Annotated in this window: 228 protein-coding genes, 2 tRNA genes, 1 pseudogene and 1 riboswitch (1 of these 232 running past the window's edge); of the genes and pseudogenes, 118 read left to right on the plus strand and 113 right to left on the minus strand. The window is 60.6% G+C overall.

Annotation, left to right across the window (positions count from 1 at the left end; translation table 11 throughout):
• Positions 1–11 precede the first annotated feature (11 nt).
• The 4 genes from gcvT to gcvPB are packed head-to-tail and all read left to right on the plus strand — an operon-like array spanning position 12 to position 4,519.
• Positions 12–1,160 carry a glycine cleavage system aminomethyltransferase GcvT gene (gene gcvT / locus AC0V6T_RS01110; RefSeq protein WP_486123573.1) on the plus strand — a complete coding sequence of 383 codons (1,149 nt, stop codon included), beginning with the start codon at positions 12–14 and terminating at the stop codon, positions 1,158–1,160.
• Between the two features lie 3 nt (positions 1,161–1,163).
• On the plus strand, positions 1,164–1,535 hold the full coding sequence (gcvH, locus tag AC0V6T_RS01115) for a glycine cleavage system protein GcvH (RefSeq protein ID WP_486123575.1): 372 nt from the start codon (positions 1,164–1,166) through the stop codon (positions 1,533–1,535).
• Between the two features lie 42 nt (positions 1,536–1,577).
• Entirely contained in the window at positions 1,578–2,954 is a 1,377-nt protein-coding gene (gcvPA, locus tag AC0V6T_RS01120) for an aminomethyl-transferring glycine dehydrogenase subunit GcvPA (RefSeq protein ID WP_486123577.1), read from the plus strand.
• Positions 2,951–4,519 (plus strand): aminomethyl-transferring glycine dehydrogenase subunit GcvPB, encoded by a 1,569-nt coding sequence (gcvPB, locus tag AC0V6T_RS01125; protein WP_007165207.1) that lies wholly within the window; start codon positions 2,951–2,953, stop codon positions 4,517–4,519. Before gcvPA ends, gcvPB begins: the two co-directional genes overlap by 4 nt.
• Here the strand turns inward: gcvPB and AC0V6T_RS01130 are convergent, their stop codons facing one another.
• Positions 4,520–5,815, minus strand: a complete 1,296-nt coding sequence (locus tag AC0V6T_RS01130) for a lipopolysaccharide biosynthesis protein (protein ID WP_486123579.1) — start codon at positions 5,813–5,815, stop codon at positions 4,520–4,522.
• 18 nt (positions 5,816–5,833) lie between these two features.
• A complete protein-coding gene (locus AC0V6T_RS01135) occupies positions 5,834–6,643 on the minus strand; it encodes an NTP transferase domain-containing protein (RefSeq protein ID WP_486123581.1) in 810 nt (269 codons plus the stop codon).
• 90 nt (positions 6,644–6,733) lie between these two features.
• Here AC0V6T_RS01135 and AC0V6T_RS01140 point away from each other — a divergent pair, with 90 nt between their 5' ends.
• Positions 6,734–7,459: an Nmad3 family putative nucleotide modification protein gene (locus AC0V6T_RS01140; protein WP_486123584.1), complete on the plus strand. Its 726-nt coding sequence runs from the start codon at positions 6,734–6,736 to the stop codon at positions 7,457–7,459.
• Here AC0V6T_RS01140 and mmsB read toward each other — a convergent pair.
• From mmsB to AC0V6T_RS01165, 5 genes are read right to left on the minus strand one after another with little or no spacing between them, the layout of a single operon-like run.
• Positions 7,446–8,315 carry a 3-hydroxyisobutyrate dehydrogenase gene (gene mmsB / locus AC0V6T_RS01145; protein ID WP_486123586.1) on the minus strand — a complete coding sequence of 290 codons (870 nt, stop codon included), beginning with the start codon at positions 8,313–8,315 and terminating at the stop codon, positions 7,446–7,448. The genes AC0V6T_RS01140 and mmsB overlap by 14 nt on opposite strands.
• A gap of 23 nt (positions 8,316–8,338) precedes the next feature.
• Positions 8,339–9,145 (minus strand): enoyl-CoA hydratase-related protein, encoded by an 807-nt coding sequence (locus AC0V6T_RS01150; protein ID WP_486123587.1) that lies wholly within the window; start codon positions 9,143–9,145, stop codon positions 8,339–8,341.
• Positions 9,145–10,200: an enoyl-CoA hydratase/isomerase family protein gene (locus AC0V6T_RS01155; RefSeq protein WP_486123589.1), complete on the minus strand. Its 1,056-nt coding sequence runs from the start codon at positions 10,198–10,200 to the stop codon at positions 9,145–9,147. The genes AC0V6T_RS01150 and AC0V6T_RS01155 overlap by 1 nt, the downstream gene beginning before the upstream one ends.
• Positions 10,200–10,592 (minus strand): VOC family protein, encoded by a 393-nt coding sequence (locus AC0V6T_RS01160; protein WP_486123590.1) that lies wholly within the window; start codon positions 10,590–10,592, stop codon positions 10,200–10,202. The genes AC0V6T_RS01155 and AC0V6T_RS01160 overlap by 1 nt, the downstream gene beginning before the upstream one ends.
• Positions 10,589–11,734, minus strand: a complete 1,146-nt coding sequence (locus AC0V6T_RS01165; RefSeq protein ID WP_486123591.1) for an acyl-CoA dehydrogenase family protein — start codon at positions 11,732–11,734, stop codon at positions 10,589–10,591. Before AC0V6T_RS01165 ends, AC0V6T_RS01160 begins: the two co-directional genes overlap by 4 nt.
• A gap of 137 nt (positions 11,735–11,871) precedes the next feature.
• Here AC0V6T_RS01165 and AC0V6T_RS01170 point away from each other — a divergent pair, with 137 nt between their 5' ends.
• Positions 11,872–12,279: a hypothetical protein gene (locus tag AC0V6T_RS01170; protein ID WP_486123592.1), complete on the plus strand. Its 408-nt coding sequence runs from the start codon at positions 11,872–11,874 to the stop codon at positions 12,277–12,279.
• A 4-nt stretch (positions 12,280–12,283) separates the two neighbouring features.
• Here AC0V6T_RS01170 and AC0V6T_RS01175 read toward each other — a convergent pair whose 3' ends face one another.
• The 4 genes from AC0V6T_RS01175 to AC0V6T_RS01190 form a co-directional block, all read right to left on the minus strand.
• Positions 12,284–12,670, minus strand: coding sequence for a RidA family protein (locus tag AC0V6T_RS01175; protein ID WP_486123593.1), 387 nt, complete (start codon positions 12,668–12,670; stop codon positions 12,284–12,286).
• A 10-nt stretch (positions 12,671–12,680) separates the two neighbouring features.
• The gene (locus AC0V6T_RS01180) at positions 12,681–12,881 is read right to left on the minus strand and encodes an I78 family peptidase inhibitor (RefSeq protein WP_486123595.1); all 201 of its coding nucleotides are present in this window, start codon (positions 12,879–12,881) and stop codon (positions 12,681–12,683) included.
• 144 nt (positions 12,882–13,025) lie between these two features.
• A complete protein-coding gene (locus tag AC0V6T_RS01185) occupies positions 13,026–13,496 on the minus strand; it encodes a hypothetical protein (RefSeq protein WP_486123597.1) in 471 nt (156 codons plus the stop codon).
• Positions 13,497–13,501: 5 nt separating this feature from the next.
• Positions 13,502–14,995 carry a CoA-acylating methylmalonate-semialdehyde dehydrogenase gene (locus AC0V6T_RS01190; RefSeq protein ID WP_486123599.1) on the minus strand — a complete coding sequence of 498 codons (1,494 nt, stop codon included), beginning with the start codon at positions 14,993–14,995 and terminating at the stop codon, positions 13,502–13,504.
• 182 nt (positions 14,996–15,177) lie between these two features.
• On the opposite strand from AC0V6T_RS01190, the gene AC0V6T_RS01195 reads away from it, so the two are divergent.
• Both AC0V6T_RS01195 and AC0V6T_RS01200 read left to right on the plus strand, forming a co-directional pair.
• The gene (locus AC0V6T_RS01195; RefSeq protein WP_486123601.1) at positions 15,178–15,816 is read left to right on the plus strand and encodes a bifunctional 4-hydroxy-2-oxoglutarate aldolase/2-dehydro-3-deoxy-phosphogluconate aldolase; all 639 of its coding nucleotides are present in this window, start codon (positions 15,178–15,180) and stop codon (positions 15,814–15,816) included.
• A 61-nt stretch (positions 15,817–15,877) separates the two neighbouring features.
• Positions 15,878–15,948 (plus strand) — tRNA-Gly (locus AC0V6T_RS01200).
• A 12-nt stretch (positions 15,949–15,960) separates the two neighbouring features.
• Here AC0V6T_RS01200 and AC0V6T_RS01205 read toward each other — a convergent pair.
• The 17 genes from AC0V6T_RS01205 to AC0V6T_RS01285 form a co-directional block, all read right to left on the minus strand.
• Positions 15,961–17,154: a hypothetical protein gene (locus AC0V6T_RS01205; protein WP_486123603.1), complete on the minus strand. Its 1,194-nt coding sequence runs from the start codon at positions 17,152–17,154 to the stop codon at positions 15,961–15,963.
• A gap of 252 nt (positions 17,155–17,406) precedes the next feature.
• Positions 17,407–17,688, minus strand: a complete 282-nt coding sequence (locus AC0V6T_RS01210; RefSeq protein ID WP_486123605.1) for a hypothetical protein — start codon at positions 17,686–17,688, stop codon at positions 17,407–17,409.
• Positions 17,681–17,884: a hypothetical protein gene (locus AC0V6T_RS01215; protein ID WP_486123607.1), complete on the minus strand. Its 204-nt coding sequence runs from the start codon at positions 17,882–17,884 to the stop codon at positions 17,681–17,683. Before AC0V6T_RS01215 ends, AC0V6T_RS01210 begins: the two co-directional genes overlap by 8 nt.
• Positions 17,874–18,131 carry a hypothetical protein gene (locus AC0V6T_RS01220; protein ID WP_486123609.1) on the minus strand — a complete coding sequence of 86 codons (258 nt, stop codon included), beginning with the start codon at positions 18,129–18,131 and terminating at the stop codon, positions 17,874–17,876. Before AC0V6T_RS01220 ends, AC0V6T_RS01215 begins: the two co-directional genes overlap by 11 nt.
• Before the next feature lie 44 nt (positions 18,132–18,175).
• Entirely contained in the window at positions 18,176–18,433 is a 258-nt protein-coding gene (locus AC0V6T_RS01225; RefSeq protein ID WP_486123611.1) for a hypothetical protein, read from the minus strand.
• A gap of 535 nt (positions 18,434–18,968) precedes the next feature.
• Entirely contained in the window at positions 18,969–19,430 is a 462-nt protein-coding gene (locus AC0V6T_RS01230) for a hypothetical protein (protein WP_486123613.1), read from the minus strand.
• The gene (locus AC0V6T_RS01235) at positions 19,427–19,900 is read right to left on the minus strand and encodes a hypothetical protein (protein ID WP_486123615.1); all 474 of its coding nucleotides are present in this window, start codon (positions 19,898–19,900) and stop codon (positions 19,427–19,429) included. Before AC0V6T_RS01235 ends, AC0V6T_RS01230 begins: the two co-directional genes overlap by 4 nt.
• A gap of 34 nt (positions 19,901–19,934) precedes the next feature.
• Complete coding sequence (locus AC0V6T_RS01240; RefSeq protein ID WP_486123617.1) at positions 19,935–20,213, minus strand: hypothetical protein; 279 nt, start codon at positions 20,211–20,213, stop codon at positions 19,935–19,937.
• Positions 20,214–20,337: 124 nt separating this feature from the next.
• On the minus strand, positions 20,338–20,526 hold the full coding sequence (locus AC0V6T_RS01245) for a hypothetical protein (protein ID WP_486123619.1): 189 nt from the start codon (positions 20,524–20,526) through the stop codon (positions 20,338–20,340).
• 91 nt (positions 20,527–20,617) lie between these two features.
• Positions 20,618–20,794 carry a hypothetical protein gene (locus AC0V6T_RS01250; protein WP_486123621.1) on the minus strand — a complete coding sequence of 59 codons (177 nt, stop codon included), beginning with the start codon at positions 20,792–20,794 and terminating at the stop codon, positions 20,618–20,620.
• Between the two features lie 85 nt (positions 20,795–20,879).
• Positions 20,880–21,122 carry a hypothetical protein gene (locus AC0V6T_RS01255; protein WP_486123623.1) on the minus strand — a complete coding sequence of 81 codons (243 nt, stop codon included), beginning with the start codon at positions 21,120–21,122 and terminating at the stop codon, positions 20,880–20,882.
• A complete protein-coding gene (locus AC0V6T_RS01260) occupies positions 21,119–21,352 on the minus strand; it encodes a hypothetical protein (RefSeq protein ID WP_486123625.1) in 234 nt (77 codons plus the stop codon). Before AC0V6T_RS01260 ends, AC0V6T_RS01255 begins: the two co-directional genes overlap by 4 nt.
• On the minus strand, positions 21,349–21,690 hold the full coding sequence (locus tag AC0V6T_RS01265) for a hypothetical protein (RefSeq protein ID WP_486123627.1): 342 nt from the start codon (positions 21,688–21,690) through the stop codon (positions 21,349–21,351). The genes AC0V6T_RS01260 and AC0V6T_RS01265 overlap by 4 nt, the downstream gene beginning before the upstream one ends.
• Complete coding sequence (locus AC0V6T_RS01270) at positions 21,687–22,010, minus strand: hypothetical protein (RefSeq protein ID WP_486123629.1); 324 nt, start codon at positions 22,008–22,010, stop codon at positions 21,687–21,689. The genes AC0V6T_RS01265 and AC0V6T_RS01270 overlap by 4 nt, the downstream gene beginning before the upstream one ends.
• Positions 22,007–22,267 carry a hypothetical protein gene (locus AC0V6T_RS01275; RefSeq protein WP_486123631.1) on the minus strand — a complete coding sequence of 87 codons (261 nt, stop codon included), beginning with the start codon at positions 22,265–22,267 and terminating at the stop codon, positions 22,007–22,009. Before AC0V6T_RS01275 ends, AC0V6T_RS01270 begins: the two co-directional genes overlap by 4 nt.
• Before the next feature lie 106 nt (positions 22,268–22,373).
• The gene (locus tag AC0V6T_RS01280; RefSeq protein ID WP_486123633.1) at positions 22,374–22,718 is read right to left on the minus strand and encodes a surface-adhesin E family protein; all 345 of its coding nucleotides are present in this window, start codon (positions 22,716–22,718) and stop codon (positions 22,374–22,376) included.
• A gap of 152 nt (positions 22,719–22,870) precedes the next feature.
• Positions 22,871–23,293 (minus strand): helix-turn-helix domain-containing protein, encoded by a 423-nt coding sequence (locus AC0V6T_RS01285; protein ID WP_486128460.1) that lies wholly within the window; start codon positions 23,291–23,293, stop codon positions 22,871–22,873.
• On the opposite strand from AC0V6T_RS01285, the gene AC0V6T_RS01290 reads away from it, so the two are divergent.
• A complete protein-coding gene (locus AC0V6T_RS01290) occupies positions 23,292–23,486 on the plus strand; it encodes a helix-turn-helix domain-containing protein (RefSeq protein WP_486123635.1) in 195 nt (64 codons plus the stop codon). The genes AC0V6T_RS01285 and AC0V6T_RS01290 overlap by 2 nt on opposite strands.
• Here the strand turns inward: AC0V6T_RS01290 and AC0V6T_RS01295 are convergent.
• Complete coding sequence (locus AC0V6T_RS01295; RefSeq protein ID WP_486123637.1) at positions 23,483–23,707, minus strand: hypothetical protein; 225 nt, start codon at positions 23,705–23,707, stop codon at positions 23,483–23,485. The two genes, AC0V6T_RS01290 and AC0V6T_RS01295, sit on opposite strands and share 4 nt — an antisense overlap.
• Positions 23,708–24,181: 474 nt before the next feature.
• Between AC0V6T_RS01295 and AC0V6T_RS01300 the strand changes: the two genes are divergently transcribed.
• The 36 genes from AC0V6T_RS01300 to AC0V6T_RS01475 all read left to right on the plus strand — a co-directional run bounded on the left by AC0V6T_RS01300 (position 24,182) and on the right by AC0V6T_RS01475 (position 55,418).
• A complete protein-coding gene (locus AC0V6T_RS01300) occupies positions 24,182–24,673 on the plus strand; it encodes a hypothetical protein (RefSeq protein WP_486123639.1) in 492 nt (163 codons plus the stop codon).
• Entirely contained in the window at positions 24,670–24,873 is a 204-nt protein-coding gene (locus AC0V6T_RS01305; protein ID WP_486123641.1) for a hypothetical protein, read from the plus strand. The genes AC0V6T_RS01300 and AC0V6T_RS01305 overlap by 4 nt, the downstream gene beginning before the upstream one ends.
• 402 nt (positions 24,874–25,275) lie before the next feature.
• A complete protein-coding gene (locus AC0V6T_RS01310) occupies positions 25,276–25,674 on the plus strand; it encodes a VRR-NUC domain-containing protein (protein ID WP_486123643.1) in 399 nt (132 codons plus the stop codon).
• The gene (locus tag AC0V6T_RS01315; protein ID WP_486123645.1) at positions 25,671–26,015 is read left to right on the plus strand and encodes a hypothetical protein; all 345 of its coding nucleotides are present in this window, start codon (positions 25,671–25,673) and stop codon (positions 26,013–26,015) included. Before AC0V6T_RS01310 ends, AC0V6T_RS01315 begins: the two co-directional genes overlap by 4 nt.
• Before the next feature lie 123 nt (positions 26,016–26,138).
• On the plus strand, positions 26,139–26,606 hold the full coding sequence (locus tag AC0V6T_RS01320; protein WP_486123647.1) for a hypothetical protein: 468 nt from the start codon (positions 26,139–26,141) through the stop codon (positions 26,604–26,606).
• Positions 26,603–27,418, plus strand: coding sequence for an ATP-binding protein (locus AC0V6T_RS01325; RefSeq protein WP_486123649.1), 816 nt, complete (start codon positions 26,603–26,605; stop codon positions 27,416–27,418). Before AC0V6T_RS01320 ends, AC0V6T_RS01325 begins: the two co-directional genes overlap by 4 nt.
• A 27-nt stretch (positions 27,419–27,445) precedes the next feature.
• Positions 27,446–28,000: a hypothetical protein gene (locus tag AC0V6T_RS01330; RefSeq protein WP_486123651.1), complete on the plus strand. Its 555-nt coding sequence runs from the start codon at positions 27,446–27,448 to the stop codon at positions 27,998–28,000.
• Positions 27,988–28,323, plus strand: coding sequence for a hypothetical protein (locus AC0V6T_RS01335; RefSeq protein ID WP_486123653.1), 336 nt, complete (start codon positions 27,988–27,990; stop codon positions 28,321–28,323). The genes AC0V6T_RS01330 and AC0V6T_RS01335 overlap by 13 nt, the downstream gene beginning before the upstream one ends.
• Positions 28,323–29,057, plus strand: coding sequence for a hypothetical protein (locus AC0V6T_RS01340; protein ID WP_486123654.1), 735 nt, complete (start codon positions 28,323–28,325; stop codon positions 29,055–29,057). The genes AC0V6T_RS01335 and AC0V6T_RS01340 overlap by 1 nt, the downstream gene beginning before the upstream one ends.
• Positions 29,050–31,050, plus strand: coding sequence for an AAA family ATPase (locus tag AC0V6T_RS01345; protein ID WP_486123655.1), 2,001 nt, complete (start codon positions 29,050–29,052; stop codon positions 31,048–31,050). The genes AC0V6T_RS01340 and AC0V6T_RS01345 overlap by 8 nt, the downstream gene beginning before the upstream one ends.
• 364 nt (positions 31,051–31,414) lie before the next feature.
• Positions 31,415–31,561, plus strand: coding sequence for a hypothetical protein (locus AC0V6T_RS01350; RefSeq protein ID WP_486123657.1), 147 nt, complete (start codon positions 31,415–31,417; stop codon positions 31,559–31,561).
• Positions 31,558–31,857 (plus strand): hypothetical protein, encoded by a 300-nt coding sequence (locus AC0V6T_RS01355; RefSeq protein ID WP_486123659.1) that lies wholly within the window; start codon positions 31,558–31,560, stop codon positions 31,855–31,857. Before AC0V6T_RS01350 ends, AC0V6T_RS01355 begins: the two co-directional genes overlap by 4 nt.
• Before the next feature lie 2 nt (positions 31,858–31,859).
• Positions 31,860–32,273, plus strand: coding sequence for a terminase small subunit (locus AC0V6T_RS01360; RefSeq protein WP_486123661.1), 414 nt, complete (start codon positions 31,860–31,862; stop codon positions 32,271–32,273).
• Positions 32,257–33,609, plus strand: coding sequence for a phage terminase large subunit (locus tag AC0V6T_RS01365; protein ID WP_486123663.1), 1,353 nt, complete (start codon positions 32,257–32,259; stop codon positions 33,607–33,609). The genes AC0V6T_RS01360 and AC0V6T_RS01365 overlap by 17 nt, the downstream gene beginning before the upstream one ends.
• Before the next feature lie 53 nt (positions 33,610–33,662).
• Entirely contained in the window at positions 33,663–35,702 is a 2,040-nt protein-coding gene (locus tag AC0V6T_RS01370) for a portal protein (protein ID WP_486123665.1), read from the plus strand.
• A 103-nt stretch (positions 35,703–35,805) separates the two neighbouring features.
• Positions 35,806–36,645, plus strand: coding sequence for a hypothetical protein (locus AC0V6T_RS01375; RefSeq protein WP_486123666.1), 840 nt, complete (start codon positions 35,806–35,808; stop codon positions 36,643–36,645).
• Positions 36,646–36,675: 30 nt separating this feature from the next.
• Entirely contained in the window at positions 36,676–37,941 is a 1,266-nt protein-coding gene (locus AC0V6T_RS01380; protein ID WP_486123668.1) for a P22 phage major capsid protein family protein, read from the plus strand.
• A gap of 51 nt (positions 37,942–37,992) precedes the next feature.
• Positions 37,993–38,310 carry a hypothetical protein gene (locus AC0V6T_RS01385; RefSeq protein ID WP_486123670.1) on the plus strand — a complete coding sequence of 106 codons (318 nt, stop codon included), beginning with the start codon at positions 37,993–37,995 and terminating at the stop codon, positions 38,308–38,310.
• Between the two features lies 1 nt (position 38,311).
• Positions 38,312–38,680 carry a hypothetical protein gene (locus tag AC0V6T_RS01390; protein WP_486123672.1) on the plus strand — a complete coding sequence of 123 codons (369 nt, stop codon included), beginning with the start codon at positions 38,312–38,314 and terminating at the stop codon, positions 38,678–38,680.
• A 5-nt stretch (positions 38,681–38,685) separates the two neighbouring features.
• Complete coding sequence (locus tag AC0V6T_RS01395) at positions 38,686–39,222, plus strand: packaged DNA stabilization gp4 family protein (RefSeq protein WP_486123674.1); 537 nt, start codon at positions 38,686–38,688, stop codon at positions 39,220–39,222.
• Positions 39,223–39,225: 3 nt separating this feature from the next.
• On the plus strand, positions 39,226–39,789 hold the full coding sequence (locus AC0V6T_RS01400; RefSeq protein ID WP_486123676.1) for a hypothetical protein: 564 nt from the start codon (positions 39,226–39,228) through the stop codon (positions 39,787–39,789).
• Positions 39,782–40,534: a hypothetical protein gene (locus tag AC0V6T_RS01405; RefSeq protein WP_486123678.1), complete on the plus strand. Its 753-nt coding sequence runs from the start codon at positions 39,782–39,784 to the stop codon at positions 40,532–40,534. Before AC0V6T_RS01400 ends, AC0V6T_RS01405 begins: the two co-directional genes overlap by 8 nt.
• Positions 40,534–41,889, plus strand: a complete 1,356-nt coding sequence (locus tag AC0V6T_RS01410; RefSeq protein WP_486123680.1) for a packaged DNA stabilization protein — start codon at positions 40,534–40,536, stop codon at positions 41,887–41,889. The genes AC0V6T_RS01405 and AC0V6T_RS01410 overlap by 1 nt, the downstream gene beginning before the upstream one ends.
• Positions 41,886–42,137 (plus strand): hypothetical protein, encoded by a 252-nt coding sequence (locus tag AC0V6T_RS01415; RefSeq protein ID WP_486123682.1) that lies wholly within the window; start codon positions 41,886–41,888, stop codon positions 42,135–42,137. The genes AC0V6T_RS01410 and AC0V6T_RS01415 overlap by 4 nt, the downstream gene beginning before the upstream one ends.
• Positions 42,134–42,652 (plus strand): hypothetical protein, encoded by a 519-nt coding sequence (locus AC0V6T_RS01420; protein WP_486123684.1) that lies wholly within the window; start codon positions 42,134–42,136, stop codon positions 42,650–42,652. The genes AC0V6T_RS01415 and AC0V6T_RS01420 overlap by 4 nt, the downstream gene beginning before the upstream one ends.
• A gap of 70 nt (positions 42,653–42,722) precedes the next feature.
• Entirely contained in the window at positions 42,723–43,349 is a 627-nt protein-coding gene (locus tag AC0V6T_RS01425) for a hypothetical protein (RefSeq protein WP_486123686.1), read from the plus strand.
• Complete coding sequence (locus AC0V6T_RS01430) at positions 43,349–44,512, plus strand: D-Ala-D-Ala carboxypeptidase family metallohydrolase (RefSeq protein ID WP_486123688.1); 1,164 nt, start codon at positions 43,349–43,351, stop codon at positions 44,510–44,512. Before AC0V6T_RS01425 ends, AC0V6T_RS01430 begins: the two co-directional genes overlap by 1 nt.
• Entirely contained in the window at positions 44,509–47,490 is a 2,982-nt protein-coding gene (locus tag AC0V6T_RS01435; RefSeq protein WP_486123690.1) for a hypothetical protein, read from the plus strand. The genes AC0V6T_RS01430 and AC0V6T_RS01435 overlap by 4 nt, the downstream gene beginning before the upstream one ends.
• A gap of 34 nt (positions 47,491–47,524) precedes the next feature.
• Positions 47,525–48,124, plus strand: a complete 600-nt coding sequence (locus tag AC0V6T_RS01440) for a hypothetical protein (RefSeq protein ID WP_486123692.1) — start codon at positions 47,525–47,527, stop codon at positions 48,122–48,124.
• Positions 48,124–48,591, plus strand: coding sequence for a SprB repeat-containing protein (locus AC0V6T_RS01445; RefSeq protein ID WP_486123694.1), 468 nt, complete (start codon positions 48,124–48,126; stop codon positions 48,589–48,591). Before AC0V6T_RS01440 ends, AC0V6T_RS01445 begins: the two co-directional genes overlap by 1 nt.
• Complete coding sequence (locus AC0V6T_RS01450; RefSeq protein ID WP_486123696.1) at positions 48,591–51,026, plus strand: right-handed parallel beta-helix repeat-containing protein; 2,436 nt, start codon at positions 48,591–48,593, stop codon at positions 51,024–51,026. The genes AC0V6T_RS01445 and AC0V6T_RS01450 overlap by 1 nt, the downstream gene beginning before the upstream one ends.
• Complete coding sequence (locus AC0V6T_RS01455) at positions 51,026–53,560, plus strand: hypothetical protein (protein ID WP_486123698.1); 2,535 nt, start codon at positions 51,026–51,028, stop codon at positions 53,558–53,560. The genes AC0V6T_RS01450 and AC0V6T_RS01455 overlap by 1 nt, the downstream gene beginning before the upstream one ends.
• On the plus strand, positions 53,557–54,084 hold the full coding sequence (locus AC0V6T_RS01460) for a hypothetical protein (protein WP_486123700.1): 528 nt from the start codon (positions 53,557–53,559) through the stop codon (positions 54,082–54,084). The genes AC0V6T_RS01455 and AC0V6T_RS01460 overlap by 4 nt, the downstream gene beginning before the upstream one ends.
• 172 nt (positions 54,085–54,256) lie before the next feature.
• The gene (locus AC0V6T_RS01465; protein ID WP_486123702.1) at positions 54,257–54,838 is read left to right on the plus strand and encodes an N-acetylmuramoyl-L-alanine amidase; all 582 of its coding nucleotides are present in this window, start codon (positions 54,257–54,259) and stop codon (positions 54,836–54,838) included.
• Positions 54,835–55,083: a hypothetical protein gene (locus AC0V6T_RS01470; RefSeq protein ID WP_486123704.1), complete on the plus strand. Its 249-nt coding sequence runs from the start codon at positions 54,835–54,837 to the stop codon at positions 55,081–55,083. Before AC0V6T_RS01465 ends, AC0V6T_RS01470 begins: the two co-directional genes overlap by 4 nt.
• Positions 55,080–55,418 (plus strand): hypothetical protein, encoded by a 339-nt coding sequence (locus AC0V6T_RS01475; RefSeq protein ID WP_486123706.1) that lies wholly within the window; start codon positions 55,080–55,082, stop codon positions 55,416–55,418. The genes AC0V6T_RS01470 and AC0V6T_RS01475 overlap by 4 nt, the downstream gene beginning before the upstream one ends.
• Positions 55,419–55,695: 277 nt before the next feature.
• On the opposite strand, the gene AC0V6T_RS01480 is transcribed toward AC0V6T_RS01475, so the two are convergent.
• The 7 genes from AC0V6T_RS01480 to AC0V6T_RS01510 all read right to left on the minus strand — a co-directional run bounded on the left by AC0V6T_RS01480 (position 55,696) and on the right by AC0V6T_RS01510 (position 58,918).
• Positions 55,696–55,941, minus strand: coding sequence for a hypothetical protein (locus tag AC0V6T_RS01480; protein WP_486123708.1), 246 nt, complete (start codon positions 55,939–55,941; stop codon positions 55,696–55,698).
• A 238-nt stretch (positions 55,942–56,179) separates the two neighbouring features.
• The gene (locus AC0V6T_RS01485; protein ID WP_486123710.1) at positions 56,180–56,413 is read right to left on the minus strand and encodes a hypothetical protein; all 234 of its coding nucleotides are present in this window, start codon (positions 56,411–56,413) and stop codon (positions 56,180–56,182) included.
• Positions 56,414–56,675: 262 nt separating this feature from the next.
• The gene (locus AC0V6T_RS01490; protein ID WP_486123712.1) at positions 56,676–56,822 is read right to left on the minus strand and encodes a hypothetical protein; all 147 of its coding nucleotides are present in this window, start codon (positions 56,820–56,822) and stop codon (positions 56,676–56,678) included.
• Between the two features lie 145 nt (positions 56,823–56,967).
• Positions 56,968–57,261 (minus strand): hypothetical protein, encoded by a 294-nt coding sequence (locus tag AC0V6T_RS01495; RefSeq protein WP_486123714.1) that lies wholly within the window; start codon positions 57,259–57,261, stop codon positions 56,968–56,970.
• A gap of 252 nt (positions 57,262–57,513) precedes the next feature.
• On the minus strand, positions 57,514–57,666 hold the full coding sequence (locus tag AC0V6T_RS01500) for a hypothetical protein (protein ID WP_486123716.1): 153 nt from the start codon (positions 57,664–57,666) through the stop codon (positions 57,514–57,516).
• An 18-nt stretch (positions 57,667–57,684) separates the two neighbouring features.
• Positions 57,685–58,056 (minus strand): hypothetical protein, encoded by a 372-nt coding sequence (locus AC0V6T_RS01505; protein ID WP_486123718.1) that lies wholly within the window; start codon positions 58,054–58,056, stop codon positions 57,685–57,687.
• A 67-nt stretch (positions 58,057–58,123) separates the two neighbouring features.
• Complete coding sequence (locus AC0V6T_RS01510; RefSeq protein ID WP_486123720.1) at positions 58,124–58,918, minus strand: SDR family oxidoreductase; 795 nt, start codon at positions 58,916–58,918, stop codon at positions 58,124–58,126.
• A gap of 297 nt (positions 58,919–59,215) precedes the next feature.
• On the opposite strand from AC0V6T_RS01510, the gene AC0V6T_RS01515 reads away from it, so the two are divergent.
• The 4 genes from AC0V6T_RS01515 to AC0V6T_RS01530 all read left to right on the plus strand — a co-directional run bounded on the left by AC0V6T_RS01515 (position 59,216) and on the right by AC0V6T_RS01530 (position 61,582).
• Positions 59,216–59,779: a hypothetical protein gene (locus tag AC0V6T_RS01515; RefSeq protein ID WP_486123722.1), complete on the plus strand. Its 564-nt coding sequence runs from the start codon at positions 59,216–59,218 to the stop codon at positions 59,777–59,779.
• Positions 59,780–59,908: 129 nt separating this feature from the next.
• Positions 59,909–60,388 carry a Dps family protein gene (locus AC0V6T_RS01520; RefSeq protein ID WP_007165190.1) on the plus strand — a complete coding sequence of 160 codons (480 nt, stop codon included), beginning with the start codon at positions 59,909–59,911 and terminating at the stop codon, positions 60,386–60,388.
• A 70-nt stretch (positions 60,389–60,458) separates the two neighbouring features.
• Positions 60,459–61,097, plus strand: a complete 639-nt coding sequence (locus AC0V6T_RS01525) for a 6-phosphogluconolactonase (protein ID WP_486123724.1) — start codon at positions 60,459–60,461, stop codon at positions 61,095–61,097.
• Positions 61,085–61,582: an NUDIX domain-containing protein gene (locus AC0V6T_RS01530; protein ID WP_007165188.1), complete on the plus strand. Its 498-nt coding sequence runs from the start codon at positions 61,085–61,087 to the stop codon at positions 61,580–61,582. The genes AC0V6T_RS01525 and AC0V6T_RS01530 overlap by 13 nt, the downstream gene beginning before the upstream one ends.
• Positions 61,583–61,585: 3 nt before the next feature.
• On the opposite strand, the gene dinB is transcribed toward AC0V6T_RS01530, so the two are convergent.
• Positions 61,586–62,737 (minus strand): DNA polymerase IV, encoded by a 1,152-nt coding sequence (gene dinB / locus AC0V6T_RS01535; RefSeq protein WP_007165187.1) that lies wholly within the window; start codon positions 62,735–62,737, stop codon positions 61,586–61,588.
• A gap of 128 nt (positions 62,738–62,865) precedes the next feature.
• Here dinB and AC0V6T_RS01540 point away from each other — a divergent pair, with 128 nt between their 5' ends.
• Positions 62,866–64,134 (plus strand): multidrug effflux MFS transporter, encoded by a 1,269-nt coding sequence (locus AC0V6T_RS01540; protein ID WP_486123727.1) that lies wholly within the window; start codon positions 62,866–62,868, stop codon positions 64,132–64,134.
• Here the strand turns inward: AC0V6T_RS01540 and AC0V6T_RS01545 are convergent.
• The 8 genes from AC0V6T_RS01545 to crtY all read right to left on the minus strand — a co-directional run bounded on the left by AC0V6T_RS01545 (position 64,131) and on the right by crtY (position 72,847).
• Positions 64,131–65,681 carry an acyl-CoA carboxylase subunit beta gene (locus AC0V6T_RS01545; RefSeq protein WP_486123729.1) on the minus strand — a complete coding sequence of 517 codons (1,551 nt, stop codon included), beginning with the start codon at positions 65,679–65,681 and terminating at the stop codon, positions 64,131–64,133. The two genes, AC0V6T_RS01540 and AC0V6T_RS01545, sit on opposite strands and share 4 nt — an antisense overlap.
• 106 nt (positions 65,682–65,787) lie before the next feature.
• Positions 65,788–67,653, minus strand: coding sequence for an acetyl/propionyl/methylcrotonyl-CoA carboxylase subunit alpha (locus tag AC0V6T_RS01550; protein ID WP_486123731.1), 1,866 nt, complete (start codon positions 67,651–67,653; stop codon positions 65,788–65,790).
• Positions 67,650–68,120 carry a hypothetical protein gene (locus tag AC0V6T_RS01555; protein WP_486123733.1) on the minus strand — a complete coding sequence of 157 codons (471 nt, stop codon included), beginning with the start codon at positions 68,118–68,120 and terminating at the stop codon, positions 67,650–67,652. The genes AC0V6T_RS01550 and AC0V6T_RS01555 overlap by 4 nt, the downstream gene beginning before the upstream one ends.
• Before the next feature lie 33 nt (positions 68,121–68,153).
• Entirely contained in the window at positions 68,154–69,164 is a 1,011-nt protein-coding gene (locus AC0V6T_RS01560) for a phytoene/squalene synthase family protein (RefSeq protein WP_486123735.1), read from the minus strand.
• Positions 69,161–69,742, minus strand: a complete 582-nt coding sequence (locus AC0V6T_RS01565; protein WP_486123737.1) for an LOG family protein — start codon at positions 69,740–69,742, stop codon at positions 69,161–69,163. The genes AC0V6T_RS01560 and AC0V6T_RS01565 overlap by 4 nt, the downstream gene beginning before the upstream one ends.
• Complete coding sequence (locus tag AC0V6T_RS01570) at positions 69,739–69,987, minus strand: CPCC family cysteine-rich protein (RefSeq protein ID WP_486123739.1); 249 nt, start codon at positions 69,985–69,987, stop codon at positions 69,739–69,741. Before AC0V6T_RS01570 ends, AC0V6T_RS01565 begins: the two co-directional genes overlap by 4 nt.
• Positions 69,984–71,495 (minus strand): phytoene desaturase, encoded by a 1,512-nt coding sequence (locus AC0V6T_RS01575; protein ID WP_486128462.1) that lies wholly within the window; start codon positions 71,493–71,495, stop codon positions 69,984–69,986. The genes AC0V6T_RS01570 and AC0V6T_RS01575 overlap by 4 nt, the downstream gene beginning before the upstream one ends.
• Positions 71,496–71,569: 74 nt before the next feature.
• The gene (crtY, locus tag AC0V6T_RS01580) at positions 71,570–72,847 is read right to left on the minus strand and encodes a lycopene beta-cyclase CrtY (RefSeq protein WP_486123741.1); all 1,278 of its coding nucleotides are present in this window, start codon (positions 72,845–72,847) and stop codon (positions 71,570–71,572) included.
• A gap of 181 nt (positions 72,848–73,028) precedes the next feature.
• On the opposite strand from crtY, the gene AC0V6T_RS01585 reads away from it, so the two are divergent.
• Positions 73,029–74,027, plus strand: a complete 999-nt coding sequence (locus AC0V6T_RS01585) for a MipA/OmpV family protein (RefSeq protein WP_486123743.1) — start codon at positions 73,029–73,031, stop codon at positions 74,025–74,027.
• Positions 74,028–74,122: 95 nt separating this feature from the next.
• Here AC0V6T_RS01585 and AC0V6T_RS01590 read toward each other — a convergent pair whose 3' ends face one another.
• Entirely contained in the window at positions 74,123–76,120 is a 1,998-nt protein-coding gene (locus AC0V6T_RS01590; RefSeq protein WP_486123744.1) for a S9 family peptidase, read from the minus strand.
• 239 nt (positions 76,121–76,359) lie between these two features.
• Here AC0V6T_RS01590 and AC0V6T_RS01595 point away from each other — a divergent pair, with 239 nt between their 5' ends.
• Together AC0V6T_RS01595 and AC0V6T_RS01600 are read left to right on the plus strand one after the other, a co-directional pair.
• Positions 76,360–77,691, plus strand: a complete 1,332-nt coding sequence (locus tag AC0V6T_RS01595) for a metal-dependent hydrolase family protein (RefSeq protein ID WP_486123746.1) — start codon at positions 76,360–76,362, stop codon at positions 77,689–77,691.
• Complete coding sequence (locus AC0V6T_RS01600; protein WP_486123748.1) at positions 77,688–78,674, plus strand: MBL fold metallo-hydrolase; 987 nt, start codon at positions 77,688–77,690, stop codon at positions 78,672–78,674. The genes AC0V6T_RS01595 and AC0V6T_RS01600 overlap by 4 nt, the downstream gene beginning before the upstream one ends.
• 13 nt (positions 78,675–78,687) lie before the next feature.
• Here the strand turns inward: AC0V6T_RS01600 and AC0V6T_RS01605 are convergent, their stop codons facing one another.
• Positions 78,688–80,262 (minus strand): hypothetical protein, encoded by a 1,575-nt coding sequence (locus AC0V6T_RS01605; RefSeq protein ID WP_486123750.1) that lies wholly within the window; start codon positions 80,260–80,262, stop codon positions 78,688–78,690.
• A gap of 124 nt (positions 80,263–80,386) precedes the next feature.
• Here AC0V6T_RS01605 and AC0V6T_RS01610 point away from each other — a divergent pair, with 124 nt between their 5' ends.
• On the plus strand, positions 80,387–81,307 hold the full coding sequence (locus tag AC0V6T_RS01610) for an MBL fold metallo-hydrolase (protein ID WP_486123752.1): 921 nt from the start codon (positions 80,387–80,389) through the stop codon (positions 81,305–81,307).
• 168 nt (positions 81,308–81,475) lie between these two features.
• Here the strand turns inward: AC0V6T_RS01610 and AC0V6T_RS01615 are convergent, their stop codons facing one another.
• The 10 genes from AC0V6T_RS01615 to thiC form a co-directional block, all read right to left on the minus strand.
• Positions 81,476–81,808, minus strand: a complete 333-nt coding sequence (locus tag AC0V6T_RS01615) for a hypothetical protein (RefSeq protein ID WP_486123754.1) — start codon at positions 81,806–81,808, stop codon at positions 81,476–81,478.
• A 280-nt stretch (positions 81,809–82,088) separates the two neighbouring features.
• Positions 82,089–82,682: a hypothetical protein gene (locus AC0V6T_RS01620; RefSeq protein WP_486123756.1), complete on the minus strand. Its 594-nt coding sequence runs from the start codon at positions 82,680–82,682 to the stop codon at positions 82,089–82,091.
• A 59-nt stretch (positions 82,683–82,741) separates the two neighbouring features.
• Positions 82,742–82,924 carry a hypothetical protein gene (locus tag AC0V6T_RS01625; protein ID WP_486123758.1) on the minus strand — a complete coding sequence of 61 codons (183 nt, stop codon included), beginning with the start codon at positions 82,922–82,924 and terminating at the stop codon, positions 82,742–82,744.
• Between the two features lie 356 nt (positions 82,925–83,280).
• On the minus strand, positions 83,281–83,784 hold the full coding sequence (locus AC0V6T_RS01630) for a RidA family protein (protein WP_486123760.1): 504 nt from the start codon (positions 83,782–83,784) through the stop codon (positions 83,281–83,283).
• Between the two features lie 52 nt (positions 83,785–83,836).
• Entirely contained in the window at positions 83,837–84,052 is a 216-nt protein-coding gene (locus AC0V6T_RS01635) for a hypothetical protein (RefSeq protein ID WP_007165168.1), read from the minus strand.
• A gap of 83 nt (positions 84,053–84,135) precedes the next feature.
• Positions 84,136–84,351 (minus strand): cold-shock protein, encoded by a 216-nt coding sequence (locus AC0V6T_RS01640; protein WP_007165167.1) that lies wholly within the window; start codon positions 84,349–84,351, stop codon positions 84,136–84,138.
• A gap of 222 nt (positions 84,352–84,573) precedes the next feature.
• Positions 84,574–85,050: an anthrone oxygenase family protein gene (locus AC0V6T_RS01645; protein ID WP_486123762.1), complete on the minus strand. Its 477-nt coding sequence runs from the start codon at positions 85,048–85,050 to the stop codon at positions 84,574–84,576.
• 121 nt (positions 85,051–85,171) lie between these two features.
• Positions 85,172–85,357: a hypothetical protein gene (locus tag AC0V6T_RS01650; RefSeq protein ID WP_486123764.1), complete on the minus strand. Its 186-nt coding sequence runs from the start codon at positions 85,355–85,357 to the stop codon at positions 85,172–85,174.
• A gap of 48 nt (positions 85,358–85,405) precedes the next feature.
• Positions 85,406–85,870 carry a RidA family protein gene (locus tag AC0V6T_RS01655; RefSeq protein ID WP_486123766.1) on the minus strand — a complete coding sequence of 155 codons (465 nt, stop codon included), beginning with the start codon at positions 85,868–85,870 and terminating at the stop codon, positions 85,406–85,408.
• Complete coding sequence (gene thiC, locus AC0V6T_RS01660) at positions 85,867–87,765, minus strand: phosphomethylpyrimidine synthase ThiC (RefSeq protein ID WP_486123768.1); 1,899 nt, start codon at positions 87,763–87,765, stop codon at positions 85,867–85,869. Before thiC ends, AC0V6T_RS01655 begins: the two co-directional genes overlap by 4 nt.
• A 37-nt stretch (positions 87,766–87,802) precedes the next feature.
• Positions 87,803–87,915: riboswitch (TPP riboswitch) on the minus strand.
• A 106-nt stretch (positions 87,916–88,021) separates the two neighbouring features.
• Between thiC and AC0V6T_RS01665 the strand changes: the two genes are divergently transcribed.
• Complete coding sequence (locus tag AC0V6T_RS01665; protein ID WP_486123770.1) at positions 88,022–88,708, plus strand: hypothetical protein; 687 nt, start codon at positions 88,022–88,024, stop codon at positions 88,706–88,708.
• 23 nt (positions 88,709–88,731) lie between these two features.
• Here AC0V6T_RS01665 and AC0V6T_RS01670 read toward each other — a convergent pair whose 3' ends face one another.
• Complete coding sequence (locus tag AC0V6T_RS01670; protein ID WP_486123772.1) at positions 88,732–89,328, minus strand: thiamine biosynthesis protein ThiC; 597 nt, start codon at positions 89,326–89,328, stop codon at positions 88,732–88,734.
• A 193-nt stretch (positions 89,329–89,521) separates the two neighbouring features.
• On the opposite strand from AC0V6T_RS01670, the gene AC0V6T_RS01675 reads away from it, so the two are divergent.
• The 4 genes from AC0V6T_RS01675 (at position 89,522) to AC0V6T_RS01690 (ending at position 90,887) form a co-directional block, all read left to right on the plus strand.
• A complete protein-coding gene (locus AC0V6T_RS01675; protein ID WP_007165159.1) occupies positions 89,522–89,866 on the plus strand; it encodes an HPF/RaiA family ribosome-associated protein in 345 nt (114 codons plus the stop codon).
• Positions 89,867–89,868: 2 nt separating this feature from the next.
• Entirely contained in the window at positions 89,869–90,048 is a 180-nt protein-coding gene (locus tag AC0V6T_RS01680) for a hypothetical protein (RefSeq protein ID WP_486123774.1), read from the plus strand.
• A 105-nt stretch (positions 90,049–90,153) separates the two neighbouring features.
• Positions 90,154–90,399 (plus strand): hypothetical protein, encoded by a 246-nt coding sequence (locus tag AC0V6T_RS01685; protein ID WP_486123776.1) that lies wholly within the window; start codon positions 90,154–90,156, stop codon positions 90,397–90,399.
• A gap of 50 nt (positions 90,400–90,449) precedes the next feature.
• Complete coding sequence (locus AC0V6T_RS01690; RefSeq protein WP_486123778.1) at positions 90,450–90,887, plus strand: DUF6491 family protein; 438 nt, start codon at positions 90,450–90,452, stop codon at positions 90,885–90,887.
• A 3-nt stretch (positions 90,888–90,890) separates the two neighbouring features.
• On the opposite strand, the gene AC0V6T_RS01695 is transcribed toward AC0V6T_RS01690, so the two are convergent.
• A complete protein-coding gene (locus AC0V6T_RS01695) occupies positions 90,891–91,859 on the minus strand; it encodes a patatin-like phospholipase family protein (protein ID WP_486123780.1) in 969 nt (322 codons plus the stop codon).
• A gap of 78 nt (positions 91,860–91,937) precedes the next feature.
• The gene (locus AC0V6T_RS01700) at positions 91,938–93,176 is read right to left on the minus strand and encodes an FAD-binding domain-containing protein (RefSeq protein ID WP_486123782.1); all 1,239 of its coding nucleotides are present in this window, start codon (positions 93,174–93,176) and stop codon (positions 91,938–91,940) included.
• Positions 93,177–93,328: 152 nt separating this feature from the next.
• Here AC0V6T_RS01700 and AC0V6T_RS01705 point away from each other — a divergent pair, with 152 nt between their 5' ends.
• The 4 genes from AC0V6T_RS01705 (at position 93,329) to AC0V6T_RS01720 (ending at position 95,894) form a co-directional block, all read left to right on the plus strand.
• A complete protein-coding gene (locus tag AC0V6T_RS01705) occupies positions 93,329–93,904 on the plus strand; it encodes a fasciclin domain-containing protein (RefSeq protein WP_486123784.1) in 576 nt (191 codons plus the stop codon).
• Positions 93,905–94,041: 137 nt separating this feature from the next.
• On the plus strand, positions 94,042–94,491 hold the full coding sequence (locus tag AC0V6T_RS01710; protein ID WP_486123786.1) for a COG3650 family protein: 450 nt from the start codon (positions 94,042–94,044) through the stop codon (positions 94,489–94,491).
• A 333-nt stretch (positions 94,492–94,824) separates the two neighbouring features.
• Positions 94,825–95,514 carry an HWE histidine kinase domain-containing protein gene (locus AC0V6T_RS01715; RefSeq protein WP_050750426.1) on the plus strand — a complete coding sequence of 230 codons (690 nt, stop codon included), beginning with the start codon at positions 94,825–94,827 and terminating at the stop codon, positions 95,512–95,514.
• Positions 95,511–95,894 (plus strand): response regulator, encoded by a 384-nt coding sequence (locus AC0V6T_RS01720; protein WP_486123788.1) that lies wholly within the window; start codon positions 95,511–95,513, stop codon positions 95,892–95,894. Before AC0V6T_RS01715 ends, AC0V6T_RS01720 begins: the two co-directional genes overlap by 4 nt.
• 16 nt (positions 95,895–95,910) lie before the next feature.
• Here AC0V6T_RS01720 and AC0V6T_RS01725 read toward each other — a convergent pair whose 3' ends face one another.
• Positions 95,911–97,365, minus strand: a complete 1,455-nt coding sequence (locus AC0V6T_RS01725; protein WP_486123790.1) for a S41 family peptidase — start codon at positions 97,363–97,365, stop codon at positions 95,911–95,913.
• 267 nt (positions 97,366–97,632) lie between these two features.
• Here AC0V6T_RS01725 and AC0V6T_RS01730 point away from each other — a divergent pair, with 267 nt between their 5' ends.
• Positions 97,633–98,223 carry a YbhB/YbcL family Raf kinase inhibitor-like protein gene (locus tag AC0V6T_RS01730; RefSeq protein WP_486123792.1) on the plus strand — a complete coding sequence of 197 codons (591 nt, stop codon included), beginning with the start codon at positions 97,633–97,635 and terminating at the stop codon, positions 98,221–98,223.
• Positions 98,224–98,250: 27 nt separating this feature from the next.
• Positions 98,251–98,502: an SWIB/MDM2 domain-containing protein gene (locus tag AC0V6T_RS01735; RefSeq protein ID WP_486123794.1), complete on the plus strand. Its 252-nt coding sequence runs from the start codon at positions 98,251–98,253 to the stop codon at positions 98,500–98,502.
• Positions 98,503–98,518: 16 nt separating this feature from the next.
• Here AC0V6T_RS01735 and AC0V6T_RS01740 read toward each other — a convergent pair.
• The 3 genes and pseudogenes from AC0V6T_RS01740 to AC0V6T_RS01750 all read right to left on the minus strand — a co-directional run.
• A pseudogene (locus tag AC0V6T_RS01740) lies at positions 98,519–98,713 on the minus strand (DUF3253 domain-containing protein); the annotation flags it as partial.
• Positions 98,714–98,764: 51 nt separating this feature from the next.
• The gene (locus AC0V6T_RS01745) at positions 98,765–99,205 is read right to left on the minus strand and encodes a DoxX family protein (RefSeq protein WP_486123796.1); all 441 of its coding nucleotides are present in this window, start codon (positions 99,203–99,205) and stop codon (positions 98,765–98,767) included.
• Entirely contained in the window at positions 99,202–99,672 is a 471-nt protein-coding gene (locus tag AC0V6T_RS01750) for a cupin domain-containing protein (protein WP_486123798.1), read from the minus strand. Before AC0V6T_RS01750 ends, AC0V6T_RS01745 begins: the two co-directional genes overlap by 4 nt.
• Positions 99,673–99,722: 50 nt before the next feature.
• Here AC0V6T_RS01750 and AC0V6T_RS01755 point away from each other — a divergent pair, with 50 nt between their 5' ends.
• Complete coding sequence (locus tag AC0V6T_RS01755; RefSeq protein WP_486123800.1) at positions 99,723–101,048, plus strand: dipeptidase; 1,326 nt, start codon at positions 99,723–99,725, stop codon at positions 101,046–101,048.
• A gap of 13 nt (positions 101,049–101,061) precedes the next feature.
• On the opposite strand, the gene AC0V6T_RS01760 is transcribed toward AC0V6T_RS01755, so the two are convergent.
• The 6 genes from AC0V6T_RS01760 to dapD form a co-directional block, all read right to left on the minus strand.
• Entirely contained in the window at positions 101,062–101,244 is a 183-nt protein-coding gene (locus AC0V6T_RS01760; RefSeq protein WP_486123802.1) for a hypothetical protein, read from the minus strand.
• Between the two features lie 72 nt (positions 101,245–101,316).
• Entirely contained in the window at positions 101,317–101,652 is a 336-nt protein-coding gene (locus tag AC0V6T_RS01765; RefSeq protein ID WP_486123804.1) for a DUF3140 domain-containing protein, read from the minus strand.
• A gap of 2 nt (positions 101,653–101,654) precedes the next feature.
• Positions 101,655–101,852 (minus strand): DUF3008 family protein, encoded by a 198-nt coding sequence (locus AC0V6T_RS01770; protein WP_486123806.1) that lies wholly within the window; start codon positions 101,850–101,852, stop codon positions 101,655–101,657.
• Positions 101,853–101,855: 3 nt separating this feature from the next.
• The gene (locus AC0V6T_RS01775) at positions 101,856–102,083 is read right to left on the minus strand and encodes a hypervirulence associated TUDOR domain-containing protein (RefSeq protein WP_007165140.1); all 228 of its coding nucleotides are present in this window, start codon (positions 102,081–102,083) and stop codon (positions 101,856–101,858) included.
• 75 nt (positions 102,084–102,158) lie between these two features.
• Positions 102,159–102,320: a hypothetical protein gene (locus AC0V6T_RS01780; RefSeq protein ID WP_193353878.1), complete on the minus strand. Its 162-nt coding sequence runs from the start codon at positions 102,318–102,320 to the stop codon at positions 102,159–102,161.
• A 108-nt stretch (positions 102,321–102,428) separates the two neighbouring features.
• Positions 102,429–103,265 carry a 2,3,4,5-tetrahydropyridine-2,6-dicarboxylate N-succinyltransferase gene (gene dapD / locus AC0V6T_RS01785; protein WP_486123809.1) on the minus strand — a complete coding sequence of 279 codons (837 nt, stop codon included), beginning with the start codon at positions 103,263–103,265 and terminating at the stop codon, positions 102,429–102,431.
• A 266-nt stretch (positions 103,266–103,531) separates the two neighbouring features.
• Here dapD and AC0V6T_RS01790 point away from each other — a divergent pair, with 266 nt between their 5' ends.
• Positions 103,532–105,991: a S8 family peptidase gene (locus AC0V6T_RS01790; RefSeq protein ID WP_486123811.1), complete on the plus strand. Its 2,460-nt coding sequence runs from the start codon at positions 103,532–103,534 to the stop codon at positions 105,989–105,991.
• 9 nt (positions 105,992–106,000) lie between these two features.
• Here AC0V6T_RS01790 and AC0V6T_RS01795 read toward each other — a convergent pair whose 3' ends face one another.
• From AC0V6T_RS01795 to AC0V6T_RS01815, 5 genes are all read right to left on the minus strand, one after another.
• Positions 106,001–107,071, minus strand: coding sequence for a phosphotransferase family protein (locus tag AC0V6T_RS01795; protein WP_486123813.1), 1,071 nt, complete (start codon positions 107,069–107,071; stop codon positions 106,001–106,003).
• A complete protein-coding gene (locus tag AC0V6T_RS01800) occupies positions 107,071–108,159 on the minus strand; it encodes a Zn-dependent alcohol dehydrogenase (protein ID WP_486123815.1) in 1,089 nt (362 codons plus the stop codon). The genes AC0V6T_RS01795 and AC0V6T_RS01800 overlap by 1 nt, the downstream gene beginning before the upstream one ends.
• A 44-nt stretch (positions 108,160–108,203) precedes the next feature.
• On the minus strand, positions 108,204–109,538 hold the full coding sequence (locus AC0V6T_RS01805; RefSeq protein ID WP_486123817.1) for an acyl-CoA dehydrogenase family protein: 1,335 nt from the start codon (positions 109,536–109,538) through the stop codon (positions 108,204–108,206).
• 94 nt (positions 109,539–109,632) lie between these two features.
• The gene (locus AC0V6T_RS01810) at positions 109,633–111,120 is read right to left on the minus strand and encodes an MFS transporter (protein WP_486123819.1); all 1,488 of its coding nucleotides are present in this window, start codon (positions 111,118–111,120) and stop codon (positions 109,633–109,635) included.
• A complete protein-coding gene (locus tag AC0V6T_RS01815; RefSeq protein ID WP_486123821.1) occupies positions 111,120–111,992 on the minus strand; it encodes an SDR family NAD(P)-dependent oxidoreductase in 873 nt (290 codons plus the stop codon). The genes AC0V6T_RS01810 and AC0V6T_RS01815 overlap by 1 nt, the downstream gene beginning before the upstream one ends.
• Before the next feature lie 198 nt (positions 111,993–112,190).
• Here AC0V6T_RS01815 and AC0V6T_RS01820 point away from each other — a divergent pair, with 198 nt between their 5' ends.
• From AC0V6T_RS01820 to AC0V6T_RS01830, 3 genes are all read left to right on the plus strand, one after another.
• Complete coding sequence (locus AC0V6T_RS01820) at positions 112,191–113,384, plus strand: acyl-CoA dehydrogenase family protein (protein ID WP_486128464.1); 1,194 nt, start codon at positions 112,191–112,193, stop codon at positions 113,382–113,384.
• Between the two features lie 115 nt (positions 113,385–113,499).
• Positions 113,500–114,639: an acyl-CoA dehydrogenase family protein gene (locus tag AC0V6T_RS01825; RefSeq protein ID WP_486123823.1), complete on the plus strand. Its 1,140-nt coding sequence runs from the start codon at positions 113,500–113,502 to the stop codon at positions 114,637–114,639.
• A 12-nt stretch (positions 114,640–114,651) separates the two neighbouring features.
• Positions 114,652–115,458 carry an SDR family oxidoreductase gene (locus AC0V6T_RS01830; RefSeq protein WP_486123825.1) on the plus strand — a complete coding sequence of 269 codons (807 nt, stop codon included), beginning with the start codon at positions 114,652–114,654 and terminating at the stop codon, positions 115,456–115,458.
• A 291-nt stretch (positions 115,459–115,749) separates the two neighbouring features.
• Here the strand turns inward: AC0V6T_RS01830 and AC0V6T_RS01835 are convergent, their stop codons facing one another.
• The 4 genes from AC0V6T_RS01835 to AC0V6T_RS01850 form a co-directional block, all read right to left on the minus strand.
• A complete protein-coding gene (locus tag AC0V6T_RS01835; protein WP_486123827.1) occupies positions 115,750–116,166 on the minus strand; it encodes a hypothetical protein in 417 nt (138 codons plus the stop codon).
• A gap of 185 nt (positions 116,167–116,351) precedes the next feature.
• The gene (gene gmk, locus AC0V6T_RS01840; protein WP_486123829.1) at positions 116,352–116,996 is read right to left on the minus strand and encodes a guanylate kinase; all 645 of its coding nucleotides are present in this window, start codon (positions 116,994–116,996) and stop codon (positions 116,352–116,354) included.
• Positions 116,997–117,044: 48 nt separating this feature from the next.
• Positions 117,045–117,515 (minus strand): hypothetical protein, encoded by a 471-nt coding sequence (locus tag AC0V6T_RS01845; RefSeq protein ID WP_486123831.1) that lies wholly within the window; start codon positions 117,513–117,515, stop codon positions 117,045–117,047.
• Between the two features lie 70 nt (positions 117,516–117,585).
• Entirely contained in the window at positions 117,586–118,086 is a 501-nt protein-coding gene (locus tag AC0V6T_RS01850) for an SspB family protein (RefSeq protein ID WP_007165124.1), read from the minus strand.
• Between the two features lie 116 nt (positions 118,087–118,202).
• Between AC0V6T_RS01850 and hisB the strand changes: the two genes are divergently transcribed.
• The 15 genes from hisB (at position 118,203) to AC0V6T_RS01925 (ending at position 128,181) form a co-directional block, all read left to right on the plus strand.
• The gene (hisB, locus tag AC0V6T_RS01855; protein ID WP_007165123.1) at positions 118,203–118,808 is read left to right on the plus strand and encodes an imidazoleglycerol-phosphate dehydratase HisB; all 606 of its coding nucleotides are present in this window, start codon (positions 118,203–118,205) and stop codon (positions 118,806–118,808) included.
• Positions 118,801–119,439, plus strand: a complete 639-nt coding sequence (gene hisH, locus AC0V6T_RS01860; protein ID WP_486123834.1) for an imidazole glycerol phosphate synthase subunit HisH — start codon at positions 118,801–118,803, stop codon at positions 119,437–119,439. The genes hisB and hisH overlap by 8 nt, the downstream gene beginning before the upstream one ends.
• Positions 119,436–120,164, plus strand: a complete 729-nt coding sequence (gene hisA / locus AC0V6T_RS01865; RefSeq protein ID WP_486123836.1) for a 1-(5-phosphoribosyl)-5-[(5-phosphoribosylamino)methylideneamino]imidazole-4-carboxamide isomerase — start codon at positions 119,436–119,438, stop codon at positions 120,162–120,164. The genes hisH and hisA overlap by 4 nt, the downstream gene beginning before the upstream one ends.
• Positions 120,161–120,961, plus strand: a complete 801-nt coding sequence (hisF, locus tag AC0V6T_RS01870) for an imidazole glycerol phosphate synthase subunit HisF (RefSeq protein ID WP_486123837.1) — start codon at positions 120,161–120,163, stop codon at positions 120,959–120,961. Before hisA ends, hisF begins: the two co-directional genes overlap by 4 nt.
• A gap of 40 nt (positions 120,962–121,001) precedes the next feature.
• Positions 121,002–121,313 (plus strand): phosphoribosyl-ATP diphosphatase, encoded by a 312-nt coding sequence (locus AC0V6T_RS01875; protein ID WP_486123839.1) that lies wholly within the window; start codon positions 121,002–121,004, stop codon positions 121,311–121,313.
• Between the two features lie 22 nt (positions 121,314–121,335).
• On the plus strand, positions 121,336–121,719 hold the full coding sequence (locus tag AC0V6T_RS01880; protein ID WP_007165118.1) for a histidine triad nucleotide-binding protein: 384 nt from the start codon (positions 121,336–121,338) through the stop codon (positions 121,717–121,719).
• Positions 121,720–121,818: 99 nt separating this feature from the next.
• Positions 121,819–122,289, plus strand: coding sequence for a YbgC/FadM family acyl-CoA thioesterase (locus tag AC0V6T_RS01885; protein ID WP_007165117.1), 471 nt, complete (start codon positions 121,819–121,821; stop codon positions 122,287–122,289).
• A 3-nt stretch (positions 122,290–122,292) separates the two neighbouring features.
• A complete protein-coding gene (gene tolQ, locus AC0V6T_RS01890) occupies positions 122,293–123,015 on the plus strand; it encodes a protein TolQ (protein WP_486123841.1) in 723 nt (240 codons plus the stop codon).
• 121 nt (positions 123,016–123,136) lie between these two features.
• A complete protein-coding gene (locus tag AC0V6T_RS01895) occupies positions 123,137–123,586 on the plus strand; it encodes an ExbD/TolR family protein (protein ID WP_007165115.1) in 450 nt (149 codons plus the stop codon).
• 12 nt (positions 123,587–123,598) lie between these two features.
• On the plus strand, positions 123,599–124,408 hold the full coding sequence (locus AC0V6T_RS01900; RefSeq protein ID WP_486123843.1) for an energy transducer TonB: 810 nt from the start codon (positions 123,599–123,601) through the stop codon (positions 124,406–124,408).
• Between the two features lie 4 nt (positions 124,409–124,412).
• Positions 124,413–125,834, plus strand: coding sequence for a Tol-Pal system beta propeller repeat protein TolB (gene tolB / locus AC0V6T_RS01905; RefSeq protein WP_486123845.1), 1,422 nt, complete (start codon positions 124,413–124,415; stop codon positions 125,832–125,834).
• Between the two features lie 83 nt (positions 125,835–125,917).
• A complete protein-coding gene (gene pal / locus AC0V6T_RS01910; RefSeq protein ID WP_486123847.1) occupies positions 125,918–126,445 on the plus strand; it encodes a peptidoglycan-associated lipoprotein Pal in 528 nt (175 codons plus the stop codon).
• 408 nt (positions 126,446–126,853) lie between these two features.
• Complete coding sequence (locus AC0V6T_RS01915) at positions 126,854–127,387, plus strand: J domain-containing protein (RefSeq protein WP_007165110.1); 534 nt, start codon at positions 126,854–126,856, stop codon at positions 127,385–127,387.
• A 227-nt stretch (positions 127,388–127,614) separates the two neighbouring features.
• Positions 127,615–127,869, plus strand: coding sequence for a cold-shock protein (locus AC0V6T_RS01920; RefSeq protein ID WP_486123850.1), 255 nt, complete (start codon positions 127,615–127,617; stop codon positions 127,867–127,869).
• 78 nt (positions 127,870–127,947) lie between these two features.
• Entirely contained in the window at positions 127,948–128,181 is a 234-nt protein-coding gene (locus tag AC0V6T_RS01925; protein ID WP_486123852.1) for a hypothetical protein, read from the plus strand.
• A gap of 43 nt (positions 128,182–128,224) precedes the next feature.
• On the opposite strand, the gene AC0V6T_RS01930 is transcribed toward AC0V6T_RS01925, so the two are convergent.
• From AC0V6T_RS01930 to AC0V6T_RS01955, 6 genes are all read right to left on the minus strand, one after another.
• Positions 128,225–129,055, minus strand: a complete 831-nt coding sequence (locus AC0V6T_RS01930; RefSeq protein WP_486123853.1) for an SDR family NAD(P)-dependent oxidoreductase — start codon at positions 129,053–129,055, stop codon at positions 128,225–128,227.
• 43 nt (positions 129,056–129,098) lie between these two features.
• Positions 129,099–130,415, minus strand: a complete 1,317-nt coding sequence (locus tag AC0V6T_RS01935; protein WP_007165106.1) for a cystathionine gamma-synthase family protein — start codon at positions 130,413–130,415, stop codon at positions 129,099–129,101.
• 248 nt (positions 130,416–130,663) lie between these two features.
• Positions 130,664–131,884 (minus strand): DUF547 domain-containing protein, encoded by a 1,221-nt coding sequence (locus AC0V6T_RS01940; RefSeq protein WP_486123855.1) that lies wholly within the window; start codon positions 131,882–131,884, stop codon positions 130,664–130,666.
• 115 nt (positions 131,885–131,999) lie between these two features.
• Positions 132,000–133,151 carry a DUF547 domain-containing protein gene (locus tag AC0V6T_RS01945; RefSeq protein ID WP_486123857.1) on the minus strand — a complete coding sequence of 384 codons (1,152 nt, stop codon included), beginning with the start codon at positions 133,149–133,151 and terminating at the stop codon, positions 132,000–132,002.
• 12 nt (positions 133,152–133,163) lie between these two features.
• Positions 133,164–134,390, minus strand: a complete 1,227-nt coding sequence (locus AC0V6T_RS01950; protein WP_486123859.1) for a DUF547 domain-containing protein — start codon at positions 134,388–134,390, stop codon at positions 133,164–133,166.
• 160 nt (positions 134,391–134,550) lie between these two features.
• Positions 134,551–135,675 carry a DUF547 domain-containing protein gene (locus AC0V6T_RS01955; RefSeq protein WP_486123861.1) on the minus strand — a complete coding sequence of 375 codons (1,125 nt, stop codon included), beginning with the start codon at positions 135,673–135,675 and terminating at the stop codon, positions 134,551–134,553.
• Between the two features lie 439 nt (positions 135,676–136,114).
• Between AC0V6T_RS01955 and AC0V6T_RS01960 the strand changes: the two genes are divergently transcribed.
• On the plus strand, positions 136,115–136,504 hold the full coding sequence (locus AC0V6T_RS01960) for a hypothetical protein (RefSeq protein WP_486123863.1): 390 nt from the start codon (positions 136,115–136,117) through the stop codon (positions 136,502–136,504).
• Positions 136,505–136,521: 17 nt separating this feature from the next.
• Entirely contained in the window at positions 136,522–137,106 is a 585-nt protein-coding gene (locus AC0V6T_RS01965) for a GNAT family N-acetyltransferase (protein ID WP_486123865.1), read from the plus strand.
• Here the strand turns inward: AC0V6T_RS01965 and AC0V6T_RS01970 are convergent.
• From AC0V6T_RS01970 to pdeM, 3 genes are all read right to left on the minus strand, one after another.
• Positions 137,103–137,624 (minus strand): hypothetical protein, encoded by a 522-nt coding sequence (locus AC0V6T_RS01970; protein ID WP_486123867.1) that lies wholly within the window; start codon positions 137,622–137,624, stop codon positions 137,103–137,105. The genes AC0V6T_RS01965 and AC0V6T_RS01970 overlap by 4 nt on opposite strands.
• A 1-nt stretch (position 137,625) precedes the next feature.
• The gene (infC, locus tag AC0V6T_RS01975) at positions 137,626–138,144 is read right to left on the minus strand and encodes a translation initiation factor IF-3 (protein WP_007165099.1); all 519 of its coding nucleotides are present in this window, start codon (positions 138,142–138,144) and stop codon (positions 137,626–137,628) included.
• 145 nt (positions 138,145–138,289) lie between these two features.
• Positions 138,290–138,997, minus strand: coding sequence for a ligase-associated DNA damage response endonuclease PdeM (gene pdeM, locus AC0V6T_RS01980; protein WP_486123869.1), 708 nt, complete (start codon positions 138,995–138,997; stop codon positions 138,290–138,292).
• Positions 138,998–139,103: 106 nt separating this feature from the next.
• On the opposite strand from pdeM, the gene hemF reads away from it, so the two are divergent.
• The gene (gene hemF / locus AC0V6T_RS01985) at positions 139,104–139,961 is read left to right on the plus strand and encodes an oxygen-dependent coproporphyrinogen oxidase (protein ID WP_486123871.1); all 858 of its coding nucleotides are present in this window, start codon (positions 139,104–139,106) and stop codon (positions 139,959–139,961) included.
• Between the two features lie 6 nt (positions 139,962–139,967).
• Here hemF and AC0V6T_RS01990 read toward each other — a convergent pair whose 3' ends face one another.
• On the minus strand, positions 139,968–141,797 hold the full coding sequence (locus tag AC0V6T_RS01990) for an ATP-binding protein (RefSeq protein ID WP_486123873.1): 1,830 nt from the start codon (positions 141,795–141,797) through the stop codon (positions 139,968–139,970).
• Positions 141,798–141,936: 139 nt separating this feature from the next.
• Between AC0V6T_RS01990 and AC0V6T_RS01995 the strand changes: the two genes are divergently transcribed.
• The 3 genes from AC0V6T_RS01995 to AC0V6T_RS02005 all read left to right on the plus strand — a co-directional run bounded on the left by AC0V6T_RS01995 (position 141,937) and on the right by AC0V6T_RS02005 (position 146,297).
• Positions 141,937–144,027: a RelA/SpoT family protein gene (locus tag AC0V6T_RS01995; RefSeq protein ID WP_007165095.1), complete on the plus strand. Its 2,091-nt coding sequence runs from the start codon at positions 141,937–141,939 to the stop codon at positions 144,025–144,027.
• The gene (locus AC0V6T_RS02000) at positions 144,027–144,392 is read left to right on the plus strand and encodes a VOC family protein (protein ID WP_486123875.1); all 366 of its coding nucleotides are present in this window, start codon (positions 144,027–144,029) and stop codon (positions 144,390–144,392) included. Before AC0V6T_RS01995 ends, AC0V6T_RS02000 begins: the two co-directional genes overlap by 1 nt.
• 105 nt (positions 144,393–144,497) lie before the next feature.
• Complete coding sequence (locus AC0V6T_RS02005; protein WP_486123877.1) at positions 144,498–146,297, plus strand: methyl-accepting chemotaxis protein; 1,800 nt, start codon at positions 144,498–144,500, stop codon at positions 146,295–146,297.
• Here the strand turns inward: AC0V6T_RS02005 and AC0V6T_RS02010 are convergent.
• The 3 genes from AC0V6T_RS02010 to AC0V6T_RS02020 form a co-directional block, all read right to left on the minus strand.
• Positions 146,294–146,812: a CBS domain-containing protein gene (locus tag AC0V6T_RS02010; RefSeq protein ID WP_486123879.1), complete on the minus strand. Its 519-nt coding sequence runs from the start codon at positions 146,810–146,812 to the stop codon at positions 146,294–146,296. The two genes, AC0V6T_RS02005 and AC0V6T_RS02010, sit on opposite strands and share 4 nt — an antisense overlap.
• 234 nt (positions 146,813–147,046) lie before the next feature.
• Positions 147,047–147,364, minus strand: coding sequence for a DUF1905 domain-containing protein (locus AC0V6T_RS02015; RefSeq protein ID WP_486123881.1), 318 nt, complete (start codon positions 147,362–147,364; stop codon positions 147,047–147,049).
• Positions 147,361–148,479 (minus strand): peptidylprolyl isomerase, encoded by a 1,119-nt coding sequence (locus tag AC0V6T_RS02020; protein ID WP_486123883.1) that lies wholly within the window; start codon positions 148,477–148,479, stop codon positions 147,361–147,363. Before AC0V6T_RS02020 ends, AC0V6T_RS02015 begins: the two co-directional genes overlap by 4 nt.
• A gap of 303 nt (positions 148,480–148,782) precedes the next feature.
• Between AC0V6T_RS02020 and AC0V6T_RS02025 the strand changes: the two genes are divergently transcribed.
• A tRNA-Ser gene (locus AC0V6T_RS02025) sits at positions 148,783–148,873 on the plus strand.
• An 83-nt stretch (positions 148,874–148,956) separates the two neighbouring features.
• Here AC0V6T_RS02025 and AC0V6T_RS02030 read toward each other — a convergent pair.
• On the minus strand, positions 148,957–149,523 hold the full coding sequence (locus AC0V6T_RS02030; protein WP_486123885.1) for a hypothetical protein: 567 nt from the start codon (positions 149,521–149,523) through the stop codon (positions 148,957–148,959).
• A gap of 184 nt (positions 149,524–149,707) precedes the next feature.
• Between AC0V6T_RS02030 and AC0V6T_RS02035 the strand changes: the two genes are divergently transcribed.
• A complete protein-coding gene (locus AC0V6T_RS02035) occupies positions 149,708–152,782 on the plus strand; it encodes a TonB-dependent receptor domain-containing protein (protein WP_486123887.1) in 3,075 nt (1,024 codons plus the stop codon).
• An 86-nt stretch (positions 152,783–152,868) separates the two neighbouring features.
• On the opposite strand, the gene AC0V6T_RS02040 is transcribed toward AC0V6T_RS02035, so the two are convergent.
• Complete coding sequence (locus AC0V6T_RS02040) at positions 152,869–153,408, minus strand: helix-turn-helix transcriptional regulator (RefSeq protein WP_486123889.1); 540 nt, start codon at positions 153,406–153,408, stop codon at positions 152,869–152,871.
• A 149-nt stretch (positions 153,409–153,557) separates the two neighbouring features.
• Here AC0V6T_RS02040 and AC0V6T_RS02045 point away from each other — a divergent pair, with 149 nt between their 5' ends.
• The 5 genes from AC0V6T_RS02045 (at position 153,558) to AC0V6T_RS02065 (ending at position 159,587) form a co-directional block, all read left to right on the plus strand.
• Positions 153,558–154,670 carry a sensor histidine kinase gene (locus AC0V6T_RS02045; protein WP_486123891.1) on the plus strand — a complete coding sequence of 371 codons (1,113 nt, stop codon included), beginning with the start codon at positions 153,558–153,560 and terminating at the stop codon, positions 154,668–154,670.
• Positions 154,663–155,778 carry a sensor histidine kinase gene (locus AC0V6T_RS02050; protein WP_486123893.1) on the plus strand — a complete coding sequence of 372 codons (1,116 nt, stop codon included), beginning with the start codon at positions 154,663–154,665 and terminating at the stop codon, positions 155,776–155,778. The genes AC0V6T_RS02045 and AC0V6T_RS02050 overlap by 8 nt, the downstream gene beginning before the upstream one ends.
• Positions 155,775–156,557, plus strand: a complete 783-nt coding sequence (locus tag AC0V6T_RS02055; RefSeq protein WP_486123895.1) for a LytR/AlgR family response regulator transcription factor — start codon at positions 155,775–155,777, stop codon at positions 156,555–156,557. The genes AC0V6T_RS02050 and AC0V6T_RS02055 overlap by 4 nt, the downstream gene beginning before the upstream one ends.
• Positions 156,558–157,339: 782 nt before the next feature.
• Entirely contained in the window at positions 157,340–159,337 is a 1,998-nt protein-coding gene (locus tag AC0V6T_RS02060; RefSeq protein ID WP_486123897.1) for a TIR domain-containing protein, read from the plus strand.
• 37 nt (positions 159,338–159,374) lie between these two features.
• On the plus strand, positions 159,375–159,587 hold the full coding sequence (locus AC0V6T_RS02065; protein WP_486123899.1) for a hypothetical protein: 213 nt from the start codon (positions 159,375–159,377) through the stop codon (positions 159,585–159,587).
• Between the two features lie 80 nt (positions 159,588–159,667).
• Here the strand turns inward: AC0V6T_RS02065 and AC0V6T_RS02070 are convergent, their stop codons facing one another.
• Complete coding sequence (locus AC0V6T_RS02070) at positions 159,668–161,950, minus strand: trypsin-like serine protease (RefSeq protein ID WP_486123901.1); 2,283 nt, start codon at positions 161,948–161,950, stop codon at positions 159,668–159,670.
• A gap of 163 nt (positions 161,951–162,113) precedes the next feature.
• On the opposite strand from AC0V6T_RS02070, the gene AC0V6T_RS02075 reads away from it, so the two are divergent.
• From AC0V6T_RS02075 to AC0V6T_RS02090, 4 genes are all read left to right on the plus strand, one after another.
• Entirely contained in the window at positions 162,114–164,063 is a 1,950-nt protein-coding gene (locus AC0V6T_RS02075) for a hypothetical protein (RefSeq protein WP_486123903.1), read from the plus strand.
• 206 nt (positions 164,064–164,269) lie between these two features.
• Positions 164,270–165,520 (plus strand): serine hydrolase domain-containing protein, encoded by a 1,251-nt coding sequence (locus AC0V6T_RS02080; protein ID WP_486123905.1) that lies wholly within the window; start codon positions 164,270–164,272, stop codon positions 165,518–165,520.
• Positions 165,517–166,950, plus strand: a complete 1,434-nt coding sequence (locus AC0V6T_RS02085; protein ID WP_486123907.1) for a metallophosphoesterase — start codon at positions 165,517–165,519, stop codon at positions 166,948–166,950. The genes AC0V6T_RS02080 and AC0V6T_RS02085 overlap by 4 nt, the downstream gene beginning before the upstream one ends.
• Positions 166,947–170,783: a GMC family oxidoreductase N-terminal domain-containing protein gene (locus AC0V6T_RS02090; protein WP_486123909.1), complete on the plus strand. Its 3,837-nt coding sequence runs from the start codon at positions 166,947–166,949 to the stop codon at positions 170,781–170,783. Before AC0V6T_RS02085 ends, AC0V6T_RS02090 begins: the two co-directional genes overlap by 4 nt.
• On the opposite strand, the gene AC0V6T_RS02095 is transcribed toward AC0V6T_RS02090, so the two are convergent.
• Positions 170,784–171,920, minus strand: coding sequence for a hypothetical protein (locus tag AC0V6T_RS02095; RefSeq protein WP_486123911.1), 1,137 nt, complete (start codon positions 171,918–171,920; stop codon positions 170,784–170,786). It abuts the gene before it with no gap.
• A gap of 113 nt (positions 171,921–172,033) precedes the next feature.
• Positions 172,034–173,548: a tryptophan halogenase family protein gene (locus tag AC0V6T_RS02100; protein ID WP_486123913.1), complete on the minus strand. Its 1,515-nt coding sequence runs from the start codon at positions 173,546–173,548 to the stop codon at positions 172,034–172,036.
• A 240-nt stretch (positions 173,549–173,788) separates the two neighbouring features.
• Between AC0V6T_RS02100 and AC0V6T_RS02105 the strand changes: the two genes are divergently transcribed.
• The 6 genes from AC0V6T_RS02105 to AC0V6T_RS02130 all read left to right on the plus strand — a co-directional run bounded on the left by AC0V6T_RS02105 (position 173,789) and on the right by AC0V6T_RS02130 (position 184,676).
• Complete coding sequence (locus AC0V6T_RS02105; protein ID WP_486123915.1) at positions 173,789–177,070, plus strand: TonB-dependent receptor; 3,282 nt, start codon at positions 173,789–173,791, stop codon at positions 177,068–177,070.
• Between the two features lie 135 nt (positions 177,071–177,205).
• Positions 177,206–178,198 carry a glycoside hydrolase family 16 protein gene (locus AC0V6T_RS02110; protein ID WP_486123917.1) on the plus strand — a complete coding sequence of 331 codons (993 nt, stop codon included), beginning with the start codon at positions 177,206–177,208 and terminating at the stop codon, positions 178,196–178,198.
• A 24-nt stretch (positions 178,199–178,222) separates the two neighbouring features.
• Complete coding sequence (locus AC0V6T_RS02115; protein ID WP_486123919.1) at positions 178,223–179,278, plus strand: LacI family DNA-binding transcriptional regulator; 1,056 nt, start codon at positions 178,223–178,225, stop codon at positions 179,276–179,278.
• On the plus strand, positions 179,275–180,474 hold the full coding sequence (locus AC0V6T_RS02120) for an MFS transporter (protein WP_486123921.1): 1,200 nt from the start codon (positions 179,275–179,277) through the stop codon (positions 180,472–180,474). The genes AC0V6T_RS02115 and AC0V6T_RS02120 overlap by 4 nt, the downstream gene beginning before the upstream one ends.
• Before the next feature lie 267 nt (positions 180,475–180,741).
• The gene (locus AC0V6T_RS02125) at positions 180,742–182,970 is read left to right on the plus strand and encodes a glycoside hydrolase family 3 protein (protein ID WP_486123923.1); all 2,229 of its coding nucleotides are present in this window, start codon (positions 180,742–180,744) and stop codon (positions 182,968–182,970) included.
• Positions 182,971–183,092: 122 nt separating this feature from the next.
• Complete coding sequence (locus tag AC0V6T_RS02130; RefSeq protein WP_486123925.1) at positions 183,093–184,676, plus strand: sodium/sugar symporter; 1,584 nt, start codon at positions 183,093–183,095, stop codon at positions 184,674–184,676.
• 7 nt (positions 184,677–184,683) lie between these two features.
• On the opposite strand, the gene AC0V6T_RS02135 is transcribed toward AC0V6T_RS02130, so the two are convergent.
• Complete coding sequence (locus AC0V6T_RS02135; protein ID WP_486123927.1) at positions 184,684–186,195, minus strand: tryptophan halogenase family protein; 1,512 nt, start codon at positions 186,193–186,195, stop codon at positions 184,684–184,686.
• A gap of 17 nt (positions 186,196–186,212) precedes the next feature.
• The gene (locus AC0V6T_RS02140) at positions 186,213–186,908 is read right to left on the minus strand and encodes a DUF6445 family protein (protein ID WP_486123929.1); all 696 of its coding nucleotides are present in this window, start codon (positions 186,906–186,908) and stop codon (positions 186,213–186,215) included.
• A 392-nt stretch (positions 186,909–187,300) separates the two neighbouring features.
• Between AC0V6T_RS02140 and AC0V6T_RS02145 the strand changes: the two genes are divergently transcribed.
• Positions 187,301–190,075, plus strand: coding sequence for a TonB-dependent receptor (locus AC0V6T_RS02145; RefSeq protein ID WP_486123931.1), 2,775 nt, complete (start codon positions 187,301–187,303; stop codon positions 190,073–190,075).
• A gap of 92 nt (positions 190,076–190,167) precedes the next feature.
• Here the strand turns inward: AC0V6T_RS02145 and AC0V6T_RS02150 are convergent, their stop codons facing one another.
• Genes AC0V6T_RS02150 through AC0V6T_RS02165 form a run of 4 tightly spaced genes read right to left on the minus strand, consistent with a single transcriptional unit; the run spans position 190,168 to position 196,140 of the window.
• Positions 190,168–191,691: a tryptophan halogenase family protein gene (locus tag AC0V6T_RS02150; protein WP_486123933.1), complete on the minus strand. Its 1,524-nt coding sequence runs from the start codon at positions 191,689–191,691 to the stop codon at positions 190,168–190,170.
• Position 191,692: 1 nt separating this feature from the next.
• Positions 191,693–192,721 (minus strand): LacI family DNA-binding transcriptional regulator, encoded by a 1,029-nt coding sequence (locus AC0V6T_RS02155; protein ID WP_486123935.1) that lies wholly within the window; start codon positions 192,719–192,721, stop codon positions 191,693–191,695.
• A gap of 3 nt (positions 192,722–192,724) precedes the next feature.
• Positions 192,725–194,350, minus strand: a complete 1,626-nt coding sequence (locus AC0V6T_RS02160) for an alpha-amylase family glycosyl hydrolase (RefSeq protein WP_486128467.1) — start codon at positions 194,348–194,350, stop codon at positions 192,725–192,727.
• A gap of 26 nt (positions 194,351–194,376) precedes the next feature.
• On the minus strand, positions 194,377–196,140 hold the full coding sequence (locus AC0V6T_RS02165) for an alpha-amylase family glycosyl hydrolase (RefSeq protein ID WP_486128469.1): 1,764 nt from the start codon (positions 196,138–196,140) through the stop codon (positions 194,377–194,379).
• Positions 196,141–196,493: 353 nt separating this feature from the next.
• Between AC0V6T_RS02165 and AC0V6T_RS02170 the strand changes: the two genes are divergently transcribed.
• Complete coding sequence (locus tag AC0V6T_RS02170) at positions 196,494–198,101, plus strand: MFS transporter (protein ID WP_486123937.1); 1,608 nt, start codon at positions 196,494–196,496, stop codon at positions 198,099–198,101.
• Complete coding sequence (locus tag AC0V6T_RS02175) at positions 198,101–199,480, plus strand: alpha-amylase family glycosyl hydrolase (RefSeq protein ID WP_486128471.1); 1,380 nt, start codon at positions 198,101–198,103, stop codon at positions 199,478–199,480. The genes AC0V6T_RS02170 and AC0V6T_RS02175 overlap by 1 nt, the downstream gene beginning before the upstream one ends.
• On the opposite strand, the gene AC0V6T_RS02180 is transcribed toward AC0V6T_RS02175, so the two are convergent.
• Complete coding sequence (locus AC0V6T_RS02180) at positions 199,477–201,159, minus strand: CRTAC1 family protein (protein WP_486123939.1); 1,683 nt, start codon at positions 201,157–201,159, stop codon at positions 199,477–199,479. The genes AC0V6T_RS02175 and AC0V6T_RS02180 overlap by 4 nt on opposite strands.
• Before the next feature lie 178 nt (positions 201,160–201,337).
• Here AC0V6T_RS02180 and AC0V6T_RS02185 point away from each other — a divergent pair, with 178 nt between their 5' ends.
• Positions 201,338–203,410, plus strand: a complete 2,073-nt coding sequence (locus tag AC0V6T_RS02185; protein ID WP_486123941.1) for a glycoside hydrolase family 97 protein — start codon at positions 201,338–201,340, stop codon at positions 203,408–203,410.
• A gap of 8 nt (positions 203,411–203,418) precedes the next feature.
• Here the strand turns inward: AC0V6T_RS02185 and AC0V6T_RS02190 are convergent, their stop codons facing one another.
• Entirely contained in the window at positions 203,419–204,360 is a 942-nt protein-coding gene (locus AC0V6T_RS02190) for an alpha/beta hydrolase (RefSeq protein ID WP_486123943.1), read from the minus strand.
• Positions 204,357–207,572, minus strand: coding sequence for a bifunctional cytochrome P450/NADPH--P450 reductase (locus AC0V6T_RS02195; protein ID WP_486123945.1), 3,216 nt, complete (start codon positions 207,570–207,572; stop codon positions 204,357–204,359). The genes AC0V6T_RS02190 and AC0V6T_RS02195 overlap by 4 nt, the downstream gene beginning before the upstream one ends.
• 29 nt (positions 207,573–207,601) lie before the next feature.
• Between AC0V6T_RS02195 and AC0V6T_RS02200 the strand changes: the two genes are divergently transcribed.
• Together AC0V6T_RS02200 and AC0V6T_RS02205 are read left to right on the plus strand one after the other, a co-directional pair.
• Positions 207,602–208,837 (plus strand): acyl-CoA dehydrogenase family protein, encoded by a 1,236-nt coding sequence (locus AC0V6T_RS02200; protein WP_486123947.1) that lies wholly within the window; start codon positions 207,602–207,604, stop codon positions 208,835–208,837.
• Positions 208,837–209,859 carry an acyl-CoA dehydrogenase family protein gene (locus tag AC0V6T_RS02205; RefSeq protein ID WP_486123949.1) on the plus strand — a complete coding sequence of 341 codons (1,023 nt, stop codon included), beginning with the start codon at positions 208,837–208,839 and terminating at the stop codon, positions 209,857–209,859. Before AC0V6T_RS02200 ends, AC0V6T_RS02205 begins: the two co-directional genes overlap by 1 nt.
• On the opposite strand, the gene AC0V6T_RS02210 is transcribed toward AC0V6T_RS02205, so the two are convergent.
• Positions 209,856–211,382 (minus strand): SLC13 family permease, encoded by a 1,527-nt coding sequence (locus AC0V6T_RS02210; protein ID WP_486123951.1) that lies wholly within the window; start codon positions 211,380–211,382, stop codon positions 209,856–209,858. The genes AC0V6T_RS02205 and AC0V6T_RS02210 overlap by 4 nt on opposite strands.
• Positions 211,379–212,521 carry an acyl-CoA dehydrogenase family protein gene (locus AC0V6T_RS02215; RefSeq protein ID WP_486123953.1) on the minus strand — a complete coding sequence of 381 codons (1,143 nt, stop codon included), beginning with the start codon at positions 212,519–212,521 and terminating at the stop codon, positions 211,379–211,381. Before AC0V6T_RS02215 ends, AC0V6T_RS02210 begins: the two co-directional genes overlap by 4 nt.
• A 233-nt stretch (positions 212,522–212,754) precedes the next feature.
• Between AC0V6T_RS02215 and AC0V6T_RS02220 the strand changes: the two genes are divergently transcribed.
• The gene (locus tag AC0V6T_RS02220) at positions 212,755–213,951 is read left to right on the plus strand and encodes an acyl-CoA dehydrogenase family protein (RefSeq protein ID WP_486123955.1); all 1,197 of its coding nucleotides are present in this window, start codon (positions 212,755–212,757) and stop codon (positions 213,949–213,951) included.
• Positions 213,952–213,981: 30 nt separating this feature from the next.
• Positions 213,982–215,115 carry an acyl-CoA dehydrogenase family protein gene (locus tag AC0V6T_RS02225; protein ID WP_486123957.1) on the plus strand — a complete coding sequence of 378 codons (1,134 nt, stop codon included), beginning with the start codon at positions 213,982–213,984 and terminating at the stop codon, positions 215,113–215,115.
• A 75-nt stretch (positions 215,116–215,190) separates the two neighbouring features.
• On the opposite strand, the gene AC0V6T_RS02230 is transcribed toward AC0V6T_RS02225, so the two are convergent.
• The 5 genes from AC0V6T_RS02230 to AC0V6T_RS02250 form a co-directional block, all read right to left on the minus strand.
• The gene (locus AC0V6T_RS02230; protein WP_486123959.1) at positions 215,191–217,977 is read right to left on the minus strand and encodes a DUF3857 domain-containing protein; all 2,787 of its coding nucleotides are present in this window, start codon (positions 217,975–217,977) and stop codon (positions 215,191–215,193) included.
• Positions 217,978–218,021: 44 nt separating this feature from the next.
• Positions 218,022–219,242, minus strand: coding sequence for an NHL repeat-containing protein (locus AC0V6T_RS02235; RefSeq protein ID WP_486123961.1), 1,221 nt, complete (start codon positions 219,240–219,242; stop codon positions 218,022–218,024).
• Positions 219,243–219,261: 19 nt separating this feature from the next.
• Positions 219,262–220,383: a pyridoxal phosphate-dependent aminotransferase gene (locus AC0V6T_RS02240; protein WP_486123963.1), complete on the minus strand. Its 1,122-nt coding sequence runs from the start codon at positions 220,381–220,383 to the stop codon at positions 219,262–219,264.
• Positions 220,384–220,407: 24 nt separating this feature from the next.
• Positions 220,408–221,229 (minus strand): sulfite exporter TauE/SafE family protein, encoded by an 822-nt coding sequence (locus AC0V6T_RS02245; protein WP_486128473.1) that lies wholly within the window; start codon positions 221,227–221,229, stop codon positions 220,408–220,410.
• A 70-nt stretch (positions 221,230–221,299) separates the two neighbouring features.
• Positions 221,300–223,012: an FAD-binding oxidoreductase gene (locus tag AC0V6T_RS02250; RefSeq protein ID WP_486123965.1), complete on the minus strand. Its 1,713-nt coding sequence runs from the start codon at positions 223,010–223,012 to the stop codon at positions 221,300–221,302.
• Between the two features lie 410 nt (positions 223,013–223,422).
• Between AC0V6T_RS02250 and AC0V6T_RS02255 the strand changes: the two genes are divergently transcribed.
• Both AC0V6T_RS02255 and AC0V6T_RS02260 read left to right on the plus strand, forming a co-directional pair.
• The gene (locus AC0V6T_RS02255) at positions 223,423–224,790 is read left to right on the plus strand and encodes a multiheme c-type cytochrome (RefSeq protein ID WP_486123967.1); all 1,368 of its coding nucleotides are present in this window, start codon (positions 223,423–223,425) and stop codon (positions 224,788–224,790) included.
• Positions 224,791–224,792: 2 nt separating this feature from the next.
• Positions 224,793–226,142 carry the 5' portion of a heme-binding protein gene (locus AC0V6T_RS02260; protein WP_486123969.1) on the plus strand. Its footprint extends 645 nt past the window's final position, so the window shows 1,350 of its 1,995 coding nt (coding positions 1–1,350); its start codon is at positions 224,793–224,795; its stop codon lies beyond the right edge, outside the window.

The raw sequence follows: 226,142 nt of genomic DNA on the forward strand, positions 1-226,142 counted from the left end.
GGGGACCTGATTTGAGCGAAGAAGAATTGCCTGAGGAAATCCCGTTGGGGACCTTGCCTCTCGATGCGTGGCATCGCGAACGCGGCGCACGCATGGTGCCCTTTGCGGGCTATGAGATGCCGATCCAGTATGACGGCATCGTCGCCGAGCATGAATGGACGCGAAACAGCGCGAGCCTGTTCGACGTCTCGCATATGGGTCAGCTTGCTCTCAAGTCCCCGCAAGATGATCCCACGCTAGCCGCGCGCGAACTCGAAAAGCTGCTGCCCGGCGCGATCACCAACTTGAAGCCCGGCAAGATGCGCTACTCGTTTCTCCTGACCGAAGCGGGCGGGATCATTGATGACCTGATGGTGACCAACACCGGCCCGCACCTCGCGCTCGTGGTCAACGGAGCTTGCAAGTGGGACGACATCGCTCACCTTCGCGAACATCTTGATGACGACATAACGCTCACTCACTTCGATGATTTTGCTCTGCTTGCCTTGCAAGGACCGAAGGCCGGAGCGGTGCTTGAGGAGCTGGTCCCCGGGACCGGCGCACTGACCTTTATGACCGCTGGCCTCTTCGAATGGGACGGTGCCCACATCTGGGTCAGCCGCGCTGGCTATACCGGCGAAGATGGTTTCGAGATCGCTGTCCACGAAGACAAGGTCGCTGCCCTTGCTGACGCGCTCATGGCCGATGAGCGGGTCAAGCCCGCCGGTCTCGGCGCGCGTGACAGCCTTCGCCTTGAAGCCGGTCTTCCACTCTATGGCCACGATCTGACCACCGACACCGATCCGGTCACAGCAGACCTGACATTCGCGCTGTCGAAGAAGCGCCGCGAGATCGGCGGGTATGCCGGGAACATGGCGGTCGCAGGGCGACTTGCCGACCTCGAGGCAGGCACGCTCGCCCAGCGCCGCGTGGGCCTGAAACTTGACGGACGTCTGCCGGCACGTGAGGGCGCCGTAGTCTTCCACGGCGACCAGAAAGTCGGAATCGTCACCAGCGGCGGTTTTTCACCGACGCTTGGCCATCCTATCGCCATGGCTTTCGTCGACGCGGCGCTCGCCGCGCCCGGCACCGAATTGGAATGCGAAGTTCGCAACCGCCGCCTTCCGGCATCCGTAACACAAATGCCGTTTGTCCCGCATCGCTACTTCAGGGGAAACTGACCTATGCCGCGCTACTTTACCGATGAACACGAATGGATCGATGTCGAGGGCGAGAGCGCCACGGTTGGCATCACCGACTACGCTCAGGAACAGCTGGGCGATATCGTCTTTGTCGAATTGCCCGGTGTCGGCACGATGCTCGACAAGGGCGGCGATGCGGCAGTGGTCGAGAGCGTCAAGGCGGCGAGTGATGTCTACGCTCCGATATCGGGCGAAGTGACCGAGACCAACGGCGCCCTCGAAGAAGACCCTGCGCTTGTGAACTCTTCGCCGGAAGAGGAAGGCTGGTTCTTTCGCATGACCATCGGCGACAATTCCGAGCTCGAAGGCCTGATGGATGAAAAGGGCTACAAGGCTTTTGTAGACAGCCTGTAACCGTGTGACCCGAGCCGTTAGGCTCACCTGAGGAATTCCCCAATGCGCTACCTCCCGCTCACTGATACCGACCGCACTGAAATGCTCGCCAAGATTGGCGCGGGTTCGATCGACGACCTTTTCGTAGACGTGCCCGAAGTGGCCCGGCTTGATGGTCCGATCCGCGACCTGCCGATGCATGCAAGCGAGATGGCGGTCGAACGCCACATGAAGGTGCGCGCGGCCAAGAACCTTGCGGCGGGCGATGCGCCTTTCTTCCTCGGGGCAGGCGCGTATCGTCACCATGTACCGGCCAGCGTCGATCACATCATTCAGCGCGGCGAGTTCCTGACGGCCTACACACCTTATCAGCCTGAAATCGCGCAGGGCACGCTGCAGATGCTGTTCGAGTTCCAGAGCCAGGTGGCTCGGCTCTACGGCTGCGCTGTAGCCAACGCCTCTCTTTATGACGGTTCGACCGCGTGCTGGGAGGCGGTTGCGATGGCGACCCGCGTCACCCGCAAGAAGCGCGCGGTACTTTCGGGCGCACTGCATCCGCACTATTCGGAAGTGGTGCGCACGATGGCGCATTTCACTGGCGATGTGATCGCCGACAGTGCCCCGGCGATCCAGCCCGAGCCCGACCTTGATGGCCTCACCGCGCGGATCGACGAAGACACCGCCTGCGTGGTCGTCCAGTACCCGGACATTCTGGGGCGGATCAGCGATCTGACGCCTGTCGCGGAAGCCGCCCATGCGGTCGGCGCGCTGCTGGTTGTGGTTAACACCGAACCCGTGGCTCTTGGAGCGATCAAGGCTCCGGGCGAAATGGGTGCTGACATCGTCGTGGGCGAGGGCCAGTCGATCGGCGTCGGACTGCAGTTTGGCGGACCTTATCTTGGTCTCTTCGCCGTCCGCGATCCCAAGCATGTGCGCCAGATGCCCGGACGTCTGTGCGGTGAAACGACCGATGCAGAAGGCAAGCGCGGCTTCGTTCTGACCTTGTCCACCCGTGAGCAGCATATCCGGCGCGAAAAGGCGACTTCGAACATCTGCACCAACAGCGGATTGTGCGCGCTCGCATTCAGTGTTCACATGACATTGCTTGGCGAAAAGGGGCTGCGCGAACTCGCTGCCGAGAACCACCGCCTTGCTTGCCTTGCGGCTGACCGCTTGGAGAAGGTGCCCGGCGTCAAGCTGCTGAACAATGCGTTCTTCAATGAATTCACTCTCATGCTCGATGGCAAGCCTGCACGCGAGATTGTGCGTGATCTGGCCGATCGTGGCGTCCTTGGCGGCGTTTCGCTTGGGAGGCTCTATCCGGGTGTCGAGGCGCTTGAACACGCGCTGCTGGTCGCAGTGACCGAAACCACAACCGAAGAAGACATCGAGACGCTCGCCCGAGAGCTCGAAGCCAGCGTGAAGGAGGTCGCACAATGAACGCGCCTAACAAATCTGGCTGGAAGCCCGAAATGACCGTCGCTGAAGATGGCCTGCACAACGGTCCCGAAACCACGACCGGCAATCGCGCGCTGATGCTCGAAGAACCGCTGATCTTCGAAATCGGACACACCGAAACGACCGGCGTCGATCTGCCCGAGATCGATCCCGAAGCGCCCTCGCGCCTCGGCTCGCTCACGCGTTCCGAGCCGATCGGTCTCGTCGGCCTTACCGAGCCTGAAACGGTGCGTCATTACACGCGCCTGAGCCGCCAAAATTACGGGATCGACCTCGGCTTCTTTCCGCTCGGCAGCTGCACGATGAAGCACAATCCGCGCCTGAACGAGAAAATGGCGCGGCTGCCCGGCTATGCCGACATCCACCCGCTTGCACCACAGAACAGCGTGCAGGGCGCGCTGGAGGTGATCTACGAGCTGGGTGACTGGCTCAAGACCCTCACCGGGATGCCTGCTGTGGCGATGAGCCCGAAGGCGGGCGCTCACGGCGAATTGTGCGGCATCCTTGCCATCCGCGCTGCACATGAGGCACGAGGTGATGCTCGCGAGGTTGTTCTGGTTCCTGAGAGCGCTCATGGCACTAACCCTGCGACGGCGGCCTTCGCTGGCTACCGCGTTGAAGATATTCCCGCGACCGAGGAGGGCCGCGTTGACGTAGCCAAGCTCAAGGAGCGCCTGGGGCCGGACGTCGCGGCGGTGATGATCACCAATCCCAATACCTGCGGCCTGTTCGAAAAGGACTTCAGAGAGATCGCCGATGCGGTCCACGAAGCAGGTGGATACGTCTATTGCGATGGCGCGAACTTCAACGCGATCGTCGGGCGCGTGCGTCCGGGCGATCTCGGTGTCGATGCGATGCACATTAACCTGCACAAGACTTTCTCGACCCCGCATGGCGGCGGTGGGCCCGGATCAGGCCCGGTCGTATTCTCGGAGGCTCTAGAGCCTTTCGCTCCATTGCCATTCGTCCGCAAGCACGAAGACGGCACCTATGAGCTTGTCGAAGAGGAAGCGCGCGAGGAATCGCGCGGGCAGACCTTTGGCCGGATGACCGCATTCCATGGTCAGATGGGCATGTTCACCCGCGCTCTCACCTACATGCTCAGCCACGGCGCAGACGGACTCAAGCAGGTCGCCGAGGATGCCGTGCTCAATGCCAACTACATCCTGCGCAATCTAGAGGGCTCGCTCTACGCACCCTTTGCGGATAGCGGCCCGTGCATGCACGAAGCGTTGTTCGGTGACAAAGGCTTCGAAAACGGCCTCACCACGCTCGATCTTGCAAAGGGTCTGATCGACGAGGGCTACCACCCGATGACGGTCTATTTCCCGCTTGTGGTTCATGGCGCGATGCTGATCGAGCCGACCGAAACGGAAAGCAAGGCCGCGATCGATCAGTTCATCACCGCTATCCGCAGCGTTGCCGAGCGTGCGAAGGCTGGCGATGAAACATTGAAGCAGGCGCCCTATTATGCACCGCGTCGCCGGCTCGATGAGACGGCAGCCGCGCGTAAGCCGAAGCTTTCCTGGCAAGAGCCCGAGGGCTGATCAGGAACCAGAGCCGGAGCTGGGCGAGGGCGGGATTTCTGCGCCCTCGTCGGGTTCAAGCGTAATCCGGATCTGCTGCATGTTGAGGATCGCGACGTAAAAGCCGATTACCGCAAGCGAGCTGGAACCCAACACCGCGAATGCTGCGCCTTTGGCGCCGTTCCAGTCGATTGCGACATCAAGCAGCAGTAGCGCTAGAATAGTCGGGACCGCGCGCACCACGAATGCCGTGCCCGCACGTCCCGCCGACACGAGCAGCGATTCGAGGCTCGCACCGACCAGCTCAACGGCGCCGGCAATCGCCAGAATGACCATAGCCCAATAGAACCCGTTGAATTCCCCGCCTGCTAGCAGATCAAGGCCCCAACGGCCAAAGAACAGCGCAACGAGAACCGCGAGCACACCGCCGATCAGAGCTATGTTGGCCATTCGCCGCGCCATGTAGAGCGCATCGTCTTTCGCATGGACAAGCTCTGGCAGGATCGCTTTCGAGATAGTCTTGGCAAGTTCGACCAGTGCTTGGCCCAGCTGGCTCGCCACGCGGAATCCTCCGAGCAGTGCGGCACCGCCGAAGGTTCCGACCAACAGGATGATCACTTGCTTGCCAGCGATGGTGAGGCTGCCCGACATGTTGGTAGACCACACGAAACGCCAGGCGTCCTTGTGCTTGGCAGGAATGCGGGTGAAGCTGTACGCGCTAAGGTCGATCCGCTCGGCCCGGGCCGCCGCGACCCATAGCGCAGCGGCGACTGCCACCTCCGATACAGCGTAAGCTAGAATGAAGCCGGTGACTGTCGGCATGAAAAGCCATGCAAGGACAGCGCCGCTTGCCCTGATAATCGGCTGCACCGCTTCTGCTGCGGTTGCAGTCGCGTATTTGAACCGCAGCCTCAACAGCCCGGTTGGTGTGGTGCGGATCGAGAGCAGCGACACGACACAATAGCCGAACGTAAGCCACAGCAGCTCTTGTGGGAGCGGAAGCCACAAGGGTGCGCTCCAGACCAGCAGGGCGGCGAAAACCGTCCCCATGATCACTGAGAGTGTGTCGAGCGCGATAGCGAAGCCGGTCGCCTCGCTCGCCCCTTCGCCATTGGCTCCCCAGCGCACGATAAACTGCCATGTCTGGAAATTCGCGAGCCCGGTTACCGCCTGCCCCAACGCGACGATTGCCGCGAAATAGCCGAAACCCTCGAGCCCCAGCGTCCGCGTCGCCAAGGCTAGGTAAACGAGGCTCAGGACCGCATTGATGCCGCGCCCACCGAGCAGCCAGCCCATATTGGTGAAAAGACGCTTCATCTGCGGATCATCCGGCGCTTAGGCCGCTTCTTGCTCCCCGCGCTTTTGCAAAAGACGCTCGGTGACGTCAAAGGTGCGCTGGTTGTCGACGTCGATGGCGTACTGCCCATTCGAAAGCTCGACTGGCACAAGCTTTACCCCGAAGCGGCCCGATGCCTGCTCGAAAAGCTTCTCTTTCGAACCGGTGCCAAGGCGGAACCGGATCAGGTTCATGAGGCCGAACGCCTTGATGATGCGGCTCGGGAATTTCACGAATTGACCGCCGCCGCGCATGATCTCGGCTGCGCTCAGTGCCTTCTCGCTGCCCAGCCAATAGAGGTTGCAGTTGGAGAATCCTCCGTCGCGGAACTGGTAGAACTTTTTCTGCCCCTCCGGGTCGGCCGCGATAACGTCCTCCTTTCGCGCGAGTCCCGCTGCGGCACCCGCCTCTTTGGAGAGGCATTTGGTGATGAACTCGCTGTACCCTTCTGGCGTCACGAGGCAGTTGTCTGCGGTCGTGATGAGCATCGGGAAGGTCACGTCTTCCGCGCCGGAAATTACGCTGTCGACAATGTTGAACTTGCCTTCAGCGAACTTGAGGCGCCCCTCATCCAGCAGCGCAGCGATGGTCGGGAGCGCTGCAATTTCATCGGGTTCGTGCGCGACTATGCGAATGTCGCCAATCAGCTCGCACGCAGCAACCTGCTGGACCACGCGCTCGACCATCGGAACGCCGAGCACCGGCACGACCGCTTTTTGCGAAACGCCTGCATTGGCCGCGAGCGGGTCAAGCCGGCCCGAACGCTTGCCCGCCATGATGAGCGCGGTGATTTTGTTTTCCTGTGTCATGGCCGCGCCTTTAGCGCCATTCGGACTTGTGCGCAAAGCAAGGAAAGCGTTCGTTTGTGCAACTTTTTGTCGCGTGGCAAAGGGGCGGCCATGCGCATCATCTTCTCACGCAAGGGGTTCGATTCCAGCGCCGGGGGCGGTCCGTCGCCGATTGTCGGAGGCAGGCCGGTCAGCTTGCCCATCCCGGCAGGAGCTGCGAGCAAGACGACTTATGGCGATCTTGGGCTTGGCTCGCTGGCGAAAACGGCAAGCCGCGGGAAACTGGGCGCAAGTGACCTGTGCCACCACGATCCGATGTTTCTGGCAGATGGAACCTGTGTCTTCGGGCAATGCGGCGCAGCGCAAACGCATCTTGAGCGCCAGGGCGTCACTTTGGGCGATGTTTTCGTGTTTTTCGGACTGTTTGCAGATGAGCAGACGCGTGAACCTCACCACAGGATTTTTGGCTACCTTCGGGTTGCGGAAGTTGTTCCCCTGACCCAGCAGGTTCCTGACGAGCTCACCGACATAGCTCACCCGCACGCATTGGCGCTTCATCATCGCAACGATGTCATCTGGCGCGGTGAGGGGAGGCAGGCGAACATTGCAAGCGATGCGCTGCGTCTGACGGTGCCGGACGGTCCGCCAAGCCTTTGGCACCGACCCGAGTGGCTTAAGCGTGGCGGCTTATCGTACCACGACCGAGAAGATCGGTGGCTGCGTGGCGGCAGGCTAAAGAGCGTTGCACGCGGTCAGGAATTCGTCGCCGATATTGGTCGCCGTAAGGCGCCGCGCGAATGGCTTGAGAGCGTGATCGAAGAGATCAATAGGTCTTGATGATCGCCGAGAAATCGAGGGCTTCGTTGCCCGCCCCAAGGAAATCCTCGTAGAGCGCAGCCGCGCGCGAGCCAAGCGGGACAGCTGCATCGGCGGTCTCCGCAGCCTCCATTGCGAGCCGCAGGTCCTTGACCATCAAAGGGGTTGCAAAGCCGCTTTTGTAGTCGTTGTCCGCGGGGCTTTCGACACCCACGCCGGGCAGCGGCGTGTAAGCATTGAGCGACCAGTTGTAGCCGGAGGATTGGGAGCTGATCTCGTAGAATTTCTGCGGATCAAGGCCGAGTTTTTCAGCCATCTTCATAGCTTCGGACGTGCCGATCATAGTGATCGCGAGCAGCATGTTGTTGCAGATCTTGGCGGTCTGGCCCGCTCCCACGCTGCCTGCGTGGATCACTGCCTTGCCCATGGCCGAAAGGATCGGCTCTGCGGCTTCGAATGCATGATGTTCGCCGCCGACCATGAAGGTCAGGGTTCCGCCGTTGGCTGCTGCAATACCGCCAGAGACTGGCGCGTCGACCATCTTGTAGCCCTCGGCATGAGCGGCATCGGCCACTTCTCGCGCGGTGGCAACGTCGATGGTGGAGCAGTCGATAAGGGTCGCAGCGTGGGGCGCATGACCGATTACGTCGTTGAGGTAGACGCTTTTGACGATCGCACCATTGGGCAGCATCGAGACGACCGCGTCGACACCTTCAACTGCCTCGCGCGCGCTGGTGAAGGTTTCGCAACCAGCGTCCTTCGCCGCGCCTAGTGCGTCTTCGCTGAGGTCAAAGGCCCGCACGTGGTGGCCAGCCTTCACAAGGTTCGCGGCCATCCCGCCGCCCATATTGCCAAGGCCGATGAATGCGATCGTCATGTCTCTCTCCCGCTGGTTTGGGCTTAGCGCCCTTTCCAGTTACCTTCGCGCTTTTCGATGAAAGCTGCCATACCTTCTGCCTTGTCCTCGCTTGCGGTGAGGATCTGGAAGATGCGGCGCTCCATGATCAGGCCCTGGTCGAGCGTCGTTTCAAACGCGGCATTCACCATCTCCTTGTTCGCGATGGCTGCCATAGACGGCATGCTGGCGATTGTGGCTGCCGTCTTGAGCGTCTCGGCGAGCAAATCAGCCTGAGGCACCACGCGCACGACGAGGTTCGCACGCTCAGCTTCCTCGGCGCTCATCATCCGGCCGGTTAGGCACATTTCCATGGACTTGGACTTGCCGATTGCGCGGGTAAGGCGCTGCGAACCGCCCATGCCTGGGGCAACACCGAGCTTGATTTCGGGCTGGCCGAACTTCGCGTTGTCCGAGGCGATGATGAAGTCTGCCATCATCGCAAGCTCGCACCCGCCGCCAAGTGCAAACCCGTTGACCGCGGCAATCCAAGGCTTGCGAGTCTTCTTTACGATCTCGCTCGTCCACGGTGAGAAGAAGTCGTCGAGATAGAAGTCCGAAGCGGGCTTTTCTGACATTTCCTTGATGTCAGCGCCTGCTGCGAATGCCTTGTCGCCCGAGCCAGTGATAACGGCACAAAGCTGGCTATCGTCCGCCTGATAACCCGCGAAGGCGCACAGAAGCTCATCAAGCACCTTGGAATTGAGCGCATTGAGTGCCTTGGGACGATCGAGCGTGATCAGCGTCACGCCCTTCGTGCCATGGGCGTCGGTCTCAACCTGGATCGTTTCGTAGCCTTGGGTCTCGGTCATTAGAGGGGTTTCCATTCTTCATCAGCCGGGAGCGGAGCGAAAATGCTGTCGATCAGTTCCTCGCTCGTATCCTCAGGTGTGGCGGGATCCCATTTTGGGTCGTGTGTCTTGTCGACGATCACCGCGCGCACGCCCTCGGCAAAATCCGGGCGCACCAGAACGCGGCTGCCGATGCGATATTCCATCGCCATGTTGTCGGCAAAATCAGTGAGCGTCGCACTGGTTGCAAGCTGGCGAAGCGCGACCTTACAGGTCTGCGGGCTCTTGGTGCCAAGCGTGTCGCGTTCCTTTTGCGCCCAGTCATCGCCGTCTTCGATCGCAGCTTCGAGGCTCGCCAGAATGTCCTCATAGGTGTCGCTGGCGAAGTGCTTGGCGATCTTGAGCGCGTTCTTCTCGATCCGAGCCTCGGGAGGAGTGCCGACAGGTTCGGACAAGATGCCAGAGATGCGGCCCGGACGCTCAACAATGCGGGCCTTGATGTCTTCGAGCATGTCGCTGGGTAGATAGTGTGTTGCGAGACCGGTCCACAGCGTTTCTGCGCCGTCCAGCCTTGCTCCGGTCAGTGCGAGAAACTGGCCCAAGCGGCCGCCCAGGCGCGAGAGGTACCAACCGCCGCCAACATCCGGAAACAGACCAATACCTGTTTCCGGCATGGCAAAACGCGTGTTCTCGGTCGCGACACGGAATTTGCAGGGAAGTGCGATACCGACGCCGCCGCCCATCGTGATCCCATCCTTGAAAGCGACGATCGGCTTTTCGTAAGTGAACATCTGATGGTTCAATTGGTATTCGTCGTGGAAGAACCTGCGACCACTGACGCCGCCATCATTCAGAGCGGATTCGCGCAGCAGGTTGATGTCACCGCCTGCGCAAAACCCTCGCCCTTCGTGATGGTCGAGGATAACGGCCTCAATCGCGTCATCCTTTGCCCACTCAGACAGAGCCGCGCTCATCGCGTGGCACATATCGAGAGTGAGCGCATGAAGCGCCTTGGGCCGGTTCAAAGAGATGTGGCCGATTGGGCCGTTGGTACGGATGAGGACGTCGTCGGTCATCATGTGTCTTTCGGTTCTATCAGGTCCCAGCGATTTCCGAACGGATCGCTGAAGACAACCACCTTGCCATAGGGTTCTTCGCGCGGCTGTTCGAGGAAATTTACCTCTGCGCGCGAGAAATGCTCGTAAGTCTTTGTGAAGTTGTCGGTTTCGAGGAAGAAGGCAACCCTCCCTCCGGCTTGGTTCCCGATCGCCGCGAGCTGGTCGTCACCCGATGCCTTGGCGAGCAGCAGCCGAGCGCCTCGGCCCGGAGCGACGACAACCCAGCGCTTTCCATCGCCCAGATCGGTATCCTGAGCCAGCTCGAAGCCGAGCCGGCCACAATAGAACGCTATGCCGGCATCATATTCCGGGACGACGAGAGTGATCGTCGCTAGGCTTAGCGTGGTCACTGACGCAGCAGGTCGCGGCCCACGACCATGCGCATGATCTGGTTGGTGCCCTCAAGGATCGAGTGCACGCGCAGGTCGCGCCAGAACCGCTCGATAGGGTAGTCCTGAAGGTAGCCGTAGCCCCCATGCAGTTGCAGCGCGCGGTCGACCACGGACGAGCCGTTGTCGGTCGCGAGCCGCTTTGCCATGGCGGAGAAGCGCGTCTTGTCGGGCGCGTTTTCCGTGACCTTCGCTGCTGCGAGGTAGAGAAGCGCGCGGGCCGCCTCGAGATCGGTCGCCATGTCGGCGAGGGTGAACTGGGTGTTCTGGAATTCGGCCACCGCCTTGCCGAACTGCGAGCGTTCCTTGGTGTAACGGACTGCTTCATCCAGGCAGCGCTGTGCACCACCGAGCGAGCACGCGCCGATGTTCAGGCGTCCACCGTCGAGGCCCATCATCGCAATGCGGAAGCCTTCGCCTTCGCCGCCGACGAGGTTTTCGACCGGCACACGCACGTCCTCAAGGATCAGCTGCGCGGTGGGCTGCGAGTGCCAGCCAAGCTTCTTCTCATTCGCTCCGAAGCTCACGCCTTCGAAGTCCTTCTCGATCACCATGCAAGTGATGCCTTTCGGCCCGTCTTCGCCGGTGCGTACCATCGCAACATAGACCTCATTCGAGCCTGCGCCCGAAATGAACTGCTTGGTGCCGTTGAGGACGTAGTGGTCGCCGTCGCGCTTGGCCGTGGTCTTGAGCGCTGCTGCATCAGAGCCGCTCGACGGCTCGGTCAGGCAGTAGCTTGCGATCTTGTTCATTCCCACGAGGTCGGGAAGATACTTGTCCTTCACCGTCTGCGAACCGAAGCGGTCGATCATCCATGCGGCCATATTGTGGATCGAGATGAAGGCGCTGGTCGACGGGCAGCCATAGGCCATCGCTTCCATGATCAGCGCCGCCTCAAGGCGTCCAAGGCCGATCCCGCCGCTTTCTTCCGACACGTAGATCGCGCCAAAGCCGAGTTCGGCGCTCTGCTTGATCGTATCGATAGGGAAGATGTGCTTCTCGTCCCATTCGCCGGCATGCGGCGTGATGTTATCGGCGGTGAAGCGCTGCGCCATTTCCTGAATGGCGAGCTGGTCGTCAGTGAGTGCGAATTGTCCTGTCATGGGAGGCCATTTAGCTCCTGAGCGCGGCTTAGAAAAGTGCGATCCGCGCAAGAGCTGGCAGTGGTTCTTTTCGCGCGCTCGGTGCAAAAATCACGCAATCATGTAACTAATTGTGCGATGGCGACGTATCTTTTCATATGACCCAAAAGCGAACCCGTCTGCTGCTCGTCTACAACGCTGACAGCGGCATCATCAACGCGCTCAAGGATGCGGTCTGGAAGATCGCTTCTCCCAAGACCTATCCGTGCTCGCTCTGCGCGATAACCTATGGTGCCGTCTCGATGCACAACGAATGGCGACGGTTCCTGGATAGCTTGCCGATGGAGGTGGTTTTTCATCACAAGGATGACTTCGAAGAAACCTTTTCCGGTCACCGGATTGCCTTGCCAACGATCGCAATCGATACGGGTGACGAGTATCCTGAGGTGATCATCTCAAACGAAGAACTCGACCGTACCGAGACGACGACAGAGCTGATGGAACGGGTTCGGCAAGCGCTCGTCTCGGCGCATTTTCGGGCGCCTGAACTGAGGATCGTAGCCTAAGGCATCAATCAAGAAGCGCTTCGGCTTCGATCTCTACTTTCCATTCTTTCCGGCACAACCAAGAAACGCCCGCCATGGTGGCAGCTGGCTTCGCATCTTGGAAGAAGCGCGCGTGAACTGCGCCCACAGCATCCTGATCCTCGAAATCAGTGAGCAGCATCCGGGTGCGGACAACGTCGCTTGCCGAACCGCCCAGTTCCTCGATTGCAGCAACAATCAGTTCGCAGCAACGCGCGGCCTGTTGAGCTGCGCTGCCTGGCGTTGTCGAGCCGTCCTCTTCAATCGGACCGGTTCCTGCGACAATGATCCGGTTGCCTTGGCGCACGGCGCGGCAGAAACCGAATTGTGCTTCGTATGGTGATCCGGAAGTGGTGCGATGATGGGTCGGCATTGTCGACGCCCTATCCGCAGGTGATCGCTGTGATAACCATGTTCGCGTCGTAGCGAACATTCACACGGTCATCGCGGTAATCCATCGTCCACGCACTGTCAGGCGGCCCCCAACGAAGGGCGCGCGCGCCGCTGGCAGATCGAATGGCAATGCCGTTTTGCTGGTTAGAGCCATCTCGCCCACATAGCTTTGCACAGCTAAGGCATCGCAATTCCCGGCAGGCGGGCGGCGCAGCGGTTCAGGCGATGAGGCGGGCGGTTGCTCCATCATTGTGGCGCAGGCGGAGAGCAGAGAGAGAGCTCCAATCGCCGCGATCGTTTTTCTCATCACAATAACCCCTTTATGCCGCGCAGATTTACGATGGACAGCGCTTGCTTGGATACTCGTCGACTGTGGGTGGTAGATCGCCATCCGAAGTGAGCAACCGCTCATCACTGCCTTCACCCTCGATTATGAGCCGAGTGCGCTGCTCCCAGGTTTCGCCTTCGCCTTCCATCGCGAGATCGATAATGACGGCATCGCCCTCGGTCTCGGCTGCGGTGACGATCCCGACCGATTCGTAGAAAAGGATCTCGCTTCCGCTGATCTCCATGCGCATGTCAGAGGCAAGGTCGCATGTGCCGCCGACATAGTCCCATGCGCCATGAAAGCGCGTGGGGATGCGATTGGCGAGAACGTCCTCGGGTGGCGGATCGGCTCCATCGCCGATCCCTCCATCAGGTTCGACCGGCATCGGGGTTTCGACGGCTTCAGGTTCATTCGGGGCCGGATCGCTGCCGCAAGCAGCAAGGGCGAATGCACTGACAAAGGCGAGAGCGGTCCGCATAGCCGTCATCCCATCGTCGGAATGATGAAGGCGTTCGACCCGTCGCCGCCTCCATCGGGCCAGCGTTGGGTGATCTTCTTCTTCTTGGTCCAGAACTGCAGGCCTTCGGTGCCGTACTGGTCGATGTCACCAAAGCCAGAGCGTTTCCAGCCACCGAATGTGTGGTAGCTGACCGGTACAGGGATCGGAACGTTCACGCCGACCATCCCGACATTCACGCGGCTCGCAAACTCGCGCGCGGCGTGGCCGTTGCGCGTGAAGATGGCGACGCCGTTTCCGTATTGGTGCTCGCTAGGCAGGCGCACGGCCTCTTCAAAGTCCTTGGCGCGCACGATCTGCAGGACGGGACCGAAGATCTCTTCCTTGTAGGAGGACATGTTCGGAGTGACGTGGTCGATCAGGGTCGGGCCGACGAAGAAGCCTTTCTCATGGCCCTGGAGCGAGAAACCGCGGCCGTCGACGACGATTTCGCCGCCTTCACGCTCTGCCGTGGTGATCCATTGCTCGATCCGCTCCTTGTGTTGCGGCGTCACGACGGGGCCATAATGCGCGTCAGGATCGGTCGAGACGCCGACGCGAAGTGCGTTGATCGCCGGGATCAGTTTTTCGCGCAGCTTGTCGGCGGTCTCATCGCCGACTGGAACGACGACAGGCAAAGCCATGCAACGCTCGCCGGCTGAACCAAACGCAGCACCGGACAGGTCGTTGACGACCTGGTCTAGGTCAGCGTCAGGCATCACGATGCCGTGGTTCTTCGCGCCGCCAAAGGCCTGAACGCGCTTGTGGAATTCGGCGCCGCGACGGTAGATGTAGTGTGCGATGTCCGAAGAGCCGACAAAGCTGATCGCGGGAATGTCGGGATGTTCGATCATGGCATCGACCATCTCCTTGTCGCCGTGGACGACCTGAAGCAGCCCTTCGGGAGCGCCTGCCTCGACAAACAGCTCGGCGAGGCGAACCGGAACGGATGGATCGCGCTCTGAGGGTTTCAGGATGAAGGCGTTGCCAGCGGCAATGGCCATGCCGAACATCCACATCGGGATCATCGCGGGGAAATTGAACGGTGTGATGCCCGCACCAATGCCAAGGGGTTGGCGCATCGAATAGACATCAATGCCGGGCCCAGCGCCCTGCGTGTATTCCCCTTTCAGGACCTGCGGGATGCCGCAGGCAAACTCGATAACCTCAAGACCGCGCTGCACATCGCCTTTCGCGTCATCGACGACCTTGCCATGCTCTGAGGACAGAAGCTCTGCCAATTCCTGCATGTTCGCCTCGATCAGTTCCTTGAACCGGAACATGACGCGGGCGCGTTTTTGCGGATTGGTCGCCGCCCAGGCTGGCTGCACATCCTTGGCGGTCGCAACCACGCGTTCGAGCAGGTCGCGGTCACCCAGTGCGACTTCGGCCTGAACTTCGCCAGTCGACGGGTTCCAGACATTTGCCTTGCGGGTAGGGGCTGGGCGCTCGCCTACGATAAAATGGTCAACCTGACGCATGGTTACTTGAAACTCCTCTCCAGTTGCGCCTCACATGACGCGGCGTTTGACGCGTTGCAAGAGCATGGTCGCGAGTATGCAAAATCGTGCGCGTAGAGCTTTCCTCGTGACGCATTCGTCGCGTGATTGCTGGCGCGGCCAAAACTTTCTATCGCGGGGCATAACACATCAGGAGACCGGCATTGAGCACTGACCTTTCCACACGACTTGAAGCAGCGCCCGTCGTCCCTCTGATTGCCGAGGATGACGCTGCAAAGGCGGTCGAGATCACGCGGGCCGTTGCCGCCGGTGGTCTGAGCGTGATCGAGGTGGTGATGCGCAGCGCGAATGCGCAGGCGGGGATGGAGGCCATCATTGACCAGACGGACGATCTTGTCGTCGGCGCGGGCACTGTGCTCACGCTTAATCAGGCGAGGTCGGTCCTCGCGAGCGGTGCCCAGTTCATCGTTTGCCCCGGTCTGGTCGATGAGATCGCAGAGTATTGCCTTGCCGAAGGGGTTCCGATCTTTCCCGGCACGATGACCGCTGGCGAGGTTCAGCGCGCTTATGCGTTGGGCCTGAGAGAAGTGAAGTTCTTTCCGGCCAGCCTTGCAGGCGGGGTGCCTATGCTCAAAGCGTTCTCATCGGTGTTTCAGGGTATGCGTTTCATGCCGACCGGCGGCGTCTCGGCCAGTAACCTTGCCGAGTTCCTCGGCGTGCCTAGCGTCATCGCCTGTGGTGGGAGCTGGCTCACGCCCAAGGATGCTGTGGCGCAAGGCCGTTTCGATGAAGTGACCGCGCTCGCCGCTGAGGCTCTCGCGATCGCGAAAGGCGCGCGCTGATTCCCATTGACGCGCAGCGATAGCGGGGACATTGGCACTACCGCGACAGCGTTCGAGACATGCGGGTGTAGCTCAATGGTAGAGCAGGAGCTTCCCAAGCTTAAGACGAGGGTTCGATTCCCTTCACCCGCTCGGCCCTGTAATTCAGCCATTTTCTAGACCATTCACGACACGAAGTCCAACGGTTTTTGCGGTAAAACTGCGGTAAGCTTGCGGGCAGATGGCCTCGATCTCGCTAATAATCTCCTCGGTTACTGCAAGGGCAAGGCCAAGGTTCGCCGGATCGGGCAGGGCATAAATGTCTGACGTGTCGGCTTTGTGATGGCCAAGCATCACTTTCCCCTGTGCCCAATTCTGTTCGCCAAGCCGCTTGCGTGCAATTGTCGCAATCGACCGCCGAATGAGTTTCGGGCCAGCCTGACCACCACCGGGAAGCCCAAGCTTTTTGCGCATCGGGTCCCAAGCGTGACGCAGTGTGACAACGGACAGGTAATTGCCCTCGAAGTTTTCAAGCTGCCAGCGGAATTGCTTGGCCACCGGAACGGCAGGGCGATATTTCTTTGTCTGGCGTCGTCCTGGTGGGTTGAGGTCCAGCACGTTGGCTTCATGATGCCATTGCTTGTCTGTAAGCTCTAGGATGGCCTCAGGGCGCGCCCACGTCGCCACGGCGGCTCTGAGGTAGCGAAGCAGCGTAACGCGCTCCTGCGGCCTCTCTAGGGCGAATTGAAACATCTTGGCGATGGTTTCGACGTCTGCCCTGTAGGTGGGTGTGGCGCTGACGTCTTTCAGGCTGGAAACGGTGAACGCGGCGCGGTGATTAGGTAGTGAGTTGATCGCAGCGGCAAGCTGCATGAGCACGCCTTCAACACTGCCGATAGAGCGCATCCGCAAGACCTTGCCCTTGGTCGATTTGACGGGGCGTTTCATCATCCATGCGCGAAAGCGAGTGGCCCACGTCTCATCGACCTGCGGGACCGTGACGTTATCCGTCTCACTGAGGTAATCGACAACGTGAGACAGGCGGCTGCGTGCCGAGCGATAACCAGCTTTTCCTTCACTGGACAGCAGGTAGTCTGCAATCACGTCTGCCAGCATGGGCGCATGATCGCCCTGGAGTTCTTGCCCGCATGTGGGACAAAACCGCGCACCCTCTTTTTCGAGGTAGAGGCGGTCTAGGGCAATCACGGCCTCTTGGTCATCGCTTGTGCCCGCGCTAGCGCTGCGCTCCCTTTTGCGCTCTGCGTCGTACCAGATGATTTCGTGGTTGCGACCCTCGCGCTTGTAGAGCTTGTACTTGCCTCGCTGATAGAGCGGTTCCAGGCGCTTCGTTCGCGGCATTGTTCCCTCTGAAATTTGGTAGCGGCTTCGCAGACAGCCTCATAAGCCCCGCACTCGACAAGCAAGTCTAGTTCTTCGGGCTTGAGCATACAGCCCTTGCCTTGGTCCAGGCGCTTTGAGAGCTTGCGCATTAGATCGGGTGGATGAACAGTCATAGCGAAAAGGATGGAAGCCCGCAGGGTGGAGACGCGTAGCAGGCTCCATTCACGACAGCCTGTCCCGCAAGGGTTCGCCCAAATACTCCCAGCACAGTCATGTGATAGCCTTGAGAGCGGCGATGTCTTGCTTTGCAAAGCGGCGCTCAAGCAGGCTGGTGATGCTAAAGCCTGTGGCTGAAACCACCATGGCTATGACGGGGACCGTTACGTCCTTGTCTGTTATGAGCGCGAGAAAGCCGATGAACAGCCAAGCTATCGTCACGCAGATCAGGTTGAGCGAGATTGGCATGAAGGCACGGCAAATATACCAATAAAATGCGACACCCTCCTTGCCCTCTGCTTCTTCCAGCTTACGGATAAGTTCTTGGTTATCCATTGGCCTTAATCCATTCGGTTGCAGCTTCGCCCACGCGCTTCCATGCCGCCATGGTGTGCGGGTTAAGGTGAGCCTTGCGATATTCTTGGGGCACTTGCTCAGGTGTGACGTTGAGCCATGCAGCCAGCATCACAATGTCGAGTTCGCTTCTGGCGAGGTCAGCCATTGCTTTGCTCCTGAAGGTGTCAGTGCTCATGCGAGCCGCGTGCTTTGCGAATGTCGCGTGGTCGATAGATTTTCCCGTCCTGACCGTGCCAAGAAAGGCATCCCTGAACATGGAATTGGACGGGCGGGCCTCCGAGCAGGATTGGGTCAGCCATGAAGTCCTCAACGCGCTCAGGGTTGGCGGCAAGAAAGCTAACGAATGATCCTGCCGTCTCCATGCCACCCACACCTGCCTGGCTGGCGAAAGTCGCTGATAGATTTGCGAGGTAGGCTGCCACACGCCTAATTTCATTAGCGGATGGCTTGGCTATATCAGGGGAGTTCATGTTTGGTCTCCGAGGGCTGTGCGGGCGATTTGTGCGCAGGGGCCATCGTCATAGTCGCCGTCGCGAGTTCTCACCGCGTCTTGCTGAAGGACTCGTTCCAGCGCTTCTGTCAGAGCCTTTATCTTGGCTGCTGCTTCGACCTCACGAGTAGCGATAGGACGAATGGCCACCTGCCAACCTTCAGGGAAGTAGTCCTCGCTGCCCCAAATCTCCTTGGCGAGCATGTGGGTGTTCCATTTGATGATCTCACTCATGGCTTTCTCCCGGTTGGGTGGTAGGGGCGCATCCTTCGGACCGGGCTGTCAGGCTATCGCCCGAAGCCTGCGTTGCGTCTTCGCCTTCGGTTTCCATCCCTTGCGCGGGATGGCTTTCCCCTGTGAGATTTTGGAAGCGCGCACGATTCACTGATCCGATGAGGGCCACGAACGAACGGCTTGACCAAGGAAGCCGATATGCCAAGCCTCGAAGCCATGCGAACGGGTAGTCGTCTACAGCCCAACGCTGCGGGTCGCTCTTAATTATCAAGCGTGTTTCATGCCACGACGCGATTGATAACTGCCTCCGGCCTTTCCCGCCCAGAGTTGAGAGGCGTTTGTGTAAGAGGAGCGCATAGGCTGCGAATAAGGCAAACGCGGCTGCTCCGATTACGACAACTCCGACAACCGCCATTCCGATGTAGGTAAAGATGGTCACGCAACCTCTCCTGCGATAGCGATGTGATGCTTGCACGAAGCCGGAACGGCTGAGACCCGAAGGGGTCGCAGCGCGGCCATCGCCCAAACCATTGATTTACTGCTCATCTAATCCTCCTAGAGAGGCTAGGATGCTGTCGATTGCCGTTACGGGAAATTCGTCAGGCTCGATGCTGCGATCCATGACAACCCATTCGCGGATCAACTTCAACTCCTGCACCAACGCCCTGTCGCTGGTTATCTCTGATTGTTCTGGTGAGAGGGCCGCATCCCAATCTTTCGGGTCAGGGGTCCGCTTTTTGAGCGCTGCCTCGGCTAAGCCTGAAATCGAGCGAAGTGCAGTCGCTAAATCACCCCCGCTTGTCTGAAGGCGAAAGCAGTTGCGACGACAGGCCGCCAAGTTGAGCTCGACTCCCTCCCGCTCTCCCTTTGGCTGTGCGGCGTGAGCGGCTTCGAGGACTTTGCGTGCGTCTGCGTTGGTAAAGCAGTCCTGAGCGCCAAGCTTGTGGTTCATGACCTCGCACGCAGCCTCAACGGCCTCATCAGTCCAGATGCTCATGAGCCTGCCCTCTCTGATGTGAGAGCGTCGACCATCGCTTGTGCTGCTGCTCTGTGCGTCATGACTTCATCTCGTTCAGTCTTGACGCCGAGAAGAGCCTTTATGGCCCGCACAAAATAGCCGCCTGCGTCTTCGCGAATGTCCTGCCCTTTGCGAAGCTCCGCGTTGAACGCGTTTATTTCCGGCCAACCAATTCGTTCTACCGCCCGCTCTAGCGCTTGCCTCTCGTTCTCTTCGCGTAGAGAGGATGTTGATTGGAGGGCCTCTTGGACGCGCTCAATCGGCGCAATTACATAGCCGACGAGGTTAGCGCGGACACCACCGGTGATCTCGGTAAATATTGGCTTGTCGCCTTCTCGTGCCTCAATGTAGCAATGCGCAATGACGCCGTCCGAGCTTCCCCTAAGGACTTTTGTCTTTACATCTAGAGACAAGATGTTGCTGCTGAAGCTTTGTGTAACGTCTGTCATTTTACCCTCACTTGTGGTGCTTCCAGCATCATGGTTAGATCGCCTCATCGACGAGTTCGCGCCGATCATCCTCGACTTCGCCCTCATCGACCTTCACAAAGCGCCACGCCGCCCATTCGCGTGAACCGTCCAGGTTTCGAGGCCCGTTCACCAAATCAAGCGCTTCGCAAATCTCACTGGCAAACAGCTTCTCTCGACAGCCTGCGACTTCGTAGGCTTCGCCTTCGATAGGGTAGGTAAACGCCTTGTCGGCTGCATTGCGCTTGCCGCCCTTGATGCATTTGGCACGGTCGCCGGGGGACCAGTTTGTCACCGCACACCCCCAATCCAGCGCTGCAACCACGAGGGCCGCTGCATGGGTTGGATAGGGCCGTGCCTGGTATGGCCGCCGTTGAAGTGGTGGGACGGCGCCGATCGCTCAAGCTTCGGGTCGGCCATCATGCCTCTCCCTTTGCTATCGGCCAGATGCGCTCGCCAGACATGCTTTCAACGGCCACTGTTCCGGGGTTCAGCGCCACATGTTCGGGCACCTCTTCGTCGGCCGGTTTGAGGCCTGAGAGCTGGATTGGATACCAACCGTCCTCACGGAAAAAGACGACTGTTTCGCCGGTTGGCTTGTCGGTCACTTCATCTCTCCTAAAATCGCAATGGCATAGGCAATGTAGATGCCGCCAAGAGTGCAGAGTATTGTTCCTATTGCTTCACGGGTGGGGTGGGTCATTTCTTGAGCCTCGCGACTGAAAGCCCGGTCTTGGTCCGTGTGACGTAGTAGGTGCCACCGCTCGCCATTTCGTAGGCGCACTGCCGGTAGTCCTTTTCGAGCAGGTCGAAGGCACACTTGAGCGCGTTATTCGCTTGGTGGCGCGTGTCGATGTTGCGAAGAATAAGGCGCATCAAATCACCCCCGCCCTATCAAGGCCCATAATGACAGCCACAGCGAAGATGAGGCCTCCAGAGGCAAGCCAGAAGTTGCGTTCGTTCATGACGAGCGCTCCCGTTCTGCGAGCATGTCCTGGATGTAATCGTGCCCCATATGGCGAGACTTCATCAGGAAGACCCAGCCTCGGATCGGCCTGCGGACTTCTGGGTCGGTGAAGTACCATCCCCGCCGAATGGAGCGCTTGATCGTTATTGAGTACCCATCCGACCGACGCAGACGATACTCATCGGAAGCAATGCGCTCCCTTCGGACGGTCAGGACGGGATTTTCAGGCTTACTCATGACAGCGCCTCCCGAAGCATGGCCAGTTCTTCTGTAGAAAGCCCGTGAGCGGTGATAAGCCGTGCAGCCACCAGAAAGTCGGCCACGAAGCTATCGCCGCTCTCACGTGCTGCATGGGCTTCGCGGATCAAGTCGCGCAGGGTCGGTTCGCGAGGCGGGCACTTCTCGGCGAAGTCGTTCTCGATCAAGCAGTTCGTTACGCGCGCGGATTGTGAGAAGCCGCCGTTCATTGTGCGCCCTCCTTGCCGATCAGTTCCTTGCGGATGTATGCGGCTATTTCGGAGAAAGACTTGCCGCCATCGTTCAGCGCGGTCATCTGCCCCTGAGTGTCGTGCGACAGATAAATCTGCGTATCCTCGCTGGTTAGCAGATACTCTGCACCATAGTCGCTGCGCCGGAACGCACCATCTTTGGTTAGGTCGCCTCGCATTTGGGCGAGAACGCCAAGGCAACAAAACTTGCCGTCTTTGGAAAGCCTACCGTTACCCTGCTCATACTCACCACTCTCAAGAGCCTTGGCCCATTCCTCGAGTTGTTCGTCGGTTAGGGGGTCGATTACCTTGCTCATGCTGCGCCCTCCTTGCCGAGTTCAATGCCGCGCTTGAGGGCCGCATAGATGGCAATAAGCGCAGAAGTGTCTCCAACATCATCAATTGACGTTGCACTCCTCCACGTCTCCCACCCCTCCTTTTCGGCAATCTCCCTCGCTTCGACAAGCAAGGGATCAACAGGAGGGTCTTCGTGTTCCATCACGTAGCGAGCGACGGACTCGGCGCCTTCGTGGTCTCGCGTCCACCTAAGTTTACGTTCTTCCGACCAGGCCTTGTCATCGGGATAAATCAGGTCGTGAGCTTTGATAAACGCCCAATCAGGAATAGCCTCGCTCATGCCGCCACCTGTGCAGCAAGCCACTGGCGAGCCTCTTCCATGTAGTGATTGCGGTTTGCTTCGAAGTAGTCGGAAACATCTTCGCGATAGCCGTAATCTTCGTCGAAGCTTTCGCGAGCATAGCCAGCAGGCCCGTCGCCAATGTCAGGGCGGCGATGGGTGAGGTCTGTATGCTCTTCGTCGGCAATTTCGCGAGCTCGTTCTTCGAGGAAGTCAGTGACCGTCTCGTCGCGCTCAACAACAGCAGGGTAGTTCATGTTGCCCTCTCAGATCAATCGAGCAGCAGGTGCTGCCCCTTCGTCTGAGAGGAATGTGCCTATAATGCACATCAAAGTCAACAACAAATGTGCATTCGGCGCACATTTATTCAGTGGGGAGGTCGAACTCCTTAGAACAAACCCGCCGCAAAACAGACCCGATCACGCTGGCGGGAACGGCATACATGGTGCGGCTTTCTTCCGCGTCCCAATCGAACTTTTGCGACGCGTTGCCTTCAGCGTCATACGAGAGCTCCGACAGCATCTTGTAGCCGGTCGTGGTGCAGTCGATCTGATAAAGCGTGTGCGTCTCACGCCACTTGACAGATGTGTCGGCGGAATGATCGGCCAGCACCCACGCTATGCGCTTTTCAGGTGGGCCCTGAACGTCTTTTGCGTTGATGCGCCAGATCGTACCGCTGTCGAGCGTCGTGATGTCAATCAGCCCCACTGGTCGTTTAGGTTGCATCGCCTCAGCTGCAACCGCACTATAATCAGGGACGACGGGCTGTCTCTCGGGGGCCGCGACTATCGCATATCCAATCCCGATTACGGCAATGGCGCCTGCGACCCAAGGCCATCCCGACCTTGTTTGGGCATTGCTCATGCTGCGGCTGAAGAGTCGTCTTCGTCGCGTGAGACAATGGTGCGAGCAACCGAGACAATCTTACGCTTGTCACCTTCATTGGCATTGTCCCACACCGACCATATGTCGATCGGCTCAGACGGATCGCGAACGATAAGGTCGGCAGGCTCGCACATATACAAGTCGGCCAGCGCCTCTAACAGCTCCTGGTTGTACGGATGAAGGCCGCGCTCGATCTTCGACAGATAGCCGTGCGTCATGTGCAGATGCTCTGCCACCTGAACTAACGTCTTTCCCCGAAATTTGCGCCATTCGCGCAAGAAGTGTCGCTGATTCTTCGCCATGTGCACATTGTGGCGCGCGACGGGAAAAATCCCGATAGTCTCACGCGAACAATGGGCGTTGACATTAATGTTCGTATGATGCACATTCTGCTGCATGACGCTCACAGATTACCTTAGCACAACCAAACAGACCGACCAGCAATTTGCTGAGAAAATCGGCGTTGATCGTTCTACTGTTACGCGCATCCGATCCGGGCAGTTCCCGTCTCGTGCAACGCTGCTTCGCATAGTCGAGGTGACGCAAGGTAAAGTCACAGCCAACGACCTTGTGGCGCGCGAGCAGGCCTAATGCTCGTCGTTGCTCGCATCTTGAAAGCTTGTCGCCGCGTTGGCGTCATACTGCGCTTTCCACTCAAGCATTTTTGCCGCCTCAAGGTGGCTTGCCAGAAAGTGCTCCCACGAAATTTGGGCCGGTATTTCCACACCCCCCGACATGACGGTGACAAACACACCACCAGCGTAAGGCTCGTACTTAAGCGGTTGATCTGCCGTAATTCTAAAGCCGCCCATTCATTTCCCTCCTCTGTCCGCTTCTGTGTGAGCGGTTCTGAGAGTTCTAGGCGCAAATCATTAATTGGCGATTGGTCGCAAGCGACACAGGCACAGTTTGTCCCGCAGGCCGCAGCATGAGCCGCGCAGTGATCTTCGACTTTCTCTATAGTCAGCGTCTCGCTGACCACATTCGCCGTGACAGGACGACTTCCCCCGTCAGCACATCGAAGGAGGGCTTGGCCTGTTCCAATGTCAAGCCCTCCACCTTTTCTGATCCCGGCGCCCCCAACACGCGCGCTGGAAATGGAGGCAGCGCTTCTCCTCTCACTCAATCCAGGCGTCGCCTCCAAACCATCACCGTCCCTGCGAGACTTAAACAGCCGACGCTCGTCTGCGGCTGCGAAGGCCAGCCACCCGCGGGAACAAGCGGCGCGCAGGACGACGGACAGGTCATCACGCTGCGAATGGCTGGCAAGGACGAGAGCTTTTTTCATGACCACGGAGATACACGTGCATAAAACGCAAGTCCGCCCGAAACCGCGCAAGCTGACGGACAGCGATGTCCGTCATCTGCTTGCTGATGGTTTGCTGCGTGTCTGCCACACCGAGGGCCCGTCTCGCGTTGCTGTCGAGGCTGGCTGCGATGAAAAAACCATCCGCCGGGCTCGCGACGAAGACAGCACGCTCGGGCTGGCCTGCACGTTCAACCTGCTCGACATCGATGAGCATGTGCTTGACGCCTTGCTTGCCGCCAAAGGCAAAATGCTTGTGCCTCTGCATGGCTCGAATGCCGACATCATCCCGATCGCGGGCGCCGCTATTCACCGCATCGGTCAGAACCGTTCCGAGACGTCCGAAGGCGGTGCGCACGAAACCGACAACGAGCTCATCGCAACCGAAGCCGAAAACGACGCGTTGTTGCTCGCGTGTCTCGAGCGCCGTGCGCAGATTTCTGAAGCAAAGCTTCGGAGGGCTGCGGCGTGAGCATCGACCTGGCTCAATCCGTCTTGATGCACCTGCAAATAAGCGGGCAGCGCAACATGGAAGTGTCCGATCGCGACCTTGCGACGCACTTCGATTGCAAGCCACACCAAATCGGAGACGCGCTCGCGTTCCTTCACGATGCGGGCTTAATCCAAACCGAAATCACGGCGCGAACTGTGCTGCTGAAAGGCAGTGCATGATGGGCATTGCTGCAAAAACACTTGAGCGTTTTGCCAATGAACTTGCCGAGCGCGGCGACGTCCATCTTGCCGCTTTGGCTGCTGGGGTTTCGTCACAGCACGGCAAGAACTTGCTCACCCAAATGCGAAAGGATCTTGGGAGGCAGGCTCGATGACCAAACCATTCATCCTCCGCAGAACTCACATGATGAGCCTCGATGTCGATGAGCCGATGCACCGGCTTGAGTGCCCGTGCTGCGGTAAATCGTTTGTTATCGGACGCGTCCAAGGGGCAAGGTGGACAGTGCAGGAAGTAGCGCAACTCTGCGACTTTCGTGCGCGTGGTCTGAGTTACGGACAGATTGCCCTCAAGCTCAAGCGGTCCCGCAACTCTGTCGCGTCGAAGGCGCGATCGGAGGGGGTGTGACGAACCGCCTCCCCTTTCACGTTGACCCTCGCGACGCCAACGGCGCTCAAGACGAGCTCGGCGTCCAAGTCTCGTTTCGCAATAAGATGCGCAATGCCTGCCCTCACATCATGCTCGTCGGCATCCCCAATGCTGGACGCCGCACGGCATGGGAGACGAGCCAGCGCGGCAAGGAAGGCATGGTGAAGGGCTTCCCTGACATGCTTTGTTTCTTCGACGGTCGCTGCGCAGCACTGGAATTCAAGTCGGGCAAAGGCTCGCTTGGTACAGACCAGATCGACACGCTCATTCGCCTGACCCAGCGCCAGATCCCGGTTGGCGTGTTTCGCTCGGCGGACACCGCGCTGAACTGGCTGCGCGAGCAATGGCCAGCTGCCTTCAAGGTGGCGGCATGAAACAGACGCTCCAAGCCAAGCAGGAAGAAAAAGGTCGGCTGCTCAAAGCGTACCGCGCAAAGAAACGCGAGCAATGGCTTGAACTTGTCGAACGCGAACCGCGCCTCATTCCCATGCGCCGAGCAATCAAGCGCTCGCGTCACGCGCCTACGCTTTTGCGCCAAGTATCCGATTCATGGGTGCGCTTTGCATCGCCTGACATTCGCCTCGCCGTGCTGCGGCTGATCGACGACCACGCAAACCGCGAAGCGCGGTTCATGGGGCGCCAAGCGCTGGATGATCCAATCCCGCCTGCGCGCAACCTCTTTATCGCTGCAAGGGAGGTCTTGGCAGTCAGATAACCGAATACGAGAGCGGGCTCCGGGGGAATATACCGAATACCCCGGTCGGCCAGTCCAAACCGCGTTTAGCCCGCTCTCTCAATTTCTGAAAAACGATCAGCGGACAAATCGAAAGGACGACAGATGGACAATCTGACAACTGCAATGCTGGACGAACTATCGCCCGGCGAACTCGACAAACTCCCCCCGGGGGCGCTGAACGATCTGGCGTGGCAACTCGCTGAAGAGCAAACCGTCGTGAAGCGCCGCGACAAAGCGCTCCATGATGCGTTTGAGCGCCGCTATGCCGGTCGGGCTTCCGAAGAGCTTCTCAAGGACAATCGGAGCACCGGCACGGTGCATTTCAGCGATGGCCAGTACGACGTCACCGTCACGCGCCCCAAGCGCGTGAAGTGGGACGATGAAAAGGTGCTGAAAGCGCTGGACCGTGTCGACCCTGACACCGCAAAGCACATCGCCAAGATCAAGGTGTCGATCGACGAGCGCCGCTTCGAGGCGTGCATGCCCGACACAAAAATGATCCTGCGCGACGCGCGCACGGTCGAAACTGGCAAGGCGACTTACGCCTTGTCGGAAAGGAAAGCGGCATGAAAATCATCTCCGCATCCGAACGCCTCGCCCAAAAGGCAGGTATCAAGGGCATCATCGTCGGCAAGGCGGGCATCGGCAAGACCAGCCTGCTCTACACCCTTGATCCTGACACCACACTGTTCGTCAACGCAGAAGCTGGCGAGCTCTCGGTTCAGGATTGGGGCGGTGACATGATGCGCCTGCGCACATGGGCCGAAGCTCGTAACCTCGCCGCCGCCGTCGGTGGTGGCAACCCTGCGTTGCCCGACGATGAGCCATACAGCCAGGCACACGCCGCATCGGTCGATATGGATCTATCGAAGTACGACACGGTCTTTATTGATTCGATTACCGAGGTCTCGCGCATTTGCTTCAAGTGGTCGCAGGGTCAGCCCGATGCGTTCAATCGCAACGGCGATCCAGACACGCGTGGTGCCTATGGCCTTCTTGGCCGGGAAATGGTCGCGTGGCTCAAGCAGTTTCAGCACGCGCCGCGCGTCAACGTGTGGCTTGTCGGACTGCTCAATGACGTCAAGGACGACTTCGGGCGCATCAGTCACGTGATGCAGGTCGAAGGCTCCAAGACCGCGTTGGAAGCGCCAGGCATCACCGATCAGGTAATCACCATGACGCTCATCACGCCTGAAGAAGGCAAACCATATCGCGCCTTCATCACCGGCGCCGACAACGAGCATGGCTATCCTGCGAAGGACCGATCGGGTCGCCTCGACCCCATCGAACAACCTCATCTCGGCAAACTGATGGAAAAGATCAGCGCGCCGCGAGCGGCGGACGATCGCCCGACCGACCAAGACCAAGCGATCGCCGCCTAATCCCTTACGAAACGAAAGGACTGAAAAATGAGCTACGACTTTAACGATGCAGAAAGCAACAGCGTTGACCTGATCCCGAAGAACACGGTGGCGATGGTTGTCATGACCATCCGCCCAGGCAAATCGGGTGACGGTGGCTGGCTTACCGAGAGCCGCAACAGCGACTATTCGTATCTGAACTGCGAATTCACCGTTACTGAAGGCCCGTTTGCCAAGCGCAAATTCTGGGGCAACCTGATGGTCGAGCACCCGCGGCCTGACGAAGAAAAGGTCGCCAAGACGCTTGGCATCACTCGCTCGAAACTGCGCGGCATTCTCGAAAGCGCGCGCGGCATCGATCCCAAAGACGAAAGCGAAGCCGCCAAAGCCAAGCGCATGGTCACGGGATACGGCGATTTCTCTGGTATCGAATTCGCAGCCAAGATCGGCGTCCAGGTCGACGAACAGTACGGCGACAAGAACGAGCTGATCGCGGCTGTCGAGGTCACCTCGAAACAGCATCCCAAGAGCGGCGGAAACGCACCTCAGGCTTCGACCGGCGGCGCACAGGCCTCAGGCGCTGCCCCGGTGTGGGCCAACTGAAACGTGAGCGCGCCTGCGATTATTGCGGCGCTCACTGGCGCGGCGGGTGGGGATATTCCTCACTCGCCGACGGCCTCGACCTGAAGTTCTGCACTGCGTTGTGCATTCGCCGTTGGGAGGCGGGAATGGAATTCTCAAAAGACGAAATAGCCGCGATCGAGCAAATGCTCCCGGCACTTGGAAAAGCCGTTGTTGATCAAGGCATCGGCACGAAATCATTCAACGACCTGTCACGCGACGAGGTGCTGCGGTTCAGCGCTTCGACCGTGCGGGTTTTTCGCGAAAGCTTCATGAAAGTCATCGGGGACGGAGTGCCTTTTTGATGTTTCAGGCAGACCCTTTCAACTTCAATCACGGCGCCACGCGCAAGGCGGGCGTGCCAAGCACCGAACTGCTCGACAAGGCTGCACATGCACTCGCCAGCGAGCCGCGCAAGTATCTCGGCGGATCTCGCCTTGGCGAAGAATGCGCGCGCAAGCTGCAATACGAATACATGGGCGGGCGCATTCAAATGTCTGCCAAGTTGCACAACATCTTTGCGCTCGGGCATTCCGGCGAGGACTCGGTTGCAGCGCTGCTCAAGCAGATATTCGATCTTCGCACTGAAAAACAGGATGGCCGACAGTTCGGTTTCAGCACCGCGCAGGATCGCATCCGCGGCCACATTGACGGTGTGGTCTGCGGCGGGCCTAAAGAGTTTGGTCCGTATCCTTTTCTCTGGGAAGCCAAGGCTGTCGGCGCGAAGTATTTCACAGCGCTTATCAAAAATGGCGTGCGCGCCGAGCGCCCGGTCTATGCGGGCCAGATCGCGACCTATCAGGCCTACATGGACCTGACAGACAATCCTGCGCTGTTCTCGATCCTGAACCGCGACACGGGCGACATTGCTTTCGAACGCGTCCCCTTCGACGCGAAGCTTGCCCAGGAATGCACCGATCGCGGCGTACAAGTCCTGCGCGCCGTCGATGCAGGTGAAACTCTCCCGCGTGCTTATGCCTCCGAAGACTTCTTCAAGTGCAAGTGGTGCGATTTCCGGGAGCAATGCTGGCATGGCTAACGTTCTCGATTTCAACAACGCGCTGCGCGAAAAAGAGCTCGAAGAATGGATGCGCGCGCCCGACCGCCCGGATCGCGACATGGTTTTGGCTGGGCTCATCAAAGACACCGAACAATTTGCCGCGTGGCTTTTCCCGTCTGCCATCGTCACCCCGCGCAACGTGCGCGTCGGCAACATTCACGGCTCGCCCGGCACTTCGCTTGTCATCGAAACCAAAGGCGACAAGCGCGGCCTCTGGAAAGACTTTGCCGACCCGTCACAGAAGGGTGGCAACCTCATTGATCTGTATATCGCGCATCACGGCGTAGCGTTTCCGCAGGCACTCACCGAGCTCGCCGACTGGGTCGGGCACGGTACGCGCCCAGAGATCAATTACAGCCGCGATCAGGCGGTTCGCAAGCTCAAAAAAGTCGAGCGCGATCTCGGACCGCAAAAAGGCGAGTGGCACTACACCGACGCGCATGGCGACATTGTCGCCACAGTCTACCGCTTTGAGCCCGAAAAAGGCCAAAAAGAATTCCTGCCGTGGGACGCGCAGAAGCGCCGCTATGGCAATCCGGACATTCGCCCGCTTTACAACCTTCCCGGCATCCTGCGCAGCGCCTCTGTGGTGGCCGTAGAGGGCGAAAAGGCAGCGCAAGCACTGATCGAACGCAGCATCGAAGCGACGTGTGTCATGGGCGGCTCAAACAGCCCGCTCGATCGCACCGACTTGGAGCCTCTGCGCGGCAAGCGCGTGACCATCTGGCCCGACAACGATGAACCGGGCCGCAAGTTTGCTGCAGCATTGGCCAGCGCGCTTCAGGACGTGGCGCAGGAAATCGCGTTTGTTGATCCACCCGAAAATGCACCTGAAGGCTGGGACGCAGCTGATACCGAGAAGCCGGAAGAACATCTTGGCGAGGCACAAGAGCCAACGCCAGAGCAACTCGCGCCGCTCGCGTTCGAGTGGGCCGATCAAGTCGAACCAGTCGTGGACGGCTTCTGGCTCATCGACGACTGGCTCCCCTCAACAGGCATTGCCGCGATCTATGGCCACCCAGGAAGCGGCAAGAGCTTCCTCGCGCTTCACATGGCCGCACACGTCGCTTCTGGCACGCCTTGGGCCTCACGGCACGTTGAAAAGGGGCTTGTAGTCTATGTCGTCGCCGAAGGCGCCACAGGTTTCAAGAACCGCATGCACGCCATGCGTGAAAACGGTGAAATTCCGGACGGTGCACCACTTGCCTACATCGCGTCACCGATCGACATGCAGGCCGCAAATGGCGACACGCTTGCGCTAATCCAAACCATTCAGGCAGCAATCCAGGCGCGCGGCGAAAAGCCTGCCATGATCGTGCTCGATACGCTCTCAAAGACGTTTGGTGCAGGCAAGGAAAACACCGACGACATGGTCGGCTATGTCAACAACTGCCAGCGCGTTGCATCGGCTTTCGAATGCCTCACATGCGTCATTCACCACCGCCCCAAGGATCAGGAAAGCCGAGATCTTCGCGGCCACTCATCACTGCGCGGCAATGTCGACACCACCATTCTTGTAGAAGCAGGCCAGATCAAGACCGCGACGATCATGAAGCAGAAGGATGGCGAGGACAATGTAGACGTTCATTTCAAGCTTCGTCCGGTCCCAATCGGTGAGGACAAGCGCGGCAAAATCGTGACCACATGCGTCGTCGAATTGACCGATGAGAAGCCTAAAAAGGACGATCTGACAGGCAAAGAACGCGAGGCATTTGTCGTGCTGAACGAGCTTATCGAGCAGCAACAATTCGACCCCGAAACCGGCGAAATCAGCCTTGTCCCGGTCCAAATTCCGTCAGCGCACTGGAAAGACGCTTTGGGACAGGCCGGGACAATAAGCGGGACAAACAAAGACACTTCACGTCGTCAGTTCAATAGGCTTCGCAACTCACTGGAAAGAAAAGGTAAAATTACAATGGAGGGAGCCGACGTGATGCTACCGGGACAAAGCGGGACAAAGCGGGACAAATGAAAATGGCAAGGGTGGGGAGACCGGGACGGACAGGGACAACACCCTTAGGGGTGTCCCGTTTGTCCCGCCCCAGCTCGCGAATGGAGGTTTTTGGCGGTGAGAATTGAGTTGATGGAAATCCCAAGCATCGGGTTTCGGCTAAAGGTTGGTGATCGTCTTTTGCGGTTTCTCGGAACTGTCCCGCATACCAGGCTGGATAGAACCGAAACTCAACTCATGCGGTGGCAGTCGAGTTGCGCCGAATGCGGCAACCAATTCGAGTTTCGATCACCGCTGCGATTCGTCGGCGAGAACAAGCGCTGCGATCTGCACAAGCAGCCCGGCAAGCGAGCGAGAAAGCTTTCGGCGCGGAAGGCTCAGCAGCATGCCTAAACTCACACCCAAGCAAAAACGGCAGCGCACGGCTAAGATGCTGGAGCGCAAGTTCAACGCCGACCCGAACGTCAAGCAAGGCGAGATCGTCATCACCGCAGCCGAGGCGCGGCGCATCAAGCGGGTTCTGGAAAAATGAAATCTGTCGAAGCCGAGCTTAAACATCTCGACCAGGTCAGCCGCACCCGCGCCTTGACCGAAGAGGAAACAGATCGGCTCGAAAAGATCATCAGGCGCAGGCCAACCCGCAGGATCTACATCCGCTGGACGAAGGAACTTGAGAACAAGCTGATGCGCGCTGCGATGCGGCGATCGACGCTCAGACAATTCGCCGAACAGCACGGCATGTCACCGCAGGCTGCGTACATGAAACTCTCAAAACTGAGAGCGAAAAAGGGTAAATCGAAATTGCCCGACAGGAGGTTTAAAGAATAGCTATGGCGCTCACCCCGAAACAACAGCGGTTCGCGGAAGAATACCCAGTCGACCTGAACGCAACGCAGGCCGCAATTCGTGCTGGATACAGCGCAAAGACTGCGGGTCAGCAAGGCGAGCGACTGTTGAAGAATGTTGAAATCGCTGCTGCAGTGCAAACCGCAATGGACGAACGCTCGAAGCGAACCGAGATCACCGCCGACTACGTGCTCGAGACGATCCGCGACACAGTCGAGAAATGCCGTCAGCTTGAGCCCGTCCTTCGCGACGGTGAGCCTGTTGTTCCGTGGAACCCGGCTGCAGTGCTGAAGGGTACCGAGTTGCTAGGCAAGCACCTCAAGATGTTCACCGACAAGGTTGAGCATTCCGGTGGTGTTCAGGTTGTCGCGGTGACCGACGTTGACGAAGACATTTGAGCTAACCGAGCGCCAGCAAGAGGCGCAGCGCATTTTTGCATCGAAGGCCAAGCATATCCTGCTTGTTGGCGGTTCACGATCGGGCAAAACGTTCTTGATTGTCCGCAATCTCGTGCTGCGGGCGTTGAAGGCGCCGAACAGTCGACATGTGATGTTTCGCTTCAGGTTCAACGCGATCAAGTCGTCAGTGGTGCTCGACACGTTTCCGAAGGTCATGCGCCTGTGCTTCCCCGGCGTGCAATACAAGCTCGACAAGACCGATTGGTTTGCCACGTTCGATAATGGTTCGCAGCTTTGGTTTGCAGGCCTCGACGACAAGGAACGCACCGAGAAGATTCTCGGTATGGAGTTCGTGACGATCGCGCTCAACGAGTGCTCACAGATCCCATACGCAAGCCGCAACATGGCGATGACGCGCCTTGCACAGCAGGTTGAGCAGAAGATCGATGGCAGACCAGCATCGCCGCTCAGGCCGCGCATGTACTACGATGAAAACCCCCCGTCGAAGGCTCACTGGACCTATCGCATGTTTGTCCAGAAGATCGATCCTGAGACGAAAGAGGTGCTGAAAAGTCCGGACGACTTCGAGCATTTCTTCATGAACCCACGGGACAACCGCGCAAACATTTCCGAGGATTATCTCGACACACTTGAAGGCATGTCCGCACGCATGCGTCTCAGATTCCTCGATGGGAAATTCGGTGAGGCAATCGCGGGCGCGCTGTTCTCTGACGAAATCATCGAAACGTGGCGACACCGAGGTGATGCTGAATTGCCCGAGATGGTGCGCGTTGTTGTGGCTGTTGATCCATCCGGATCTGATGATGAAGAGAACGCGGACAATGACGAGATTGGCATTGTCGTGGCGGGGCTTGGCATAGACGGCAACGCCTACGTGCTTGAGGATTGCACGGTGAAAGCAGGGCCAGCGACATGGGGCAAGATCGCGACCAGCGCATTCGATCGCCATGCGGCTGACACGACCGTTGGAGAGACGAATTATGGCGGGGCAATGGTTAATCACGTGATCCAGACAGCGCGCGCCAGAACTCCGTTTCAGAAGGTCACAGCAACGCGTGGCAAGCACGTGCGTGCTGAGCCATTCAGCGCGCTTTACGAGCAGGGCAAGGTGCGTCACGTCGGTGACCTGCGTGAACTTGAAGAAGAGCTTACCGCGTTCACGACGCACGGCTATGTCGGCGGGGAAAGCCCAAACCGCGCCGACGCGCTGATATGGGCGCTTGCTGCGCTGTTCCCGGCGCTCACTAATGGCAGGAAACGCGAACCCGTTTCCGCACACATCCCCTCCACTGTAACCGCATTCGGGCGTCGGTAGAAAAGGGTAAATAGCGCGCACCCTGTTGCCGGGCGTAAACCAGCGCAATGCCGATGGATCACGACACCGCGCTCGACGAAAGCACCGAAGAGAAAGACGCGCTTGCCGAGGTATATCAGCGCGCCATGCGTCGATTCGACAATGCGGCTTACGACGCGCAGGAAATGCGGCAGAAGTCGCTTGAGGCTCGCCGGTTCGTGACGATCCCCGGCGCGCAATGGGATGGCGATTGGGGTGAGCAGTTCGAGCACGCCATCAAGGTCGAGTCCGACAAGCTGCGCGACATGCTGCGCAAGATCGAGATCGACTACCGCGAGAACCGCATCGTTCCTGACTTCCGCCCCGACGGACCCGGCGCTGACAAGCAAACCGCCAACACACTCGACGGCATGCACCGCGCCGACAGCTACCGCTTCAAATCACAGCAAGCGCGCGACAACGCCGTTTTCGAAGCGATCGCGGGCGGGTTTGGGGCTTATCGTTTGTCGAACGAATGGGAGGACGAAAGCGATCCGCAGAACGACCACCAGCGTATCAATCCCGCATCGATCATCGTCGACGCCGACCAGTCGGTGTATTTCGATCCGAACTCGCGGCTCTACGACAAGTCTGACGCGCGCTTCGCGTTCATTCGTGTTGCGATCACGCCGGACGCGTTCGAGGAGATGTTCGAAGATGCCTCCATGAGCGAGTTTCCGGAAGGTACATTCTGGAAAATGCGCGACTGGTTCACGGTCGATCAGACAGCGGTTGCGGAATATTACGAGGTCGAGGGTGATAACCGCGAGACGCTGTATGTCTGCACGCATTCATCGAGCGGCGAAGAGAAGCGCGTGTGGGCCAAGGACATGGCCGAAGGCGAGCTCGAACAGATGCGCGGTGATGGGTGGATTTGCACTCGCCAGCGTCGCCAGCGTCGCCGGGTGCACAAGTACATCCTGAGCGGCGCGGAAGTGCTCGAGGACTGCGGTGTCATTGCAGGCGATCAGATCCCGATCGTTCCGGTCTACGGCAAGCGCTACTTCGTCGAGGGCATGGAGCGCTGGGAGGGCTGCGTTCAGCCCAAGATGGACGATCAGCGGCTACACAATTCGATGCTGGGAAAACTGGCTGAAATGAACAGCTTGGCACCGCGCGAGATCCCCATTTTTGCACCGGAACAGATGACCGGCAACCTGCCTGAAATCTGGTCGAGGCTGAACATCGACCGCAAACCCTATGCCCTGGCTGAGCCGCTGCGCAACGCACAAGGTGACATCGTGGCGCAAGGCCCGCTGAGTTACCTTAAGCCGCCTGACATGCCGCCTGCGCTGGCTGCGATCATCACCTACACCGGGCAAAGCTTAAGCGACGCGTCAGCCGACGGTGCCGATGAGGTGCGCGCCAATACCAGCGCAGAGGCGATGGACATTGCGGCAACGCGTGTCGATGCAAAGTCGGGCGCATATCTCGACAACATTGCGCAGTCGGTGCAACGCGAAGGCGAGATTTATCTCGGCATGGCCAAGGAAGTTTATTCCGAGGAAGGCCGCGCCGTTGAAACCATGACCGAAGACGGTGACGATGGTGAGGCCAAACTGGTGTCTCGCTACACCGACCCGGCGACGGGTGAGAGCCGCATCGTCAACGATCTGGCCGGTGCGCGCTACAAGGTGATCGTGAGCGTTACCGAGGCGACCGCAACCCGGCGCGATAAGACCGTGCGCATGCTGATGAACGTGGCGGACGCCGCGGGCCGGATTGGCGACAATGACTTGGCCATGAAAGCCCTGCGCGTCGGACTGATGAACACGGATGGCGAAGGCTCTGACGACTTCATCGCATGGGTGCGCAGTGATCTTGTGTCGCAAGGCGTGATCGAGCCGAACGAAGACGAAAAGGCTGCGATGGAAGAGGCTGCGCAGAACGCAGAGCCCGACCCGACACAGAAGCTTGTCGAGGCTGAAGCAGCGGCGCGTGAGGCTGATGCTGCTAAGACGGCGGCTGAGATCGAAGAGACGCGAGCCGATACCCAGAAGACGCTCGAAGAGGCGATGAAGACCCGGCTTGAGCGCCTGATCATGGCTGGCAATCCCGGCGGCGCACCCAACTGAATTGCGCACCGAAAAGGGTAAATAGCCGTGCCTCAAATCCCTGCATAATCTGGCTCCTGTCGGCATCCGCTGCGCCGTGAAGCAGTGAGGCAGGAGATTGATAATGGCAGAAGAGTCGGAAGACGTACTGGAATTGGAAGACGAGCTCGAAGAGGAACAACTCGAAGAGCAAGACGACGAAGACCAGGGCGATGAAGGCGACGATTCAGAGCTGGATGACAAACTCGACGAAGAGACTGTCATCGATTTCGGCGAAGGATCAGATGGGGCAGCGCCAGCCTCAGAGGGTGAAAGCAGCACGTTTGCTGAACTGCGCAAAAGGAACCGGGAACTTGTTCACGAAAACCGTGAGCTTCGCTCCAAGGCCCCACAACCCAAAGCCATAGAGGTCGGTGAAAAGCCCACACTCGCCGGATGTGAATACGACGAGGAACGGTACGAAGCTGAACTCGATGGCTGGAAGGAGCGCAAGTCGAAGGCCGAGGCTCAAGAAGCCGAAGCAACGCAAGCGAATGAGCGTCAGCAGGCCCAATTTGCGAAGAAGGTTCAGGCCTTCGAAGCGGAAAAGGTTCAGCTTGGCGTAGCGAATTTCGATAAAATCGAGGCGGATGTCGTTTCGTCTCTTCCGACCGAAGTCACGGCTGCAATCATGCACACGGCAAAGCCTGCGGCGCTCATGGTGGCGTTGCAGCGATCGCCGGAGAAGCTTGAAGAACTCTCACAACTCGATCTCCCGCGCGCTCTCATGGAACTCGGAAAACTGGAGGACAAGGTGCAGGTTCGCAAAGGCAAATCACGCAAGGCGCAGCCTGACCGGCCCATCCAAGGCAAGACGACAAAGAGCGCAAGCAAAGAAATCGAACGGCTTGAGAAGGAAGCGGAACGCACCGGCGATCGCACTGCGCTGATCCGGGCTCGCAGGAAGCTTCGCGAACAGGCCTGACTTCAGCTTCACGCATAAAGGCAATTCAACATGGCAAATTCATTTACTAAACAAGAGCTTATCGCATTCGACAACATGGTCGAAGCGTTTGAGGACGCGCTTGTTATCGCCAAGGCGGCAACGCGTTTCGATCCGGCGTCTCGGCAAGAGGCTGTCCGTGCGCGCGATGAGTTTTGGATTCCGCAGCCCATGATCGGGCGGTCGAATGACGGCTCGGATGCGACTGGCAACTTCGGTGACGTCACTGACCTCAACGTTCCTGTCAACATCGGTTACTGGAAGCACAGCGCAAAGGCGTTCAGCGCCACGGATCTGCGCAACCAGTTTTCGCTCGATCAGTGGATGACGTCGGCGAAAGACAAGCTGGCATCGGACGTTAACACGTCGCTCTACGAAACAGTGGCGCTGCAAGGCGGCATCTTCTCGAAGGTCGGTTCTGCGGCTTCGGGCTATGATGACGTGGCTGAACTCGACGCGTTGTATTCTGAGATCGGCGTTCCTGCCGGTGAGCGCATGGCTGTTTACAGCCCGCGTGACATGAACGGTATGGCCGGCAACTTGGCTCAGCGCCAGACCGACAACAATCGCGATCGCGATGCGTACTCGCGCGCACTTGTCGGCACTGACATTGCCGGGTTCGACGTGATCAAGAACGACCAGACGATTCGCAAAACTGCGGCTGCTGGTGGTGCGACTACGGTCAATGGTGCAAACCAGCGCACCGTTCCGCAGGCAACGATCACGACTGCCAGTGGTGAGGTGAACAAGGATAACCGGTACACCGACATTGTCGTGACGTCGGCCAATTACGCGGGTATTGAGATCGGCGACGCATTCACCGTGGCGGGTGTTAATTCGGTGCATCTGATCACCAAGCAGGACACCGGCCAACTCAAGACTTTCCGCGTTGTCGGCAAGCCTGCGGCCAACACCATTCGCGTCTATCCAGCGATCATCGATGCCGCAGAGGGCTCGGATGCAAGCAAGGAATACGCGAACGTCACGGCCACTCCGGCAAACGGTGCGGCCATCACTTGGCTCAATACAACCACCGGTGCGATTAACCCGCATATGAAAGCTGGTTCGCTGCTGATCTTGCCGGGCACCTTTGAGGTCGAAGACGGCGCTGGTGTCAGCCACACGTCGTACACCTCCGAAGTGGGCGGCATCGAGCTTCACTACACCAAGCAGACGAACATCGACACGCTTCTGTCGAAGTGTCGCTTTGATCTTCGTTGGGGCACTGGTTTGCCGCAGCCTGAGATGTGCGGCGCGCAAATGTTCAGCCAGGCCTGATAAATCCGATGGGCGGGCTTTCGGGTCCGCCCATCTACAAAGGAGCAACACATGCAGCCTTTTGATCCAGGCAATAACCAGACGTTTTCTCAAGCCAATACCACGGGCACCGCAGGTGGATTACTCCCTGAAACAGCCAATGTCTGCGCGCTTTATAACACGAGCTCGACTGCGACTGTGTATTTCGTGGCTGTTTCTGGTGACGATGTTCCCGACGCAGTCATTCCATCTGGAAGCAATAAGGGTTCGTTCCCTGTCCCGCCGGGTCAGCTGATCCGCGTAACGGTGCCGCGAGGGCGCAAGGCTTATGCGACAATCGCCAGCGCCGCTGACGGCAACCTCCTCATTACTCCCGGCAAAGGAGACTGACGTGTCCCAATACCCCCAAATGCTCTACCGCCCGTCGCCTGATGGCGAAGTGAAGCTTGGAGACACGCTGTGCGACATCTTGGTTGTTCAGGATGAAGATGAGCATCTTGCGTCGGAAGGGTTCTACACCGCTGACGAGGTGCTTGAGGGCATCGAAGAGCTTGCCGACGAAGAGGGGCAGGATGAGCCTGATGAGGACAAAGGTGACGAAGAAGAAGGCGGCGACAGCGAACAGGGTCTCCCCCCGCTGACCAACAAGTCAAAGGCCGTCCTCCTAGAAATCGCCGCCAATGAAGGCGTTGAGATCGAGGATGGCGCGACCAACTCTCAGATTCGCGACGCAATCACGGCTCATCGCGACGCCGAGTAACCGCCATGTCTGACCTTCAGATCCCCATCCCGACAGGCCCGACGAACCGCGAGATCATCAATCGCGCCTATCGCGCGTGCGGGGTCAAGGACAGCATGTTTGCGCATACGCCCGAGGAATATGCCGACGGGCTGGAAATGCTGGCTGACATGATGGAGGAAAGCCCGTTCGACAAGCTTGGATGGCTTGGGCAAAGCGAAGGCGAGGGAAATCGCGTCGAATCCGAATCCGGCATTGCGCGCAAATATCTTCAGGTCGTCGGGCTTTGCCTTGCTGAGCGCATTGCGCCGACGATCGGTAAGACGCTGAGTCCCCACACGCTGGCAGCAAAGGCGCGATCCTATTCGCTGCTTTGTCAGCAGGTGATTGAAATTCCCGATGCGCAGTACGCGGACGGTACGCCGCGCGGCTCGGGTGCCAGGTGGCGCGAAAGCGTGGGATATGGCCCGTTCTTCGAGAACGATGGCGGCAAGGACAAAGACGAGACTTCGACCAATACCGAAACGGACCCTGTGCCGTATTCCTCCTATCCGCCGGTGTAGGCCGTGCTGCTTCGCACAGACATTGTTCCTCTTGAGCGTAATGGCAAAAAGCGTCACGGCACCATTGGCGACTTTGAGGATTTTTTCGACAGCGGAGAGGTCGAGCGCTCGGGCTGGGAGTTCGTTTCGGACAGCATTGCAGGGCAAGCTTTGACCGCCGACACTGCGGTGCAAGTGACGATTGACGCTCTGGCTTCGGGCACCGATCGCTCGCAACTGCCAAGCGGCATTTCGTCGATCTGGGATGAGAGCACAAACCTGATCGCAGGCATTCATGGTGATGCGCGCGACGTGCTCATGAACTGGACCTACACACCGTCAAGCGGGCTCGCGAGCTACCTTGATCTTTGGATCGACATTGGCGGCGGTTTCCCTCCGCTGTTTCCGCGGCGCTATGAGATCCTTGGTGGCTCTGGTGTGCCAGTGCGCGGGTTCCACAATTTCCTGTGCTTCAACGCCGCAACGTGGGCCGCGAATGGTGGCCGCATCATGGCGCAAAGTGATGGGCCAGGCACCCTGTCTGGCAAGTCGCTGCTGATCAGCGTGGAGCATCGAGCCAATGTCTGACCCGGTAGGCTTCAACGGTATTCAGGATCTGCGCGCCCGCGTTTATGATCTTGAGCAGGGTGGCGGTGTGCCCGGTCCCGCTGGTCCCCAAGGTGATCCGGGGCCGAAAGGCGATACGGGCGATACCGGGCCGCAAGGCCTAGCTGGTTCTGACGGTGCGCAAGGACTGCAGGGAGCGCCGGGCCCAGCTGGGTCTCAAGGTAAACCCGGCCCGACTGGCCCCCAAGGGCCTGCGGGCAACGATGGTGCGCCCGGTGCTGATGGCGCGACAGGTCTACAAGGCCCGGAAGGTCCGCCGGGCGCCGACGGTCAAGACGGCGCTGACGGCCTCTCGCTTGTGCAGGTCAACGCTGCAATCGCCGCCTACCTGCTCGCGAACCCGCCTGCCTCAGACGGCGGCATCTTCCCGATCTGGGCAGAAGAAAACGGTGGGCTTGCCGCTAACTCTTACGAATGGTCTTGGGGGAACGGCGCGACCGGCGCGGCTGTCGGCGTGACCATTGGTGTTCCGTGCGAGCTCATTGCGGTATCTTTTAACTCGGAGGTATTTGGCACCAGCGTTCAGGCTCTCACGCAGGTGAACGGTTCGACTATTCACACATCGCTGTTCACCTCGAATAACAGCGTCGACACGCTCTTGACGCCTGTCTCCATCCCCCTCGGCGCCCGCATCAGCTTCCGCACCGGAACGCTCGTCGGGTCTACGTCTGACGCGCGCATCTGCGCTTGGCTAAGGGTTGTCTGATGCAAGTTCCTGTTCAAACCGGCGTGCGGCTTCAGGATGGCAGCTTTGCCACCTCATACCCCATCAATCTCGAGCATCGCATCGAGCCGACCGGCGTCTCGCAGGGGCAGATTATCGTCACGCGCGGCGCGACGGTGCTTTCGACCGGGCCCGGCGTGTGCCGCGGAGGAATCTATTGGGACGGCCTCGAGTACCGTGTGATGGGCACCAAGCTGGTCAGCGTGTCAGGTTCGATCGTCACCACGCTGGGAGACGTCGACGGATCATCCCCGGTGCGCATGACATACGGTAACGAACGGCTTGCAATCGTGTCGGATGGCCGCGCGTTCTATTGGGACAAAACTGAGCTCGTCGAAATCACCGACAGCGACCTTGGCTTCGTGCTCGATGTGTCCTGGATCGATGGCTATTTCGTCTTCACCGATGGTGAATTTGCGATCGCGACCAGCCTGACCGACCCGACCGACATTGACCCGGCGCGATATGGCAGCGCGGAAACGGACCCGGACCCGCTGACGGGCGTAGAGACGTTCAACGAAGAGCTCTATCTGATTGGCCGGCACACGATACAAATTCAACGCAATGTCGGCACAGTGCCTTACCCCTTTGCCACGGTGCGCGGCGCAATGATCCCGTTTGGCTGTGTCAGCCCGACAGCCAAGGTGCAGATCGCAGGCACGCTGGCATTCGTGGGCGGTGGGCGCGAAGAGCCGCTGCGGGTGATGATTGTTACAGGCGGGACAGCGCAGCGCATCAGCGATCGTGAAATCGAGGACATGCTTGTCGACGTTGATGGTGAAATCGAGCTTGAGGCGCGCAAGTTTGGCGGCGACGAGCACTTAGTCGTTCACACCCCGAACGGCTCTGCGTCGGTCAAGATTGAAACTACCGTTACGGCGCAAACCCGGCTTTGGACGATCCTGCATTCTGGTCAGTTCGGGCCGTATCGCCCGCGTCATGCTGTTTTCGACGGGTCGCGACACACCGTCGCGGATCTTGAGAGCGATGCGCTGGGCCTGCTTACTCGGGACACGGTGCTGCATTTCGGTGAAGACGTCGATTGGCGCTTTGACGTGGGAATTCTCTACAACGAAGGCACCGGGTTGGTGTTCGAAGAGATCGAGCTTGTAGGTCAGTTTCCGCTCGATCGTGCCAGCGCAGTGTTTTGTTCTGTCACGCGCGATGGCGAGGTGTGGTCAACGGAACGCGCGCGGCAACTAACCGGGCGGCGCGAAGAGCGGTGTTTTTGGCGCCCTGGCGTGCGCATGCCCGCGATGTCGGGTGCTCGTTTCCGGGGCTGTGACCGCGTGTCGATCGCTCGGTGTGATATTCGCGGTGAGGTGTTGTCGGTATGAGCAACTTGAAGGTCGTTGAGTTTCCTTCTCTGGATTACAAAGACCCCGTGAAGGCGCTTCGAAATCTTGCTGACGAAATCGAAGAGGGTGAATTCGGAGACGTCACTTCATGCGCTGTAGCGATTTATTGCGACGAAGGCCTTGAGGTGTTTGGGAGTGGTTCCGACAGCGAAGCTCCAACAATTGCGCTCCTCTTTCAGGCTGCGTCTTTTCGGTTCGCCAAGACAATCGAACAGGGCGACACGTGACCGACCAAACCTTCTACATCTCCCGCGACATCCTGCATGTCGCATTTAGCGGCAACGATCGTGCTATTCGCCAGTTTGAAGAGATGCAGGCCAGCGTTGCAAGCACAGTCGACACGGTGTCGACGAACGTGGAGACCACGCAGCGTCTCGAGGATGCAGCGTTCATCACGCTGGGCGCAAACGCAGAGCTTCAGAACGAGCGCACGCTTGAGCTCGGTGCAGGGCTGAGTATCGACACGTCTGAGCCCGGCATCGTGAAGCTTTCGACCAACGTCTACGGCACGAGCGGCCACAACATTCAGTTCACGACCATCGGCCCGACTGCGGTGCAAATCCCCCCGGTCGGCACACTGGCGACGCAAGGGCAGGCGGAAACGCTGTTCAAGAAGACGTTGGACCGCCCAAAGATGGCACTGGTCGGCGATTTTGCCGATGACACTGCGGCGGCTGCGGGCGGTGTCGAGATCGGTGAAACATACCGCAATGGCTCGGTTTTGCAGATGCGTGTGACCTGAAAAGGGTAAATAGCAAGGCCTTTCCATTGCTGCGAAAACCTGTGTTGCGAGCGCAACTATCAGGTGAGGCATGGGCCTTTTTTCAGCAATTGGGAGTCTTGCGGGTGGCTTGCTCGGCGGCGGGTCGAGCAGCAAGGGTGCGCGCATCGCGGCTGAATCGCAAGAGCGCATCGCAAATCAGGCCATCGCTGAAGAGCGCCGACAGTTTGATCTGACGCGCGACGATTTTGCCAGTGAACAGGCGCTTGGCGAAGATTCCATCGCCGCATATCGCCGTCTTGTGGGCCTTGATGGCAGTGACGCTCAAGCCGAAGAAATCGCCGCTCTGCGCGCCTCCCCCCTTTATCAAACACTGTTCGACAGCGGCCTTGAAGCCAATCTCGCCGCGGCAAGCGCGACCGGCGGTCTTCGCAGCGGCAACACGGATGAAGCGCTCGCACGGTTCGGTTCAGACACGCTTACGCAGGTTCTTCGCCAGCAACTCGGTGACTATGCAGCGGGCATCAGTGTTGGCACAGGCTCTGATGCTGCGCTTGGCAATTTCGGCGCGGGCGCGGTCGCGCGCTCCAACGCGCAGCGCAACGCGATCGGCAATGCACAAGCACAAAGCGCTCTCATTCGCGGCGGTGTAAACGCGCAGAACTTTGCCAATGTCGGCACTGCTCTCGGCGCCGCCCTCGACAAGATCAAGTTCTGATGCGCGGCGGTTTCGTTCCTCAGGTCAACTATGCGGGCGTACTTCGCGCAGGGCAAAGCCTTGTCCCGGATCTGCGCCAAATGATGCTGCAAGACGCGGTCATCGAGCAGCGGAACAAAGAGTTCGAAATGCGCGAGCAGGCTTTGCAGGTGCAATTGCGCGCAGCTGAGCAGAAACAAGCGCGCGAACAGGCATTCATCGAAGATCGTGACGCGGTGCTGCGCAGCCCGACACCGGAAAACATTTTTCAGCTTCAGGCGCGTTATCCTGAAATGTCGGAAGGCGTCGTCAAAGCGTTCGAAGGTCTCGATGAGCGCGCACGCCGCGGCGAACTGACCGCGATGGGTGCAATTTTTCAAAACGCTCGCGCAGGAAATACCGAGCGCGCCGCAGGATTGTTGCGCGAACGTGTCGAGGCTGACCGGGCGGCGGGTCAGGAAGACCCAAACGACGTTGCGCTACTCGATGCGCTCGAAAGCGGCGATCCGGTGCAGATCCGCGCTGCGACAGGTGTGATCGGCATGCAGCTTGCCGCGCTCACCGGCGACAAGTTCGGCGAGAATTACGCCCGGTTCGATGAAGACATCACGCAGACCGAGCGTCTTGCGCGCGAAGCTGAGCAGCGTGGCGACACAGCGGCGGCGGCTCGCATTCGCGAAAACGCTTCCGATCCTCTCATTCAAATCACCGGCCCTGCCGGGACGTCCATTATTCCACGCAGTCAGGCGCTCGGGCCTGGTGCAAAACCGAGGGGAGGTGATCAAAGCGGTTCGGGTGTGGGGCTTTCGGGTCCGGCGCTTGGCTCATTCATCGAAGAAACGGCGGTCAACGCCGTACCGGGACTGCGCACCACAAGTCGCGCGCGGACGCCGGAACGAAACCGTCAAGTCGGCGGTACGGCGAGCAGCTACCACCTCACAGACGAAGCGCGGGACTTCGTGCCACCTTCCGGCATGTCGATGGGGCAGTTTCATCAGCGGCTCAAGACCGCATACGGCCCCGGCTTCGACGTCATCAATGAGGGCGACCACGTTCATGTCGAGCCTTCGGTTCGGCCCGGTAGCGTTGTGCGTGTGCGCAGCGTCCAGGAGGCTCGCAAACTCCCGCCCGGCACCGAGTTTGTCGCCCCTGATGGTCGTCGCATGAGGGTTCCGGCACGATGAGCACGCAAGATCCTTGGGCGGAATTCGAAATTGTCGCCGAACCGGCGCCGACGCAGGGCGGGTTCATCGCTGCGCCGGGCGCGGCGGAAGAGCGTGCGCGTGATGCTCGGCAAGAGCAGCGTGAAGATGTTCGGCTTGATCTGGCAGTTCAAAAAGCCAATCGAGAAGCACAGGAAACCAGCCTGACCCCGGCGCAAAAGGCCGTCGACAACAAGTTTGCCGAAACCTACGTCGAGTGGGCGGTTGATGGTGGCCGCGCAGACTATCAGAAGAACCGCAGCCAGCTTCAGGAGGTCGTTCAGGCGCTGCGCGCTGGCCAAGACCTAACCGGCCCAATCACCGGCAACGTACCGGACATGGTGCGCGCCTTCACCAATCCGGAATCAATTGCGGCGCGTGACGCGGTTGAAGAGGTTGTGCAGCGGAACCTTCGCCTGATCCTTGGCGCGCAGTTCACCAACGACGAAGGTAAGCGCCTCATCGCGCGCGCCTACAACCAGACGCAGAGCGAGGCGGAGAACGCCAAGCGTCTGGAACGCCTTCTCACACAGATCGATGAAGCCGCAGCGGCCAAGAATGCGGCAGCAGAATACTACGAGCAAAACGGCACGCTCGCAGGTTTTCAGGGTGCAACGCCAACGCTCACCGATTTTGAGCGCGCGATCGACGGCGAAGTTACCCGCGCCCCGCAGCGCGACGCAGCGCCCGCCATTGTCGAGGATGGTGCGCCGCAGCTCACACAGCAAGACCGCGACATTGCCTCGCGCATTCAATCGGCGTGGGACAGCGGCGCGTCGCTCGAAGAGCTCGACCAGATCGCAGCGGAAGTTGGTCGCGACCCGATTTCGAGCACGCCGGGGATCGAGCAGTACCTTGAGCGCCGCGCAAATGGCGGAACGGTGCAGTGGCAACCAAGCCCCGGCACTGAACGCAGCGCGCTCAATGATGCGGCGGAAAATCTGCGCGGTGTACTTGGCGAAACCGGATCTGCGTTTGCAGTGGGTGCCGCAAATGCACTCACCGCAGGCACAATTGACGAAATGGCAGGCGGCGATGCGCAGGCAGTCAAGGACGCGCTGCGTGAAGAATCGCCGATTGCATCGTTTGCCGGTGAGGTTGCGGGCGGGGTTGGAGCAATGGTTCCAGCGGCAAAGTTGGCAGGGCTCGCCGGTCGCAGCGCGCTTGCCGGTGAGGTAACTTACGGCGCGGCATATGGCGCTGGCGAAAACAATGAAGATCGCACGCTTGGCGCAGTAGCAGGCGGAACGGGCGCATTTGTCGGTAACAAGATCGGCAATGCCATAGTGAGCCGGTTCCGCAATCGCGGCGGCGCGGCGGCAAGCGAGGCAGCAAGCGAAACTGTCGAAGAGGCGACAGAAGAGGTTGCTGACCAGGTTGCGCCGAACCTCACCCCAGCTGAAAAATATGAGCGTGCGCAGCGCTACGGCATTGACCTTTCGATCGGCGATGTGCGCGGCCAAGGCGCCAAAATTGTCGAGCGCACGCTGGACAACATGCCCGGTGGCGGGTCGGTCACGCAGGCTGCACGCAATCGTACCGGCGCGCAGGTTGATGATGCGGTTGAAAGCGTCGCGGGCGACTATGGTGCCGCATCTGGATCGGAAGCGACGGGCGAGGCGCTACAGCGCGGCGCGAGGCGCTGGATTGAACGCGCGAAAGGCTCAAAGGATAACCCGCTTGATCGCGGTGTGGTCGGCAAGGCTTATGACGCAATCCCCATTGGCCGCAATGCGCCAGCGCAGATCGACAACACGGTTGCCGCGCTCGAGGAAGTTAACGAGCAGTTCGCCAGCAATCCGGCGCTGCAAAACCTCATGGGAGACCCGAAGGCCTCGCGGCTACTTGGGGCCCTTTCGCCCGCAAACGATGCCGCTGAACCCCTTGCTGATGCTGTGGCGCGCGATGCGCCTGGCCTTCTGCGCGACAGCCGCGTCAAGGCAATGTTCGACGCTTTTGAGGATCGCGGCGGCGACCTAAGCTGGTCGGATCTGAAAGCCCTGCGCAGCGCGGTTGGCGAAGACATGGGTCCGCTGCGCATCGGTGCGCAGGACGCCCGCCAAAGCACTCTTGCCCGGCTCTATGGTGCGCTGAGCGAAGACATGCGGGCCACGGCGGCTGCGAAGGGTCCGCGCGCACTTGCGGCTTTTGAGCGCGCGAATACGCTAAACCGTCAAGTCGAGACGCGCATTCAGGATACGCTTTCGGTTGTGCTTGGCCGCGACGGTATGCAGGCGCCAGAACGTGCGGCGCAGAAGCTGCGCGCCATGGTCACAAGCGGCAAAGCCACGACCGACATGAAAACGCTTGCCGAGTTGCGCAAGTCGATTCCCAACTCGGAATGGAATGAAGTCGCATCGGGCATGATCCGCCTCATGGGCCAGCCTGCGAACAGCGAAGGCCGCGATTTCAGCGCCGCCACGTTTGTTCGCACCTTCAAAGACATGACGCCCAAGGCGAAAAACCTGCTGTTTGGCGGCGGCAATTCCGCGCTACGAGCGCGGCTCGATGAATTTGCCGAAGTGGTGGGCGACATTGCCGCATCAGACGGCACCCGCAACACCTCGAATACGGGTATGGTCGTGACGGGCGCTCTCGGGCTCACCGGCGGCTTTCAGACTCTCGCAGCCCAGACTGTTGGATCATACGGCCTTGCACGTCTTTGGACGCATCCGCCGTTCGTGCGCTGGGCAACCGGCTTCGCAAAAATGCAGCGCGGCGCGGCTCGCAACAACACGCAGCCCAGCGCTGAAGCGGTGGAAGGTCAGCTTGAACACCTGAACCGCCTAGCGCGCGCTCAGGGCCCGATCAGCGCAGATGTGATCCTGTTCCGGGATTATCTGACCGACGCCGTAGCGCAGTCGCCGCAGCGCCTTGCTGCCGAACCTACGGCAGTCGACCCCCAGACAGGACAAACGCCACCGTCGGGAGAAACCACCACAGTAGAGGTGCCGCGATGATCCGCCAAATTACACGCATCGGGAGATCGTACCCATGAGCCAACGCGTCGGCAATCCCTTTGCGCCGTTTCTCGATCGCCGCGGACTTCCGCTTACCGGCACGCTGTATCTCGGCGAAGTCGGTAAAGATCCCGAAGTCGATCCGATCGATGCGTTCTTTGATGGCGAACTAACGATCGCCGCGCCGCAGCCCATCACGGTTGTCGGTGGATTTCCGCGCAAATCGGGTAATCCGTCGCTCGTTTTTGTTGCCGGAACCGAATTCTCGATGCGGGCCCGTGACGAGGATGGTGGCGAGGTGTTCTACATCGCGAACGCTGCGCTAGACGCAAATCAGTTTCAGCCCTTCGATAGCGACCTGGCTGCAATTGCGGCTCTCAGCACCACGTCTTACGGGCGCGCGCTACTCACTCTGGCTGATTCAGCTTCTCTGCGCGCCTACGCCGGGGTGACGAACGATCTCCCCCTCACCGGCGGCACGATGACCGGCTCGATCCTGCGGAATGCAGCGGGCGCGCATGTCTACATGGCAAGCGCGGCTTTCACGAACGCGCGCATTTTCATCACCGAAAACGGCGCATCTGATCCGCGCACGCAGCCCGGCGACATCTGGTTCGAAAAGGAGCCTGTCTGATGATCGGGGTTCGTGACACCTCTGGCAATTCGGACATTGCACGCGTTGCGTTTCAAGACGCTGCGGGCAAGTCAGACATTGCCCGGATTTCAGTTCTGACCAGCACAGGCGACGCGGTCATTTTCGACAGCGCCCCCTTGGCAGATGCGCTTTCGGTCAGTGCCAACCCGCCTAACGCGGTCGGGGCAGATGGGTCGGCTGCAGATATATCGATCGAAACCAACAGCGTCACGGTCACCGCGACGGGCGGGACCGCACCTTACAGCTATGCATGGACGCAAATCGGCCTTGAGGCTGACTGGACGATCAATTCGCCTGCGTCGCGCACCACAAACTTTTCACGCCAGAACGTGCCCGCAGGGGCCGATGGCGAAAACGACTTTCGCTGCACTGTCACTGACGACCGAGGCCGAACGGGTCAGGTCAATGTGAGCGCGCGCGTCTACAACTACGGAGATGTTTTCTGATGACTACGCAGATCAGCGGAAACGTCACTGACCAGAACGATGTTCCTGTCGTCGGGGCGCAAATCTTCGTGTTCGACAATGGCGTGCTTGCCGCGAGCCTTCAGGATGCGTCGGGCAACGCGATGGCGAACCCGATCGCGTCGGGCGCAGATGGTTTTTACGAGACGTTTGGAGCGGGTGTCGGCCCGTTCGTTCTCGAGGTCTTTTTCGGTGGTCGGCTGCGCTATCGTAAATCGGTCGCGGTCCTGCCGACGCTGCAAGATCTGGCAACGTCAGTTGAGGCATATGCCGGACCGATCGTCAACAGCATTGCAGACGGTGAAGCGGCCACCACCGAGGGTCAAGGCTTTCAGGTCCGCAGCGGCTCCGCTTTGCAGCCTTACGCGCGCACGGCGTCTGGATCAGAGGCCCTTGACCCGCTTGCCACCAGCGCGAACCTCTCGGCAGCAGTTGCGGCAAGTGAGGCGGGCTTTGCAGCATCGGGTGGTTCGGCGCTTGTCGGCTTTGGAATGCGCACGGTCGAGCAGAAGCTTAGCGAGACTGTCACCGTCACCGACAAAGGCGCGGTGGGCGATGGTGTGAAGAGCACAACCGGCGTTGCGACTGCCAGCGATGCGACGTTCACCGATACGAACGCCGCTTTCGTCTCGGGTGACGTTGGCAAGGCCATCGTAATCGGCAAGGCTGGCACGGGCGGCGCGGAGCTCACCACCACAATTGCGGCAGTGAATTCGGCAACCTCGATCGAACTGACAGATGCGGCCTTGACGACCGTGGCGTCCAATGCGCGCTATGCCTACGGCACCGACAGTTTCGCAGCGTTCGACGCGGCGTTCGGTCAGGTCGATGCCGCGGGCGGCGGTGAGGTAATCGTTCCTCCAGGAAACTACTTTCTGAGCGACACACTCAAGTCAGGCGCAAACACCACGTTTCGGCTAGAAAACGGCGCGGTTCTTTTCAAGGGTCACCGCAATTCGTTTTACACCAATGGGCGGGGCTTCACTACGTCCTCGGACATTACGGCCTATCAGGGGAACGGCAATGTCGAGGTTATCGGTGGCATTTGGGAGGGATACGCTGCGGGGATCTACGATGGTTACACCACTCTAGCCCTTGGCTTTGGCACGCGCCTTCGTGTGACCGGCGCACAGTTCATGGACAGTATTGGCGATGGTCACTGCGTGGACATGTCAGTGTGTGATGATGTGGAGTTCCGCAACTGCAAATTCCTTGGCTACGCGCTCAACAACGACATCACTGACACGGCTGAGATCATTCAGCTCGATCACAACGTGCCGAGCACCTTCCCTTATTTCGGCCTTTACAAGCGCAAGCAGAACAAGAACATTCGGGTGCTCTACTGCGAGTTCGGTCCGAATCCGGAAAACGACGATGTAAACTTCGGTGCGCCGCATGTCGCGGTAGGTGCTCATGGCTCGGTGCAGGGCGAGTTTCCCGAAGACATCATCATCGAAGGCAACATTTTCGATAGCTGCGTTTTCGCGGCTGTTCGCGTGTGGAAGTGGAAGAACTCCAAGATCATCAACAACACGTTCAAGGACGGCGTTGGGCAGGATATTCAGATCACTGCAACCCCGGCAGGCTCCACGAGCTCAGAAGACGTCAACGGGGTCCAGACCAATCAGGCTGAAGCATCCTGTGGCATCACGATTGCCGAGAACTTCTTCGATACCAACGGTACGAACTCAATTCTGCTGTCTGACGTAACGCTCGGCACCGACACGACCATCCGCCACGAAGATGTCGCGATCACCAAGAACCACTTCCGGGATTGTGTGGGCGATTGCATTGACGCACGCAGTACACGCGGTCTGGTGGTGAGTGATAACTACGGCTCAAACCTTGACCGCCTGATGATTGCGGGTGGGACCATCACCAATGAAGACATGGTGGTCAGCGGTAACAAGGGACTGACGCTAAGCAACTCCACCGCGGCCATAGCGATCAACGCGGCTCGTGACTTCAGCGTCACCGGCAACATTCTGAAGGACATGCAGGCGCGAGGTATTCTCGTGACGGGAACCTCTTTGCGCGGCGTTGTCTCGGGCAACATGCTCACCGACTTCGGGCTTGGCGCAAATCAGCCCGGCATTGTGGTGCAGGACAACTCCGAGGACGTGGTTGTTTCAGGCAACAACTGCCAGGCAGTGAACAGCACCAATACTGACGAGGACATTCTGGCGACCGATACTTGCTCGCGGGTCGATGTGTTCGACAATCTGAGCAACACGGGAAACACGCCTGTCTTGCATGACACGCCGGGGGGCATAGCAAAGACAAGGGGCACAGGAACGCCAGAAGGGGTCGTTACGGCCCGGATCGGATCGCAATACGCCCGACTTGACGGCGGCGCTGGAACGTCCCTGTACATCAAAGAGAGCGGGACCGGAAACACCGGTTGGAGCGCGAAATAATGCTGGCGCTCGGTTCACTTGGCCTCGGCCTCTCGCCTCGCCCCATCCTTGGCGCGGTTGTCCCGTCACTTCCCGATCCTGACTTTATCGTCACAAACGACGCTGAATGGGACACGGTTTTTGCCAATACGGCAGCGACCCTGTCAGGCGCGATTGTCGAGGTTCAAGGCTCAAACTTCACGCAGCGCGTCATCGACGGGAAAGACATGAGCGCGGTGGGCGCTCCGCTGGTTATTCGCGGCCAGAACGCATCTGCCCAAATCCCGTCGATTGAGCTTCGCGGCACGACGCGGGGCATCGACTTCGACAACCTGCACTTCCAGATGACGGGCTGGCCAGCAGATCACACCGGATGCCTAGAATTAGGTACCGGGACGTTTGGCAAGCTGCGTTTTCTCAACGGGACTACCTTTCGTCATGGCTATGGCGCGGGTCTGGCTGACTTTACCACCGATGCCACCCTGCCTGAATATGACCGCATCGGCAATGTGCAGACCGCAACTACGACCAGCACGACTTATGCGCTGACATGGAAGGACGCGAGCGGCCCTGATGGCTGGATTGAGTTCTTTAATCGAGGCACCGAGACGGCTCACGTTGTTGTCGGCGGTTCGGGTGTCACGGCCACCACTGGCGATACGTCTGTAGCGCCCGGCGCAAGGCGTCGCATTCAAGGCCTTGTGCCTGCAACGGACACGCATTTCGCTATCATCACCGCTTCAGGGACAAGCGAAGTCAACGCCCGCACGGAGATTGGTCTCTCTGCTTATCTCGGCAGTGCTTTCCAACAAGAGGGCGGCGCTGTTCTTGAGGACATTGAGTTCTACGATTGCGTGTTCCGCGACCTGTCGAACGGTATGAAGGGCCTCAAGCCCACAGTTCGCGCCGTGGTGATGGATTGTGACTTCGACCGCATGTATCAGGACGTCATTGCGCTTAGCCCCCCACCGGGTGCGGCGCTTTACATGTTCCGCAACCTCGAATGCCTGCCCTTTGCGCGCACTGGCATTGCAGAGGACTTGGACGGTGACGCCCGCGACCCGCACGGCGACCAGTTTCAGATCTTCAACAACGTGCCGGGCGGTACGGTTGGCCCGATCTATTACGCAGGCAACCGCGTTCGCCTGACGCCGCGCCGTATTGGCGTGAAAAACCAAGGCATCTTTGTCTCAGACAACGACTTCGACCCAAGCTTCACCAACCAGTATTACATCTCCACCATGCAAATTGGCGGTGCGGGGCGCGCCCTGTCGATTGGCGAGGAAGGCACGGCCTTCAAGGTGCGCGATGCGTTCGTTTACGGCGCAACCATCTTTGATGGCCGGGACATTACCTCCGATAGCCCGTCTGTCATTATCGACCACGACGACGATGGCACGGTCTATGTCGGCAACACGATTGCGACCAACTTCAACGAGACCGACGCGCCGTTCTTGCAGGATGGTAACTTCGTTCTGGGCGACGCAGCAAGCCGTGCAGCCGTTCTACCAAACCTTGCGGACCTTTCAGCCGCAACCACTCGCACGGCCATTGAGAGCGCGATTACGACAGCCGTAGAGGGTCTTGGGATCGGTGCGGTTGCCTCTCGCGATGGGGTTGATTGGACAACGACCGATTACACGCAAGTCATTCAGTGGGAAAACCTGCCGAGCGGCGTGCACTGGAACACGCTTTCCGGGCAGGCTGCAAGCACGGTCATTGAATTGCCGCTGCGCAAGATTTTGAACGAGCTTACCAGCCAGACTGTCAGCGTCGGTGCTGGCACGGAATGGCGTTCGGTTGATACCGATGGCATTACCGAGGTTCAGGCATGGACCACGGCCAGCGGGACGATTGACCACGACCAGTTCATCCAAATTCGCCGCACAAGTTCAGCGACCAGCGGTGCAAGCGTTACGGCATCTGTCACCATTAACGGCTTTGAGCAGACCGTCTCGATTGTCACCACGCTTGCCCCGACTGCATGGCTGGAACAGGGCGCGACTACGGGTTACTTCCAAGACACGGCCAATGTTCCCGCTTCTACAAACCGCCTGACAGCGCGGGGGCTGTTCTACCACCCCACATCTGTTCCGAACACCGTCAACTTGTATGCTCAGATTAGCACGGGTTGCGACTTGGTTGTGCGCTCTGACGGTTCGCTTGAGGCGACGATTGAAGATGGCACAGGTGCGAGGGTGGCGACACTCTTGCCGGTTGCTCCTGCGGGGACAGTCGTGGCCGACAAGTGGCAGGAAGTTGAGTTCGACGTTGACATGACCGCCGAGGAGGTCCGTTTGACTGTGGATGGCAGTCTGACCACAACGCCGTTCACCAATCCCGGCAATGGCGTATTGCAGTCGAACCGGGCCTTTATCTTCCTTGCGAAGGCAAATGGCAACACCCCCGTCCCGACAGGCACGCGCATTGCTGACCTCCGGGTCGATTTCAACGGCTCGCTTCACAAGGCCATCAGCAATGATGCCAGCGTCGTGAACGCGAATGCAGACACTTGGAAGCGTGGCGGCAACTTCACGCAGGGCGGCACGCCGTGACGCTCAGTTCTCTTAGCGCGAAGGCCACAGCCGTTACCGCAATTCTTGCGCTTCTCGCGATGACTGGCACTGGCGTCTGGTGGTTTATCGAATGGCGCGTGCAGGAGTACATCAAGACCGTCGCCAATCCGCGCCCGACGCGCTGCTCGTCAATCCCTGGCACCGGTCATGTTATCCGGCCCGCGCCTCCCGGGGACTTCGCCTCAATTACATTGAACAATGTGCGCCGACTGCGCGATGATTGCGGAAAGCCACAGGTGACGGGGACCATCATTAATGGTGATGGGGTGCTGCGGCGCTCGCGCCTAAGCTTTGACGGCATCGAGCTTCCGGTCGGGGTGCACAATCTGACCTACGAGTTTGAGGTTCCAATCAGGGCAACGCCGGGACTCGCAGTGTTTCAGGTGCGCGTAAACTATCCTGATGCGCCAGATGGCACCCAAAGTTTCGACAGCCCGCAGGTGCCGTTCGTTATTCCAGAGCGCACGAATTTTGAGCCAATCAATCCGGCACCGGGTCAATGAGACTGCTGGTGCTGCTCCTGCTGCTGGCAGGCTGCGCTCACTATCGCCTGACGGACGCCAAGCTTGCGCCGCTTCCATGCACGGCGCGCCCGTTTGTGTGGCCTCGCGCCGATCTTTCCCTTTCCGTGCCCAAGGAGGGAATGTGCTTCACCGGGCAGTTTGAGGAATTGCCATGAGCAAACAACTTTGGCGGCGCATCCAAGAGCATGTCGGCGCAAGCCCTGATGGCATCCCCGGCCCGAACACTGCGCGTCTGATCGCCAGCAAGTTTGGCCTCGACACACCCGCCAAGCCTAAACCCGGCGCGGCTGTGACGGGCAGTGGCAAGAACATCAAGCGCATTGTCATTCACTGCGTCGCCACGCCTGAAGGTAAGGACTTCGACGTCAACGATATTAAGCGCTGGCACACCGATCCTAAACCGCAAGGGCGCGGTTGGTCGCGCATTGGCTACCACTACATCATCAAGCTGGATGGGACGGTCCAGAGGGGCCTTCCTGAGAGCCGTGTGGGCATCCATGTGAGAGGCCGCAACACTGGTTCAATTGGTGTTGTCTATATCGGCGGTGTGGACGCAAGCGGTCGCGCAAAAGACACTCGCACGGATGCGCAAAAGAAGGCCATGGAAGATCTTGTGCGCAAGCTGGCGAAGGCCTACCCGAAAGCCGAGGTTCTAGGTCACCGCGACCATGTGGGCGTAGCAAAGGCCTGCCCTAGCTTCGATGCGCGGGCCTGGTGGAGGTCGGTCAAATGACCGTTCAGGCCGACACACGCCGCGCCATCCGCACCACGGTTCACACCGTCGGGGCTCTGGTGATGCTGGCGTTCCTTGGCTGGATCATCTGGAAAGCCGAGGGCGGGCAGTTGACGCTAATCGGCCTTGGCCTTGTCGCCATCCTGTTTGTGCGCGAGCTCCTGCACGGGTTCGAGAACATTCAAGCGCGGCGGTTGTCGTTCGGTGCAAGCACTGACGGCATTACAGGGGAGATTGAGCGATGATGGGCTTCCTCAAGGGCCTCACCCTCACTGGTCGAATTGTCGCAACCCTGATCGCCGTAGCCGTCGCTGTGGGGCTCTATCTGGCCGTCAGAGCATGGTTCATCGGTGATACGAAGGTCGAAGCTGACGTAGCCACAGAACAGGCTGGGGCCGCAATTGAAAGCGGCGAAGATGCCGTGGAGACAGTCGGCGAAAACCAAGCCGCGGCTGAAGACACGCAAAAGACAGTAGAAGGAGTGCAAGACAATGTCGATCAAGCACCTGATAGCGATTCCGCTGATCGCGCTGGCCGTGACGGGCTGTGCATCAACTTCGGTATTTGCAACAAAAAGTGACTGTTCGCAGCTTGTCCCGAGTTCTTGGCGGACCGGCGTCCCCAATGCTCCTGCCCCCGCATCTACCGAGGATCAACTTGAACGTCTCAAAGAGTGGATCAATTTCGGTGTTGCGCAGACTGGGCAGCTGCAAATCGCCAACTCGCGCACCGATGACGCCATCGGCATAATCGAGCGTTGCGAGGAACGCGATCGCCAGGCTATCGAGAGCGCCCGACCCAAGTTCCTCGGGATATTTTGACGCCTGCGAGTTGATTATTCCTATGCTGGATGAGGGTTAGGCTGCGAAGACCATTTTCTCACAGTCATTGCCGTGATGCTTCACGTACACTGCCGAGACACCTTCAGTGTCTAGTACGTCCCGCGACAGCTTGATGAGCCCGTCGCCCGGATTGGATGCCTGACCGAACTTCGCAAACTTTCCGTCGCCATATTCGATGCGCCATTTCACCGGCCCACCGTGCAGGAGGCTGGCTTTTACAAAGGCAGGTGCGGGGAAGTCGTCCGTGTCGTTTGCGTTCATCATTCATTCCTTTCCGAAAGCGATTGAAACCGTAAGGTCGAGACGCAGGCTCGGTGCGATAGCATGAAAGCGCGGTGCGAAGCATTCGGCCTAACGCTTTTCTTTCCATGTGTATCCGCAGTTAAGGCATTCAAGCTCGACAATACGCCGTCTTAGGGTTTGATGACCCATGACATAGGCTCCGCGATGGTCACGCAGGCGGCAAAGTATCCGCTTCCACATACTTATTCCTTTTGTTCTAACCTAGTAATTCCATCACCACTTGATGCGCTAATTCATCCCATCTTTCTGCTTCATCTGGTAGTGTCTCTGGCATATCTGCTACAGTTTGAAAGGCGGCATCTATTTGCGGGTGGTCGTTGTGTTCGCGCCATTGCTCGATACCTTTTCGAAACTCAAGCCAGTGTACCCGGTCTACTGCTTTAAACGGACCTATTGCGTCTATATGGGATATGGCTTGCCAGAGGGTCATGCAGGCGCTTTGCTGTAGAACTTGCGCAGATCGTTGCGTTGATGCTCAAGCGCCTCCTCAGCAACCTCGCAATGTTGCTGTATGTGCCAAGCAAGGCCCGGAATATCGAAGTCCTTTTCGCCGCAAAACGGGCAGGCAGGGCAGTCTCGATCCCAAATTTCATGGCGCATCATTCATTCCTTTCCGAAAGCGATTGAAACCGTAAGGTCGAGACGCAGGCTCGGTGCGATAGCATGAAAGCGCGGTGCGAAGCATTCGGCCATCATGGGATCGTATTGGTGTTAAACTCGGCATCAAACAGGATGCGCTGCACTGTGTCTTCGGGAAAACGACTGTCGTAGCTCACCTTCTTAAAGCCGCGCCCACCGCACGCCCTACACTTGCGCGTCAGACCGAAAATCACAGGCATTCGGCCCGTCTCTCCGCAGGGGTGGCAGGGCACAATCTTCTCAATGTATCGGTCCATCATCATTCTCCGAAAACCATATATCCAAGCCAGACACACCACCACACGAAGGCAAAAGTAAGCAGGCCTATAGAGCCTACTGATCGCCTCACTTCGTGTAAGCCGCAATCATAGCGGTGTAGCAATCAATCGAAGCGTCGTAGTTGGCCATTTTCCGCATGTGATCTTCGGTGATGGCTTCAGCGCCAGCCAGCTTCATGTCGCTAGTCGGCTCTACAGGGACAACAGCAAAACCAACGTCTTTGAGGGCTTCTAGGGCTGCTTGAGCGCACCACTCCCAATGGGTGTAGTTTGGCTTGCCAGACAGTATGCACTTTGCGTCGGGATCGCTTTCGTCCTCAACTGCAATGCGGCGCGCAATCGTTTCAATCACGTCACTCATCCTCAAATATCCTTTACAGTAGGTGGGGGTGGGAGAGCCTGAAAGTGTGTGGGCTCATGCCAAGCCCATTCGTCGTGAGCCTCCTGGTCGCCTTGCCAACCTTCCTCACCCCAATGCGAGCGCCAAGACGCCATGGTGATGTGAGGGAACGGCAATTCTAAATCCGGGTTGCTGTCCCAAAAGTAAGTTCCTCCGTAGATCAGAACGGCTGTCCCATCCTTGGGTGCTTCCGAGATTGGCTTCCATCCATCTTCACTCATTAGACTGTCCCTTCATGTGATCGCCGCGCTCGATTGCGTCTGCTGCGTCATCAAAACACGTTGCTACCGTGTTGGCCTCGCCGCCCCTGTAGTAAGCGTCGGACTTTTCGCGCAGCCATTCGACTATCTGCTCTCTCTCACTCATTAGATGCATCTCCATTGGTTAGGCGGGCAGGCCAAAGTCGGCTCCGACAGCGTATCGCGTGGCGCTGGGAGGAAAGATGTCACCGCGAACCATGGCGCGGGGCCTTGCGGGGCGTACCTTGCTGTCCCACTTTTTGGCATAATCTCGAATGCATTTTGCTGCGTCGAAGTAGCCTGCCTGACGCGCAAGCTCGGCTGCAGCGCCCATGCCAACAGAAACACCCAACACCATCTGTTCATGCTGCTCAGCTTTATTCGCCATATGTTCGCGTTCCATTAGATGCGGTAAAACTGCGGTAAATTCGGTCGATGTTCCGCGTTCATTCGCGCCGTGTTCCGCCATTTGGAACATTGCGAACCGCGAATTCCTGCGGTTTTCAAGCCAGTGCATAGCCTTCCCAAGCTTAAGACGAGGGTTCGATTCCCTTCACCCGCTCCACGCCCTCTCAGCAGACTTCCTATTTCGGCGGCATTCTGATTGCGCCGTCCAGGCGGAACTGGTGACCGTTGATGTAGGAATTGCGCGCGATCTCGCAGATAAGCGAGGCGAATTCTTCCGGTTCGCCGAGGCGCTTTGGGAAAGGGACGCTCGCGTTGAGTTGGTCCCACATCTGCGGATTGCGATCCTTCATCCCGAGCATCAGCGGAGTCGCAAATATGCCGGGCATGACCGAGTTCACCCGGATGCCAAGGTCCATCAGGTCACGGGCCATCGGGAGCACCAAGCCGTTTACCCCGGATTTGCATGATCCATAGATAACCTGTCCGATCTGGCCATCCTGCGCCGCCACGCTGGCCGTGAGCGTGATCGACCCGCGCTCACCGTCATCATTGAGCGGCTCTGCATTTGCCATCCCGAGGGCCGAGATGCTCGCGACCCGGTAGCTCGTCACCAAGATGCCTTCGGCGCCAAACGCGAAGTCTTCAGTGGGCAGGCGCTTATATCCGGCGGTTTCCTTGTCCCAGCCAAGCGTCTTGCCGCGCCTGGATGCCATGGCACAGTGCACTGTCACCCGTTCCTGACCATTGGCTGCGCGCGCGGCGGCGAAACCGGCTTCGACGCTGTCCTCATCCATGATGTCGACATGGTGGAAAGTCCCGCCGATCGCGGCAGCGTGTTCTTCACCCGACTCATCATTGATATCGAAGATCGCCACCTTGAGCCCGGCTTCGGCAAGTGCCGCAGCGCTCGCCCGGCCAAGTCCTGATGCGCCGCCCGTTACAACTGCTGCCATTCCCGTTTCGAGTTTCATCGCTCGCCTCTCCCTGTTGGTATCTGGCTTTGCCTACGCGCCATAACCGGTCATGGCTAGCGGCATGAGATAGTGCAACATGGACCGCATGTTACACGGTCCTGGAGGCAAAATACCCGCCTTCCCCAAGGCGAGTGACAGTCGGGCAAAACTGTCGGAAAACCAGGGCATAGCGAGACACTTAACGCAATGTTGGCGAGTAGGAAAACGACGCTTTTCGTGGACCTTGTAAAGGAAGCGCGCACCGCGTCTTGCCAAGCGACTGGCGCACCCCGGCAACAATGCTAGAGCACTCGGATGGACGCCTTCCTTCTAGCCATGATCCTCACTTTCGTGATCGCTTTCGGCGGGCGAGAGCAGAGCATTGTCGCGCTCTTTTCGTTGCAGCTTGACCGAAATGTACCACTGCTCTTGATCGCCGGCGCATGCGCCATCGCGAGCGCTGCCGTCATGGCCTATGCGGGCGCGAGCATTGCTGCGATCCTGCCACGGCGCGCTGCAGAGATGCTGGTCGCGTTCGCGCTCGCGCTTGCTGCTTTCGAACTGGCGTGGCCGGTTAAGCTCAAGCGAATGAAAGAGCCGACCCGCTCCTATGTCGCAATCGGAGCGGTGCTTGTGTTTCGCCAGATTGGCGACGCTGCGCGGTTCGTGATATTTGCGCTCGCCGCTTGGGCGATCTACCCGACGACCGCATTGCTTGGCGGAGCCGTTGGAGGAGTTGCGGCGATTGGGCTTGGATGGGGTCTGGGCCTTGATCGACTGCAGAAGTTCCCTTTGCGGGCTCTGCGCATGGGGCTCGCTGTGTGTTCTTTTCTTGCAGCGCTCATGATCGGGTTGAATGCTCGTTACACATTCTTGTGATCGATTAAGGCGATCAGGCTGATTGCCGATTTCTCGAAACGATTTCGCACTTCGCGGGTTGGTTGAGTGTAACATTCGGAAAGCGATGCTTTGCGAACAGTTCGCATTATAGATTAGGAGAAACCCCCGATGGCAGACACGAACGACAATTCGAAAACCGCACTCATCACCGAGCTTAATGGCCTGCTGGCAGACCACTTCGCGCTCTACACGAAGTCGAAGAATTTCCACTGGCATATCAAGGGCCCGCGCTTCCGCGACCTGCACCTGCTGTTTGACGAGCAGGCAATCGAAATCCGCGACCAGATCGACGGAATCGGTGAGCGCGTGCGCAAGATCGGTGGCGAAACGCTGACTTCGATCGGCTCGATCACCAAGCACACCAACATTAAGGATCAGGATTCAGCCAGCCTTGATCCCGACGCGATGGTGCGTGAACTTCGCGACGACAACAAGAAGATGGTCGACCGCCTCAAGGGCATGAAGCCGCTAGCGGAAGACGCTGGCGACAATGCAACCGATGGCCTCATCGATGACTGGACCGACATGGCCGAAGAGCGCGTGTGGTTCCTGAGCTCGATCCTGGGCGAAGAGCCGACGGCCGCGTAATTCTCGGCACTCACGCGAATACAGGGCCGTTTCCGCTTTGCGGGAGCGGCCCTTTTGCTATGCGGGTGCGATGAGCACGATCGACATCATCGAAGGCGCTGACAACCAAGCAATCGCCCAATGGCTTGGCGAGCGCATGGCTGCCGCTGAGGCCGCGGACGAGGGCGGCTATTTCATCACCATGCCTGGCGGATCGACGCCGTTTCCGATTCTTGAAGCGATGATTGCGGCCGATCCGGGGCCGTCCTGGGAGCGCGCAAATTTCATTCCCAACGATGATCGCATAGTGCCCGAAGATCATGTGGCATCCAACACTGGCAAAATGCGCGCACTTCTCGAACCGACCGGGGCAGGCATCACTGCGCTTGGCGATCTGGAGAACGTGCCCGAGTTTGCGTTGACCTGGCTCGGCATGGGAGCGGACGGTCATATCGCCTCACTCTTCCCAAACACCGACCCGCAGGTGGATGATGCCGACGCCATCCGCCGCATCACGCCTGATCCGTTGCCTGCAAACGCGCCTTTCGACCGGATCACGCTGACGCTGCCTGCGCTTCTCAAGACGCGGCAAGTGGTGCTTACCCTTGGCGGATCTGCTGAGAAGGCTGCAGTCTTCCAAGCTGCGATGGCGGGTGAAAACGACCTGCCGATTGCGCGCCTTCTCAAGGCAGCAATGGCCCGAGGTATTCCGGTGACATGCTTCACCTGATCGCGAGCATTGCAGAGCGCCTGCTACCTAAGCCACTGCACCGGGCCTTGCTCCCGATCGCTCATTCGGTTCGACACAGGTGGCGCAAGTTTTCAGGCGCACCGATTGCCGGGACAAGCGTGATCGTCACCAACCTTTCCGGCGATATCCTGTTGCTCAAGCACTCTTATGGCCCTGACGTCTGGGCGCTTCCCGGTGGAGGGATCAAGCGCGGCGAAGACCCAGAGGAAGGCGCGCGCCGCGAAGTGATGGAAGAAGTCGGCATTGCGCTTGCCGAAATCGAGACGCTGGGTGCCTTGACCGAGAGCATCTCAGGTTCTCCTCACACCGCGTACCTGTTTCACGCGATCTGCGATACGCGGCCCAAGCCGGATGGAAGGGAAGTCGTTGATGCGCGCTTTTTCCCCTCCCACTCGCTTCCCGAGCCTCTAGGGCGAGTCACTCGCAGGCGGATCGAGCAGTGGAAGGCGGGCAACCGAAAGTGATCGCTATAGCAGGCTGAGCTGCGCGTCCTCGCGTTGCTCCTTGCCGCGATCCTGCGCGCCTTCAAGATTGCTCAGCGTCAGTCCCATCAACCGGATCGGCATCGGAAGTGGCAGCGCTTCTTCGAGCAGTTCGCGCGACAGGCGGGCAAACTCCTGCTTGTCCTCGATCCAGTGCGGGACTGACTTCGCGCGCGACATGATCTGGAAATCGGTGAACTTCACCTTGAGAGTAATCGTGCGCCCGCGGGTGGGCTTGTCGTCTTTTGAGGCATTCTCGATCCGCCCCCAGACGATCTCGATGATGTTCTCCAACGTGTCGCGCAGGGCAGCCCCGCTTGAGATATCCTCGCTGAAAGTGCGCTCCCCACCGACCGACTTGCGGACGCGGTGCGCGCGCACCGGGCGCAGGTCAATCCCACGCGCGGCGCGGTAGAGGTAGTCGGCGAAGGAGCCGAAGTTGGCGCGAAGGAACTCGATGTCCTTTGCAGCAAGATCGGCGCCCGTTTCGATGCCAAGGCGTTTCATCTTCTCCTCGGCCTTTGGCCCCACGCCATGAAAACGCCGGATCGGCAGGCCAGCGACGAAGTCAGCGCCCTGACCCGGACGTATGACACACAATCCATTCGGCTTGTTCTGGTCGCTAGCCAGCTTGGCGAGGAACTTATTGTAACTCACCCCCGCACTCGCCGTCAGCTTGGTCTTGGCTCGGATTTCCTGTCGGATGAGTTCAGCGATCCGGGTCGCGCTGCCGATGCCGAGCCGGTCTTCGGTCACGTCGAGATAGGCCTCGTCGAGGCTGAGCGGTTCGACATGCGGCGTGTGGTGCTCGAAGATGCGGCGGATCTGGCGGCTCGCTTCCTTGTAGGCATCGAAGCGGTGGCGCACGAAGATGAGGTCGGGGCACAGCCGCTTGGCCGTGACCGATGGCATGGCGCTGCGCACTCCGAACTTGCGGGCTTCATAACTTGCCGCTGCCACTACGCCGCGTCCGCCTGATCCTCCGACGGCCACCGGCTTTCCGCGCAGTTCCGGATCGTCGCGCTGTTCGACGCTCGCGAAAAAGGCGTCCATGTCGACGTGAATGATCTTGCGCAGCCCTCCGCTGCCCGAGGCTTCGGCCTCGTCTTCTGCATCGTTGGAGGGGTCTTCGGACATGCCTCACGAAATAGTCGCTTCGTTGCTGCGAAGAAAGCATTGCTGGAACTTTCCGCGAACACAGCGATTTTGTGCATATGCGAAAAGAACAGTGGTCATCGGGTGAGCCTCAGGGCAAGGGAGCGGCAATGGCAACCTCTGCCCCCATCTCTGCGCCCACCAAACGTCTCGGCGAGACCGAGATGATCTGGATGATGGCCCTGCTCATGGCGCTCCAGGCGTTTGGGATCGACGCGATCCTGCCTGCGCTTGACGAGCTTGCGGTGTCGCTGTCCGTCCAAGGCAATGATCGTCAGTTCGTGGTCGGCGTCTACCTGCTGACCGCGGGCATCGGGGCGCTCATTCCCGGCGCATTGGCGGACCGATTTGGTCGCCGCCCGATCCTCCTAGGGTCGATCGCTGTCTATATTGTCCTTTCCATCGCAAGCGCGCTTGTGACCACTTACGAGGCATTGATCGCCGTTCGTGCGGCGCAGGGCTTTTTCGGTGCGGGCATTGTCGCTCTGCCGCCGGCGATCATTCGCGACCGGGTGGGCGGCGACAAGATGGCGCGCATGATGAGCCTGATATTCGTGATCTTCCTGATGGTCCCCGCCATCGCTCCAAGCATCGGCGAGGTCATCCTGCTTGTCGGCGACTGGCGCATGATCTTCGGCGCGATGGCGCTTCAGGGGCTCATCATCGGAGCATGGGTCTATTTCCGCCTGCCGGAAAGCCTCACCGAAGAGAACCGTCAGGAAATCCGCCCCCGCGTGATCGGCGGCAACATGCTGCGCGCGGTGAGCATGCCGAGCATTATCGGTTACGTAATCGGATCTTCGCTCGTCTTCGGGGCACTGTTTGGCTTCATCAATTCCTCGCAGCAGCTCATCTCCGAAAGCTTCGGTGCGCCGGATCTTTTCCCGATCATCTTCGGGATCTGCGCAGGCTCGATGGCATTCGCCAGCTGGTCGAACTCGCGCATTGTGGAGCGTTTCGGCGCGCGCCGCGTGAGCCACACTGCGCTGCTCACCTTCATCTTCGTTGCCAGCCTGCAGGTCTATTTCGCTTTCCAGCCAAACGAGACCCTGTGGCAATTCGTGCCGCTGATGGCGATTAACATGATGCTGCTCGGTTTTATCGGCAGCAATTTCGGCTCGATCGCGATGAACCCGTTTTTCGACATCGCAGGCGCGGCGAGCTCGGTTCACGGCTTTATCCGTCTGACCGTCGCCGCCCTGTTGGGCGCAGCGGTGGGCTACGCCTATGACGGCACGCCGCAGCCGCTTGCGCTTTCGCTGCTGGCCGCCGGGCTCGCCTGCCTTGCGCTCGTCCTGTTCAGCGAAAAGGGCAAGCTGTTTGGTCCGCCGGAGCCCGAGATGGGTCTGGGCGCGAAGGAAGCCCCGAATAGAGCCTAGGCCTCGGCCTCAAGCTTGCGCCATGCAAGCTGCGCAAATTCGCACAGCAATGGCCGCGTATCGCGCGGGTCGATGATGTCCTCGACATTGAATCGCTCGGCTGATCGGAACGGCGAGGTGACTTTCGCCAGCCTTTCGCGGATCGCGGCGAGTTCGGCTTCGGGGTCTTGTGACGCTTCGAGTTCGGACTTGTAAGCGACCTCGATCCCGCCTGCGATGGGCAGGCTTCCCCAATCACCGCTCGGCCAGCAGAAGCGATATTGGTAGCGCTCTGCATTGCTCATTGCGCTGCCCGCAATGCCGTAGGCACGGCGCAAGACGATGCACGCCAGTGGCACGCTCGCCTTGTAGATCGCGTTCATCGCCTGCACGCCGTAGCGGATTGTCCCCGCTACTTCCGCCTCGCGTCCGATCATGAACCCGGGATTGTCGACGAGGTGAACGATAGGCAGGCGGAATTGATCGGCGAGCTTAACGAAACGCTCGACCTTCTCGCTGGTCTTTGCCTCCCAAGAGCCGCCCAGATAGCTGGGATCACTCGCGACCACCGCAACCGGCCAGCCATCGAGCCGGGCAAAGGCGGTGATGGCGGCGCGTCCCCAGTTCTTGCCGATCTCGAATACGGTGCCCCGGTCGAGCACCATCTCCATCGCCTGCCTCATAGAATAGACTTGGCGTGGATCGCGCGGGACAAGGCTGAGCAGCGCTTCTTCGCGGCGGTCCACCGGGTCGGTGTTCTCCGCGCGGCGGGCAAGCTGGCCGACATGTTCGGGCATGAAGGAGAGGAAGTAGCGCGCGCGGGCGAAAGCCTCGGCCTCGCTTGCGACCTCGTCATCTACCACGCCGTTACGCGTATGAATGTCGACGCCGCCAAGCTCTTCTTTGGCTAGCTGGTGGTCCTCGGCGCTCTTGTATGCCGCGCCAAGGCCATCGACCACGGCAGGGCCAGCGGCAAACAATTGCGATAGTCCGCGCACCATGATCGAATAGTGGCTGGCGACCGTCCGCGCCGCGCCAAGCCCGGCCGTCGGCCCAAGCGCAAGCGCGACCACCGGCACTGTGTCGAGGTTCTCGACCACGGCTCCCCAACCCGGGACCGCCGGAATGTAAGTAGCGCCGATCTGTTCGAGCGTTTTGACGCTCCCGCCGCCGCCCGTGCCGTCGATCATGCGGATGATCGGCAGCTTGAGTTCGTGCGCCATAGTCTCGGCCTGCACCATCTTGCGCGCGATCCCGGCGTCTGCTGCGCCACCGCGAATGGTGAAGTCGTCTGCCGTCGCGACCACAGGGCGACCATTGATCGTGGCCTTACCGAACAGGAACGGGGCAGGGGTGACGCCGGTCAGGTCGCCGTTCTCGTCGTAGTGACCCTTGCCAGCGATCTTGCCGATTTCGCGGAAGGATCCCGGATCGCATATCGCATCGAGCCGCGCGCGCGCATCCATCTTGCTGCGACCGTGCTGCTTGGCGACCTTGTCCGCGCCGCCCATCTGATCGGCGAAGGCTTCGCGCTGGCGCAGTTCTTCGAGTTCTTTTTCCCAGCTCATTTAGATGATCCGCGCGCCATCCGGCGCGCGAAATCCTCGCTCATGCGATCAAAGATCGCGTCGCTGCGGGCGCCCGGTCGGGCTTGCGGTTGCTGCGCAACCGTCACTACGACGGCTCCACCACACAGAGCACCGCTTCGACCTGCACCTGCCTGCCTTCGCTTGCGGAAAGCTCGGTCACGGTCCCGTCGAAGGGCGCGGTGAGGGCGTGCTCCATCTTCATCGCCTCAAGCACCATCAGGCGCTGGCCAGTGGTGACTGCGTCGCCTTCGGAGACGTCAACCGCTATGACCTTGCCCGGCATCGGCGCGAGGATCGCGCCGTCTGCAGCGGAAGCGTGGCCTGAGCCTCTCACGGCGGTTTCAAATTCGAAGGCCTGTCCCGATGAAAACAGGAGCACACGCTCGCCATCGACAATGCCCGTCGCCTCGATATCCGCGTCTGCTCCGGTCACCGGGACATCACGGCCCTCGCCCTTGTGGGCGAGGTGCACCGACAGACGCGGCGCTGCATTAAGACGCAGGCCAGTGGGCAGGTTTTCGTGGTCTTCGCTGGCGGCAACAAGCGCAAACTCGCTCGCCGTCTGCCAAGCCGCATCGCTCGGCAAGGGATCGGGAACGAGCGTGTCCATCTTGCGCGCAATGAAACCGGTTTCGAGATTTGCGTCGACAAAATCATCGTCGAGCAGGGCGCGCGCGATAAAGCCAGCATTGGTGCGTACCGGCCAGACCTCGACCCCTTCTGCAATGTCGGCGAGCAGATCTATGGCTTCGTCCCGGTCCTCACCCCACGCGATCAGCTTGGCGACCATCGGGTCGTAAAATGGGGAAATCTCGTCGCCCTGTTCGACCCCGGTTTCGATCCGCCCCTCTTCGCCCAAGTCGAAATGGTCGAGCGGGCCGGTCGAGGGGAGGAAATCGGTCGCTGGGTCTTCTGCGTAGAGCCGCGCCTCAATGGCGTGGCCGTCGATGCTGAGTTCGTCCTGCGTCAGCGGGATCGGTTCGCCGCTAGCGACGCGCAGCTGCCACTCCACCAGATCCACTCCGGTGATTTCTTCGGTCACCGGGTGCTCGACCTGGAGGCGAGTGTTCATTTCCATGAAGAAGATGCGGTCTGCGCGCAGGCCTTCGCTGGCATCGGCGATGAATTCAATCGTGCCCGCGCCCTCGTAATCCACCGCTTTCGCGGCGCGCACGGCGGCGGCGCAGATTTCCTCGCGCGTCGCTTCGTCCATGCCGGGGGCAGGAGCTTCCTCGATCACTTTCTGGTGGCGGCGTTGCAGCGAGCAGTCGCGCTCGAACAGGTGGACCACATTGCCGTGGCTGTCGCCGAACACCTGCACCTCGATATGGCGGGGGGAGGTGATCCACTTTTCCAGCAGCACTTCGTCATTGGAGAAGCTGGCCTTGGCCTCGCGCCGGCAGCTGGCGAGTGCCGCTTCGAAGTCCGCCGCCGCATCAACCTTGCGCATTCCCTTTCCACCGCCGCCGGCGACCGCCTTGATCAGCACGGGGTAGCCGATGGCGTCCGCTTCTGATTTCAGCCGTTCGACCGATTGGTCCTCGCCGAGATAGCCCGGCGTAACCGGCACGCCCGCAGCGATCATGCGCTCTTTTGCGGCATCCTTGAGGCCCATTGCCTCAATGCTTTCAGGCTTGGGGCCAACCCAGATCAGCCCGGCATCGATCACGGCCTGCGCAAACCCGGCGTTTTCCGACAGGAAGCCGTAGCCCGGATGGATCGCCTCAGCGCCCGTCTCCTTTGCCGCCGCGATGATCTTCTCGCCGACGAGGTAGCTCTCGGCAGCAGGCGAGGGGCCGATATGCACCGCCTCGTCAGCCATGCGCACATGCAACGCCTTTGCATCTGCATCCGAATAGACCGCAACCGTGGCCACGCCCATTTCGCGCGCGGTGCGCATGATGCGGCAGGCGATCTCGCCGCGATTGGCGATGAGAAGCTTGGAGATCATTGCGGCGCTCCTTCGCAGCCTTCTTCACGGTGCGAATAAGCAATCCCGGCGATTTTCCACACGCCTTCGACCCGCACGAGGTTGAGGATGTTGGTCCCGCAATGCGAGCGCTCTCCATCGACGAGGAATTCGTAATCGGCGAGCACGGTCGCAACCGGGCCGTCTTCGACCGAGCGCAAATTCCAAATCGGCTCTGCTAGATCGTTTTGCGAAGCTGCGATGGTTGCAACCAGGCCGTCGAGCGGGACGGCGCGCACGCGGTCCTCACCTTCACGTTCTTCGATCACGGTGACGCTTGTGCCCTCGATGATATGAGCGCGCATTGCCGCTGCATCCTGCGCGTCGAAAGCGGTCATGAATGCGGTGACGGCGGCCTCGGGGCTGGCGGCGTCGTCATTGGCTTCGGCCAAGGCCGGGGCGGCGATGAGCGCGAGCGCACTGGCAGCAATTGTGTGAAATCCTCTCATGCCTCGCAGCGCTACGCCGCAAGCGCGCGCGCTTCAAGCCGGATCGGGTCGATAATCCGCGATACCCCAGTCGATTGGCTCATCAGGCTCGTGCGGGCGATTGATGACCGCCGAGACGAAACCGCGCACGCCGTACCACGCCTTTTCCCAGCGCGGGACGTAGACGCGGTGGTTCCATGCCTCGATCCCGCGCTTTCTGACCTTGCGCCCGATCGCCCCATAGATGCGCGCGGCGGAGAGAACGGCCCAGCGGCTGCGGAAGGGCAGGCGAGCCGCGCCAACGCGGGCGGCGGCCTCGTGCTTTTCGACAAGATCGACGAGGCGCGCTGCCATTTCGGCAAGTTCCTCGCGGTGGTGCGGCTTGGTGTGTTGGCCCGGTTCAATATCCTGCTCAACCAGCCACATCTCTGGCAGGTAACAGCGGCCCGCGGCATCATCCTCGACAATGTCGCGAGCGATGTTCGAAAGCTGAAAGGCGAGGCCCAAATCGTTGGCCCGGTCGAGCGTGTCCTTGTCCTTTGGGTCCACACCCATGACAACCGCCATCATCACCCCGACCGCGCCAGCCACGTGGTAGCAATAGCGCATCATGTCGGCCTCGGTGCGAGGCCGCCAGTCTGCGGCATCGAGCTGGAAGCCTGCGATCACGTCTTCGGCCATCTGCTCGGTCAGGCCAACTTCGGCAGCGACAAGGCCGAAAGCATCAAAAGCAGGATCGGCGGTGGGAAGGCCATCGAGTGCGCGGCGTGTCAGCAGACGGATGGACTTGAGGCGATCTTCGGCGTTTGACTGATCGCCGAGCTCACCGCCCATGTGCTGATTGTCGGCAATGTCATCGCATCGGCGGCACCATGCGTAGAGCAGCCATGCGCGTTCACGCGTGGTCTTGTCGAACAGGCGCGCGGCCGCATGAAAGCTGTGCGAGCCTTCGCGAATTGCGATCCGGGACTTTTCGACCAATGCCTCGCGTTTGCGCCCGCCGCCGGGGACGTTGGGCGTGTCCCGCCGGTCCTTCAGGAAAAGCGGGCGCGGCTTGGTGCTCACAAATCTTCGGCTTTCATCTTGAAGATCGGGGTGTGCGGTTTGTAGGCCGCCATCTTGTCGAGCAGATCGGGCAGGCGATCTGCATGGATCAGGATGTTCTGGTGGGCGGGACGGACAAAGCCGACTTCCGCCATGCGGGCATTGAACTTGATCAGGTCGTCGTAAAACCCGAAGGCGTTGAGCAGACCAACAGGGTCCTGATGATAGCCAAGCTGCGCCCAGCTCATTGCTTCCCAAAGCTCGTCCATCGTTCCCACTCCGCCCGGGATCGTGACGAAGCCGTCCGAGAGGTCGGTGAACTTCTGCTTGCGCTCATGCATGCCGCGAACGGTGTGAAGCTCGCTGCAGTCGTGGTTGGCAACTTCGGAATTGGCGAGCGCCTCAGGGATCACCCCGATCACTTCGCCGCCTTTGTTGAGCGCGCCTTTGGCAACCGCGCCCATCAGGCCAAGACGGCCACCGCCATAGACAACGCCGATCCCGCGCTGCGCGAGGGCAGCGCCGACATCTTCGGCAAGCTCCATATAGCGCGGATCGGCAGGGGTGGCAGAGCCGCAATAAACGGCGAGACGTTTCATTGAGGGATTTCTTCCGGCTTGGGCTTACGAGTAATGGATGCTTTTGCTGGGTCGTAAGCACCAAACTGTCTGAAGTTCAATCTCGCTTGTGTCAGACTGAACTCCCCGTTGGGACCGCCCCAGATGCTGTCAGCATCTTCATCGCCTTGGCCGTCATCTTCCCAAGAACACACGGCACAAATCTCGTAAGCCGCCGGCTCACCAATCGTCAGATATCCGCAGCATGGGCAGGGAAGAAGGCTCACGCCCGCTCCTTAGCCGCAAGATCCTCCAGCACAATACCCGCCGTTGCCTTCGCGCTTCCCACGACGCCCGGAATGCCCGCGCCCGGATGAGTGCCTGCGCCGACGAGATAGAAATTCTCGATCACGTCGTCACGGTTGTGGCCGCGCAAGTAAGCGCTCTGCCACAGGACCGGTTCGAGGCTGAAGGCACTGCCCATGTGGGCAGATAGGTCCTGCTTGAAATCCTTGGGTGCGTAGCTGAACTTGGTGACAATCCGGTCGTGGATGTCGGGGATGAGGCGGCGACCGATTTCGTCGAGGATCGCCTTTTCAAGCTGCGGCCCGACCGCGTCCCAGTCCACCGCGAGCTTGCCCATGTGAGCGACCGGAACGAGCGCGTAGAACGTGCTCTTGCCCTGCGGCGCCATGCTCGGGTCGGTGACGGTCGGGTGGTGCAGATAGATCGAAAAATCCTGCGGCAGCACTCCGTGCTTGTAGATGTCGTCGACAAGGCCGTGATAGCGCGGGCCGAACAGGATCATGTGGTGAGGGATGCCCGGCCACGTTCCCTCAAGCCCGAAATGCACCACGAACAGCGAAGGGCTGTAGCTCTTGCGCGCGAGCGACTTTGCGTATTTCGGACCGCGTTCCGAACCCGATAGCAGGTCCTTGTAAGAGTGCATGATGTCGGCGTTCGAGGCGACCGCGTCGAAGCGTTCCTTCCAACCCGACTTGGTCTCGACTTCGCTTGCGCGGGTGCCGATCGTGTGAACCTGCACCACTGGATCGCCGACGCGCATCGTGCCGCCGAGACGCTCGAAATGCCGCACCATGCCAGCGATCAGGCGGTTGGTCCCGCCGCGCGCCCACCAGACGCCCCCATCTTTCTCAAGCTTGTGGATCAGCGCATAAATGCTCGAGGTTTTCATCGGGCTTCCGCCGACAAGCAGCGTGTGGAAGCTGAATGCCTCGCGCAGCTTTTCGCTTTTGATGTATTTCGACACCATGTCGTAGACGCTGCGCCAGGCCTGCTTCTTGATAAGCGCGGGCGCGGCTTTCAGCATCGACTTGAAATCGAGGAACGGCACGGTGCCAAGCTTCAGATAGCCTTCCTCGTACACTTCCGCCGAATATTCGAGGAAGCGCTGATAGCCGACCACGTCGTCAGGGTTCAGCTTGGCGATTTCGGCGGCGAGCTGTTCCTCGTCGTTCGAATAATCGAAGTTGGTCCCGTCAGGCCAGTTGAGGCGGTAGAACGGCATGACCTTCATCAGCTCGACATCTTCAGCGATGTCGTGACCGGTCAGTTCCCACAGTTCCTTCAGGCACGGCGGATCGGTGATGACGGTCGGGCCGGCATCGAAAGTGAAGCCTTCCTTGTCCCAGAAATAGGCGCGGCCACCGGGCTTGTCGCGCGCTTCGATGACTGTGGTCTCGATACCATGCGATTGCAGCCGGATCGCAAGCGCCATCCCGCCAAAGCCCGCTCCGATTACGCAGGCGCGCTTGCCTGCATACTTTTCGGCCATAGCCGGATTGATGCCCTTTTCGCGGCCCGATGGCGGGTTGAGGTCAAGCCCGCCCTGGATAGTCGAATTGACGTTCATGCCTCATTCTCCGCTGGAATTTCGTTTTGTGCAAACTCAGAGTGTCCAAACTCCGTTTGCCTATCTGTCTTGAGAGGCGCGCCGCGTTTGAACATGGCGGTGATCGCGCTTGGGATAGGTACGGGAGGCTCACCCCACAGGACGCGAACCTTGTCGAAAGGATTTGAGCGGGCCGCGTAAAATCGTTCGATCAGCCCTTCGCGCAGCCGGTAGAAGCGCTGAAAGACCTTGACCCGCCGCTCTGGCCGGGCGGCGAAGAACAGGAAGCGGGCGAGCAGGCGATAATAGCCGGTCTTGCGCCAGTGGCGGCGTGCGCGAACCTCGAAGAAAGCTGCGAGTTGCTCACCCGAAAGATCGGCGTTGTCAGCAACTGCTAGCGCATTTTCAACCGCGACACACATCGTGTAGCTGGTCAGTGGATGAGTGAAGCCGCCGCGAGCGCCCGCAACTGCAACGCCAGGAATGCGGATCGTATCCTGATAGGCCGAGAAATCACCGCCGGTCAGGACCGGGAGTACGCCTGCCTCGTGACCGACTATCGCGCCATCCTGCCAACCGTGCTTGCTGGCATATTGATCGATCCGGCCCGACAGCGCGCTGCGATCGAGCATCGGATCGTCGGCGTAATAGGTATCTTCGAGGAAGACGTCGTGCGCGCCCAGCGGCAGGACGTAGACGAACCGATACGCCGAACCATTGCCATGCGGCGCATGCTGGTCGACCGTTGCATCCATGATTACCGGACGCTCCTGCCCGTGCGGTTCGCTCAAACGGATGTGGCGGCCAAGAAAGACCTGCCAGCCACCATTGAGATGCGGGCTCGGCTTGAAGCTGCGGCAATCGATCACGCTGCGCGCATTGAGGCGCTCCGGTTCTCCGAATTCTGGCGCTGCGAGATCGACGCCGCTCGCATCGAGGCCCACTGCCTTGCGACCAAGATATAGCGCGCTTTCGGGCAGTTCGCGCATAAGCCCTTCATGGAAATCGGCCGATGCCATTGAACGGTATGCCGTCTTGAGCTTGCGGCGATACTTTGGAAAGCGGACCTCATATCCGTCGTCCCAGCCGGTCTGACGAAAGGCGGAGAGCAATTCGCGGCCCTTCGCGGAAAGGTCGCTGTCGAACCAGCTCCAGCGATGGTTGCCGCCCACCACGCGACCCGCTTCGACAAGGGCGATGCGATAATTGGGCCGCGCCTTGTGAAGCGCAAGCGCGATCAGACCGCCAGCAAGGCCTCCGCCAACAATGACGCAATCGAATTGTGAGTCGCTCATCTGTTTCAAGGCCCTAGGCGCTGGTGAGAGCATGAGCAATGACGTGCTGGATTTTGATCCCGGAAGGCCTTGCGCACGGTGTGCTCGGGGTGTCATGCAACCGGAACCGCTCGCCTCTAAGTGCATTGTGTGCATCAATTCTCGAGCGCACTCTACACCCTATCCCCGACTGGAGACACCCTTGTACCCCAATCCCCGAATGCTCGCCGTACCCGCTCTCGCGCTCTCGGCCCTCTTTGCGGCCCCTGCGGCGGCCGAAACTGGCGATGATCTGACCGGTTTCGACCTTGCCGATGCTGCCAGCGAGCCAGAAGATACCGCACCAGAAAGCGCTGAGGGTGTTCCCCAGCAGGAGCGTCCGCCCCAGGGACCCGTGGCGAGCGGCCCGCCATCGGGCGTTGCGCCATTCAAGTTCGTATTCGACGAAACATGGGCCACGGTCGGGATCGGGGCAGGGCTTGTTCCAAGCTATTCGGGATCGGACGATTACGTCGTTTTCCCGCTGCCGCTAATTGTGGGGCGCGTGGCCGGTGTCGGGATCAGCCCGAACGGTCCCGGCTTCAATCTCGACCTGCTTTCACAGGGCCCTTCGTTGATGCCGCCCGAGACAAGCTTTTCGTTCGGCCCGTCATTCCGTTTTCGCAATGACCGGGCCAACCAGATCGAAGACGAGGTGGTCGAGCTTGCAACCGAACTCGATGTGGCAATCGAAGTGGGCGTCAATGGCGGCGTGAGCTTTCCCGGGATCTTCGCAGAGCGCGACAGTATCACCCTCAACGCGCAGGTTCGCTGGGATATCCTAGATGCGCATAACGGCATGCTGTTCGAACCCGGTATCAGCTATTTCAGGCCGTTCGGGAACAGTGCCGCCCTGCAATTGAGCGTCAATGCAAGCTTCGTCGACGACGATTTTGCAGACTATTACTACACTGTCACGCCCGCCGATGCCGCCGCGACCGGGCTTCCCCAGTTCACCGCAGATGGCGGGCTCAACAGCGTCGGCTCGCTCGCTATCCTGACCTTCGACCTCGATGGCAACGCGCTCAATGGCGGACTGAACATCTACACCGTCGCTGGCTACACGCGGCTTGTAGGCGATGCCGCTGACACCCCGTTCACCGCAGACCGTGGCAGCGCGAACCAAATCATCGGCGGCATTGGACTTGGGTATACGTTCTAATCTGTGAGCGCCCATCCGGGTCGATTTGCTTGAGCTAAAAATGCGAAAGGGCCGCCTAGCCGGGCGGCCCTTCCTTTATCTGACTTCGACGGCGATCAGTCCTCGCTGTCGTCCTCTTCAGCGCTCGCACCCTTGGCGCCTTCGGCCAGTTGCGGGCGCGCAGGCGGCATTTCAGCGTTGCGGTCGCCGGTTTTCAGGTAGGTGTCGAACCATTCCATCATGCGCAGGTTGTAGTCATAGCGGTGCGAAGCCATCCGGTTGCCGTGCCCTTCGCCCGGGAAGAACACGAGACGAAGCGGCGTGTCGGGCTTACGCACCTTGATAAAGCGATAGAGCTCCATCGACTGCGACGGATCGACGCGCGTGTCTTCTTCCCCGTGCATGATCAGCAGCGGGGTTTCAGCACGGTCGGTGTAATAGATCGGCGAAACCTCAAGCATCTTCTGCCAGTTGTCCCACGGCCATGCGAGGCTGTGCACATTGTACATCTCGTAAGGGATGTCGGTGGTGCCGAACTTGCTGATCTGGTCCGAGATGCCGACGAACATGACGCTCGCTGCGAACTCAGCCGAATAGTAGGTCGCACCCCAGGCGCTTGCATAACCTCCATACGATCCGCCGGTGATACCGGTGCGATCAGGGTCGGTGATGCCGTCAGCAGCAAGCGCATTCTTCGCATCGACGATGTCACGGAATTCAGGGTCGGTGTAGCGGCCTTGGTGCTGCTTCGAGAAAGCGGTGCCATAGCCGGTCGAGCCGCGATAGTTCGGCAGGAACACGGCATAGCCCTGACCCGCGGCAACATGGCCCGGCTTCGAATAGGCGGTCTGCCAGCCGTTCGAATCGTGCGCTTCCGGCCCGCCATGGACGTTCATGATCGTCGGAGCGCCGCCCGCCGGCACGCCGCCTACGGGCAGGATCAGCACGCCTTCGACTTCCTGACCGTCTGTTGCGGTGAAGGTGTATGCGCGCTGTTCGCCGAAGGTGATCTCCGACAGCCACTCATTGTGCTCGGTCCAGCGTTCGAAAGCGCCGTTGTTCCAGACGAAGAGCTCGGTCGGATGTTGCGGGGCATTGGCGGTGAAGGCGACGCGGTCGCCTGCTGCTTCGACCCCGGTGAGGATCAGCTCGCCCGGATCAATGACTTCGGCGAGAGTGCCATCGGCATTGTGCACGTGCACCTCGGACTGAACACCGCGATGCACGACCGTCATCAGTCGTCCGTCGGACAGCCATTCAGCATCGACAGTGGCAAGCGGCTCGCCCGCGTTGATTGCGCGGAAATCGCCAGTGGCTGTATCGACGAGGTGCAGCGTCGTTGCAGCCGGATCGTTCATGTCGACCCCAGCAATCAGCGAAAGCTGCGACCCATCCGGCGAAATCTCGACGTCGCCGAGCTTGCCCGGCGTTTCGACCACGGCGCGCACATTGCCGCTTGAAAGGTCGATGACGTTCACCCGCTTTGAGGTGTAGCTGTCGTCGACCAGCGGGGTCGGCGTTGTCTCGATGATGCCGAACGATCCGTCAGGCGCGATGTCGAATGCCGAGACGTAGCCGGGCAGCGCGATCTCACGCGGCTCTTCGTCGATCTCGCCATCCATCATGATGTTTGCGGCGAACATGCGAGCGGGGCGGAATTCTTCCTCGTAAACCTTGCTCGTGAAGCCGCCCTTGGCTTGTGCCTCGCGCTGTTCGTCCTTGGCCGGGCCGACCATCATGTAGATCGTGCGGCCATCCGGGCTGAAGCGGTAGTCGCGAACGCCGCTGTCCTTGACCGCAGCGAGTGTCATGTAGGTGCCGCCATCGACAGGCACGCCCCAAACGGCGGTGTCCTCGTCATCCTTCGACCAGGTGAAGGTGAGCATCCGGCCATCGGGCGAGAACGAAACATCGCCCGGCGACACGTCTTCGGGCAGGAACTGGCGCGCGATATCGGGGCCGGTCGCAATGCTGAGCTGCGATTTGAATCCACCATTGTCCTCGCCTTCGGTGACGTCGGGCAGGCTGCCGGTGGTGTAGGCGATGCGCGTGCCGTCGGGCGAAATGGCGATGGCGCCGACGCTCTCGATCTTGGCGACGTCTTCGGGAGTCATCGGGCGGGCATGTGCGGTGGCGGTCAGCGAAGCGGTCGCGAACAGCGCGGCGGTAGCAACGGTCAGTCAATTCATGGGTTTGTCGTTCAGTCCTCTCAAATTCCAGACAATGCGCGCCGTAATAGCGACCACCGGATAAATCGCAAATGGCGAGCGCGTTTAACGGGCAGGGGTTGTCAGCACGGCTGGACAGCGGCATCACCTGCATTTCGGGGATCAAGAGAAGCAGGGAGAGAGATATGGGACTGCTCAAGACCATTCGGAGCGCGCTTGTAGGAACCGCCGTGGGCCTCGCGACGATGGCCGCGTCGCCGGCCTTTGCCGAAACGCTGATCGATGCTGGCAGCGTCATTACCGATGCGGCGAGCGAGCCGTCAGGGCCCAGCTATATTATCGTGAAGGACGGTCGCATCCACGACATCGTTGCTGCGGACAGCGATCAGGCGCGCGGCTACGAAGCAGCAGCCACAAATGAGGCGGGCGAATGGGTGTGGGACTATGTCGATCTGTCCGACAAGACCGTGCTGCCCGGCCTGATCGACCTGCACACTCACCTTTCTGGCGATCCGTCGGGTGAATTCTGGCGGGCAGCGACGACGCCGCCTGAATACTTCACACTGATTGCTGCCAAGAATGCGCGCATCACCGCGCTCGCAGGCTTCACCACCGTTCGCGATCTCGGTTCGCGCACCGATCAAGTGACACAGATGCTTCGCCGCGCGACCGCAGAGGGGCTTGCGCCCGGACCGCGCGTCGTCACCAGCGCTCGCACCATCTCGATCATCGGCGGGCACGGCGACACAAATGGCTTTGTCGAGCATGTGAATGATGTGCTCGATTCAGGCTTCACCTGCACCGGTCCAGTCGAGTGCGCATCAAAGGTCCGGCTCGCCTCGCAGTACGGTGCCGATCTCATCAAGATCACCGCGACCGGCGGCGTCCTCTCGCAACAGGGGCGCGGGCTCGAAGCGCATTTCTCGGACGAGGAGATGAAGGCGATCGTCGATACCGCAGAGAGCCTCGGCCTGAAAGTCGCGGCGCATGCACACGGCGCTCGCGGGATTGAGGCTGCAGCCCGCGCCGGTGTTCATACGATCGAGCACGGAACCTATATCGACGATGCCGCCGCTCAGGCGATGAATGAGAGCGGCACCACGCTCGTGCCGACCCTGATGGCCTTCGACGGCATCCGCCAGAACCTTGGCAAGGGCTTCTACACTCCGGTGGTCGAAGCCAAGATCCGCGAGGTCGCCAAGGTCGCCGACACGATCATCGAGCGCGCCCGTGCAAACGGCGTGCGCATCGCATTCGGGACCGACGCAGGCGTTTTCCCGCACGGCCTCAACGCTGGCGAGTTCGGCCTCATGATGCGCGGCGGCATGTCGAGCCGCGAAGCTCTCGCCAGCGCTACCACCGTCGCTGCCGACATTCTCGGCATGAGCGACCAGATCGGTCGGCTGACACCGGGCTATTCAGCCGACATCATCGCGGTTGATGGCGATCCGATTGCCGATGCAACGGTGCTTGAAAATGTCGACTGGGTGATGGTGCGCGGTCGCGTGATCGAATGATCCTGCGTCCGCTGGCGGCGCTCGCCGGAATTGTCTGCGCGGCATCGGCCACTTCATCGGCAACCGTTTCTGATAGGCATCAGGAACCGATATGTGCTCTCGAACTGGTGGTGCTGGGCGCGGGACAGGACGCAGGGGCGCGTCAGCTTGGCAACCCTTTGGATAAGGCTCCGCCTTTGTTGCCGACCGCGCTTGGCATAGTCGATCGGGCTGCGGGCCAGCGATACCTCTTCGAGGCAACGCCTGCGATGACGGAGCAGGTTCATGCGCTGGACCGGATCGAGGCAGGCGACGCCAGCACGCCGGGCAGCCTGGGGCTTGATGCAGTATTCGTGACGCACGCTCACATCGGGCACTATCTCGGGCTTGCGCAGTTCGGCGTCGAAAGTGCAGGCGCCGATGGGCAGCGCGTATTCGCGATGCCTCGTATGGCGCAGTTCCTTCGCGAGAACGGCCCGTGGAGCCAGCTCGTAGAGTTCGGTAACATCGATCTGGTCGAGCTCGCTGATGAGCGCCCAGTCAGACTCTCCGACAACTTCAGCGTTACGTCCATGCGGGTTCCGCATCGCGATGAATACTCAGAGACGGTTGGCTTTCAGATGTCCAGCACCGGCAAGCGCGTCGTTTTCATACCCGATCTCGACAGCTGGGACGAGTGGGAGGAGATGAGCGGGGACAGCCTCGACGCCTTAATCGCGCGGGTCGATTTTGCTTTCGTCGATGCGACCTTCTTCGACGATAACGAACTGCCCGGAAGGGATATGAGCGCCATTCCGCACCCGCGCGTCAGCTCAACCATGGAGCGACTGGCTCATCTGCCCGAGGCCGAACGCGCTAAGGTCCACTTCATCCACTATAATCACACCAACCCCATCCGCGAGCCGCAAAGCGCCCAAAGCGCGCTTGTCGCCGAACGCGGCTTTCGCGTCGCGCGTCGAGGCGATCGTCATTGCCTCGTCGATGGCGTTGTAGCGGACCGCTAGCCCGCTTCTGCACTCAGAATCCGAAGGCGACCCCGACGCGGCCGCCAGTGCTGTCTGGCGCACTCGACCCGGCGATTGCGGCTGAGACGTATATCCGCTCGCCTAGCCGCGCGGAGACTGCGCCTGAGAAGCCCTCTTCGCCCTGATAGGTCGAGACGTTGGCGCTGAGCGAGATGGTGGAATCGGGCACTACCATCGCACCTCCCATCGCCATCGCGGCCGCTATCCCTCCGCTGGTGCGCTCGTCCAGATCCTCGAGCGCGAACTCAAGGCCTGCAACGCGCGTGGTAAGGGCCTCGAACTGGCGATCCGAGACCATGGCGAGCGAGTTCACCGCAACCCGTACGTTCTCGACCGCGAGGGGGCTAACCACCTCTTCTCGGCCAAGCGTGCCATTGGCGTCCACCGTCACGACATCGACCGGTCCGACCTGCGCTGCGGTGCTTGCCGCGATGTCGCCCAGTTTGACCGAGGTGCCCACGCCGCCGAGCACGACCTGGTTGTCCGCTGTCGTCACCGCTCCCTGACCTACAGCCGTAGAGCCAGCATTGGCCGCCACTGCTCCTTGCCCGATGGCCGTCGCGCGCGCTGCGCTGGCCGAGGCATTGGCGCCGAGCGCCGTCGCCTGATCGCCCACCGCACTTGCGAGCACGCCATACGCCGCGCTCGACAGTCCTGCGGCAACCGAGGCAGTGCCGGTCGTGGTCGAGAAGGTGCCGGTCGCCTGAGCTTCCTGTCCGAACGCACCCGAGCTTGTCCCGGTGGCCCGCGCCCTGTTTCCGAAGGCAGTGGAGTTGAGCGCGGTCGATTGTGCGCCCGTCCCGATCGCGACGTTGTTGAAGTCGAATGCGACTGCGCCCGTCCCGATAGCGAGCGCCTCTGCGCGGATGGCCTGCGCGCCGGTGCCGATGGCGGTGGTGTTGAGCCCTTGCGCAATCGCGCCTGCGCCAAGGGCCACGCCGCCATCCCCTTGAGCGTTGGCGAGGTCGCCGATGGCGACGGCTCTCGCCCCGGCGACGCCGGTCCCGGAGCCAAGCGCAATCGCAGCCAATCCCGATGCGTTCGACGACTTGCCGATCGCGATGGCCTCGACAGCGCTTGCCTGAGCAAGCCGTCCCGCTGCGACCGTGTCGCTGGCGCTGGCGACCGAGAGGATGCCGATAGCGATCGCATTGCTCGCCGTCGCATCCGAGCCTGCCCCCAGAGCGGTCGCCCCGCTGGCGGTTGCCTGTGCCGATTGGCCGAAGGCGCTCGCGCTTGCATCGGTGCTCACGCTGCCTGCCTGCGCGAACTGGCCCACTGCTGTCCCGCGGTCCCCTGCAGCGCTGGCGCTGTCGCCCACCGCAAGGCTGAGGTCCCCGCTGGCGACCGCGTCGTTCCCGGCGGCTGTCGCATTTGCCCCGTCGGCATCCGCGTTCTCCCCGCATTCGAGGCTGTCATCGCTGGTGGGGAGGATGAAGTCCGCCCCCCCGGCGACGTTGCATGACGCGGTGGCGTCCGCCTGGGCAGGCGCATGAAGAGCGGTGCCTGCTGCGAGCGCTGCGAGCGCAAGGCAAAGGCGGCGGTGAGAGTTGCAAGGCTGGGCCATGCGCGCTCACCTGCCACACGCCGCCACAGCAGACCCGTGCAACTGCCTCCACTTCCGAGCCAGTTGGCAGCCGCGCCCGCTGTGCTAGGCTCGCCTCCCCCGCCCGTCTGCGAAGGAGCCAATCATGCGTGCATCACAGCTACTCCTTTCCGCCCTGCTGCTCGCCGCCATGATGGCGCTTCCTTCCTGCGCCGAGCCGCCCAATGACACCGTCGCCCCACCGACCGAGCTCGCCACCGGCCCCAATCCCAACACCGCCACCGCGATCCTCAACGCTGGCGTCATGGCCGAGCTTGGCGGCGACCTTGGACGCGGGGGCACCACGGACGCCCGCCCGGTCAAGCTCCTGTTCGACCCGCTCTATGACGACCACTGGGGCACCTTCGAAGTGCCGCCGCCCGAGCTGGTCGAGGCGCTCATCTCCGGAGCGCCCCCTTACGATGGCGTCGCCGCCGTCTTCGTCAGCCATGCCCACGGAGACCACTTCTCCGAAGAGCAGCTGACCGCCATGCTCTCCGCTCAGCCCGGCCTCGTCATGGTCGCCCCCGCACAGGCGCTTGACCGCCTGCGCGAGGCGCCCGGCTGGGACGAAGCGCTCGCCGCCCGCATCCGCACCATCGAGCTTGCCAATGGCGAGGCGGCCGAGGCCATCGCAATCGCGGGCGCCACCATCGAGGCCTTCCGCTCCCCGCATTCCGGCTGGCCCGACCGGCACGCAGAGGTCCACAACATCACCTTCCGCGTTTCCGCTCCGGCTGGAGAGGGCCTCACCGCGCGCGTCATGCACCTTGGCGACGCGGACCCGGCTTCCGAGCACTACGAGGCCCTCACCGCCTTCCTTGAGGCCCGGCGCACCAGCCTCGCCATGGTCCCCTACTGGCACTATGCGCAAGGCGGCTTCGATGCGCTGCTGGACGAGACCTTCAACGCCCATGCCGCCGTCGCCATGCACGTGCCGATCGAGGCGCCCGGCTACCTCGCTAGGGGCGAGCGCCCCTTCTTCACCGAGGTCGGCCAGATGGTGGAGATCGTGCCTGTCGAGTGAGCGTTTTCCTCACGAAGTGGACCGCATGTTACACGGTCCAGGGGCAAAAACGGCCTATGTGTCACCGTGCCCCGCCAAAAGTGTGACCGTAGCTGCCAAAGCGTCACCAAGGGGCCGCAAAGTGTCACCCATTGGCGGTAAAGTGTCACGCTAAGGCGGGCCAGAGTGTCACCCATGGGGCGCATAACTGTCACCCTCCCGCATGGCTCCCCCAGTAACATCGACCGGAGCGCGCGAGAGCAGCGGATGCACGCGTTTGGGCACGCGGGCCGAAGCCCTGCGCTGCGCCGCCTCCTCCATCGCCAAGTCCCAGAACTTCGCAAACCCCGGAGCCCGCGCCCGCAAACGATAAGCCGCCTGCCGGCTCATCCCCACGCTGCGAGCCGCCGGTGCAACCTTCCCGCTGCGAGCAAGCGCCTTGAGAAACGCCGCAGCCTTGGTGCCAGTCCAGCGGGTGTTGTCGGGTTGAGGGGAGGGCGAGCGGGGAGGGGTGGAGGCCATCTGCGAGGTTAAGGCAGAAATTGGCGGTGTAGGAAAGATACTGCGTTCTCCCCGCTTGTCCGGTGCTCAGCGGCGACCTTGCTGCGGAGATGCTCGATTACTTCCTTTAAGGATCGACCCACTAAGATTTGGGGGCACCAAGTAGCGGAGATGGTCAAGCGAGGTTGGACCTATCACCGATTTTTGTGAGCTTCAGCGGCACGTTTGTACGGGCGTAATCACGGCGATGGCAGCTTAGGATGATTTGTCAGGAGCTAACGCTCCTTCCGAAGTTGAAAAGTCAGAGCCCAAATTTTTTGCGTGCCTCATCGTAATAAGGGTTCATCGCTTGCGCAGCGAACTTTTCAGGGATCCACCATCTCACCGCGAGTTCGTGTGCTTGAACTCTGTCAGTGTTCCAATCTTCGATGTATTCGTCGCGTAGCCAATGTGGGACTATGCAAAGTATCGCTTTCCATAGAGCCTCTCTGTCCGCTGCGTAAGGCTCCGAGATATCAGCCTGCATTGGCTTTGAGGCAATTTCGCTCAAGAGCCTCCTGAATGACTCAGGGTCTTTCGTGCGTTGTGTTTCAGTGTCGAAAACGTGCATCAATTCTTTGGCAGCGATAACCCGAGCCATCTCGCGATCATCACGGTAGCGATCGTTTACGAAGACGATCGCGTCACTGAACGGCTCTTCGTGCGGGCTGGTGCGCTCTTCCTCTAACCAAATGAAGTTTCCATCGCCTGCCTTGGGGAAATCAGGAAACCACTTGTTCCTAATCGTACCTACGCCTGTGTGGTGTAGATTAATGATACGCTGTATCTCCGAGACCAATACGCGTGGCTCGGGCTTTAGCTTCTCAAGTTCTTTATAAAATGCTGGAAAAAGCAAAACCGGCGCCCCTCATGACGAAGGACGCCGGTTAGTCTGCTAGAACCGATTAAGTCAAGTCAGACGCGGTCAATGTCCGCAATGTCGAGCGATGGGTCGTCAATTCCCGCCATACACACGACAATTTGCTCTGCAAGCGCTTCATCACTCGCATGCGAGTGATTGAAAAACTTAACATCTATTGCACGCCGCCCCTGCTCGGGAAAAAGCAGGGTGGTCGCGCGATCAAGCAAATTACTCATTCACTTACCTCCTTTTCCCATCAACTACCTTTACAACGTTCAACGCCCATTTTTGTTGCGCCGAATGTTCGCCATGATACATATCCACAGCTTACCTAGTGATGAATGGTTGACACATCGTCACTCTCACGAATCAATTTGATTCAAACGAGTCTAAATGGCCCATAGTGCCAAATTAGCCCTGTAGGCAATCCCATCAGCCTAAAATTCCGGCAAATAGATGAGAAATGTCGACAGACTGCAACACTGATTAGATGGCAATAGCACACGACATTTCAAGGTTCAGCAGCTCGACTCCGTTATCTCCATACGAGCCCGTGCATACATGACAAGCCTCAAGCAAACCAAGTCGTGGCCTACCCCCCACTCACCCGAGCCGTAATCTTGATCTCCACCACTCCCTCGGGCGTATAGAGGCGGTCCACGTCGATCGCGGTCCAGGCGGGGAAGGGGGCTTTGACATAACGGTTCTTCACCGCGGCGAGCGCGGGCATCGAGGCGTCTATGTCGACGTGGTAGGTGGTGATGTCGAGCACATCGTCCCAGCTCGATCCGGCGCGCTCCAGGATGCCGCCGATATACTGAAACGTGCGGTCGAACGCCTCTTCCTGCGTCTCGCCCTCTTGCGCGGGGCCGAGGATCACGCCGGAGAGGTAGACGGTGTCGCCGTGGATCACCGCTTCGGAAAAGCCGAACTGCTCAAGGAAAGCGCGCGCGCCCGGATCCTCGGGCATGATGGTGCGCTTTTCGGATGAGGTCGCTTCGCTGCCTGCCTCGACATGCGCATCGGCGAGCGCGGGGCTGGCGGTGGTTGCGCTCAAAGCCGCGGCTGCGGCGAGCAAGGTGGCTGATCTGAGCATGGCTGGTCCTCCCTGTTGTCGGGTGGGACCATACATGCTCACCGCATGGGTGTCAGTTCCTGAGGGCGGCTTCTGCCTCGCGCTTGGCCATGCGTGCAGCGTCGGCCTTTTCGCGGGCGATCTTGCCTGCACGGGTACGCTCGGCAAGGCCGAGCCAGTGCTGCTCAGAGCGCAGTTCCCGCTCGCGCACATTCTGCAGAACCGCTTCCTTCGCAGCCTTCGCGGATTCGCCCGCACGCTCGATATAGAATTCGTAAGTCTGCGCCATGTGGTCTGCCTTTCGGTATCGGGAAAAGTACTGAGCAATCAAAACGCAGCGCGGAGCATGATGTTCCGCGCTGCGCATGTTCGTCAGTCCGCTGCCGAAAGGTTTACGGCGCTTTCCTTGCCATTGCGGCCGGTCTCGACTTCGTAGTTGAGACGCTGTTCCTTATCGAGCGTCTGCATGCCGGCGGCCTGCACCGCGCTGATGTGCACGAAGCTGTCGGCCGAACCGTCGTCGGGCTGGATGAAGCCATAGCCCTTGTCGGCGTTGAAGAATTTTACGGAGCCAGTTTTGCTGGACATAATATCGTTCCTTTCAAGAACGTTGGGGTTGCCTCTCCGCGACATGCGGCAAGGTCGTGCGTCAATTCGTTCAGATGAAAGGAAGTCGTCGTCCGGTTAACGCCGGGGGTTCGAAGAACCAGACGGCGGAGCGCAAATTTCAAGTTCCGTCGCAAATTCCGACGTCAGCGGGGAGGCTGTAGCATGGAATTGCGCGGATAGCTAATTATTGTTCGCGGGGCGTCAGATCAGTGCTGCGATGAACAGGCCCATGGCCAGCGTGTAGGCAAGGGTGCGCAGGTGGTTGAGCGGGGTCCAGCGGGCAAGGTAGGTGCGCCACATCGCGGCCCCTTCCTCGCTCGCCGCATCGACCGCGTCGAGCCGGTTGTTGAGCGGGACATTGCCAACCACGGTCACCACGAACATGCCAAAGACATAGACAGCGCCTCCTGCGATGGCGAACCAGGGGTTGCCCAACACCCACCCCATCAGCCCAAGCACCACCAGCGCCGCGCTCGCCAGCGTGCTTGCGAAGAACAGCGGGAGGAACGCGCTTTTCTGGATGATGTCGTTGATGCGCTGCATCGCGCGCGCACCGGCTTCATCGCCCAAGTCCGCGAGCGAGCGCATGACGAAGACCGAGAAGGTGAAATAGACACCGGCCATGATCCCGCTGCTCAAGGCGGCGAACCAGATGAGCAGGTCGATGGCCAATGTCATGTTTCGTATCCCCCCTTTGGTCGGACCGGCTTCGCAGGTGTGCACATCTCGCCGAGGTCGCGAACCTTTTTCGCCAACGTAAATCCCCGGCAAGTAGCGATCAGTCCCGTTTCGCGATCCCCTAGTCTAACACCTCGGCTGTCGTAACGAGAAGCGTGCTTTTCAGCGCGCTGGTTGCGCGCTCTCCATCCGGGCCGAAGGTCAGCACCTGCGTGACCTCCCGATTGCCATTCATCCGCTGTTGCCGCGTCATCGGCTTGCGCGGGTCCAGATGCGCATCTGGCCGCGCGCATCGGAAAAATGGCACTCGAAACACTCTTCTTTGGAGGGGTGCATGGTGATCATGCGCTCGCGCTCAGCCTTGCGGATTGAACGCGATGCATTCGACTTCGAGCACCGCACCCCCGGCGAGCGCTTTCACCGCCATCGTGGACCGGGCCGGGTAGCGGCCTTCCTTGAAGTAGGTCCGATAGATCGCGTTGAAGGCCGCGAAGTCTTCGATATCCGCGAGCCAGACGGTGCATTTGAACAGCGCGTCGTGCGTGAGGTCATACTTGGCGAGCGTTTCGCCGATCCGGTCCATCGTGCGGCGCGTTTCGGCTTCGATACCGTTGGGCTCGCCCGCGCTATCGCCGCGTGCGAGGCCAATCTGTCCGGCAAGGTAGAGCGTATCGCCCACCTGCACGGCCCTCGAGAATGGCAGCGAGCGGCCTTCGAGAGGGAGGAATAGCGGCTCTCCCTGCGCGCTGGCAGGGGCAGCCGATCCGGTTGCGATCAGCGCTGCGGTGGCAAGGCCTGCTCCCGCGAACCAGCGCCTCATCGCGCCTCGTCCTCGGGGAGGTAGAGCTTTTCACCCTTCTCCTTGTACACCCGGCTCATCTCTTCCATGCCAGCCTCGTTCTCGGCGCGCTCGGCGGGGGAGTTTTCGCCCTTGAGGTCCTCGCTTGCAAGGAAGCTGTCGGGGTCCGAGTTTTGCTTCGCAGCAAACTCGCGCACTTCCTGCGAAATCTTCATCGAGCAGAACTTGGGCCCGCACATCGAGCAGAAATGCGCCGTCTTCGCGCCCTCCGCCGGAAGCGTCTGGTCATGATATTGCTCGGCCGTGTCGGGGTCGAGCGACAGGTTGAACTGGTCGCGCCAGCGGAATTCGAAGCGCGCTTTTGACAGCGCATCGTCGCGCACTTTCGCTGCCGGGTGGCCCTTGGCGAGGTCGGCTGCGTGGGCGGCGAGCTTGTAGGTGACGACGCCCACTTTCACATCGTCGCGGTCGGGCAGGCCAAGGTGCTCCTTGGGCGTGACGTAGCAGAGCATCGCGGTGCCGTACCAACCGATCTGTGCAGCACCAATGCCGCTGGTGATGTGGTCGTAACCCGGCGCAATGTCGGTGACGAGCGGCCCGAGGGTGTAGAACGGCGCTTCGCCGCACGCTTCGAGCTGCTTTTCCATGTTCTCCTTGATCTTGTGCATGGGCACGTGGCCCGGCCCTTCGATCATTACCTGCACGTCCTGCGCCCACGCCTTCTTGGTCAGCTCGCCCAGAGTGTAGAGCTCGGCGAATTGCGCTTCGTCATTGGCGTCGGCGATCGAGCCGGGGCGCAGGCCATCGCCCAGCGAATAGGCGATGTCGTAGGCCTTCATGATCTCGGTGATCTCGTCGAAGTGCTCGTAGAGGAAGCTCTCCTTGTGATGCGCGAGGCACCATTTCGCCATGATGCTGCCGCCGCGCGACACGATACCGGTGACGCGCTTTGCCGCGAGCGGGACGTAGGGCAGGCGCACGCCCGCATGGATGGTGAAGTAGTCGACGCCTTGTTCGGCCTGCTCGATCAGCGTGTCGCGGAAAATCTCCCACGTCAGCTCCTCGGCAACGCCGCCGACTTTTTCGAGCGCCTGATAGATCGGCACGGTGCCGACCGGGACGGCGGAATTGCGGATGATCCATTCGCGCGTGTCGTGGATGTTGCGGCCCGTGGAGAGGTCCATGATCGTGTCCGCGCCCCAGCGGGTCGCCCAGACCATCTTGTCGACTTCCTGCGCCACGTCCGAAGCGACGGCGGAATTGCCGATATTGGCGTTGATCTTGACCAGGAAGTTGCGCCCGATGGCCATCGGTTCGGTTTCGGGGTGGTTGATGTTGTTGGGAATAATCGCGCGGCCACGGGCGACCTCGCTGCGCACGAATTCCGGAGTGATCACATCGGGGATTTCCGCGCCCCAATCCTCGCCATCGCGCACGAAATCGGCAGCGATTTCGCGGCCAAGGTTCTCGCGCTCGGCGACATATTCCATTTCAGGGGTGATGATGCCTTTGCGGGCATAGTGCATCTGGCTGACATTCATGCCTGCCTTGGCGCGAAGGGGGCGCTTTACCGTGTTGGGGAATTGCGGGACGCCGCCCGAGCGATCCGGGCCAAGCTGGCCGTTATCTTCCGGCTTCACCTCGCGCGCATCGTAATCCTCGACATCGCCGCGCGCCATGATCCAGTCGCGGCGCAGTGCGGGCAAGCCTGCATTGATGTCGATATTGGCATTGGGATCGGTGTAGGGGCCGGACGTATCGTATACGCGCACCGGAGCCTCGCCGCCTTCAAGGTCGATCTCGCGCATGGCGACCTGGACGCCGCTGCCCGTGCGTGCGCCGACATGGATCTTGCGGCTGCCACGGATGGGCCCGGTGGTTACGCCAATTTCTACGGGGGAATTGATGTCGGCCATGCGAAGTCTCTCCTTGCGAGGACGGAGCGCGGACTTCTGGCAATCAGCCGCCCACTCCCTCCGCCGATGCTAATCGGTTCAGGTTCAACGGGTCGTGGGCCGCAACACCCACCTCTCAGCCAAGACTTGCTGGCTCCCCGGGGATGACGCTGGTTACATCTTGATTTGGGCATTGTCCATGTCATGCTACTCCAGCAAAGCTTGTTGGAGGCTGTGTCTTGACCGTATTCGCGCACCCCGAGAAGGAGTAGCCGCAGTGAATTCACCATCATCCTCGTCGAAGAAGTCGCTATCCAACCGCCTCGTTAGCTTCGTCGAGGCATGTGGTCGCCATCCCTTTGCAACGGGTCTCTTTGCGTTACTCGGCGTCGCAGGACTCATTTTCTCCGTCTATAGCTTCTCAGTTGATCGCAACAACCAAGAGCAAAGCTCTCGACAGGCATCTCGGATCGAAGAAGGAGTGGGAGATGTCAGAGACACTGTGGATTCTACCGCGAAGCGTGTGGAAGATGTTGCTAGGAATCTTCAGCAATCACCCACTTCGCGCTTTCCGAAGTTAGAAAATGTGTATCTAGACAGCGACGAGAACGAAGGGAACTTCCTGAAATTCATTGGCAAACACGAGAATGAAATTGTCAATCTATCTGTATCATTTCCAGGCACCGAAGATCGAGGATTGGTTCGTGATGACGAGGACGTGTTATCTTTCAGACAGAAAGATAGGTTTGGTGAAGCCGAATATGACTACACATGCCACTACATCCGTTTTCTCAAGAGCGAAGAATTTGATCGATATCGAAACTGGGACAGCGGGTATTGGCACGTGAGGGGCTTTTTCCGTGTTCTACCCGTTCGGACTCAGATAGCGGATTATGATTGTATGGTTTTCATTCACTATTTAGAGGCCATTCCTCTTACGAACGAAAACACATCGATAATGTAGCGGTTCAGTCGGAATATCTCACGTTAGCGTTCGCGCAGCGTGAAGAGGCACAGCGCCAGCAGGACCGTAGCAAGCACGCCCGAACCGCCTGCAATCGGAAGCTCGCCCGAAAAGTCGCGGCCCATCGCGGCAGACAGCGCGTTGCTGACCAGCGCGACCGCGCCGACGATTGCCGTGAGACCGCCAATGGCTTTCGACCCAGCGCTCATATGCCCGAGGCCGAACACTACGGCTGCAAGCGCAATCAGCACCTTGGCCGCGTTGTAGACCATGAAGGAATAGGCGACGATGGCGCCCGCTACCGGAGCCATTTCGGGCACTTCGCCAGCGACCTCGAAGAACGGGCCGAACAAGGTCAGGCCCACGCCGACCTGCACGACGTTGAGCACGGCCGATGCAGCGATCGCGGCCCAGCCGAGGTGAAACTCCTTCGCCTGAACCATCGCAGCGCCCGCAAAGGCGGCGAGGATCGTGAACAGCACGCCCTCGCTCCCCCACAGAAGCTGTCGCGGCACGTCCATCTCGGCGATGTAGAGCGCGGTGTAGATCGCCTGCGTGATGGCCGCGATGAGCAGGAGCGATGCAACAATTGTCACGTTGCGATTGAAAGTTGCGTGCATGATGTGAGGGTTCCCCTGAAAAACTGTTCGATTGGCTTACGTGGGCGTGCGCCGGATGGTTACGCCCGATTGGCCGATATTCCACGGGGCAGGCCAATTTAGCCGCCGGAACGGAACCGATTTCGCTCGCAATTGTAGAGCCCCGCTCCCATATTCATTCCCGACAGGGGCAAGAAAGAGAGGAGAAACTTTCATGCAGTTCCAGTTCAATTCCGACAGCAGCGTAATGGGCACCGAGAACGTCTCGGAGCGGATCGAGGCCATGGTGCGCGAGAAGCTTACCCGCTTCGAGGACCGTCTCACCCGGGTCGAAGTGCATGTGTCGGACGTCAACGGCTCCAAGCACGGTGCCGACGACAAGCACTGCGTGATCGAAGCGCGCCCGCGCGGCGGGAAGCCCATCGGCGTCACAGGCAAGGCCGACAAGGTCGACGATGCCGCGCGCAAGGCGGCAAACACCCTCTCGCAGCGGCTTGAACGCCACTTCGGCAAGGAATCGCGCCACAAGCACGACGCGCGCCCCGACAAGGTGATGTAAGCATGGGATCCGCCAGCGATGTGCGCAGTCAGTTGCGCGCACGGCTGGCGGCGCATGACGGGCAATCCGTGACGCTGCTCGGCGAGGCGGAGGCGGCGTGTTCCCGCGATCCTGACTATTTCGACGCGCTCATTGAGCTTGCAGGTTCGCGCAAAGGCCATGTGCCTGCCGGTGCAACCTGACTTATCAAGAGCGCGTTTGAGGCAGGGCACAAGGCGAGCGCGTCGCAGGCCGATGCTCTGATTGCATCTCTACCCGTCATCACTGGTTGGGCGGCGCAGCTTCACGTGTGTCAGTCGATTGGCCTTCTCGAAATCTCACCGCGTCACACCAAAGCTGTTGCGGACTGGCTTGAGCCGCTGCTGGAGCATGAACGACCCTTCGTGCGGGCTTGGTCGCTTGATGCGCTTGGCCATCTGGCGCGCGCTGATCAGAGCCTAGTCGATCGGTTCGAAGCCGCGCTCGCAGCCGCGGCCAAGGACGATCGGGCTTCAGTCCGGGCAAGGGCTCGCAATCTCGCCGCCGGGCGATGACCACGCAGCATCCATCTTAGGTTCAGCCGCTTCGGCCAACGATATGAGGCATGGCTGTCACCGATCCCAAACTTCCGCTGGCCATTGGCCTTGTTTCCGCTCTCGCACTGGGAGTCCCCGCGCTCGCGCAAAGCGATGATACGGGCGAGCCGACCGCGCGCGAGCAGGGTGGACGCGAGTGTTTCTATCAGCGCCAGATTACCGGCTACCGCACTGCCAAGGACGATGAAGGCAAGCGCACTGATACGAGCATCCTTGTCGATGTGCGCGCGGGCGAGACATTCCTCGTTACCTTTGCGCAGCGTTGTCCCGATGTGCGCTGGGCGCAGAGTGTTCGCTTCACGCGCACAGGCGTCGGGCGGATTTGCGACGGGCTCGATATCGACCTCGTGGTGCCGGACGTAACCGGACCGCAGCGCTGCACGATCCAGTCGATCCGCAGGCTGACCGCTGGTGAACCCGGAACGCGGGCGGGCGCTCGCGAATAGGCGCTATTCCGGCACCCCTAGAAACGCGGCGATCTCGCTCCAGCGTGAGCGCACTTCGTTACGGCCGCGCTCGATATTCTGGGCGATGAGCTCCGGAATGAAGTCGAGCGTTTCGTAAAGGTCGGTCGGCGGCTGAAGCACCATGGTCGGGATCAGGAAATACTGGTCGATCCGCGCCTTGATCGGAGCCATCGCCTGTTCGACCTGCTCGGGAGAAAGGGGCAGGCCTTCGAGCACGCGGCGCTGTTCCATCTCGGCGCGCAGCAGGTCGTTGATCAGCTCGATGCTGCCAAGATCGCTGTCGGCAACCTCTCGCGTCAGCAGCTCGACCGAGCGCAGACCGATGTCGATGATGCTGTCATATTCGGTGTGCGTCTTGGGCAAGGGTGCTTCGGCGCGGACCACCAGGATCGCGCGCGGGCGCAACTGGATGGCGGAATCGTAAGGCGTGATGTCCCTCACCCCGCCATCGACCCACTGTTCAAGCTTGCCGCCCGCATCGCGCGTTTCGAAGGGCGGGAAGAAGGGTGGCTGGGCCGAGCTTGCATAGACCCAGTCGGCAATGTTGTTGGCATTCTCAGCGACGGTGATCAGATCACCGGTGGTGATGTTGACGACCGCGAGACGCAGGTTCTTGCCGGTTGCGCGAATGTCCTCGTCCTTGAAGGCATCGTTCAAGAGCTTGCGCAATGGCCCGGTGCTGTAGACAGAGTTCTTGCCGGTGATGACCGCCCAGATCGGGCCACCCCGGCTCTTGTAAATGTCATCAGGGCCCTTGAGCCCGGTCCAGAAGTCGACGAGTTCGGGGATTGTGTCCTGCGCCACACCCGCTGCTTGAATCGCGCCGGTCGACGTGCCGACCACCGTTTCAAAATCAACGCCCCTTACTCGGATCAATTCATCCAGCACGCCGACTTGATACGCGCCCTTTGCGCCGCCACCGCTAAGCGCCAATCCCAGTCCACCAGCCATCGTTCTGCTCCCCTGTTATCTTTCAGGGGGTTATCGCGTGGGAAGCGGCAGGGATAGGATCAATGCGGCAAGGCGGCTCTAATCACCGGGCGCCAGCCCCAATTCGCCGAGAATGCCGGAAATTTCCTTCTTCACCCGGAAGAACCCGGCGCGCGCGTGTGGCCAGGTAAGGCGATCGAGGTCGCCTAGCAGGGTGATGGTGTTGCCCGCTTCGGCGAGCGGCGCGATGTCTGGCATCAACGCATCTCTGGTCCATCCGGTCGGAAGGAAGGGCACCGCGAGCCGCTCCACTCCAACCTCACCGAACAGGTCCTTGAGATTTGCACCTGCTTCCCAAGTGAGGGCAGGGCAGTCGAACGCGCTCGCCGCCGCGGCCACACCGTTTTCGACCGCGCCCGTAGCGAAGTTCGCCGCAAGCTCGCCCACTTCTCCGGTAGAGCGAGCCTTCGGGCGGGCTGCACCAATCACCGCAGCAGGAGCTTTTGTGAGGTCGAGCGGCACATGGCTCGCCGCTTCGTCGTGCAAGAGCAGCGCGAAGGGCGCGTCGAACGCGTCTTCGGGCTGTGCTTCCGGCAGGTCGAGCTTCTGGCGCTGGTGCTCGGTCTCCTCGCTCAGCGGTTCGGGGTCTTCGTTCAGCCCTTCGGCAGACAGTGGCCCACCATCGCGGCGCTCGGTGTAGCGTTTGATGTTGGAGGCGCGTGCTGCGTAATTCTTGCCCTTGGTATGGAGCCCCGCGACCCAGCGCCACGAAAGCGTGTTCGAGGCCGCATCGCCGTCCATCAGATGCCGCAGGAAAAAGTCTGCGCCAAGTTGCCAGTCGAGCTTGAGCGTAAATATCCAGACGCTCGCAAACCACATGCGCGCGTGGTTGTGGAGGTAGCCGGTCTGCACCAGCTCGCGCGCCCACTGGTCGAATGCCTCGATCCCGGTGCGGCCTTCGACGGCTTCCTCGTACCCCTTCGCGAGGCCCGAATTGTTCCGGGCCGCGATCAGAGCGCCGTCGCGGCCCTGTTTGTAGGCGTCCCACACGCTCGGGCGCTGTTCGAGATAGCCCTTGAAGTAGACCCGCCAGAACACTTCGGCGATGAACTTTTCCGCTTTGCCGGGGCCATGTTCGTCAAGTGCGGCGACGATAACCTCGCGCTCGCTCAACAACCCCGCGTGAAGCCAGGGCGACAATTGCGAGACGTTGGAAAGCATCCCGTCTTCGGGAACGCCATCATCGTAATTGCGGTTGCTGGCATAGGCGCTGCCGGATCGGGGCGCGAATTCGGCAAGGCGGTCAAGACCAGCCTTGCGGTCAGGGGTAAAGGTCATCGAAGCTTTCCGGATTGTGTGTCGTATTTCAAATGATCTCAAAAGAATTTGGATCCAACCGAAGCCTTCATGCGTATCTTGCCACAGAGCCGCCACAATTCTTGCGGCTTTGTAAATCACTCCCCCACCTCAATCACTAGAGGAAGATCCCAATGAAATTCATCAAGCTTAGCCTCGTTGCAGGCACCGCGCTTGCTCTTGCCGCCTGTGCTTCGGAAACCGAAACCGAAGATTCGATGATGGCCGACGAAACCGCCATGACCGAAGAAGCGACCGCTCCGGGCACCATCGTTGAAGTTGCACAGGGCGATGAAGCCACCTTCTCGACTCTCGTTGCAGCCGTGACCGCAGCCGGTCTTGGTGACGCGCTTTCGGGTGAAGGCCCGCTGACCGTGTTCGCACCGACCAACGACGCATTCGGCGCACTGCCCGAAGGGACCGTCGAAGAGCTCACCACCAACGACACCGAAACGCTCGGCGCGATCCTTCAGTACCACGTCGTCGATGGCGCGGTTGATGCAGCAACCCTGATTGCCGCAATCGAAGGCGCTGGCGAAGAAGGCTACACCGTCACCACGCTCGGCGGCGGCGAACTGACCGCAATGCTCGTCGATGGCGGCGTTGTGCTGACCGACGCAACCGGTGCAACGGTCAACGTGACCGCGACCGACGTTGAAGCATCGAACGGCCTGATCCACGTGATCGACGGCGTGCTGATGCCGCAGTAATTCTTGCCGCTTGTCGCAAGACGAAAAACCAAGGCGGGTCGCTGCATATCGCAGCGGCCCGCATTTTTTTGCGCAACCAGCCACCCGTCGCCGACAGGCGGTTTCGCACTTCAAATCCCTGCGGTATAGCGCCCGCCATGATGACCCGGCCCATTCAGCTCGCCCTTTTCGCATTGCCGCTCGCGCTCGCCGCATGCAGCGATGTGCCCGGCGAAATCACCCGCGATACCGAGCCCTTTGCCGGGATCGCTCCTGAAGAAACGCTCACCGCGCTCGGAAACGAACCGTTCTGGAACGTGAAAGTCGAGCCAGCAGGCGAGGGCGGGTTCACGGCGACCTATTCGACGCCCGAGAACATCGAGGGCAGAGAATTCGCCGTATCGCGATTTGCAGGCAATAACGGGATCGGGATGAGCGGTGAGCTTGATGGCGCTTCGGCAAGCCTTGCCCTCACGCCGGGCGAATGCAGCGACACGATGAGCGACCGCGTCTACCCCTACACCGCCACCTTTGCCCTTGGCGATGAGACCTATTTCGGCTGCGCATATACAAGCGCACAACCATACATTGGCGAGCAATTGCCCTGACCGGTCAATGCGCAAGAACCGGGCAAATAGCCGACTTCTCTAAGAAAACCTTAAAATTTGCCACTTGCAGATTGGTGCCACGAGGTCCCATGAAAGGGCCCACAGCGATTTCGGCAAGCTATTGAAAACCAATAGTCATTCCCGTTGCGATCAGCGGTTGACAGTAGACTGCTAAGTCCGGTGATCTGCAAAAGCAGAATTTTCCTCCATTTTCGATTGGTGACGGCGGGAACCCTGCTTCAATCCTCGCGTTGAAGGCGAAATACTAACTTCTCTGAGATCAGGCATCGCAATCACGATTGCACGCCGACAATTTACGGAAGAAACAACCAAGTGACGACTCCAAGCTCCCCTCAAGACAGCGCAGCTGGCGCCGCCGGGTCCAAACCCGGCGACGCCTCGCATTACGCGTTGGACATGGAGCGGGAGCTTTCGCACCGGGTCAAGAACATGTTCGCTGTCATCAATGCGATCGTCAGCATCACCGGACGCGTCAAAGGCATCCCGACCGAAGCGGCGGATATCAACGCCCGCATTCAGGCCTTGGGCCGCGCTTACGAAACAACGTTTGAAGGATCGCACACTGGCGCTTTCGATATAGGCGAAGCGATCGAAGCTGTCCTTCGTCCCTATGCGCGCTCGACCGCAAGGCTTAGCCTCGAAGGCGATAAGATACGCGCCCCAAGTGCTACTATCTCGCTCGTTGGCATGGTGCTCCACGAATTTGCGATCAACGCGAAGAGACACGGCGCCTGGAAGGGCGACGGTTCGGTTTCGGTCAAACTGAAATCGGGTTGCTGCGATGGTTTGTCATGCGACACCGGCGGGGGCCAATCCGAAGCGATCACTCTTATCTGGAGTGAGAGCGGCGGCCCAGCCACCAACGGCGATGAGATTACCGCTGGCGGCGGAACCGAGATCGTCGACCGTTTGCTTGCAACAGCGCGCGGTACGATTGAGCGCGAGTGGACCGATCAGGGGCTGGAGGCGAAGATCTGCATTCCGGTTGCAAGGGTCGGGTGAGCACCCCTTGCTCCATATTACTTGTTGAGGACGAGCCGCTTGTCCTCATGGGCCTTGAATTGGCCGCTCAGGAGCTCGGGCACGATGTCGCCACAGCGCTAAGCGTGGAAGAAGCCCTCAGCTTGCTTCATGGAGGATTTGCTCCTGATGTGGCTGTGCTCGACGTAAATCTCGGCGTGGGCAAAACCTGCGCGCCCGTGGCACGCGAATTGGCGAAGCGCGATGTTCCTTTCGTGATCTACTCAGGAGCCATCGATCGCAAGACAACGATCGGTCGTGCGGCAGGCGTGCCGTTCATTCCAAAGCCCGCTTTACCCGCAGACGTAATCGAACTCGCGCTTCAACAGCGCGAATTGCCATGCGGCGCAGACGCGGCTTGAACGCGAGCGTTCGCCTTTAGAACAGTCCTGGAATTTCGAACTGCGCGGCGTTGGGACGCTCGGGTTGCAGTGTCTCGAGCCCGCCCACGCTCTGCGCGCCTTGCGCTCCGCTGCCGCTGATCGGCGTGCAGCTTTGACCTGACAGGAAATCGAGCGCGGTCGCGATCGAGGCCTCTGCCGGATCGCCGAGCTGGACCGAGATGTCGTCGCCCGCGCGGCAGGTATTGGGCACGGTGCTCGCAAGACCGGTGAAGTACTCGCCCTCGTCATTGGCATTCAGCGTCTGGAAGGTGACGGCGCGGATGCGCAGGTCACATTCCTCGAAGTCGAAGCCGAACTGGCCGACGGGCTTGCCGTTGGTGTTGCGCCCGACAATCGCGACATTGGCCGGGTCAAGATACGGGACCATCGAATTGATCACCAGCTCGCTTGCCGAGGCGGTGTTGCCGGTGGTGATGAACGCGACCTTGGTGGCCTGAAGCGATTGCACTTCGTTCTGGAACAGCCGCGTTTCGTTTTCCGAGGATTTGGATTCGCGCAAAACCGTGCGGCTCCACACCTGTCCCACCCGGTTTTCGCCCAGAAGGTCACCGATCACGTTGGCAAGAAATACCAGACCGCCGCCATTGTAGCGGAAGTCAATGATGAGCTCGTCGACATTGTTCGAATTAAACAGCTGGAAGGCATCGCGCAGCTGCGCATCGGCGGTCTGTGGGAAGAAGGTGCGGAAGTTGAGATAACCGACCGACTTGCCGCCATCGTTGATGATGAGCGCGCCGTAGCGGTCGGAAATGGGATCGAGATTGAAGTCGGCCTTGACGATGCTGGCTTCGATCACCGTGCCATCGACCTGTGCAAACCGAATGACGCGGGTGACGCCCGGATCGCTCGGCCCAAGCGCGTTGATGACTGCCTGCGGACCGCCCGATGCCATCAGCGAGTTGACCGAGACGAGGTTGTTGGCGGTCGTCCCGATGGCGAGCAATTCGGTCCCGCGGTCCATTCCGGCGGCAAAGCCGGGCGCGTTCTCGAAGGCTTCGAACAGGAACACCCTGTCGTTCACCGTGTCATAGGAAAGACGAATACCGAAGCCTGCGCTTGAGCCGGAGTTGATCAGCTCGTTTTCGGCTTCGATCGAGGTCGCAAAGGTAAAGCCCTTGTCGCGCGACTGTGCGCGGGCCGGGGCGACGCGCGCGTCGAGGAAGCTTTGCACATCGCTGAAGTCTGCCGCGTTGACGGTGTTGTCGAGGAGATCCGGGAACAGGTACCATTCGTTCAGAACGTCATTGGCAAAGGCGATCTGGTTCTGCACCGCGCAGGTCGCGATGCTCGGCGTCGGGGTCGGCGTGGGGCCACCGGTTGGCGGCGGCGAAGACCCACCGCCTCCACAGGCAGCAAGCGCCAGCGCGAGAGTTGCAGTCAGTGCGCTGCGCCCGACAGGAAGGGACGCGGTGTTTGCATCAGATTTCATGGAATGAAGGCGACTCCGGACCGAAAAGTTGTAGCAATTGATGTTTACGCCTGAGCGCAGAGCATGCATGAGCAGCCCGCCAACGGCAAGTTCGCAAAGCGTTTTCGACACGCAAATCGCACTTGTCCACCGCTACAAAACGGGCCCTTGCATTGAAAATGCTCAATATTTTGCAGGTTTTCCTCAGAAACCGGGGCAAATCCACGCCCGCTCCCTCGTTTTGACCCCCTTATCCGACTAGCAACCTAGACATGGAAAGACAGAATCATGACCGATCTGCCTGATTGGCTGACCGCCAAATTGCCGCCTGCAGCGCGCCACGCCGGACTTGCGATCGCAAGCCTGGGCGATGCCAAGACGCTTGAGCGCGGCGGCTTTGCCCTGACCAGCCCGGCCTTTAAGTCGGGCGACGAACTCGACCCTTGCTTCACCGCGAAGGAAGAAGACGCGGTTGCGCCTCCGCTCGAATGGACCGCGCCGCCTCCGGGTTCGCAGGAATTGATCGTCATTGTCGAAGATGCCTCCTCAGACAGCGCAGAGCCTGCGTGCCACTGGGTCGTCTGGGGCCTGGCCGGACAGCGCGGCAAGCTGCTTGAAGGCGAAGTGCCGCCTCGCACCGGCAAGAACGCCTTTGGCAATTCCGAATGGCTGCTGCCCGACCCGCCGGTCGGAGAGACGCGCCACTACGTATTTCAGATTTTCGCGACCGACCTGCCGCTGACCATCATGCCGGGGGCAAGCCGCGAAGAACTGATGGCCGCCATCAAGGGCTTCATAACCGGCTGCGCCGTGCTCTATGCACCGTTCACCGGGATTGAGGCGGATGACGGCTTTATTGACGACGACGATTTCGAATAACCTGCCAAAATATTAGGGAGAACAACCATGGCTGGCAAAACCAACGCACTGCAGAAACCAGTGAACCTTTCAGGTGAACTGGAAAACGTGGTCGGCAAAGGTCCGATGACCCGCGCACAGGTCACCTCGAAAGTGTGGGAATACATCAAGGCGAATGACCTTCAGGATTCGAAGGACAAGCGTCAGATCAATCCTGACGACAAGCTTGGCGCAGTGATCGGCAAAGAGCAGATCTCGATGTTCAAGATGACGGCTGCTGTTTCGAAGCACCTCAGCTAAGACGCGTCTTCGCTTCTTATTCAGGCGGCTCGCCGGGCAATGCGATGCGATAAGCACCGCTGCGCCGGGCGAGCCGTTTGCCTTTCCAGCTCAGAGTAATTTCGCCCGCTTCGTTCATCGCATCGACTGCTGCGTGAACCGGCTCCATCAGCGCGCGCCATTCTCCGCCGGGACCAGCGATCAGGCGCGCGGCTTCGCTGGGGCAGACCGTGCTCCTTTGTGCCTTTGGCCCAGCAGCTTGCGGATTGCTGCCGCGACTTCGCTATTCCTTCTCATATTTGCGGCGGCGCCAAGGCAGGTCCTTGCGATGCGGTATCCGCACATCGCCGACCCACAGCGCCCACAAGATGATGATCGGCTGCGCGATCATGCGCGGGATGTGGTATTCGAGGCCCAAGCCCCCATCAGCGCGCGCCATGTCCATGGCGAAATGGTTGATGTTGGCGGGCCACACGAACAGCGCGTAAAGCGCAAGGCCGATCCCGCCGATACGCCTCAGGCGTGCATTGAACGGCTGGATCAGCGCAATCGCGCCAAGGATTTCAGCAATCCCGGTCCAGAACACGATCTGTTCGGGGAATGGGATCATTTCCGGCATGATCGCAAGGAACGGCTCGGGCTTCACGATGTGCATGTAGCCGGCGAACGCATAGAACGCGGCGAGGATGATGCGGGCGAGCGCCTTGATGAAACCCATGATCATGCGCTTGTCTCCTGCTTGGTCTCTTGGCCGGGAGCCCATCCGGGCGGCGCAAGCTCGAAGCCTGCAAACTCGAAACCGGGAACGACGATGCAGGAGACGAGCGCATAGCCCGCCGGACCTTCAAGCGGGCGCGCAGCTTGCCATGCGCCGGTGGGGACAAGGCCTTGCAGGTTCTCACCGCCCGCCACGTCGCTGCCCAATCGCAGCCAGCGCGCAGGCTCATCGTCTGCGCCCGCGATGCCCAGTTCAAGCGGGTCGCCGCCCTGCCACAGCCACATCTCGTCTGCATCGACACGGTGCCAGTGCGAGGCCTCTCCCGCTTTCAGTAGAAAGTGGATCGCCGTGCCTCGCGCGCGGCCTGAGCCATCGGCATCGGCGCGCCACGTCTCTGCGTACCACCCGCCCTCGGGATGCGGCTGCATCTGCAATTGTTCGATCAGCGCGTCCGCGCTATTCGCCTGTGTCATGAAAATGCGCCCCTCAAGGTAGCGCACAAGTATCGGGAGTTTTACGCCTCATGCAACACAAAGCGCTTAACCACGTCGCCGCCTGCGCTGCCATCGCTCTTGTCTGGAGCGCGCCCGCCCAAGCTCAGGACGTCGAAGGCAGCGTTGCCGAGGACATCGCTCCCGTGATCGAAAACGACATGGCGCTCGAAGCCGCCGAGGCAGCGCTCGCGATTGCGCCGGTGTTTGACGGGCACAACGACGTGCCCATCCAGCTGCGCCGCCGGTTCGACAATCAGATCAACACGTTCGACTTCGCCGATACCACCGACACCGGACCGGAAGTCGATGGAAACCCGATGCACACCGACCTGGCGCGCCTCGCCGAAGGACGCGTGGGCGCGCAGTACTGGTCGGTCTACGTGCCAGCAAGCCTGCCTGAGCCGCAGGCGGTGCAGATGACGATGGAGCAGATTGACGTGATGAAGCGTCTGATCGCGCGCTATCCTGACGAGCTAGCCTTCGCCGAGACCGCTGACGATATCGAGAACGCGATTGCCGAGGGGCGCATCGCTTCGATGCTCGGCATGGAAGGTGGGCACTCGATCGGGTCGAGCCTCGCGGTGCTGCGCCAAATGTATGACCTCGGCGCGCGCTACATGACGCTCACTCACGGCGCGAACACGCCATGGGCCGACAGCGCGACCGATGATCCCGAGCATGATGGCCTCACCGATTTCGGCAAGTACGTGGTGCGCGAGATGAACCGACTGGGCATGCTGGTCGACCTCAGCCATGTGAGCGAGACGACGATGCATGACGCGCTCGACGTGACGCGCGTGCCGGTGATCTTCAGCCACTCGGGCGTGCGCGCGGTAAATGGCCATGCGCGCAACGTTCCCGACAGCGTGCTCCAGCGCCTACCTGACAACGGCGGTATCGTAATGGTGGTGGGTCTACCCGGCTTCCTCAACAACGCACAGCGCGAATGGTTCGCCGAGCGCGAAGCTGAATTGGCCCGGCAGAATTCGCTGTTCCGCGGGCAGCCCGACGTCGTCGCCCGCGCAATGGCGGAGTGGGATGCGGCGAACGAGATGCCGCCGACCATGATCAGCCACATGGCCGACCATATCGACCACATTCGCGATCTCATTGGGGTTGAATATATCGGGATTGGTGGCGATTTCGACGGGATGCCGACCGGCCCCGAAGGCTTCGAGGACGTCAGCGGCTACCCACAGCTCTTCGCCGAATTGTCACGTCGCGGCTATTCGCAGGTCGAACTTGAGCTGATCTCAAGCCGCAATGCCATGCGCGTCCTGCGCGAAGCGGAACGCTACGCCGCGCGCGCGTCGGGCCAGCCACCGATCGAGACCTTGATCCCGACCGACGAATGATCCGAGCAGCGGATTACAGGTAAAGCGCGGGCACAAGCCAGGCGAGGCTCATCAGGAAGATCGCCAGCGTCAGGCTGACCATCAGAACGGTGAGCGTCGCTGGATTGTCCTGCGCCGCGCGTGCAGCGAGAGCGGTGATGCGCGCCGGCTTGCGAAGAGCGGCGCGCGGCATGGTGCGGGCAGGGGCGTTATTCATCGTATTCTCCTATCAATAAGGAGCAATTCGATTGAACTAGTCGATTGGTTACGACCCTGCCGCTGAAAGGGCTCAATCGTCCTTGAGCGGGTCATGGCCCCAATTCATCAGGCTATAGCGCCAGTCTGTCTCCTCGACATCGCCATCGGGGCGCTGCGAGAGGTGACGTTTGATGTAATTGCCGACCTTGTTCATATGCTCGAACTGGCTGTCGGTAAGCTCATCCTTGTTCGTGCGCTTGATCTCGACGATGCGGCGACCGGACCTGTGCCCGGTGCTTTCGCCGTCATCATTGTCACCGACCGACTTCGATTCCTCGGTCTCGAGCCATTCCTCGAGTTCCTTGGGTTGCATGTTCACCCGGTCGTAAAACGTGTCGAAAATCTCGTCCTTTTCATCCTGCTCCACGATCAATCGTCCTCATCATCGACCGTGTCGGGCAGGTTTTCGCGAGCCGTCGAGGCCATTTCCTCGAGCTCTTCCTCAGTCATGCTCTCGTACATCTCTTCCGATGCACCCTGGAGGTCGGACTTGTCGGTTTCACCGCGCTTGGCAGAAAGCGCGGCGCCCGCAGCCTGTTGCTGCGCCTTGCTGTTTGCCTTGGGCATGGATCAATCCTGTGCTTCGAGTTCGCTACCGCGCTTGAGGACTTCGTCGCCGTCTTCCTGCTTGATGAGGTAAGCCGGGTTGTCCTCGTCGCCGTCCTTGGTGACTTCGGTACCTTGAAGGGTACGCGTCACCTCGCGCTCGAAGCGTTCCTTGATCTGGCCTTTGCCTTCGCCGTTGCCCCAGTTCCACTTGACGTACTGGTCGGTCTGGAAGCTGTTAGAATTGCTCATTGTTTGTCTCCGATTGGGGGTTCGGAAGACTTACGAGCAAGGGGGGCTTTAGGTTCCACAGAACCCGCTGGATTATCAGACTCCGGTGATCGCCGGGATGATCCAGATGATGCTCATCGCGATGATGGCAAGCAGCAGTCCGATGCCGAGCACATAGCGCATGTAGCCGGTGGTGTGCGCACCGCGTGCGTCGTCATCTTCGATGTGTATGCGGCCGTCTTTGTCGACTTCGCTCATGAAAAACTCCGTAATCCCAAATTCGTGTTTGCGTTCGGCTTCTAGGACATATCGGCGCGCGGCGAAAGCCCGCACGCGATCCTTTGCAGCAATGATGTGTTGGCGAGATCAGTCGCGCAGCAGCTCGTTGATCCCGGTTTTCGAGCGGGTCTGCGCATCGACGGTCTTCACGATCACCGCGCAATAAAGCGAAGGACCGGGCGTTCCGTCGGGAAGTGGCTTGCCGGGAAGCGATCCGGGCACGACCACGGCATAGGGCGGCACTTCGCCGCGATGCACTTCGCCGGTGGCCCGGTCGATGATCTTGGTCGATGCGCCAAGGTAAACGCCCATGGAAAGCACCGCGCCTTCGCCCACGCGCACGCCCTCTGCAACCTCTGCACGAGCGCCGATAAATGCGCCGTCGCCGATGATCACGGGTTCAGCCTGAAGCGGTTCGAGCACGCCGCCAATCCCGGCGCCGCCCGACAGGTGAACATTCTTGCCGATCTGCGCGCACGAACCGACGGTCGCCCAGGTGTCGACCATGGTGCCTTCGCCGACATAAGCGCCGATATTGACGAAGCTCGGCATCAGCACCGCGCCTTTGCCGATATGGCTGCCGCGGCGAACGATTGCACCCGGGACCACACGGAAACCGGCTTCCTTGAAGCGGTTTGCGCCCCATCCGGCGAATTTGAGCGGCACCTTGTCGAACGCGGCCTCACCAGCGGAGCCATGCTCCATGACGCGGTTGTCCTGCAGGCGGAAGGAAAGCAGAACCGCTTTCTTGAGCCACTGGTTCACGGACCATGTGCCATCTTCGCCAGGCTGTGCGACGCGCACTTCGCCGCTGTCGAGCAGCGCGAGCGCTTCGCCAACCGCATGGCGAACATCGCTACCGGGTGTGACGGTGTCGCGTTCTTCCCAGGCGGCTTCGATCTGGCTGATGAGGGTGTCGTTCATGATGTCTCCGGCTCGCGTCTCCTTCAGAAAAAGGGGACGCCTTGCATTGGAAGGCTAACGCGTAAGAGCAGCGTTGGTTTCGCCTTTGGTGTTCGGCCAAGCTGCTAGCTTGCCCTGAGGCGAGCGGCAAGGTGCGAGCGTGCCAGACGGCAGAATGACCCAAATCGGCGGTTGTTGGCGTTGAAGTCCAGACCCCGCTTGCCGAGAGGTAAGGCATGTGCCTATGCTCACACGCGTTAGGGGGCCGGCAGTTTAGGATGAGACCAATGCCTCGCACTACCGCTCTAACACCGTCTTCAGCCACGTCTTCGCCCATCCGCATCACGCGGGTTCCAGTCGCGCCGCGTCCCGACCGAAGGGCGCCTGTGGTCTGGAAAGTCGCTGCCGCAGCGCTTGCCTGTACCGCGCTCGCTGCTTGTGGCGGCGGTGGAGGAGGGGGCGGGGTGCAGACGCTTCCTCCGCCTCCTCCTCCGCCGCCACCGCCTCCGCCGCCCCCTCCACCGCCGCCTCCTCCGCCATCGAGCAATTTCGACACGGCGGAGTTTCGCCGTTCGGACGGGCCGGACTTTCACGGCGCGATTGCGGCATGGCAGGATGGTTCGACGGGCGAGGGGCAGATCATAGCGGTGATCGACAGCGGCATCGATTCCGACAGCCCTGAATTCGCAGGGCGTATCCACCCGGATTCGCGCGACGTCGCTGGCAATCGCGGGATCGATCCAGAGGATGACCACGGCACCAATGTCGCCATGGTCGCAGCCGCCGCGCGCGATGATGAGGGTATCCTCGGCATCGCTTTCGATGTGCAGGTCCTCGCGCTACGTGCCGACATGCCCGGCTCGTGCGGGACGGACACACCGCAGGACCCGACGCTCGGTTGTTCTTTCACCGACCGCGATATCGCCGCTGGCGTTGACCAGGCGATTGCAAGCGGGGCGGCGGTCATCAATCTGAGCCTTGGCGGAGGAACCGCTTCGGCGGCCCTTCGCGGCGCGATTTCGCGCGCAGCCAATGCCGGGATTGTGGTTGTGGTCGCGGCGGGAAATGGGGGAGGGGGCGATGATCCGGACATCGACCCGAACCAGCCCGATCCCTTCGCAACCAGCCTGCTCGATGCAGGCAGCGGCAACGTTATCATCGTCGGATCGGTTGACGACAATGGCGGTTTTTCCAGCTTCAGCAACCGCGCCGGAACCTCAGCGGCCTCGTTTCTAAGCGCCCGCGGAGAGCGGATTTGCTGCGTCTATCAGGATGGCGAAATCTTCGTCGAAACCATCGACGGTTCGCAGTTCGTGACGCTGTTTTCAGGCACAAGTTTCGCCACTCCGCAAGTCGCAGGCGCAGTGGCGCTGCTGGCGCAGGCCTTTCCCAATCTGACCGGAGAGGAAATCGTCGAGATCCTGCTCACAAGCGCAAGCGATGCGGGAGCGACGGGGACGGACGGGGTGTTCGGGACAGGCATTCTCGACATCGCCCGCGCCTTTCAGCCAGCAGGAACCACAACGCTCGCGGGCACGGCAAACGCGCTCGGTCTTGTTGACGATTTTGCGATTGGATCGGCGGCGATGGGGGACGCGTTGTCGGGCGCATCGCTCGGCACGATCGTCACCGACCAGTATGATCGCGCTTATAGCTTCAACTTCGGCGGACATACTCAGAACGCAGCTCAGGTCCAGAGGCTTCGCGGCGCGGTTGAGCGGGGCGGCTATACCAGCGCGGCGTCGAGCCCGGCGCTCTCACTTGCGGTAACGGTGGGAGAGACGAACCGCGCAGCAGGTGTCGGCTGGACGCAGGCGCTGCAATTGTCGCCCGAGGATGCGCAGGGCGCGCGGGTGCTGGCTGCACGCGTGGCGGCCCGGATCGCGCCGGACACACAGCTTGGCGTGGCATTCCGCCAGAGCGCTTCGGGCCTTGTCGCGCAGATGCAAGGCTCGGACCGCGCTGCCTTCATGATCGCACCCGAAGCGGGCCGCGACGCGGGCTTTCTCGAAGAGAGCCAGTTTGCTTTCGCCACGCGCCACACCTTCGGCGACTGGGGCGTCACCCTTTCTGGAGAGCGCGGACGCGCATGGCTCGGCGAAAACCGCCGGGCGAGCGATGTTCTGTTCGGCGTGCGCGAACGGCGCAATACCAGCAGCATGGCGCTGGCCGCCGATCGCAGCTGGGGCGGGCTTGATGCGAGCGTCGCGATGTCGTTGCTCGCGGAGGAAGAGACGCTGCTAGGCGGGTACTTCAACCCCGCCTTCGGTATTTCGGGCGCGGATAGCGTTTTCCTCGACGGGCGACTGGTGCAGCGGATCGGCTCACGCTGGCGACTGGGCGGGGCATATCGCGCTGGCTTTACCCGCCCGCGCGGCTCGGCTCTGATCGGTGCAGGCTCGCAGGTCGAGACGCAGGGCTGGTCGCTCGACCTGACGCGAGCAGGCCTGTTCCAGCACCATGACAGCATCGGTTTGCGCGTCAGCCAGCCGCTGCGCGTGACCGGTGGGGCGCTCAATTTCGACCTGCCCGTTGCCTATGACTACGCGACCGAAAGCGCGATCCTTGACCGCCAGTCGCTCAATCTTGCACCTGTGGGACGCGAGCTGATGAGCGAACTCAACTGGAGCGGCTGGATCGGCTCCGCGCGCATTTCGACCAGCGTTTATTATCGGCAGGAGCCCGGCCATATCGAGAGCGCGCCAAGCGATATCGGCGCGCTGCTCAGCATCGGCGCTGCGTTCTAGCCACCGGCTCTATTCAGGCATCCCGGCATCGCGCGCAAACATGTAGGCGCGCTCGACCAATGGCGCGACACGTTCGCTCATCGACTTGGCGTGGGCGGAGGATGCCGTGCCGTCGATCACGCGCTTCTTGATGCCCTGCATGATGCCCGCAAGCCGGAACAGGTTGTAGGCAAAATACCAGTCCATCGGCGGCACGGGATAGCCGGTGCGCGCCACGTAGCGTTCGACCGCTTCTTCGACCGTGGGAATGCCGAGATCGCCCAGATCAAGCCCAAGCAGCCCCGCGCGCCCGTCTGCAGGCTGGAACCAGTTGAGCATCAGGTAGCTAAAATCCGCAATCGGATCGCCTAGCGTCGACAGCTCCCAATCGAGCACCGCGATGATGCGCGGCTCGGTCTTGTGAAAGATCACGTTGTCGAGCCGGTAGTCGCCGTGGACGACAGAGCTTTCGTGCTGCGGCGGAATCGTCTCGGGCAGCCACTCGATCAGACGCTCCATCTGAGGCATGTGCTCGGTTTCGGAGAGCTTGTACTGCTTCGACCAGCGCGAGATCTGGCGCGCGCAATAATCGGTTGGCTTGCCATAATCGCCAAGCCCGATTTCGGCAGGCTTGTTGAGATGCAGATCGGCCATCGTGTCGATCAGCGCGTGGTAATGGGCGCGGCGTTCCTCCGGCTCCATCCCCGGCAGCGCGCCATTCCAGAGCGAACGCCCATCGGCCATGCTCATCACGAAAAACTTGGAGCCGATAACTTCGGTGTCTTCGCAAAGGCCATAGGTCTTGGGCACCGGAAAGCCGGTCGGGTGGAGGCCCGTCATCGCCGCATATTCGCGGTCCACCGCGTGCGCTGACGGCAGCAGCTTGCCGAAGGGCTGGCGGCGCAGGACGTAATTGGTTTCCGGCGTCTCGATCTTGTAGGTCGGGTTCGACTGCCCGCCTTTGAACTTGGTGTAGCTGATCGGCCCGGCAAAGCCTTCGACATTGGCCTTGAACCACGCGGTCAGGCTGTCGAGGTCGAGCTTGTCGCGCTCTTCCACCTCGACCGTGCCGACCATTTCCTTATCAAAATCAATGTCCATCAGTCGAACATGACCACGCTGCGTGCGTGGCTCCCTTCGCGCATTTTGTCGAATCCGGCATTCACATCCTCGAGCCCGATGCGCTCTGCAATAATCGTGTCGAGGTCGAGCAGCCCGCGCATATAGAAATCGACAAGGCGCGGGAGGTCGACCGGGAAGTGGTTCATGCCCATGATCGCGCCCATCAGCTTTTTGCCGCCAAGCAGGTCCATCGCGCCCAGCCCGACCTTGCAGTCGAGCGGCATCATACCGAGGATCACCGCCGTCCCGCCGCGCCGCAGCGAGGCAACCGCGAGGTCTGCCGAGGCCTGACGACCCACAGCCTCGATCCCCCAGTGGACGCCGCCGCCCGAGATTTCGAGGATCTGCTTTGCCGCATCCTCGGCAAGGGCATCGACCGTGTGCGTCGCGCCCAGAACCTTTGCGAGTTCGCGCTTTTCGGGAAGCGGATCGGCCGCGATGACCTTGCCTGCGCCAGCGATCCTGGCTGCGTTGATCGTGGCAAGTCCCACGCCCCCGCAGCCGACCACAAGCACGGTTTCACCCGGCGTTACCTTGCAGGCGTTGAAGATCGTGCCTGCGCCCGTCGTGACCGCACATCCGATTACGGCAGCGCGGTCCAGCGGCATGTCCTTGTCAATCGCGACGCAGGCGTTTTCGTGGATCAGCATCTGCTCGGACAGGGCCGAGAGGTTGAGCATCTGGGCAACCGGTGAACCATCCGCGCGGGTCATGCGCGGCGCATCGCCCTTGCCCCGGCGGGTCGCCCCGCCAAGGCACAGCGCCATGCGGCCCGTCACGCAGAACTCGCAGGTTCCGCAAAAGGCGGAAAGGCACGAGACGACGTGATCGCCCGGCTTCACCGTTCGCACTTCACTGCCCACCGCGCGCACGACGCCAGCGGCTTCGTGGCCCGGCACGCAGGGCAGGGCATGCGGATAGGCACCGTCGATGAAGTGTAGGTCGGAGTGGCACAGGCCACACGCCTTGGTGTCGATCAGGACTTCGTGAGGGGCGGGGTCGGAATATTCGACCTCGCCGATCACTAGCCCCTCTCCCGGTTGCTCCAGGATTGCTGCTTTTGCCATCTTTGGCTTCCCCTCTCGCGCCCTTGCGGGCCTTTAAGTGTAGCTTAGCGAGCGACGCCCATGTCGCCCGAGCTGAACGCGCCTGCATCGTTCGCAGCGCCGCCACCTTCGCGCAGAGCGTTGGCGGTCGGGCCTTCCTGCGGTGCGTGCTTGCCGATTTCCATGCGCGCGATCGAGCGTGCGTGGACCTCGTCGGGACCATCGGCAAGGCGAAGCGTGCGCTGGTGAGCGTAGGCACTCGCGAGGCCATAATCCTCGGACACGCCGCCGCCGCCATGGGCCTGGATCGCATCGTCGATGATCTTGAGGGCCATGTTCGGGGCCTGCACCTTGATCATGGCGATTTCCTGCTTGGCCGACTTGTTGCCGACCTTGTCCATCATGTCTGCGGCCTTGAGGCACAGGAGGCGCGTCATGTCGATGTCGATGCGGGCACGCGCAATGCGCTCTTCCCAGACCGAGTGCTTGTAGATCGGCTTACCGAACGCCTCACGCTCCTGCAGACGGCGGCACATCTTGGCGAGCGCTTCTTCGGCAACGCCGATGGTGCGCATGCAGTGGTGAATACGGCCCGGGCCGAGGCGCCCCTGTGCGATCTCGAAACCGCGCCCTTCGCCAAGAAGCATGTTTGAGACAGGGACGCGCACGTCCTTCATTTCGACTTCCATGTGACCGTGCGGCGCATCGTCATAGCCGAAGACGGGCAGGTGTCGGATCACGTTCACACCGGGCGTGTCGATCGGCATGAGGACCATCGATTGCTGCGCGTGACGCTTGGCTTCGAAGTCGGTCTTGCCCATGACAATCGCGACCTTGCAGCGCGGATCGCCGAGCCCTGACGACCACCACTTGCGACCGTTGATGACGTATTCGTCGCCGTCGCGTTCGATCCGGGTTTCGATGTTCGTCGCGTCCGAAGATGCCGTGTAGGGTTCCGTCATCAGGAAGGCCGAACGGATTTCGCCGTTCATCAGCGGGCGAAGCCACTCTTCCTTCTGTTCGCGCGTGCCGTAGCGGTGGAACACTTCCATGTTGCCGGTGTCGGGAGCGGAGCAATTGAAGACTTCCGATGCCCAGCCGATGCGGCCCATTTCCTCTGCGCACAGCGCGTATTCAAGGTTGGTGAGGCCGGGGCCTTCGAATTCGAAGGTGTCGTCAACATGGTGGTGACTGTCATTGCGCGGGGGCATGAACAGGTTCCAGATGCCTTCGTCCTTGGCGATGGCTTTCTTGTCTTCGATGATCTGGATCACCTTCCAGCGGTCGCCCTCGGCATCCTGCTGCTTGTAGGTGTCCATGTTCGGGCGCACGTGCTTTTCGATGAAATTGCGCACGCGGTCGCGCCAATAGGCCTGGCGCTCTGTGGGTTCGAAATCCATGGGGGTGTTCCTCTCTCGTCCTTATCTGAAACCGAATCTGTTGAAATCGACCGTGGCAGAGCCGGTAAGCTGCGCCAAGGGTAAGTTTTGCTGATCAAATCACCGAATGGGCATCGGGGTCGGCGCGCGCGGCATCTCCGATGGTCTTGCCTCCCAGCGGCACGCCTTCATCCTTGCCGGCATGCCGACGATGGAGGCGTTCGAGCCGCGCTTCGTGTTCTTCGCGCCCGATTGGAAAGCTGCCGAGCCAGTACGCCGCGAGCAGTGCGAGCACGATCGAGGCGCTGCCATAATAGAGCACCATGTCGTTGATCACCGCGCCGGGTACCGAGCCGGGATCGGCGTCGGTCGAAAGCTGGGCAAGGCCGATAATCTGCCCGGTCAGAAAAATGCCTGCTCCGGTGGCGCATTTCTGGATCAGCCAGTTACCCGAATAAAAGGCAGCTTCGGCGCGGCGGTGGGTGCGCTCTTCAAACGCCTCGACGATTTCTGCGATCATCGAGGTGGCCGAGATCATCATCACGACGCCCAGCGTGTTGCCGAACAGAAGGAACGCGAAATAGCCATAGGTCGAGGCAGGCGTGCCTCGCTCGAACCACAGACCGGCAAGCAGCAGCGCGTAAGGCGTGAAACCGATCAGCAGCGCGCCCAGCGCGGCAATTGCGGCCGAGCGGGCCTTGCCCCATTTGCGGTGCATCGGGCCGACGATGACGAACATCAGCACCACGGACAGGAACAGTGTCGCCGGGAACAGGATCAGCTCGTTTTCTTTCAACTGCCAGACGAACAGGTTGAGGTAGTTGAGGATCGAGAACGTCATCCCCTGGCTGATATAAGCCGCGAGCGCGCCCGCAGCGAAGATCAGGAAGCTTTTCTCACTGAACGCATCGAAGATCTCGGCGAACGCGCCCTTCAATGAAAAGGGCGGCGGCTTATGCTCGGGCAGGTGCGCGACAAGGTAGTGCTGGCCCGCAGCCGACCCAATCACCGAAATCGCCATCAACCCGGCTCCGAACGCGCCGAAATAAATGTAACCCTCTTCCTGAAGCAGCCCGTCCGCGCCCGGCATGAACACTGTGTAGGCGAGCGCCATCATCAAGAGCCCGCCAAGCCAACCCGAAAGGAAGCGATAGCGGAAGAGCGTGGTGCGCTCGTCATAATCCTGCGTGATTTCAGGCACGAGGCTGACCGAGGGCACCTCGCACGCCGACAGCAGAATGCGCACCGCGATGGCGATGCCGACGAGGCCATAGAAGCTTGGCGCCTCTCCCCCCGGCGGGGACCACAGCATCACCCACACTACCGCAAGCGGGATGGGCGCGATGTAGAGCCACGGCAAGCGCCTGCCCCAGCGGGTGTAGGTGCGGTCGGAAAGGTTGCCGATGATCGGGTCAATCACCGCATCAACCAGAAGCGCAATCAGCAAAGCGAGGCTAACCAGCCGCGCATCCATGCCGAGCACCTGATTGTAGAAGATCAGCAGGAAGAACGAGAAACCGGAATCCTTCACCCCGAACGCAACCGCGCCGAAGCCGTGGATCAGCTTGAGACGACCGGGAAGCTTGCCTTGCGTAAACGCCATTACTGGCCTGCCGCATCAGCAGCGGCGGCGGCCTTAGCTTGTTCTTCCATCGCTTCGAGCCCGGCGAACAGCGTCTCTTCCTCCGGATCCCAGCAATGGCGCGGGCCGATGGTGATCCCGCCGTCAACGATGAGGGACGTGCCGGTGACGAAGCTCGCAGCCTCGCTTGCGAGATAGGCCACCGCTTCGGCGATGTCGCTTGGCTGCCCACCGCGCTTGACCGGCTGGGCGTTCGAGGAAAGCTGCGCGATGGCAGCGTTGGCCATCGTCTTCATCTCGTCCGGAATTTCGAGCGTGGAGGTGAAGATGTTGGTGTTGATGAAGCCGGGCTGGATCGCGTTCACGCGGATATCGTGCTGGGCCAAATCGGCAGCGGCACACTTGGTCAGGTGAAGAACGCCCGCTTTCGCAACGGCATAGGCGGTCGGCGAATAGCCCGGACCGACTGCTGCGACGCTGGAGACATTGACGATGCTCGCGCCTTTTCGCCCCTTCATGTGCGGCACGGCATAGCGGATGCCGAATGCGACTGAGCGAAGGACGAGGTCCATCGTCATGTCCCATTCGTCAGGCTCAATCTCGTCGATGCCGGGGCGCGCGCCGCCCGCTGCTGCATTGTTGAAGACGGTGTCGATGCCGCCTGTCTCGCTTGCAGCCTTGTCCATCAGGGCCTTGATCGAAGCGGGGTCGGTGACGTCGCAATGGACGAAGCGGACATCGCCCTCGCTCTCCGCCGCCAGCTTTTCACCGCCGACGCTGTCAATATCGCTTGCAAAAACGGTAGCACCCTCGCGGGCGAAAAGCTGCGTAGTGGCAAGGCCGATGCCCGATGCCGCGCCCGTGATGACTACCGTTTTTCCGGCGAATCTCATTAATTGTTACCCTCTCTTGCATCCTCAATTGCAACCTAATCGCAATGAGGCTTGCGTCAACGTAATCCGGATGACGTTACGGCATGCGAGCACACGCGAAGTGTGCTTGCGGCGCATGGACAAATGACGATAACGTAAGCGTCAACTTATCCCGCGAGAGACAAGAGAGAGGAGTCGCCTCCAATGGCTGACCAAACTGTGACCGATCTGGAAGCCTTCCGTCAGGAAACCCGAGAATGGCTTGAAGCCAATTGCCCCCCAGAAATGCGCCAACCCGTGCGCGAGGACGATGACGTCTATTGGGGCGGCGGCAATGCAACCTTCAAGAACGATGCGCAAAAGGCATGGTTCGAAGCCGCCCGCGACAAGGGCTACACCGTGCCAAGCTGGCCCAAGGAGTATGGCGGTGCAGGCCTCAGCGCACCCGAGGCCAAGATCCTTCGTCAGGAAATGAGCCGCATCGGCGCGCGCCCGCCGCTTTCATCCTTCGGTATCTGGATGCTCGGCCCGGCGCTTCTGCAATTCGGGACCGAGGGCCAGAAGAAGCGCTTCCTCAACGAAATTGCACGCGGCGAAATCCGCTGGTGCCAGGGCTATTCTGAGCCGGGCAGCGGCTCGGACCTCGTCTCGATGCAGACCTATGGCGAAGACAAGGGCGACCACTGGGTCGTCAACGGTCAGAAGATCTGGACCTCCTACGCCGATCAGGCCGACTGGATTTTCTGCCTTGTTCGCACCGACAAGAACGACAAGTACAAGGGCATCACCTTCATGTTGTTCGACATGGCGGGTGAGGGCGTCTCGACCAAACCGATCCTGCTGATCAGCGGCAACAGCCCGTTCTGCGAAACCTTCTTCGATGACGTGAAAGTGCCCAAGTCCTATGGCGAGGACGTTCCCGGCTATGTCGGCGAGGTGGGTCGCGGTTGGGACGTGGCGAAGTACCTCCTCGGCCACGAGCGCGAGATGATTTCGGGCATGGGCGGCGGTGAACGCACCGCAGCCATCGGCTCTGCCATGAAGCGCCATGCGGGCAAGAACGGCGACGACCTCGATCCGATCCTGCGCAGCGAGCTTGCCCTGTTCGACGTCGACGCACTCGCCTTCACCGCCATGGCTGAGAAGTTCATGGACGAGATGAAAGCGGGCAAGGGCCACCCGGCCCAGCCCAACATGATGAAGTATGTCGGCACCGAGCTGAACAAGCGCCGCCACGAACTGATGATGAGCGCAGGCGGTTCGCGCAGCCTTGAATGGGAAAGCGAAGAGACGAGCGGCGGCAAGCCCTCGCGCAACTGGCTTCGCACAAAGGCGAACTCGATCGAGGGTGGCACGTCCGAAGTCATGCTCAACGTGATTTCGAAGCGCATCCTCGAACTGCCGGGGGGCTAGGTTTCTTCGTCACCCCGGACTTGATCCGGGGTCCCGCTTTCTTCTCGCGGCGGGATAAAAGTGAGCGGGATCCCGGATCAAGTCCGGGATGACGGAAATTCAAAGGACTCACGAAATGCCCCTTTTTCACAACGAAGATCAGGCCATGCTGGCCGACAGCGCCAGCGGCTTCATGGCCGAAGAAGGCAACATCGCAAAGCAGCTGCGCCACTGGCGCGACCGCGATTGCAAGGACGGTTTCGGCCACGGCCTGTGGAAGCAGATGGCCGAAATGGGCTTCACCGGCATGCTGGTGGCCGAAGATGATGGCGGTCTTGGTATGGGCCATGTCGAGGCAGGGATTGTGCTTGAAGAGATCGGCCGCAACCTGACGCCTTCGCCGTTTCTGACATCGTCCGTGCTCGCCGCGACCGCGCTCGGTCACGGCAGTTCGGACATGAAGGGCCGTTATTTGCCGGGCCTGATCGAAGGCGAGAGCGTTTTTGCCGTCGCCATCGACGAGACCGCCAAGCACCGCCCCGACCGCATCACCACCCGCGCCGAGAAATCGGGCAACGGCTTCAAGCTGACCGGTTCCAAGAGCTTCGTGATCCACGGCGCCAGCGCGGACATGCTGGTCGTCGCCGCTCGCACCAGCGGGGCAGACGATGACGAGGATGGCATCACGCTCTTCGCCGTTCCCAAGGATGCGGCAAACATGAGCCACGACAGCGTTCGCCTCGTCGACAGCTCGATGGCAACGCACACGAAGTTCGACGGGACCATGCTCGATGGCGATGCAGTCATCGGCGAAGTCGATGGCGGGCGCGAGATCCTGAACGCGATGCTGAAAGCAGGCCGCGTGGGTGCAGCGTCCGAAGGTGTCGGCGTTGCACAAGGGGCGATGGACATGACTGTCGACTACCTCAAGCAGCGCAAGCAGTTCGGTAAGGTCATCGGCGAGTTCCAGGCGCTCCAGCACCGCGCATCGCACCTCTATTCCGAAGTCGAAATCGCCCGCGCCGCCACGATCAAGGCGCAGCAATTGCTCGACGCCGACAGCGAACGCGCCGACCTGATGATCTCGGTCGCCAAGGCCAAGGTCGCCAAGGCAGCCGGCCTTGCGGTCAAGGAAGGCGTGCAGATGCATGGCGGCATCGGCATGACCGACGAATACGACATCGGCCTTTACATGAAGCGCGACCGCGCGCTGCAGGAGTTCCTGGGCGATGCCTATTTCCACGCCAGCCGCGTTGCCGAGCTGAGCGGGTACTGAGGAGTTTAGAACATGGACATCAATTCACTTTTCGGCCTCGAAGGCCGCATCGCTCTCGTTACCGGCGGATCGCGCGGCATCGGCAAGATGATCGTCGAAGGCCTGCTCGCTGCAGGTTGCGAGCGGGTCTACATCGTCGCCCGCAAGAAGGAGCAGGTTGACGAAACCGCTGCCGAGCTTGGCGAGAAGGTCATCGGCCTTGTCGCAGATCTTTCGCAGATGGACGGCATCCAGCAACTTGCCGACGAGATCGCGGCCCGCGAAGACAAGCTCGACCTGCTCGTCAACAATGCAGGCGCTGCATGGGGTGAGCCTTTCACCGAGTTCAGCGAAGCGGGCTGGCACCGCACGATGGACCTGAACGTCAAGACGCCGTTCTTCCTCACGCAGAAGCTACATGGCCTGCTCAAGGCTGCCGGAACGCCTGAGCGTCCTGCCAAGGTTCTGATGATCGCCTCGATCGACGGGATGAAGACCAATCCGTGGCCGACCTATCCCTATCAGGCATCGAAGGCTGGCCTCATCCACCTCACCCGCCGCATGGCCGCAGAGCTGGTGAACGACAACATCATCGTCAACGGCATCGGCCCCGGCGCTTTCCCAAGCTCGATGAACAAGGCCGCGCGCGACAACGAAGACCTCGTCAAGCGCGGCATCCCCTCAAAGCGCGTCGGCGTAACCGAGGATATGGCAGGCGGGGCGATCTACCTCTTGAGCCGTGCAGGCGACTACGTGGTGGGCACCACCATCGCGATCGACGGCGGCGTGGTGAACGCCAATGTCGGCGCGGGCAACTTCGTCGATCCGTCGGGCGAGTGAGCCCACTCGCGACCGCGCGCTAACCCAGCCTTTGGCCCAAGAAGTGGACCGCATGTTACACGGTCTAGGGCCAAATGCTGGCATAGTGGCACCTTAGGCCGCAAAAGCGTCACTCTGACGCCAAATCTGTGACCTTTTGCATGCAAAGCGTCACTGTGCGGGCATGCAAAGTGTGACCTGGGAGGGGTCTGGGCTGCGGTATGAGAGCATCGATGATGTGAAAGAACTTTGCGCCGACTAGCAGCTAGGGCGCGAGTAGGAAAACGGCCGCGATTGGGTGGGGAGCGGTCATCAGTCAGAGACGAGCTGAATGAAGGTCATCACAAAATGGCTATCACCCTCACCGCTTGGCTTGATTGCTATAATCAACTTTGTGGTTCGATCATCAAGCTTGACGGACTCAATTTTCACCTGATCCTGTCCTTCAGTCACGGCCAAAATCCGGTAGCCGTTCTGTTCAAGATCGCCTGAATGGAAGGAAGCTAGCTCGCTGAGGCTCGCTTCTGTCGAGATCTGCATACCCAACCCGTCCATAAGCCTCATTGTTACAGTCGCGCCGGGATAAAGTGAAAGTTGGTAGGGCGCGGCCTGATCGACATCCTCACCAACTTCGATGCTGGAAGCAATGTCCTCAGCAGCAAGGGTGTCCGCGCCCGATGAGCACGAGATGGTCATTGCGGCCACAAACAAAAGGAACCATGCACTCATTGTCGGACTTATTCTTGTATCCACGGCCTACTCTCTTCCATCCTGAGCCTCGTGAGAGGCGCGATTAAATCGTAGACGATGTCTCAGTCCGCAACTGGGTCGAAAGCAGGCTTGCAACTAAGCTCGCCCGATTGGCTCAGGATCCGGCGGCCCGAGGCTTGCGCCTTTAATAGTCCCGCCGACACCTACCCCATCAATTCGCGCACGAACGGGATCAGCCCGGTCTGCCGCGTTCGCCGCATGCGTTCTGCGTCGAGCACTTCGCATACCCGCGCGAAGCATTCCTCGACACTGTCGTTGATGACGACGTAATCGTATTCGGCCCAGTGGCTGATCTCGGCGCGGGCGCGTTCCATGCGGGCGTCGATCACCTCGTCTGTGTCCTGCGCGCGCGCTTCGAGGCGGCGGCGAAGTTCATCGAGGCTGGGCGGGAGAACGAAGACGGTGACGACGTCCTGGTCGTCCTTCTGCTTCAGCTGCTGCGTGCCCTGCCAGTCGATGTCGAACAAGTAGTCCTGTCCTTGCTTGAGGCCTTCGCGGATATGGCCCTTGGGCGTGCCGTAGCGGTGCCCGAAGACATGCGCCCACTCGTAGAAATCGTCCTCCTCGACCATGCGGTCGAATTCGGCATCGGACACGAAGTGATAGTGCACGCCGTCTTCCTCGCCGGGGCGAGGCGGGCGAGTGGTGGCGGAGATCGACAGTCGGATTTCGGGATCTTTCGCCAGCAGCATGCGCGAAAGCGTCGTTTTGCCCGCGCCCGATGGCGAGGACAGGATGAAAAGCAGGCCGCGGCGTGCGAGTTTGTCGATGGTTTGGAAGTCGCCCATATCGCCCACTGACGTTATCGCGGCTCCAAATCAAGGGGGCTTTCGCCGCTATTCCTCCGAAGAGGTGAGCTTCGCAGCCCCTTCGCGGCGTTTGCGCAGCTGGCGGCTCTTGCCCCGGTCGTAGAGCGTCTTCGCAACCAGCGCGCCGGTCACGACGCCCAGGCCAAGCGGCGAGCGCGTGGCCAGCTTGCTCGCGCCGTAAAGGGCGAGCGAGGTGACGATGGTACGTCCGTCGAGAACTTCGCGGGCCTTGCCTTCATCGCCGTAGCTCGCCTTTGCGACCTGGCGTTCGACGTTCTGGCGAAACAGGGTCGATGCCCCGCGCATGATGATCTCTGCGATGACGAGGTTGGTGGCTGGATTGGTGCTGGGGACCGGGATGCGGGAATTGGCCTTTGCATCGGCGCTTGGCCGGACAAGTTCGCGCGCAACACTATCCCTGTCCAGCGCCTCGTCCTTGAGTTTGCTGGCCTTGTCGCGGGCGTAGTCACGCGCTCTGCGGGATCGTTTTTCGCTCATACCTTATCAACAAGGATAGCCGCAGATGGTTTCCAGCGCGTGTAAATGCACCAGCACAGATGATGCTTTGCTATTTCTTGCGCCCGAAATCGACAGTCACGACATTCGAGCCATCGCCGCCATCATCGGGATCGCCCTGAACCAGCACTTCGGCGTCGTTTTCAGCGTCTTCGTGCTCTTCAGGAGCAAGCTCCGAAACCGATGCCTGAAACTGCAGGCCGAAATCCACCGCCGGATCGACGAAGGCGGTGATCGCTGCGAACGGAATCTCGAGCTTGGCCGGGATCTGGTTGAAAGAAAGGCCGACGGTAAAGCCGTCCTCGCGCACTTCGAGGTCCCAGAACTTGTTCTGCAGGACGATGGTCATTTCGTCCGGGAAGCGTTCGCGCAGGTGAGCGGGAATCGAAACGCCGCTCGCCCCGGTCTTGAAAGTGATGTAGAAATGGTGGTTGCCGGGCAGTTCGCTGCCCCCACGCTCGATCTCTCCGAGCACACGCCCAACCACGGCGCGCAGCGCCTCCTGAACGATCTCGTCATACGGGATCAGGCTATCGGGTGTGTCTTCGGTCATCACGATACAAAGCGTGGCGAGCCTCGCGGCGCGGGTCAAGCGTTTCGTGAGCGATTGTATGCAATTATGCCAATCACCCGTTTGCACACCCCGACGAGAAGCCTATAGCGCGCGCCATGACTGACCAGCCAAGAACCGGAAAAGTTGAGCGGAAAACCGCAGAGACCTCGATCGAGATCGCGGTGAACCTCGACGGAACAGGCACTTATGACGTTTCGACGGGAATCGGTTTTCTCGATCACATGGTTGAGCAATTCTCAAAGCATTCGCTGATCGACGTGACGATGAAGGTCGAAGGCGACCTGCATGTCGACCAGCACCACACCACCGAGGATTCGGCGATTGCGCTGGGTCAGGCGCTCACCGATGCGCTTGGCGACAAGGCCGGGATCGGGCGGTATGGCAGCGCCTATTCTCCTATGGATGAGACGCTGAGCCGCGTGTCGCTCGACATTTCGGGACGGCCTTATCTCGTGTGGAAAGCACAGTTCAGCCAGGAGAAGCTTGGCGAATGGGACACTGAGCTGATCGAGCACTGGTTCCACTCGGTCGCACAATCGGCTGGCCTGACGCTCCATTGCGAGCTGCTCTACGGCACGAACAACCATCACATCTGCGAGAGCCTCTACAAGGGCTTTGCCCGCGCCATGCGCATCGCGGTCGAGCGCGACCCGCGCAAGGGCGGCGCCATTCCCAGCACGAAAGGGCAGCTCGGTGGCTGAGGTTGTCGCTCTCGTCGATTACGGCGCGGGCAATCTGCATTCGGTTTACAATGCGCTCAAAGCGGTCGGTGCGAACGTCAAAGTTACCGCCGATGCGAGCGTCGTGCGCGCAGCTGACCGCATCGTGCTTCCCGGAGTGGGCGCGTTCAAGGCGTGTGCCGATGGCCTGAAAGCCGTGCCGGGCATGGTCGAAGCGCTGCATGAACGGGTCGAGATCGGCGGTGCGCCGTTCCTCGGCATCTGCGTCGGCATGCAATTGCTTGCAGATCGCGGGCTTGAATATGGCACGCATAAGGGCCTTGGCTGGATTCCGGGCGAAGTGCGCCTGATCGAGCCGCACGATCCGTCAATCAAGGTTCCCCACATGGGCTGGAACGACGTTGCGATCATGCCTCACGCGCGCCGAAAGTCCGGGGGGCATCAGGTGATCGAGGAGGGCGAGGCTTATTTCCTCCACTCGTACCACTTCGTTGCCGAAGACCCGTATCACGTCGCGGCTTTGACCGACCACGGCGAAGGCCTTGTGGCAGCGGTCAGCCGCGCCAACATCGCCGGCGTGCAATTCCACCCTGAAAAGAGCCAGGCCTATGGTCTGGCGACCCTCGAACGTTTCCTGGAGTGGCGGCCTTGATTGTATTCCCAGCCATCGACCTCAAAGGCGGCGAAGTCGTGCGCCTTGCCGAAGGCGACATGGACCGCGCCACGATCTACGGCGATGATCCGGCAGCCCAAGCCATGATCTTCGCCGAAGCAGGAGCCGAGCACCTCCACGTGGTCGACCTCGACGGCAGCTTTGCTGGCGAGGGCCGCAACATCGAGGCGGTCAAAGCCATCGTCGAGCGCTTTCCCGGCTATGTGCAGCTGGGCGGCGGCATCCGCGATGCGAAGGCGGTTGAGGGCTGGTTTAACCTCGGTGTTGCGCGCGTGGTGATGGGTTCGGCTGCGCTCAAGGACCCCGAGTTCGTGCGAGAAATGGCGCGCGAATGGGAAGGCGGCATCGTTATCGCGGTCGACGCGAAAGACGGCATGGTCGCGACCGAGGGCTGGGCGGAAGTGTCCGACGTGCCCGTGGTCGACCTCGCGCGCCGCTTCGAGGATGCAGGCGTCGCCTCGCTTCTCTTCACTGATATTGGGCGCGATGGATTGCTCAAGGGCGTGAATATCGACGCGACCGTCGACCTAGCGCAGCGGGTCGACATTCCCGTGATTGCGAGCGGCGGGGTTAAGGGCCTCGATGACATTCACGTCCTCAGCCTCAACGCGCATAACGGGATCGAGGGCGTCATCACCGGACGTGCTCTCTATGAGGGCAAGCTGGACCTCGCGGCAGCAATCCAGATGGGAGCGCGGGCGTGACCGTTCGTATCCGCGTCATCCCCTGCCTCGACGTTGCCGATGGGCGCGTGGTGAAGGGCGTCAACTTCGTCGACCTGAAGGACGCAGGCGATCCGGTCGAACAGGCGCGCGCTTATGATGAGGCGGGGGCGGACGAGCTGTGTTTTCTCGACATCTCGGCCAGCCATGAAGGGCGCGGTACGCTGCTTGATATCGTCAAGCGCACCGCAGAGGTCTGCTTCATGCCGCTTACCGTCGGAGGCGGGGTTCGCAGTGTCGAGGACGCGCGTGCGCTGCTGCTCGCGGGCGCGGACAAGGTTGCGATCAATTCCGCCGCAGTCGCGCGGCCCGAACTGGTGAGCGAGATCGCTGCGAAATTCGGCAGCCAGTGCGTCGTTGCCAGCGTCGATGCGCGCCGTGTCACACCCGCGATACCCGTGCAGGGCGATGCACCCGAGCAAGGGCCGAAGTGGGAAATCTTCACCCATGGCGGACGCAAGCCGACCGGGATCGACGCGGTCGAATACGCAAAGAAAGTCGCTGAGCTTGGCGCGGGCGAATTGCTCGTGACCAGCATGGACGGCGACGGGACGCAGGCTGGGTACGACCTCGAACTCACCCGCACCATTGCCGATGCAGTGAGCATCCCCGTAGTGGCCAGCGGTGGCGTCGGCAATCTCGGACACCTCGTCGAAGGGGTGCGCGAAGGGCATGCGAGCGCGGTTCTGGCCGCCTCGATCTTTCACTTCGGCACCCACTCGATTGCCGAGGCGCACAAGGCCCTGCGCGATGCCGGCCTCCCGGCCCGAGGGACATAACTCTTGCCTGCGCGCGGTGTTTGAGCGAGACCCCGCGTCCATGGAAACCCTCGAACGCCTTGAACAGACTATCGCGCAGCGCCGTGCTGCCTCGCCCGAGACCAGCTACGTCGCCAAGCTTAACGCCAAAGGCTTGCCCAAGATCGCGCAGAAGCTCGGCGAGGAAGCGACCGAAGCGGTGATCGCGGCGGTCTCCGGCTCGAAGGAGGAGCTGGTCAGCGAAAGCGCCGACCTCATCTTCCACCTGCTCGTCCTGCTTCAGGCCAAGGGCGTCAGCCTCGACCACGTCCTTGCCGAACTCGACCGGCGCGAAGGGCTTTCGGGGATCGAGGAAAAAGCTTCACGCCCCTGATTCTAGTAGCACGGAGTAATTCATGCCGATCGACCCGACGCTGCCTTACGACGACGACAACATCTTCGCGAAAATCCTGCGCGGGGAAATCCCGTCAAACAAGGTCTACGAAGATGAGTGGGCTTTCGCGTTCGAGGACATCAATCCGCAGGCGGAAATTCACACGCTGGTGATCCCGAAGGGCAAGTATGTCAGCTGGGACGATTTCAGCGCCAAGGCGAGCGCCGACGAGATCGCCGGTTTCATCCGCGCGGTCGGCGAAGTCGCACGGATGAAGGGGCTCGTCGAACCCGGCTATCGCCTCATGGCGAATATCGGCGCGCATGGCGGGCAGGAAGTCCCGCACCTGCATGTCCATATCTTCGGCGGCCAGCCATTGGGGCCCATGATCTGGAAAAAGGGCTAACACCTCACCGCAGCTGAGATTCGTTTCGTCCCCGTTCATGCGGCCAGCGACAAACGCACCTTTCCAGCGAATCTCCGCTGCGCTAGGTGGCTTTGCAACATGGTAAAACCAACTCCTCCGGGCGGCGTCATCGATGGTTCGCAGCACCTTTATGCGGTGCGCGTCTATTACGAGGATACCGACCTGTCGGGCATCACCTATCACGCCAATTATCTGCGTTGGTTCGAGCGTGCTCGCAGCGATCTGTTGCGCATGCTCGGCATCGACCAGCGCGCAGAGATCGAGGCTGGGGCGGACGGGGCAGGCGTTGGCGGGGCCTATGCGGTTTCCGAAATACATCTCAAATATCTGCGGCCCGCAAAGCTCGATGACGACGTGGTGATCACCACCACCTGCACCGAACTGGGCGCGGCAAGCTGCCGGATGCACCAAGTGGCGCGGCGCGGAGACGAAGACCTGTGCGAAGCAACCTTGCGCGTCGGGTTCATCTCGCTCGAAGGCCGGCCCAAACGCCAGCCTGCCGAGTGGCGCGCCGCGTTCAAGACCTTCATGACACGAGAGGATAGCTAGAGAGTGCTGATTGACCTGTTGAGCGCCGGACTTGCCGAGGCTGGGGCGACCTCTCTGGGGCCGACGCGGCTCGATCCGATCGAGCTGTTTCTGGAAGCCGACATCGTGGTGCAGGCGGTGATGATCGGCCTGATCCTCGCCAGCATCTGGACCTGGGCGATCATCGTTTCGTTCCTGCTGCGCATCGGCAAGCTCAACTCCGCCTCGCGCGAATACGAGGCCGAGTTCTGGGACACCCGCGACCGAGAAGCCGTGCTGACCAAGCAGCGCCGCGCCAAGGTTCCCTCGGCGCGCGTTGCGGGCGCTGGTTTGGACGAATGGCGCCGGTCGACCAAGGGCGGGGCACCCGATCGCCCTGCCGCTCGCCAGCGGATCGGTGCTGCGATGGAGAGCCAGGTTGCCGAAGAGGCAGACGATCTCGCGGGCAAGCTGAACTTCCTTGCCACCACCGGATCGGTCGCGCCCTTTGTGGGCCTGTTCGGGACCGTGTGGGGCATCATGAACAGCTTCTTTCAGATCGGTGCGCAGCAATCGGCCTCGCTCGCCGTTGTCGCGCCGGGCATCGCGGAGGCGCTGTTCGCCACCGCCATCGGCCTTTTCGCCGCTATTCCGGCGGTGATCGCTTACAACCGCTTCTCGAACTCGGTGAACCAGTACGAGGCAAAGCTGCAACGCTTTGCCGACAAGGTTCACGCAGGCCTCAGCCGAGAGCTGGATAGAACATGAGCGCTGGCAGCCAAATCGGTTGCAAAGCAACCGCAAGGGCGACCGCCCGCCCGCAGCGTGCGCAGCTTTGCTGCGCGTCTAGCGAGGATCGCGCGCCCGGATGGGCGTGCGCAGACCAGTAATGGCGATGGGCCTCACCACTCCCGGCAAACGCCGTGGGAAGCGCGGAAAGCGCGCGGCCATGGCGGAGATCAACGTTACGCCGCTCGTCGACGTGATGCTGGTGCTGCTCATCATCTTCATGGTGACGGTGACGCTTCCCGCCGTGGGCGTGCCGATCGAACTGCCCGAAAGCCGGGCTAACGCGGTCGAGGAAGCACCCGAGCAGGTGACTATCAGCATCGACAGCGAAGGCCGCGTCTATATCGGCGATAATGCCGTGCCCACGGGCGCTCTGCCCGATGCGCTGGCGACGCTTGACCGCAACGCTGCGGGCGAGCTTCCGACGATTGTCCTGCGCGGAGATCGCAGCCTCGACTATGGCCGAGTGATGGCAGTGATGGGGGAGCTGGGACGCGCCGGCTTCACCTCGATATCGCTGGTCACCGACGGTTCAGTTACTCCCCCATAGCGAGAGGCAGAGATGGGAGAGAGCACGTTCAGGAGAGAAGACAGGATCGGGCTGATCGCCGCGATCGTGCTGCACGGCGCGCTGGTCGCGCTGCTTGCGGCGCAGGTCCTTTTCGCGCCTGAACCCTTCACCCCGCCTCAACGCGTCGCGGTAAGCCTCGCTACCGAAGTCAGCCTTGAATCGACAGCGCCCAATCCAACGCCCGAAAGCCGCGCGGCGATTGCGCCGACGCTTACTGATGTGCCTTCTCCGCCTCAGGAGGCTTCGTCCGAGCCTGCCGAGGAAACCGCGCCGCCAACCCCGCCGCGCCCGCAGTCTCGCACTCAGCCACGCACACAAGCCCCGCCCGACACCCGCGACCGTCGCCGTCCAGAGGAAACCCGCCAGCAACCTTCACAGCGCCGCGCTGAGCAGCCCGCAGGCGGCAGCCTCATCGGCGACAACTTCCTCGAAGGGCAGGGCAGCTCAACTCAGACCGACACGACGAGCGCCCCGGCCGCTACGTTTGGCCGGGCCGAACAGTCGGCCCTGCGCTCCGCGATCACGCGCCAGTTGCGCCCCCATTGGAGCGCGCCTTCAGGGGTAGAGGCTGAGTTGCTGGAATCGGAGGTACGATGGAAGCTAAACCCTGATGGAAGCCTCGTCGGTCGCCCCACATGTCGCACCAACCCGTCCACGGTGACGGAAAGCAACCGACCGCAGGCTGGCCTGCACTGCGAACGCGCAATTCGCGCAGTCCAGCTTGCCGCCCCTTTCAACTTGCCCGAGCAGTTCTACAATCGCTGGAAAGACCTCGTGTGGGATTTCAACAGAAGGCTCTGACCCCATGAAGACCAAGATTTTCGTCACCCTCCTCGCCGGCCTGATGGCCACGTCCGCGTCGATAGCGACCGCTCAGAATCAGGACCTCGGCGAACCGCTTGGTGAAGGCGGTGAGGTCGAGGATATCGCGATCGAGGGCGGTGACGGCGAGGAGCTAGGCCCGCTGCGCGGTACCGTGACCGACGAAAGCGACTGGCAGGATCTCGGTATCGCGATCCCGTCTTTCGCGACCGACGCCAATCGTGCGACTCCGGCGAACAGCGACGGCACCGCCGCGCTTGGCCGCGAGATCGCGCGCGTCATCACCGCGAACCTGCGCAACAATGGCCTGTTCAAGCCGACCGGTCCCGACAGCTTGCCCGAGCCGCGCTTTCAGCAGATCACCGCGCCCAGCTGGTCGAGCTGGACCGGACGCGGAGCTGAGATGCTGGTGCACGGCTATGTCCGCGCGCGTGGTGACGATCGGCTGGTGGTGGGCTGCTACCTCTACGACGTCGCGCTTCAGGACGAACTTATCCGCGAAGGCTGGGTGGTCAGGCCTGCAGACTGGCGCCGCGCGGCACACAAATGCTCCGACCTCATCTATGCACGTCTGACGGGGGAGAGCCCGTTTTTTGACAGCCGCATCGCCTACATCGCCGAGACCGGGCCCAAGGATAACCGCGTCAAGCGCCTCGCAGTGATGGATTCGGACGGCGCGAACCACCGCTTCCTCACCCTCGGCAGCGCGACCGCGCTCACCCCGCGCTATTCGCCCGACTATTCGAAGATCCTCTACCTGTCCTATGTCGACGGAAATCCGCGCATCTACGTCTATGACATTGGCAGCGGTCAGCAGACGCTGGTGACCGAAAACCAGAACCCGACGCTCGCGCCGCGCTGGTCGCCCGATGGCCGCCATATCCTCTTTTCAATGGCCGTTGCGGGCAACACGGACATCTACCGCGTGCCTGTCACAGGCGGTCGCAGCGAGCGGCTGACCAATACGCCGGGGATCGACATTGGCGGTTCCTATTCGCCCGATGGTCGCCGGATCGTGTTCGAGAGCGACCGTTCGGGCACACAGCAATGCTATATCATGGATGCGGATGGATCGAACCAGCGGCGCATCACCTTTTTCGGAGGCCGATGCGCGACGCCAGAATGGAGCCCGCGCGGCGATCAGATCGCTTTCACCCGCATTGCAGGCGACTTCAACGTTGCCGTCATGACCCCATCGGGAGGGTCCTTGCGCGTCCTCACAAACGGCTGGCAGGACGAGGCCCCCACCTGGGCGCCCAATGGCCGAATCATCCAGTTTTTCCGGACCACCCGCGATGCCGGTCGTTCCTCGCTGTGGCAGGTCGACCTCACCGGCCGCAACGAAAGGAGATTGCCGACGCCGGTCGATGCATCGGACCCCGCATGGGGACCCATTCGTCCCTGATTGCGTTTTACCCTCACGAACTTACAAGGTTAAACCTGACCGGTGCGCATTGCTGACCGGCTCCAAGATAGGAGAGCAAATTTATGACTTTCTCCGTTTCCAAAGCGGCCACGCTCGCTCTGATGACTTCCGCACTTGCGCTGGGCGCGTGTGCCAAGAAGGCTCCCGAAGAATTGCCGCCCGCGCCGGTTTCGACCCCGACGCCGACCCCGGCGCCGGCTCCGACCGCTCCGACTGGCCCGGTTCCCGGTACTCAGGGCCACTTCGAGGCTGCAGTCGGATCGTCGAGCGTCATCTATTTCGACACCGACCGCTTCAACATCGACAGCACCGATGCTGCCGCACTTCAGGCGCAGGCGCAGTATTTCGCACGCTTCCCGCAGCTGACCTTCACCATCGAAGGCCACTGCGACGAACGCGGCACGCGCGAATACAACCTTGCCTTGGGTGAGCGGCGTGCCAATGCGGCGAAGAACTATCTTGTCAGCTTGGGCGTGTCGCCGAACCGCATCCGCACTGTCAGCTACGGCAAGGAGCGCCCTGTCGCGCTTGCCTCAACGCCAGCGGCCTGGTCGCAGAACCGCCGCGCTGCGAGCATCATCATCAACTGATCGCGAAAATCACGGACCATGCGCCCGTCTCTCCCGACAGGGAGGGGCGGGCGTTTGCTTTTGCGTTGGAGCGCTTACTTCGCGCTTGAGCTTGTAGAGATGACCTGAGCCACGGGACCGGCAGCGCTAATCTGCACATCACGGTCCGCTCCGACCCGCGCGACAAGCGCGAGGCAGACCAGCGCGAGGGCTGAGAACAGACTGGATATGGTCAGTTGCTGGCTCATCGGGTCCTGATTGAGTGCTGCGATATGCAGCGAAGAAGTGAACGCTTAGTTGCAATGCAACATTTCACATCGCAACTGGTTCCACATCTTTGCAATCTGCGCCACCGACCCTAGGTTAGGCGCGTGATCTATCCGACCAACGACATTTGCTCACGCGAGCCCAGCCCAATCGCTTTCTGCCATGCCTAAGGCGCGTCGCTCGAATGACTGGGGTTTCCCGCGCTGGCGTGGCTATGGCTCGTCGCGCGAGACAACCAATGTGCGCATCTGCGACCGGCACGGCTGCGATGAGCCAGGTGACTGTCCCGCGCCCAAGTCACCCAACAGCCCGGACCGCTGGTATTTCTGCCAGGCCCATGCCGCTGAATACAACAAGGGCTGGGACTATTTCGAAGGGCTCGACAAGGAGCAGAAGGAAGAACGCGCCAAGGCCGAGCGGGCCGAAAGCGCGGGCTATGCCGAGGCTTCGCATTACGGCTGGACCGGTTCAGGCGATGGTTCTCGCAGTGCAGATGAGATGCGCGCGCTCGATGTGCTTGAGCTGGAGGCGGATGCGGATTTTTCGGCGATCAAGAAAGCCTACCGCGCCAAGGCCAAGCTGGTGCACCCTGACGTGAAACCGGGAGACGAGGAGGCCGCTCAGGAGTTTCAGAAGCTCCAGGTCGCTTACGAAGTCCTGCGCGCTGCCGAAGAGCGACGCGAGTGGAAAGGTTAGGCCGCGCTACTCGAAACCGGGCGTTTACCGCAGACTTGGTTCAAACGAATATATAAAGCGATGGCGGCTGTTGTATTCATGGCCTGGCATGGCCATCTACTAATCAGCTACCAGTCGTAATCGACGGTGATCGCTTTCTACATCGAAAGCCCTTTCCTTCAGTTCCGCCTCATAGTCGCAGCCGGGTCAATTCTGGCGCGCTGCAAACTCGTATGAAGGAATGACACATGGCACACTTTGGCAAAATCAAGAGCTACGACAGTAGCATGGGCGCAGGCTCGATCACCGCAGAGAAAGGCGGCGACGTGCTCAGGTTCAAGAAGGCCGACCTTCAACAGGAAGGTCAGGTCCCGAAGGTCGATCAGCGTTACAGCTACGAAACGAAGGAAGTCGATGGCGGCAAGAAGTCCGCCGTGAACCTGCAACACCAGCAGGGCGACGGCCAGAACCAGAAGAATCAGGCCAGCAAACAGCAGGGCTGACAACAACGCAAGGCCGGGGGGCAATCATCCCCCCGGCTCACGTTTCCATCTCTCTTGCAAGGGTGCACCGAGATGCCGATGAACCAGTTTCTTTTCGATCACCAGCTCGCCGCAATGAAGGTCGATCGCTCTGGCTCGCTGCGCGAGCGCAGTCTCGCAATCGAGCTGATGGAAGCGCGTGCGAAGACGGTAGCCGACTGGCGATTTGAGAACGGGCTGTCCAATATGGGATGGCCTGGCGAGGTCGTTTCTCCTGTCTCAAAAGGCGATAGGACGAACGCGCTCCCTGCCGCTGAGCCTAGGCCAGTCTGAGGCAACCTGAAAAAGCAGGCCTGCGGTCAATCCTGATCGAAGCTTAGTCCTTCGCACTTCCAAAAGCGGCCTTGCCGTCGCGTGCAGAGGTGTCGATCGCAGCGGGTGGATTGTCGTTCCACCACGGTGTGTCGGTCCAGGGACGCACATCGATTTCGTGGGTCCAGCAGTTTCTAGGCTGCTGCGCGAGATGCCAGTAAGTGTCGGCAAGGTTCGCAGGGTCGAGCACGCCATCTTCGCCCTTTGACGCCTTGTAGGCATCGAACTTGTCGCCAAGCAGCTTGCCGAGCGTGTCAGGCGCATCGACCGATCCGTCCACGACCACATGCGCAACGTGAATGCCCTGCGGCCCGAACTCCGCGTTCATCGTCTGGCACAGCATCCGGCGACCGCCCATCGCGGCGGCATGGCTGTGTTGCCCCGCATTGCCCCGCACGGCTGCCGTGGCCGAGGTGACGAGCAGCGTCCCGCCACCTCGCTCAAGCATCGCCGGGAACATCGCGTGAGCGAGCCGGAACAGCCCGAAGCACCCTAGCCGCCAACCCAGCTCGAACGTCCTGTGCGGCGTATCCAGCAAGCGCCGGTTCCCGATCTGCGCGCCTAGATTGTAAAGCGCGGTATCGATCGGCCCGATATCGCTCTCGATCCGGGCGACCATGTCCTCGATCGTACCATCCTCGCTTGCATCGACCATCATTCCCGTGGCGCTGCCGCCGCCGCTCTCGATGGCGCTGACGAGCCGGCCCAGACCTTCCTCGTCAGATCGCCGTGCCAGGACCGCGTGATACCCTTCACGTGCGAAGCGGGCGGCGACATGCCCCCCGATCCCCGCGCCTGCGCCAAGCACGAGACAGACCTTTTCAAACTTGCTCATATAAAGCTCTCCCGTACTTTCACGGGTGAGCTTAGTCTGATAGTCAGACTTTCTCAAGCGCCTGTTCGAAGTCGGCGATGAGGTCGTCTGCGTCCTCGATCCCGATGCTGATGCGCACCAGGCTATCGGAAATGCCGAGCATCTGGCGGCGCGCATGCGGCACAGAAAGGTGGGTCATCGAAGCCGGGTGGCTCGCAAGCGTCTCGGTCCCGCCAAGGCTGACTGCGAGCTTGGCGATGGTGAGGTTGTCGAGGAAGCGGAAGCACTCCGCCTCGCCGCCTTTGAGGAAGACGCTGAAGGTCGAGCCTGCACCCAGGCAATGCCGGTCGTAGATGTCCTGCTGGCGCTCATCCTCGATCATGCCGAGATAGCCGAGGCCTTCGACCTTGGGGTGATCTTTGAGGAATGCGCAGACCTTGGCCGCGTTCTCACCTGCGCGCTGCATGCGAAGTTCGACAGTCTCGAGGCTGCGCAGGAGCATCCATGCGGTGTTGGGATCGACGATGCCGCCCATCGTGTTGCGCAGCGCGCGAACCGGGTCCATCCACTTCTTCGCCCCCGCAATTGAGCCTGCGACGAGGTCCGAATGCCCGCCGACATATTTGGTCAGCGAATAGGCAACGATATCCGCGCCGTGGTCGAGCGGACGCTGCCACAATGGCCCAAGGAACGTGTTGTCGATTGCGATCGGGCAGGGCTTGCCCAGCACCTTGTCGCGCGCGGCCTTCACTGCTTCGATATCGACGAGCGCATTGGTCGGATTGCCCGGGCTTTCGAGGTAGATCATCGCAACCTGGCCGCCATTCTCGCCAGCCTGGCATTTGGCTTTCTCTATCACTTCCTCGATTTCCTCGGGCGACGCGCCTGCGGGGAAGTCGACATAGGTGACGCCGAACTTCGCGAGCACCTTTGCAACGAAGCCCTCGGACGCGGCGTAAAGCGGGCCCGAATGGACGATCACGTCGCCCTGGCTAACATAGGCCATCATCAGGATGCAGATCGCGGTCATACCGCTGGAGAAAGTCAGCGCATCTTCCGCGCCGTCCCAGATCGCGAGCCGGTCTTCGAGGATTTCTTGGTTCGGCCCGTTGAAGCGCGAATAGACGAGGCCTTCCGCGCCGCCCGGGCGCTTGCCGGTGATGCCTTCGAAGTGGCGCTTGCCATCGGCGGCGCTGGGGAATGCGAAGGTCGAGGTGAGGAAGATCGGCGCCTTGAGCGAGCCTTCCGACAGCTCAGGGTCATAGCCATGGCCCATCATCAGCGTGGATGGCTTCAGCGGGCGGCCTGCGATCTCGGTGCGCTCTGGCTTGGGCTTGCGGCGAGGGGTGGGCGTGTCGGTGGCGTCGATTGCGTCAGTCATGGCGCAGCGTCCTTCCTAAAAAAGCGCTCCCAGGAAGGCAGGAGCCGATTGGCAGGACGAACGGGGCACCCGCTTCTAACCTCCGCAGAAGCGCCTCTCCCCTCGGCCCTTTGAACGGGAGTTATCGCGCACTGGTTGCACTTGCAACCGGTTTGAGGCGAGCTTTCGGCAGGATCATGTGGGCAAACGAAACGGCCCCGCGCAAAGCATGTCACCTTGCGCGGGGCCGCCGAGGATCAGGCGAAAAACTATTCGACTTCGGGCGGCGCTTCGCCTTCGGCGTATCGGCCATCGCCGAAGATCACCATACCGGTGCGAATACCGGCACGCCGCGCCCGCTCGAGCTTCTCTGCTCGCTCTGCCATCAGCCTTTGAATGGCGGGATTAGTGCGAGTGAGGGTGGTCGCGCAGTTCGCGACATCGACGACGGGGGGTTGACCGCCATTCATGCCCGGGGGCTGGACGCAAAGGTTGGTGTAAGACGGCTCACGCTCACCGCGCGAAAGATCAGCGAGGTCCGTTTCGAGCGGTCGGTATGCGACCTCTGTGGTCTCGCTCACCAGCTCGCGCACTTCGTCACGTGCATATTGCGACAAGTGCGCGCGCAAATATTCGCTGTCCTCGAAATAGAAGCGCTTGGCTTCCTCGTATATTGGGCTCACGCGCAAGGCGCCGCCCCAGCGCTCAACACCGCGAAGCGAATTGACGAAGTCCTCAGCCGAAAGGGCAAGGAGCGGGTCGACATTCGCACCGTTGAACGCAAGCCGCTGAATCGAAGGGCCACCCAAGATGCCGCGCCAGAAGCCATAAATGACCTTGGGATCGCGCCAGTTGGGATAGACGATGCCTTCCCGGATATCACGCGGCGACAGCGCCACGCCGGCGACCGTCACCAGCTTGGCATCGTCGAGCGCGGTCTCGTTCGGACCGAACGTGCGGTCTTCAGGCTTCACCATCGGATACTCGCCCGAGAGCGCCTCAACCATCGCGACATTGTGCAGGTTCAGCCAGTAGGCGAGCTGCTCGTTGCGCGGCAGGCTTGAGATATCGAGCTCGGAGCCGACCCGCTCAAGATCGGCCCGATAGTCGCTGATCGCCTGCCTGATGTCAGGGGTGATATAGGAAAAAGCGAGCCGGTTGCCTTCGAGGCGAAGGCGAGATTCGTGCCCGTAAGTGCGGCGAGTGCCGGTGCGCGGATCGACGCGCGGCGCGGTTTCACGGATCGAAGGACCCATCGGCACCACCAGCCATTCAAGCGCTTCGTCCCAATGTTCGTAATCGATCCGATGCTCGCGCGGTTCGGCCTGCGGAGCAAAGCGAGCTAGCTCGGATTGGGCCTCCGCAGTGGCGGCGCTTGTCTGATTTTGAGCGGGCGACACAAAGGTCGTACTCTCGGCAGCGAGCGGCAAGGTGAGGCCGCTTGTAACAAAAAGAGCCGCAGCGAAGCGGTATTGCGTGGAATTGAACATAAAGTGTCTCCACCTGACAGTTTGCGTCCGAGAATCAAGACTTTAGCCTGAGTTCATGCACCTAGTATGAATGCGCGCGGCCTAGGTCATCAAGCCTATGATGCGCGCGAACCCTTTACTCGACCGCGTTCTTGTTCGGCGGATCGCCGGGCAGGTCGATATTGGAGAAGATCACGCGGCCGGTAGGCGCATCCTCGCGGCGCAGCACCTCAAGTTTGCGCTCGCGCTGAACCAGCAGAAGCGCCGCGCCTGGAGGAATACCTGGGCGGCTGCCACTGGATGACCCGTTGAGATAGTTTGCCCCGCGCGATCCGCCTGCCAGATCGGCGATATCCTGCTCCGCTATCGAAGCGCGGATTACGCCGGTTTCGGAGAGGATCTCCGTGACTTCTTCATTGGCATATTCGGCCAGATGCGCGCGCAGGTCATTTTCAAAATCTGGGAAGTAAAAGGGAGCCGCTTCGGTGTAGAGCCGCGAGACATTGAGCTGGTCGCCACGTTTCTGGGTGCCGCGAAGCGAGTTGACGAAGTCTTCTGCCGCCACGTCGAGAAGCGAGCCGACATTGTTGCCGGTATATGCCATGCGCTCAAGCGCCGGGCCACCGATCTCGCCGCGCCAGAAGCCGTAGATGACTTTCGGGCTCTTCCAGTTGGCAAAGACGATCCGCTCGCGGATGTCCTTGAGACTCATCGAAACGCCGGCAACCGTGATGAACTTCGCGCTATCGAGCAGTACGCCATCCACTTCGATCCGGTGCGGTTGGCGCACGGGCCATTCGGCCGCAATCTTCTCCATCAGCGCCACATTGTGGAGGTTGATCCAGAAGGCGAGCTGTTCGTTGCGTGGCAGGGTTGAGATGTCGAGCTTGTCGCCAACGCTTTCAAGGTCGCGGCGATATTCGGCAAAGCTTTCGATGGTCTCGGTCTGGAAGCTCGAGAAGGACACCATCGAACCTTCGAGGCGGTACCGCGAATTGTGCCCCTGGCGGATGCGCGTGCCCACCGGCGGGACTTCGGCATAGGGCCGCGACCTAGTGGAAGGCCCCATCGAGATCACGATGTTCTTGAGCGCGAAATCCCAGATTTCGTAGTCGATCCGGTGGCGGATCGGATCGGTCGTGGGCACGAATTTGGCAAAGGGGTCCACGCGCTCCCCGCCCGACTGGACCGAGGCATTAACAGCGCCGTCCTGCGCAGCCGCAAGCGGCGCGCCTAGAAGCGCAAGAGAACAGACGCCGAGAGCGGCGGCTTTGCGGATTTTGTTCATTAAAGAGCGTCCTTATTCGACCGCGTTCTTATTCGGCGGATCGCCCGGGAGGTCAATATTGGAGAAAATCACGCGGCCTGTCGGAATGTCGTCGCGCGCCATGCCTTCAAGTTTGCGCTGGCGATCGTTGAGATGCAGCCACAGCGGGATCGGTACGCGGCTGGACGGCGCATCGTCGTAGAACAACGGATTGCCTTCGGTCGAATTGAACAGATAGTTCGCAAAGCGCGCTCCGCCCGAAAGATCGGCTATGGTGCGATCGCGGATCGAGGCGTTGACCATGCTGGTCTTGGAAAGAATCTCGCTCACTTCTTCATTCGCATAGGACGAAAGGTGCGCGCGCACATCGGTCTCGAAATCGGGGAAGTAGAACGCGCGCGTTTCGTCATACAGAGTCGAGACATCGAGCCGGTCGCCGCGCTTTTGCGTCCCGCGCAGCGAGTTGATGAAGTCCTCCGCCGCGATATCGAGAAGCGAGTTCACATTGGCTGCGGTGTAAGCTTCGCGTTCGAGAGCCGGACCGCCGATTTCTCCGCGCCAAAAGCCATAAATCACCTTCGGGCTCTTCCAGTTGGCAAAGACGATGTTTTCGCGAATATCGCGCAGGCTAATCGGAATTCCGCGCACGGTCAGCCACTTGGCATCGTTAAGCGGCACGCCATCGATCTCAATCTCCGCCGGTTCGCGGGTGGGCCAATTGTTGGCGAGCTGTTCGAGCATCGCGATGTTGTGGAAGTTGAACCAGAAGGCGAGCTGTTCGTTGCGCGGCAGGCTGGCAATGTCGAGCGTATTGGTGATCCCTTCGAGTTCACGCCGATAGTCGCTAAACGCAGCCTTCGCATCGTTCTCCATAAACAGGAACATCACCTGGCTGCCTTCGAGCCGATAGGGTGACTTGTGCCCCTGACGGATCCGCGTGCCGACCGCTTCCGGACGACGGAAGGGAAGCTGCCGGATGCTCGGCCCCATCGAGACGACAATGTTCTTTAAGATGTAGTCGTAATTTTCGAAGTCGATGCGGTGGCGTACCGGTTCGTCGGTCGGTACGAATAGCGCGAAACGATCGCTGGAGGCAGGCTGACCAACCTCATTTGCCGCCGGTACGTATGATGCGCTTTGCTCGACATCGTCCGATTGGCGTTCCTGGGGAAGAGCGCTTTCCGCAGCCAGCGGCGTTGCAACCAGAGCGGCGAGGCTGGAAGTTGCGATCAGGAGGGCGGGAAACCGAAAGCTGGGCATGGGAGAGGCATCCTTGCTGCGATCAATGATGCAACGTTACATGCCCTAAATATCGCCTCTTTTCAAATAGGTAACAATGTTACCCGTGAGGGAAAGAAAAGGCCGCAGAACCTGTGTGGTAACTGCGGCCTTTTCTTCGGTCTTGGGTTGTGAAATCGAGTTATTCGACTTCGCCGTCGCCCTCTGGATCGCCCGGCAGATCGATGTTCGAGAAGGTAACTGTTCCGGTGCGGCCCTCGCGGATAATGCGCTGGAACTTCTCTTCGCGCTGGGCAAGGAGGCGCTGCATGCTCTGCGGAATGCGGAAGCTTGTCTGGTTGCCGTCGGCGCCCTGGATGTTCTGGTAGCTCGGCTCACGCACGCCGCCTGCAAGGTCGGCAATGTCGGGCTCGCTCACCGATGCTTCCAGGCGGCTCGTTCCGGCGAGCAATGTGGCGGTGTCCTCGTCTGCATACAGCGCGATATGCGCGCGCAGATCGGCTTCGAAATTGTCGAAGAAGAAGGGAGCTGCCTCTTGGTAGAGCTCAGAGACTTCAAGGGTTGAGCCTGTCTTTTGCGTACCGCGCAGCGAGTTCACGAAGTCACGCGCGCCGCGGTCGAGCAGGCGGGCAACGTTGTCGGCGTTGAAGGCTTCGCGCTGGATCGACGGTCCGCCGATCTCACCGCGCCAGAAGCCGTACATGACCTTGGGATCGCTCCAGTTGGCAAAGACGATCTTCTCGCGAATGTCGCGCGGGCTCATGGCGATGCCTTCGACCGTGATGAAGCGAGCCTCGTCGAGCGGCACGCCGCCGATCTTGATGTCACGCGGCTGGCGAACCGGCCAGGCATCGGCGATCTGTTCGATCATCGCGACATTGTGGAGATTGATCCAGTAAGCGAGCTGTTCGTTGCGCGACAGCGACTGGATATCGACCTGGTTGGCCACGCTTTCGAGATCGCGGCGATACTCGGTGAAGCTTGCCCGGATGTCAGCATCGAGGAAGCTGAACATGATCCGCGAGCCTTCGAGGCGATAGCGCGAGGTGTGCCCGTACTGGCGACGCGTGCCAAAGCTCTGCGGCGGGGAGCCAGCGGTTTCGCGAAGGCTCGGACCCATCGAAATGACGAGGTTCTTCATCGCCTCGTCCCAGATCGAATAGTCGATCGTGTGATCGATCGGCGCACCCTGGGGCGCGAAGGTTTCAAACTGGGGGTCGGCTGCGGGCTGCGCTTGAGCGGTGGCCGGGACAGCGGTGAAAGCGAAAGCGGATGCTGCCAGCAGAAGTGCCTGAATGCGGGGCATGTGCGTCTATTCCTTCCTGAAAGATGCGGCCCTTCTTGAGCGGAGCCTTTGGCGGGGTGGGTGGCCGGGGGACGAGGGCCGTGGGGATGATTTTGTTGTCGCGAGAGGAGTGGGACCGGTGCGTGGGGGATAGCCCGAAAGTTCGCAAAAGGGCCTGCGCCCCGGTCCGCGCCTCTGGTTTTATTGTATAACCTGCCTTGATCTACGAGTGTTCCCGGCAATCGGATGATTAGTGTTTTTCGTCGAAACCGATTGTCGTTCGTCGTCGCGGGTCAACGCTTTGTTGAAATGGCAATGACCCCTTAGTCCGGGCTCGGGCGAAATTCTTACAGACAAATTTCGCCGTTGATTTCTGCGCCCTGTAACTTGCGAGAATGGCGCAGCTATTTGAAGATGTGTTCCGGCTGGGCAGGGCCCGATTCGAATGAGTGGGGCGGCGATGAATTATCTTGATCTGATCCTCCTGATAAAGATCGCCGGAACTGGGCTTTTCGTTGGCCTGCCATTGCTGTTGATCCCGACCCCGCAGCTTGTGCGCTTGCTTGGGATCGAAGGAGCCGAAGCAGCGATGCCATTGATCCGGCTTTATGGCTGGGCGGTGCTTGCACTTCTCGTCGGCTACAGCTTTGGCCTCTCGTGGGTGGTAGGAGACACCTTTCCTCTTGGGGTGGTCACGATGGGACTGGTTTCAAATGCAGGCGCGACCGTGTTGCTCGTGATCACCGGCGCGTGGCGCAAGTCGATTGCATTGACCGTATTGCTCGGCTGCATCGCTCTGGCGCTCGCGTTTGCCCTGATTGATCAACCAAGCGTCATGCAAAGCCTGTGAGGGACGATCGCCCCATTTTGCCAGTCCAGCCGGGCGAGAAGTCAGAGCGGATAGCCGAGACGCTCGCTCTTGCATTCCAAGACGATCCGGCACTGACATGGCTGTTACCCAAGCCCGAACGTCGTCGCCGTGCGCTTCCGGCATTTTTCGCCGTGATGGCCGAGCAGTCGCATCGTCATGGTGAAGTGCTGGCTTCGCCCGATGCCGCCGCCGCATCCCTGTGGTATCCGCCCGGCGTGGTCACCGATGGCCTGATCGCGAGCTTTCGGGACAATCTCCGGCTTGCGCGGGTCTTTGGCCCGGCTCTCGCTCGCGGGCTCAAGCTGGCCGAAGCCATGGCCGCACGCCATCCCGATCCGCAACCGCATGTCTATCTGCGCTTCGTCGGCGTCGCGCCTGACGCGCAGGGCAAGGGATGGGGAGGGGCATTGATCCGAAGGGGCGTTGAGCATGCCGCCGCACAGGGCTTCGGCACACTTCTGGAAACCGCGACCGAAAGCAACGTCGCGATTTATGCCCGGCTGGGTTTTGAGATTATCGAGGAATGGCAGGTGCCGGATGGTGGGCCCAGATACTGGACCATGGTTCACCCGGCACCCTAAGGACGATAGACTCTTCCAAAGCAGACCTGTTCATCTTCAGGTGCTTGCTCTCCAATCCAATCGCTGTCCGTGCGATTTAGATCATCAGCATCCTCGCCAGATTCTGCGCCAAGACATGCTTCAAGGGTAATCACCTCGCGGTTGATTATCTGCCACGTCCCTGTCTCATCACGTCTCGTGTGGACCAGCCATGTGAGGTCATCCAAGCGATTGCTGGGTTGAACCATTTCGAAAGTGCGCTCTTTCATTGAGGAGTTGCCGGCAACCCATTCGAGCGGCTCAAATGTCACCTTGAATAAGACGCCCATGCAGATGTGGTCATCTCGACAGGGCGGCGGCCCTAAATACTCGCGCTCAGTTTCCCGCGCGACGAAGATCGCAAAGTCTGCCTGCTGATTGAGCGCGCTTTTGACTTCATTGTGATCGGTAGTTGCACATCCCGTAGTCAGCCCGGCACAAAGCAAAAGGGCGAAAGCGCCAAGCGCCTTCGCCCCAAAGCTTTTTGGCTGGGTAGCCATCCTACTTCGGCGCAAGCACCATCAGCATCTGGCGGCCTTCGAGGCGTGGGAATGCTTCGACCTTGGCGATTTCCTCGACGTCTTCCTGAACCCGCTTGAGCAGGTCCATGCCGAGATGCTGGTGAGCCATCTCACGGCCGCGGAAACGCAGGGTGACTTTAACCTTGTCACCCTGATCAATGAACTTGTTCACGTTGCGCATCTTCACGTCGTAGTCGTGCGTGTCGATGTTGGGACGCATTTTCACTTCTTTGATGTCCTGCGTCTTCTGCGTTTTGCGCGCGGCGTTGGCCTTCTTCTGCGCTTCGTAGCGGTACTTGCCGACATCGAGGAACTTGCACACCGGCGGGTCAGCGTTGGGGCTGACTTCGACCAGGTTGAGGCCCTTGTCCTGGGCCTGCTCAACTGCTTCGCGGGTGTACATTACGCCCAGATTCTCGCCTTCGTCATCGATGACGCGGACCTTGGGAACCTGGATAAACTGATCGTAGCGAGGGCCGCTTTTAGTTGGCGGGGCCATCGAACGCCGAGGTGGACGGGCTATGTGTGTTCTCCTGTTGTAGCCTGAGTCTTAGTGCGCCTTATGTAGTGTTTCGCCGCACAAAACTCCAGATGAGTCTTTGATCTATGTTCCGGGTGCGGGCGGCTTGGCCCGATCGGGTGGGCTAAGCAACCGCGCGATAAAGCGGAAAGGTGACCAATTTGCCCTTCGCGGGCAGCACGGCGTCGATGCTGTTCGCCGGGCTGAGTGCCTTCAGGATTTCGGGCGAGCCTGCATCCATTCCGCCGGTGTACGCACCAAACGCCGGAAGGATCATGCGATCGCCCGATGTCGGTGATCGGCTGATCACGCCGCAAGGTCGCGCGATGTGCCGGTTCCTGACATGCACGCGCATCTTGGGGTGGTAGTGACCCGAAAGCTCGGGCCGCGTCTCGCCCATGCGCGCTTCATGACGAAGGACGATGCCGGCGACGTCCATCTCGCTCGCAAGCTGAGCGCCAAAGCTACGGTGCATGTTCTCGTCATGGTTGCCCGTGATCCAGACCCAGTCGAGCGCGCGCGTCAGCGATTCGAGCATTCCAGCCGCATAGGGGTCGAGGCGCGAGACACCGTCATCATCGTGGAAGTTGTCTCCAAGCGTAATGACCCGGCGCGCGCCCGTTGCCTTGACCGTGTCCGCCAACCGCTCAAGCGTTTCGCGGCTGTCATAAGGTGGAAGCATCTGGCCATGGCTTGCAAACCAGCTTCCTTTTTCAAGGTGCAGGTCAGCAACCAGCAAAGCGCGCTCGCGCGGCCAGAAAAGCGCATTCGATTTGGTCAGGACAAGCTCTTCCCCGGCGAAGGGGAGTGGGGCGAACGAAACGGGAACCATTTGCCTCATCTGGCGCGATTGCAGGCGTTTGACAAGTGTCAAAGCGGGTGGACACTCATGCTGTCATCGGGCAATGCCAAGCCAAGACGGGAAGGGATCGACAAGCATGAGCGAATGGGCAGGCCATACGGGCCGCGCGAAGGAATGGTTTGAAGGTCTGCGCGACCAGATCTGCGCGGCTTTCGAAAGTATCGAGCGCGAGGCTGGCTCGGATGCGAGCTTTCAGTACACGCCTTGGAACCGCGAAGAAGAAGGCAATGACGACCCCGGCGGCGGGGTACAGGGCCTGATGAAGGGCAAGGTGTTCGAGAAGGTCGGGGTCAATGTCTCGACCGTTCGCGGACGCTTCTCCGAACAGTTCGCAAACCAGGTCAACGGCGCGAGTGTCGAGCACCCCGAGTTCACCGCGACCGGCATCAGTCTGGTCGCGCACATGCACAATCCGCATGTGCCTGCCGTGCACATGAACACGCGCTTCCTGACCACGCAGGCCGCATGGTTCGGCGGCGGCGCGGACCTCAACCCGCCGATCCCCTACGAGGAAGATACCGAGGAATTTCACGCGAGCATGCGGGCCGCCTGCATGGCCCACAATCCAACCTATTACGAACGCTACAAGAAGTGGGCGGATGATTACTTCTACATCCCCCACCGCGAAGTTCATCGCGGCGTGGGCGGGATATTCTACGACCACCTCGAATGCGAGGACGACAAGAGCTTCGACCGCAATTTTGCCTTCACTCAGGACGTCGGAAAGGCGTTTCTCGACATCTATCCCAAGCTTGTGCGCAAGCGGATGGAGAGCGAGTTCGACGATGCCGACGTTGCGCAGCAGCTCGAGTATCGCGGGCGCTATGCCGAGTTCAATCTGGTCTACGACCGCGGCACGATCTTCGGCCTCAAGACCGGCGGCAATATCGATGCCATCCTGATGAGCCTGCCGCCGCGCGCGACCTGGAGCTGATCCGCCTTACCCGTTGATCGCTCTTGCCGCGCAGCTACGGCGCATGCCTGAGGCAGCGTCTGTGCCCTTGAGCCAGCGTTGCAGGGCATCGCGCAGTCGCTGCAACTCAAGCGGCTTTGCGACGTGTTCCTGGATTCCAGCCTCTCGGCACGCCTCGATATCATCCTCGAATGCATTGGCGGTCAGGGCTATGATGGGCAAAGTCTCTGCATCAAAACCGGCGGCACGTATCGCGCGGGTAGCTTCCAATCCGTCCATGCGCGGCATCTGCAGGTCCATCAGGACCAGCGAGTAAGGTTTGCCGCGCGCATTTGCGGAAATGACCGCATCGAGCGCGGCGCGACCGTCTTCGACGAGGTCGAAATCGAGCCCCAATTGCTTGCCCATTTCGCGGATCAATTCCTGATTGATGTCGAAATCCTCGGCGAGCAGGATCCGGCAATTGCAGGCATCGCAAGGATTGGGATCAAAGCTCAGCGGCTCTTGTCGCGGCGGTACTTGCGCAGAAGCTGCTGGTACGAGCGGCAAGGTTAGGATGAAGGAGGAACCCAGCCCGACAGTGCTTGTCACGTCCAGCTCACCGCCCATCAATTCGGCAAGCTGACGGCTGATCGAAAGGCCAAGACCGGTTCCCCCGCGCCGGGTGCTGTTACCTCCATCGGATTGCGAAAACGGATCGAAGATTGCCTCGATCATTTCTTCCGGAATGCCTGTGCCAGTGTCTCTCACGATAAAGGCGATGCCTGATGGCGAGGGCTCGACGATGACGCTCACACCTCCGCGATCGGTGAACCGGATAGCATTGGCCACGAGGTTGCTCAGCACTTGCCGCAGGCGTAGCGCGTCCAGCATCGCGAACAGGGGCAGCGTATCTGATACCTGGCTTGAAAGCCCAATGACTTTTTCGCGGGCGAGCGGCTCGAAAAGTTGGATCGTACGTTTGACCAAGTGAGAGATATTCGCTGGCTCTTCCTTGACGCGGAACTCGCCGGATTCGATTTTCGAGAGATCGAGGATGTCATTCAACAGCGTCTGAAGCGCCTTCCCCGACTCCGTTATCAATTCCACATGTCGGGCCTGTTCGTGTGACAGATCACTGCGCGACAGCAATTCCGCAAATCCCATGACGCCGTTCATCGGTGTCCGGATTTCATGGCTCATTTTTGCAAGGAACGAGCTCTTGGCCTCGGCCATGGCGTTCGCTTCGTTGCGCGCGGTGCGCAATTCGCTTTGCATGACCTCGTCGTCGGTCCGGTCGCAAAAAACCCCGAACAAGGCGACCGGGGTGCCGTCTTCGCCGTACTCGACCAGCGCGGTGCTTTGAGTGTGGCGAACCGAACCATCGGCGCGGATCAGGCGAGCGCGAAACTCGAACGGGAGGCCGCTCCGACGCGATTGCTCGACGGCGTTCTCGACAATGTCGCGGTCATCTTCGTGAAACAGCTCTATCGCCTTGTCGAGAGGGGGCGGGGTCGTGCCTTTTATCCCATGGATGGCGAAGGTGCCGGGCGACCAGTAAACTTCGTTTGTGGCCAGATCGAGCCGCCAGTGCCCGACCCTTGCCGTTGTCTCGGTGAGTTCAAGAAGCCTGTTGGCTTCCTCCAGTTTGCGAAGCTTGGTCCGCAGGTCTGCATTCCTGAGCCGCGCCCGCTGGCGCGACACCGCTTCTCGCAGGAATACCGAGGCAAGCAGGCAAACAATGGCAGCAAGGCCAAGCTCGTCATTCGATCCTGTCTGGACGAGCCCCAGAACAATGGCCGCTACGGCCCCAACGCATGCGAGGAGGCACGCAAGGCTCGCGAGGTAAAGCCAGCGAATGAAAGAAAGGGAGCGCATATGGGACACCAGGAGTGGCTAGCGCGTTCATGACCAAGATAGCGTGCTCTCACCTGTAGGGACTAACCCCGATCACAACCTTTCATGCTTGCAAGCTTTGCGCTTGCCGGATGACGCGGTGCATCACATATTCACGTCAATGCTGCGCCAGTACGAACTTGTTGAAAGGGTCAAGGATTACGACCCTGAGGCCGACGAGGCCGCGCTTAACCGCGCCTATGTCTACACCGTGCAGAAGCATGGCAGCCAGAAGCGCGCGAGCGGCGATCCCTATTTCTCGCACCCGATCGAGGTGGCAGGTCTGATGACCGACCTTCAGCTCGATCAGGAAACGATCATGACCGCGCTTTTGCACGATACGGTCGAGGATACGCTCGCGACGATCGACGATATCGAGGAAAACTTCGGTCCAGAAGTAGCCCGGCTGGTCGATGGCGTAACCAAGCTGTCAAAGATCGAAGCGATGCCGGAAAACGAGCGTGCGGCGGAAAACCTGCGCAAGTTCCTGCTCGCCATGTCCGAGGATATTCGGGTTCTGCTGGTCAAGCTGGCCGACCGGCTGCACAATATGCGCACGCTCCACTTCATCAAGAAGCCCGAAAAGCGCCAGCGCATCGCGCGCGAGACGATGGATATCTACGCGCCGCTCGCTGAGCGTGTGGGCATGTACGAATATATGCGCGAGATGCAGGCGCTCGCCTTCAAGGAGTTGGAGCCCGAAGCCTTCACCACCATTACCAAGCGCCTCGATGAACTGCGCGGCAAGGATGGCGGGCAGGTCGATGCGATTGCGCTGAAGATCAAGCAGGCGCTGGCCGAAGCGGGGCTTCAGGTCGAAGTCTCGGGCCGCGAGAAGCACCCCTATTCAATCTGGACCAAGATGAGCGAACGCCACGTCTCGTTCGAGCAGGTCACCGACATCATGGCCTTCCGCGTCCTGACCGAGGACGTCGCGGACTGCTACCGGGCGATGGGCGTTCTGCACACGACGTGGCAGTTCCTTCCGGGCAAGTTCAAGGACTACATCTCGACGCCCAAGAACAACGGCTATCGCTCGCTTCACACCTCGCTGATGTACGAAAACTCCATGCGCGTCGAAGTGCAGATTCGCACGCGCGAAATGCATCAGAGGAATGAATTCGGCCTCGCCGCGCATTGGGCTTATAAACAAGACGACAAGGCCGATGGGCAGGTCGGCTGGCTGCGCGATCTGATCGAGATCGTGGACGCGAGCCACGATGCAGAGGAGCTGCTCGAGCACACGCGGCTTGCGATTTATCAGGACCGCATCTTCGCTTTCACGCCCAAGGGTGCGCTGTTTCAGCTGCCGAAGGGATCGACCGCGGTCGACTTCGCTTTTGCGGTTCACACCGACCTTGGCCTTGCGACCGTGGGTGCCAAGATCAACGGTCGGCACATGCCGCTTCGCACGCAGCTGACGAATGGTGACGTGGTCGAGATCATCAAGGGTGCAGGCGCGGAGCCGCAATTGTCGTGGCTTGGCTTCGTCGTCACCGGCAAGGCGCGCGCGGCAATCCGGCGTGCGGTGCGTTTGAAGGAGCGCGACGAGATTGCCGAGATCGGCTCGAAACTGTTCGACGCCATCGCTGCCCGCGTGCCTGCGCGCATTGGCAAGAAAGCGATCCGCAAGGCGGTCGAGCGGCTCGGCATGGATGAACCTGATGACCTGATGTTCGCGGTGGGCGCGGGCAAGATTTCCGACCGCGAAGTCATGGAAGCGCTTGTTCCCGGCTGCACGGCCGAGTTCGAAGAGGACGAGGAATGGTCAAAGCATGAGCGCCAGATCTCGATCCGTGGTCTGACGCCCGGCGTTGCTTTCGAATTGTCAGAATGCTGCCACCCGCTTCCCGGCGACCGGATCGTGGGTTTGAGGCGCAAGGGCGAGCGCGTGGCGGTCCACACGATCGACTGTCTCGAACTGGCAAGCGGCGTCGACACCGACTGGCTCGACCTCAACTGGGGGCGCCGCTCGCATGGCGCGGTGGGTCGACTGACCGTGACGATCTATGACCGGCCCGGTACGCTGGCAGAGATGGCGGGCGTGTTTGCGCAGAACAAGATCAACGTCAAAAGCCTGATCCAGACACAGCTCGACCATCCTTTCACGACGTACGAGATCGACGCCGAGGTCAACGACCTCGCACACCTCACCCGTATCCTGAGCGCCCTTCGCGCGAGCGACGCGGTTGCACAGGCCGACCGTATCTGATGGCCGTTCTCGGTCTCGACCACGTCCAATTGGCCATACCCGAAGGCGGCGAGGACGAAGCTCGCGAGTTCTTTGCCGGCCTGTTCGGTATGCGCGAGGTGCCAAAACCGGCGAACCTGTCATCGCAAGGTTGCTGGTTCGAAAGCGGGACACTCAGCCTCCATATCGGCGTTGACCCAGACTTTAGCCCCGCCAGCAAAGCGCACCCGGCGCTGCTCGTCGACGACATTGATGCGCTAGAAACCGCACTTGCCAAAGCCGGATACGAGACCAAGCAAGACAAGCGGGTCGAGGGTTATCGCCGCTTCTTCACCAAAGACCCGTTCGGCAACCGGATCGAAATTATGCAGCGGACCGCTCAGTAACTGCACGCGTACCTCGCATGGTTAAATCCGGGTTTACTCAATTTTAGGGAGCATCGCTTTAGGGTTCCTGATCAAACTTCCCGGTTTGATTTAGGGGGAACTGTAGTGAATATTCAGTCTGCCGGCTTTGTGCCTGCAACGGACGTCGAGGATGGGTTCGGGCGTGAGAGCGAAGAGCACACGCACGCCTGGCATGAGCGTCTTTCTCTGGCCGTAAAGCTCAAGGCTGTGGTGTTCGCGAGCACGCTTGTCACCTTCGTGCTGGCTGGCGCGATCCTCGGGACGATGACTTACTTCAGTCACGCTGGCGAAGATCTTCGCGCGCTCAGCACGGCCGATGCCAGCAGTGCCAATGCCTCGGTCCAGCTTTACAATGCTCGCGACGACATCACCGCCTTTGCGCAAAGCGGTGATGGGGCCGACCTTACCGCATCGCGTGAGGCGCTCGACGAAGCTTCAACGCTTCTTACCGGCGCACTCAGCAGTGATGTCAGCCGACTGGACGCCGGTCTGCTCAATGCCATAACCACCGCAGGACGCGATGTGGAGCGCATTGCTCAGCAAGCCTCAGCGACAACGCCGAGCGCTGAAGAGGCCGGATCAATCGCCGCGCGGATTGATGAAATCAACGCATCGCTTCAGATCGCGACCGATGGCTTGAACCAACGTTCCACCCAAGCAGCCGAGCCAGTTTTCGCAGGTATCGCCCGCTCGCTCGTTTTTCTACTCGTCCTTTTTATCGCGCTGACTTTCGCCTCTTTCGTAGGATCGCGCCGCATCGCCAGCAGCGTTTCGGGCAAGATCACCGAGATGACCCATGCCATGGAAGAAATTTCTCAAGGGGCGTCGGACACAGTCATTCCTGGCCGCGAACGCAGCGATGAAATCGGTGCGATGGCTCGGGCGCTGGAGGTCTTCCGCAGCAGCGCAGAAACCTTGCGTGAAATGACCGACTCGCGTGCGCGCGAAGTCGAAGAGCAACTGGCTCAACAACAAGATGTGAGCGAGCAGATGCGCAAACTGCGCCTTGAAAAAAGCCAGCTGCTCGAAGGGCTCGCTGACGGGTTCGAGGTGTCAGTCGGCGAACTAATCACCGCTGTCTCAGCGGCATCGGAACAGCTCAAGGCGACCTCGAAACAGATGGTCAGCCTTGCAGATGGCTCGAACAATCAGGCCGACAGCGCCAGCGATGCGATGGAAAAGGCAACCGCGAACGTTACAGCGGCCGCCGCAGCAACGGACGAGTTTGCGCTTTCGATCACCGAGATCAGCCGTCAGGCTTCTGCATCGGCGACGCTTGCGCGCGATGCGACCACTCTCGTCGCAAGCGCGAACACGCGCATGAACGACCTTGCGAAAGCGGGGGAAGAGATCGGCGAGATTGCCGGTCTCATCCAGACCATCGCTCAGCGCACGAACCTGCTTGCTCTTAACGCATCGATCGAAGCGGCGCGCGGCGGCGAAGCGGGCCGCGGTTTCGCGGTCGTCGCGAGCGAGGTGAAGGAACTTGCCATGCAAACCTCGAACGCGACCAGCTCGGTCGCCGAGAAGATTCAGACGATGCAGGATTCCACGCGCTCAAGCGCGGGCGACCTGACATCGATCGTCGAACAGATCGGCGAACTCGAACAGGCTGCAGTCATGATCGCGAGCGCGGTGGATCAGCAATCGGTTTCGGGCGAGGAACTGGCGCGCAATATCGACACTGTAGCCGAAGGTTCGCGCCAGGTCAGCCAGCGCCTCACCGAGTTGCGTAAAGCTAGCGAGGAAACCGGCACGGCTGCCGATGACGTGGTTGCCAGCGCAAACGCCCTGGGCGACCATGCCGATGATCTTCGCACGAAGGCCGGCCGCTTTATCGCTGATGTCCGCCGCTCGGCTCGCGACCTCGAGGTGGGCGGCTAGCGCGTTGCGTAAAGCAGCACGATTACAAGGACGATCGTGTAGACCGCAATGCCGCCGGCAATGGCTAGCTGATTGAAGCGAGGGCCCAGCGTCGCCTGCGCCATCTGGCCGACCTGCCCGAGCAGTTGCGGCCACGTGTAGCCGACGAAATCGCCCTGCGACATCACCGCGATGAGGCGCTTGTCTTCGTCGACGATAGGCAGTCGGCGAAACCTCTCATTCGACATGATCTGCATCCAGTCGAGGATCTGATCGTCCTTGTGAGCAGCGCGCACTTCGGTGGTCATCACTTCGCTGACCGGCGTGGTCTTTGGATCGCGGCTTGCTCCGATCACGCGGCGGAAGATGTCTCTCTCAGTCATGACACCAAGAACGCGATCGTCCGGATCCGTCACGAAGATGGAGCCGAAGTTCTTCTCTGCCATCTGTGTCACGGCGTCGAAAACCATCGTGTCGGGCGTGCAGGTGAGTGGCGGGGCCTTGCTTGCGAATTCTGTGCGGTCGGCGATCCTCATGTCAGCATATCCTCGTAAAGCCACGCGTGGCGACGATGCTGAGCCGTATCGCGTTTGAGGTCAAGAGCGCCGCGAAGACCGAAAAACCGCGCGAAACGTCCAGTAGAGGAGGCCTCGCAATAGCGCTTGCGCGATCGCTCGGGTGATTGAGGGGGTTCTGAGTGTGCGTTTTGTATATCCACCATGCTAAAACTTACGCAAGATACAGCGCGCCGGATGCAAAATGCTTGAGTTTCACAGGATTGTGATGTGCACCTCGACTTTGTCACCGGCTGCGAGATCCTCTGCCCGCATGACTTTTTTCGATACCAAGAGGGCCCATTCGGATTTCTTGTTTTGCGGAAAGACCGAGCTCTTCCAGACCGTATCGCCGATGCAGGCGCTAACTTTGACGGACCCGAAACCGCGCGAGCGCCCGTATTCGAGCTTCTCCATCAGCGCGTGACCAGAAATGGCCTCCGCCTCTTCGCCGGTGAATGTGACGAGGTGATAGACCGCCTTCTCGCCCTGCCAGCGGCGCAGGGGCAGGATGTCGGTGATGGTTTCACTCACTCTTCGTCCGCATATTCGAAGGGGCGCACCGGCACCGGGATGTTGCAGATATCTGCGCCGCCAGCTGGGACGATAAAGAACGGATCACGACGATTGGCGCGGGCGTCCGCGTACTTTGCGAAGGTCTCGCTTTCGGTTGAGAGGTACTCGAACAGCGGACGTTCATCCTCAGGCAGGTCGCTGGCGACACGGATCGAGAGGATCGGCGTGCGCTTGTCGGCTTCCTCTTCGGTGTAGAACCCAAGCGTACCCGAACCGCGCGGCAATGACGACAAATGCTCCATCCCGCTAACGATCCGGCCGACAAGCGCGATGTTGCGGTCGAGATGACGCGGTGCGTGGCCGATCACGGTGTAAAGCTCCGCGCCAGAGCCAGTGTCGGGCGAGTAATTTCGGCCGACGCCAACCATGCCATAGCAGTGGACGGGCCAGAACTGGTTTGCCGGTTCCTCCGCGTTTCCAAAACTGCCGGTGACCGGCCAGCCCAAAGAAAACGATGCAAGCTCACCATAGGCATCGCCCGTCTCGAGTTTGATGGGCGGTGGAGTCTCGCCGCTTTCAAGTGCCTCGGTGAATGTTGCGGGCAGTTCGATTGCGCCGTTTGCCGCGATCATCGCATTGCGCATCATCGCAGCACCGAGCGTGTAATTGATGCGTGGACGTCCACGCGGATCGGGAACGCTGATAAGGCCAGTCGCAGCATAGTCTGCTTCGCTCATGACGTTCAGCCCGTCGGGCAAAGGCTTGGTCTCAGTCTCCCCGTTTTCGGGGTTGTCGTATCCCGGATCACCCCACTGGACGACGTAATTGTCCTGCACGCGGTTTACCGAAATCCCATCATACCACTCAGCGCGCGCAAGAGCGCGGATGTTCTCGACCCAGCCTTGTGAGAAAGGCTCGGGCATGAGCTGGATCACAACCTTGCGCGCATTGCCATGCGCATCAGGGGCAAGCGTCATTACGAGCAGGTCTTCCGCCTCGATCGCGACCCATTCCTCTTGCGCGGCCGTATTGACGATTTCGTTAGGCGAAGGAGCGCCCTCCGGCGCCTCCTGAGCTACAGCGGACGAGGCGAATGCGGCGATGGCGGCGAGCGTGAGCAGGTGCTTTTTCATGGAAAGCTTCTTGCCATCGGGGGCGCTCAAAAGAAAACCCCTTTCCACGCGTTTTCGAGGGCGGAAAGGGGCTCTTCAGACAGCGTTCGCAGCGAATTTCTACGCGCGCAGCGCCATCCAATGCGACTCGTTTACCACAATTCGCCTCGGCCAGAAACCATTGGCGACAAGCCGTGGTTGCGATCCGGTTGTTTCGTGGCTAGAGGCACGCCTTCGCGCTTCCGTGTGTACCGGTCAGGTGCTGCGGTGGCCCTGATGGGAAGCTTGTCCTCAAGCAGCAAAGCAGTGGGACAGCCAAGGCGCGGAGCAGTGGCCGAGTGGTCGAAGGCGCACGCCTGGAAAGTGTGTATACGGTAACCCCGTATCGAGGGTTCGAATCCCTCCTGCTCCGCCACCCTTCCACATTGCCGGCAACCCCTGCACTGGCTTCGCCACCTCGCGGAGCGTGCAGCATTTGGAATGGCTTCAAGCCTGCAATCAGGGGGCGCGCCGTCTAGCGTCCATCCTGTACACATCTTGCCATGTCTCGCCTTCATCGCGCGATATAGCCAGCATCCAGGTAAAACTGTCGTCGATGATCGGAGTGAATGTTATCCGCCGCATCGGGTCGAATGCGGGCGTTATATAGTGCATCACGATCGTGCCATCCTCTTGAAGCTCGCCGGTCAGTTGGTTCATCGCCTGACTTCCTTCGCCGGTATAGATGATGTCCCACTTCCCGGTTTCCGGGTCGACCATACGCACAGTCATGCCAAACACTCCGGTTCGCGAGCGAAAGAAGTCGGTGACCGCAATCCCGTTGCCAAGGCAATGGAAGTCCCACTCGCCGCCCGGACCCTCCTGCCAGGTTCCGTCCTCGGTGATCATGCTGTCATCAAAGACCCAATCGCCGAGATAGCGACCGAAAGCAGACGTGTTGCCATCTCGACAAGCCGCGGCCTGCGCTTCGGGATTCGTTTTATCCGGGTCCACAAATGGTGACAGCGAAGAGAGAGGCGATCCGACTAGGACAAGGCCTGCTCCCAGCAGCGAAAACATACTCATGCAAAACTCCCGATTTTCGAGCCATGCCTGGCATGGCCACTGTTTTTGTTGCCAAATTGCAACGATGCGGCCCTAATTAGTACGAATCGGACTAATTGCAATTGCTAATGGTGCGAATCGGACTAACTATGCCCTGGACACGGTCGATATCGGATCGCCGTCTTGCAAATCAGGGGATTTCTCAGTGCAAATTTCTCAGACACGTCGCCGGCTGTTCGGATCCTGCGCCGCACTTTCAATCGCGATCGCAGCATCGCCTGTAAGCGCGCAGGACCTTGAAGAGCCTGCTGAGGACGTCACTTCGAACGTCACCGACGGAGAGGCTGAATCGGGTGGCCGGATTGTCGTTACCGGGTCGCGCATCCTCTCTGACAGTGCTGCCTCGACGCAGCCATTGCAGGTGCTCGACGCCCAGAACATTGCTCAATCAGGCGTCACCAATATTCAGGACCTGCTTCTGGAAAATCCCGTCTTCGGCGCGCCGACCTTCGCGCGCACCAATAACGCCTTTGGCGTGACCGGTACCGGGGTTGCCACAGTCGACCTGCGCAACCTCGGGATCGCCCGGACCCTTGTCCTCGTGAACGGTCGCCGCGTAGTGGGCGGACTTGCAGGGACCAACACGGTCGACCTCAACGTCATCCCAACCCAGTTCATTGGTCGTATCGATATCCTGACGGGCGGCGCATCTTCGCTCTATGGCTCCGACGCGATCGCGGGTGTGGTCAACTTTGTCTATCGCGACGATCTGGAGGGACTAAACCTCGAAGGTCGCTATGGCATCACCGAACAGGGGGATGCAGAGGACTATCGCCTGAATGCCACATTCGGCGGATCAATCGCTGACGGGCGAGGGCGCTTCATGCTCCACGCCGGTTATTCCGATCAAGGTCAGCTGCTATCGCGCGAGCGCAGCAACACTCTGGTCGACGATATCGACCTGTTCCGCCTGAGCGGCGACCCGGCCGATTTCGGCACTCCTAGCGAGCCCTTCTTCTCAAGTTTCCCGCCTCAGGGACGCTTCGATGTGAATGGCACTGCCAGCAACGCCGACGACTTCACCTTCAATCCTTCTGGTGTCCTGCAACCGTGCTTCTCCACAAACGGAACCCCGAGCTGTACCGCATTTGACGGTTCGCCAGCGAGCGGACCAAATGGCTTCAACCGTCAGTTCTTCCGCACGCTCGCATCGCCGGTTCAGCGCTATGTTTTCGCGGGCACCGCTGAGTATGAAATCACATCCGGCGTCACGGCCTTTCTTGAAGGTACCTACGTCAAGACACAGAGCGCACGGATCATCGAGCCGTTCCCCTCATCGTCGAGCGGGACCAACGGACTGTTCCCGGCAACCGGTCGTGCCCCGATTGAAACCCGTGTGCTGGTCGATAGCGACGGCGACGGCGTGCTCGACAGTTCCGAAATTCGGGTCAATCCACTCGTGCCGGACGAAATCGTCGCGGCAGCTTCCGATCTTGACGGTGATGGGCTGCGCGATATCGGCTTCGTTCGCCGCCTGCTCGAGGTGGGTGAGCGTACCAACGACACCACCCGCGATTTCTTCCGCGTGGTGGCCGGATTGCAGGGCGAGTTCGCCGATGGGCAATTCCGGTGGGATGTCAGCTACAATTACGGCCAGACCACGGAGAACCAGCGTTCGGCTGGCGCCCTCAACGTGCCAAACTTCCAGCAAGCATTTGCCGCTGTGGCGGACATTGACGACGTCGATGGCGACGGCGACACGACCGAAGTGATCTGTGCAAGTGCCGATGCCAGAGCACAGGGATGTGTGCCGGTAAACATCTTCGGGCAGAACGCGATTTCCCCAGAGGCACTCGCCTATATCGACGCCCCAGGCTCGTTCCAGACGGAGATTGAACAAAGGGTCTTCCAGGCAAACCTTTCAGGCGAATTGTTTGAGATTTGGGGCGGCCCGGTCGGCTTCGCGACAGGCATCGAATATCGCGAGGAGGCTTCGCTCGCCGACTTCAACTCTCTGACCAACCAGGGCCTCAACGCGAGTAACCAGATCCCTGATACGCAGGGCGAATTCGACGTGATCGAGGGGTTCGTCGAAGTGCGCGTCCCGATCCTGAGCGACGTACCTTTCTTCCGCACGCTTGAACTCGCTGGGGCAGTCAGGCTTTCCGATTATTCGACTGTCGGTTCAGTGACGAGCTGGAACGGACAGGTCCTCTGGGAGCCGATCGATGATATTCGCTTCCGCGGGACTTATTCGAGGGCGGTACGTGCACCAAATATTGGCGAGCTGTTTTCCGCTCAATCGCAGACCTTTCCGCCGGGTCTCACCGATCCTTGCGTTGGCATCGGCCCAAGTGGCGGCGGCATTCTCGGCGATACGTGCCGCTCGTTCGCGGGGGTGAACGACAACATCGCATTGAATGGAGTTTTCACACTCAACCAAGCCGATATTCAGGGCATCAGCGGCTTCAATGGCGGCAACCCGAACCTTACTGAGGAAACCGCTGATACTCTGACGCTAGGCCTCGTCATCAACCCGCGTTCGATCGAGCCGCTGCGCAATCTGACACTGACAGTCGATTACTTCGACATCGAAATCGAAAATGTGATTGCAGCGCCGACAAGGCCTTTCACGCTCGATCAGTGCTTCAACAAGGGCAATCAGGTCTTCTGCGACCTCATCACCCGCCGTGCAGCCGGGGACAGCACCAACAGTGCCGGTTCGCTCGAATTCGTGAATGCGATCCAGTCCAATGGCGCGCTTCGCGAGACCGAGGGTGTGGACGTGACAGTCCAGTACAATACATCGCTAGACGGGATCGGGCTCGAAAACGCCAATCTCAACCTGTCCGGCGCGTATACGCACCTGATCAAGCTCAATTTCTTTCCTGCCGTTGGCGAGCCTGCGAACCCGCTGGCCGGGGAAGTTGGCTCGGCCAAGGATCGTTTCACAACGACGGCCCTGTTCGATTTCGGCGCAATCAGCTGGGGGCTTACAGGTACATACATTGGCGCATCGACCGAAGACGACCAGTTCTGCTCGGCGTTCGGACTTGATGCGGGCTGTTTCCGGCAGGGAGCGGAGTTCAATCTCGACACGCAGGTAGTGTTCGACATCGACGAGCTTCAGATCTTTGCCGGCGTCGACAACCTGCTTGATAATGATGCTCCGAACCTGCTGACCGGCACGACATTTAATGCGACCAGCACGGATACTGCATCTGGTGTCTACGATATCCTTGGTCGCCGGTATTACGCCGGTGTCCGCTTCCGCTTCTAAGGACAGGACGAAATCTCTTCCCCGCGTGTGTTGCGACAGCGGGACCCTTGGAGGGCCGGTGCGAAAGTGCCGGCCCTCTCTTCAATTCATGACGTCTTGAGGCGCCCACGTATCCCACTGAGTGTACGCTCGACCCATTGAAGCCGAGCCTGGCTTGTGGCGTTGATGTTATCCGCCATGATTGACGTCTCTGGCACTTCGGTCGCTTCGATATAGGCTGCGACTTCCTCCATTTTCGCGCGCATCCCTTCTGCGATCTGTTCGAGCCAGGCGATCTGTTCATCGACTTCAAGCAGATGAAGAGATTGTATCCGGGTTCGAAGCGGGTCGTCGAGAAGCAGGTGTGCTGGATCAACGCGTTTCGCCCACTCCCGTAAAGACGCGATACCTTGCTCGGTGCACCTAAGGTGTTCGGTCCGCCGTTTGTCTCCAGCGATTTCCTCACCCACGAGGAGGCCCAGATCCTTCAGCCGACGCACCATTGGGTAAAGCTTGCCTTTGCTTGTCCCGAAATGGGTGACAGGCGAGGACATGTAGATTTTTGAGATCTCATAGACTGTGACCGGCTGGGCGCGCTCGATGAGCGAAAGGAGCGTGCCTTCTCCATCCGAAACCGCATGTGTCATACGTGGTGCGCCATCGCCGCAAGTCTCCCCTGACCGGACGCCATAGGCATGTGTCAGAGTCGCATCAAGTTAGCCGAAGCGGGACGGTCACAACTACGCACTTCCCAAAAGGTACTTATCGCACTATCGCCCGGCTAGCGATGGATGACGTGCACCCACCCCTGAAATCGAGTGAAGAGCTTTGGCGCTTCCGCAGCAAGGTGTTGCTGTTCACCCTCCTTGCGATTTGCGCAGAGCTCGCTCTTCACGCGATGCGATTTCTGGGCATATGGCAGAGCGTGTTCTGGGACATGTATGCGCTGCGTTTCGTCGTACTGCTGTTCACCTGCGTCCTTGCGTATGTCGTCCTCGAATGGCTCGAAAGGGAGAGCCAGCTCGCGGCGATCCTCGCGCTTGCCCTTGGGTTCTTTCCACTGGCGATAGGTCACGCCCACGTGATGCGAGTGCTCGGCAGTGCGTTCGGGTTAGTGCAGGGTGAGCGGGGGCCGATCGTCTTTGCTGCAGAAAGTTGGGCGCTGTTCCTGTTGCTGTGGGGTTCGGCTGTTCTTGCAAGTTTCTACCGCACTCGTCTCACGCGCGAAAAGACCCTGCGCCGGGAAGCCATCGCCACTGCGCATCGCGCGAAGATGCGAGCGTTGAGATACAGGTTGAACCCGCATTTCTTGTTCAACACTCTCAATTCAATCGGTCTGCTTGCTCTTGAAAAGCGTAAGCACGAAGCGGAGACGCTGATCAGCCGTCTTGCGACCTTCTTGCGTGCGAGCCTGCGCAAGGACGTGAGCGGGTATCATTCTCTCGCTGCAGAATTCGCACAGGCTGACGACTACTTGCAAATCGAGCAGGTCCGCTTTCCCGATCGGCTTTCGACCAAGGTCGACTTGCCGAAGCACTTGGAGAATGCTGCTGTTCCGCCCTTCCTTATTCAACCGCTAATTGAACTAGCGATCGGCGAAGGGGTGTCTCGCAGCCCCGGACCAGTCACCTTGGAGATCAGGGCCATCCGCGACAACGAGACCCTTCAGGTCGAGCTTGGCTGGCGAAGCGAGCAACTTGCAGATGATGGTCCTCCAAACTCGGTTGCCGGACTTCCAGATCTTACAAGTGTTATTTCTGAGGAATACGACTTGGCGGTTGAAAACCGGCAGGGGGGAATGCTGCTGAAATTGAGGGGGGCACTGCGTTACATCGTCGACGCTGAAAGCCAGGCGGCATCGGATTTGATCGGCGAACCGCCGTTAGCGACAGAGCAGGTCGATGGCTAATTCGCACACGCTTTTGACCAGTTTGATTTCGCAGAGCGATCGAGCGCGTCTTCGTCAGCGTGCGCTTGTTCTCAGCCTGGCGCTTTGGGCCTTCATGATGGGACTGCTTTATTACGCCGGCACCTTCACTTCGGGAGGGCCAATCCCGCCGTTTGAATTGTGGTTGATACGTCTTGTTTGGATGGCCTCTGGCTTTGCGTTGGGGTGGCTTATCTATCGCATTCTCGAATGGAGTGTGGAGCGCAGTTCGGTCGGACCGATTGTCTCCCTTGTAGTGCTTGTCTGCGTATTTGGTGCGCTCCATACCATAGCCAATTCGCTGCTCTATTTCGAATTAGCCGGGTTGTCGGCGACGCCGTTTCAAATGTTCGGCTTGGTGACGTACTGGCTTCACTTCCAACTCGCTTGGGGAGTGCTAATCCTAACACTGGTGATGGGCGCGCAGGCGAGCGCGGAGCGGCAGGCGCGGTTGCAAGCACAGCGCGAGGCGCAAGTTGCGCAGCTCGATGCACTTACCTTTCAGGTGCATCCTCACTTTCTCTTCAACACTCTCGGAGCGGTGTCTTCGCTGGTGGGTGAAAACCAGTTCGAAAAGGGCGAGGAAATGGTGCGCAAGCTCGCGGTATTTCTCAGGCGCAGCTTTCGGCGCGAAGCGAACGACGATGTTACGCTAGAGCAGGAGTTTGAGGATCTTCGGGTCTATGTCCGGATCGAACGGATTCGTTTCGAAAAGCGCTTCGATCTGAAGTTCAGCCTTTCCGATTGTGCAAGCGATGCATTGGTTCCCGGTCTGCTTTTGCAACCACTGGTTGAAAACGCGATCAAATACGCAGTCGCACCGTCGGCCGATTTCGTTTCGCTCGAATTGGCGGCGAAGCGGATCGGTGACGATGTTGAGATAACACTCACTGATGATGGGCCAGGCGCCCCGCAAACACATGGGCTCGGCACTGGCGAGGCCAACGTCCGAAACCGTCTTGTAGCGAGATTCGGCGGCCGAGTTCTGTTCTCTTCGGGCGCGCGCCCGGGACGCGGTTATCTTGTCCGTATCAGGTTTCCCTATCAGACGAGCATCAAATCAGAGCAGGGTGAGGCTCGCTCAGAATGAAACCACTGCGCGTGTTCATAGCCGATGATGAGCCCCTCGCGCTTCGGCGTGTGCTTCGCTCGGTCAAGTCCGTCGACGACACAGAGATCGTAGGGACCGCATCAGACGGAAAGGAGGCGCTGGCGGTCATTGCCGCCACCAGGCCAGACCTGCTCCTGCTCGACATCATGATGCCCGGCCTCACAGGCTTCGAGCTCCTCGAACATCTCGATGAGGACCAAACACCCTCGGTGATATTTATCACCGCATTCGACAACTTCGCTGTCGACGCTTTCGCTCAAGGGGTGGTGGATTACATTCTCAAGCCGCTCGACGACACAAGGCTCGCTCAAGCGATCGAGCGTGCGCGAGAGAGGATGGAGCTGGACGCGAACCGGGAACGCTTCGCGCAATTGCGTAGCGCACTAAGCCGAATGAACACCGACTTTTCAACCGTCATACCTTCGCCATACGAACGGGACCTCTGGGTGCGCGAAAACGGGGTCGTGCGTCGCGTCAGGGTCGAGGATATCGACTGGATCGAAGCGGCCAACGACTACGTATCGCTGCACACAGCAGGCGGCCAATATCTTGCTGACGACAGCATCCGCTCGCTTGCCAGACGCCTCAACCCTGATCAGTTCCTTCAGGTACATAGAGGCGCCATAGTCAGGATCCAGGCGATCAGTGAGATCAATCGGGAGAAGTTCTCTGCGATCAGCCTGACTTTGAAGTCTGGCGCGCGAGTGCGAGTAAGCAAGTCGTTCAAGCGTGCGGTCTTCGACGCTCTAAAACTCTGATCAGGTTGGCATTTTATAGACGCGCTAGCCACTCACAGGGCAAAGCGAGCCACTCACCGATTTTCGGTCAGTGCGTCGGCAACTCCTCTGCATCTTTCAGAAGGGATCAGCGGAGGGATTGATGGACGAGAAACTCACGGCGCGCGCAGGTTTGATCGGAACTTGGTTCACGAAGCCAGATCGGCACAACGCAACGTCGCCTGATACATCGTCGCGACTGACGCCGGCGCAGGCGCATTTGCGCCGAAAACCGCTCGGCTTACTTTAGCACCGTTACCTGCGGCATCCGCTCCCGCTGCGGAACGTTGAAGACCTGCTGTTCAAGCATGGCATCGGCACTTTTCATCAGTCCTTACGGCTTTGGTGGCACAGGCTCGGCATCAAGTTCGCAGCCGACATCAAGCGCAGCCGGATCAACAGGATGAGGAGCTATACAGACGGGCGCGAATGTGCCGATTAGGTGTTCGTAAAGCCAAAGGCGAGACGCACAATTTGCGGCATACTGTCGATCATGACTGCGAGATATTGGCATCGAAGACCGACAGGCAGTTCTACAAATCGAACCGCTCGACTGAATTGGCCAAATACCCCATCAGCATAGTATGATCGTGTATCGGGGTGAAAGCGGCCCTGCTAAGTGCCGGCAAGTTGCTAATCGACTGCCTCCACCGCCACCTTGCCTCAAGATCGATGACCTGACGCATCCGGTCTGCTCGGGAAGGCTGGTCATCGGCAACACCTCGCTCTAGGCTCGTCCGCGTAAGGGGTCTCTTGGAGGGGATATGGCTGGTCTCAACTCAGCAGACGAAGCGCGTCACTCGCCGCGTCCCAAACTGTTCCTGAGCTACACCCGCGCCGACATCGGTCAAGCCGGCAATCTGCGCAAGATACTGGAAGCCAACGGTTTCGAGGTCTGGTGGGACCAATTGCTCGAAGGCGGCGTGAATTATCTGCCGACGACCGAAGCCGCCCTTGAAGGGGCGGATTGTGTGGTCGTCTTATGGACCGAGCGGTCAGTCGATTCGAGCTGGGTGCGTGATGAGGCGCAGCGCGGGCGGGAGCGAGGGTGCCTTGTTCCAGTCACTCTGGACGGAACGATGTCACCGCTTGGCTTCCGACAGATCCAGCTTCTGGATATGAGCAACTGGTCAGGGGCATCCGACGCGCCTGAAATCGCAAAACTGGTGAACGCGATCAACGGACAGGTCGCAGCGAACAAGGGTGAAAGCGCCATGGCTGCGCCGAAGGCCTCACCCGCCCCTATTTCATCAGCATCGAGCGCGCCAGCAAAGGAAGGCGTTTCGCGCAGGGCATTAATGACCGGGGGGGCAGGGGTCCTGGGCGCGGGGGCACTGTTTGCGGCGTGGCAGCAGGGCCTGTTTTCGAGCGGCGATGGTGACGGTTTCCTCTCGATGGCTGTCCTGCGCTTTGCCAATCTTACAGGGGGCGAGGATCAAGTTTGGTTCTCAGATGGACTGTCCAACGAATTGAGGCAGGCGCTGTCTCGCAACCCTCGCTTAAGGGTCTCGGCTCCGACCTCGTCCAATGCAAGCGACGGAGACGACGATTTTGCGATCGGTCTTGCGCTGGGCGTTAGCTCGATCCTGCGCGGTAATGTGCAGCAAGTGGGCGAAACGGTTCGCATCTATGCGGAGCTGCTAGAAGTGGACGGCGGGGTGGTCCAATGGTCTGAAAGCTATGACCGCAATTTCAGCGATGTTCTGGCCTTGCAAAAAGAGATCGCCGCGGCGGTTGCCCTATCGCTCGTTGCACGCATTGCCAGCGACAGGGCGGCGCGCAGCAGCGTGGAAGAGCAGGAGGGCGTCGGCGGGACCGAAGATGTGCGCGCATACGAGGCATTTCTTCGCGGTGAGGCGCTCTATGCGTTGGGGCCGGGCGAAGAGATCAAGCGATCCGCGCTTGATCAATATGACGCAGCGATCGGTTTCGATCCTCAATACGCCGCAGCCCATGCAAGGAGGGCAAACACGCTTGCCGCCATTGCCAACTCTGCTTCCGATCCGGACGAGGTAGGCCGCCTTTTTGACCAGTCGATTGAGGCAGCAAGGCGGGCGATCGAAATTGCACCCGACTATGCCAAGGGGCATCTCGCGCTCGGATATGTGTTGAATTTTGGCCGGATGGATCGCGCTGGGGCCTACCCTCACTACAAGCGCGCTGAGGAACTGGCTCCGGGCGATGCCGACACGATGCGCTCAGTCGCCACATTCTATTCCTTTGGGAACCAGCGGGCTTTGGCGATGCAAATGATCGAGCGCGTTGTCGAGCTTGACCCGCTCAACGCATTGGCGTTTCGCAGCGCTGGCTTCGTCGCGCTTTTTGCCGGCGCTTTCGATCAGGCGATTGCCTACATGGAAAAGGCGCTCGAGCTTAATCCCAGCCTTGCCAATTCCTTCTACGCGATTGGCGCCGCCAAGCTTGCACTGGGAGATGATGTCGGCGCGCGCGATGCGTTCGACGCAGAGGCGATCGACCTTTTTGCTCTGCCCGGCCTTGCGATCGCGAGGCGACGGTTGGGTGATGAGGCAGGCGCGAGTGAGGCGTTCTCCAAGCTTGTTTCCGATTATGGCGATTCAGGGCTTTACCAACAGGCGCAGGTGCTTGCGCAATGGGGTGAAAGCGAACGCGCTCTCGCGGTGCTCACCCGCGCGTTCGACAAAGGCGATCCGGGCGTGCTGCTTACTACCAACGATCCTCTGCTTGACCCTCTGCGAGGGGAGCCGGGTCTTGATCGTTTGCTTTTGCGGCTTTCCTCGTGATAGCCGTGTCGCGGGTCGATTTTCCAAGGGGGAAATAATGAAGAAAACATACCTTACGGCATTGGTAGGCGCAGCTGCGCTTTCCCTTTCCGCCTGTGCCGGCGAAGCCACTGACGCCGCTGAAGAGACCACCGACGAAATGGCTGAAGAAGCCGGCGAGGAAATGGCCGAAGAGGGCGCTGAAGAAACCGCGGAAACTCCGGAAGCCGATCCGGTCGAGGGTAGCGGCAATCCTGTCGACCCGATGTAAACCGCGGCAAGACTGCTTATTCGAAGGCCCGGTTCAGGATCGTCTGAACCGGGCCTTTTGATTCCGAAGACGGCTGGACCTCAGGGACGGATGCCGAGCATGTCGTCCAGCCAATCCCGTGCCGCCGCAACGCGGGTGTAGCGGCTGGCTTCGCCGGTTTGGCCGCAGGAGCGACCAGAACTCACCACTCCGATGACGCGCGGCCTCCGGTCTGCGTCGCTATAAGTGATCAGCGGGCCGCCGCTGTCCCCCTTGCAGGCCTGTTCGCGATTGGGGCCGGCAGCGCATAGCATCGTGTTCCACTGATCACGCGGAAAGCGGGTGATGCCGTTGCAACGCGCTTGCAATTCCAGAAGCAGCCTGGCGCTCTGAAGCGATGCGGTGCTCGATGCATCATCAAGCTGTGTGCGTCCGAAACCGTACACGTAGACAGGCGCTCCGCGACGGATCACGCGGTCTTCCATCGTTTCGCGGTCGGTCGCGATGCTGGTGATCGAGTTGACCGGGCCGTCGCGCCGACCGGCGCGCGGATTGTAGCGTACAAGGGCAATATCGTAGGCGAAGGTTTCAGGATCATAGTCCGGGTGATCCAACACCTGTACGATTGGAAAAGAGATGCCCTGATCTTCATGCGGATCATGCACGCCCAGCCTTACGGTGTAGCCGCGACCCTCGATCAGCCCTCCATCGTCGGTCAGACAGTGCGCTGCCGTCAGGATCCAGCCGGTTGCGATGAGCGATCCACCGCACAGCACCCGCTGACTTTCATTGAGATCGATCCCGAAGCTTCGTTCCGGCCGCCAAATCAAGGCCTGCCAGGGCGCCGCGCCCGGCTGTAAGCTTTTGCCACCAATGACCAGATCCTGCGGCATGCAGACGGTGTCGGTATAGACCGTGCCTTCAAACTCGATCTCGCTTGTGGCGCACCGATTGCGCCTTGCTTCGCGCTCCTGCTCGGTGAGGAAAGGGTCGATCCAATCGGTATCGCCTTCCTCGATCGGAGCGGGGTAGCGAATGCCGGCCTGTGTCAACGGAGCGTCGGGATCGGTCGCGTAGGCGTTTTCGAGATCCTGACAGCTTCTGCCCCAATTCGCATCGCAAAGGCGTAGCATCAGATCGTAATGGCGAGCCATGTCGCGCTCTATAATCTCGCCACGCTCGAGATGCTCGGCAAGCTGTGAGCACGCAAACGCGTGCTCCGCCGCGCAGCCGCGCTCGAGATAGGCGATGCCTTGGTAGACGGCGTCGGCATCAAAAGGCCCAGGGCCATCCAACACCATTTGCCCCGCCTGCGCACACGCTTCGGTGGCTCCGGCATAACAGGCATATTCGTAATAAGCCTGGGCCAGCTGTGGGTCGTGAAGCGGCGTGTCGAAGTAGCCGTAGATCTCGCCCAGCCTTGCGCATGCCGAATTGTCGCCGGATTGACAGGCATCGGATTCTATCCGCTCCTGGCGCAACGCTTTCGCCTCCCAGCACATGCGATCCGGGCTCAGGTAGCAGGCGCGATCATAGTAAGGCAGCGCTGCTTGGTTGTCGCGGTAGCCGCCGTTGGCCAAGAGTGCGACCTCGCCGCGCCGTTTGCAGGCCAATGCGTCGCCGAGCTCGCAGCCACGGTCAAAGAGTTGCACCTTGCGGGGATGGCGGGGCGATGTTTCGTCGAGGCCGTAATAGCTCCACAAGTCGGCGCAGGAGCGTGCATCGCCCCCAAAACAGCCACGCGAGTATAGCGAGACAACCTGGTCACGGCGCAGGTATTCGGGGTCGGACGAAGCGATCTGGTCCGCGATGTCACGGCAGGCAAGCGCGCCGCCTTTTTCGCATGCATCGCGCGCGAGTTCACCCGCGCGTGCCTCGTTCTGTTGGACGCCGTCACCACGGCGATAGGCGCGAGCGACTTCCGCGCAGCCATCAAGCGAGCCCAAGTCGCAGGCGCTGCTGAAAGACGCGAACGCGCGCGTTCGAGGCTGCTCTAACCGTGACGCGAGAAGCAGTAGCCCAAGATCGACGCAGCTTTGGGCATTACCAGCCTCGCACGCTCTATCCATTAGAATCCCCGCTACGGGGCGGTTCTGGGGCGTTCCCTCACCGTTCTCGTACGCTTTGCCGAGCTCGCCACAAGACGCGAGGTTACCCATCTCGCAGGCCTGCTGTAACGCGGCGAAGGTTGCAGCTTCATCGCGCAGCCGCTGCTCGGATTTGCCTATTGGCGCCTTTGGCGTGGAGATCCGGTCATACTCGATCCTGTCGATAGGCGTATCGACCGGCTGCTTGAGATCGTTTCCAGATGTTTGAGCATGGGCCGCAATTGGCGCCATCGCTATCGCCGCAGCCAGCAATCCGCTTGCAATTTGTCGGTGCATTACTCGCATCCTCCCCCCGCTGCAGGGCAGGCTGCGCCCAGCTCTCGGGGGTGTCAACCTGTGCGGGCTTGTGCCCGGTAATGATCGGACGGTAAGGAATGGCATGCACTTGCTCAGGCAGCGTGCATTTCGGGTGACAACAGGGGCATAAAGCGAAGCATTAATGGATCCCAAAGCGCTCGCTCCCTGGACGCCGCATCTGGCGCTCGCGATTACCGGACACCGTCCCGACAACGCTTCTCTCGAAGCGAACGAGGCTGAGGTTCGAGACGTCCTTTCCGACCTCTTTGATCGCTTTGACCGCCTGCGACGCGAAGATGCCGATTCTGCCCTCACCGTTCGACTGCACTGCTTGCTTGCCGGCGGTATCGATCAGATTGCAGCCCATCTGGCGCTTGAGCGGGAATGGTCGCTTGTAGCGCCGCTGCCATTCGGAGCCGAGCTCAACCTTGCAATCAATGCGCAGGCTAAAACCGCTGCAGATGTGCAAGCTTTCGCAAAGGGCCAACGTCCTGGCGATGCTGAGGTCGAGGCCCGGGCTGCGGCGATACGCGACCTCATGGACCGGGCGCATGTGTTCGAGATCGCGGATCGCGATGACGAGATACGCACCGTCTTGGAACAAACGCTCGACGATCCCGCCGACAAAGGCGCGGCGCATCGGTTTGCTGCGCTTGCATCAGACAATGTCGCATTGGCGGGCCGGGTGATGATTGAGCGATGTGACCTCCTGATCGCGGTCTGGGACGGCAAGATGACCGACCTGCCAGGGGGCACGGGGCACACAGTACTTCACGCGCTGGAGCAGGGCACGCCGGTCTTGGTGATCGACCCTGCAATGCCGCGCGGGTGGTCGATCCTGGTTCGGCCCGAGGAACTTGGTCACCGCGGGGCCGATCATGGCGACCCCGACAGGGACCGGCTGGACGCGCATGTCCGAAGTGCGCTCGGCCTCGACGGTGAAAGCATGGACGCGCTCGACAGTGAGAAGTGGCGGCGCAAGCCCGGTTTCGCCTTCGGGTTCTACCGCAAGATCGAAGCGCTGTTCGGAGGGCGTTCCGTCAAATCGGGCACTACCAAGGCCGCTTACGAATCTCCTGAAGCGATCGCGGACGGATCAGCTTCGGCGGTTCTCGATGCAACGCGAGGACTGCTCGGGGAAGACCAGCATCTGCATCGCCGCTTGCGCGACAGCTTGCTGCCCATGTTTGCGTGGGCTGACGGGGTGTCGAGCCGATTGTCCGATGCCTATCGCAGCGGGATGTCGGTCAACTTCATCCTCTCGGCGCTCGCGATCATTGCGGGGATTGCTTACCTGCCGTTCGACCTCGCCAAGTATAAATGGATATTCGCATCGACCGAGCTGGTTCTGCTCGTGCTCATCCTCGCCATCACCTACGCAGGATCACGCCGAGCCTGGCATCGGCGCTGGTTCGAGACGCGCCGCGTCGCTGAGTATCTGCGCTTTGCACCCGGTATCCTGATGATGGGTGTCTCGCGCCCGATCGCGCGCTGGCCGAGAGGTGAGACGGCGCAATGGCCCGAGCGTTTTGTGCGTGATGCGCTGCGCGATGCAGGACTGCCCGAAGCCCGTGTCGATCGCGACTATCTTCGCGGGGTACTTTCAGATGTCGTGCTTCCGCACGTGCAAGGTCAGCGCCAATACCATGCGGCCAAGGCCGAGCAGCTACACCGGGTGCACCATCGGATAGACAAGACCGCTGAGTGGGGTTTTCTCGCCGCGGTGTTTTCGGTCTCGGTCTATCTGCTCCTCGAATTGGGCGCGTTGACCGGCGTTCTTCCTCGCGACTGGCCCTACGCCACGGCCAAGGTTTTCACCTTCCTCGGAGTTGCATTTCCAACGATCGGCGCGAACCTTGCCGGTATCCGCTATTTTGGAGATTTCGAGCGCTTTTCCTCGATTTCCCGCGTGACGGCCTCGAAACTGGGCGATGTCGAGGAGCGGATCAAGCTGCTCCTCGATGGCAACGAGCAGCGCCTAACCTACCATGTGGCCTCTGACCTCGTGCGCGCGATCGACGATATCGTGGTGGAGGAAATCGAGAGCTGGCAGGCGGTCTACGGAGCCAAGCATCTCGCGCTGCCCGCCTAGCGGATCGCGTCAAACAATACTTGTCTGCCGAGAACAGAATTATGCTGAAAATCGGGCTTTGATGTATTTGGCAAGTAATTTGCGGCTGCCTTTTCGCGTCAAATAGATCGGTTCGGTAAACGCCCCTAACTCGCAATTAACCATTCTCCTATAGCCCTGTTCACGAGGCGCGAGGCGTTCTGTCATCGCGAAAACGGGGACGCATTATGCATTTATCAAGCAGCCCGTTTCTGCACGCCGATGTGCAGGGCGGTGATTTGCGGGCGGGGATCGGCGGTTTCGTGGCCGATGGGTTTGAGCCTGTTGCCCACGCTTTCGAAGCATCAATCATCTCGGGAAGCGCCTTGGGCGCAGCTTGCACGATCATGCATCGCGGCGAAACTGTGGTCGATCTTCAGGGCGGCTGGAAAAGCGTCGAGCGAGCGCGGCCATGGACCAATGACACGGTCGCACTGGTCTACTCACTCACCAAAGGTCTGACCGGCATGGCTGCCGCCGTGGCCGTATCGCGTGGTCTGTTTTCCTATAACGAACCGGTCGCCGATATCTGGCCCGAATTTGCAGCCAATGGCAAAGGGGCGGTGACCGTCGGCGAGGCATTGTCCGAGCAGGCTGGCCTTGCAGCGATTGACTACAAGCTGACGGTCGACCGTCTCGGCGATGAAGAGGCGATTTGTGCCGCGATAGCGCGTCAGAAACCAAATTGGACGCCAGGCGACCATTCGGGGAACCACGCCTACACATTGGGCTGGATCGCCAGCGAACTGATCCACCGCCGCGATGCTCAGGGACGCCGACTGCCTGAGTTCTTCAACGAAGAGATCGCACAGCCACTAGGCGCTGACGTCTTTGTGGGGCTGCCCGAGGACTTCGACCGTAAACGCATCGCCCGGATCGAAGGGTTCGGGATGCAGGACCTCTTCATCCACCACACCACGATGCCTTGGCCGCTCACCTTCAAGATGTGCTTGCCGGGAACGCTCGCTTTCCGCACGCTCAACAACCCGCTGGTGCTCGAAGGGCCCGGCGCGCTCGATAACGAGGGGTTCTGGCGCGTCGGGCAGGGGGCGGCTGGCGGCATGGCGTCGGCGCGCGGTTTAGCGACGCTCTACGATGCGTTTACGCAACGCGGCGACGCGCTGGGAGTGACGCCTGATGTCATGGCAACGCTCAAGCAGGGGCATCCATACCCTCGCAAGGGTCTGAAGGACCAAATCCTGACCGCCGACATGTACTATTCCTACGGTTTCGAAAAACCTTTCAGCGAGTGGGAGTTCGCCCGCACGCGCAGCGCCTTTGGCAGCTTCGCAGTCGGCGGCTCGCTGGCCTTTTGCGACCCCGAAGACGGGGTCTCCTACGCATGGATCACCAACCAGCTTGGTACCGGAAAATGGGACGACCCGCGCGAGAAGATCGTTCGCGACGCCTTCTACGCATGTCTGGAGAACACGAAATGAGCATTCGTCACGTCGTCCTTTCGGACATCCACCTCGGCGCGCGCGACAGCCTGCTGACCCATGTCGATGGCACCGGCGCGATTGCTGATGGCCCGTCAGACGTTCTGCGCGCCTTTGCCGCTGCGATCGGCGAAACCATGCAGGGTGAAAAGCCGCAGCTTGTGTTGCTTGGCGATGCGCTGGACCTTGGCCTCTCGCCATTCGGGGATGTGTCGAAGAGTTTCCTGCAATTGCTCGACGCTTTCTTTCCCAAGGATGGGCCTAAGCTGTTCCAGCGCGAGATCGTCTACATCGCAGGCAATCACGATCATCACCTGTGGCGCATGGCGCAGGATCACGGTTTCGTGACTGCGCTTCAGAGCGGCGAGTTGCCGGAGGATCTCGAAGCTGTGACAACGATTTTCGGCACGCCGCGTCATCGTTGCCGACTGATGGAATCGCTGATCGCGCACCGTCCGCATCTGGAGGGCGCTTCGGTCAGGATCGCTTATCCGAACTGGGGTCTGTCGGACCGTGAGAGCGGACGCGCCGTGGTCATGCATCATGGCCATTACCTCGACGGCATGTACCGCTCGCTCTCGAATGTGCGCGGCTTCCTCGAAGACAGCGATCCGCGCCCTTCGACCATGCGCCAGCTGGAACAGGAAAACGGTCCGTGGATCGACTTCCTGTGGTCCGATCTGGGAAGTGCTGGCGATGTCGGCGGCGAGGTCGGCTCGCTCTACGAAACCATGCTGAGCGCTGGCGCGAGCCACGATTTCGCAGAAGGTCTCGCGCGCCGGATCACGGGCGGTCTCCATGCCAAAATGGGCATCAATCCCAAGATGCCGCTCAAATACGGGGTCACCCTCGACAACCTCATTCGTGCAGGCATCGACATCACCGCGGGTCGCACCGCAGAGCGTCAGCGCGATGGCTATGGCCATGTGCTTGGTGCAGACGAGGTCGACGATCTTGACTGGTACATCGGCACCCCGCTCGCAAAAGCGATGGAGGACGAGCTACCTGGCCGCCCGCGCGAGCTTTCCTTCATTTTCGGGCACACCCACAAGCCGTTTCAGGATGAGCTCAAGGTCGACGGCTTCGACCTGCCTGTCGCGGTTTTCAACACGGGAGGCTGGGTGCTTGATGAGCCGACCCTGATGCCGGTGCAGGGTTGTGCAGCGATGCTGGTGTCCGACACGCTCGAAGTCGCATCCTTGCGCCTTTTCAACGATCCCACCGACGGCACCATCGCCCCTGTCCGGGTCGAGGGAAGCGGCCGCATCAGCCGCCTCATCGACGAGGCATCGCAGGCCGTGGACCGCGCTTCAGCAAGCTGGGCCGACTTCTCGCGCCTCGTCCACGCCCGCATCATCGAAGAGGCGGAAAAGCGCTCCCGTCTGTTGCTCGATCGCTCCAGCGCACAGCTGCGGGAGGCAGCAGAATGACCCAGGCAATTCCAAATTACGGCCAGAAACGCATCGCCAAACCGCTTGCCGAGGCAAAATCGCATTACACCGTCCTCGTCGTCGGCTCTGGCTATGGCGCAGGCGTCGCAGCCTCGCGCCTTGCGCGGGCGGGACAGGATGTGTGCGTGCTTGAGCGCGGGAAGGAGATCCTTCCCGGTGAATATCCGAACAAGCTCGAAGACGCGCAGGGCGCTATGCAGTTCAACGCAAAAGGTGGCCGGATCGGTTCGCCTGACGCTCTTTTCGAAGTGCATGTGAACGATGACCAATACGCGCTCGTCGGCTGCGGGCTTGGTGGAACATCGCTGATCAATGCCAACGTCTCGCTCGAACTCGACAAACGCCTGCTCGACCAAGCCCATTGGCCGGCGGCTTTCCGCGAGGACCGTCACGCAATCGACGCCTATTACGAGCGCGCGCGCGAGATGCTGTCGCCTAATCCTTACCCGGATACCTACCCCGCGCTCGGCAAGCTCGATGCGCTGGAGCATTCGGCCAAGGCGATGGGTAAGCGCTTCTACAAGACGCCGATCAATGTCACGTTCGAGGACAAGACCAACAAGTTCGGCGTGCCTCAGCCTGCCTGCACCAATTGCGGCGATTGCACATCGGGCTGCAATGTCGGCGCGAAGAATACCACGCTGATGAATTACCTGCCCGATGCGGCAAATCACGGCGCTGAAATCTTGACGCAGGCCAAGGTGCTGTGGATCGAGCGCGACGGCGAACAATGGCGCGTCCATGTCGAACACAACGCGGAAAGTTCGGCCGGCGAGGTAACGTCGATCACTGCCGACCATGTCGTGCTTGGCGCAGGCGCTATCGGGTCGACCGAGATATTGCTGCGTTCGCGCGAGAAGGGGCTTTCGCTCTCCGATCATCTCGGCAAGCGTTTCTCGGGCAACGGCGATGCGCTCGGCTTTGCCTATGACAGCTACTACAAGACGCAGAAGGACGGCGACGTCGTCACCGCTCAGCCGATCTATGCGCTGGGCGTCGGCACGAATGACGTGAGCCAAGAAGCCTATCCCGGCCCTTGCATCACCGGCATCATCGACATGCGCGATGCAGAGGATGTGACGCAAGGCCTTGTGATCGAAGAAGGCGCTGCTCCCGGCATTATCGCGGCCGCTCTCGGTCCTGCGTTCTTCTTCGGAGAGGCGCTGGCCGATGGCTTCACGCGCTTCGGCTTCGATCAGGTGAAACCGCGTTTGCTCGACGCAAAAGCGATGGGCGAGGCGGTGCAGACCGATCCGGGCAGCATCGCAGACTGGGCTTACAAGGGCCCGATGTCGCGCACGCAGACCTACCTCGTGATGAGCGTCGACGACACGGGCGGATCGCTCGCTCTCGAAGACGACCGCATCACGATCAACTGGGCGGATGCGGGCGAGCAGCGGACCTTCCGTCACGACGACGACAAGATGCGTGAGGCGGCGGAGGCTATCGAGGCGCAGTATTTCTCCGACCCGCTCTGGTCGGACAAGCTTGGCCGCAAGCTCATCACCGTCCATCCAATCGGCGGATGCGGCATGGGGGACGATGCGTCCTCCGGCGTCGTCGATGACACCTGCCGCGTCTTCGCGGGCGCTGATGGTCGCGAGGTTCATCATGGTCTCTATGTCTGCGACGGAGCGGCGCTTCCGGGCGCCGTGGGCGTAAACCCGCTCCTGACGATCACCGCCGTGGCCGAGCGTGCTGTCGAGAAAATGGCAAAGCGCGAAGGCTGGACCATCGACTATGCGCTCGGTGAAGAATCCGCGCTGCCGCCGCCGGTGATTGAAGAAGAGGAGATCAGCGAACACAAGCCGCTGCCTCATCACGAACACCTCAAGCTCGGCATCGCCAAGTGGGTGGCAGGTCATGCGATCGGGCCGGTCGCCGACGCCGTGACAAAAGCGGGCAAGCACTTCGAAGACGGTGCGATCGAAGAGGGCAAGGCCGCGATCCGCAAACTGGTGAAGGACCATCCGGAAGCGATGAGCCCTGGTCTTTCCTTCACCGAAACAATGGCCGGGCACATCAGCGCAACCGGCTGCCACCATCGCCCTTGCGGCCATGTCGAGCGTATTCGCGACGACTATGCCAATGGCGCGGCATGGGGCGAGGCCGAGGGCGGCGAGTGCCGCTTCAAGCTGACTGTCACCACCGAAAACCTGCACCGCATGATCGAGGAACGCGAACATCGCTCAAAGATCACTGGCGAGGTGCTTGTGAGCGCGATCGCTCCTGACCCCTTGCCGGTGCGCGAAGGCACTTTCCGCCTGCTGGTTGCCGATCCCGACAAGGCCGAGAGCTGGAAGATGCTCTACGACATGGTGCTTGAGGGGCCGGACGGACCGATCCACTTCCACGGGTTCAAGACGCTCGAACAGCGCGGCTCGGGCACTAGCAAGTCCGATCCTTGGACCGACCTGACCACGCTGTTCGTGACACTGCGTCATGGAAAGGATGAAAGCGGCGATTTGATTGGGCGCGGGGTGCTCAAGCTGGGCATCGACGAATTCATGCGTCAGCTTACGACCATCACCGTCCACGATGCCGACACGCTGTTCGGCCATATTGTCGGCCTGATCCCGCGCGCGAAGAAGGCAGTCGAGACCTTCTTCGTCGCGAAGTATGCCGGGTTCTTCGCGATGACCGTATTCCGCGCATATGGTGGCATGCTGGCGACGCTCAACGACTTCGCCAAGTCGGACGCAGCCGAGCTCAAGTTGCGTAACCTACGCTTGCCGAGCGCCGAGCGACATATCGTTCCAACCGGCGACGGCGTGAATATTGGCCTGACCCGCTATCGCGGCGGCTCGCGGGGGCCCATCGTTCTTGCACCCGGATTTTCGGTGCGCGCATCGAGCTTTGCGACGCCAACGGTCGATGAAAACCTCAGCGAAAGCCTTGTCGCGCAAGGATACGACGTGTGGCTATTCGACTATCGTGCGAGCGCAGATTCCGGCAACGACACCGAGCATCCGCCCGAGTTCAACATCGACGATATCGCGCGCTACGACTGGCCCGCGGCTGTCGCAAAGATCCGCGATGTTACTGGCGCTGCCGACGTGCAGGCGCTCGCTCACTGTGTCGGCTCGATGAGCCTGCTGATGGGCATCGGTGCGGGCCGGGTGAGCCACGTGCGCTCGCTCATCAGTTCGCAGCTGACGCTTCACCCTGTGACCGACTGGCTCAACTACATGAAGGCCGATCTGGGTATCGCTGGAGTGCTGGGAGAGATCTCCCTGCTAGACGGGCACATGGACTTCGTGAGCCAGGGGACCGAGGCAGACTACGAGATCGACGCGGTTGCCTATCAGTTACCCGTGCCGGAGGGTCAGGAGTGCAAGAACCCGACTTGTCGTCGTGTCTTCGGCACCTTTGGCCCAAGCTGGGATCATCGCCAGCTTGGCCATGACACGCACCTTGCTTTGGGTAGCATGTTCAGCCGCGTATCGCTTTCACCGTTCAAACACCTGGGCGATATCATGCACAAGGGGCTGGCGGTGAACGCCGACGGCAAGGCTATCTACACCGACGAAGACGCGGCGCGGCGTCTCGCAATGCCGATCACCTTCCTGTCAGGCGCAACCAACCAAATCTTCTACCCCGAGAGCGGGCAGCGCACGCGGGTCTGGCTGACCGAGCACAATGGCAGCGAGCTTTATCGCCAGCGCATTGTGCCCGATTACGGCCACATGGACCTCTTCATCGGTCGCAATGCGAGCCGCGATGTGACGCCGCTTTTGCTTGAGGAGCTGGAACGCCTGGACCGGATGACCGGATCGGGGGATTTAGGAGCCGAAGCGCGCAGGATCGCCTGATTACTGCGCGCTGCCCGTCTTGAAGACATAGACAGGGCCGAGGTCGACTTCCTGCGCGGTCCCGCCGAAATAGACCTCAAGCTCTGCGCCGCCTGCGCCGTAGTCGCGCGGGGCCTTGGTCTCGATCCGGATTAGCTGCCAGTTGGAGCCGATCCGGAATCGGTTCGAGGCGAAGCTTTCGAATGGAGGCAGGGTGCCCTGAATGCGGGTGGCTGCGACTGCCTTGCCGTCTTCGGTGCTGGCGCTGACAGTGCGAGCGGCGATCGCGATCAGTAGGTCGTCGCCTTCCTTGATCGTCCGGGTGATCGGGATTGTCGCGGCGATATCGGTGAGCTGCGATGCCGGATCATCGACCGCGAACCGCGTGGCGCGCATCATCCAGATTTCGTTTTCGGCGCGATTTTCGATAGTCCCGGTCGAACCACCGAACTTCCATGCCGACTGGCTTGGGTCGTTGATAAGAAGACCAGCGTCCTCAAGCACCTCGGGCATTTCGAGTTCGGGGATTTCGTAGACCACCGGGGCGAGCGCCGCAGGGCCAGTCGCCGCGATCGTCTCAGCGCCGGTCACGACGATCGCCTGGCCGATCTCGATCGTCTGGCGTGTGCGACCGAATTGCAGCGCGATGATGCCGTCGCTCGATCGAAGGCGCTGTTCGGCACTGGCGGTGACTTCGTACCATTCCCAGTCATTGCCGATGCTCAGCGTCTCCTCGCCGAAACCGGGAAACGGCTCGACGTTGCGTTGGAAACGGACCCGCACGACACCGCGACCATCATCGGTGTCGGCGGAAATGGTGCGGGCATAAAAGCCGACAGTCACTGTATCGCCTCGCGAAACGCTTTCGGTCAGCGGGATGTTGGTCCCGGCAGTGTAGATGAACTCCGCTGCACGGGTGACCTCGAAACGACGCGCCGCGCCGCCGCCAGGAATGCTCTCGTCGACCACTGAAGACGCGTTGAGATCAGCGCCATAGCTTTGCCAGTCGATGCGCGAGGGATCGTTCACGAGGTCGCCCGGCAATTGCGCGTCGAGCGCAGCAACCGCCTCTTCACTCTGGGCGGTCGCGATCTGCGGCGACGCGATCCATGCAAGCCCCATCAGGACTGCCATAATCCGGTTGGTTTGCTTTCTCATGCTTCTTCTCCGTGTCCGCCTTTCTTTACGGACGATCCTGTCAATATTGATAACGCTAACAACAAGGAATGCAAAAATTTGCAGGCGATTTCGTGGGTTACGTCTGGTGCTGGTCAGGCAGCCTTGGCAGGGCAGTAGCGCGAGAGATAATCGCCGTGGCCAGGCATGTGCTGGATGAGGAAACGGATGGACTGCTCCATCTCGTCGATCTCCTTGCGCGTCGAGGCCGGGTCGAGCGAATCCGCCATCGCGTTGTGGCCAGTCATCGCGATGCCTTGTCCCATCATCACTGCCGCCCAGCTGGTCTCGGTGAAGAGTTCGTCCTCCTCGCGGAAGATCTGCCCATTCGCTTTGAACAGCTCGACTTTCTCGGTGAGCGTTTCGGGCACGTCCATCGTGCGCACATAGTTCCAGAAGCCGGAATCGTCGCGGCTGGTGGCGTTGTAGTGCAGGATCAGAAAGTCGCGGATGCGGGCATATTCGCGGCCCGTTAGCCGGTTGAACGTGTCTTCCTGCGTCTGCGTCACTCCGTCCAGCGACAGAAGCGAAAGAAGCTTGTCCACCCCGGTGTTGATGAGATGGATAGATGTCGATTCCAGCGGCTCCATGAAACCCGCCGAGAGGCCGAGCGCTACTACGTTCTTGTTCCAGAACTTCTTGCGGCGACCCGTCGTAAAGCGCAGGAAATTTGGATCTGCCTGAGGTTTGCCCGCTATGTTGCCCAGCAGGATATCAAGCGCCTCCTGGTCTTCCATGAATTCGCTGCAATAGACATGGCCGTTGCCGTTGCGGTGCTGCAGTGGAACCTGCCACTGCCAGCCCGCACTGTGCGCCGTCGCCCGGGTGAAAGGCGGGGGAGGGCTGCCATCATCGCGCCCGCAAGGCAGCGCGACTGCGCGGTTGCAAGGTAGCCAGTGAGTCCAGTCTTCATAGCCTGTCCCAAGCGCCTGCTCGATCAGCAGACCACGGAAACCCGAGCAATCGATGAAAAGATCGCCATCGATCTTGCGCCCATCGTCGAGCGTTACGCCGGTAACGAAGCCCGTTTCGCCATCGAGCGATACGTCATCGACCCTGCCTTCCTGGCGCACCACGCCGCGCTTCTCTGCGTAACCGCGAAGGAAGGCGGCATATTTGCCCGCGTCGAGGTGATAGGCGTAATTAATCGGCGGCAGGTCGTCGCGCTGCTTCTGGTAGTCCTCACTGCGCATGAACTTGCCGAAATAGGCAGCCATCGTTTCGACGTTGAAGACCTGGATCGGACGATTGTCGCCCTCTTTCGCAAGCTTGTGCCAGACATGGTGGAAGGAAATGCCTCCCATCGTGTAGCCGTAGGCGCCGAAGGGGTGGATATAGCTGTCGCCGCGCTTGCCCCAGTTCTCAAACTGGATGCCAAGCTTGAAAGTGCCCTGGACGTTCGACAGCAATTCGCTCTCTGGAATGCCCAGCAGATCATTGAAGCCAACGAAGGGCGGAATGGTCGCTTCCCCCACACCCACGGTTCCGATCTGCTCCGACTCGATCAAGGTGATGTCGAGCGTGCGACCTGATTTCAGTCGAGACAAGGCTGCCGCCGCCATCCAGCCCGCGGTCCCGCCGCCGACGATCACTATGTGTTGAATTGCCATGTGTTCCTCTATCCCCAGACCGGCAGCGTAACAGACCTTTCGCGCCCCTGCCAAATACCACGCTGTGGCATGATGGCCACATCAATTATGAACGATTTGTTGCAAGCCTTGTGAACGCTAACAAATTGAGGTAGCCCTCTGTCAATCGAATTGTCGGCACAAAGCCCGCATGCGATTTTTCGGAGGGGATACCTAATAATGAACACCGGTCGAATTGCGCCCAAAGGGCGTCTTTTTGCATTGAGCACCGCTTCCGGCCTCGCCATCTCGATGGCGGCAGCCATGCCAGCCTATGCTCAGGACAACGACGCTGACGAGGACGAACAGGTCGCGTCCGAAACGGCGGATACCGAAAATGTCATTATCGTTTCAGGCTTCCGGGCCTCGCTGGAAAACGCGCAGAACATCAAGCGCGACTCCGACACCTTTGTCGATGCGGTGACCGCAGAAGACATCGGCGCGCTGCCCGACCGCTCGGTTGCAGAGACGCTTCAGCGTATCCCTGGCGTCAACATTGGCCGGTTCGAAAAGACTTCCGACCCCGACCGTTTCTCGGTCGAAGGCACCGGCGTCATCATTCGCGGTCTTCCATTTGTGCGCTCCGAGCTCAATGGCCGCGACATCTTCTCCGCGACCGGCGGCCGCGTGCTTAGCTTCAACGACGTTTCGCCTGAGCTTCTTGGCCGCGTCGAGGTGTTCAAGAACGTCACCGCAGACATGGTCGATGGCGGTATCGCCGGTACGGTCAATCTCGTCACCCGCAAGCCTCTCGACAACCGCGGTACGCGCCTTGCGGGTACGATCGAAGCCAACGTTGGCGATCTTGCCGAAGAAGTCTCGCCAGGTTTCTCCTTCCTTGGCTCGACGACTTACGAAAGCGATGCAGGCTCTGTCGGTCTGCAGTTCGGCTATGCGCGCTCTGAACTGATCAGCCGCACCGATGCCTCGCAGGTCACTGACCCATGCTTCCGTGCCGATACGCTGGATGGCCCATGTTTCCGTACCACTGCGGTCTCGTCAGCTGGTGTCGGCGATCCGACGGGCTTTGACGCATCGAACTTCCCTCCGGCCAACACCGTCGTGGTGCCCAAGGGTGCAGGTGTTCGCACGACCGAACTCGAGCGCGACCGCGAGGCGTTCAATGCTGTCGTTCAGTATGAAAGCCCGAACCGCGATTTCCTCGTAACGGTCGAGTGGCTGCGTGCTGAGACATCGTTCTTCACCGACGAGAACGCACTCCTCGCGCTCGTCAATGACGATGCGCTGTTCCCGGTCGAAGCTCCGGGCAGCACTTGGCAGTTCGACAGCAATGGCGTCTTCCAGAGCGGTGTGCTGAGTCAGCGCGTTGGCGATGCTTATGCCAACCCGTTTGGTCGTGGCGGCATCCCGCTTGAGTCCCTCCGCTTCCAGCGTGAGACGCAGGCGAGCACGCAGGACTTCTCTATCGACGTCGACTGGGAGGTCACGGACCGTTTCCGCGTCAATATCGAAGCGCAGCGTATCGAAAGCGATCTTCGCCAGGATTCGATCATTGGCTCGATGAACAGCTGGGCAAACATCGGTCTCGACCTCACCGGCGAGACGCCGCAGGTCAGCTTCCTTGCGCCTCCGGGGGCCCCTTCGGATTACTTCACCAGCGGAGCAAACACCTATTACTGGTTCCTGCTCGACTCGCTTGCGCAGAACGAAGGTGACCTCGAAAGCGTCCGCTTCGATGCCGAGTATGACATCAGCGACGACGGCTTCTTCAAGAGCGCCCGCTTCGGTGCGCGCTGGGCAGAGCGTGAGCGCATCACCCGCGACACCAACTTCAGCACCTGGGGCAACCTGTCGGCTCCTTGGGCAGGCCGTGCCGGTTGTGCACCGTGGGGCGCAGGCCCGGGTTGCGGCGCAAGCGGCCCCGGTCCTTTCGGTAACGGATTTATTCCGGGCCGTTTCTTCACCGGTCTTCCCGGTCAGGAATTTGCGATTGCCGGCGGCGCCTATGTCGACGATTTCCCGGCGTTCTCGAACTATCGCACTCCGTTCGGTGACGGCTTCCAGCGCGGAAATGCGCCGACCCCGATCGAGGGCGGTGGTGCGTTCTTCTTTGGAGGTGACGACTTCCTTGGTGAATACCTTTCGGGAGACTCGGCGCGTCAGGCCCGCGAGATCAACACCTTCTCGCAAACCCCGAACCCATTCTTCGGTGTTCAAGGCCGCTCGTTCACCGACATCGCAGGCAATGTCACCGCATGTGATCCCTTCTGCCCGCCGGAAGTTTCGGACGTCGCAGAAGTTACCCGCGCGGCATATGGCCGGATCGACTTCGGTTCCGACTTCGACAATGGCTGGAACCTCGAGGGCAACTTCGGCTTGCGTTATGTCGAGACCGAGGTTCGCACCGGCGGCCTGATCGGCTTTCCGAGCCCATTCGGCTTCGATGATCCCAGTGTGACCAACGGTCAGGGCAACGGCGATGGCATCGTCCAGGTGGCCGAGATCGACGCTTCGTGCGGCCGCACACCTCCGGGTCAGACGCTGCCGGGCTTCTGCGGGCTTTCCGATGCTCGCAAGGCCGAGTTCGCTGCCGCGTTTACGGGCGACCTTATCGTCGATGATCGCGACATCACCTTCGATCACTGGTTGCCCAGCTTCAATGCGCGCCTCGATGTGGGAGGCGGGCTGTTGTTCCGTGCTGCGGTTTCGAAAGGCATTTCGCGGCCAGACTTGCAGCTGTTCCGCTCGGGCGGGACAATCGCGGACAATACCGGCGATCTGCAGGCCGAGGGCACTTTGGGAACAGGCCCGCTGTTCCAGCTGTTCACCGGCAACCGCAACGTTCGACCGGTCGAATCGTGGAACTACGACCTATCGGTCGAGTGGTACTTCGACGATGTCGGCTCGCTCACGCTTTCGGGCTTCGTCAAGGACATCGAGGGCATCGTCAATTCGGGCATCGACACGGTCGATTTCATCGCGCCGAGCGGGAACCTGACCGTTCCGGTTGAGGTTAATGGACCGGTCAATGCCGAAGGCGGAACGCTCAAGGGCTTCGAGGTCGGTTACCAGCAGGTCTACGACTTCCTGCCGGGTATCCTGAGTGGCTTGGGCCTTGCTGGTACCTACACCTACATCGATGGCGGATCGTTCTCGAACGCCGACATTGCTGGCAACACCGGCCCATTCTCCTCAAGCCAGCCTCTTGCGGGTATCTCGGAGCATACGGTCAACGCCACGATCTTCTACGAAAAGGACTGGCTGTCCATGCGCGCCGCGTACAATTGGCGCTCTGACTTCCTGATCACGCCGCGAGACGATATCTTCCCATTCTCGCCGGTATTCCAGGAGGACACGGGACAGCTCGATGCATCGATCTTTGTATCGGTCACCGATTACCTCAAGCTCGGCGTGCAAGGTGTGAACCTGCTCGACGAAGTAACCGTGACAAGCCAGGTTATCGACTTCGACGGCACACGCATCACGCGTTCGGCGTTCCGCAACGACCGCCGCTTCACGTTCCTTGCCCGCTTCGACTTCTAGGGGATCTGTCGAAGCAATCGAGACCTCGAGTGAGTGTATCGGGTAAGGGCAAGAGGGGGCTTTGCTTGAGGGGGCAAAGTCCCCTCTTCTTGCTCGGGCTTCGTGCACCTAGAGATCGTTGCGGGAGGGAATGAGATGAAGCGAAGCATGCAGATGGTAACGGCGTGCACGGCGGCGCTCGTGCTCTCAGCTTGCGCGGAGCCCGGCGTGGCCAAGAGCGATGCGTCCGAAACGACAGTCGCACCGCTCGAAGGTGCGGGGTGGGAGCTGGTCTGGTCGGACGAATTCGACGGCGATAGCCTCGACCGCACGAACTGGACACCTGAGCAATCGTGCTGGGGCGGCGGCAACAATGAGCGCCAGTGCTACACCGACCGGCCCGAGAACATCTCGGTTGAAGAAGGAGTTCTGCTGCTGAAGGCGCGCAAGGAAACCTTCACCGGCCCAAACCGACCGCCTGAAATTGCCGCCGACCCCAATCCGCAGGTCACGCAGGAATACACTTCCGGCAAGGTCCGGACACGCGGTCTTCATGCATGGCGCTATGGACGGGTCGAGGTTCGAGCGAAGGTTCCGCCCGGACAAGGTATGTGGCCAGCGGTCTGGATGATGCCGGCGGGTGACCATTATGGTGGGTGGCCGCTTTCGGGTGAGATCGACATTCTCGAGGCGGTCAATATTGGCGCGCAGTGCGATGAGTGCGAGGGCGATGTTGGCGAAAACCGCACGGTCAGCGCGCTCCATTTCGGCGATCTTCCCCCGAACAACCGCTATGTCGACAGCAAAATCGCGCTGCCCGATCTTTCGCTGCCTTCGGACGGTTTTCATGTCTACTCGGTCGAATGGGGCGAGGGGATCATCCGCTTTCTTGTCAATGATCGCGTCCATGCGGTCTACACATCGGAAGACTGGGACACCGGTTCTGCGAAGGCGCAAGGCAACGCAAACGCTCCCTTCGATCAGCCAATGTATGTTATGGCCAACCTTGCAGTGGGCGGGCGCTGGCCTGAACGCGACAATGAAAAGGGGCTTGCACCTCAAAGCGTTCCGGCTCAATTCGAGATTGACTGGATCAGAGTTTACCAATGTGGGAGCGACCCAGGGACGGGGCGTGCCTGCATCAAATAGGCGAAGCTAAGGACGGGCATCGCAATGGGCAGAGGCCACAAATCGGTCACCATCCGCGAGGTTGCGGAGGATGCAGGCGTGTCCCTGCAAACGGTGAGCCGTGTCATAAACGATGGGCCGAACGTTCGCCCACAAATGCGCGACAAGGTGCAGGCCTCGATAGACCGGCTGGGCTACGTTCCCTCGCTTGCTGCCCAGCGGATGAGCGGTTCGCGCTCGTACATCATCCTTGCCATCAACGATCGCGAACGCACGCTCGCCGACTGGCGCGAGCGGCAGGGGACCGACTGGGTCGACCAGATGCTTTTAGGCGGCATCCTGACCTGTTCCAAGCATGGCTACAGGATGATGGTCGAGCTCGTCGATACGCACGCCGACCACGTCGAGCGTGAGTTGGCGGCGACGATCGCGGCTTTGCAGCCGGACGGAGTGATCCTGACCCCGCCGCACTCGGAAAATCCGCTGATCACCACGCTTCTCGAAAAGCGCGGCGTGCCCTTCGCGCGGATTGGATCAAACCGCGAGGAACCCGGCATCCCGATGACTATGGGCGATGAAGGCGCGGCTTACACCTCGACCAGGCGCCTGATCGAATTGGGGCACAAACGCATCGGCATCATTGCAGGTCCGCGCGAATACAGCCTTTCGGGCTGGCGCGTTGCGGGCTGGAAACGCGCGATGGGTGAGCATGGCCTCGATATTCACGGCCTTAATGAGCGCGGCGACTTCAGTTACGAGTCCGGCACGCAGGCCGCGCGAGCCTTGCTCGACCGCAATCCCGATATCACCGCGATCATCGGCAGCAGTGACCAGATGACGCTTGCGGCTCTCGCAGTGGTGCGCGACCGCGGTATGCATGTGCCGCGCGACATGTCGCTCATTTCCTTCGACAACACGCCGATCGTCCGGTTCTCGCAGCCGCCTCTGACCGCTGTCGACCAGCCGATTGCAGAGACCGTTTCGCTGGCCGTCGAAAAGCTCATCACGCTCAAGGGTCAGCCTCACAAGGGCGGCGTGATCGATGTGAAGGCGTCGCTGGTGGAACGCGCCTCGACAGGCCCCGCTCCCAGATCAGCTTGAGCAATCCCGCATCTGCTGCAGAGCGCCAGCCGCTCTGGTTCCTTGTCCTGTTCGCATTGGCGGCGGGCGGCGGTTCGATTGCCTATGTGCCGCTCCTGACCGTTCTCCTTCCGCTGAAGATCACCGAGCTCACCGGGGCTGAAGACGTGCCCGCGCTCGCGCAGGTGACATTTTACGGCGCGTTGATGGCGAGCGCAGCGAACATCATCATCGGTATGCTGAGCGACCGGAGCGGCAGGCGCCTGCCATGGATCGTCGCGGGTCTTGCAGGATCGAGCATGCTCCTGATCGCGATCGATCGGGCCAGCAGCGTGAGCGAGCTGATCCTTTTCGTGATGCTGTGGCAGGTTGCGCTCAACATGATGCTCTCGCCGCTCTTCGCATGGGCGGGGGATTGTTTTCCCGATGAGCAGAAGGGCACTCTTGGCGGTGCGCTTTCGCTAGCTCCGGCGATGGGGGCGATTGCGGGGTCTTTCGTTACCTTCGAATTGCTTGTGCCCACAGGACTGCGGCTCGAAGTGGTGGTGTTGATGGTGATCGTGCTGATGGTGCCGGTCACTGTGCTCGGCCGCGACCGAGTTCGTCCGGAACTGATGCAGCCACGCGAGCAGATGACCGAAACGGTAAGCAAAGCCAGCGATCGCTCAACCGTGGCGCGCATGTGGCTCGCGCGGTTCCTTATCCAGATTTCCGAGGCCGGATTGTTCGCTTTCCTGCTTTTCTGGCTGCGCTCGATTGTTGATGGCTTTCACGAGAATACCGCAGCAAATATCTTCAGCATCGTGCTTGTTATCTCGGTCCCCCTTGCGCTTGTCGCCGGGCGGTGGTCGGACCGGGCAGGGCGACCCATATTGCCGCTGAGCGTCTGTGCAATTCTTGCCGCTCTGGGCCTTGGCACCATGGCAATCGCGGCCGGGCTTGAACTGGCAATCGCGGGTTATGTGGTGTTCGGGATCGGCGCCTCAATATTCCTGTCGCTGCACACCGCGCAAACGCTGCGAGTGCTTCCCCAACCGCAACATCGCGGGCGCGACATGGGAATTTTCAATCTCACGAACACCGTGCCGTCAATCGTGATGCCGTGGCTGACGCTAACGCTGGTGCCAAGTTTCGGATTTGCTGCACTTTTTGCGCTCTTTGCTGGATTTGCGCTGCTTGCAGCCATCTTGCTCGCGGCGCTGCATGTAAGCCGATAATCGCTGGATACTTGCATTTCGAAGGACGAGATGTAGTATCTTGATAACGTTCTCAACGAGCGCAGAATCATAGAGCCTTTGGGAGGGGCTTGCCTTAAAATGCGACTGAATTTTCGTCTGGCGTTGGTCAGCGCCGTCAGCCTTGGTGCCTTGTCTGCATGCGGCGAAGGTAGTCTTCAATCTGCAAGCAGCACGCCCGTAGCAGCAACAGCGCCGCAACCCGCGCCTGACGCTTCAGATGACTTGATCGCGGACATGGTTTCGCGCATGAGCCTTGAACGCAAGGTCGCGCAGCTGATCCAGCCGCAGATCAACTCGTTCGATGCAGAAGAGATGCGCGAGTATCGTTGGGGCAGCTATCTCAATGGCGGCAATGGCGGCCCTTATGGCGATGAGTTTGCGCCAGCATCGGAATGGCTGCGCTTGGCAGACGAGATGTGGGACGCATCGACGCAGCCTCTTCCCGATGGCGAACCTGTCATCCCTACGATGTGGGGAACCGATGCGGTTCATGGCCACACCAATGTCGTTCAGGCGACAATCTTCCCCCACAACATCGCGCTTGGTGCGACAGGCGATCCGGACCTTGTCCGGCTGATCGGTGCTGCGACCGCTACCGAGATCGAGGTGACCGGGATCGACTGGAACTTCTCGCCGACCGTTGCGGTCGCGCGCGATGACCGTTGGGGCCGTACCTACGAAAGTTATTCCGAAGATTCAGAGCTGGTCGCTCAGATGGGCGCTGCTCTCGTAGAAGGTTTGCAGGGCAAGAAGGGCGCCGAGGATTACCTCGGCCGCGGCCGCGTTATCGCAACCGCCAAGCACTTCTTTGGCGATGGCGGCACCGATCAGGGTGTCGACCAGGGCGACGTCAACGGTGACATCGATGCGCTAAAAGCGGTCCATGCGGTTCCTTACCCGGTCGCGATCGAGGCCGGTGTCGAAACCATCATGGCAAGCTTCAACTCGATCAATGGCACCAAGATGCACGGCAACGAAGCGCTACTGACAGGCGTGCTTCGCGGCGAAATGGGTTTCGAAGGGTTGGTCGTCGGCGATTGGAACGGTCACGGACAGATCGCTGGCTGCACTGTTTCGGACTGCCCGCAGGCGCTCATGGCAGGGCTCGATATCTATATGGTGCCCGACGATGCTGTCGCATTGCATACCTCACTGGTAGCCCAGGTTCGCGATGGCACCATTCCCGAAGCGCGCGTCGATGAAGCGGTCGCCCGCGTCCTTCGCATCAAGCAGCGTGCCGGACTGCTGGGCCCTGACGCTCAGCGTCCCTCGGCGCGGCCCAATGCCGGCGAATACGACAAGCTTGGCATGGCGCCGCACCGCGCGGTCGCTCGCGAAGCTGTCGCCAAGTCGCAGGTCATCCTCAAGAATGACGGCGTGCTGCCTTTGAAGCCGGGCGCAGACATTCTCGTGGCTGGTGTTGCCGCCGACAGTATCGCGCAGGCCGCTGGCGGCTGGACGCTCACCTGGCAAGGCGGGCGCGAACTGACCAACGATTACTTCCCCGGCGCAACATCAATCTGGGCAGGGATCGAAGAAGCAGCGCAGGAAAGCGGCGGCAGCGCTACGCTCTCCGCCGACGGAACGTTCGATGAGCGCCCCGACATCGCGATCGTGGTCTTTGGCGAAGAACCCTATGCCGAGTTTGCAGGCGACCGAAAGAACCTGATCTTTGCCGATACCGAAGGTCTCGAATTGCTTCGCAAGTTCGAAGAGCAGGGCATTCCAACTGTGTCCGTATTCCTTTCGGGGCGTCCCATGTGGGTAAACCGCGAGCTCAATGCGTCTGATGCTTTTGTCGCTTCCTGGTTGCCAGGAAGCGAAGGAGCGGGCGTTGCTGATGTGCTGTTCGGCGCAAAAGCTGCGACGGGCAAGCTGTCCTTCAGCTGGCCTGCTAGCTGCGAAGGCAACCCACTCAATGGACCCGAAGGTGCCTTGTTTGCGCTTGGTTATGGCCGCTCGCTCGACGACACCGCGTCCTTGGGCGACCTGGACGAAGGCTGCGGCTTCCTCGATGGTGCTCCGGCTGCGGACTGGTTCGTGAACGGTCGCCTGTCTGCCGGTATCAGCGCGAGTGCTGGCGGAATGGACCTGCCGAACCTGCGCGGCGAGGGCGGGGGCGTTGTCGCTCGCGGTATCGACCGCAACCGTCAGGAAGATGCACGCGAACTGACCTTCGGGCCTGATTCGAGCTTCACCGTCTCGGGTGAAGGCGAGGGCGCTTATATCATCACTTACAACCTGCCCGCCGCTCCCGCAGGCACCGTGACCATTGCAAGCGGCGAGCGGACCGAGGACGTCACGCGCCGTATGACGGTCGCAGCTGGCAAGGGCTGGCGTGAGATGGTGCTCACCGAGGCGTGCCTTGGCGAGTTTGGCGATGGTCTCACCATCGCCACGAACGCGCCGCTGCAATTCTCGATCGCGCAAATTTCGCGCAGCACTCTGCCAGAGGGCACGGAGTGTTCATTCTAGGGAATAGCTGAGGACATGTGCGCGAGCGTGGCTGGGAAAGACCGCGCCGCGTGCTAGTTCGCAGTCATGGGGAAATACGACGCGCCTGAAAGAACTCGCGCGCATTGGGGAGTGAAGCAGCGATGACGCTGGAGACTATCGATATCATCATCATCGCGGGCTATGCGCTCGCGCTTCTCGGCATCGCTCTGTATGTGAGCCGCGAGCCAAAGGGGCATGACAAGAACACCGAGGATTACTTCCTCGCTGGTCGTGCGCTCCCGTGGTGGGCGATCGGCGCCTCGCTGATTGCATCGAACATCTCGGCCGAACAGATCATCGGCCAGTCAGGCGAAGGCTTTGCCATCGGTATCGCGATTGCTGCCTATGAATGGCAAGCGGCCATCGTCCTTCTGATCGTTGCGAAATACTTCCTCCCGATCTTCCTCAAGCGTCGCATCTACACGATGCCGCAATTCCTCGAGCAGCGTTACGGCGCAGGCGTGAAGAACCTGATGAGCGTCTTCTGGGTCGCTCTCTACACGGCTGTGAACCTCACTGCGGTGCTGTGGCTGGGCGGTCTTGCCATCGACACACTGACCGGCTGGGGCGTGATGCCTGCCATGATGGCGCTCGCCGGATTTGCTGCGCTCTATTCCCTGTATGGCGGTCTAAAGGCTGTCGCGCTTACCGACATCATTCAGGTCGTTATCCTGATCATTGGTGGCTTTGCGATCACGTGGTTTGCGCTCGATGCGCTGCCTGCTGATGGGGCGGTCGCTGGTTTCAGTTATCTTATGCAAGAGATGCCTGGGCACTTCGAAATGATCCTCGATACCGACGATGTGGGCTACGACAAGCTGCCGGGCATCTGGACGCTTCTGGGCGGTCTGTGGGTGCTTCACTTCAGCTACTGGGGTTTCAACCAGTACATCATCCAACGTGCGCTTGGCGCAGAGAACCTTGGCGAAGCGCAAAAGGGTCTCGCCTTTGCGGCATTCCTGAAACTCCTGGTGCCTTTCATCGTGGTCATCCCTGGCATCGCGGCGGTAATTCTGGCTCAACAAGGTCTGCTCAATGGCGATGCACTGAGCGAGGCATCGGACCGCACCTATGGCGAACTTATGGGCTTTGCACCGGCTGGCCTTCGCGGACTGGTCTTTGCAGCGCTGATTGCGGCGATCGTCTCGTCGCTTGCATCGATGATGAACTCGATCTCGACGATCTTCACGATGGACCTTTATCGCAGTTGGAAGCCTGACGAGGCGGAGACGCACTACGTCACCGTCGGCCGCATCGCTGCCTTCTGCGCGATGGTGATCGCGCTTGTACTGGCGCGGCCCTTCCTTGGCGGCTTCGAGAGCGCGTTCCAAACGGTTCAGGAATACACCGGCTATATTGCACCAGGTATCGTGATCGTCTTCCTGCTCGGTTTCTTCGACAAGCGTGCGAACACAGCTGGAGCGTTCACGGCGCTGATCGGGTCGGTTGCACTGAACCTTGTGGTCAATGCGGTCTTCCCCGAACTGCCGTTCGTGGTCCGCATCTGGATTGTGTTCATGGTCGGCATCGTCGCGGCGATGGTAGTGTCGCGCGTCACGGCGCGACCCGACGAAGAGCGCACGGTCAATCTGTCGGACATCGCCTTTGCGACGAGTACGCTGTTCAACACGCTCGCCGCGATCACGGTGGCGATCTTGGTCGGGCTTTACATCTGGCTCTGGTAAGCCTGCGTCAGGCGGCTTCGGCCGCCGCGCAGTGCTGCTTCAGGTATTGCTCATGCGTGGGAAGAGTGCCCACGGCGCGTTCGATCAAAGTCCGCACATTGCCGAGGAATTCGGAAAGCTGAGCATCGCTCAGCCCGTTCGCCATCGCGTCGTGACTTTGCGGAGTGACGCCCTGACCCAGCATCACCTGCACCCAGCTTGCCTCGCGGAACAGATCGTCGGCATCGCGGCCAACGCGGCCTGAGGAGGCGAACAGTTCCTGTTTGTGCGTCAAGCTGTCCGGCACATCCATGTTCTTGCAGTAGCGCCAGAACTCGGAATCCTCGCGATTGGTCTGGTGGTAATGCAAGATCAGGAAGTCGCGGATCTGTTCGAACTCGGTCTCGCAGCGCCTGTTGTACTCGGCGCGCTCGACGTCGGAGCGGTTGCTGGCCGGGAACAGCTGAAGCAGGCGGCTGACATGCGACTGGATCAGGTGGATGCTGGTCGATTCCAGCGGCTCGAGGAATCCGCTCGATAGGCCAATCGCTGCGCAATTGTGCGACCAGAACTGCTCGCGCCGTCCGGTGGTGAAACGGATCGGTCGCGGATCGGCCAGCGGTTTTGTGTCGAGACCGGCCAGAAGCGTCTCTCCCGCTTCCTCATCTGAAATGAAGTCGCTGCAATAGACATGACCATTACCGGTGCGGTGTTGCAATGGAATGCGCCACTGCCAGCCGGCCGTCTTGGCGGTCGCGCGGGTGAAGGGCACCAGTGTTTCGAGCCGCTCACTCGGCACGGCCTGAGCGCTGTTGCAGGGAAGCCATTTGGACCAGTCCTGATAGCCGACGCCCAATTCCTGACCGAGCAAGAGCGCGCGGAAGCCGGTGCAGTCGATGAAGAAGTCGCCTGCGATCTCTCGTCCATTGTCGAGCGTGATCGAGGTAATGTCGCCGCTCTCACCATCGCGTGCGACCGACTGGACAATGCCTTCGGTGCGGGTCACGCCCTTTTGCTCCGAATAGGCACGAAGATATGCCGCGTAGAGGCTCGCATCGAAGTGGTAGGCGTAGGCAAGGCCTGTCATCGGTGTGTTGCCGACACGGTCGAGCTTGCCGAACTTGGCGTGATTGGCGGCGAGCTGATGAAGCGAATAATGCCAGAGGCTGTGGCGCGACCCCGATGCCTCAGCGCGTTTCCAGTAATGGTGGAAAGGTACGCTGGCGAGGTTCATGCCGGCATCGCCGAAGGTATGCAGGTAGCGCGTTCCTACATCGCCCCAGTCGACGAACTCGATACCGAGCTTGAAGGTGCCGTTCGTGCGCTTGACGAAGTCATGTTCGTCGAGGCCTAAGATCGTATTGAGGCGGATGATCTGCGGGATCGTCGCTTCGCCCACGCCGACCGTACCGATGGCATCGGACTCCACCAACTCGATCGAAAGCGTGCGTCCCATGAGGCGTGAGAACGCGGCGGCGGTGATCCAGCCAGCCGTTCCGCCGCCAACAATGACGAGTTTCTGGACGTTTGTGTTGCTCATCGTGATCCCATTCGTGCCTATTCAATAGGCCGGAAGAAGGCGTTGATCGTCAAGCGGCCCTTCGCAGGATCGGGTGACAATTCCTCCGATCCGTCGATCAGCCCCGAATGCAACACGTTGCCGCGATAGAAGAACGCCTGATTGAATGCCCCCTCGCATATGTGCATACGCTCAAAATACGGTGCGCCGTCGGTCACGTATGCAGCTGGCGGCAGGCCATTGGTGCGAACATCGTTCTCGAGCGCCTGACGGTAGCGCGGGAAATTTTCGTCAGTCAGCGCTTCGAGCCCAGTGGAACGTTGGCGAAAGAAGCCGGTCCCTCCGTGCGGCGTATCATGAAGGTAGAGCATCATCGCAAGCTGGCGCGGATTGGTGCCGTCGACATGCGGAAACCGCTGCATCGGTACAAGCTCGCTCGGCTTCGCTGTGACAAGCGAGAACCACGCCTGCATCTCCCAGCCATTGTTTGATGCACCGAACGCCTTTTCCAGCAAGGGTGACAGCTCTTTAAGCCATGCAATCGAGACAGCGCGCGGCAGCTCGGAGCGCAACCCGGGATATTGCGGCGTGATCTTTGCAAATTTTTGCAAAGTTGCAGCGCGAATGACTTCTTCTGGCGATGCGAGCAGGTTCGATACCGACGCAAATACATGATTTTGCGTCGAAAAAGTCCCAATCTGTGTATCCGCGAGGGATAGTGTCCAGTCTTGCATGATGTGCGAAGCCGTTTTTCTCGATCCGAGTTGCCTATGAAAGCTAACAGAGCGTGCGAGTGAATCCAATCGGCCCGACTTAAGGCACTGATTGAAAGTGCTAAAATATCAATTGTCCGTGATTGACGCTGCATTCTGGGGTCCCCAACCCCGTGTCGGCGCGGGCTCTGGCGCGCAAAAGTGTGACACCTCAGACACAATATGTTGATAGTTGGCGTCGGATTCCGAGCGAGAGGCGCAATACACAGTTCAAGATACTGAGATAATGAGAAAAACTATGGACCCACCCCTGTCACGCGCCTTTCACGATTGGTGATTTACGCGGGCGAAATTTGTCGCTATGAAAAAAACTGCAAACACGCAAAGATCGTGATGCGTCGGGGAGATGATTAATGGGATTGAAGCGTTATTCCGCTAACACTCGTCTGCTGTGCAGTGCAGCAACGGGCTTGGCATTGGTTGCCACCGCTGCGCCAGCGGTCGCACAGGAAAACCAGGAAGAAACCGTTGCGGAAGGCGAGGACAACCAGATTGTCGTCACCGGTATCCGCAGCGCTATTCAGAACTCACTTGAAACGAAGCGCGAAGCGACCTCCATCGTTGAGGTGATCTCGGCGGAAGACCTCGGGCAGTTGCCCGATCTTTCGATCGCAGATTCGCTCGCACGCCTTCCGGGCGTCACCGCACAGCGTGTTCGTGGTCGCTCGCAGCAGATTTCGATCCGCGGCCTCGGCCCGGATTTCAGCCTTGCGCTGCTCAACGGCCGTGAAGTCGTTTCGGCAGGCAACAACCGCGGGATTGAATTCGACCAGTTCCCGAGCGAGCTGATCGGTCAGGGTGTTGTCTACAAAACGGGCGATGCGCGCCTCGCTGCAATCGGCATCGCCGGTGCGGTCGACCTTCGCACTGTGCGTCCGCTCGACTTCAACGACACGCAGCTCAGCGTTTCGGCCACCTACGTCCTTAACGACAGCGGTTCGCGCAACCCGGACTTCCCGGATGACGGATACCGCTTCTTCGGTTCGTATATTGACCAGAACGCCGACGGTACTCTTGGCTGGTCGCTGGGTGTCACTGTTCAGTCGAACCCGACCCACTTCATCAGCCGCGAACTCAAGACCAACCAGTTCCAGGTCGCGACCGATGAAAACGGCATCATCTATCCTGCCGACAACCCGCGTCAGGGTGCGGTGAGCCGCGAGTTCGAACGCACCTCGATCGCCGGTTCGCTCCAGTTCGAGCCGAGCAGTGACTTTGCTCTCATGTTCGACGCGTTCTACACCGACACGCAGGACAACGGCATCTTCCGCGGCACCGAAACGCCGATCGCTTCTTGGAGCGGCGCGCAATTCGACGGCGCAACCGGCAGCGGTCCATTTGCCGACAGCGCGCAGTATTCGGCTGTGGTTCCGATCCTTCGTACCGACACCGAAGGCAATGACAGCGAGATCTTCGCTCTGGGTGCGAACGCCGACATCGGCGTGACCGACAATCTGAGCCTCATCCTCGACTACGGTTTCTCGACCCTTGATCGCACGGATATCGATTACGAATCCTATGCCGGTACGGGCCCCGCACGTTCGGGCGCCCAGGACACGCTGAACTTTACGTTCCCGTCCAACGGCGAGTATTCGATCGACGGTCTCATCGACTACACCGATCCGTCGAACGTCCTGCTCACCGATCCGGGTGGCTGGGGCCAGGTCGGCTTCCTTCGTGAGCCTGTCATCAACGACGAACTTCACCAGCTGCGTGCTGAGCTCGCATACGAGTTCGACGGCGGTTTCCTCGACAGCATCATCGTGGGCTGGCTCCACACCGATCGCGAGAAGGACTTCGACAACAACGGCACGTTCCTGCGCGCCGGTGCCCCGTTCGTCGACAACGCCGCACCGATCCCGGCTGACCTGATCCGCGGTGCAACCGACACCGGCGATCTGGGCCAGAACATCATTGCCTACGATCCGTCGAGCCTGCTCACCGACGGCACTTATGTGCTCGAACGGGCAACCGACGACACCGAGTGGGTGGTGAATGAAGAGGTTCACAACTTCTACATCCAGGCGAACATCGACGGCATGCTCGGCAATGTTCCGGTTCGCGGTAATCTCGGGCTTCGCTATGCTGACACCGACCAGTCGTCGACCGGTACGATCGGCGGCGGGTTCACCAACACCGTTGCTGAAAGCTACGACGACTGGCTGCCAAGCCTGAACCTCAGCTTCGAAGTGGCTACCGACACGTTCATCCGTATCGCAGCAGCGAAGACCGTGACGCGTGCCCGCCTTGATCAGCTGGCTGCAAACCAGAACATCAACTTCAACCCGCTGAGCTGTGTCGACACCGACGAAGACCAGTTCCCGGACACGGTGATCGGCTTTGCTCCGCCGCAGCTGGTCTGCTTCAACCTGAGCGGGGGCAACCCGTTCCTCCAGCCGTATGAATCGCTCGCATTCGACGTCTCGTTCGAGAAGTACTTCTCACCGGGAAGCGCGATCATTGTCGCGGCGTTCCACAAGGACCTGTCCAACTGGATCATCGACTTCAACGAGCTAATCGACCTCACTCAGCCGATCGAGAACGCTGGCTTCGGCGGTATTCTGGACACCGCTCCTGAGCTTGCGACGGGTGTGTTCAGCGGTCCGGTCAACTTCGCTGACGGTACGATTACCGGCATCGAAGGCACGGTTCGCGTCGACTTCGGCGATGTCACGCCTGCACTTGAAGGCTTTGGCGGCTTCTTCAGCTACACTTATGCCGACGCAGAAATCGAAGATCAGGCCATGAACCTCCTGCCCATTCCGGGCTATTCGGAGCAGACCTGGTCGGGTGACATCTTCTACGAAAACAACGGCTGGCGTGCGAAACTCGCCGCTCGCTATCGCAGCGGCTTCCTGTCCGAAGTTCAAAACTTCGACGGATCGCTAAGCGGTGCGGACGCGCAGAGCGAGACCATTCTCGACGCACAGATCGGTTACACCTTCCAGGAGGAAGCCGGCCCGCTCAAGGATCTCGGCATCCTGATCGAGGTGTTCAACCTCACCAACGAGCCGTTTGTTACGCAGAACGATCTGTTCGGTGCAGGCGGCAACCAGGTGGGCACGTTCCCGAGCCGTCACGAAATATACGGTCGTACGTTCAACTTCACGATCCGTAAGAACTTTTAGAGTCTGAAGGGTCGCAACCTACAGGACACCGGGGAGGGCTCGCTGAGAAATCGGCGGGCCCTTTTTCTTGGCTTGTCAGAAGAGGACTGCGCCTAGCTGGCGAGCGGTGAAGGGCAGTGCCGCGCGAGGAAGTCGGCATGCGTCGGCATCTGCGCGACCGCTTCGCGCATGGCCTGCGAAATCATCTGCATGCGCTGCGCCACGGGAACGCCGTCGCGCATTTCGGTGATTGCAGGGGCACGGCGCGGCATGATGTCCTGACCCATATAGACCGCGATCCAGCTGGGATTGGCGAACAACTCGCGCTCATCGGCAACCAGCAGCCCGTAATTGCGGAAGTGGTCGATCTTGTATTGCAGGCTCTCCGGGATATCCATCGCCGAACAATAGCGCCACAACTCCGCATCATCGCGTGTCGTGGCCTTGTAGTGCAGGATCAGGAAGTCTCGGATGCGCGCATACTCATCCGCCGTCTGCCGGTTGTATTCGCGCGCAAGCAGCGGCGACATCTCGCTATCAGGCAGCAGCGCGATCAGCCGCAGAATACCATACTGGATCAGATGCAGGCTGGTCGATTCCAGCGGCTCCATGAACCCGGCGGAAAGCCCGATGGCGACGCAGTTCTTGTCCCAGAACTTCTTTCGGCGCCCGGTCACAAAGCGAAGCGTGCGCGGGTCTGCCTGCGCTTCGCCGTCAAGCGAGCCCATCAGCGTCTCGGTCGCTTCATCCTCGGAAATAAACTCGCTGCAATGGACATAACCATTGCCCGTGCGATGCTGCAGCGGAATGTGCCACTGCCAGCCTGCCTCTTTCGCGGTCGAGCGGGTGTAGGGCGTGATCTCGGCCTGCTTGGCACAGGGGACGGCAACGGCTCGGTTGCAGGGCAGCCAGTGCTGCCAATTTTCGTAGCCTGCTTTGAGCGTGTCTTCGATCAGCAGGCCGCGAAAGCCGCTGCAATCGATGAACAACTCGCCAGAAACGCTTGTGCCATTGTCGAGCGTGACGCTTTCGATGAAGCCATCCTCACCGCGCTGGATCACGTCGGTGACCCGGCCCTCGATCCGCTTCACCCCGCGCGCTTCGGATACGCGGCGCAGGAACGCAGCGTAGAGACCCGCGTCGAAGTGGTAGGCGTAATCGAAAGTCGACTGAATTTTGCGACGGTCCGGTTCGGGCCACGCAAACTTGCCCGCCTTGGCCATCGCCCAGCACATCGAATACTCGTCAATCGGTCCCGCGATGCGGCCATCGAGGGCCTCGCGCATCCAGTAGTGGTAGAAGGGAACCTTATCGAATTCCGCACCGTACTGACCGAAGGGATGGAAGTAGCTGTGACCTTTGCGCGACCAGTCAACGAACTGAATGCCGAGCTTGTAGGAGCCTGCCGTTTCCTTGACGAAGGTCGCCTCGTCGATGCCGATGCGGGCATTAAACTGGCGGATAGGCGGGATTGTCGCTTCGCCAACGCCGACCGTGCCGATGGCCTCGCTTTCAATGAGAGTGATCGAGCAAGATTTCCCAACCGCATCGGACAAGGCCGCGGCCGTCATCCAACCGGCGCTTCCCCCGCCGACGATGACGATGCTTTTGAGTGGGGCGTATGCTTCCTCAACCATGTCAGCCGCCGCAACTCTCCCGGATCAGGAGGCTCGTCTCAAGCCGCTCCGAGGCAGCTTGCGCACCTTGGGTGTCGATCAGCTTCGAAACCAGCATCCGGCCTGCAAGGTTGGTGTCCTGGTCGATGGTTGTGAGACGCGGAGTGACAAGCCGCGCAGCCGGAATGTTGTCGTAGCCGACCACCGACACATCGCCGGGGACCGAGCGGCCGGACTTGGTGAGCGCTCGGATCGCGCCGATGGCGATAAGGTCACTGGCTGCGAACACGGCGTCAAACTCTATCCCACGCTCGATAGCAGCGCGCGTGGTTGCTTCGCCCGAATGGACATCGAAGTGAGCTGGCAGGGCAAGGCTGTCGTCAAGCGGCACCCCAGCCTCAGCGTGAGCGATACGATAGCCGCGATGGCGCTGCTCTGCTTCGGGCGCTTCGGTGTCGCCAAGGAACAGCACACGCTTCCGGCCAAGCCGTAAGAGGTGTGAAGTGGCTCGCTTCCCGCCTGCGACATTGTCCGACCCGACGGTGCAATAGCGCGCATCGCCGAATTCTGCGCCCCAGACAACGAAGCGGTCATTGGTGTCGGACAAGGTGTTGAAAGCGTGATGCAGCGAGCTCTGCCCGATGAATATCATGCCGGTCGCGCGGCTGGTGGTCATTGCGAATTCGAGGTCTTCAGCTGAGCGCGGGAAGACATGGCTGATGACCAGATCTGCGTTCCGCTCGCGCGCGGCCTCGGCGATCCCTGCGAGAAGCTCGAGGAAGAACGGGTCGGCAACCCGCGTCTCACGCGCTTGAGGGGCAGGGACGATGACGGCGATGGTGGCCTCTGCCCCGACCGGTCCATTGGGCATATTGGTGCGGAAATCGTAATCGTGCTCGCGCGCGATCTTCCAGATTTCCTGCTTGGTCCGGCGCTTGACCGCTGGGCTGTCGTTGAGAGCGCGGCTGACGGTCGAGATCGATACGCCCGCCTGGCGCGCAATATCTTCGAGGCGCGCGTTCTTCCTAGATTTCAGACCGGCCGAGCCCATCGTCTACTTTCCCCCGATAGCCGCCCAATATCCCGTTCGCGGCGCCATTGTCGTTAGCACGCCTTCGCGCGCTTCAGCCACCGCTTCGCTTGCGATAGTTGTGGCTGACTGGAAACGCTGAGGGGGCGTCCAGTCGGTAGCTGTATGGTCAAGATTGAAGGCGCAAAGCACCTCGCTTTCCTCGCCATGACGGATGAAGGCGATAATGCCTTCGGGCGTGTCGAGCAACTCGCTTGACCCATTTACGAGCGCGGGATTGTCGCTGCGGACTGAGAGGAGCTTGCGCGTGTAGTTCAGCACTGCGCCCGGCTCTGCCGACTGGCGATCAATCGCGCGTGCGGCGTGATCGGGGTCGACCTTGAGCCAAGTGCGGTTAGCCTGTGAAAAGCCAGCCTGCGGCGCTTCGGCAGACCACGGCATGGGCGTGCGCGCACCATCGCGGCCTAGCGTGTGCGGCCAATTGGTGATCGCTTCGGGGTCCTGAAGGTCGGCAAAGGCGACGTGGCCTTGGGGCAGGCCGAGCTCTTCGCCCTGATAGATGATCGGATTGCCGCGCAGCGACAGAAGCAGGAGCATGCTGAGCCGAGCGATCTTTTCAAAATCGTCATCGCCCGCCCATCGCGTGGTCGCACGCGGCGCGTCGTGGTTGGAGAAGGCCCAGGATGGCCAGCCTTCGCCCGGCGTCTGGTCCCAGTTCGAAAGCGAGTTCCGCACTCGCTCCGCCGTCAGGTCGGGCGCGTAGAGAAAGTCGAAATTGTAAGCGGAATCGAGCCGTTTGCCGCCATCGGTGAACGCCTTCATCTCTTCGAGCGGTTCAGGACCGCCCACTTCGGCCACGGTGAAGCGGCCGGGATATTCGTCGATGGTCGCGCGGATTCGCTCGAGGAATGCCGGTATGTCGGCATGGCTCTGATTGAAGCGCTTGATCTGCATGTCAAAGGGCCGCGTGACCTGGCTCATTGGCACGCCAGAGGGCGGATTGTCGCGCAGCTCGGGATCGTGCATCGAGAAGTTGAGCGCATCGAGCCGGAAGCCGTCGACACCGCGATCAAGCCAGAACCGCGCGACGTCGAGCAGCGCGTTCTGCACGTCCGGGTTATGGACATTGAGATCGGGCTGGCTGGTGAGGAAATTGTGCAGGTAATACTGCCTGCGCGGCCCGTCCCACTGCCACGAGGAACCACCGAACACCGACTGCCAGTTCGATGGCGGTGAGCCATCGGGCTTCGGGTCGGCCCAGACATACCAGTCCGCCTTTGGATTATCGCGATCGCGCCGGCTTTCCTGGAACCAGGCGTGTTCGTCCGAGGTGTGCGAATAGACCTGGTCGATGATCACCTTGAGCCCAAGCTCATGCGCCTTGGCGATCACTGCGTCGAAGTCTTCGAAGGTGCCGAAGCTCGGATCGATCCCGCAATAATCGGAAACATCGTAACCGAAATCTTTCATCGGCGAGGTGAAGAAGGGCGAGATCCAGATGCCGTCGACGCCCAGCGAGGCGATGTAATCGAGCCCTTCGACCACACCGCGAAGGTCGCCGACCCCGTCGGCATTGGTGTCGCGGAAACTGCGCGGATAGATCTGGTATATGACAGCGCCGCGCCACCACTCGGCAGCGCTGGTCGCCATTCGGCTGGTCATTTCGGTCATTTCACTCATTGAGAAGTCTCGGATACACGGGCGATGCACCACCCGTATGGCCTTAATTCGAGGGCAACGCTGCCCGGAGCCGAAACGTCGGCGGGACACGAGCCGCCGAGCGTTTCAAGCTTGCGCGCGGTGTAGCCGATCGTGGATGCGACGCTCAACGCCTCTCCGCTGGTGTTGAAGGCGAGCAGATACTCGCCGCCCGTCTCCGGATCGAAGCGCGAGAAGCTGATGAGGCCGGGGCCGGTGTCGTTGTAGGTTCGCGTGACCTGTTTGCCGCGCCGCAAGGCCGCGTGATTGGCGCGCACCTTCGCGAATTCGCGAACCAGCACGTAGAGCGGATGCGCGGTGTCGAAGTTCTCGTCCGCCGTCGTCGCCTCGGTGCCGATCAGCGCATTATCGTTGTAGCTGTCGGTCACACTGGGGAACATGTCCTCTCGCGCGGCCTGGTCGTTGCCATCGCCGACGAAGCCCTGCTCATCGCCGTAATAGATCACCGGATTGCCGCGCAGCGTCATCAGCATGACGTGGCCAAGCTTTACCCGTGAGAGCAATTCGTCCTGCGAGATATCGGGATTGTCGGCTTTGATGAGGGTCGAGAAACGGCCCATATCATGATTGCCGAGGAAGGTCGGCATGGCCCGCGCCGCTTCCTCGCCGCCTTCGTAATTCACGTCGCCATCGAACATGTCTACGATCACCGTGGTGGGCGCGCCGCGACCGATTGCTTCCTGCATCGAGGCTTGGAACGCGAAGTCGAGCACGGCGGGAAATCCGTCGCGGCGAGTAAACTGGGCAAGATATCCGCTGTTGGGGCTTGCCGAATAGACCTCGCCGAAGATCAGGAAATTCGGAATGCCTTCGGCCTCAGCGGTCTCAAGCATGGCGGGCACGAAGGATTGCCAGAATTCGGGGTTCACGTGCTTGGCGGTGTCGATGCGGAAGCCGTCGATGCCGAAGCGGGTGATCCAGCTGGCGTAGATGTCGATCATCCCTTCGAGCACGCGCGGATGCTCGGTGTAGAGATCGTCGAGCCCGGCAAAATCGCCATAGCGACTGCTCTCACCGCTGAAAGTCGTGCTGCCGCGGTTGTGGTAGTAGATCGGATCGTTGAGCCAGGCGGGCATTTTTGCATCGCGCTCGGCCTCGGGCACGAGCGGCACATTGGCATAGTCGGGCGAGGTCAGCTTGGCGAAGTTCTCTGCCGTCTGGACATCGTCGCCCAAGAAGCCCTCGTTGGTCGGTTCGCCATCGACCCCGCCGCGGCGCGTGTAGGGATAATCGGCGAGGCTGCGATAGTCGTAGCCTTCCGCGTATTGGATCACGTCGGCGGTGTGGTTGGTGATGATGTCCATATAGACCTTCATTCCGCGCGCATGTGCTGCGTCGACGAAGGCCTTGAACTCTTCATTGGTGCCGAAATGCGGATCTATGCTGGTGAAGTCGGTCACCCAGTAGCCGTGGTAGCCTGCGCTTTCCTGGCCTTCCGGGCCCTGCACCGGCTTGTTCTTGAAGATCGGCGCAAACCAGATCGCGGTCACGCCCATGCCTTCAAGATAGTCGAGCCGCGCGGTCAGGCCGGCAAGATCGCCGCCGTGGTAAAAGCCCTTGTGGGTTGGGTCGTAGCCATGATCGAGCGAGGTTCCGGTCAGACCGCCGCGGTCGTTCGAAGCATCGCCATTGGCAAAACGATCCGGGAGGACGAAATACACAACTTCATCTTCGGGCAGGCGGTCTCGAAAACTCGATTCGCTTGCCGGTGCCTCGGTCATTGCCCAGGCACTGCCCGCGCTAAGCGACAAAGCTGCAAGGCATGACAGCCAAATTCGTTTGCTCATGAAGTCCTCCCAAACTCTGATTGCCACCAGAAGCGACAATTTGCAATTGTTTGTGAAAATTCGGACAGAGGCAAGCGAGCGCTTGTATAATTCAATAAATCAATAGGATAGTAGGCGTATATCTGTCCTAACGGTGACTTTCCTCACATCTTTATCAAAGATTCTTGCAAATTTTTGCATAAGCGCCACACTGCGCGTTCGAAGGTTGGTATATGCAGTGCTCCAACCGGGAGGCGCAAAGGCACCGTGTGCTAAGCATGGGCGGGCGCAGGAGAGGGATACTAGCGATGAATCAGGCAGCGGCCACCGGCTCTGCACGCAAGCCGGCAATGAATGCAGGCCAGATTTGGAACATGAGCTTCGGCTTCCTGGGTATCCAGATCGGCTTCGACCTTCAGAACGGCAATGTCAGCCGCATCTTCCAGACGCTTGGCGCGGAGGTGAACGAGCTGGCGATCCTGTGGATTGCAGCGCCGATGACCGGGCTGATCGTGCAGCCGATCATCGGGCACCTTTCCGACAACACTTGGGGCCGGTTCGGGCGTCGTCGCCCCTACTTCCTCGTAGGTGCGCTGCTCGCGACGCTGGCCTTGTTCATCATGCCCAACTCGCCAACGCTCTGGATCGCGGCGGGGATGCTGTGGATCATGGACGCCTCGCTCAACATCACGATGGAGCCATTCCGCGCCTTTGTCGGCGACAACCTGCCCGACCGGCAGCGAACGCGTGGCTATGCGATGCAGAGTTTCTTCATCGGTGTGGGCGCGGTGATCGCAGGCGCTCTGCCTTGGGTGATGACCAACTGGATGGGGCTGAGCAACGTCGCGCCTGAAGGCCAGATTCCCGAGACGGTGCAATGGGCATTCTACATCGGCGGCGCGGCGCTGTTTGCGGCCGTCTGCTGGACAGTTTTCAAGACCAACGAATACAGCCCCGAACAACTCGCCGGGTTCGAGGCTGCGCGGCATGAGGCACTGGGCGTCACGCCGCGCGATGCCTCAACCACCCGCCGCAGCGCCGCGAAGTTCCAGCGCGGAGGCCTCCTCTGGATCATCATCGGCATCGCCTTCGCAGCGCTCGTCATGGCAGCACGCACCGACCCGCGTCCGGCATGGCTCGGCGATATCGAGATCGCGCAGGAGCTGTACGTTCTTGCCGGCCTGATTGCAGCGTTCGGCGTGATCCAGTTCATCGCATCCTTCCTTCGCAAGAGTGGGCGCGACGACAACGGCTTCATGGAGGTCGTGAACGACCTGTTCGCCATGCCAAAGACCATGCGCCAGCTGGCCGTGGTGCAATTCTTCAGCTGGTTCGCGATGTTCTCGATGTGGATCTACGGCACGCCTGCTGTTGCCGAGTATCACTTCGCCTCGCCCGATCCGGTGACTCAAGGATATCAGGACGCCGCCGACTGGTGGAGCCTGCTTGGCTCGGTCCGTAACGGCATTGCCGCCGCAGCCGCGCTCGGCTTCATCATCATCGCTGCCAAGATGGACCGCTGTCGCCTGCATGCGCTCAACCTTACAATCGGCGCGGTGGGTTTTGCCTCGATGCTGCTGATCCGCGACCCGGGGCTGTTGTGGCTTCCGATGGTCGCTGTCGGGATCGCCTGGGCGTCGATCGTCTCGCTGCCCTACGCGATCCTTGCAGGGTCGGTTCCGGCCAAGAAGATGGGCATTTACATGGGCATCTTTAACATCTTCATCGTCGTGCCTCAGCTGATTGCAGCGACGCTGCTCGGCTTCCTGCTGACGACGTTCTTCGATGGCGCGCCGATCTACGCGATGATGATTTCGGCGGTTTCCTTCGCGCTCGCAGCGGTCGCCACATTCTTCGTTACCGACGGGACGAGTGCGATCCTTGAGCGGCAGGCTCAGTTGAAGGAGGCATCGTGATGCTGCGTATCGGATTGACGCTGACCGCCGCGCTGGCGCTGACTGCTTGCGATGCAGCAATGGGGTCGGAAACGGCGACCTCGTACGAGCCGCAGCCTTACGTTCAGGTCGAGGCGCCCGAGTGGGCAACGGACGCGGTCATCTACCAGATGAACACGCGCCAGTTCACCGAGGAAGGCACTTTCGTTGCCGCCCAAGAGCACCTGCCGCGCCTCGCGGAAATGGGCGTCGATATCGTCTGGCTCATGCCAATCCACCCGATTGGCGAGGAAAAACGCAAGGGCGGGATGGGAAGCCCCTACTCGGTTCTCGACTATCGCGCGGTCAACCCGGACCTTGGCACAGAGGAAGAGTTCCGCGCCTTCGTCGATGCCGCGCACGAACAAGGCCTCAAGGTCATTCTCGACTGGGTTGCGAACCATTCGGCCTGGGACAATCCGCTCACCCAGAGCAATCCCGAATGGTACACTCGCACACCCGAAGGCGAGATGATGCCGCCCGAAGGGACCGACTGGTCCGACGTCGTCGACTTCGACTTCTCGAACCCCGGCCTTCGCGAGTACATGACGGGTAGCCTCGCCTATTGGGTGCGCGAATTCGGCGTCGACGGATACCGCGCCGATGTCGCTGGATATGTGCCGACCGATTTCTGGGAGACCGCCCGCGCTGAGCTCGACGCGATCAAGCCGGTTTTCATGCTCGCGGAATGGGAAACCCGCGACCTGCACCGCAGCGCCTTCGATGCGACCTATGCATGGGGCTGGAAGGAGGTCATGCAGGATATCGCCAAGGGTGAGGCGGATGCCAATGCCATGCGCGGTTATTTCGCAGGTCAGAAAGTTACGTGGCCGCATGCCGCGATGCGCATGACCTATACCGACAACCACGACCAGAATTCGTGGGACGGCGTTGCCTCGGAAATCTACGGCCCGGCTTACGAGACCGCAATCGCGCTCAGCTTCACTTCGCACGGCATCCCGCTGATCTACAACGGCCAGGAAGCCGATCTCGACCGCCAGCTCGCCTTTTTCGAGAAGGACGAGATCGAGTGGAAGGTCGGCGAATATGACCCGCTTTTCCGCCAACTGATTGCGCTCAAGACAGAGGAACGCGCTTTGTGGAATGGCGCGAGCGGTGCGCCTATGATCGACATTCCGACCAGCGCGGACGAAGATGTCTTCGCTTTCGTCAGGGGCGAGGGTGATGACCGCGTCTTCGGCGTCTTCAACCTCTCCCCGCGCGAGCACACCGTGACATTCGACTTCGCCCGGCATCACGGGAGCTTCACCAACGCGCTGTCAGGCGAGGGTAGCGAATTCGGAGCTGATACATCGTTGACCCTCGGCGCTTGGGATTACCGGATTTACACCGCCAACTAGGGCTGTTCGATTTCCAGCGTTTGGCCTGCTGAAACATTCGGTTCGATCGTCTCTGTCCCATCGGGCCAGATGATGCGCAGGCCGCCGCTCGTATTCGGGCCCATGCCGAAGATCTGGTCGGTCGAATTGTGCGAAATGAAGTTGCTGTTCACCGAGACCATGCGGGTCTGTACGGTATCGGCAATCGTCAGCTGCACGATCGCGCCCACTGCAAAGGTGTTGGGAGCACGCCCACGCAGCCGCACTTTTACCGAGTTGGCGTTCTCCAGCTGGTTCTCCCAGTAGTACGCAGCGCCGGTCGGCTCCGCGGTCAGCAACAGCGCATCGACGTCGCCGTCATTGTCGAAATCGTCGCACACGACGCCGCGCCCCTGATCGGTCTCGGCAATCGCTGATCCTTCCGCCGCATCGGCGAATGTGCCGTCGCCGCCGTTCATCCAGAGGCGAGTGACGTCGTTGACGTAAAGCGAGGCGGACGGGTCCTTGCCCGCCTCCCAGCCATTCGTCTGGTAGATGTCGAGCCAGCCATCGGCGTTGAAATCGGCAAAGCACGATCCCCAGCCCCATCCGCCCGGCTCAACGCCAGAGGCGGAGTTGCGCAGAAAGCTTCCCCCACCAAAATTCTCGAACAGGCGGTTGCCATTGATCGAGGAGACGAACCAGTCGAAGTCCCCGTCATTGTCGAAGTCGCCGATGGCAGCGCCCATGCCGTTTTCATCGTCGGGCGTGAAGGCGGAGGCGCTGAACGTCCCGTTGCCATTGTTCAGCAGAACTTTCGACCCGCGAAAGTCCGACACCATCAGGATGTCGAGATCGCGGTCGCCGTCGATATCGGCAAATCCGGGTGCAAAGGTGTAGTCGAAATTCGCCCCGAGCACCCCTTGCGGCAGGTCGAAGGCAAGCAGGTTTGCAATGCCTGTGGTCGCGCTCACCGGGGTGAACGCGAAGGCGCCCGGCTGGCTGTCGTTGCGCCACAAAGTCTCGGTCTCGCCCGGTATAGCCGGATCGCGCGGCGTGCCCCAATGCGCCATCAACACGTCGAGATCGCCATCAGCGTCATAGTCGCCGAATGCCATCGAGATCGTCTGGTCGGCCTGCGCACGATCAAAGCCCGATGCCGCGGTCACGTCGGTAAAGCGCCCGGTGCCATCGTTGGCGAACAGCTTCATCGGGCCGCCTTCGAGCCCTCCCAGCAGCAGGTCGAGATCGCCGTCGCCATCGAGGTCGCCAAAGGTCGGACCGCTGTGCCTGCCATTGGTGGCAGGGCCAATTGTAAAGTCGAGACCTGCTACCCCTGCGCTCTCGATGAAGGACCCGCCCTGGTTCACGTAAAGCAGGTTCGGTTGCAGGTCGCCGCGCGCGACGAACACGTCGATATCTCCGTCATTGTCGATATCGCCCGCTGCCGCTCCGCCCGCGAACTGCGCGACCATCGGGTTGAGGCCCTCGGAAAAGCCAAACGAATGGTCGATCCCTGCCAAAGCGGTACTGTTTGTGAATGTCGTGATCGGCCCGGCTGGCAGGGTCGCGCTCGCGATCGAAGGGGTAGGGGTCGGCGTACCTCCGCCACCGGTCGGCCCGGCGCTGTTCCCGCTTGACGAACCGCCTCCGCCGCAAGCTGCAAGTCCCGCCGTCAAGGCAAGAACGCTCGCGAACGCAAATGCGTGCCGGTAAACCATCTCTATCCCTCTCCCCATTGAGCGATACTTCACCGCCCATTGCAAAATTTTGCATAAAAATGATTTGCAGGGAAGGGGGATTTCCATGTTATTGTCGCTTTAGAGAGGCGAAGAATTGCAAAAATTTGCAAAAGCTCGCGAAGCGGGCGGATCAAGCCTTGCCAGGGAGAGGTCGATAATGCGTTTGGGGATCAAACTTGCCGCTATTGCGGGGCTCGCTTTCGGGGCGGCCATGCCTGCCAGTGCGGAGACGCTGACGGTCGCGTCGCCCGATGGTCGAATCACCGTCAGCATCAGCGACGATGGCGGTCATGCGAGCTACCGCATCACGCATGATGGCGAACAGGCTGTCGACACTTCGCGTCTTGGCCTGCTTTTCGAAGACCATCATGGCTTTGAAGACGACCTGACCATCACTGCTTCGGTCCGTGCTTCACAGGATGAAACCTGGGAGCAACCGTGGGGAGAGCGCCGCTACGTGCGCGACCATCACAACGAACTGGCCGTGACTTTTGGCGCATCGGAAGGACCGGAACGCTCGATGGTGGTGCGGTTCCGCGTTTTCGATACCGGCGTCGGCTTTCGCTACGAATTGCCCGAGCAGGAGGCTCTCTCCGGCGATATCCGCATCACCGACGAGCTGACACAGTTCTCGATTGGCCCGGACGCCGATGCGTGGTGGACTCCAAGTCGCCAGTTCAACCGCTACGAATATATCTACCGAAAGGGCAAGGCTGCGATCGTTGACGATGCGCATACCCCTGTGACCTTCCGCCAGCCCGATGGCCTGCACATCTCTATCCACGAGGCTGCGCTGGTCGATTACTCGGCCATGTCGCTGCTCGCGCTTCGCCCCGGCAGTTTCGAAGCCGCGCTGCGTGCAGGATCAGACGGGATCAAGGTCCACACCAAGGCCCCGTTCAAGTCACCCTGGCGCACAATCCAGATCGCGCCCGATGCCGCGGGCCTCATCAACTCCGACATAATCCTCAACCTCAACGAGCCCAACAAGCTCGGCGATGTCTCGTGGGTTGAGCCGGGCAAATATATCGGCATCTGGTGGGCGATGCATATTCGCGAGCGCACCTGGGGCAATGACGGCATTCATGGCGCGAACAACGAAGACGTGATGCGCTGCATCGACTTTGCGGCCGAGCATGGCTTTAACGGTGTGCTGGTCGAAGGCTGGAATATCGGCTGGGACGGCGACTGGTTCAACAACGGCGAGCTGTTCGACTTCACGCAGGCCTATCCCGACTTCGACCTGCCGATGCTGGCCGAATACGCTGCCGACAAGGGCGTGCGCATCATCGGCCACCACGAAACCAGCGGCAATGTCGCCAATTACGAAGCGCAGATGGAAGACGCCTTCGCGCTCTATGCCGAAAACGGCGTGCGCGAGGTGAAGACCGGCTACGTCGCCGATGCGGGCGATATCGTGCGCTACGACGAAAACGGCGTGAAGCAGTATGAATGGCACGACAGTCAATTCATGGTCGGCCACCACCTGCGCGCGGTCGAAGCGGCGGCTCGCCACCAGATCTCGATCAACGCGCACGAGCCGGTTAAGGACACCGGGCTGCGTCGCACCTATCCCAACTGGATGACCCGCGAAGGCGCGCGCGGCATGGAATTCAACGCGTGGGGCAGTCCGCCGAACCCGACCGATCACATCTCGATCCTCGCCTACACGCGGATGCTGTCGGGGCCGATGGACTACACTCCGGGCATCTTCAACCTTCGCCCCAACGAAGAACCGCCGGTGCGCGAGGACATGCAGCGCGGCGATCCTTCGAACCGCCCGCAGACCACGCTGGCGAAGCAGCTTGCGCTTTACGTGGTGCTTTATTCGCCGCTCCAGATGGCAGCAGACCTGCCTGAGAATTACGAGGCGAAGATTGACGCTTTCCAGTTCATCAAGGACGTCGAGGCCGACTGGGAAGAGAGCGTCGCGATTGCTGGTGAAGTGGGCGAATATGTCGCGATCGCTCGTAAGGGCCGTGCAGGCGGCGAGTGGTTCCTCGGCGCGGTCACCGATGAGGACGAGCGCGAACTGATGCTGCCTCTCGACTTCCTCGAGGATGGCAAGAGCTACACCGCGCAGGTCTATCGCGATGGCGAGGGCGCGCACTGGGACACCAACCCCTACGCACTCGTGATCGAAGAGATCGAAGTCACCGGCGGCGGCACGATGGATGCGAAACTCGCGTCATCGGGCGGCATCGCCGTGCGCTTCGTGGAACGCGACTGAGCCGCTCGCTAGCCGAGCACCCAGTCGTAGATTTCGGGAAGCCGCGCTGCCCAGGCGTTCTCCTCATGCTCCGCGCCTGGGTAGACGCGGCTTTCCCACTCACTCCCTCGCTCCCAGCCTGAGCCTTGCATCAGAGTGTCGATGGCGCGCTGATAAGGTGGGTAGAAGGCATCGAGCGTGGCGGTCCCGTGGTCAAACCACAGCCGTCGCCCCTCCGCTTCGCCCAGCTGTGTGGTGAGCATATTCTGCCAGATCTCGAGAACTTCGGGATCGGTCGCATCGACGCTCTGCGGTGCGATGGCGGGCCAGTGGGTGCTGACACAGCCAGCGCGTCCGAAGATCGCAGGGTATTCGAGAAAAGCGTAGAGGCTGATGAGCCCGCCCATGCTCGAGCCGATGATCGCGGTGTCGTCGCGCGCGGTGAGGGTGCGGAAGGATCGGTTCACCCACGGCCTGAGCGTGCCGGCGATCCAGTCGATATACTCGCGGCTTACGATCGGCTTGCCATTCCCGAACTGGTCCATCTTGGCGCGCAGGACCGGTCCAGCTGCATCATAAGCGGACTTGGGCATGTACTGGCGATAACGATCCTCGCCCGGTGACCAGATGCCGACGATGATCCAGGGGTCTTCGCCGTGCGCGTCGGCATGGTTCAGCATCGCGCGGTCGGCGGCCCACACCTTGTCAAAGTTCGACAGGGCGGGATCGAACAGGTTCTGCGCGTCGTGCATGTAGAGCACGCGGTATCGCCTTGTTCCCGCGTCGTAATCGGGAGGCAGCCAGATGGTAAGCCGCTGATCGGGCAGGCCGAGCGCCGCAACGTTGCTGTATTCGATGAACCTGCCGGGCGTGGTTTGAGCATGCACAGCTGCGGGGAGCGCCGCCAGCGCCCCCGCACCGGCAAGCGACTTCAGCGTTGTGCGTCGGTTCGTGCCAGACGTTCGGCTCACCCGACCCACACGTCGAGCGAATAGCGTTCGTTGGCGATCAGATCTCCGACCCAGCTTTGCGCCTCAGCCGGGGTCGAGCCGGTCTTGTCGCTGTGAATCTTTGCCAGAGCCGCTCGCACGTCGGGCTCCATCCGCGCGCCGTCTCCGCAGACATATACGCGGCCACCAGCTTCCAGCATGTCCCAGATCGCGTCGGCGTCGTCGGCGATGTGGCCTTGCACGTAACACTTGCCTTGATCGACGCGAGAGTAGGCGGTGCGCAGCGTCACGATGCCGCGTTTGTCATAGTCCTCCAGCTCGTCGCGGTAGAGGAAGTCCTCGTCCGGGGTCCGGCACCCGAAATAGAGCCGCGCCGGCCCGAGTTCCTCGCCTGAACTGGCGAGTGCGTCGCGTGCCTGCAGAAAGCCGCGGAACGGCGCGAGGCCGGTGCCGGGTCCGACCATGATAAGCGGTACCTTGGGATCATCCGGCAGGCGAAAATTCGCAGTCGGCTCGCGCACCACGGCGTTGAACGACGCGCCGGGTTCAAGCTCGGCAAGGTAATTCGAGCAGGTGCCCTTGAACGTGCCCTTGCCCGAAAGCGCCGGTCCTTTGACCACTCCAACCGTGATCGAACACGTCTGCGGCGTGTCTCCGGGGGCGGACGAAATCGAATAATAGCGCGGCGACAGGAACGGGATCATTTCGAGGAAAACCGCCAGCGGCAGGTCGCAGGCGGGGTAATCCTCAAGCAGGTCTAGCACCGATTTGCGCTTCGCCAGAACATCGGTCGCGTATTGGTCCGTGCCGTCTTCTTGAGGCGGCTGGGCAAGCTTTTCGAGAGCGGGTTTCGAATTCGGGCACTCGGTGTAAAGCGCAAGGGTGGCAATGTCCTTGCGGGTTGCGACCGCCTGCAATTCACCCGCCGTCTTGGCGAGGTTGTAGACAGAGAAGGTGCTTCCACTCGGGAAGGGCCCGCGCATCTCGCTGCGCAATTCGATCCGCACGTACGTATCGGCATCAAGATTGAAGCGGCGCAGCAGCCGTTCGACCACTGCATCGTCATTCTCGGGAACGACGCAAAGGTGATCGCCCGGTTGGTAGGTTTCGCCTTGCGCCAGTTCGACCTCGATATGCCGGGTCGAGCGCCCTTCGCCCACTTCGGTGTTCTTCAATTCGCGATTGGCGACCATCGTGACGGCGTGCGCCCCCACGCGCGAAGCGACGGTGTTGGCGGTGACGCTTTGGGTGACTTCGACCTTGTAGAGCGGCTCTGCGATCCCGGCAGCCTCGCCCGAAAGGTCGAGGTCGAAATGCTCGCCAAGCTGCGGCATCAGCGCATCGAGCCATGTGTGGAACTGGGTATCGACATCGCTGCGCGCATCTAGCTCGGTGGTGGGTACGATCCGCTTTGCGCCAAGCTCTCCCATACGGGCATCGATCAGTCGTGGCACGGCCTGGAATGTCGCCGCCCAGTCCGAATTTCCGCAGCCGAGCATCATGTAGGAAACGCCCGAAAGGTCAGGCGCAGCGCCGTCCTTGCCCTCGATCCAGTCGGCGAATTTTGCGGCGTTGTCGGGCGGCATTCCATTGTATGACGCACAGGCAATCGCGACCGCACCATCCTCGGGCAGCTTGCCGACATAGTCGTCGAGCGGGGCCATCTCGACCTCGAAGCCGTTGAACTCGCCCTTCTGCGCGACCTCTCGTGCGAAGCTCTCGCTTGATCCCAGGTTCGATCCGTAAAGGACCAGCAGCGGCGTGCCGTGCTTGGGAACCTTGGGTTCGGCGGGTTCGGTTGCTGCGTCGTCCGCATCTTCGGTCGCCTTACCGCCGCGCTCCGCGTCCTTGCGCATCCGCGCCTTGATCGTGAACTCGTCGGGCTTGATCGAGAGCGTTTCCTTGATGTCGAGCTTGTAGTCGGAATGATCGAACAGCTCGAACCGCTGGAGTATCATCGCAAGGACAAGGATCGATTCCTGAATGGCGAACTGCCGTCCGATGCAAGCGCGCTGTCCGTTGCCGAACGGCTTGTAGGCATGCGGCGGCCGCGCGGCCTCGGCCTCGGCAGTGAAGTTCTCCGGATCGAACACCTCCGGGTTCTCGCCCCACACCGATTTGTCGCGGTGGAGCGAAGGGATCAGGACGGTCGTGAACGTGCCCTTGGGGATCAGGTATTTGCCGCCCAGCACCTCGTCCTCGAATGGAGCAAGGCCGAAAGCGGGGGCGGTCGGCCACAGGCGCAGGGCCTCAAACAGGATAGCGCGGATGTAAGGCAGCTGGCCGATCTGCTTGAGGCTTGGCGGCTGGTCGATGTCGCGGCCCAGCACAGTGTCGACCTCAGCATAAGCGCGGGTGAGCACGTCGCGGTTCTTGAGCAGGTAGTAGAGCGTGAAGGACAACAGACCCGATGTCGTCTCGTGGCCCGCAATCAGGAAGGTGTTGATCTGGTAGCGGATGTTCTCATCCGACAGCCGCTCTCCTGTCAGCGGATCGCGGCCCGACAGCATGAAATCGAGCAGGTCTTCCGGCCCGTCGCCACCGCTGCGCTGGCGTTCGCGAATGATCTCATCGACGAGATTGTTCATGTATTTCGCATCGCGGTGAAGCTGTTTGACGGCGTCGCCCTTGAGCAGCTTTTCGCCTGGAATGCCGCGGATCTTCTGGGTCGTTTCCAGCGTGCGGGTGAGCGCGCGGATGAAGGGGTGGAAGTCCTCGCGGTAGAACGAATTGAACCGGTATCCGAAGCCGCAGACCCCGATCGTATCGAGCGTCAGGCGGATCATGTCCTTGGGCACGTCGATGACATCGTCCGAATTCATCCGCTCCCACTTCATGACCAGCTGGGTCGCGATATCGGTCATCATCGGAAGGTAGCTGCCCATCGCCTTCTGGCTGAAAGAGGGGAGCAGAATGTTGTGCGCTTTTGACCAGTTGGGCGCATCAGTGTCGCCGGTGAAGAGGCCATCGCCGCCGATCAGTCGCAGTCGCTTGAGCGGCCCGCGCACCGACTTGTCGAAGCGCTTCTCGTCGCACACTTCGGCGACCAGATCCGCGCCCGATATAATCACGATCGGCGTGCCCATCATATCGAGCTGGAAGATCGGGCCGTACTCTTCCGCAAGCTCCATAAGCGACTGGATCTGCTGGCTTGCATCCACCGTCAGAGCGTTGCCGATCAGCGGCTTGCCGGGAGGTTGCGGGATCGGTGTGAGCGTCGCGTTCGTGGCCATGGTTCGATGTCTGCCAGACAATTGCGAGAGTGAAAAGCCGCGATGGCATCCGCTCTGCCATCCGCTCTGCCATCCGCTCTGGACGCGCAGTCGCTTGCCGATTACGCCTGCGCCTGATGTTCCAGTTCCCTCGTTTCGCTTTCGACCCCCAAGCCGATGAGCTACGTTCACAGGTGCGCACCTTCCTCAAGGCCGAGCGCGCGTCGGGTGGCTTCGTGCCGCAGGCCGATTGCTGGGTCTCGGCAGCGGACCCGGAATTCAGTCGCAAGCTTGGCTCAAATGGCTGGCTCGGCATGACGTGGCCGAAGGAATATGGCGGGCATGCGCGGCCCATGGCGCACCGCTTCGTCGTGACCGAGGAATTGCTCGCAGCGGGCGCTCCGGTCGCGGCGCACTGGATCGCGGACCGCCAGACCGGCAGCCATATCCTGCAATACGGCACCGAAGAGCAGAAGCACGATATCCTGCCCCGCATCGCTGCGGGCGAGTGCTTTACCGCCATCGGGATGAGCGAGCCGCAGGCGGGATCGGACCTCGCAGCGATCAAGACGGCGGCTAGGCGCACGGATACAGGCTGGGTGCTGTCGGGTCGCAAGATCTGGTCGACCGGGGCGCATTTTTCGCATTACATGATCGTGCTCGCGCGCACGTCGCCTGCCGAGGGGCGCAACCGGCAGGTGGGCCTGTCGCAATTCCTGGTCGACCTCTCGCTTCCCGGCGTCGACATTTCAGGCATCCGCGATCTTGGCGGCACGCCTCACTTTAACGAGACGCTGTTCGAGGATGTCGAATTGCCTGCGGACGCGTTGCTCGGGATCGAAGGCAATGGCTGGGCGCAGTGCATGGGCGAGCTTGCACTAGAGCGTTCGGGGCCCGAGCGGTTCCTGACCTCGCTGATCGTGCTCGAAACTGCGATGCCGGTCATTGCACGTCATGCCGATGATCGCCGAGCTGGCGAGATCGGGTCAATCCTTGCGAATCTGCGCGTGCTGCGGCGTATGTCGCTCGGTGTGGCGGAGTTGCTTGAGCGCGGGGAATCGCCTGCGACTCTTGCCGCCGTGGTCAAGGAGATGGGCAATCGGCTTGAGAACGATGTCGTCGCAAAGCTTCGAGGCGTGCTGGCGGGTATCCCAAGGGCAGAGTGGCCGGATGAACTCGGGACGCTGTTGAGAGACGCGGTGCTGCATCTGCCGTCCAACACCTTGCGCGGCGGAACGACCGAGATCCTGCGCGGCATCATCGCCCGCGAAATGGGAATGCGGTAATGGCTGGCGGGATGGACGCAGGCGACCTGCAGATGATCGGCGAGGGGCTGGAGCGTATCCTTGCCGATACGCCGCTCGAAGCTATCGACCATGCGGGCGGGGTCGGAGACGAAATGAACGCCCTGTGGCAAACGCTTTACGAGAATGGCTACCCGCTCCTTTGCGCGAGCGAGGAGCATGGCGGAATGGGCGGTTCGCTCGCCGATGCCGCGTTCGTTGCGAGCATCACCGCGCGTCACGCGCTTGCGGCTCCTCTGGCTGATACGGTGCTCGCAATCGGAATCCTGTCGGCTTGCGGGATCGAGCCGCCGGTGTATCGCCTCGCGATTGCCGATCCGATCGATGAAGGCGCGCCGCTGGCTCATTCGACGCAGAGCGATGCGGTGCTAGTCCTCAAGGGTGGACGCTTACGACTTGAGCCACATTCTCCAGGGCAAGTGGAGCCGCTGAAAGGCGCGGAGGACGGTGCGGCGCCGCGCGGCTCGCGGATCGAGGCGATGGAGGACATCGCTGCGCCGAACTGGCTGACGGCAGAGGCTTTTCATGCGCTTGCCGCGCTTGTCCGGTCGGCGCAGATGGCGGGGGCCATGCAGGCGGTGCTCGACCTGACGCTGACCTATACAGGCGAGCGCGAGCAGTTCGGCAGGCCCTTGTCGAAGTTTCAGGCGATCCAGCATCACCTCTCCGACATCGCCTGCGAAACCGCTGCTTCCATCGCGGCGGTCGAGATCGCGAGCGATGCGCTGGCGGCTGATCCGCATTGCGGTGCGCGAACGATCGAGGAAATCGCGATTGCCAAAATCCGCTGCGGCCAGGCGGCGGCGCGGGTCGCTGCGGGAGCGCACCAGGCGCATGGCGCGATGGGATTCACCCGCGAATACAAGCTTGGCCGTTATACCCGCCGCCTGTGGCAATGGCAGGATGAGTTCGGCTCGGAAAGCGAGTGGGCAATCCGGCTTGGACGAGCAGTTCTGGCCGAGGATGAGCCTGCGCTCTGGCCCCGGATCAGCGCGCCGCTCTAACTGAAGACCAGCCCCATCGCCGTCCCGCCGAGCCAATAGACAAAGCCGGTGATGAGCGCGATCCCGATCAGGTTCAGCACCACGCCTCCGCGCGCCATCTGCCCGATGGTGACGGCGCCGGTGCCGAACACGATGGCATTGGGCGGCGTTCCGACAGGCAGCATGAACGCACAAGTCGCGGCGAGCGCTGCGGGCACGAGTAGGCCCATCGGCTCCATCCCGACACCAAGCGCCACGCCTCCCAGAACGGGAATCAACGTGGCCGATGTCGCGGTGTTGCTGGTGAGCTCTGTCAGGGACAGCACGATGGCCGTGACACTTGCGATCAGCAAGATGGCGGGCAGGGTGGTGAGCCCGGCGACTTGCGTTCCGAACCAGGAATCGAGCCCGGTTCCCGCGACCGCTCCGGCAAGGCTCAGACCTCCTCCGAAGAGCAACAACACTCCCCAAGGCAAGCCCTCTTCCGCGTCCTTCCAGTTCAGCACCATCTCGCCCGGTCGGCTGGTCGGCAGGAGGAACAGCGCCACGCCTGCGCCGATAGCGATAACCGCATCGTCGAGCACGCTGAGCACCGCGAGCATGCCTTCGGACAGCGGCAATTGTTCGAGCAGGGCGGGAACGATCCACAGGAAGGCGGCGCTTGCGAACACCCATGCCACACGCCGCTCGCCTGCATTCATCGAGCCCAGCTCTTCAACCTCGCGATCAATCAATTCCTTGCCGCCCGGTATCTCAGCAAGGTCGAAGCGGTAGAGAAACCGCGTCATGACGAACCAGCCGATAGCGATGAAGCTGACCGACAGCGGCAGGCCGAGCATCATCCACTCGGCAAATCCGATTGTGATGTCGAGCTGCTCACGCGCATATCCTGCGATGAAGGCATTGGGCGTGCTGCCCGTTAGCGTGGCGAGGCCCCCCATGCTCGAAGACCATGCGATTGAGAGCACCAGGCACACGCCGAAGGTCGCGATGTTGGCGTCGGCCTCGCCATCGACCGTACCTGCGACCGCGGCATTGGCGCTCACCAGCGAGAGCACCGAGATCGCAATCGGCACCATCATCAGCGTCGTGGCCGTGTTCGATACCCACATCGACAGGAACGCGGTCGCGATCATCATGCCGAGCACAATGCGGGTCGGCGAGACGCCCACGCGCTTGACTGTGAGCAAGGCAATACGTCGGTGCAGGCCCCATTTTTGCATGGCAATCGCGATCAGGAATCCGCCGAGAAACAGGAACACAATCGGGTTCGCATAAGCGCTGGTGGTCTCGCGAACGGTCCTCTCTGTCAGCGCAGGAACAAGCACGATGGGAAGCAGCGATGTGACCGCAAGCGGTGCGGCTTCGGAAATCCACCAGACCGCCATCAGAGTGGCGATGGCCGCGACAAAGCGCGCATCGCCCGACATCTCCGCCGAACCCAGCAGCGCGTAGACGAGAGCGGCGAGCGCAATGCCGAGCGCGCGATATATCCAAAGCAGTGAGGCTGGTCTTGCCCCATTCGCCGTGTCTGGACGGCTCACGAACCCGCCTGCCGCGACAGGATTTGCAACATGACTTCGTCAGCCCCGCCGCCAATCGAGCCCAACCGGCTGTCGCGATAGGAGCGCGCGACGGGCGAGTCCCACATGTAACCCATGCCGCCCCAGTACTGCAGGCAGGCATCGGACACCTCGCGGCTCAGTCGCCCGGCCTTCAGCTTCACCATAGTCGCAAGCCGCGTCACGTCCTCGCCCGCAATGTGCAGTTCCGCCGCGCGGTAGGTGAGGCTGCGCAACAATTCGACCTCGGTCTCCAGCTCTGCAAGTCGGAAAGCAACCGACTGGAAATCAAGCACGCTCTGACCGAAAAGCTTGCGACCCGCCGCATATTCGCGGGTCGCGGCGATCAGGTTTTCCATGCTGCGAAGCCCCGCTGCGCCTGCCCACAACCGTTCGATCTGGAACTGCGACATCTGGTAGGCGAAACCCTTGCCTTCCTCGCCGATGAGGTTCGCCTGAGGAACGCGCACGTCTTCGAAAAACACCTGCGTCGTGTCGGAGGAATGCATGCCTAGCTTCCTGAAGCGCGGCGCGGTGCTGATGCCGGGCATATCCATCGGCACGCAGATCAGCGACTTGTTGTGATGCACGCCGCCTTGGGGATCGGTGATCGCGAGCAGGCACATCCAGTCGGCCTGCGTGCCGTTGGTCGTCCACATCTTGGTGCCGTTGATGACGTAATCATCGCCATCCTTCCTCGCCGTGGTGCGGATGCCCGAGACGTCCGAACCAGCGCTGGGCTCAGACACGCCAAGGCACGCCACATAATCGCCGCTGATCGAAGGACGCAGGAACCGCTCGCGCACATCGTCATTGCCAAAGCGGGCGAGGGCAGGCGTCGCCATGTCGGTCTGCACCCCGATCGCCATCGGCAGCGCACCGCAATTGATCGTGCCGACCGTCTCGGCAAAGACGAGGCCGTATGAATAGTCGAGCCCTGCGCCGCCGAATTCCTCGGGCATGTTGATGCCGAGGAACCCCGCATCGCCCATTTTCTTAAAGAGCCTCTTGGCAGGGAAGATGCCCTCTTCCTCCCAAGCATCGACATGCGGGTTGATTTCGCGCTCGATAAACGATTCGAGCGAGGCCTTGAGAGCCTCGTGCTGCTCGGTGAATTGCATGGCTGATCCTGTCCCAAGTGTGCGTTTTGACCAGTCCTAATCAGCCCCGGCCCATGCAGCAACGCCCAGCGGCGGGAAGTGGAAAACACGGGCATCCCGCCGTGACGTTACGTCAGGTGGCGCTCTTGCGCACTTAAGCACTCAATACGGGTTCAAAAACGAAACTTATCCTTTAAGTGCTGCGTAGCTCGTGGCACATTGAACCGCAGAAAGTTTGAAGAGAGAGCACAGCTATGAACCTCGAATTCACCCCCGAAGAAGTGGCGTTCCGCAAAGAAGTCCGCGCCTTCATCGAAGAGAACCACCCCAAGCATCTCGAAGGCATGGGCAACCGCGAAGACATGTCGCCCGAAGACATGACCGCGTGGCACAAGATCCTCGGAAAGAAGGGCTGGTCAGCGCCCGCATGGCCGGTCGAATATGGCGGCACCGGCTGGACCGCGACGCAGCGTTATATCTGGTCGGAAGAGAATGCGCGCGTCGGCACCTTCATGCCGCTGCCCTTCGGCGTCTCGATGGTCGGCCCCGTGATCTACACTTTCGGCAATGACGAACAGAAGCAGCGCCACCTTCCCGGCATCCTGTCGGGTGATGTGTGGTGGTGTCAGGGCTATTCGGAGCCGGGCGCAGGGTCTGACCTCGCCAGCCTCAAGACCACTGCAGTGCGCGATGGTGACCATTACGTCATCAACGGCCAGAAGACCTGGACAACGCTTGCTCAGCACGCCGACTGGGGCTTTTTCCTGTGCCGCACCGATCCCGATGCCGCCAAGCCGCAGGAGGGCATCTCCTTCATTCTGATCGACATGAAGACGCCGGGTGTCGAAGTGAAGCCGATCAAGCTCATCGACGGCGGTTACGAGGTCAACGAGACCTGGCTCACCGATGTGCGGGTGCCGGTCGAAAACCTCGTGGGTCAGGAAAACATGGGCTGGACCTATGCGAAGTTCCTGCTCGCGCACGAACGTTCGGGCATCGCAGGCGTTGCACGCTCCAAGCGCGGCGTTGAAAAGCTGCGCGAAATTGCCGGTAGCGAAACGCTCGACGGCAAGCCGCTGATGAGCGACTTCGATTTCGCTCGCAAGGTCAGCCAGCTTGAGATTGACCTTGCAGCGCTCGAAATCACCGAACTGCGCACGCTTGCCGGTGAACAGGCGGGCAAGGGGCCCGGGCCGGAAAGCTCGATCCTCAAGATCAAGGGCACCGAGATCCAGCAGCGGCTAACCGAACTCACGCTTGAAGCGGTCGGTTCGTACGGAACTCCGATGTATGGTTCGATCGCGGATGCGAACTCGAACCAGTACCCGATCGGGCCTGATTACGCGCAGCACTCGGCTGCGACTTATTTCAACATGCGCAAGACATCGATCTACGGCGGATCGAACGAAATCCAGCGCAACATCATCACGAAAATGATCCTCGGCCTTTAAGGGACCGAGCGACACCAGAGAGGAACACACGTGGATTTCAACTTCACAGAAGAACAGGACATGGTGCGCGATGGATTGTCGCGCCTTGTTCGCGAAGAATACGGCTCGGAAACCCGCCGCGAAGTGATCGCGAGCGAGGCCGGATGGCGTCCCGAGATCTGGGCGCAGCTGGCAGAGCTTGGCATTCTTGGCATGCCGTTCAGCGAAGAAGATGGCGGCTTTGGCGGCGGTTCGATCGACGCGATGGTCGTGATGGAAGAATTCGGCAAGGGCCTCGTGGTCGAGCCGTTCGTGCCCACTGTCGTGTGCGCTGGCGGCTTCCTCAAACACGCCGGTACGGCGGCGCAGAAAGAAGAGCATATCGGCGGCATCGTTTCGGGTGAGCGGGTCTATGCCTTCGCCTATGCCGAGCCCAAGGGCCGGTACGATTACGCTGACCTTGAAACCACCGCGAAGAAGGACGGCGATGCTTACGTGCTCAATGGCCACAAGGCGGTCGTGATCGGCGCGCCGTGGGCAAGCCACCTTATCGTCACCGCCCGCACCGGCGGTGATCGCCGCGACAGCGAGGGTGTGTCGGTCTTCGTCGTCGACAAGAGCGCCGACGGCGTCGTCACCCGGGATTATGCGACCGTTGATGGACGCCGCGCTTCGGAAGTCTATTTCGAGAACGCGCAGGTGCCTGCCGACGCTCTGATCGGTGAAGAGGGCGCTGCCCTACCGCTGATCGAACGCGTCACCGACGAGGCCATCGCAGCACAATGCGCCGAAGCCTGCGGCGCGATGAAGGTCGCGAACGAAATCACGCTCGAATATTCGAAGCAGCGCAAGCAGTTCGGCGTGCCAATCGGCAAGTTCCAGGTACTTCAGCACCGCATGGTCGACATGTACACCGAGTATGAAAGCTCGGTCTCGATGACCTACCTTGCGACCCTGCGCCTCGACGCTGAAGAGCGTGAGCGCAAGCTTGCCGTGTCAGCCGCCAAGGTTCGCGTGGGTCAGGCGGCGCATCACGTTGGCCAAGAATCGATCCAGATCCACGGCGGCAACGGCATGACCGACGAATATGCGATCGGGCACTATTTCAAGCGCCTGACGATCTTCGACAACGAGTTCGGCAATATCGACCACCACATGAAGCGGCACGTGGCGCTGTCTTCTTAGAATCGGTCGCGACTGAAATCATGGCGGGCGGCTACCGTGAGGTGGCCGCCCGTTTGCTTTAGAAGTCGAGGCTCTTTAGAAATCCAGTCCCCACGCGCGGTAGGTCTGCTCAATGGCTGGAGTCATCGCCAGCGCAAGCTCTATCTCGCGGCGACCCTCGGCCTCCTCGCCCTGACGGACCTTGATGATCCCGCGAAGCAGGCGTGATGCGGTCAGGCCCGGCTGTGAGAGAAGCGCTGCGTCGACATCGGCCAGAGCCGCATCGAGGTTGCCCATCCGCAAGTGAGCCAGCGCGCGGCTGTCGAGCGCGGCGGCGGAATAGTCGCTCTTCTCGACCGCATCGATGCAGGACTGCATCCGCTCATCGTTGAGCACGTTCCAGATGCCCGCATTCCAGCACACCGAATTGAGCAGCGTTCCATCGCCTGGACGGCGGCGCACTTGCGCAGCGAGAATGTCGAGCCCTTCCTCGACCGATCCCGCCCAGCCAAGCGCGGTCGCCATCAGGTTCGCCTCATCTACCGGATCTTCGGCGAAGCTTGCAAAGTCCTCGGCTAGCGCAAGCGCTTCTTCGGTCTCTCCGAGCAGCGCAAGCACCTCTACCTGGTTCTCGTAGGTCGCGCCGTCGGGCTTGAGGTCTTCTGCGAGCTGCAGGTCGGCAAGCGAACCCTCGAGATCGCCCAATTGCCGGCGAAGCGACGCGCGGCGCAGGTAACGGTCGCGCGAAGCTTCGATTTCGATCGCTGCCTCGACGTCTTCGAGCGCGCCTGCATGATCGTAGACCCCGGCGCGGAAGGCCGCGCGGTTGAGGTACGGATTGCCTTCATCCTCGTCGGCTTCTGCGATGGCCTGCGCGTAGAAGGCTTCGTGCGCATCGAGCAGGGCGCGGTCCTCCCCGAAATATTCCCACAATTCGCGCACGCCGCCAGAGGTCTGCACCACCGGCAAGGCTCGGTCGAAACGAGCAAGAGCGCGGCGGGCGACCGGGATGTCTTCGGCAGGCAATTCTTCGGTCACGCTTCGCATGGACTGCGACAGGATGAAGCGGTCGCCTTCCAGCTTGGCCGTCGAGGACAACTCGACCCCGCCGATTGTTTGCGAGGATTCCTCGCTGCCTTCGAGCTCGAAGTCGGGACCGGTCGATGGCAGCTTCATCTCCAGCTCGGAAGCGAAGTAGATCGGGCCGTTGAGCTTAAGGGGAATGTCGCGCCATGCCGCCCGTGCGCGGTCGGTGTTGAAGCCGACGGCTTTGGCGGCCTGAGCGGGGGCGACGAGCTTGTATTCAATATCGTCGCGCCGCCATGGCGTCGTTCGAGCGCCGCGAGCGCTCACTCGGGCGACCCCTGTTTCGACGTCGTAGGATATCTCGTGATCCACCAATTGCGCTGGGCCAACGACGCCCGACACCGCGCGGTAGACCGCGCCTTCGCGCATGTCCTCGTCGCCTTGTTCCGCGACCGAGCGCCACTGCGCGCCGGCCGTGCCGCGAAACTCGATTTCGACGTTGAAAAGCGCAGGCAGGCGCACGCCGGATGAATGGTCAACTTCAAGCCGCACCAGCCGGTCGGGCGTCGCCTTCGCGCGCTCGTCCAGTTTGATCAGCTCAGCGCCCTCGTCGCGCAAGGGCAGGGCGTAGAAGAAGCGCGGGACCGCATCGATCGTGTCGATCCGCGTGCCAGAGGATGTGCCGTCGAGCCAGTAGTTCACCCCGTCGATCTCCGCGCGCACGATCATGTGGTCGAAATTGCCCGGCATGGGGGCAAGCTCGGGGACAGAATCGCCGCCTTGGCTCTTGACCAGCACGACTTCTGACGTGACGCCCAGCTCGCGCAGCATGGCGAGCAGCAGCACCGATTTCGCCTTGCAGTCGCCGAAGCGGTTTTCCCATGTCTCCTCGGGCGACTGGGGCAGGTAATTGCCGCCATCGAGGCCGTTCAGAAGGTAGCTGATATCGTCCTGCACCAGCTTCACCGCCATCGCGGCGCGGGTGAGTGGATCATCGCTCGCCTCGGCGATGCGCGCGACCTCGGCAGCCAGATCGCCTCCCGTCTCGATGCTGCCCTCGACCTTGTAATGCTTGGCCATGTTGGAGGAGACGGCCTGCCAATCGGCATAAGTCGACACCTGCATCAGCTCGCCAATGCGGAAGCGCGAGGGTGCATCGCCTGGAGTGGGGTCGACCTCGTTTACCGGAATGTCGACCGACCAGACATTGTAGCCGTCCACAAGCTGAGGCTCGCCCACCTCGGCGTCGCCCTTGCGAAGGCGGGCAACGGCCAAGTCTTCGGGCCAAGAGACGCTGATCCGGCCACTTCCAAGAGGGAAGGGATCGGCGATGATGCCCGATTGCCATTGCACGTTGTCGCCCATGGCCTGGTCGCTGGTAGTGACCGAATAGGCGAGGCGGATGATATCGCCCAACCGCGCGCCCGGCACGTTCATCGTCGCTGTCAGCGCGCCGTTCAACAGCCGCGATTCAAGCCCCTGTTCACGGCGGAGAACTTCGAAGCGCGTCTCACCTTCGAGCAGGTCGATCACCTCGTCATCGCGGATGATCTGGACCGCGTGAACGATGAGGTCACCCTTGTCCGGAAGCCAGTTGGCGGAAAGCGTACCGAACCGGGTCAGGGCTTGAGGGGAATCGACGGCAACGGCGGTGTCGCTATAGCGCCAGAGCTGCCCGCTCTCGATCCGGGCCTGCTGGTCGAGAAGCAGGATTGGCGTGCCTTCCTCGCGCGCTTCTGCATCGATTTCGCGTACATCGACCCAGTCGGGCCGATCGTCATACAGAACTTCATCACCGGCCAAGGCAGGTTGTGCCACGAGCGCTGTCGTGGCGAGGAGCGACCCCAAGTAACGCATTGAATTAGTGTCCCCGTTTGAATCCCGTCAGGCTTACGTAGAGCCTAGTCCTCGGCTCCTTGCAAGACGAAGCGCTGGACGCGGCGTCCGGTGTTGACTTCGCTGGTGTAGACATTGCCTTCGCTGTCAACATCGACGCTGTGCAGCCAGATGAACTGGCCGGGATAGCGGCCATTGCGTCCGAACCAGCCAACAACATTGTGCGTTTCGCGCAGAAGGATCCACACCCGGCCATTCATCATGTCGGCGACGTAGACGTAGGTTCCATCGGGACTGAATGCGACGTCGCTTGCGGTGCGCGTTCCTCCCGTGCCGTCGGCGATCACGACATCGCGGACGAACTCGGTTCCATCTTCGGTTTCGCGGAAGACTTGCAAGCGATTGTTGCGGCGGTCGCAGACATAGACGGTGTCGTCCGGACCTCTGACGACGCAATGGACAATGTCGCCAAAGCTGCGGCTTTCCGGGTTTGCGCCGCCATCGCCGGTGCTGGTCGCCTGGCTCTGGTCGAAGGGTTCGTCGCGCGTGCCGCCATCGGGATCCTCGGCATAGGCGCCGTAGAGCTCGTCAAAGGCGAGGTCGCCGTGGTCGAAAGCAATAATGCGCTTGTTGATATAGCCGTCGGCCACCAGCACGCTGTCACCATCGGCAGCGATGTCGGCAGGATTGCCGAGATATTCTTCGCTCGAATTGCCCTCAGTCGTCTGGCGGCGGCCGATCTGGCGGATGAACTCGCCATCGGCTGTGAAGTTCAGCACCACATGGTCACCATTGCCGTTGCCGCCGATCCAGACGGTGCCTTCCTTGTCGACATAAAGGCCGTGCACGTTGGCGGGCCATTGCTCGTCGCCTTCCTCGACCGCGTTGCGCCCGCTGCCCGTGACCGTGCTTTCACCCGGCGCAAGCTCTGTGCCTCCCCAACTGCGCAGGAGATTGCCCTCCTGGTCAAACTGCAAAACATGCGGCGGAGCGGTGCAACAGGCCTGAGTGATCGGCGGATCGGTGTCGCGCCCGATTTCCGTGGGGGCGAGCGAATTGGGGCGGGTGAGCACCCAGATCGTGTCGTCTTCGGCAATCGAGAGGCCGGGGATCTGCCCGAGGATCATGTCACCGGGCAGCTTGGGCCAGCTGGTGTCGACCTTGAAAGTGGGCATCTCGACGCTCTGGTCGACATGCTCGCTCTCCACATCGACCAGCGTGTCTGCCAGCGCAGGGCTCGCCAGACCGATCGCAGCGCCAAGCGCCGCCCGTGCCGAAAATCGCATCAGGCTAATCCTCTTCTCTCTATGCTCTCATGCCATCGATAATCTCGGGCAGCGCGGATGCATAGCGCGAAACGTCCTCGAGCATGCCGGTGCTGACGCGTGAATACTGGGTCCATTTGCCGTAGGCGCCGCGGATAGAGATGCCGCGCTCAGCCATGGCAGCCCGCACGGCGTCGGCATCGGGCACCTTCACGTAGACGAAGTTGGTCTGGGTCGGCAGCGCGGTGAGGCCCGCTTTGGCCACTGCGTCCATGATCATCTCGCGCCCTTCGAGCACCATCGCACGTGAACGGTCGAGAAAGCCGTGATCGTTGTAGCAGGCGATGGCAGCGGCAACGCCCGAGATATTACCACCAAAGCTCATCAGGTGGCCGCGAATGCGCTGGGCATTCTCTTCGCTCGTGATCGCATAGCCAACGCGCATTCCCGCCATGCCGTAGATCTTCGAGAATGTGCGGCACACGATCACGTCCTCGCCCGCGCGAACCAGATCGATCATAGTGTTGTCGTCGGGATTGTCGGTGAGCTCGTTATAGGCCTCGTCCACCAACAGCGTCGCTTTGCCTTTCACCTTGCTGGCAAAAGCGCGCAGGTCAGCTGCGGGGATCAGCACGCCGGTCGGGTTGTTGGGGTTACAGATCTGGATCAGCGAGGTTTCTTCGCTGACCCCCGCCTCCATCGCATCGAGGTCGAGGTTCATGTCGGTGGCCAGAGGCACGCGCACTGATTGCACGCCCTGCCGCTCTCCGTAAAGCAGCGTCGTATCCCAGAACAGTTCAGCGCCCAGCACCGAACCTTGCCGCCCCCATGCAAGCGCGATGGCGCACAGGATTTCGGTCGAGCCTGATCCGATCACCACCATCTGCGGAGAGACATTGTGCCGTTCAGCGATCATGTCGCGCAGGCGGCGCTGTCCGCGGTCTGCATAATAGCAGCCCATCTGCGCGCTCTCGTTCACCGCCTGGATCGCGGAAGGGGCGGGGCCATAGGGGTTCTCGTTGCGGCTCAAGAGCGCCTGTCCGTGCATCGGCCCAAAATCGGGCTCGGCCATCGGGGTCGTTGCGGTGGAGGCTACGGGAAGAGCGGAAAGCCCGGCTCCGATGGAGGCTCCTGCAAGGAAGGTGCGGCGATTGGCGTGCATGATTGGTCCCCTTTTCAACTGGCACTAGAACTTGGCGATCATCGTTACTCCGACGACAATGAGGTAGATTCCGAAGATGCGGCGAAGCACCTGCGGCGCGAGATTGTGAGCGACCGCAACTCCGAGCGGCGCGAAAATGATCGAGGTGACGATGATGCCGAGCGCGGCTGGCAGATTGACGTAGCCCAGCGACCCCCACGGCAATCCGACCTCTCCTAACCCAATGATGGCAAACCCGATTGCGCCGGGGATCGCGATGATCGCGCCCATGCCGGCAGCGGTCCCGATTGCGCGGTGGATAGGCGCGCCGCACACGGTCATGGTGAGCGTTGTCAGCGTCCCTCCGCCTATCCCGAGCAGCGCCGAAAACGCGCCGAGCGTGCCCGCAATCCCTGCGCGGGGAATGCCTGCGGGCATGCCAGCAAACATTGGCTCGGCAGCGCGCGCAGGCAGCAGGAAATAGAAAGCAAAGCCAAGCACGCCCACGCCAAAGATCATCGCTAGCTGAGCGCCTGAAACGAAGTCGGCGATCCACGCGCCTGCGAACGTGCCCAGCACCACCCACAGGGCCCAGCCCTTGAGTAGATCGAAATCGACCGAGTCTCGCGCGGCGTGGCTCATGGTCGAGCGGACCGATGTGAAGATGATTGTTGCAAGCGAGGTTCCGACCGCGACATGCGCCGTTTGTTCGGCAGACACACCCATCAGCGGGAGCAGGAAGACGAGGGCTGGGACAACGACGAAGCCGCCCCCGATGCCGAACAATCCGCCCGCGAAGCCAGCAGCCGCCCCTGCCAAAAGCAGTGCGGCCCCTGTCAATGCGAGATCAGATATGTCGCCCACCACCTCGAACATACGCGTGTTCAAGGATTCGCCAAGCGCTTTGTTGCAGCGCAGCAAAAATGGCGGACGGGCCCTACTTACCGGTCAGCCTTGTTTTCCAGTAGTCGGTGAAGAACAAGTCGTGCGGATCGCGCTGCGCGCGCAGATCCATGAAGTCGTCAAAGCGCGGCAGATTGTCGCGGTAATGCTTTGCCCAGAAAGGGAGGTTGTCACGCGGGATGAACTTGCCCCAGTGCAGACGGAACGGAATGTTGTTCTGCTTCAGGATGTCCCAATACTGGTCGAGGAAGCCCTCGTCGTCATTGGGAATACCGTCATTGTCGCGGTACCAGTACACGTCGATCCGCACAGCTCCTCGCGCATACTCGTCCGTGCCATCGCTGTAGCCCGGATGCATCCAGCCACGGGTGGGCGAGCCGCCATAAACCTCGGTCGAGAAATAGCCGGTGGCCTCTTCGCCGCCTTCCTCGAACATGGTCTGATAGATGTTCATCACCTCCTGCGTGCGGTCGATCGGCACCCAAATCTCGGTGAACTCGGTGCCGAGCAATTCGTCGCTGACGGTGTTGTCCATGCAAAGCGAGCGCCAATACCAGTCGTTGAATGTCGTCTCTTCCCCGCGCTCGGTCATCGGCTGGAAGATCGGCAGCAGCTTCGGAAAGACCGCGGTGATGACCGCGTTGAAGAAGGCAAGCACGGTCGCGATTGCCCCAGCGACAATCCCGGTCAGGCACCCGAGCAGGAAAGTCAGGAAGCGCGAGATCTCGCCCTTCTCGCTCTGCCGCAGTACGAATGCGAGGTTTTCAAGATAGGCGCAGGTCTTCTGCCAGATCAGCCCGATGATGCGTCCCGGATTGGTATTGCCCACCAGCACGAAGATGAGCGCACCGAGATATTGCTCGGTCTGGCCGCCATAGTCGGGCGTGAACTGCTGATAGGGCACGTTGTCGTCGGGGTTCTTCGGCGGATCGACCCGCTTCGCCTGCCACGTCTGGATGCGCTCTGCGCCCTTTTGCGGCCACCACACGACGCGCGTGTACTCCGTGTCCTTGAGGAACTGCTCTAGGCTAGGCTGGTCCGCGCTGCCCGAACCGAGGAAATCCATCGGCGCTTCTGAGCCCGAAAGAGGCGTCGTCTGCTCTGACCCTTCGACGTTGTACATCTTGATGAGTTGCATGCGGACCGCGACGACAATGCCCAGCAATCCTATCGAGGTCGCATAGGCGTGGAAGTGCTCATGCCCCTGCTCGATCCATTCGCAATTGCCAGTGCCGTCGACCACCTTGAAGGCAACGGCGTTGTCCCAGCCATAGCGAGTCGATCCGCCCGCCGATCCGGTGGCGGTAAACCCGGCAAGCGTTTGGTGCGTAATCCCGCCTAGCGTACTGACGGCCCAGCCTTGCTGGAAAATCTGGTAGAGCAGGCTGTTTTCCAAAGTCGAGACGCCGAACGGTTCCTGCGGGTCCCAGCCAAGATTGATACCCGGTCCTGCCTCGATCACGCCCTTGTCAGTATCGACCCATTTGAGATCGCGCATCTTGTCGAAGGCGATGTTGATCTCGCGCTTGCCATCCTTGGGCGGGGGCGGACTTTGCTGGAGCGTGCGATTGCGCGGATTGTCGCTGCTGGGATCGGTGTAGATGCTCCACGCGACCGAGTGCGTCGCACCGCGAGCACGGATCTGTACACCAGCCTCACGCGCATAATGGACAAGCGCAATCACCTGATCCTCGTTTGCAGGATGGAAGAAGCCGTCGCTGCCGACGGGAATGGGCGGTGTTGTCATGATATCGGCTCGGCTCCCCTGAAAATCGCGCCTGACCTATTCATGACAAGACTGCTCGATCCTTGAAAGGACTGAGACGACAGTTTCACTCATATTGAGGCAACACTTGCAAAAAATTCGCGAGGTTTGTCCGGGAAATCATCGGATTGAAGGTTGCATCTACCCGTCGCTACTGTGACAAAGGTGCACTTGCTTGGGAGGGCAGAGTCGGGGGATCACCCATTACTTGACGTTACCATACAAGTATCGCGGTCTGCGCATTGCTAGCCTTTGGGCGTAGTTTGCGCAGGCAGCAGACGGGATATCTGGGTGCGCATGGCGCTAAGGGCTTGCGTCGCTCGGATAAAAAGGCAAAGTTGCAGGCATCTCGTGGGGGGTATGAGATGACAAGATCAGGGCCGAAGTGGGGATTGGCTAATTCCCTGAGCCGGAATGTCGCGGGTTTCGCGCGCGTCTTCGCCGTGCTCGGGCTCATCGCAATCTATCCAGCAGCAACCGCATCGGGCAACGCGCAGTTCGAAGGCGTGGCCAGTTGCGCAGGTTCGACCTGCCATGGCCGTGCCGAAGGGAACGGCGCTGTAGTCAGGCAAGACGAGATCGCAACCTGGCAGGAGCCTTCCTCGCCAAGCGGCGCTCACAGCCGCGCCTATGCCGTGCTCGCCGGTCGTCGTGGCCAGCAGATTACCGCAACACTCGGCCTTGGTGATGCGACGCAGGCCAAGGAATGCCTTGGCTGCCACGCCACTTACGTTCCCTCCGCTCCTAAGGGTCCGCGCTTCCAGCTTTCCGATGGCGTCGGCTGCGAAAGCTGCCATGGCCCCGCAGGCGATGCGTGGCTGTCGAGCCACTATGCTCGCCCTGCAACGCATGCTTCGAACGTTGCCGACGGCCTTACTCCGCTCGAGCAGCCGCAGGTTCGCGCCAATGTCTGCCTGGATTGCCACTATGGTTCGACCAAGCCGGGGCAGTTTGTCACGCACTCGATGATGGCAGCGGGCCACCCGCGTGTCTCGTTCGAACTCGACCTGTTCAGCGCGCTTCAACAGCACCACAATATCGATGACGATTATGTCCAGCGTAAGCGCAAGCCCAACGCGGTGCGCTTCTGGGCGGTGGGTCAGGCCGAGGCGGTGCGCCGCGCAACTGGTCTCTTCGCCAATCCGAAGTTCGGCATGGAAGGCGTCTTCCCGCAGTATTACTTCCTCGATTGCCATTCGTGTCACCGCGAAATCCAGGACTCGAGCCAGCGCCGCCTGACGTTCGAGGAAAATCCAGGGCGTCCGATCCCGTTTGGCAATGCGCCGTTCAATGATGAGAGCATCATCATGCTGACCGCCGTTGCCGGGGCTTTGGTGCCGGGTCAGGCCGACGAATTCCGCGCAGCCAGCCGCAGCTTCCACGCAGCGATGGGCGGTAACGGCTCCGATCCGCGCGAGGCCGCGATTGCGCTGTCGCAGCGGGCAGGGGCGCTTTCCAATGCTCTGAGCCAGCGGGCCTATGCCAACGCCGACGCCTTCCGGGTGATCGGCATCATCGGCGACAACGCGATCCGCCCGCGCTTCACGGACTATTCCGGCTCGGTGCAGGCGGTGATGGCGATCGACACGCTTCTGAACGGCCTTGTCACCAATGGCCGCGTCACTTCCGGCGCGGCTGCCGGTATCCGCTCCGACATCAACAAGGCCTATGCTGCTGTGCAGGAGCCAAACGCTTACGACCCCGATAACTTCCGCGCGTCTCTGGCTTCGGCCATCGCAGCGATCCGCAGGTTGAGCTGACCATGGCGGGGGGATGGAAAGTTCTGGCAGGTGCACCGCTTCTGGTGCTGGCCGCCTGTGGCGGTGGGGACTCCGCTCCCGGAGGCGGGGGCACGGGCGGTAATCCGCCGCCACCTCCACCACCGCCGCCTCCACCGCAGGGGCAACTCTTCAACTTCCCAGCGCAGGAAAGCCTCTCGGTCGGCGAAGTTCAGCAGATCATCGCTCAGGCCGCAGGCGAGGCGAGCGCGCGCGGTATTCCATCGACGATCGCTGTCACTGACCGCGTTGGTAACGTGCTTGCCGTGTTCCAGATGGCAGGCGCACCGGGCACGACGCAGGTAAGCCTCAACCAGATCGGCGGCACGGCAGCACCGGGCGCAGGGATCGGCTTGCAGGGCGTCGATGTTCCTTCATCGGCGGCAGCCATCGCAAAAGCGGTGACGGGCGCCTATCTGTCGAGCGGCGGCAATGCGTTTTCGACCCGCACGGCCAGCCAGATCGTGCAAGAACACTTTCCGCCTGCCCCGACCACAGTGGGGCTTGAAAGCGGCCCGCTGTTCGGTGTGCAGTTCAGCCAGCTTCCGTGCTCAGACCTCAGCGAACGCTTTTCCGCATCGGGCGGGCCGGGGGCCTTTATCGGGCCCAAGCGTTCGCCGCTTGGCCTTGCAGCCGATTCAGGCGGGCTTCCGATCTACAAGAACGGCGTCATCGTCGGCGGGATCGGGGTAGAAGGCGATGGCAATTACGGCTTCGATGCCAACATCCTTGATGTCGACAACGATCCGGAAGAATTCGCAGCGCTCGCCGGGACGCAAGGTTTCGTCGCACCAGAGACGATCAGGGCCAACCGCATCAGCGTCGATGGAACAGCGCTCCGCTTTGTCGATGCGCGGTTTGACCAGCTTTCTCCGCTCCAGACCAACTTTGACGCGGTAAACGGTCCGGGCGGCGCGCTGATTTCTGTCGCTGGCTATACCGACGGCACAATTCGCGCAGGCACCGCATACGGCACAGAGGCAAGCGGCATCCGCGCCTCGACCCCTGCCGAATTTTCCAATCCCGACGCCTTTGTCCTGACCGACGGAAACGGCAACAACCGCTATCCGATCCGCGCCGGGACCGATGGCACTCTGGTTAGCCAGCCCCTGACGGCGAGCGAGGTTCGCGCGGTTCTCGAAGAAGCGTTCGTTGTCTTGAGCCGCGCTCGCGCACAGATCCGTCGCCCGCTCGACAGCCGGATGCAGGCGACGATCAGCGTGGTCGACACGAACGGCCAGATCCTCGGCATCGTTCGCAGCCCGGACGGACCGATTTTCGGCACCGACGTGTCGCTGCAAAAAGCGCGCACCGCAGCGCTTTTCTCGAACCCG

The organism is Erythrobacter sp. S158 (assembly GCF_057364915.1).

Coding starts and splice junctions, on each gene's coding strand:
- gcvH (WP_486123575.1), top strand. CDS start 1,164: ATGCCGCGCTACTTTACCGATGAACACGAATGGATCGATGTCGAGGGC.
- gcvPA (WP_486123577.1), top strand. CDS start 1,578: ATGCGCTACCTCCCGCTCACTGATACCGACCGCACTGAAATGCTCGCC.
- gcvPB (WP_007165207.1), top strand. CDS start 2,951: ATGAACGCGCCTAACAAATCTGGCTGGAAGCCCGAAATGACCGTCGCT.
- AC0V6T_RS01130 (WP_486123579.1), bottom strand. CDS start 5,815: ATGAAGCGTCTTTTCACCAATATGGGCTGGCTGCTCGGTGGGCGCGGC.
- AC0V6T_RS01135 (WP_486123581.1), bottom strand. CDS start 6,643: ATGACACAGGAAAACAAAATCACCGCGCTCATCATGGCGGGCAAGCGT.
- AC0V6T_RS01140 (WP_486123584.1), top strand. CDS start 6,734: ATGCGCATCATCTTCTCACGCAAGGGGTTCGATTCCAGCGCCGGGGGC.
- mmsB (WP_486123586.1), bottom strand. CDS start 8,315: ATGACGATCGCATTCATCGGCCTTGGCAATATGGGCGGCGGGATGGCC.
- AC0V6T_RS01150 (WP_486123587.1), bottom strand. CDS start 9,145: ATGACCGAGACCCAAGGCTACGAAACGATCCAGGTTGAGACCGACGCC.
- AC0V6T_RS01155 (WP_486123589.1), bottom strand. CDS start 10,200: ATGACCGACGACGTCCTCATCCGTACCAACGGCCCAATCGGCCACATC.
- AC0V6T_RS01165 (WP_486123591.1), bottom strand. CDS start 11,734: ATGACAGGACAATTCGCACTCACTGACGACCAGCTCGCCATTCAGGAA.
- AC0V6T_RS01170 (WP_486123592.1), top strand. CDS start 11,872: ATGACCCAAAAGCGAACCCGTCTGCTGCTCGTCTACAACGCTGACAGC.
- AC0V6T_RS01175 (WP_486123593.1), bottom strand. CDS start 12,670: ATGCCGACCCATCATCGCACCACTTCCGGATCACCATACGAAGCACAA.
- AC0V6T_RS01185 (WP_486123597.1), bottom strand. CDS start 13,496: ATGCGGACCGCTCTCGCCTTTGTCAGTGCATTCGCCCTTGCTGCTTGC.
- AC0V6T_RS01190 (WP_486123599.1), bottom strand. CDS start 14,995: ATGCGTCAGGTTGACCATTTTATCGTAGGCGAGCGCCCAGCCCCTACC.
- AC0V6T_RS01205 (WP_486123603.1), bottom strand. CDS start 17,154: ATGCCGCGAACGAAGCGCCTGGAACCGCTCTATCAGCGAGGCAAGTAC.
- AC0V6T_RS01210 (WP_486123605.1), bottom strand. CDS start 17,688: ATGGATAACCAAGAACTTATCCGTAAGCTGGAAGAAGCAGAGGGCAAG.
- AC0V6T_RS01215 (WP_486123607.1), bottom strand. CDS start 17,884: ATGAGCACTGACACCTTCAGGAGCAAAGCAATGGCTGACCTCGCCAGA.
- AC0V6T_RS01225 (WP_486123611.1), bottom strand. CDS start 18,433: ATGAGTGAGATCATCAAATGGAACACCCACATGCTCGCCAAGGAGATT.
- AC0V6T_RS01230 (WP_486123613.1), bottom strand. CDS start 19,430: ATGAGCATCTGGACTGATGAGGCCGTTGAGGCTGCGTGCGAGGTCATG.
- AC0V6T_RS01235 (WP_486123615.1), bottom strand. CDS start 19,900: ATGACAGACGTTACACAAAGCTTCAGCAGCAACATCTTGTCTCTAGAT.
- AC0V6T_RS01250 (WP_486123621.1), bottom strand. CDS start 20,794: ATGCGCCTTATTCTTCGCAACATCGACACGCGCCACCAAGCGAATAAC.
- AC0V6T_RS01255 (WP_486123623.1), bottom strand. CDS start 21,122: ATGAGTAAGCCTGAAAATCCCGTCCTGACCGTCCGAAGGGAGCGCATT.
- AC0V6T_RS01260 (WP_486123625.1), bottom strand. CDS start 21,352: ATGAACGGCGGCTTCTCACAATCCGCGCGCGTAACGAACTGCTTGATC.
- AC0V6T_RS01265 (WP_486123627.1), bottom strand. CDS start 21,690: ATGAGCAAGGTAATCGACCCCCTAACCGACGAACAACTCGAGGAATGG.
- AC0V6T_RS01270 (WP_486123629.1), bottom strand. CDS start 22,010: ATGAGCGAGGCTATTCCTGATTGGGCGTTTATCAAAGCTCACGACCTG.
- AC0V6T_RS01275 (WP_486123631.1), bottom strand. CDS start 22,267: ATGAACTACCCTGCTGTTGTTGAGCGCGACGAGACGGTCACTGACTTC.
- AC0V6T_RS01290 (WP_486123635.1), top strand. CDS start 23,292: ATGACGCTCACAGATTACCTTAGCACAACCAAACAGACCGACCAGCAA.
- AC0V6T_RS01285 (WP_486128460.1), bottom strand. CDS start 23,293: ATGCAGCAGAATGTGCATCATACGAACATTAATGTCAACGCCCATTGT.
- AC0V6T_RS01295 (WP_486123637.1), bottom strand. CDS start 23,707: ATGGGCGGCTTTAGAATTACGGCAGATCAACCGCTTAAGTACGAGCCT.
- AC0V6T_RS01300 (WP_486123639.1), top strand. CDS start 24,182: ATGACCACGGAGATACACGTGCATAAAACGCAAGTCCGCCCGAAACCG.
- AC0V6T_RS01315 (WP_486123645.1), top strand. CDS start 25,671: ATGAAACAGACGCTCCAAGCCAAGCAGGAAGAAAAAGGTCGGCTGCTC.
- AC0V6T_RS01320 (WP_486123647.1), top strand. CDS start 26,139: ATGGACAATCTGACAACTGCAATGCTGGACGAACTATCGCCCGGCGAA.
- AC0V6T_RS01325 (WP_486123649.1), top strand. CDS start 26,603: ATGAAAATCATCTCCGCATCCGAACGCCTCGCCCAAAAGGCAGGTATC.
- AC0V6T_RS01330 (WP_486123651.1), top strand. CDS start 27,446: ATGAGCTACGACTTTAACGATGCAGAAAGCAACAGCGTTGACCTGATC.
- AC0V6T_RS01340 (WP_486123654.1), top strand. CDS start 28,323: ATGTTTCAGGCAGACCCTTTCAACTTCAATCACGGCGCCACGCGCAAG.
- AC0V6T_RS01345 (WP_486123655.1), top strand. CDS start 29,050: ATGGCTAACGTTCTCGATTTCAACAACGCGCTGCGCGAAAAAGAGCTC.
- AC0V6T_RS01350 (WP_486123657.1), top strand. CDS start 31,415: ATGCCTAAACTCACACCCAAGCAAAAACGGCAGCGCACGGCTAAGATG.
- AC0V6T_RS01355 (WP_486123659.1), top strand. CDS start 31,558: ATGAAATCTGTCGAAGCCGAGCTTAAACATCTCGACCAGGTCAGCCGC.
- AC0V6T_RS01360 (WP_486123661.1), top strand. CDS start 31,860: ATGGCGCTCACCCCGAAACAACAGCGGTTCGCGGAAGAATACCCAGTC.
- AC0V6T_RS01370 (WP_486123665.1), top strand. CDS start 33,663: ATGGATCACGACACCGCGCTCGACGAAAGCACCGAAGAGAAAGACGCG.
- AC0V6T_RS01375 (WP_486123666.1), top strand. CDS start 35,806: ATGGCAGAAGAGTCGGAAGACGTACTGGAATTGGAAGACGAGCTCGAA.
- AC0V6T_RS01380 (WP_486123668.1), top strand. CDS start 36,676: ATGGCAAATTCATTTACTAAACAAGAGCTTATCGCATTCGACAACATG.
- AC0V6T_RS01385 (WP_486123670.1), top strand. CDS start 37,993: ATGCAGCCTTTTGATCCAGGCAATAACCAGACGTTTTCTCAAGCCAAT.
- AC0V6T_RS01395 (WP_486123674.1), top strand. CDS start 38,686: ATGTCTGACCTTCAGATCCCCATCCCGACAGGCCCGACGAACCGCGAG.
- AC0V6T_RS01405 (WP_486123678.1), top strand. CDS start 39,782: ATGTCTGACCCGGTAGGCTTCAACGGTATTCAGGATCTGCGCGCCCGC.
- AC0V6T_RS01410 (WP_486123680.1), top strand. CDS start 40,534: ATGCAAGTTCCTGTTCAAACCGGCGTGCGGCTTCAGGATGGCAGCTTT.
- AC0V6T_RS01415 (WP_486123682.1), top strand. CDS start 41,886: ATGAGCAACTTGAAGGTCGTTGAGTTTCCTTCTCTGGATTACAAAGAC.
- AC0V6T_RS01425 (WP_486123686.1), top strand. CDS start 42,723: ATGGGCCTTTTTTCAGCAATTGGGAGTCTTGCGGGTGGCTTGCTCGGC.
- AC0V6T_RS01430 (WP_486123688.1), top strand. CDS start 43,349: ATGCGCGGCGGTTTCGTTCCTCAGGTCAACTATGCGGGCGTACTTCGC.
- AC0V6T_RS01435 (WP_486123690.1), top strand. CDS start 44,509: ATGAGCACGCAAGATCCTTGGGCGGAATTCGAAATTGTCGCCGAACCG.
- AC0V6T_RS01440 (WP_486123692.1), top strand. CDS start 47,525: ATGAGCCAACGCGTCGGCAATCCCTTTGCGCCGTTTCTCGATCGCCGC.
- AC0V6T_RS01445 (WP_486123694.1), top strand. CDS start 48,124: ATGATCGGGGTTCGTGACACCTCTGGCAATTCGGACATTGCACGCGTT.
- AC0V6T_RS01450 (WP_486123696.1), top strand. CDS start 48,591: ATGACTACGCAGATCAGCGGAAACGTCACTGACCAGAACGATGTTCCT.
- AC0V6T_RS01455 (WP_486123698.1), top strand. CDS start 51,026: ATGCTGGCGCTCGGTTCACTTGGCCTCGGCCTCTCGCCTCGCCCCATC.
- AC0V6T_RS01465 (WP_486123702.1), top strand. CDS start 54,257: ATGAGCAAACAACTTTGGCGGCGCATCCAAGAGCATGTCGGCGCAAGC.
- AC0V6T_RS01470 (WP_486123704.1), top strand. CDS start 54,835: ATGACCGTTCAGGCCGACACACGCCGCGCCATCCGCACCACGGTTCAC.
- AC0V6T_RS01475 (WP_486123706.1), top strand. CDS start 55,080: ATGATGGGCTTCCTCAAGGGCCTCACCCTCACTGGTCGAATTGTCGCA.
- AC0V6T_RS01480 (WP_486123708.1), bottom strand. CDS start 55,941: ATGAACGCAAACGACACGGACGACTTCCCCGCACCTGCCTTTGTAAAA.
- AC0V6T_RS01485 (WP_486123710.1), bottom strand. CDS start 56,413: ATGACCCTCTGGCAAGCCATATCCCATATAGACGCAATAGGTCCGTTT.
- AC0V6T_RS01490 (WP_486123712.1), bottom strand. CDS start 56,822: ATGCCTGTGATTTTCGGTCTGACGCGCAAGTGTAGGGCGTGCGGTGGG.
- AC0V6T_RS01495 (WP_486123714.1), bottom strand. CDS start 57,261: ATGAGTGACGTGATTGAAACGATTGCGCGCCGCATTGCAGTTGAGGAC.
- AC0V6T_RS01500 (WP_486123716.1), bottom strand. CDS start 57,666: ATGAGTGAGAGAGAGCAGATAGTCGAATGGCTGCGCGAAAAGTCCGAC.
- AC0V6T_RS01505 (WP_486123718.1), bottom strand. CDS start 58,056: ATGCACTGGCTTGAAAACCGCAGGAATTCGCGGTTCGCAATGTTCCAA.
- AC0V6T_RS01510 (WP_486123720.1), bottom strand. CDS start 58,918: ATGAAACTCGAAACGGGAATGGCAGCAGTTGTAACGGGCGGCGCATCA.
- AC0V6T_RS01515 (WP_486123722.1), top strand. CDS start 59,216: ATGGACGCCTTCCTTCTAGCCATGATCCTCACTTTCGTGATCGCTTTC.
- AC0V6T_RS01520 (WP_007165190.1), top strand. CDS start 59,909: ATGGCAGACACGAACGACAATTCGAAAACCGCACTCATCACCGAGCTT.
- AC0V6T_RS01525 (WP_486123724.1), top strand. CDS start 60,459: ATGAGCACGATCGACATCATCGAAGGCGCTGACAACCAAGCAATCGCC.
- AC0V6T_RS01530 (WP_007165188.1), top strand. CDS start 61,085: ATGCTTCACCTGATCGCGAGCATTGCAGAGCGCCTGCTACCTAAGCCA.
- dinB (WP_007165187.1), bottom strand. CDS start 62,737: ATGTCCGAAGACCCCTCCAACGATGCAGAAGACGAGGCCGAAGCCTCG.
- AC0V6T_RS01540 (WP_486123727.1), top strand. CDS start 62,866: ATGGCAACCTCTGCCCCCATCTCTGCGCCCACCAAACGTCTCGGCGAG.
- AC0V6T_RS01545 (WP_486123729.1), bottom strand. CDS start 65,681: ATGAGCTGGGAAAAAGAACTCGAAGAACTGCGCCAGCGCGAAGCCTTC.
- AC0V6T_RS01550 (WP_486123731.1), bottom strand. CDS start 67,653: ATGATCTCCAAGCTTCTCATCGCCAATCGCGGCGAGATCGCCTGCCGC.
- AC0V6T_RS01555 (WP_486123733.1), bottom strand. CDS start 68,120: ATGAGAGGATTTCACACAATTGCTGCCAGTGCGCTCGCGCTCATCGCC.
- AC0V6T_RS01565 (WP_486123737.1), bottom strand. CDS start 69,742: ATGAAACGTCTCGCCGTTTATTGCGGCTCTGCCACCCCTGCCGATCCG.
- AC0V6T_RS01575 (WP_486128462.1), bottom strand. CDS start 71,495: ATGGCCGAAAAGTATGCAGGCAAGCGCGCCTGCGTAATCGGAGCGGGC.
- crtY (WP_486123741.1), bottom strand. CDS start 72,847: ATGAGCGACTCACAATTCGATTGCGTCATTGTTGGCGGAGGCCTTGCT.
- AC0V6T_RS01590 (WP_486123744.1), bottom strand. CDS start 76,120: ATGACTCCCGAAGACGTCGCCAAGATCGAGAGCGTCGGCGCCATCGCC.
- AC0V6T_RS01595 (WP_486123746.1), top strand. CDS start 76,360: ATGGGACTGCTCAAGACCATTCGGAGCGCGCTTGTAGGAACCGCCGTG.
- AC0V6T_RS01600 (WP_486123748.1), top strand. CDS start 77,688: ATGATCCTGCGTCCGCTGGCGGCGCTCGCCGGAATTGTCTGCGCGGCA.
- AC0V6T_RS01605 (WP_486123750.1), bottom strand. CDS start 80,262: ATGGCCCAGCCTTGCAACTCTCACCGCCGCCTTTGCCTTGCGCTCGCA.
- AC0V6T_RS01610 (WP_486123752.1), top strand. CDS start 80,387: ATGCGTGCATCACAGCTACTCCTTTCCGCCCTGCTGCTCGCCGCCATG.
- AC0V6T_RS01615 (WP_486123754.1), bottom strand. CDS start 81,808: ATGGCCTCCACCCCTCCCCGCTCGCCCTCCCCTCAACCCGACAACACC.
- AC0V6T_RS01625 (WP_486123758.1), bottom strand. CDS start 82,924: ATGAGTAATTTGCTTGATCGCGCGACCACCCTGCTTTTTCCCGAGCAG.
- AC0V6T_RS01630 (WP_486123760.1), bottom strand. CDS start 83,784: ATGCTCAGATCAGCCACCTTGCTCGCCGCAGCCGCGGCTTTGAGCGCA.
- AC0V6T_RS01635 (WP_007165168.1), bottom strand. CDS start 84,052: ATGGCGCAGACTTACGAATTCTATATCGAGCGTGCGGGCGAATCCGCG.
- AC0V6T_RS01640 (WP_007165167.1), bottom strand. CDS start 84,351: ATGTCCAGCAAAACTGGCTCCGTAAAATTCTTCAACGCCGACAAGGGC.
- AC0V6T_RS01645 (WP_486123762.1), bottom strand. CDS start 85,050: ATGACATTGGCCATCGACCTGCTCATCTGGTTCGCCGCCTTGAGCAGC.
- AC0V6T_RS01655 (WP_486123766.1), bottom strand. CDS start 85,870: ATGAGGCGCTGGTTCGCGGGAGCAGGCCTTGCCACCGCAGCGCTGATC.
- thiC (WP_486123768.1), bottom strand. CDS start 87,765: ATGGCCGACATCAATTCCCCCGTAGAAATTGGCGTAACCACCGGGCCC.
- AC0V6T_RS01670 (WP_486123772.1), bottom strand. CDS start 89,328: ATGCACGCAACTTTCAATCGCAACGTGACAATTGTTGCATCGCTCCTG.
- AC0V6T_RS01675 (WP_007165159.1), top strand. CDS start 89,522: ATGCAGTTCCAGTTCAATTCCGACAGCAGCGTAATGGGCACCGAGAAC.
- AC0V6T_RS01680 (WP_486123774.1), top strand. CDS start 89,869: ATGGGATCCGCCAGCGATGTGCGCAGTCAGTTGCGCGCACGGCTGGCG.
- AC0V6T_RS01690 (WP_486123778.1), top strand. CDS start 90,450: ATGGCTGTCACCGATCCCAAACTTCCGCTGGCCATTGGCCTTGTTTCC.
- AC0V6T_RS01695 (WP_486123780.1), bottom strand. CDS start 91,859: ATGGCTGGTGGACTGGGATTGGCGCTTAGCGGTGGCGGCGCAAAGGGC.
- AC0V6T_RS01700 (WP_486123782.1), bottom strand. CDS start 93,176: ATGACCTTTACCCCTGACCGCAAGGCTGGTCTTGACCGCCTTGCCGAA.
- AC0V6T_RS01705 (WP_486123784.1), top strand. CDS start 93,329: ATGAAATTCATCAAGCTTAGCCTCGTTGCAGGCACCGCGCTTGCTCTT.
- AC0V6T_RS01710 (WP_486123786.1), top strand. CDS start 94,042: ATGATGACCCGGCCCATTCAGCTCGCCCTTTTCGCATTGCCGCTCGCG.
- AC0V6T_RS01725 (WP_486123790.1), bottom strand. CDS start 97,365: ATGAAATCTGATGCAAACACCGCGTCCCTTCCTGTCGGGCGCAGCGCA.
- AC0V6T_RS01730 (WP_486123792.1), top strand. CDS start 97,633: ATGACCGATCTGCCTGATTGGCTGACCGCCAAATTGCCGCCTGCAGCG.
- AC0V6T_RS01735 (WP_486123794.1), top strand. CDS start 98,251: ATGGCTGGCAAAACCAACGCACTGCAGAAACCAGTGAACCTTTCAGGT.
- AC0V6T_RS01745 (WP_486123796.1), bottom strand. CDS start 99,205: ATGATCATGGGTTTCATCAAGGCGCTCGCCCGCATCATCCTCGCCGCG.
- AC0V6T_RS01750 (WP_486123798.1), bottom strand. CDS start 99,672: ATGACACAGGCGAATAGCGCGGACGCGCTGATCGAACAATTGCAGATG.
- AC0V6T_RS01755 (WP_486123800.1), top strand. CDS start 99,723: ATGCAACACAAAGCGCTTAACCACGTCGCCGCCTGCGCTGCCATCGCT.
- AC0V6T_RS01760 (WP_486123802.1), bottom strand. CDS start 101,244: ATGAATAACGCCCCTGCCCGCACCATGCCGCGCGCCGCTCTTCGCAAG.
- AC0V6T_RS01770 (WP_486123806.1), bottom strand. CDS start 101,852: ATGCCCAAGGCAAACAGCAAGGCGCAGCAACAGGCTGCGGGCGCCGCG.
- AC0V6T_RS01775 (WP_007165140.1), bottom strand. CDS start 102,083: ATGAGCAATTCTAACAGCTTCCAGACCGACCAGTACGTCAAGTGGAAC.
- AC0V6T_RS01780 (WP_193353878.1), bottom strand. CDS start 102,320: ATGAGCGAAGTCGACAAAGACGGCCGCATACACATCGAAGATGACGAC.
- dapD (WP_486123809.1), bottom strand. CDS start 103,265: ATGAACGACACCCTCATCAGCCAGATCGAAGCCGCCTGGGAAGAACGC.
- AC0V6T_RS01790 (WP_486123811.1), top strand. CDS start 103,532: ATGCCTCGCACTACCGCTCTAACACCGTCTTCAGCCACGTCTTCGCCC.
- AC0V6T_RS01795 (WP_486123813.1), bottom strand. CDS start 107,071: ATGGACATTGATTTTGATAAGGAAATGGTCGGCACGGTCGAGGTGGAA.
- AC0V6T_RS01800 (WP_486123815.1), bottom strand. CDS start 108,159: ATGGCAAAAGCAGCAATCCTGGAGCAACCGGGAGAGGGGCTAGTGATC.
- AC0V6T_RS01805 (WP_486123817.1), bottom strand. CDS start 109,538: ATGGATTTCGAACCCACAGAGCGCCAGGCCTATTGGCGCGACCGCGTG.
- AC0V6T_RS01810 (WP_486123819.1), bottom strand. CDS start 111,120: ATGGCGTTTACGCAAGGCAAGCTTCCCGGTCGTCTCAAGCTGATCCAC.
- AC0V6T_RS01815 (WP_486123821.1), bottom strand. CDS start 111,992: ATGAGATTCGCCGGAAAAACGGTAGTCATCACGGGCGCGGCATCGGGC.
- AC0V6T_RS01825 (WP_486123823.1), top strand. CDS start 113,500: ATGCCCCTTTTTCACAACGAAGATCAGGCCATGCTGGCCGACAGCGCC.
- AC0V6T_RS01830 (WP_486123825.1), top strand. CDS start 114,652: ATGGACATCAATTCACTTTTCGGCCTCGAAGGCCGCATCGCTCTCGTT.
- AC0V6T_RS01835 (WP_486123827.1), bottom strand. CDS start 116,166: ATGAGTGCATGGTTCCTTTTGTTTGTGGCCGCAATGACCATCTCGTGC.
- gmk (WP_486123829.1), bottom strand. CDS start 116,996: ATGGGCGACTTCCAAACCATCGACAAACTCGCACGCCGCGGCCTGCTT.
- AC0V6T_RS01845 (WP_486123831.1), bottom strand. CDS start 117,515: ATGAGCGAAAAACGATCCCGCAGAGCGCGTGACTACGCCCGCGACAAG.
- AC0V6T_RS01850 (WP_007165124.1), bottom strand. CDS start 118,086: ATGACCGAAGACACACCCGATAGCCTGATCCCGTATGACGAGATCGTT.
- hisB (WP_007165123.1), top strand. CDS start 118,203: ATGACTGACCAGCCAAGAACCGGAAAAGTTGAGCGGAAAACCGCAGAG.
- AC0V6T_RS01875 (WP_486123839.1), top strand. CDS start 121,002: ATGGAAACCCTCGAACGCCTTGAACAGACTATCGCGCAGCGCCGTGCT.
- AC0V6T_RS01880 (WP_007165118.1), top strand. CDS start 121,336: ATGCCGATCGACCCGACGCTGCCTTACGACGACGACAACATCTTCGCG.
- AC0V6T_RS01885 (WP_007165117.1), top strand. CDS start 121,819: ATGGTAAAACCAACTCCTCCGGGCGGCGTCATCGATGGTTCGCAGCAC.
- AC0V6T_RS01895 (WP_007165115.1), top strand. CDS start 123,137: ATGGCGATGGGCCTCACCACTCCCGGCAAACGCCGTGGGAAGCGCGGA.
- AC0V6T_RS01900 (WP_486123843.1), top strand. CDS start 123,599: ATGGGAGAGAGCACGTTCAGGAGAGAAGACAGGATCGGGCTGATCGCC.
- tolB (WP_486123845.1), top strand. CDS start 124,413: ATGAAGACCAAGATTTTCGTCACCCTCCTCGCCGGCCTGATGGCCACG.
- pal (WP_486123847.1), top strand. CDS start 125,918: ATGACTTTCTCCGTTTCCAAAGCGGCCACGCTCGCTCTGATGACTTCC.
- AC0V6T_RS01915 (WP_007165110.1), top strand. CDS start 126,854: ATGCCTAAGGCGCGTCGCTCGAATGACTGGGGTTTCCCGCGCTGGCGT.
- AC0V6T_RS01920 (WP_486123850.1), top strand. CDS start 127,615: ATGGCACACTTTGGCAAAATCAAGAGCTACGACAGTAGCATGGGCGCA.
- AC0V6T_RS01925 (WP_486123852.1), top strand. CDS start 127,948: ATGAACCAGTTTCTTTTCGATCACCAGCTCGCCGCAATGAAGGTCGAT.
- AC0V6T_RS01930 (WP_486123853.1), bottom strand. CDS start 129,055: ATGAGCAAGTTTGAAAAGGTCTGTCTCGTGCTTGGCGCAGGCGCGGGG.
- AC0V6T_RS01935 (WP_007165106.1), bottom strand. CDS start 130,415: ATGACTGACGCAATCGACGCCACCGACACGCCCACCCCTCGCCGCAAG.
- AC0V6T_RS01940 (WP_486123855.1), bottom strand. CDS start 131,884: ATGTTCAATTCCACGCAATACCGCTTCGCTGCGGCTCTTTTTGTTACA.
- AC0V6T_RS01945 (WP_486123857.1), bottom strand. CDS start 133,151: ATGAACAAAATCCGCAAAGCCGCCGCTCTCGGCGTCTGTTCTCTTGCG.
- AC0V6T_RS01950 (WP_486123859.1), bottom strand. CDS start 134,390: ATGCCCAGCTTTCGGTTTCCCGCCCTCCTGATCGCAACTTCCAGCCTC.
- AC0V6T_RS01955 (WP_486123861.1), bottom strand. CDS start 135,675: ATGCCCCGCATTCAGGCACTTCTGCTGGCAGCATCCGCTTTCGCTTTC.
- AC0V6T_RS01960 (WP_486123863.1), top strand. CDS start 136,115: ATGAATTATCTTGATCTGATCCTCCTGATAAAGATCGCCGGAACTGGG.
- AC0V6T_RS01970 (WP_486123867.1), bottom strand. CDS start 137,624: ATGGCTACCCAGCCAAAAAGCTTTGGGGCGAAGGCGCTTGGCGCTTTC.
- infC (WP_007165099.1), bottom strand. CDS start 138,144: ATGGCCCCGCCAACTAAAAGCGGCCCTCGCTACGATCAGTTTATCCAG.
- pdeM (WP_486123869.1), bottom strand. CDS start 138,997: ATGGTTCCCGTTTCGTTCGCCCCACTCCCCTTCGCCGGGGAAGAGCTT.
- hemF (WP_486123871.1), top strand. CDS start 139,104: ATGAGCGAATGGGCAGGCCATACGGGCCGCGCGAAGGAATGGTTTGAA.
- AC0V6T_RS01990 (WP_486123873.1), bottom strand. CDS start 141,797: ATGCGCTCCCTTTCTTTCATTCGCTGGCTTTACCTCGCGAGCCTTGCG.
- AC0V6T_RS01995 (WP_007165095.1), top strand. CDS start 141,937: ATGCTGCGCCAGTACGAACTTGTTGAAAGGGTCAAGGATTACGACCCT.
- AC0V6T_RS02000 (WP_486123875.1), top strand. CDS start 144,027: ATGGCCGTTCTCGGTCTCGACCACGTCCAATTGGCCATACCCGAAGGC.
- AC0V6T_RS02010 (WP_486123879.1), bottom strand. CDS start 146,812: ATGAGGATCGCCGACCGCACAGAATTCGCAAGCAAGGCCCCGCCACTC.
- AC0V6T_RS02020 (WP_486123883.1), bottom strand. CDS start 148,479: ATGAAAAAGCACCTGCTCACGCTCGCCGCCATCGCCGCATTCGCCTCG.
- AC0V6T_RS02030 (WP_486123885.1), bottom strand. CDS start 149,523: ATGAGTATGTTTTCGCTGCTGGGAGCAGGCCTTGTCCTAGTCGGATCG.
- AC0V6T_RS02040 (WP_486123889.1), bottom strand. CDS start 153,408: ATGACACATGCGGTTTCGGATGGAGAAGGCACGCTCCTTTCGCTCATC.
- AC0V6T_RS02050 (WP_486123893.1), top strand. CDS start 154,663: ATGGCTAATTCGCACACGCTTTTGACCAGTTTGATTTCGCAGAGCGAT.
- AC0V6T_RS02055 (WP_486123895.1), top strand. CDS start 155,775: ATGAAACCACTGCGCGTGTTCATAGCCGATGATGAGCCCCTCGCGCTT.
- AC0V6T_RS02060 (WP_486123897.1), top strand. CDS start 157,340: ATGGCTGGTCTCAACTCAGCAGACGAAGCGCGTCACTCGCCGCGTCCC.
- AC0V6T_RS02065 (WP_486123899.1), top strand. CDS start 159,375: ATGAAGAAAACATACCTTACGGCATTGGTAGGCGCAGCTGCGCTTTCC.
- AC0V6T_RS02070 (WP_486123901.1), bottom strand. CDS start 161,950: ATGCACCGACAAATTGCAAGCGGATTGCTGGCTGCGGCGATAGCGATG.
- AC0V6T_RS02075 (WP_486123903.1), top strand. CDS start 162,114: ATGGATCCCAAAGCGCTCGCTCCCTGGACGCCGCATCTGGCGCTCGCG.
- AC0V6T_RS02080 (WP_486123905.1), top strand. CDS start 164,270: ATGCATTTATCAAGCAGCCCGTTTCTGCACGCCGATGTGCAGGGCGGT.
- AC0V6T_RS02085 (WP_486123907.1), top strand. CDS start 165,517: ATGAGCATTCGTCACGTCGTCCTTTCGGACATCCACCTCGGCGCGCGC.
- AC0V6T_RS02090 (WP_486123909.1), top strand. CDS start 166,947: ATGACCCAGGCAATTCCAAATTACGGCCAGAAACGCATCGCCAAACCG.
- AC0V6T_RS02095 (WP_486123911.1), bottom strand. CDS start 171,920: ATGAGAAAGCAAACCAACCGGATTATGGCAGTCCTGATGGGGCTTGCA.
- AC0V6T_RS02100 (WP_486123913.1), bottom strand. CDS start 173,548: ATGGCAATTCAACACATAGTGATCGTCGGCGGCGGGACCGCGGGCTGG.
- AC0V6T_RS02110 (WP_486123917.1), top strand. CDS start 177,206: ATGAAGCGAAGCATGCAGATGGTAACGGCGTGCACGGCGGCGCTCGTG.
- AC0V6T_RS02115 (WP_486123919.1), top strand. CDS start 178,223: ATGGGCAGAGGCCACAAATCGGTCACCATCCGCGAGGTTGCGGAGGAT.
- AC0V6T_RS02125 (WP_486123923.1), top strand. CDS start 180,742: ATGAGCCTTGAACGCAAGGTCGCGCAGCTGATCCAGCCGCAGATCAAC.
- AC0V6T_RS02130 (WP_486123925.1), top strand. CDS start 183,093: ATGACGCTGGAGACTATCGATATCATCATCATCGCGGGCTATGCGCTC.
- AC0V6T_RS02135 (WP_486123927.1), bottom strand. CDS start 186,195: ATGAGCAACACAAACGTCCAGAAACTCGTCATTGTTGGCGGCGGAACG.
- AC0V6T_RS02140 (WP_486123929.1), bottom strand. CDS start 186,908: ATGCAAGACTGGACACTATCCCTCGCGGATACACAGATTGGGACTTTT.
- AC0V6T_RS02145 (WP_486123931.1), top strand. CDS start 187,301: ATGGGATTGAAGCGTTATTCCGCTAACACTCGTCTGCTGTGCAGTGCA.
- AC0V6T_RS02150 (WP_486123933.1), bottom strand. CDS start 191,691: ATGGTTGAGGAAGCATACGCCCCACTCAAAAGCATCGTCATCGTCGGC.
- AC0V6T_RS02155 (WP_486123935.1), bottom strand. CDS start 192,721: ATGGGCTCGGCCGGTCTGAAATCTAGGAAGAACGCGCGCCTCGAAGAT.
- AC0V6T_RS02160 (WP_486128467.1), bottom strand. CDS start 194,350: ATGGCGACCAGCGCTGCCGAGTGGTGGCGCGGCGCTGTCATATACCAG.
- AC0V6T_RS02165 (WP_486128469.1), bottom strand. CDS start 196,140: ATGACCGAGGCACCGGCAAGCGAATCGAGTTTTCGAGACCGCCTGCCC.
- AC0V6T_RS02170 (WP_486123937.1), top strand. CDS start 196,494: ATGAATCAGGCAGCGGCCACCGGCTCTGCACGCAAGCCGGCAATGAAT.
- AC0V6T_RS02175 (WP_486128471.1), top strand. CDS start 198,101: ATGCTGCGTATCGGATTGACGCTGACCGCCGCGCTGGCGCTGACTGCT.
- AC0V6T_RS02180 (WP_486123939.1), bottom strand. CDS start 201,159: ATGGTTTACCGGCACGCATTTGCGTTCGCGAGCGTTCTTGCCTTGACG.
- AC0V6T_RS02185 (WP_486123941.1), top strand. CDS start 201,338: ATGCGTTTGGGGATCAAACTTGCCGCTATTGCGGGGCTCGCTTTCGGG.
- AC0V6T_RS02195 (WP_486123945.1), bottom strand. CDS start 207,572: ATGGCCACGAACGCGACGCTCACACCGATCCCGCAACCTCCCGGCAAG.
- AC0V6T_RS02205 (WP_486123949.1), top strand. CDS start 208,837: ATGGCTGGCGGGATGGACGCAGGCGACCTGCAGATGATCGGCGAGGGG.
- AC0V6T_RS02215 (WP_486123953.1), bottom strand. CDS start 212,521: ATGCAATTCACCGAGCAGCACGAGGCTCTCAAGGCCTCGCTCGAATCG.
- AC0V6T_RS02220 (WP_486123955.1), top strand. CDS start 212,755: ATGAACCTCGAATTCACCCCCGAAGAAGTGGCGTTCCGCAAAGAAGTC.
- AC0V6T_RS02230 (WP_486123959.1), bottom strand. CDS start 217,977: ATGCGTTACTTGGGGTCGCTCCTCGCCACGACAGCGCTCGTGGCACAA.
- AC0V6T_RS02235 (WP_486123961.1), bottom strand. CDS start 219,242: ATGCGATTTTCGGCACGGGCGGCGCTTGGCGCTGCGATCGGTCTGGCG.
- AC0V6T_RS02240 (WP_486123963.1), bottom strand. CDS start 220,383: ATGCACGCCAATCGCCGCACCTTCCTTGCAGGAGCCTCCATCGGAGCC.
- AC0V6T_RS02250 (WP_486123965.1), bottom strand. CDS start 223,012: ATGACAACACCGCCCATTCCCGTCGGCAGCGACGGCTTCTTCCATCCT.